This is a genomic window from Desulfuromonas acetoxidans DSM 684, assembly GCF_000167355.1.
Lineage (GTDB): Bacteria > Desulfobacterota > Desulfuromonadia > Desulfuromonadales > Desulfuromonadaceae > Desulfuromonas > Desulfuromonas acetoxidans.
Map to the genome: position 1 here is coordinate 1 of NZ_AAEW02000007.1, position 215,890 is coordinate 215,890.

Sequence of the window (215,890 nt, forward strand, 5' to 3'; positions counted from 1 at the left end):
CTGTCCTCTCACTCAAGCGTTCGATCATTTCGATCACAACGAATATTTCAACTAAACGCCGACTATAAGTGAACGCCGTTGCGGTGTCAATCAACGGCTGCCAAAACAGTACTTTGCCCCCAGGTACACCAGAAAACACCTTGCAATAATCCGGCGTCACTCACGGTCATAACGTCGTGCTTGAAAAAATCAAGAAGAAACCGGACAAACTGCACTCCGGCAAAGATGGTTTCCCCCCGCCCCGCTTCGATTCCCGGCAACTGTTCGCGTTCGTCAGAGGTCAAAGGCGCCAGACGACAGCTCAAGGCATCAAGCTGTAAAGCTTGAAGGTGAAAGTTGTTGATTTTCTCCGGGCAGTAGTCCGTCATTTTCATCTGTGCCGCGGCCAGGGTCGTCACGGTACCAGCGGTACCGACCAGTGCCCAGTCCTCCTGGTGCACGGCGGGCCACAACCCGGCCCTGTTCAGATCGTTGATCAACTGCTCGGCGCAACACGCCATCAACTGATGCGGATCCTCGCAGTCACATAAGGAAACAACCCCGATGGGATAGCTGTTCTGAAAACGCAACTGACCACGCTCAACACAGACAAACTCGGTGCTGGCTCCGCCGACATCAAAAATAACCGCGCGTTGCGGAGGTGGGTGCAGCGCCTGCAAAACACCATGCGCCATATAGAGCGCTTCATGTTGACTGTCAAGAACCTCCAGGCGCAACCCGGTTCGTTCTTGGAGCACGGTGATCAATTCTTGACGGTTATGTGCGGCACGCACAGCTTCTGTGCCGACAACACGGATATCACGCTGACCAAAATGGGCGATGGTCGCTGCAAAAGACTCCAGCGCCGCAAGAGTTGCGGTAAGAGAGGGTGTGGACAGAGTGTGATGTTCAGCAACACCTCGTCCAAGATGGGTGACCACATGGTCGTAGTGACGGTAAATCAGGGTGTCCCCAACCAGATCGGCAATCAACAACCGAACGGTGTGGGAGCCCACATCTATCACAGCCGCCACTATTTTTTTCCGATGAGGGCTCGCGAGACGCTATGCGTATGATCACCGATCTTTTCGAAATTGTGCAACATATCGATGAAGATCAGCCCCGGAGTCACCGAGCATTCACCGGTATTGAGGCGGGCGATGTGATTCAACCGCAGTCGCTCTTCTAGATCATCAATACGGTTTTCCATAAACTGGGCTTTTTCACCGATCGTGACATCTTTGCGTTCCATGGCTGCTTTGACAAAGGCAAGAAATTCGCGAGTGTGCCCGGCCAGATCATCAAACTCGCCCATAGCCATCTGGGAGAAGTTGACCCGTTCCTCCATTTTTCGCAATCCGAGCTCCCACAGGTTTTCACAGTAGTCGCCAACTTTCTCCAGATCATTAACCATATGCATCAACGATGAGATCTCTTTAGATAATTCTTGAGAGATGGGCCGCTGGGAAACCGCCACCAGAAAATCGATGATCTCCTTTTGCAGCAGATCGATGAGATCCTCTTTTTTGCGCAGTCCTTCAAGCATGCGGCTATCACGGGTCCGCATAAAGCGCAATGTATCATCAAGACATTCAAGGCACAGCTCGGCCATGCGGTTGGTTTCGGAACGCGCCTGACTGATGGCCAGCGGTGGTGTATTGAGGACACGATTGTCGATATACTTGAGATGGAACTCTACCTCAACATCTTCACCGGGAACCAGTCGGGTTGCGAGTTTAGCCAGCAGACCAACCAACGGCAAAAAAATCAGCACATTGAGCACATTGAACAGACTGTGGGTATTAGCAATATGGCGGGCAATATAGGGTTTGTCGCCCACGGCCATCATCAGATCATGCGCCTGTTGCTGGGTGGTAATAACAAAATCGGCGTCACCGGGTGTCAGCCACTCGATAAACGCCGTAAAGTAAGGAAACAGAAGTAACATGTAAGCCACGCCGATGACATTAAACAAGAAATGCGACATGGCGGTGCGTCGCGCCGCGACGTTGGTTCCGATGGCCGCCAGATTGGCGGTAATCGTAGTGCCGATGTTCTCGCCGAGAATCAGTGCCATGCTGCCTTCAAAGGTCAGCAAACCGCTGGTAGCCAGAGCCAGAGTGATGCCGATGGTGGCGCTGCTGCTCTGGACAATGACTGTCAGCACAGCGCCTACCGCCACCGCCAGCAGGTGATTATCTCCTACCAGGGTGAAGATGTGGCGAAACTCTTCACTGGTCTTGACCGGGTCGAACGCATGCTTCATCACCGACAAGCCATAAAACAAAATGCCGAAGCCGAGGATAATTTCGCCCATGTAAACCCAGCTTTTACGCTTGGAAAACAGTTTTAGGCCGACCCCCACTCCAATGGCAGGCAGGGCGAATTTGGTAATCTTAAAAGCGATCAACTGCGCCGTGACCGTGGTGCCGACATTGGCGCCAAGCACCACCCCGATCGCCTGAACCAGCGACATCAAACCGGCATTGACAAAGCCGACCACCATGACCGTTGTGGCGCTTGATGACTGGATAATCGCCGTGACGGCCAGTCCGACAAAAGCAGCGACATAGCGATTGTTGGTCAACGCAGCAAGAATCTTGCGCATCCGGTTTCCGGCGACCTTTTGCAACCCCTCCGACATGATCTTCATGCCAAACAGGAACAATCCCAGACCACCCAATAATCCAAACAGCAAGTCCTGGCTCAACAACGCCGACATAACAAACCTCCACGATCCGTTCATTTCGCCCGAGACTGAACGAACCCCGTGCTTCTACAGCGCCGCCAGCCACTTGACGAGACGCCATCGAAAGATGAGTTTTTGATGAGTTTTACTGACAAAAAACGTTGCGAATATAACCGAGGTGTCGCTGTTTGACAACCGCAAAAAGGGTTAAACTCATGAACGTCCCCCCTCCTGTTAATACCGCCTGCAACAGGATCGGAAACCGGGGATCAATAAACAATCAAAACGGTATAAAAACAAAGAGATGAAACCTGTGGCATGACAGACAGTTCTGCCACACCGAAAAGTCTCTTGCACTCAATCGTTACCTAAGAGGTGTGAGATTCAACAAAATCCGCCAGGGCGTTCAACGTATCCAGTGCTTCACGGCCGGTGTCTTCCCCACCGATGCGCACATTGTAATGACGCTGCACAGCAACAACGATCTCCACAGCATCCAGCGAATCCAGTCCCAGAGGGGAATCCGGACCGATCAACGAGACCTGCGGATCGATCAGATCGGGATACTCCTCCTGAATATGGCAGGCTTCGATAATTAGATCTTGTAACTCACGATAGAGTTGTTGACGACTCATGACACGTCCTCCCTAAAAAAATCAACAGCGCCGACGCAGGCCGCGCCAGGCAAAAAAACAACAGACAATAAAGCAGATCACCAACCGCAACAGATACGGCCAGGTTTCAGCCAAACATCCACCGCGCAACACGAGAATCTGCATGGCTTCCATCCCCCAGCCCAGCGGCGAAATGACACTGACGTGCTGCATCACCTCTGGCATCAGATAGACCGGGATCATGATCCCACCAAGGGCGGCAAAAATAACAATGGTCACAGCTGCCGTCAAGCTGGCCTGTTGACTGCTGCGGGCATAAACACCGAGCAACAAACCAAAACCGCAGGCCGCCAGAGCAACACATAAACTGACAACCAACAAAGACGGCACCTGGCCGTGAAGATCAAGATGGTCGGTTCCCAACAGGGGTAACAGCGTCCGGCCGACGCCGAGCATCAATGCAAACTGCACCAAGCTGATCATCAGATAAGCCACCACTCGGCCGACCAGAAGCGGCACCATGGAACCGGGGATCATCTGCAGACGGACAAAGACTCCTTGAGAGCGCTCCTGTAACATCACCGTGGCCAGCGGCAGAACAATAAAGAACAGTCCGAAGATGGACCAGGCTGGAACATTGTGCTGTATCGATGTGGGCATGGTAAATCCCGCTTCGCTCTCCAGCGGAGCCACCATCATTTCGCTGGACTCAACGCTCACATCCAACTCAAGCGGATGTTGCGCCAGTGCTTGAGAAAACATCGGTCCCAATTGCACCGTCACATAATGTTCGACCCGTTTCGGCAGGTAGCGCTGAAAGGCCTCAAGGCATAATTCGGCACGATGGCGGCGGACAAGTTGATCGATCAGACCGGTCAATCCGGCACGCAGGCCGCCCTGAACCGCCGGATCAAAGGAGTAGAATAACGATGGCATTGCGCTGTCTTGAGATGATGCAGGCGAGAAAAGCTGTCGTCGAACCTGACTGTCCACCGCCTGCTGCAGAGAGTGGCTCAGCTGAGGCGACAGATAGACCCCGAATTGATAATCACCCCGTTCAACCTGGCGTTGCGCTTCGACAAAACTAAGATCGTCAGTTGCCACAGAAACGCGCACGTCTCCCTGTTGCTGCAACTGACTGATAAACCACGGCCCAAAGGTGGCCTGATCATGATCAACAACCAGCACATCAACCGCGGCTGCTCCCGATGTTTTAAGAATATTATCCTGAACCAGACAGACTACCAGCACCAATGCCACCGGCATGATAAACAGCACAGCCAGACCACCGCGGTCGCGCCGCAGCAATTGCAGTTCCTTGACGATCACCGCCCACAGTTGCCCTATCATATCAATCCCTCAACTGCTTGCCGGTCAGCTTGAGAAAAAGATCCTCAAGATGAGCACATTCCGGATGATCAGCCATCAGAGCATCAACCGCCCCGGACACCACTTCACGCCCTTCGTCGATCACCACCACCCGTTGACACAGTTGACTGACTTCCTCCATGTAATGGGTGGTGTAAACCATGGTCATGCCATCTGCGTTGAGTTGCCTCAGGTTGGTGAGGATCTGATGGCGCGACTGCGCGTCAATGCCAACGGTTGGTTCATCAAGAAACAGGATTTGGGGCTGGTGAATGATTCCGGCAGCCAGATTTGCCCGTCGTTTCATGCCGCCGGAAAAGGTATCAATGCGCCGCTGGGTGACATCTTCCAGCCCGGTCATTGTCACACTGGCCGTCAGACTCTGCTCAAGGTGGGTACCGCTCAAACCGTACAACCGTCCCCAAAAACGCAGATTTTCAGCCAACGTCAGGCTGGGGTATAGTGCTAGCTCCTGTGGGACCATACCGATCAACCGGCGAACCGATTGAGGCGATCGCAACGCATCCACCCCATGAAGGGTCAACGTGCCGCTGTCGGGACGCATCAGCGTCGACAACATGGAGATGGTAGTGGTTTTCCCGGCACCGTTGGGTCCAAGTAGAGCAATCAGTTCTCCCGCCTGCAACGACAGATCAATGCCGTTTACCGCAGGAGAATTCTGGCCTCGGTAGTGTTTGACCAGTGAGGAAGCCTCTAGAGCCAGGCAGGTCATCCCTGTTTCAACTTTCGCTGCACGTCCTTCACCACCAGTCGCAGATCACAGTAGAACGGTTCCTCAACATCCGCCTGATGAGCAACCTGATCAGCCAAAGTAGCAAACGTGATTGAATCATCACGGCCCTTACAGCGCCGGGCGGCATTCACCGCCAGGCCACGCCAACCATCACCGATCTCAGTCAACCGTTCGGCCAACCAGCTCAACTCTTGATGATCGTAGAGTTCCGCACATTCCTGAAGAAACGCCGCATAGATAAAACGGAAGCCAGCGCCGCCGGTACCGATCTCTTCCTGCATGCGAATCAGTTGCGCCAGACAGGAGATTGCTCGCCGAGTGCCGTAACGTTGTTCCCATTGACGCATGCTTTTGGCCAGAAAGCGCATACCACGAATGCCGCCCACCGGCACCGGAGCCTGCATGTCGCGACAAACGATTTTCATGCCGCGCAACGCCGGTTGACGTAGATCGGTTACCTGCGGCGGCTCTTTCAAATAATAACAGCGGCCGCGTGGTGCCAGAGCGCCCTGGGCAAAGCGGGCTTTAACCAGGTCATCGGCCTCACACCACACCAGCTCCGGCATCACCGGGTCACTGATCAGATAGCGAGACCCCTCTTTACCAATCACAATCAGATTGTGGGCATTAAAATGAAAACGTAGTGCCGCGGGGATATACGGCAACCAGAACACACTGGTCTGAACGCCAACAGCAACCCCTTCGTCAAGCAGCCGGTCCAGATCATCCATGGCCTGCTGCTGACTGCGGTAACGTTGCTGATGCACCGGGCAATGCAACCCCTTGGTCACCCGGCTGAAAATGCCACCCGGACGGCAGCGATAGGTAGTCAGTGGCAAGCCATTGAGTTTGACAAACGGTACATAGCCGAAAAACAGACCGCCACCAAGACCAAAGGCCATGGCCTCTGAAACAGGCAATCCGGCATGGGTCAGCAAATTGGCCACCGCGCCACTTTCACAATGCGCCGATTGGCGATGAGGAAAATCGACAATCATTCCTGCTCCTCATCCGCCATAGGCAATTCATCCTGCTCGGGTACTTCGAGCAGTTGTTCCACTGTGATATTGAACAAGCCGGCGTAACACTGTCGATAATAGGTGGACAGGTTGTCAAACACCTTGGGCTTCAGGTGGCGTCTTACCCGCCAGCGGGCAATGCCGGAATAACGTGACAACAGAGCGACATCCATCTGCGCACGGGTCATATAATAAGCCAGCGGACTCATCTCGCCCTTGGAAATCTGGGCGCGCACCAGTTCCAGTTCCGCCTGAATATCTTCCCACGCCAGACGATTGGCACAATTGACCGGCTCCCAACCGGCACTGGGCGTCAGGCAATAGCGGCCCTGATCATTGAGGGCATAACTGACCACTTTTTTGTCATCCAGAACACCTTTGTCCTGGGGCACTTCCTTGTCTCGCATAACGTCTAACGTCCCTTCCCAATCCCCCGGGTCACCCGAATCGCACCAAACTGACCGTCTGCACTACACTTGACGCTGGTCACCTGACGGATCGGTGCGCACTCTTCCTCTCGGCTACACAGCGCATGGCATTGCTGGTCACGAACCATAAGCGCAGCGGCCACCAGATCAAAGGCCTGACCACAGGGCAAACTGCCGTAAACATGACTGCAACTGGTTTTCGGCGTACCGATACTCTGGCGGTACCAACTGGCACTATTGCGCTGACCATCGGCACCGAGCAGCACCGGGGATCGCTGAATCAACGCATCGCCACCCGACTCGATATGACCGCCACAAAGAGCATCAATATAGCCATAGCGCGCTCTTTTCGGATCACGACTTAAGACCAGAAACGCTGCGCCCTCACCGGGGATCGCCGTCTGTTTATCAAAAGCAAACGGCTCAATGCGTTCAGGAACCGGCTCATCAGCAAAATAACGGCCATAACAATAGTTGAGCACGGCACAATGTTCATCAACACCGCCAACCAGCACCGTATCCACCCGGCCCTGTTGCAACCAGCATACAGCATTGTGCAACGCCGCCGTTACCGACATATCAAATTGGCTCAAGGTCAAATTCGGGCCGTGAATACCCAACTGCATCGACAGGTAGGCACCGGCCACATTGTGCACCGAGTTTGAAAATGCCGTCGGCGAAGCGCAATGATCGCCATCCTCCAGCACTGAATCGAGAAACCCAAAGGTGGTGGCCGCAGCTCCGTAACCGCTGGCGACGATCACGCCAACCTTCTCCCGTTTCTCGGCATCAATTCCGGCATCGGACAACGCCATACAACCACCGAGCAACGCCAGGCGGGAATAATGATCAAGGCGGCGCAGAGAACGCTTGGCAACAAATTCATCCAGGCCATCGGTTTTGGCGAGAAAAGCCGGGTAATAGGCCTGCCCATCGCCATGGCACTGGTCGAGCATCTGTGGTCGGTCTGTTTCCTGCTGAAGGGCGCGGATAAAGGCGTCTCCCCCCTGACCAAAACCTCCGACACAACCGACCCCTTGAATTGCAACGGCTTGAGAAAGTAGATTCATCACACCACCTCCCCGCGCTCAAACACCAGCACGGCATTGTTACCACCAAACGCCAGTGATTCAGACAGCGCCAACGAACTATCAAACTCATGCACCTGGGTTACCGGCACTGTCGCCAACTCATCATCCATGGTCGTAAACCCGGCACTGGCGGGAATTTTTCGCCGCTGCAAGAAACCGAGGACAAAAGCCGCCTCAATCGCCCCGGCCGCGCCGAGGGTATGGCCGGTGTAGCCCTTGGTAGAATGAAACGGAAGTCCTTTGAGACAGTCACGGAGCACCAGACTTTCCACCCGATCATTGTCTTTGGTTCCCGTACCGTGGGTATTGACAAACCCCAGTTGCTTCGGTTGCACGCGACTGACGCGCAATGCTTCGGCCAGCGCCTGCTTGAGGCCTCGCCCCTCCGGATGTGGTGCCGTCAGATGCCAGCCATCAGTACCGCTGCCATAACCGAGAATATAGCCCTGAGCCGGAACCTGGCGATGGCGGGCACTGGCATCCGATTCGAGCACCAACACCCCGGCGCCTTCGCCCAAGTTCAAGCCACTGCGCTCGGCATCAAACGGACGACACAGCCTTGTCGAACTGATCTGCAACGAGGCGAACCCGTTATAGGTGGTACGACACAACTCATCCGCACCGCCAGCCAACACCACATCGCACAATCCGCACTGAATCCACGCCGAAGCCAGTCCGATGGCATCCGTGCCCGAGGAACAGGCATTGACAATGGTCTGAGTCGGACCGTTAAAACCGAAATGACGACTGATCACCGCAGCCGGATTGCTGCCGAGAAAACGATTGATCGGTGTCATCTCCGGCGACGCTCCATCACGGTAACCGGCATAAAACGGCTCGTTGTTCATCGCACTGCCCACCGTGGTGCCCATACACACCCCGACCCGCAGACCACGTAATGCCTCCAGTGACCACCCCGATTGGGTCACGGCCTGCCCGGCGGCAGCCAGACCAAGGCGGCTGGTGCGCAACATGTCACGCTGACTAACCTGCTCAAAGTCGTCAGCGATGGAGAACACCGGATAGACATCAGCGTGCGTGGTCGTAAATCGTAAAGGATCACCACCATGGCGCTCGCCGCCCAGCATGGACGCCATCGCTTGTTCCAAGGTGTTGCCCGCTGCACTCAGGCAGCCGATTCCGGTCACCGCAATGCGATTTGCCATTTATTTACTCCTGATTGGCTTCGATGAATTCAGCCAAGCTGTTGATGGATTGAAGTGCCGGACGGCCCTCTTCCATATCCTTAATCTCGACACCAAAATGCTTCTGAACCAGCACCACCAGTTCAACGGCATCCAGCGAATCCAGACCGAGACCTTCACCGAACAACGGCTCATCATCGGCAATCTCTTGCGGCGTGATATCCTCAAGATTAAGATCTTCAACCAGAATCTTTTTAAGTTTTTCTTTGGTTGTCATAACGTCTCCTGTTCAAAACGGTTGATTCCACTAGCTTATTAATTGTCATCCCACATATCAAAGAAATTGTAAAACTGGTACGGATTTTCCCGGCAATAACCGGCCAGGGCATCCGCATACTGTTGCACATAAGGTCGATAAGCCTCGGCTTTGCGCCCCAACCCCTGCGGCACGCGTATCTCGTCGATCAACTCCATTTCATAGCGATCACCGGCGCTTTTACGCGTCATCATCACCACAATTGGTGCCCCAGTGGCTGACGCCAACTGAAACGAACTGAACGGCAGCGCCACGACATCACCGAGAAACTCCACCGTCACCACATTACGCTCATGGGGCGGCAGCCGGTCGCCCATCACCGCCAGAATCATACCCTGTTTCAACACCCCCATCATTTCCAGAGTACCACCAAGAAAACCACGTGGATCAATGGTGCGATAGGGGCATTCCTGTTCGGCATATTCGTAATAGTGCCGCTCCAGACTGCCGTCATCCTGATGCATCACCATATGCACCGGCTCTTCGAGAAAGTTCAGCGCCGACATGGCTACCTGCCAGCAGCCGACATGGGACATCATCAGGATCATCCCCTGACGACGATTGCGGATCTCCAGCAACTGTTCCCGTCCATGCAGAGCCACCTTGAGCCGGTCAGGTCCGAGCATACCGACCACGGCCCGATCGACCAGCACCTTGCCGAAATCGAGAACCATCCGGTAGCTGTGCCACCACAGGCCATCTTCACCGGCCTCCACAAAGCGCCGCTTGAGGTACGGTCGACAACTGCGCCGCACCTGGGGGCGAAACAGAATATAAAAGGCGACGACAAAATACAACAGTGCGTATGCCGCCCGCCGTCCGCCACTGCGAATCATCACATAAAACGCCTGATAACCCAGCTTTGAGCCAAGGGGGCGTTGCACCTGTTCGCTGGTTGATTCTGCCAATTTTTCGCTTGTCTGTCCGGTCATGATTCCCCGTGCTCCGAACACGTCTCTTTAACGGTTTTATCCATATCGCCTACCAGGCCCACGGCAATGACATATACCAGTCCACCCACCACAACGGCCAGCAGCGGTCCCACCAGCAAAGAGCCGAGAAACCACTCATAGACCCGCTCCAGTGCCTGAGCACCGAGAGTCTCCAACGAGATGTCCGTCAGCCAGCGACCATGGCGCAGATAGAAGCCCACCTCGATACACAGCGCCGGCACCAGCGGCGGCATGCACAGATTCCCCGCCGCAACGGCCAGATAGCGGTTGAGGCCGAGAAAGCCGGCAACAAACAGCGTCACCACCGTGTGGCAGGCGATCAATGGCAATGCGCCGAGCAACACTCCCACGGCCATGGCCAGTCCGATTCTGGCCGGGGACACATTCTGCGCCAGCAACTGACGCAATGAACTCACAGGCCGTCGCCAACTGAACGGCGGTTGTTGTCGCTTGACCAGCCGTTTATGCGGCCAGGGCGCAATGGAACGCAGGCACAGCCGGGTATTGAGCCACGACAGCCGCAGGTTGTCCGTCAATTTGTTAAAATGAGACACCCGCGCCTTTCCCGGCGCATAATAGACCTGAATCGGCACGTCGCGCAGCGGCACACCGGCCCAATTGGCCTTGACCAGTACCTCCACTTCAAACGAGTAGTGGCAATCACTGAAGCTCAAATGATCAAACACCGCCAGCGGATAGGCTCGATAGCCGCTCTGCACATCGCCCAATGTCTGACCGGTCTGTACCCTGAGCCAGAAATTGGAAAACCGTCGGCCAAACCGTGAGCTGCCCGGAATATCCGCTGCGGTAAAATCACGCAACCCGACATGAATCGCCAGCGGCTCCTGTTCAATCGCGGCAAAAAACCGCGGCAGATCTTCGGGAAAATGTTGCCCGTCAGCGTCGAGGATAATCAGATGCCTCATTCCCTGCTGTTTGGCATACTCCGCCGCCGTCAGAATCGCCGCTCCTTTGCCGCAATTGTGGTTGTGTCGCAACACCGCAACGGGCAAATCGTCAATCAACGACGCCACAGCATTCTCACTGCCGTCATCCACCACCAATACCTGATCGTGTTGCTGCAGACAGCGCTCCACCACGTCACGCAAGGTTGCCGCGTGGTTGTAGACCGGAATCGCCACCAGGATTTGAGAACGGTCCGTCACTCCCGTCACCTTATCACCCCTCATCGCCCAGCCGTTTCCCTTTGCGGGCAAACGACAGGAATCCGCCGAGATTGCGGACAAAGCGCCCCCAACTGTGCGGTGACTTCCACAACATGGTCACATAGCCCCAGATCACATCATTGCGGCGAAAGTGTTTCTTGTAAAAGGTCAGAAACAGCTCTTCGAGCTTTTCCTCACTCATGCCATGAGGAATAAACTGGAAACGCATGCAATCCATTTTGGCCCAGTCTTCGTCAAACACACCCAACTCATGGATGTTTTCGTAGAGCGGCGAGCCCGGAAACGGCGTAAACTTGGCAACATTGAGATCATCAATGGGCAGTTTGAGAATGTAATCGATACTGCGTCGCACGCTCTGTTCACTCTCACCGGGCAGGCCGACCATCATCAACCCTTTAACGCGAATACCATGTTTCTTGATCAGACGGATGGTGTTGGCCAACATGTCAAGATCGGGATTCTGACGGTGCTGGGCCAGCAACTCGGGATCACCGGTCTCAATGCCGAGGCTCATCATCCAGCAGCCCGCCCGTTTCATCAACGCAATCAGTTCATCATCGACATGCTCAGCACGGATGGCGCAGTTAAACGTCATGCCGAGGGGCTGGTCAATCATCCGCTGACAGAAATCGATCACCCGCTGGCGGTGAAACGTGAACTGATCGTCATAAAAGTTGATATGACGGATATCGTAACGCTCGCGCAGATGCTGCAGATGACGGTACAGATAATCTGCAGAGTTGTAACGAAACGTGCGCCGGAACACCGAGCGGTCACAGTAACTACACGCGTACGGACACCCACGGCTGGAAATACAGCTGGTGTTAGGCGCTTTGGGATAATTGAAAATCGGCAACTGATACGCCTCGGGAAAACCCTCCAGCTTATCGTAAGCCGGAAACGGCAGTGCATCCAGATCGAGTGCCGGTTCACGGTAACCATTGAACACCACTTCGCCATCATCAGTGCGACACACCACGCCTGAAAGGGCTGTATGATCATCGTTGGTGGCCGACGCCAGTTGATAGAGGGTCTCCTCCCCTTCGCCGACCACCAGGGCATCCAGCTGCGGATAATCACTGAGTAACGTCTCTTTTAACGCCGACACATGGGCACCACCGGCTGCCACTTTTAGCCCGGGGCAGGCATCACGCGCCAGTTCGGCAATGCGCACCCCATCGAGAAAACTGGAGGTAGTGCAACTCAGCCCCAGCCACGCCGGACGGTGCTGACGCACGTAATCACAGATCGCCTGATCTGAGTCGGGCCGCGCGTAACAGTCGATGATATCAACCTGCAGCCCCCGCTCCATCAGGTAGGCAGCGATACTGGCCAGACCCAAAGGCGGCATGATATTGGCCAGCCGCGATACATCGTGTCCGGCCTGGCCACTGGCGTAACCAAGGGGATGTACCAGCAGAATCCGTTGTCGATCCAGATCAGCGTGCACGGCGTCTCCTGCGGCCTGGAGTGTCAAAACGGATCAGATGATCCCACAAAATTCCCTTAAAGCCGAAATTGTTCATTACCGCCATCTTCTCCTGGCCATCTGACGGTGGGAAGATGCGATCACGGCGGCCATTGAACGAATCAAGAATCATCTGGTTCATCGGCTCCACCTGGATGTGCGGTGAAAAATAGTAGATCGGCTTGATCAACGACGCGCCCGGCTCTATCACATTATCGGCAATGGCTCGCTCCAATAGGCGCGACTTAGGCAGAATCCGGATGCCGGAAAAAGCAAACACCACACAGTGCTCCAATTTGGCAATATTAGACAGCCCTTCAGCCACCGTCTCCGGCGTCTCATTCGGCCCGCCGAACATGATGAAATGGGCACAGGGCACCTGCTCGGCAATGGCCGCCTGCTGACAGGCAAGCACTTCATCAAAGCCAAACCCTTTATCAAGTCCGGCCAAAGTGGTGTCGCTGGCGGCATCGGTTCCCATCTCCATGGCATACAGCCCGGCACGTTTGAGCAATTGCAACACCTCACGGTTCAACCCCTGAGGTCGGAAGAAAGCACACCAGCGGATATCGAGTTCACGGCGCACCATCTCTTCGGCCAACTCGAGATATAAACCCTGTGGATCGTTAAAGATCGAATCGGTAAAAAACACCGTACTGGTGGCGTGGTCGCGTTTAAGACGGGCCAAATCCTCGACCACCGCATCCACCGGCCGTGGCCGGAAACGGTGGCCTTCCAAACCGGGATAGGTGCAATAGACACATTTAAACGGGCAACCACGTTTGGTCTGTAAATTGATCAAACCACTGTGCTGCTGGTAATAGTCGACAAATTCCGGCACCAGTAACGGTTGACCCATCTCATGGCCCTGCAACGGTTGACTGCCACAGGTGATTGCCTCAACCTTTTCACCACGGCTGATCCGGTCGATCAACGTTGGTACGGCTTGCTCCCCCTCGCCCACCACACCATAATCGGCACCGAGGTAGCTGAGAATCTCTTCAGGGAGAATGGAAAATGCCGGGCCACCAACGACAACCGGAGCCGAGCTGATGGTACGAATCGTTTCGATCAACCGTTTGGCATCCGTGAGATACCAGTTTTTATCCGAGCTGAATGAGTCGACATTGTCGATGTTGCGCAACGACAGGCAGACCACATCCGCATTAAACGCTTCCAGATCTCCCTGCAGACGACGACAGTCCTGGTCATACACCAGAAAATCAAACTGCCGCACCTCGTGTCCCGCACCATCCAGAGCACCGGCGACAATAGCCATGCCCAGCGGATACACCGGATACGGGTCCGTGGAGATGTTGGAGGAGATCAGAAAAACACGACTCATGACGCGGTCCTGTTCAAACTAAACTGACGTTTGCGCTTAGTATCGTAACGGCGATAGGTACCGTCATCCATTTCACGAGCAATAACCTGTTTGAACAACTTCCCCATTTTCAACTGGTAGCCACCATCGGCGTTGAAGGTATCCCAGGCGTAATAGAACAGATCCTGCAGGGTGTCCACAGACATCTGCTTCGGTTGAAACACCACCTTATCCGCCGTGTAATCCCCCCAGCCGTTATTGAGCAGACGGCCCTCTTTTTCCAACTGTGCACGGATCGGCGAATGAGGGAACGGCGTAAGAATGGTGAACTCGGCGACATCCAGCTCCACTTCGATGAGAAAATCGACCAAACGCCGGATATCGTCAGCACTTTGATCATCAGTACCGAGAATGATGGTGCCTTCGACGCCGATGCCGAAATCCTTGAGCCGTTTGATGCGGTTACGAATAACATCCGACGTGTCAAAAACCGCCTGATACACATACCAGGCTCCGGCATCAGCAGCCGCCTTAAGGACGTCGTCGTCATCAAGCAACGGATGAGACACCCACTTTTTCTTGAGCGGCTTCATGGCCTCAAAAAGTTCCAGCAGCCACTGTTTGTCCTGAGCCATGGAATTATCGACAATAAACATGCGGTTATTGGGAATCGCCTCCATCTCGGCGATAACCTTTTCAATGGGCCGGGGGCGGAATTCATGACCACCAAGATAACCGGTACAACAGGGAAAACATTTGAACTTACAACCGCGCGACGCATGCACCAGATCGAGCATCTGAACGCCACGATAGTTGTAACAGTCACGATCAAGAATCTCACGCCGTGCCGTCCCCACCAGTTCGATGGGCGGATGTTGCTGCAGGTAGTTGTACACCGGCTTGAGTTCACCACGCTCAAAGTCGCGAATCACCTGCTCGGTACGCCCTTCCGCTTCACCGATAAACACACAGTCGGCATGTTGCTGCACCTCCTCGGCGTGCAACATGGTGGCAATGCCGCCGAACATGACGGTTCTTCCACGCTTGCGATACTCGGCAGCAATCTCAAAGGCACGCGGCAACTGACAGGTGAGCATGACGGACAGTGCCACAAGATCAGCCGGTTCATCAAAATCCAGGGTCTGGACGTTTTCATCGGTAAAACTCACTTCAACGTCTTCAGGAATGGTCGCGGCAAAGACCACCGGTCCATGAGGCGGCAGGTGAAACTCGGTTTGCCGTTCCAGCTTCGCCCAGCGTGGATAAACCAACTTCATTTTCATCGATTGTTCTCCCTTTTTGTTCCCTTTATGCGTTCATTCGTTATCGTATCAGCAGATGGACGCGTTCAACGTCAAGCACTGCTCTTTAGTCCGATCCAACGTCGCGCTTCCGCCCCTGTCACGACTTTAACCGTGCGACCAACGCCATGGCACAGGCAATGGGCTGTCCGGACAGGGACAAGGCACCAGACGCCTCACGTGTCAGGGTCAATTGTGCAGAAGGTGCCGATTTATCCACCACCAGAAACAGGCTACCAGGTGCCTGCAACACGCCGTAGCTATCCAGATCACAAAACCCGACCACCACGGCTTCGGCCTCACCGTTATCCAGCAGATCAAGCGCATTGTCCACCACGGCCAAACCGTCTGGACGGCAACTGTTAACCACCTCACAGCATCCGGTTAATCCAAAACGCAAAGCCGCTTCACCAAGAAAGGTGTTGGACAAGGTATAGGCAAACAGTTGCGGACTGGCCAGAGCACCATGCTCGGGAATCACCGTGGTAAAATAGTCGCAATCGGTCTCCAGACAGCCGCTGTAGGTTTCCGCCAAAATGGCCACCGGTCGTTTCTCCTGCCAGTGGTCCATACCGGCATCCTGCAGGGCCAGAGTAATGCCGGCCAGACCCAGCCGCGAAAACGGGTCCATCCGTCCAAAACGGCGGTCCGGTTTATCAAACAGATCCTGGCGCTGCAGTTGCGGTAACGTACCGGGACCAAATCCGGAAAAACCACTGCTGAAACCGCGACCGAAACCATAACTGCTCACCCAGCCGAATCCGGCAATACGATAGGGGTTCATCCGTCCCTCCGTTTCAGCAACAGCGCGGCATTGACACCGCCAAAACCGGAATTGGTCGACAACAACACATCGCCACGGAATGGTTGCGGCACATTCTTCACCCGTTCACCGGCCAGCGGTTCAGCCTGTTCCAGGCCACAGGTGGGCGGTAAACTGCGTCGGCGCAATGCAGGCAACGCCAGAGCCACTTCCAGACCACCGGCGGCCCCCAGGGTATGACCGAGGGCTCCTTTAATGGAATTGATCGGCAGATGCCGGTCACCAAACAACTGATTAAAAGCGGTCAACTCCATCATATCGTTGTACACCGTGCCGGTACCGTGGGCGCTGATGGCCGCCACATCATCCGCAGCCAGTCCGGCGCACGTTAGCGCCTGTTCCACCGCAAGGATCAGTCCACAGCCGTCACGGGCCGGAGCGGTAATATGGTTGGCATCATTGGCAATGCCCCAGCCACACAAGTGGATATCCGTGGGCAGACCATGTCGGAGGGCAGTATCCTCATCCATCAACACCACGGCCGCCGCTCCTTCTCCCAGGGTCAAACCACTGCGTTCAACGTCAAACGGTCGACTCGGCAAACGCGACAACGCCTGTAACGCCGAAAACCCGGACAAGACAAACTCACTGACCAGGTCGGCACACACCACCACAACACAGTTGGCCCGGCCGTGGGCAATCAACGCAGCGCCACGGGCGATGGCCTGAGTGGATGACGCACAGGCGGCATTGACATTCTGCCCCGGATCAGCGCTGCCCAGCTTATCCGCCACCCAGCGGGTCATGGTCACCGGCAAACTGGCTTGCAGTTGCGCGGCTTCGCGGCCATCGCGCTGGCCCTGCTCCAACAGGTCAATCGCCCCTTTGGTGGTTGCGGTAAACAGACGGGTCTCTTGCGGCAACTGCGGCAGTTGAGCAAGCACCTGATCGAGCAGCGGATACAGCCGTGAGCCAGTGGCATCGGCGGCCAGGTCCGGGACACAGGCTGCCACCTTGGCGAGATAATGGTCGGTATTAAACCGGTCCACCTCGGCGATTGCCGAGCGCCCGTCGTTCAAAGCCTCCCACGTGGCATCAAGGGACGTTCCCAAGCCGGTCACGGCGCTGCCGTGGGTAATCACAACGTTTTTCACAGGGTTCCCTCTTTCCAGCGACGTAAAAAATCCTGATAAAACGGTGGTGGCACCACCAGAATATTATGATCGGTATCCAACAACATCTGGACACTGTAACCACGTGTGACCACCTGTTGTTGTTCATTGCGTAGAATAAATTCAAAGTTCAACCGCGCCGCTTCCGTCCAGTGCCACAAACCTTCGATGGTAAACCACTCCTCAAAACGCAACGGCTGAACATAATCAATGTGCAATTTCTTAATTGGTGCGACAACGCCTTGAGCATAGAAATCCATATAGCCCAAACCGTAATGCGCTCCGAGAGCAACGCGAGCATCTTCAAAATAGCTCGGATATCGGCCATGCCAGACAATGCCTACCGCATCCACTTCTTCAAAACGGACGTGACGTTTAACAGTCAACGTCAGCGGAGCTGGTGCCTGTTCGATTACTGGAAACCACCCTTTTTTTGCCATAAACCTCTATCCCCTACGCCAGCGTCAGCCAGAACGTCGATGCCAGTTCATCATCAACCAGCAACGCCGCATCAATCACCGACTTGCCACGCACCGTTTTGGCCGTACACCGCACGACAATGCGCTCCTGTGGACGCAACTGCCGATGGAACTTGGCCCGTTGCATGGCCTGCGGCGATTGGGAGACGAGACCAGCCTGTTCGGCAACAATCTGCGCCATCAGGACCTGGATCACTCCCGGCACAATCGGATAGCCGGGAAAGTGGCCGCTAAAACCGATAAACGCCTCACTGAGAACAAAGCTTTGCTCCGCCGTGTCCTGTTCGATGCGCAGGTCAGTGCAGCTTGAATGGAGTATTTCATTGCGTACCGGACTGGTCATAGCTTTCGCACCGCCTCCATCCACAGGGTCAAACGGTAGTTTTTATCGTCAAGCACAATCATCGTCGGTGTCCGCAACATTGCGGAATCAGAGTCATTGAAATAATCCACTTGCCAGTTTTCATCGTCTGTCGCAACACGGGTGGTCTGCAAACGGATCGGATCACCGCCAAACGTAAACTCTGCTCCGCTTTGTACATTAGAAACCAGTCGATACGGCTGACCGTCACAACGCGGCAGCAAGCGATCGCCTGCCTGGGGCTGCGGTGTTAAGAAAATCCGCCGGACACTTTGGGCCACGACCTTGGGCAATTGCGGATGTTCTTCCAACAACGGCAAAAGATAGTTCAGGGACATATCCTCGCCGGTCACGGTCACATCAAACAATTTCACTCCCATGCTGTCCATGGCCACCAAACGCGCCTCATGCGCAGCACAGTCGATACGCAACACACCCTGCAATGGGATCTCCCGCCAAGACAGTTTCAGCACACCACTTTGCCGACACAAATAACGCTGCGTGCCGCTCAACCAATGCTGAGTCACCAGTTGTAACGGACTTAGGCCTTCACTGACCGCTCCCGAATGGGGAGGTAACGTGGGACGACCGCAGGCGGTCAGAACCACAGCGAGCAACAGAGCAATCAGGGCGTAACGCTTCATGACGATCCTCCCTTGGGCGAAGTTGAGCACCAGTGGGCATAAACCGTCGGCACCACCAGTAAAGCGGTCAGCACCGCAGCACTGATGCCGAACAAAACAGTCAGCCCCATGGAGGACATGGCCGGATGACGCGCCAACGCCAGTGAACCGAACCCCGCCAGTGTGGTCAGAGCCGACACCAGCACCGCCTTGTCGGTATGCATTCCACTTCCATACTGACAGCGATTGACCATAAAGATCCCGTAATCCACACCCAATCCGATAATCAGGATTGCAGCAATCACATTGAACAGGTTAAACGCCAACCCCAGCCAGCCCATAACACCAAACATCACCACCAAGCCACCGAGCACCGGCAACAAAGCCAACACCATTCGACTCAGTCGGCGATACCACACCGCCAGCACCACCACAACAACAGCCATCGCCCGCAAGATAAAGGTGATAAAGTCATGACCGACTTGAGCACTGAGTTGCTGACGAAACTGACTCTGGTCAACAACAACCACACCGGGAATCTGTTCCAGACGGCTGTCCAGTTCCAGAGCACGTTCCTCTCCAGCCTTACCGGTGTCGAGCAATGAGACCACGGCCGTGCCCTGCGGAAGATCAGTGACCAGCAAACCCTCAATTACCGTCCCCAAACCGGCCTGTTGCCAGAACGGCAAATTGAGGAGTGGCGACGGTTGCGACAACGCGGTGTCAAACGATTCAAACGCCGTGGCTGAAAATCCCTGTTGCTGCGCCAGTTCGAAAAATCGCTGCCATTGCGGCTGATGCTGCTGCCAGAAATCCTGCCAGCGAAACAGGCTCTGCTGTTGGTGTTGCTCTGTCGGCAGAAGTGTTGCCAGGGACACCAGAGAGGCGCTGCTCTGTTGTGACGCAATCAGCTCGGCGACACGTGCATTCACAGCCAGAGCATCGTGTTCAGTGTTCCCCTGAGAAAAGATCAGGGTACGGCTTCGCACATCGCCCCACACCTGTTTCATCAACGCTTCACCATGGCTTAACGCAGCAGTCTGAACACTCAAACGGCGCAGATCACCATCAAAGGTCAGTCGACTGCAGCCGAACGCGGCGACCATAACAACCACCAGCCAGATCCACGCGGCACGAGGATGATGGCGGACGGCCTCATGACGGGATCGGGCCATGGCCCCCGAAGCAATACCGCACAGATGCGGCATGACCACCAGTGCCAGCAGTAACGCTGCAGCAATGGCTGTCATAGAAAACACCGCCAGTTGTCGCTGCCCCGGCAGAGTCGAATACAACAGGACGCTGAACGCCATAAAGCTGGTCAGGGCACTGCCCACCAGCGGACGTGTCAACCGCTGCAACGCCCCGAGAGGCGCACCACCACTGCGCAGAGCAAAAAACACATGCAGGGTGAAATCAACAGTGATCCCCAACAGCACAGCACCAAAGCCCAGGGTGATCCCGGACAGTTGTGGAAACCAGACCGTTACCATAAAGGCGGCGATTCCCAACACCGATGCCGGTAGAAAAAACACCCACAGCGCACGCACATTACGCAACAGCACCATGAAAATGAGCAAAATCGCCACACTGGCCACACTGAACACCACACGGATATCTCGCTGAACAGTGTCGGCATTGGCCACGGTATAGCGGTGTCCGCTGACCACGGTAGCCGTCACTTCTGGCGGCAAGGTCTCCAAAATTGCAGTATCGATCTCCGAAAGCAGGCGGCGACTTGCCGTCACATCGCCAATCTCCACCGTAGTATCGACCATCAGCAGACGATGACGACCGTCACGACTGACAAAGGCGCCATGTTCGCCGCCGGCACCGGCAAACGGATTCAAATCACGCAGATGGTCAGCGCTTAATTGCCACAGTTGCAATGGATCGCGCTGGAGTTGCCCCTTGGTCCACCACCCCTGCGGCGTCATGAGCTGACTCTTGATCTGAACAAGTCGCTCCGTCATGATCGCATCATCAGCGAGACGCTTGGCGATCACTTGCAGATCCTCTTCCGTCACCAGTCGCGGCAACGCCTCACTCAAATGACTGAGCAGTGTGGCCTGCTGTTGGATCGGTGGACCGTCCGTGACCGTTGTCTGCAGTCTCTCTTCCAGGGCCACGGCCAATGCTTTACCACCCGCCTTCAGGATCGCTTGCTGTTGCGGATCGCTCACCTCAAGATCGATAAACACCTTGCGGGCAAAAGGGGCACGCTGCAGCCAGGTAAAATCATCGCGCACCGTGCTACCGGTTGCATCCGGCAACATGGCATCGATGGTTTCCTGTGGCGTAAGACGCATCAACAGGGCAAAGCTGACCACGACAAACAGGCCGTACACCACAAACAGCAACCGTCGGTGGCCCTGAAAATAGTTAAAAAGTACCGAGATCATCCGTCTGTCCGCTACAGCCCTTCCCGACCAGTGAACAACGTGCCGGTCAACGGCGCATTGACATCCGTGTGGCTGAAACGGATCCGCGTATAATCACCATCGTGCTCATGAATTTCCACCTCAGTGACATAGGCCGCCGAATCGGAAAACTGAATAAGCAGATGATCGAGAAAAGCCCGCCCCTGTCCTTCGGGAGGTGTCAGGCGCAGGCAGATCGGTTCAACACCGATCAGCTCAATCTGATAATGCTCCTGCAGCCAACGCAGATCAGCCCGAGCCCAGGCAAACAGCTGTTCGGCGATCAGGCTCATGGCCGGATCATCCTCAAGCCGAAACGGTTCACTGCCATCAACACGCTCATGCCAGCGTTCGCCGTGATCGCCATTGAGAACAAACCCGGAACCAACCGGCTCAGTTAATTCCCAGCGTAACTGATCGGGGCGCTGATAATAAAAACGACCGTTAGATGTCAAGGTTTCAGCAAACATGCTGAGGAATTTCTCCTGGACAAACTGACTCGACAGAGTCTGCACTTCAGCCGCCGAATGACGGATTTCATCAGCCATCTCTTCGGGCAAGGGTTGTGCCACCACCATCGCGGGAAAAAACACCATCAGAATCAGACACAGACGGATTAGTCGCGAATCCATAGCTTGATACTCCCCTCGGCAAGAATCTCTTCCTCACAGCGCACCACGCCGTCAACCACACAAAACCCCTCCAGCTGACCGGAGGTCTCAATATCGATGGTCAACCGGTCACCGACATGCGCCTTGGACAACAGTTTGACCTGACGTCCCCCCACGAGAAACCCCTCACGCACCGGAACCCCGTTCAGCGTATCCTCGTACCCCTTGATCGCCGCATAGCTCTGGGCAATCAACTCAATAAAAGCCACAGGCTCCAGACTGCCGTCTTCGCAGACAAACAGATCTTCGGCATGAACTTCACTGACAACCGTGCCACATCCCGGCGTAAATGCGACCAGCGCATCCACCAGCAGCATGGGCGGTCGGTGCGGCAACAATTTTTGCGCCGCCATGGGCAAAGCCATCGTTATTGTCGTTGAAGTCATCTGTTTTTCTCTCTGGTGATCAGGACCAATAACCACTTAAATCATCGAACATCTGGCTTGAAAACAGCTTCTTACGCATAGCCACCAGATCATCATGGAACACCCGGCTGTTATCGTAAATCTGAAATTCGTCATTGAGAGCCGCATAAATGCGTGAGGTGCCCAGGCCAAGACGATCAGCATTACGGAACGACAGCGCTTGCATATCCGCCAAAACCTCCATGGTCAGGATGTGCTTGGCGTTGCTCACCTGCTTGAATGCCTTGCGTGCCGCCACGGTGCCCATGCTGACAACATCCTGATTGGAGGCGTTACAGGAGATGGAGTTTGTACTCACCGGGTTGGCCAACTGACGATTCTCGGCCGTGGTCGAGGTGGCCAGATACTGCGATCCCATGAACCCCATAGTCAAGCCAAGAGTGCCGGGGATCAGATGCTCAGGCAGTCCTTCGTTGAGGTTTTTATCAAGCAGCTTATTAAGCCGCCGTTCCGACAAGTTGCACAGTGTTGACAAGCTGATACACAACGCATCCATGGCAAAACCGATACTCTGGCCGTGGAAGTTGCCACCGTGAATGATTTTCTTCTTGTCCGGAACAATGATCGGATTGTCGTTGGAGGAGTTGGCTTCCACCTCAACGGTGCGCGTGGCACTTTCAATCATCTCAGCCGCCGGGGCCAAAACTTGAGGCGTGCAGCGGATGGAATACACATCCTGAACATTGATGGTGGTTTCGAAGACCAGTCCTTCCTGGTGCTGACCGCGAATTTGATCATGCATATTCTCGCGCAGAGTGATGTTCCCGGAGCCGCGATACAGGTTGCGAATGATTTCGGCAATCTCCACCTGTCCAGGATGAGGTTTAATCTTGTGCAGATCTTCGTCGAAAGCATCGTCAATACCACCGAACAATTCAATGCCGAAAGCCCCGGTGACACAACTGACCCGCAACAGTTTCTTGGCACCAAAAATGGCGAAAGCTGCCAGAGCGGTCATGGCGCTTGTGCCGTTCATCAGGGCAATGCCTTCTTTATAGCTCAAGCGCATCGGCTCGCGCCCCAGTTCGGCAAAGACTTCGGCGGCAGGACGCAGCTCATCATGGTAGTAGAGGTTGCCCTCACCGATAATCCCCAGCGCCAGATGGGCCAGATGAATCAAGTCACCGGAAGCACCAACACTGCCGCATTCGGGAATATAGGGGGCAATGCCTTCGTTGATCATCCACTGCATAAACTCGAGCAGCTCAATCCGCACGCCACTGTAGCCTTTGACGAGCGTATTGAGTCGCACGAGCATCACTGCCACACCAATATAAGGTTTGAGCGGATCACCAAGACCGGCGGCATGGCTGCGAATCAGGTTGACCTGCAGCGCTTCGATCTCGTTGTCATCAATAATCTTGTTGCACATGGGGCCGAACGATGTATTGACGCCGTAAATAATATGACGAGCATTGACCGCCTCTTCCAAGAAAGTACGGCTGTCACGACAACGCTGCAACGCCTGTTCATCCAGCTCGACTTTCAGATCTCCGACACCAACGGCAATAATCTGTTCCACAGTCAGATCATTACCGGTTAAAATTACTGATTTCTTTTCTGCCATTTTCTTTCCCTCGTCATTTCAGATAAAAATCTTGTCTCAAACGTTCATAAATACAGTGAAACACGTAAAATGGTTCCTTCACATGCCACAACAATCAGATCACTTCAAACAGACTCGCCCGTTCACGTCAGCGGCTACGCACGTGACGTGAATTTGCTCACACATCACTGGCTGTTCAACTTTAATGCCCGTGGGGTGGGCAAAGCCCACTCCCTCTTTGCCGGGGCGAATCCCGGCGATCTTGATTTTGATCTTGATCGCCTGTGGTCCGCATCACGAAACAAACCGCTCCGGCGGACTTCATCCGTTCGCATTGTTGGTACGCACATGACGCGGGCTTCCGCGCCCGCACGTCGGGGCACTTTTGCGTCGACAAAAGTACCGCAAAATCGACTCCCGTCATTGCGCCCTTACGGGTTCCCTCTCTGCGTTCACTAACACCGCGATGTCGGCAAAATTCGCCCAGTCGGCATCAGTCCTCAAACAGGTTGCCGACGACCATCGCGGTGACCGTTCACTCCGTTCGGCGCTGCTGAACGGGAGGGCTTGGGAGCAATATTCAAAATTGGCGATCTGTTCAACGTCAGTGCCCGTGGGGTGGGCAAAGCCCACTCCCTCTTTGCCGGGGTGCCAGCACAACTTGATGGATCAAAGATAACAAGAGTTATCACCGTCAATACCACTGCTCATGAGAAGCACGATTCGTTGACCTAAAGGGCAACGAGCCGAATCTGTGAAGCATAACGGAAAACGACCCATTCTATCTAAATCAAGAAATCACTGTGAACCCCTAGCCGGCTTTTGCATCCTTTTGGGCGACTTGCCAAAAGGATGTCGCCTGCCGGGGCGAAACCCGGCGATCTTGACCTTGATTTTGTTCTTCTGTGGTCCACCATACGGAACAAACCGCTCCGGCGGACTTCATCCGTTCGCATTGTTGGTGCCCACGTGACGTGGGCTTCCGCGCCCGCACGTCGGGGCACTTTTGCGTCGACAAAAGTACCGCAAAATCGACTCCCGGGCTTCGCGCTCTTCGAGTTCCCTCACTCCATCCGCTTCCGCCGTGATGTCGGCAAAACTCGCTAACGCTCAAACAGTTGCCGACGATCATCACGGCTCCAGCTCCTTGCGTTCGGCGCTGCAGTACGGGAGAGCTTGGGAGCAATATCGAAACAGGTTACTCCGTTCAATTTTAATGCCCATGGGGTGGGCAACGCCCACTCCCTCTTTGCCGGGGTGCCAGCACAACCTGGTTGATCAAACTCCTGTTTTTTATCACCATCAATGCCATCGCTGAGAAGAAGCACGATTCGTTGACCTAAAGGGCAACGAGCCGAATCAGTGAAGCATAACGGAAAACGACCCATTCTATCTAAATCAAGAAATCACTGTGAACCCCTAGCCGGCTTTTGCATCCTTTTGGGCGGCTTGCCAAAAGGATGTCGCCTGCCGGGGCGAAACCCGGCGATCTTGACCTTGGTTTTATTCTTCTGTGGTCCACCATACGGAACAAATTGCTCCGGCGAACTCCATCCGTTCGCATTGTTGGTACGCACATGACGTGGGCTTCCGCGCCCACACCTTGGGTTCCTTTTGCGTCGACAAAAGGAACGCAAAATCGACTCCCGTCATTGCGCCCTTACGGGTTCCCTCTCTGCGCTCACTAACACCGCGATGTCGGCAAAATTCGCCCAGTCGGCATCAGTCCTCAAACAGGTTGCCGACGACCATCGCGGTGACCGTTCACTCCGTTCGGCGCTGCTGAACGGGAGAGCTGGGAAGCGATATCGAAACAGGTTACTCCGTTCAATTTTAATGCCCATGGGGTGGGCAAAGCCCACTCCCTCTTTGCCGGGGTGTCAGCACAACTTGATGGATCAAAGATAACAAGAGTTATCACCGTCAATACCACTGCTCATGAGAAGCACGATTCGTTGACCTAAAGGGCAACGAGCCGAATCTGTGAAGCATAACGGAAAACGACCCATTCTATCTAAATCAAGAAATCACTGTGAACCCCTAGCCGGCTTTTGCATCCTTTTGGGCGACTTGCCAAAAGGATGTCGCCTGCCGGGGCGAGTCCCGGCGATCTTGACCTTGGTTTGGCATTTGCCTTAGTCCATAAGATGGAACCAATTGCTCATCCGTTCACGTTCGTGGCACGCACGTGACGGGGCTTCAGCTTCCTTGTTCGGCGCTGCTGAACAGGAGAGCTTTGGTGCTCAATAACTGCGGTCCAACACAAGAAGCTTTAAACGACACTTCCACCAACACCAGAAGTGCGATAATCAAAAAACGTCACCGGCTTACGTTTATCTTCCTGCATAGTCTGGCTCCGCACCGTATCCACATCCTCAATCACCACTTCGGGCTTGACCCGAATGCGTGCCGCCAACAGCTCCTCAATATGATGCGACGTCAGCTCTGAGCAACTGCTGCCAACCACCACTTTAATCTGATCGGACAGCGCATAATCGTCGCGAACCTCAATATAAAACGCCTGAACCTCTTTGAGTTCCTGCAACACCGCAAAGATCGCCGGGGGGTAGACCGTGGTCCCCCGATACTTGAGCATCTGGTTCTTACGCCCCAACACCGGACCGATCCGCCAACTGTTGCGTCCACATTCGCAGGGATCACGGTAGAGCGTCGCCACATCACCTGTCTTAAAACGGAGTAACGGCATGCCCGTTACCTGAAGTGGTGTGGCCACAACTTCACCGGCTTCACCAGCGGCAACGCGCTTGCCCTGATTGTCAACGATCTCAACCGCCATCAACTCGGGTGGCAAATGACCGCCACATCCACAGTTGCAATCGACAAAGGTCGTGGCCATTTCGGTACTGGCATAGGTCCCGTAAACTTCCGCGCCCCACTGGCCTTGCAGACGCTCGCCCAAAACAGACAACGTCAAATCCTGATGGCGCACCGGCTCACCAATGCACACCAGTTTTTGACGCCGCACTGGCGTGGGTCGATCCCTTTTTGGCGCAAAATCTCAGCCAGGGCCAGAAACAGCGTCGGCACACCTACCAACGCGTTTGGGCGAAACCGTTCAATCAACTGCGCCACCACGGAAACCGAACTCGACCCGCCACGAATCACCGTGGATCCGATCTTTTTCAAGCCGAGAAAATACGCCATTCCAGCCATAAAACAGCGATCAATGGCGGCAGCAATCAACACCCTGTCGTCCGCTGTCAATCCCGCAGTAGTAAACGCCAACTGCTCATTGAATGACAGCCGTTCGAGATCGTCACGACTCTGCATAAACGCTACGGGCAAGCCGGTGGTACCGGAAGTCAGACAGATATCCGCCACCTGACGTTCTTCAACACAGAGAAACTCATCACCGTATTGCTCAAGATCGGCCTTGGTGGTAAACGGCAGCTCGGCCAAGTCGTCATAACAACGAACATCGCGAAGATCAATCCCGTGCTCACGCGCCATACGTTGATAAAAACGGGAATGGCCGGCAATATAATCCACATGTTGCCGCAACAGCACCTGCTGCTGTTCACGGATCACGTCAGGCGCGGCAAACGCCAGTTGTTCACTACAAATCAGCATGACACCACCTCTACCTTGGCTGCCTGCATCACTGTCATCGCTTCCAACGCGTCGACCATGTCCGCTTTAACTTTTTTCTTTAATGCCAGATGCCCTCCCTCATACTGATAATCATCCACAGCCACCGGCGCAAGAATCTGCAACTTAACCCGGCACGGACGCAACCATTTACGTCCTGGCGGCAGCAACACATCGGTACCGGTAATACATAAAGGGACCACGGGACATTGAGCAGCCACGGCAAGTTGAAAGGCACCGGAATAGAAACGTTGAATTTTCCCATCCCGACTGCGGTGGCCCTCAGGAAAGAACAGAACGGAACCGCCATTTTTCAAAATATCTTTGCCACGTTCCGTGGTTTGTTGCCAGCTGAGATCTTCCACTTCAAGATAGTTGGCCAAACGCATGAACAGACGATACCAAAACATTTTAAAAGGCCAGGAACGCACGGCAAAAGTAACGTCGCTGTGCGGCAATGCCGCCATGAAATAGGTATCAAAGAACGACAGATGGTTGATGACAAACACACAGCGCTCAGGAAGCTCGGATGCGGTCACTCCTTCGCGAGAAAATGACACAAACGGGGAGATCAGCAACAGCCAGCCACGCCCGTACAACCAGATAAGGTGACGCACAGCGCGATCAACGGGCCAATGATGACGCAGACGCAGATAGGCCGTCTGAAATGGACTCAAAAATAGACCAAGTACCGTCCACAGAACCAGCAGGCTATAGATCCAGACATTCATGGCGATTCCGTGCAGCAGAGAATAAGTGTTCATGAACAATCAGGATTCGGCAGCAAGTTTCTTGGCAACAAACGCGTGGATATCACCCAGAGTGCGGATCTCTTTGACATCGGCTTCTTCACGAATCTTGAACTTGAACGCCCCTTCAAGAACAATGACCATATCAACGGTATCCAGACTGTCGAGTCCCAGATCCTCATACAGTGATACATCCGGGGTCATTTCATCCAGATCGAGTTCAAATTCTTCCGCCAGGGCCGTATTGACCGTGGTGATGATTTCCTGTTCAGTCATGGTCATATCTCCTTAAAACCAGTGAGGTATTCACCCCGCCAAGAGCAAAATTATTTTTTAATGCAAAGCTTAAAGGTTTTTCTTCTATCTTCTTGATATAATTGAGTTCACAACAACGCTGATCAACATCTTCAAGATGCAAAGTCGGTACCAGTTTGCCCTGCTGAAGCATGTCGACAGTGGCAATCGTCTCCAAGGCACCACTGGCAGCCATGGTGTGTCCAAGATGTCCTTTGAGGCTGCTTACGGCCACGGGGGTGTCAAACACGTCGCCGATCGCCTGACTCTCAGCAATATCCCCCTGCTCCGTTGCCGTGGCATGAGCATTGACGTAATCGACTTGTGCTGCATCAATGTCTGCAGACTCAAGGGCTTTACGAATACAATGTGCCATCACCCGCGCATCGGGATTGGCAATATTGCCAGGATCAGAGACCGTCGCAAAACCAACCACCTCACCGAGAATATGTGCTTTGCGGCGCAGGGCGGAATCCAGCGACTCAAGAACCACGACACCACTGCCTTCACCACACACCATCCCGTCGCGATCTGCGGCAAAGGGTCGTGGCGTCTGCTGCGCCTGATCATTGTAGGCCGTGGATGCCGCATGCATCACATCGAAGGTGGCACAGGTCAGCGGATGCAGTTCATCGGCGCCACCACACAGCATCATCTGCTGATGACCCTGAGCAATCATCTCATAGCCGTAACCGATCGCCTGACTCCCTGTGGCACAGGCAGCCGAAGGCGCGAGAAGACGACCAGTAATATTAAATGTCTGAGCAATATTGGACGCACAGGTGTGGTTCATCATCTGAAAAAACAGCGTCGATTTCATCCGTTCAAGGCTGTGGTCGGTAAAATAGTCTTCAAAAAAAGCTTCGGTCACTTCAGTGCTGCCGACAGTGGAACCAACCGCCACCCCCAGATCACCAGACGCACAGAGCTCTTCGTCAATCCCGGCCTGCGCCATGGCTTCGGTTGCTGCAAGGGTGGCGTAGATCGACATCTTCGACATAGAACGGCGATGCTTGCGAGCAATCTGCTTTGGGTCAATGCCCTGAACACGACTGGCCACTAAGCTGCGCAACCCCTGAACCTGGCGTAACGCTTCATAATAAGCCACAGCGCTGCGACCTTCGTACAGTCCGCTGAGCAGATCAGCTACGGTTCCGCCAAATGGAGAAACGGCTCCCATCCCGGTGATCACAACTCTGTTTAATGACACTGATTCAACTCCTCTGCAACGCGTTGATGCCCTAATAAGGTGCCACAGGTATAAAAAGCACCGACCATCGCCCCCATCAATCCAGGTGCAGCCAAAGCCTGTCCCGAAAGGTAGAGCCCCCGAACCCGAGTGGCCACCTGCAGGGGGTAGTGGGCCAATTGATGGCTGACCCCATACACAGCGCCTTGCGGGTAGTGCAAATAATCCCGCAAGGTCAGCGGCGTGGCCAGAAACGGACTTTGGAGCGCTTGGGAAATCTCCGGTACCGTCTGATCAATACGCTCCATAATCTGCTCACAGTACTGTTGCTTAACGTGCCGATAATCGTCAGGACGCTGGCCGCGGCGAGTATTTTGCCAGGGCTCAAAGCGACTATAATCTTCCGGCATAATACCGATAATACCGCAGCCCTGTCCAGCTGAGGACAGGTACAAAGGGCGCTGCGCAATTGTTCCGGAAAACAACTGTGTCCCTTGTTGAAGGTCCGCCAAATACAAATTCCGACCCGCCAACGCATCAACGGGTTGCGCACTGCGGCCAAACAACACCAGAGCAGACTGTGTTTCCTGCAATGCGGCCAGACGGCGTCGATACACCGGACGAAAACAACGTTCATCGAGCCAGTCAAGCAACAAGCGCGGGTCCGCAGCATGGATAACCTGTTTGGCAACAAGTTTCTGCCCGGAGGCAAGAAGAACACCGGCAATCTCGCCCTCACGCCCCACGGACATGGCCGTCACGGTGGAAGAACAAAACGAGTCAACACCGGCCTGTTGCAGACAATCGTCAAACGCCTGACTTAACTGACTCCCTCCACCACGTACACCATGTACCGAACGACAGTAAGGGCCAACGACTGCCGCATGAAGACGCAATGGAATCTGGTCCGGAGGTGTACCATGCAGTAAGCAGTGCAAACACAAAGCTGCGCGCAAACGATGATCCTGCGTCAGCTCCGCAACAAACGACTGCAGACTGACATCTTGACTGTGGGCAAACAGCCCTTCCTCGCCAAAGGTCTTCTTCGTATTGAGGTACGGCATCGAATCACAGATAGACAATACCGTTTGCTGAAAGCGATCAATGGCAGTAGCTTCGTGTGGGAATGCTGCCAGCAATGAATCACGCCAATCCTGCTCTGCGTAACTGAAATCAATGACATCAGACGTAGAACGGTCAATAATTCGATCAAACCCCTGTCTTTTGAAAGGATAAAGCTCGATCTTCCGGCTCAGACCAAGAAAACCCAAAAAACGGTCCAGCACCTCCCCCTTACCAAGGCCACCAGCGTAATGAAAACCGGTGTCATGGTGAACACCATGTCGGGAAAATCCACGCAGCAACGGAGTGATATGGGCTTCGCGCTCAACCACGGCAACACGCCAACCAAAGTGGGACAACACCAGTGCACAGGTCGCACCACTGATGCCCCCGCCAACGATCACCGCGTCATAATTCAATGGCTCTCCCCGAAGTCCAGAACCAGACACGCATTGGTCCCGCCAAAGCCAGCCGAGTTGCACAGCACCGTCTTGGGTGGATGGGGCAACGTCTGCGTTACAATACGTAACCCTCTGGCAGCCTCATCCGGTTCCTTAAAATTGATATTCGCGGCAATAAAGCCGTCGCGGGCCATCAGGGTGCAATACACCACCTGTGCGGCACCGGACATCCACAGCTCATGACCGGTCATCGACTTCAATGACGAAACCAGCGGGCTGTTTTCACCAAATACCGCCTTGATATTTTCCGCTTCAGCAACATCGCCGGCCGGGGTCGAGGTGGCATGAGCACACAGATAATCGATCTGTTGCGGTTGAAGATTGGCCCGCTGCAAAGCCTGAAGCATGGCGCGCTGCAATCCACCACGGCTGGGAACGGAAAGGTTTTCACCATCTGATGAAAAACCGTAGGAGACAACCTCGCCGAGAATCGTAGCACCACGCTGCAGGGCATCGTCATAATTCTCCAGCACCACTGCTGCCGCGCCGCCGCTGGGGACTAAACCATCGCGGTCTGCGGAAAAAGGACGGGACGCCGCACTCGGTTCATCTTCGCGCACTGAAAACGCTCCAAGGCCATCAAAACTGCACATGGATTGCCAGTTGATCTCCTGCGCACCACCGCAAATTACTCGCTTTTGACGCCCCAGGGCAATCAGGTCTGCGGCCTGGCCTATGGCATGCCCGCCGCTGGAACACGCCGAGCTCAGTGACCAGCAGGCCCCTTTGGTGCCCAGCAACGTATTGAGATTCATCGTCACGCAGGAGGTCATGGAACGAAATATCTGCCCACTGCCGATAGATTTGGTTTCCTGACGCTCGCGCAACAGATCAACTTGTTCAATGGCGGCCAAACAACTTGAGTCACAGCCGAAAATCAAACCGGTATCTTCACTGCGCACCAGGGTTTCATCAAGAGCCGCCATGTCCAACGCCTGACGGCTGGCCGCATACGCCTGAACAGCAAACTCCGGCATACTTTTGCGCTCTTTGCGCGACAAAACCTTTTTGCCGTCAAACCCGTCAATACGGCCAGTGAGCGCACTGCGAAACCCGAGCGACTTACGCTCCTCGTCCACAACGATTCCGGAACGGCCCTGGCGCAAGGCGTCACTAACACTATCGACATCACAGCCGAGGCACGAAATAATCCCGATACCGGTTATAGCTACACGATTCAATGTCGTCATCGCTTCTCGATTCCTGAAAACAACGAAAAACAGAAAAATTACGGCATGCAGGCGCCGCCATTAACGGAGAACACCTGACCGGTAATGTATTCGGCTTTATCCGAACATAGAAAATCAACCATATCAGCCACTTCCTGCGCTTTACCAATTCGGCCAAGGGGAACCATCGGTAAAATTTTATCCAGCGGCAACTCTTCGGTCATTTCCGTTTCGATAAAACCCGGGGCAACGGCATTAACCAGTATCTTGCGCTTGGCTACCTCCATCGCCAGTGAACGCGTCGCACCGATCATCCCGGCTTTGGCGGCAGAGTAATTAGTCTGGCCACCGACGCCTGTCTGACCGGAGGTGGAGACGATATTGATGACACGCCCACAGCGCTTGCGTAACATCTGGGGCAAGACCTGACGGGTCACATTAAAAAAGCCACCAAGATGCACTGAAATCACATCATTCCACTCCTGAGAACTCATCAGAGCTAACAGGGTATCCTTGGCAAAACCAGCATTATTGATAATGGCAAAGGGGGTCGCGTTTTCGAGATAAGGCTTTAACGCGTTTTCACAGGCCGCGATATCAGCGACATCAAACGGAAGCAACAGACACTGACCACCTGCCTGCTCAATCTCATTCTTAACCAGATTGGCGGCATCATGGTCGCTACGGTAATTGAGCCAGATATCAAATCCGGACTGCGCTAATGTGATCGCAATAGCGGCACCAATCCCCTTGCCGCCTCCTGTTACCAATGCAATTTTACGTTCTGAATTTGCCATCAGGAATTCAACCTCAGTTGTTGATCTAATTAGTCAAAGTAGACAAATGTAACATGGGGCGTATTCTATACAAATATAGTGGCTGGCACAACTGCTTATCCGGGAAAGATTAGAAAATAAAAACCATTATAATTCTAATAAGATAGTATACGTAACCTGCCCCCTTACATCGTATCATCCCCGACGACGGCCCGGCCAGTCTTGAACACTTTCAGACAACCGATTAATGAGTCCTCGCAATTGATTCAATTCAGCAACGTCAGGGGCTGCCTGATGCAGGAGTCGTCTCAACATCGTCGGAATTACTTCAGGTCGACTCGGATTGACATAGCCCACTCGGTGCACCAGTTCATCGAGCTGCTGGAACAGCGGCTCAAACTGATCGTGGGTGGGTTGATCCCGTTGCACTATACCCACCCGATCCTGTCGGCGAGACAGTTCATACAGAGTGACGACCACCGCTTGGGCCAGATTCAGCGATCCGGTCTCATCAGTGGTTTCAATGGTAGCGGCCTGGGAACACAGAGCAACCTCCTGTGTCGTCAATCCCCTGTCTTCACGACCAAACACGAAAGCAACACGGCTTTGCGCCGCCACAGATTGAAAGCGTTGTGACAGTTCTTCGAGGGGCAACAGGTTGCCACGCAGGCGACCTGTTCGCCGTGTTAGTGCAACACTGTGATGCACATCAGCCAGTGCCGCAGCCAAATCGGGGAAATGTTCCGCCTGCCCCAATAAAGGACGAGCTCCCACAGAAAATTTAACCGCATCGGAATGAAAGGGGTCACAGGACTTAACCAGCCGCAATTGCGCTACACCAAAATTAGCCATGGCCCGACAAACTGCACCGACATTGCCGGGCTGGCGAGGTTCAACAAGAACAACAATCGGTGTAAAATGGCGCATCTCCACTCCTTCTTCTCACAGCACTTAAATAAAGAAAAAAGGGTGCCATCCGAAATGATGGCACCCTTTAAGCTCATTGCTTGCAATCCACCACGTTAGAAAAAATAGGTCAGATTAGCGGCAAACAGATAAGCGTCACTTTTGTATGTACCGGTTTGAGTCTCGTTGTCGACTTTACGATCATCGAAATCAACCCACATGTAGGCAAAATCAAACACCGCCCGATCCGTATGGTAACCGAAACCAAAGGTGTAGTTGTTACGATCGGCATCAGGAAGCTCAGGACCAATGGTATCATTGGGTACCGGGGTGTTGTCACGGGCATAACCAACACGTAGATCAAGAGTTTCCGTCACCGCATACTGGGCACCAAACCGATAAGCCCAGACATCGTTCCAATCTTTACGATTCAGAGAATCCGACAGCACGGTATTTTCATCAAACAGGATGTCCAAACTGTCATAGGAGCTCCAACCAAAGCGGTCCGCATCGAACTCTACGGTCAGCTTACGCGTCGGCTTCCAGGCAACAGCGAAGCTCCAAGTGTCCGGCAACGTAATTTCCGTTTCAGCGCCTGTACTGTAAATAGAATCTGTGTAGGAAAGTGGTGGAGCACCATAAACACTCTGGCCCGCACTGGTGATCTGGTAATCAGCATCACCATCAAAATCCAGTTCAATTTCACTGCGATAGGCAACGCCAAACGACAAGGTTTCCAACGGCTGCCACAACAAACCAAAGTTATATCCCCAACCATCGCCATCGGCTTCGAGCTCCAACTCACCCAATTGAACGGCAGTCAATCCCGGTACAGGCACGGCTCCCAGGGCATAGGCATCGACACACGCTGACTTTTCAAGCCACACATCCGCGTAGGTATAGTCAATACCAACTGCAACACCAAGGTTGATCGACTCAAACAGATAGGCCACTGTCGGATTGACGTTAATCGGCTTGATGGCAATTTCTTTAATCTCATCACGAAACGGGCTGGTGGTATCCCAGCGCTTGGCAAGTGGATAAAGTGATCCAATACCAATACCAAACGCCCAGGGAGAACCTTCTTTACGGGTGGTCATATAGAAATTGGGCGGAAAAAAGATGTCATCACGCGCTTCGGTATCCACCTGTTGTTCCACACCAAGGCCACTTGCCACATCACCCAACTTGGTGGTCCCGCGAAATTCCGTTTCCGGTACGTTGATGACGGTCACACCAAGACTGACCTGGGTTCCGGTTTGAAAAACAATCCCGGCGGGATTGTAAAAAATAGCCGACGGATCATCAGCCTGGGCAGCAAAGGCATTGGCCATGCCCATCGCCTTGCTCCCCTGTTCGCGGATATGAAAACCCGCCGCACTCACCCAACCCGGCAGCATCAGTGCCAGGGCAACAGCAGTAACCAGTAATTTCAATGCTCGACTCCCTTGTCTTTTTGTTTAATGACAGCTTTAAACATTCATTACAAAATAGTCGGCATTATGTTCAAAATTGTATACATATTCAAGAAAAAACAGCTAAATTTCAGGATTTACGCTGACTCCAATAAACTGCCGCATAAATCACACCACAGATAAATACAATAAAAAATAAATTACCAAGCATGATATCCCCCATTTTCCATCAATAGTTCCAGTGGGCAAACGTGTTTACATGGGCATGTTGCCCAACGGTTTTATAAATTTTGATGCCATCCCAAGGTTTTTGCAAAATGCCGTCGTGAATGGCCCAACTGCGCCCACGTACCGTTTTTTCCATCCCCGGCTGGCGAAACGGCGTGGACCCATCCAGCCGCCTATAAAGCACTCCGCCGGGCTGAAACTCCCGATCAATCCACAACATCAACTGCTTTCCGGTCGTATAGTCAAAACCGTAACGTTCATAATGGATGGCATTGTTGTAGGAGAGAGGTTCGGCGACAATAATATCGATGCCAAGAGAGGCGACAAACTGCTCAAAGCGCTCAAAAAAAGGTTTAAACGTGTTCAACCCTGAACGAACCTGATTGGGGGTGAGACCAGCGGCCATAGCCCTGATCTCCTCGTCAATATTGCGTCGCAATGTTCCAAACATATTTTCCCGGCCGCTGCTGTCGTAATCGACATCAAACCGTGGAGCGTCGGGGTCATTAATCAGACAAAAGGAAAATTCCATTTGTCGAAAAGGGGTATCAGCCATTTCGACAAAAAACAGATCATCAGTATCTTCCGGTTGTCGCCGTACAGCAATACGCAACAACCCCAACCCTTTTGGGCAAATAAAACGGATCCTTTCGCGGCTATCCGGACTCAGATAACTGTTGCGATCAAAACCGTAACGCTCGAAGACAATTTCCGGAACCAGCGTGGCATAAATCCGCTCTTTTTCCTCCTTCGCCAACGCATTGATCTCTTTAAGGCTGAACAATGGCAGCCCGCTGGCGTCAAACAAATGGGTAACGGATGGAACAAACGGCATCAGACACCCCCTGCCCGCAGATGAAACAAAGGGAAAATCTGCCTTTCCAGATAAGAACAGGTTTTATCAAGATGTTGCTGGGCGCGAGAAAAATCATCGGGCGACGCCAAATGAGGCGGATCGCGCAGCAATAACGTCTCCTCGCCAAGGGACGTAACCGTGGGCAAAAAGTTCTCCGGCAAGGCATCTGCGACAGGGTGACCAATCATGGTTGCCCACAGCAATGTCCACGCCCGAGCGACATTGAGCCGATGATAACCACCACCGCCGACAGCCACCCAGGGAATGCCGGTTGCCAAAAACTGGCGGGCGGCATATTCCATAAATGACGTGGTCCCCTCCAGTCGTGTCAGCGGATCAGTGCGCATAAAATCAGCTCCCAACTGTGTCACCAGAATATCCGGGCGATAGGACTCAATCAACGGCAGGACAATACGGGAAAACGCCTGTTCAAAAATCAGATCATCGGAATGGGGAACCAGAGGAATATTAATGGAATAACCGTAACCGGCGCCCTCGCCCACCTCGTCGACAAAGCCTGAATACGGGTAAAAATCTTTACCGTTTTCATGGATTGAGATGGTCATCACCTGATCTGTGGTATAAAAAGCCTCCTGCACACCATCACCGTGATGCGCATCAAGATCGACATAAACCACCCGTTTGCCCTGCTCTAACAGCGCATTAATCGCCACCACTGAATCATTGATATAACTGAACCCGGAAGCACGTGCGGCATGAGCATGATGCCAACCACCGGCCATACTGAACGCTGCACGCGCTTTGAACTCACACACTTGGCGGGCAGCTTCCAGCGTGCCACCACACATTAAACGCGCCCAGTCATATAAGCCTTTAAAAACAGGATTTTCGACATCGCCAAGACCATAAAAGAAATTGGCATGAACATCGTCATCGGCACTGAACGATGCCAGTGTTTTCAGGTAATCGGGCCGATGAAACGTCTCTAAAGCCGCCTCATCGGCCTCGGGACATTCCACCTGAACCATTTGTGGCACGGTCAATAAACCACAATGATCCATCAGTTCATAGGTGAGCCGATAGCGGTCAACCTTAAAAGGATGAAAATCCCCATAGGAATACTGGCTAAAACGGCTGGAATAAATGAGTGCGAATTGTTCTGCCATCGTTCTCCGGATACGACAATCAACCTGAGGATAAAGAGACCGATCAGAATTCTGATCCAACGTCATGACTTGTGTTCAGTTGTACCGTGGGGCCGTTAGATCGTCAATAAAATTGGGGAATTGCTATTTGACGGTGCAACGGGTATAACAGGCTGTTAAATATTCCGAAAGCTTTTCATCAACACCGTTCTCTGAAATGGACACAGAACTATGCCCACAGTTACCCTGAGTGGAAAACAAAATCGATTTCTCCGCGGCCTAGGCCATCACCTTAATCCGGTGGTTCTGATCGGCAAGGACGCCGTAAGTCAGGGGGTCATTGACAGTGTTGAAGAGGTCCTCGACCAACATGAACTGATCAAAGTCAAGCTGCTTGAAGGCTGCCTGGTGGATCGCAAGAACGTTGCCGAGCAACTCAGCACAACAACAGACAGCTCCGTCGTCCAAATTCTCGGACGCACCATTTTGTTATTCCGACCAACACCGGAAGGCAAGATTGAGCTGCCGAAAAAATAACGGGAGTTGACTGTGCGTATCATCAGCGGCCAGGCCCGCGGCAAACAACTGGCCAGCGTTCAAGGCATAGAGATCCGACCGACCAGTGATCGTGTTCGCGAGGCGTTATTCAGCAGCCTGACCAGCCGTTTGGGTTCATTTGACGGCATGGAGGTCCTTGATCTGTTTGCCGGCACCGGAGCTTTAGGACTGGAAGCTTTGAGCCGAGGCGCAGCCCATGGCTGTTTTGTTGACTCAGGCCGTCAGGCGCAAAAACTCATCCACACCAACAGTGCGCATTGCGCGATGGCGCAACGCTGCCAGCTTATTGCGCTGCCGGTTGAACGTGCTCTGGACAAACTCCGAGGAAAATTTGACCTGATTTTTCTTGATCCACCCTACCGTAAAGGGCTTGTTGATACCACCATCACCAAAATCAGCCAACTGGATCTTTTAAAGCCGCACGGCCTGATCTGTGCTGAAGAAGACAAAGCAACAGAGGTACAACAGGTCCTGGGGCGCTATCAGCGCATTGACCTGAAAACCTATGGTTCCACCGCCCTGCACCTTTTTGCCCACACCTCGAACAAGGAGACGCCATGAACCGCACCGCAGTCTACCCGGGTTCGTTTGATCCAATCACCAACGGCCACTTGGACATCATACAACGCGGCTTGCATGCTTTTGACACGATCATTGTTGCCGTCGCCAAAAATTCCTCTAAAAAAGGGCTGTTTTCTGTTGAAGAACGGGTCGACATGATTCGCGATGTCGTCGGTGACAACCCTCGGATCATTGTCGACACGATTGACGGTTTATTGATTGACTATGTGATGCGCAAAGGAGCACGCGTTATCCTGCGTGGTTTGCGCGCGGTTTCCGACTTCGAATACGAATTCCAGCTGGCCCAGATGAATCATACGGTACAGAAGGAAGTGGAAACCATGTTCATGATGACCTCAGTGCGCTATGGCTATTTGAGCTCATCCATCGTCAAGGAGATGGCCTCTTTAAATGGCCCGATCAGTGAATTTGTGCCGGAGGCTGTCTTAAAGAAACTGGCAGAGAAGTTTCCTAAAGCTGAAGAATAGCGCAATGCCGGCCATTCCTGCCGAAGCACCAATTTTCAAATCTGCCACCAGAGCCCTCCCGTTCAGCAGCGCCGAACGCAGGGAACTGAAGCCGTGATGGTCGTCGGCAATCTGTTTGAGGGCCGTTGCAAACAGACCGAGTTTTTGCCGACATCGCGGCGGAAGTGACTAGAGAGAGGAAACCCGATAGGGTGCAATGACGGGAGTCGATTATGCGCCACTTTTGTCGATGCAAAAGTGGCCAGACCGTGCGAGCGCGGCAGCCCGCGTCACGTGGGCACCATGCAACGAGTACGGATGAAGTTCACCTGAGCGATGGGTTCACTATGATGAACCACAAATGCTTAAGGTCAAAGTCAAGGTCGCCGGGTCTCGCCGCTAAAGCTAAACAGCGTTCCAACACTGAACGGTTAGCCAAACCTAAAGAACCGCCAAGAAACAGTGGGTCTGCGGCACAACGCGCACACGTACCCCCTGCTCAGCAATCAGCGCCTGCCACTGCAGCAGAATGCGCCCATTGAGTGAGCACTGCCCTGCAACAGTGCACGGTTGGAGGAACACCTCTGAGTCAGGGGCATTGTCTCTGACCAACTGAGCGGCCTGAACCAATTCACTTTCAGATGTTCCCGGCCCCACCACCAACTTGACACAGCAGGAACGCTTCACAGCCACGCGCAGAAACTCACCATGCTGAGCCCAAGGTGTTGGCTCACCGGTCTGCGATTCAAGTTTGATATCCATGACGACCCATTCAACCTGATCTATCACCAATTGCAGGGCCTGCGGCAGCGTGCCGTTAGTTTCAAGTTGAATCGGAAACAGTGTGCTGAGTTGTGGTAACCATGCCTTAAGCGCTTCAGCATGAAGTAGCGGTTCACCACCGGTCAATGACAGCGAGTGATGAAGATGCGGCTGCTGGTGTTTCCACGTACTCAAATGGGCCAATAAGCGTGTGCTCTCCAGAGGATTCTCCCAGTACAGGAACTGTTCGCTTCCCGGTTGGGTCTCAATACGGGCGCATTTGCTCGGCTGAAAATCCGTATCACAATACGCACAATCCAGATTACACCCTGCCAGCCGCAGAAACACCTGACGGCAACCAACCAGAGGACCTTCGCCCTGAATGGACGAGAACAACTCAACAACAGGCAGATCAGTCACGGCTGTAACTGGCACAAGCGTTATCCGATTCCCAGACGTTCACACATTCCACTTGAACATTGTCTGTATTCAGTGTCTCTTCGAGAGCTTCAAACAGATAACGGCCAATGTTCTCTGAAGAGGGACTTGTCTCCTTGAACGGAGGTAAATCATTAAGATATTTGTGGTCCAACGTGGCAAGCAGCTCTTTGGTGCGTGCTTTAAGGATCTTGAAATCGATACCGAGTCCCGACTCATCCAGCTCTTTGGCACGAACCGTCACTTCAACTTTCCAGTTATGACCATGCAGATTTTCACAATCACCATCGTAATTGATCAGATTGTGGGCTGCGGCAAAGTGGGTACAAATCTTAAGATGATACATAAAATTCTCCAGCAATCCGTTTGAAATCAAAGGTTATACATTATAGTCCGACTCATCATCGGTCACAGGGGCCGGATCACCGGCAATGCGGTAATCTTCATCCACCCAACAGCCCAGATCCACCAGACGACACCGTTCAGAACAAAACGGTCGCCATGGATTATCTTCCCACGGGGTCTTTTTTTTACACTGAGGGCACGGTACGTCCACGTGGCACTCCTTTTTTGAAAATTCGCTTCGATTAAGTGGGGTTGAATACTATACAATCTCAAAACAAATGTAACCTTTTTTCAATTCACGGTCCAATTATGCCCCGCGAGCTCATAGGTTCATGTTACAATCCCGAAAATTTTTTCAGGAGAAATCGCTTCATGATCGACACAAACAGTTTTAACATTGATTCCCTTGAAAGCGAAATCGCCGTGGACCATCGCTGCGCGGCGCTGCTCAAGCAATTTCACGCCAATCTGCTCAATGAAGGCATCGAACCTCTGGATGCCGGACAACTGGCCCATGGTGCGGATTATTTCTTGCGCGAATTTATCATCGGCGCCTGCCGTGAAAACCTGTTTTCCATCTCCCCGGTGCGTATTCGTCAGTTTGCCGGACACTGGTATATCATCAAAACCCTGGAACCCAACCTCAAGGAGATAACCCAGGCCCTTCAAGGCGTGGCCATTTTTTATACCTATCTGCATCAACAGGGAAAAATCGACGACACGACACTTGAAAAGATCAAAACATACGCCACAGATATCGATTTTTACCGTCGCCGCATTGAATCGTTCTGGGACATTAACGGTGACACCGGCTATCCGCAATGGTGTCAAGACTGTCCTCTGCCCGAGTGCGCCAGTACAGCATAATCATCATGGAACAGAAACGCCTCTCAGCAGCTCGTCTGGCAATTATTACCGCCACATTTCTGGCCATTATTAAACTGGCCACCGGCATCATCACCGGTTCGATGGCTCTGTTGTCCTCTGCCGCAGATTCCCTTTTGGACATTCTCATGTCACTGGGCAATTTTTTTGCCCTAAAGCAGGCCCACAAACCGGCCGACGATACCCACCCCTATGGTCACGGCAAATACGAAACCGCTGCCACGTTTCTGCAAAGCGTCCTGGTCGGCATTTCGGGGGGATACATCCTCTACGAATCCATCCACCGCCTCAGACAAGGAGTGACACTGACCCACATCGATTATGGCATTGGTGTTCTGGCGCTGAGTGTTTTTGTCTCATGGATTTTGAGTCGCTACCTGAAACGGGTGGGAAAACAGACAGAATCTTCGGCATTGCAAGCTGATTCACTCCATTATGCAACCGACGTCTATAGCAACCTGGTCCTGCTAGTGGGATTGTTGGCTGTCAACACACTGGGCTGGCAGTGGCTGGATCCGGCATTGTCGGTGGGCGTTGGAGTCTATGTACTCAAAGCAGCGTACGGATTGTTTCGTCCGTGCCTGGATGAATTCCTCGATGCCGGGTTACCTGCGGAACAATTGGAAAAAATTTCACAGTGCATTGAGCAACACCGCAGTGATGTGACGGGCTATCATCACCTGCGGTCCCGCCGCAGCGGAACCAAGCGATTAATTGATTTCCATCTGACCTTCTGTCGTTTCAAAACCATTCAGGAGGCCCATGCCATTGCTGACAGTGTTGAGAAGGATATCCAGCAGCAGATCCCCAACGCTGATATCACGATTCACCTCGAGCCGACGGAATGCGAGCAGTGTCGCAACTGCACTGCTTGCAACACACCGTGTGAGGCCAAGCAACACCGGGCAGCACAGCCGGTGGAGTCCTCGTCTAACGACCCAGCATGATCCCCAGTTTCTCGGCGGCCTGAACCATTTCACCGTGCGCCGGCACCAGATTCAGTGAGCCAACAGCTTCAGCCAGGGTGGTTGATACGACGGAACGACCACGCAGCGCAACCATTTTCCCAAAATCCCCATCTGCAATCAGATCAACCGCTTTCACCCCAAAACGGGTGCCAAGAATGCGATCAAACGGCGAAGGCGTTCCACCACGCTGGAGATGCCCTAGAACGACGGTCCGCACTTCCATATCAAGACACTGGGTAATCTGTCCAGCCACCTGTTCGCCGATGCCACCAAGACGATCCACCCCACCGCGACGGTTGTTCGCAGATTCTTGAACCACTTGCTCACCGTCAAGGGCACTGGCACCTTCAGCAACGACCACGATGGAAAAACGTCCACCCCGTTCACGGCGTCGGCGGATCGCAGCACAGACTTTTTCGATGGAAAAGGGAATTTCAGGAAGAAGAATGACATCGGCACCACCGGAAATACCCGATTCCAGAGCAATCCAGCCGGCATCACGCCCCATCACTTCGACGACCATAACCCGGTGATGACTCTCAGCTGTGGTATGGAGACGATCAAGAGCTTCGGTGACAACTCCGACAGCAGTATTATAGCCAAAGGTCACATCCGTGGCTTTGAGATCATTATCAATGGTTTTGGGAATGCCGACCACGTTCATCCCTAGCTCGTACAACCGTTGAGCAATTTTCAGCGTACCATCGCCGCCAACGGCAATCAGAGCATCCGCACCGATACTGTTGAAATGCTCCACCACCTGGGATGAAACATCCATCCAGTGGACTTCACCATCCTCCATCACAGGATAATGCAAGGGGTTACCATGGTTACTGGTACCAAGAATGGTTCCACCCAATTGCAAAATACCTCGAACCGCTTTAAGATCCAGCTCACGCGTCTTGATTCCCGATAATAGTCCATCAAAGCCGTCTTCAATGCCGATCACCCGCCAACCGTGAGTCCCGACAGCACTGCGAACAACACCGCGGATAACCGCGTTCAACCCCGGACAATCGCCCCCTCCAGTCAACACTGCAATGGTTTTCATTCACCCTCCTGGTATAGATCACAAAGAGACAGGTGTCTCCCTGCCGATCAACGTTTCTTTATTTCAGGCTCTGTGGCAATGGCCAATTTAGCAAAACCGGCGCTCTGAGCAGCATCCATCAACTGCACCACTTTACCATGCTGAGCCTGTTTATCGGCCAGAAGGATAAACGTGGTTTCTGCCGCACGGTCACCATAGCCAGCCAAATGGGATCGGAGATCCTCCATAGAGACTAATCGATCTTCGAGATGAATCAACCCCGACTTTTCCAAATAGACGTTAACCTCTTCCGGCTGTTTATCGATTTTTTGACTGCCGGCTTGGGGTAAGTTGATATCAATTCCAGTGGAATCGACAAAGGTGGTGGAAATCATGAAGAAAATCAGCAGCAAAAAAACCACATCGACCATGGAGGTCAATTCAACACGAACTTCGTCCCGCTCTTTTCGTTTAAACGCCATGACGTGTCCTTGTCCGATGGGATTTATACATTTGCAGTATGTTGAAAATATCTCATTCGTGGGCTTTTTAACAGCCGATCAGGAGCGCTTGGAATCATGAGCTAAAAGGTCGACCAAGTCCAGGGCATGGATCTCCAACTGATGGGCAATATTATCGGACCGGCTGGTCAAATATTTGTGCAGGAGGATGGTCGGAATGGCAACAGACAAACCCGTCGCCGTGGTGATCAGAGCCTCGGAGATACCACCGCCAAGCGTTGCCGGGGTACCAACCCCCTGAACCGCCAATTGGGTAAACGCGCGGATCATACCGAGAACCGTGCCGAGCAATCCGAGTAATGGGGTGATCGTGGCGATGGTTCCCAATAAGCCAAGATAGCGGTCCAAGGTCACGCTATAGCGTTCTCCGACCTCTTCCACCAACGTCTTGATCTGATCCCGGCTGCGACCGGCAGCATTGAGGGCAACAACATAGATAGGTGCAAGAATTGTCCGCCGTTCACGACAGATTGCCAGAGCATCGGCAATGTGTTCATTGCGCACCAGAAGTTCGACCTCGTCTCTTAAGCGTGTGGATTGTTTGATCAGACCTCTGTACACCCAGATCCGTTCAAGAAAGATGGCTAAAGCCAGCACCGAGCAGAACAGGATCGGATACATCAGAGGACCACCTTTTTGGAAAATTTCCAGCATCTGGAGGTCCTTGTTGGTTAACAGTTAAGAGTGTTTTGGTTGCGATTCGTCTTTCGCCGCTGTCTCCGGTTGCGGCTCATCCACCGGACCCTGAGGCAATTCGATCACTTCCGGCGTTTCCTCCTCAGCGGATTTCTCGGCGGCAGGTTCGGCAGCGGGTTCCTCGTAAACAGCGTCACTCACCTCGTCGACAACCGAAGCTGCAGGCGTCTTATCAACCTCAGCTGGTACTTGTTCAACCACGGTTTCGGGCTCAGAAGCTACAGGTTTGGTCTCTTTCTCCTGCTTACGGGCTTTACGATCCTTTTTCTTCTCAGGCTTGCTTTGCTTCTCTTGTTCCACACTCTCTGGCTGCAACTGCTTGAGCTGGCGCTTGAGCTGGATAATTTTAATGGTGTTCGCAAACGAGGCAGCGATCATACCGAGTACAAACGTGGTCATGATCAGCAAAAAAAGATAGATCTCGGGCGATTGATAATCAAGGAAACTAATGACAACTTTTGTATCGTTGTCTTTACAAAAGATAAAAACCAGAGCCAAGCCCACCAGAGCCAAGAAAAGTTTGACAAACTTCATTGCACAATTCCCCCCCAAACTATATCGAATCTTAAAATGATCGCTTCAAATCACACTGTACGCGACATCAACCATTGACGAAGCACAATCCCCGTTGACGTTAGACGATTTCCTACAAAGCGTCAATATTGATAATTTCGGCTTCAAGGGTTTCGCCGACATGAAGCAGTGCAACGGAATGCCAGGGTTCACTGCGTCGATCCGCCGCACTGCCCGGATTGACCACAAGTATCCCCCCGACCCGGTGACAGATCGGATGATGACTGTGACCATAAATCAGACAATCAAGATGAGCCGGAGCAAAATGCTCCAGCATCCGTTGTTCAAGATCATCCTTCGGTCCCCAACCATGAACGACGCCAATGCGCCACGATTCAATAGTCAGAATACGCTGTAACGGAACACCTGGTTGACTACAGTCCATATTGCCCTGAACACTATAAAAAGGCAGTCCGTCAAACAACAGCCCCAACTCCGGATGTACAAGATCTCCGGCGTGAATGACGGCATCCACTGAGGAAAAACAACTTGTCAGCAAATGCTCCACCAAAGCGGTTGCCTCGGATAGCGTATTGAAATGCGTATCGGAAAGTACGGCTATCTTTTTCATGAGCGTAATTCAGGTGACAAAAAAAGGCGCCACAAGGGCGCCTTTTTTAAAGGGTTGGTTAGGCCAAGTCATTCTCAATACGGATAAACAGACTGGCTTCGCGGCAGATATCAAGCTGATCAATCTTCTCCAAGGCCGCACGCACATCACTTTCCACAGCATCATGGGTCATCAGCACAATGGGAACACACCCTCCCAGCTCCCGTTCAGGTTGGATCATTGAGGAGATGCTGATGTTATACTCACCAAGCGTTGCAGCAATTTTAGCCAACACACCGGGGCGATCTTCCACCATCACGCGAACATAATACGGGCTGGTGATATCCTCCATCGCTCGAACCGGCAAAGTCGTAATGTTTTTAGTCAGGTAGTTGAGTGCTGGCGGCAGGAAGCTGCTTTCACCCAACATCTGACGCGACAGACTCATGACATCACCGAGAACGGCACTCGCGGTAGCATCCATACCGGCCCCGCTGCCAACCTGAGTCACCGGGCCGACAAAATCACCGATCAAGCGCACGGCATTCAGCACACCGCGCACTTCGGCCAGTGAATACGTGTCCGGAATCATGGTTGGATGCACGCGTGCTTCAACCACACCATCCTCTTGTTTGCCAATCGCCAGCAATTTAATCTGGTAACCAAACTGACGTGCATACTGAATATCCAGGGCCGTAATACGGGTGATCCCTTCGGTGTAGATCGAATCGAAATCAACCCAGGTGCCGAAGCACATGGTCATGAGAATCGACAATTTATGGGCGGTATCAATCCCCTCAATATCGAAGGTCGGGTCTGCTTCGGCATAGCCCAGTTCCTGAGCATCCGCCAGAACATCAGAAAAATCTTCGCCATTTTCGGTCATGCGGGTGAGGATATAATTACAGGTCCCATTAAGAATGCCAAACACATCACTGAATTGGTTGGCACACAGGTTCTCCCGAATGGAGGAGAGGATCGGAATGCCACCACCTACAGCCGCTTCAAACAGCAGGCTGACATTGTTTTTTTCTGCTGCGAGCATCAGCTCCTGACCATACAGGGCCAGCAATGCTTTATTCGCCGTCACCACATGTTTACCGTTTTCCAGGGCTTTTAACACAAAGGTGCGCGCCGGCTCATAGCCGCCGATCAGCTCAATCACGACATCAATGTCCGGATTGGTCAGAACATGGTCGGCATCATCAGTTAGAACACCGGGCTCAAGAACGACACCACGATCAGTGGTAATATCGCGATCGGCAATAGCCGCCAAGGTCAGTTTGGTGCCCAAACGCTGTGAGATCACTTCAGCATTCTGTTGAATAACTTTTACAACACCGGTTCCAATGGTTCCAAACCCTAGCAATCCGACTTTTATTTCTTTCATGAATCTCCCCAATTACAAAATTAAGACCGTGCCCGTTTGGCAATACGATCGAGCACACCATTGAGAAACGCTGGCGTATCTTTGGTGCCATAGCGTTTAGCAATCTCAATCGCTTCATTGATGACAACGTTGGTCGGCGTTTTATCGACATATATCAGTTCGTAGCACGCCATGCGCATCAGTGACAAATCCAGGCGCGGCATACGATCCAGCGCCCAGTTCTTTGATGTGTCCAGCAACATGGCATCAATCTCTTCGAGGTGTTCGTAGACCCCCTTCACCAGTTGCTCTGAGAAAAAAATCACATCATCGGACAGCGGCGATTGCGGCTCTTCCGGTTCACCCAACACATCATTGCTGAAGCGAAAATTCCCCCAAAAATCACTGAGCACCTCATCCAGCGGCGCATCTTGATCATAGAGGCTATACAATATCTTCAGCGCATACTCACGCCCGTTACGTCGTGTTCCCTTGGCCATTTAATCAATACTTTTCAAAAGGTTGATCATTTCAATGGCGGTTACTGCCGCTTCAAAGCCTTTGTTACCGGCTTTTGTCCCAGCACGCTCAACCGCCTGCTCGATGGTGTCGGTGGTCAAAACGCCGAAGGCAATCGGAACACCGGTCGCCAGACTGACCGAAGCAACACCTTTGGTCACCTCATTGCTGACATAATCAAAGTGCGGGGTCGCGCCACGGATGACAGCACCCAGACAGATCACAGCATCGTACTTGCCGCAAGCCGCCATTTTTTGCGCGACAATGGGAATTTCAAACGCGCCCGGCACACGGGCAATGGTAATAGCTTCATCACTGCCGCCGTGACGAACAATGGCATCGATAGCGCCTTCGACAAGCCGTTCGCAAATAAAGCTGTTAAAACGAGCAACAACGATTGCGACTTTCTGGCCGCTGGCATCCAGTTGTCCTGCTAATTGATTTGCCATGATTACACTCCCAATTTAAGTCACTGGCCAACTCTGGTCAGCCGATTGGTTTATGAAGGTTGTTGCAAAAAAGCCATCTGGACCTTTTGACAACACACTCTATTTACAGGTTTTCCAGCAAATGGCCCATTTTCTCTTTTTTGGTCAGCAAATAACGCTGGTTAACGCGATTGGCCGGCATTTCAATCTTCACCCGCTCCACCACTTCGAGGCCATAGCCCTGAAGGCCGACAATTTTTTTCGGGTTGTTGGTCATCAGTTTGATCTTGCGGACCCCGAGGTCAGCAAGAATCTGAGCACCAATGCCATAATCGCGCAAATCCGCTTTAAAACCTAGGGCTTCATTGGCTTCGACAGTATCGTGGCCACAATCCTGTAGTGCGTAAGCTTTCAGCTTGTTGACCAGACCGATGCCACGGCCTTCCTGACGCATATACACCACCACGCCGCTGCCGGCCTCTTCAATCTGCGCCATGGCCGCTTGCAACTGCTGACCGCAGTCGCAACGCATCGAGCCAAACACATCGCCAGTAAGGCATTCGGAGTGAACCCGGACCAGAACCGGCGTATCCTCCTTGATTTCCCCTTTAATCAAGGCAACGTGCTGAGCATTATCAACATCATTTTCATAAACAATGGCCTGAAAATCACCGCCAAAGCAGGTGGGCAGAGCCGTTTCCGCCGCACGGCGCACCAGCAACTCTTTACGCATCCGATACTCGACCAGATCAGCGACAGTGACAATACGCAGGTCATGTTGCTCGGCAAACACTTTCAGTTGCGGCATACGCGCCATGGTGCCGTCGTCATTCATGATTTCGCAGATAACACCGGCCGGTTTTAATCCCGCCAGACGCGCCAGGTCCACAGAACCTTCCGTCTGACCGGTACGTACCAGCACACCACCTTTACGCGCCCGGAGAGGAAACACATGACCGGGACGGGCCAGATCGTGCGCCGTTGAATTTTCGTCAATGGCAACACGAATGGTCTGGGCACGATCCGCTGCGGAAATACCGGTGGAAACCCCTTTGCGGGCTTCAATGGATACCGTAAAAGCCGTGCCGAACGAGGAACTGTTTTCCGTCACCATCAAAGGCAGATCAAGATGATCAGCGCGCTCTTCGGTCAAAGACAGGCAGATCAAACCACGCCCTTCTTTGGCCATAAAGTTGATCGCTTCATCCGTCACCATTTCCGCCGCCATGGTCAAATCACCCTCATTTTCCCGATCTTCATCATCAACGAGGATAACCATTTTCCCTTGGCGAATATCTTCAAGCGCCGCTTCAATTTTTGCTATAGGCACAATGTGCTCCTTTCGCAGTATGACACATCCATGCGGTCCATGACCGCCTTACATGAACCCGTTACGGGCCAGATGCTCCAACGTCAGGGAACCATCCTGCGTTGCAGACCCCTGACCAAGAAGTTTCTCAACATATCGAGCGATGATATCCGTTTCGATGTTGACTCGTCCACCCACTTGTACATTTTTCAGCGTCGTTTTCTCCAGGCTGTGCGGAATAATTGCCACTGAGAAGGTCTCTTCCGTTACCTCATTAACCGTCAAACTGATGCCATCAATAGTAATCGATCCTTTTGCTACCACATAACGCAACGTGTGTGCGGCAAGGCGAAAGGTAAAACGGATGGCGTTACCATCCCGGCGTCGCTCAACCACAGTAGCCACATCATCAACATGGCCGCTGACCAGATGGCCTCCAAGTCGATCACTGAGCTGTAATGCACGTTCGAGATTCACCTGCGAACCGGGTGAAACAGCGCCAAGGTTAGTGCATTCAAGTGTTTCAGGAGAGACATCGGCAACAAAAACACCGCTGCCGTAGCGGATCACCGTCAGGCAAATGCCATTAACGGCAATGCTGTCGCCCAAAGCAATCTCGTCCATAGGAAGGGTCGTGGCCACCGTCAGCTGAACACTGGAAGCCCCATGGCGCAATTCTCTGACGGTGCCGATATCTTCAATTAATCCGGTGAACATGAACACACCTCCCCTTCCAACAAAACATCGTCGCCAAGACAGGTAACACGGAAATCACGCAACTGCAGAGCATCATCCAAATGATCAACGCCCTGGCCGGTAAACAGACCGAAGCCATCGTTGCCGCCAAGTAACTTCGGAGCCATATAGACCATCACCCGATCAATCAAACCCGCTGAAAATAAGCTCTGGTTCAAAACACTGCCACCTTCAACCAGGACCGATTGGATATCGCGCTGGCCGAGCATGTCAGCCAAGGCAGGCAAGTCAACCTGTCCGGCTGAGGTTGCGGCAACAGTCATCACCTCGACGCCCGCATGCACCTGCAACGCTTTGATCTTAGCAGGATCGGCCTGCGCCACAGTGACCACCCAGGTTGGCGATGCCGACTGATGGTTGATCAGGTGCGACGTTTCAGGCAATTGCAACCGCGAGTCAACAACAATACGGATAGGATCGTGACCGGGCGGGGTGAGTCGGGTTGTCAGACGCGGATTGTCGCGTAAGGCCGTGCCACTACCAACCATAATCGCATCCACCTGATCACGCAAGCGATGGACATGCTCACGACTGCGCGCGCTGGTGATCCATTGAGAGTGGCCGGTACGCGTCGCGGTCCGACCATCCAAGGTCAGAGCGGACTTGAGAATAAACAGAGGACGACCACTGATCATGTGTTTAATAAAAGGAGCAATGAGGCGGCGGCACTGTGTTTCGAGAACCCCCACTTCTACTTCAACACCGGCAGCACGCAGACGCTCGACACCCTGTCCACTGACTTGAGGGTTGGGATCGATCAGCCCGACAAAAACACGGCTGACACCGGCAGCAATCAAGGCCTCACAACAAGGAGGGGTACGACCATGATGGGAACAGGGCTCAAGGGTCACATAGGCATCGGCACCACGGGCTTGATCCGCGGCATCACGCAGGGCAAAGACTTCAGCATGCGGCTCACCGGCTTTGGGATGGAAGCCACGACCAACCACCTGACCATCACGGACAATGACGGCTCCAACAGGAGGATTGGGGGTCGTTCGCCCCAACGCCTTACGTGCGAGATCCAATGCAATTTGCATGAATTGTTCGTGAGTTTCAGCCTGAGTCTTCACAGATTACTTGAACTTTCAGGAGTCGCTATGGAGGTCATGCTGGTTGCCGAGAATATCCTTCAGCTCCTGCATGAATTCATTGATATCTTTAAACTGACGATACACCGAAGCGAAGCGAACGTAGGCGACTTCATCCAGATCGTGCAAGGCCTTCATCACCGCTTCACCAACACGGCTCGCTGGGATTTCCCGCTCAGGACACTCTTGAAACTCCATCTCCATCTGATCGACAATTTTTTCAATCGTCGCAATGGATACTGGCCGTTTTTCACATGCCCGCTGCATACCGGAGATAATTTTTAGGCGATCAAACGGTTCTCGTCGACCATCCTTTTTTACCACCAACGGCAAGATATCTTCAACCCGCTCGTAGGTAGTGAACCGTCGATTGCATTCAGCGCATTCACGCCGACGCCGGATACTGTTTCCTTCCTTTGCCAGGCGGGAATCAACAACACGCGTATCAATACAGGAACAAAATGGACATTTCATCTAGCCCTCGCAAGGTTGATCGGTCGATGAAACATGTTCAAGAACTTCTATGCCCGATTCCAAAAGCAGCTCCTCAGCCAGGTCATCGGGATAACCGTCGAGATAAACAATGCGACTCAACCCGGCATTGATAAGCATCTTGGCACAGATCACACACGGAGCATTGGTACAATAGAGCGTCCCACCACTAATGTTGACCCCGTGTTTAGCCGCCTGAATAATCGCATTCTGTTCAGCATGCAACCCGCGACACAACTCATGGCGCTGTCCGGAGGGTACCTGCATTTTTTCCCGCAGGCACCCGGTTTCCTGACAGTGGCGCACCCCGGACGGGGTGCCGTTATATCCGGTGGTAAGAACATTTTTATCTTTGACAATCACCGCACCAACCTGACGACGCAAACAGGTCGATCGGCTGGCCACAAGGCGGGCAATGTCCATAAAATAGTCTTCCCACGACGGACGAGTCATGATATCCAGCCTATTTCAGACGATGGGCATAAAGAGGAAACTGCTGACACAACTCCTTAACTTCACCGCGAATCGCAGTCAGAGCGTCTTCATTGTCAATGTTGGTCAAGGCGCGGTCGATCCAGTCAGCCACTTTACCCATTTCCGCTTCTTTAAGGCCACGCGTGGTGGTTGCCGGAGTCCCGATGCGGAAACCACTGGTGACAAACGGTGAACGGGTGTCAAACGGCACGGCATTCTTGTTCACCGTAATTCCGGCTTTTTCCAACGCTTCTTCAGCCATCTTACCGGTGGTTTCGGTCCCGCTGAGATCAACGAGAATCAAATGGTTATCGGTACCGCCGGAAACAAGATTATAACCACGCTCCAGCAAACCGGCTGCCAAAGCTTTAGCATTGAGGACAACCTGCTGAGCATAGGTTTTAAAATCGGCGTCCAACGCTTCTTTAAAGGCAACCGCTTTGGCGGCGATCACGTGCATCAGCGGCCCCCCCTGACTGCCGGGAAAGATATTGCTGTTCACCTTCTTGGCAAACTCATCACGACACAGAATCATGCCGCCACGTGGACCACGGAGAGTTTTATGCGTCGTTGTAGTAACAAATTCAGCATGGGGAACCGGGCTGGGGTGCTCACCGGCAGCGACGAGTCCGGCAATATGGGCCATATCGACCATCACCGGAGCGCCAACTTTATCCGCAATTTGACGGAAGGCTTCAAAATCAATGGTACGCGGATAAGCACTGGCACCAACAACAATCAGTTTCGGTTTGTGTTCCATCGCCAGAGATTCAACTTCATTGTAATCAATGGTACCGGTCTCTTTCTTAACACCGTAGGGCACAATATTGTACAGTTTACCGGAGAAGTTCACTGGAGAGCCGTGGGTCAGATGACCACCATGTGCCAGGTTCATGCCCAGAACGGTATCTCCCGGTTGACAGGCGGAAAAGTAGACTGCCATGTTGGCCTGGGAGCCGGAATGGGGCTGAACATTGGCATGATCGGCACCAAATAATTGCTTGGCGCGGTCAATGGCCAGTTGCTCGGCAACGTCGACAACTTCACAACCGCCATAATAACGCTTACCAGGGTAACCTTCGGCATACTTGTTGGTCATGATGGAGCCCTGGGCTTCCAGCACGCACTCACTGACAAAGTTTTCCGAAGCAATAAATTCGAGATTATATTCTTGACGCTCTGTTTCTTCCTGGATGGTCTGAGCGATTTCAGGATCAAATTGGGCGAGAGACTTCACATCAACCTCCGTGGTTCTTGATGACTTAAAGAAAAAGCCATGGGCAGGCCCGGCCTACCCATGACTTGACTGATTTGTTATGCGTCGGCGTCGCAGTGGCGTTCGAGCTGAATGATTTTATTCAGTCGGTTTTGGTGGCGGCCACCTTCATAGGCACCATCGTACCAGACAGAAACCATCCGACAAGCGAGCTCAGGGTCGAGAACACGACCACCAAGGACGAGGATATTGGCATTGTTGTGTTCACGGGCCATCTGCGCCGTAAATTCGTCATGGGCCAATGCAGCACGTACACCCGGGAATTTGTTGGCTGCGATCGACATGCCGATTCCGGTTCCGCAGACCAGAATCCCCTGATCAGCTTCCTGTTTGGAGATCGGCTCGGCGACGAGCGCGGCATAGTCAGGGTAATCAACAGAATCTTCGGCGTGAACACCAAGATCTTTCACATCGACGCCCTGCTGTTTGAGATAATCGACCAGAATCTGCTTGAGTTCCAGTCCTCCATGATCACTGGCAATCAGTAGCATGGTTGCTCCTTAGATTTTTTTAAACAGCAAGGTGGCGTTGGTTCCACCGAAGCCCAGAGAGTTGGACATGGCCACTTTCACATCTGCCTGACGCGCCGTGTTGGGCACATAGTCAAGATCACACTCTTCCGAGGGATTTTGCAGGTTGATCGTCGGCGGAACAATCCCGGTTTCCATGGCCTTCAGGCAGTAAACAGCTTCCAGTGCCCCAGCAGCACCAAGGCCATGACCTGTCATACTCTTGGTCGAGCTGACCATCACCGATTTCGCATGATCACCCAAAGCAGTCTTGATGGCCATGGTTTCAAACATGTCATTAAACGGAGTCGATGTACCATGAGCGTTAATGTAATCGATCTCTTCAGCATTCACACCAGCACCGTTCATAGCCATTTTCATACAGCGTGCAGCACCCTCGCCTTCTGGCGCTGGAGCCGTCAGGTGATGCGCATCAGACGTCAAGCCATATCCACACAGCTCACCATAAATTTTTGCACCGCGCTTTACCGCCGACTCATATTCCTCAAGAATAACGATACCGGCGCCTTCGGCCATGACAAAACCATCACGATCTTTGTCAAACGGGCGACTTGCCGCTTTCGGATCATCATTGCGTGTTGACAAGGCTTTCATGACACAGAAGCCGGAAACTCCCAGCGGAGTAATCGTCGATTCACTACCACCAGCGATCATAGCATCGGCATCACCACGTTTGATCATGTGATAGGCATCACCAATGGAATGAGTTCCCGTGGCGCACGCGCTGACCGAAGAAACATTAGGTCCCTTTGCACCAAAGCGGATAGAAATTTGTCCCGGAGCCAGATTGATGATCAGCATAGGAATAAAAAACGGTGAAACGCGTTTGTAACCGCTTTTATTCAGCACATCATGATATTTTTCAATTGCTGGAAGGCCACCAAGACCCGAGCCTACCAGTACACCGACACGCTCAGCATTCTCGTCGGTAATCTCCAGCCCGGAATCGCTCATCGCCATATCGGCTGCCGCCAAGGCATATTGAATGAAGAGGTCCATTTTCTTGACCTCTTTTTTATCGATGAAATCCGTGGGCTCAAAGTCTTTGACCTCACCGGCAATCTGGGCAGGAAGGTCCGACGCATCAAAACGTGTAATCAAATCAATTCCGGATTGCCCCTCGGTCAGTGCCGACCAGTTTTTATCCACTCCAGTGCCCAGTGAAGAAACTGCACCAACACCTGTCACAACTACTCTACGCATGATTACGTCCTTTACTCTGAATTTTAAAAGTTAACAGTCAGATCTTCGACAAGGACATGTGCCGAATCCGTTCGTGTAAAAGAATACGTTGAACTAAAATCCTGCGTCCTGAAAAAACAAAACACTCAGAACGATTTCACACGACAGAGACGGCTGTCGTCTGAAATCACGCTGAGACGCTGGAAAAACCGTTTAAATGGTAAAGGGAGGGCAGACACAATCTGCACCTCCCCTGAACCGCATCAACCAATCAGGAGTTATTGCTAACGTAAGAGATAGCGTCCTTAACGGTTTGAATTTTCTCTGCGTCTTCGTCAGAGATTTCAATATCGAATTCTTCTTCCAGAGCCATAACCAGCTCAACGGTGTCCAGAGAATCCGCACCGAGATCGTCCATAAAAGAAGCTTCGGGAGTCACTTGATCTTCTTCAACACCCAGTTGCTCAGCAACAATTTTTTGTACTCTTTCCTCGATTGAAGCCATGATTTTACCTCCATGATGTGTGGTAACAGCCTAAGCTGATGTGTTCAGTGCCAGACACGGAGACAATCCGATCCGGCCAATGTGATTACATATACATTCCGCCATTAACAGACAGCTCATGGCCGGTGATGTAACCGGCCTGTTCGGAAGCCAGAAAGGCCACCGCTGCTGCAACATCCTCCGGTGCACCAAAACGGCCCAAGGGGATCTGGGCAGCCATATCGGTCCGCACCTTCTCCGGCAACTCTGCTGTCATATCTGTTTCGATAAATCCCGGTGCTACGGCATTAACCGTAACATTGCGCCGCGCCAACTCACGGGCATTGGAACGGGTCAGTCCCATCAAACCACCCTTACTGGCACAATAGTTGGCCTGACCAATGTTACCCATCTGACCGACGACCGATGTCACGTTAATAATACGCCCGTAGCGCTGTTTGTTCATGACCTTAGCTGCAGCACGGGTGCACAAAAAAGCGCCTTTGAGATTAATGTTCATCACCGCATCCCAATCGTCTTCCTTCATACGCGCCAGCAGTGTATCACGAGTGATCCCGGCATTGTTGACCAGAATATCAATCTGACCAAACGCTTCCTGTGCCGCGTCGATCATAGCGGTCACATCGCCCTCAACGGCAACATCCGCCGCAACGCTGATGGCGTCACCGCCCTGATCTTTGATTTCCGCGACCAGTGCTTCCGTATCCTGCTGTTTGCGACTGACTGCGACAATACGTGCTCCCTGACGAGCCAGGTACTGGGCGATACAACGGCCAATTCCTCGTGAAGCGCCGGTGACAATGGCCACGCGATCTTTAAGCATGAATCTCTCCTTGCCGGGTCCGTTTACCTACAGCGCCTTAAGGGACGCCAAGTTTTCAACATTAGCCACAGGCATGCGGCGCTCAATACGCTTGATCAGACCACACAACACTTTGCCCGGACCAATCTCGATGAAACGCTCAACACCCTGCTCAACCATATAGCGTACAGATTCGTCCCAGCGCACCGGAGCACTCACTTGAGAGACCAGCAACGACTTGACACGCGCCATATCACTATTGGCCGAGGCTTCAACATTTGTGACCACTGGAATCGCCAGAGCCGACAGTGTTACCGCATCAAGAACACCAGCGAGTTGCTCACCAGCCGGTTTCATCAACGCGCAATGGAACGGTGCACTGACCGGCAGTGGCATGGCCTTTTTAGCGCCGTTCTCCTTGGCCAGTTCAATGGCCCGTTCAACAGCTGCCGTATGACCGGCGATAACAATCTGTCCAGGGCTGTTAAAATTCGCCGGCGACACAATCTGGTCACCCGCAGCTTCAGCACAGATTTTTTCCAGGGTTTCGCCATCGACACCCAAAACCGCAGCCATGGCACCTTCGCCGACAGGAACAGCCTGTTGCATAAATGTTCCACGTTGCCGCACAGTACAAACGGCATCGGCAAACGTCATGCCGCCCGATGCAACCAGAGCCGAATATTCGCCAAGTGAATGCCCAGCAACAAAATCAGCCTGCAGATCACTCTCCTGCTGCAACACACGTAACGCTGCAACACTCATGGTTAAAATCGCCGGCTGCGTATTAGCCGTCAATTTCAGATCCTCTTCCGGTCCTTCATAACACATTTTAGCCAGATCGAAACCCAGTGCGTCATTGGCTTCCTCAAACACCTCACGGGCAACGGAAAAGTTTTCACTCAATTCCTTACCCATTCCAGCGTGTTGAGCTCCCTGACCGGGAAAAATAAATGCTAGCATCATCTTAACCTTTATCCGTTTTACTTTATGGGCAGTAAACTACCAGCGCACCAATGCCGCGCCCCAAGTAAAGCCGCCACCAAAAGCATCAAAAAGCAGAACATCACCTTCGTTAAGCTGTCCGTTGCGATTCGCCTCATCAAGAGCCAGAGGAATGGATGCTCCGGAGGTGTTGCCACACATATCAACGTTCACATACATCTGGTCATCGTTGAGCTTCAGGCGCTTTTTCACCGCATCAAGAATGCGACGGTTGGCTTGATGGGGAAACAGCAGATCAACATCTTTAGCCGTCATCTGGTTCGCATCAAGAGCTTCAATCGCAACATCATAAAGTGAGCGGACAGCGACCTTGAAGACTTCATTCCCTGCCATGCGAAGGAACGGCAGACGCTGTTCAATACCGGAAACGCTGGCTGGATGACGGGCACCAAAACCAGGCTGATAAAGCAGTTCCCAATAGGAGCCGTCAGAATGCAGATGGGTCGACAGAACGCCCTGCTCCCCTTCCTGAGCCTCAAGAACAACGGCACCAGCACCATCACCAAAAAGGATACAGGTATTGCGGTCTTCCCAATCAATAATACGACTGAGAACTTCGGCACCGATCACCAGGGCTTTTTTGGAATGGCCGCTTTCAAGATACTGTGTTGCGGATGCCAAAGCGTAGACAAAACCGCTGCAGGCGGCTGAAACATCCCAGGCCGCAGCATTAACGGCACCGAGCTTATCCTGAACCAGACATGCGGTTGAAGGCCAGGGATAATCGCCGGTAATCGTGCCGACAATAACCAGATCAATCTCTTCGGGTTTTGTTTCTGCCATCTCCAACGCTTTACGCGCGGCATTCACAGCCAGATCCGAAGTCATTTCATGATCTGCAGCAATTCGTCGCTCTTTGATACCAGTGCGAGCCGTGATCCATTCGTTATTGGTATCAACCATCTTTTCGAGATCAAAGTTGGTCAAAACCTTTTCAGGCCGATAGGAGCCTGTTCCGATAATACGTGCTTTTTTCACTGGCATTTCCCCCTTGAAACCACGAAATTACTTAGTGCCGGCAACTGCTACCACTGCAGCTGCGTCTGGTTGATTGCTCAGCTCATGAAGCTGTTCGACCAACGTATCATTGACGGCCTTCTGAACACTGTCAGCAGCCTGGCCAATGGCATTGGTCATCGCTTTCACATTGGAACCACCGTGGCAAATAATCCCGGTACCACGAATGCCCAACAGCGGCGCACCACCATACTCGGCATAATCGATTTTTTTCTTAAACGCCTGAAATGCCGGACGCGACAGCAAATATCCGATGCGTGCCCAGAAACGCGATTTCAGTTCCTGACGCAACATCGTACCGATGGCTTCGGCGAGTCCTTCCGAGACTTTCAAAACCACGTTACCGACAAATCCGTCACAAACAACCACATCAACATCACCACTATAAACGTCACGCCCCTCAACGTAACCAATATAGTTAAGATCAAGCTGTTTGAGCAGTCGATGCGTTTCGCGCGTCAGTTCGTTGCCTTTTTTCTCTTCGGAACCATTGGAAAGTAATCCCACCCGAGGTTTGGCTTTGCCCATGATCTGACGAACATAGACATGACCCATAATCGCGAAATGCTCTAAATGAACAGGTTTACAATCGACATTCCCACCAACATCAAGAACCAGAGACTGCCCCTTGAGATTGGGAACAATGGTCGCAATTGCCGGACGCTCAATGCCGTTGATGCGCTTAGTAACAAACATCCCGGCAGCCATCGTAGCGCCAGAATTGCCGGCACTGACCACAGCTTGAGCTTGGCCCTGCTTCACTAGGTCGAAAGAAACACGAATAGACGAATCCTTTTTCTTCCGAACTGCATCGGAAGCGGAATCGTCCATCGTGACAATTTCAGAGGCATGATGGATCCGGATATCCAGACCCGTCACATCGTGATTTGCCAATGCCTGCCCGATCCGCACTTTATCGCCGACCAGAACAATCGCCATGCCCCATTTGCGAGCCGCAGCGACAGCGCCCTCGACTTCAACAGCCGGAGCATTGTCGCCACCCATAGCGTCAACCGCAATCACGATTGATTTCATCTATTCAACCCTTAATCCTCAGAATCGAGAACGTTGCGATCTTTATAGAAACCACAGCTGGGGCACGCACGATGCGGCTGCTTGGGTTCATCACATTGAGGACATACGGAAACACCAGGTGCGGTGAGAGCATCGTGTGCACGACGCATATCACGTCTGGACTTGGACGTCTTTTTCTTGGGTACTGCCATGAGCTGAATCTCCTTTGCTCTTGTATCTATCTGATATTTTGTCAATTACATGACGGCGTCATCCCGCCGACAACCGACCAAAAGTAAACCGAAACGATGTTATTTTTCAACCTTAAAATCTTTAAGGGCTGCAAAGTGCATACTGACTTTTTTCTCAGCACACTCACAGGGCTCTTCATTCAGATTGGCGCCACATTCCACACACAACCCTTTACAGGCTTCATCACACAGAGGATGGGCCGGGAGCAACAACACCACCTGTTGCTGAACCTCATCATCCAAATCAATGGCTTCGCCATCGAACAGTTCGAGACCCATCTCTTCAGCAGTCAACTCGAGCTCTTCACCATCCTCACCGGTAATATTGGGAAGCTCCTCAACAAAAGACTGATGAAAGTCGCCAGAGAGTGAATAAACCGACGGAGTCAAACAACGGCCACAAGGGATCTCAACTTCAACCTGAATGTGCCCGTCCAACTCGATCACACCACCGACAACACTGACGTGCACATCAACCTGCACCGGGGTACGAAAAACATAACCACCATCCTTGACCAACTGTGCCAGGATAGGATATTGGTCAACCGATTGTTCAATGTGCAGACCAGAGTGATGGTCTTTAATGTCTTCTGCTCGTAATTGCATGTTTTTCAACCCGTTAAAGAAAGCGGTCAGTATAGAGTCTAACCCTCTTTTGTCAAGCAAAAAGACAGGGACTCCAAAGCGGAAAAATACTGGCCTTATTCGGCAATCCTTTCCCCAAAAAAAGGGATATAAAACCATGTCAGATTCACGGCAAAAACTCGCGACCTCCCTGACAAATCTCAACCAGACCATCAAAACACTACGTGCGCCCGGCGGATGCCCATGGGATAGAAAACAAACCCCTGACACCATCAAAAAACACCTTCTCGAAGAAGCCTATGAAGTCCTTGATGCCATCGACCACAACATCTCAGAAGATATCTGCAGCGAGCTCGGCGACCTCCTCATGCAGATCTATTTCCTTGCCGACATCTATGAGGAAGCGGGCCAGTTCGAGCTGTTCGACGTCAGCGAAGCAATCCAGGCAAAACTGATCCGGCGTCATCCACACGTTTTTGACGATCTGCCGGCAATGAGCGAAGCACAGATCAACCAACAATGGGAGGCCATCAAAGCTGAAGAGAGCAAGCAACGCAGCCAACCGGCTCCGCCAGAACACGACATGGCCCCACTACCGTCATTACTGGCAACGCAAAAAAGCATCAGAAAACACAACACCATCCAACCGCCATCAACCCAACAGGCTTTCGCTCACATCCGCCAACTGGAAATCAGCACAAACCGGTCGACAGCCGAAACAATCATCGGTAAGCTGCTTGTCTATTGCGTTCAACTAGCCGAGCAGCACGACATTGATGCCGAAACATGCCTGCGGCAACAAATGATCAAACAATCGAACGGCTCCCCACCACCCCCAACTGAGGGCGGACAGGACAATTATTAAAATTACGTTTACAGTTTATTAAAGTTGGGTTGGAAAAATGATTTTTGGCGAACAAAAACCTTGACACGAAAAAAAACAACACATTTCAAGCCACTTATGATTTTACCCACAAAAGCTGTTGATAACCTGTTGATAAAACTGTTAACGGATCTCTAAATACCACAGCAAAAAAGGCTTTCATCATTTTGCCTATTTTTTACGCACATATATTTTGTTTTATATTTCAGTAGGTTATCAGTTTTACGATGAAATTATTGCCAATACACACGATCTGTGATTGAAAACGGAAAATAAAAATTAACAAGGACACATAAAGGGTGCAAAAATGTTTATAAGATTACTCATTTTATTTATAGTTATTCCAATTGTTGAAATTTACGTATTGCTGCAAGCTGGCGAAATCATCGGGCTTGGGCCAACTGTCGCTCTGGTTTTACTCACAGGAGTGGCGGGAGCCTACCTAGCACGAACACAGGGAAGTGAAACCGTGAGAAAAATTCAACTGGCGTTAGAACGCGGTGAAATGCCGACCGAGGAATTGTTGGATGGTGCCATGATTCTTGCAGGTGGATTGACCCTGCTCACACCCGGATTTTGTACGGATCTGGCAGGTTTTTGTCTTCTGGTTCCGGTTACGCGCAACATGATCAAACAATGGGTGAGACACTGGCTGGAAAAAATGTCTTCACAGGGAAATATTCGTATCTACCGGGGGTAATGCCAGCGTCTGTTTCGGTGGCCCCGTGACAGAACCACCACGAGCAGACAGCGAACACCGTTACGATGTCCGCAGACGACCACTCACCAGAAACACCGTAAAGGTCTCCTCCTTGCCCTCACGCTGCTTAACAATGGTATGCACTGTATCGGCCCGAACATCACACAGACCTTGATCCTTCAGATAGTTGACCAGCCAGTGTCTGTCAATCCCGTGATGAAACACGCCGGTCGGATCATCGTGAAAAGTCCCCTCTTCCACATCGAGATCAGCCAAGGCCACATACCCCCCAGGAGCCAGATGCTGTATCATCGACCTGACCAGTGCCGCAACATCGGGAACATGGTGCATCACCATTGAACTGTAAATCACATCAAACATCTGCTCAATGTTGTCAGGGAAATGATCATGGCTCAATTGCGTTTCGATTTTCTGGTCAACCCCTTGCTCACGCGCTTTTTCAAGAGTGACTTCCAGCATCTTCTCCGCGCTGTCCACTGCGAGGACGTGCTTGAGTGAGTCAACCAGATTAAAGGTCACCAGTCCCGTACCACAGCCAAAATCAAGGGCAGTCATGGTCTCGTTCAGCGGGACAGCCTGTCGAATCCCCTCAGCAACACCAATGGCCAACTGCACCCGGCGCGGTTTGTCATCCCACTGAATTGCAACACGATTAAAATCTTTTTTCTCTGCCATCTTTTCACTCCTGAAAATTCAGTTCATACCAGCCATCGCAGGCTGGAAAATACAAGGCACAACGACAGCGGTGCTCCGGATCAAGACGCCCGAGCAATTGAGCATAACGGTGAAGCTGATCCGCATATATTTCCGCCTGCTGTTGATAGAACTCCTCCATGGACAAGCGACCGGGAACCGATGTTTTGTAATCAATAATCCAACGCTCTGTTTCGTGAATAAAGGTGCGGTCTATAACCACATTGACGAATTGGCCATCAAGCTCTCCACTCAGGGCATACTCATTACGCCCCTGTGGATGGGGAGCAAGAATCCAGCGCCCCCGATCACTGGACAGCATCGTATCAATCAGCTGATTGATGCGGCCGACCATCGGCTCTATATGGTGTTCAGCAAGACCGAGCAGACGAACTTGTCGACCAATCAAAGCAGAGCGCTGTTCGACCTGATGATAGTTTTCAATCGCCTGCGGATCCAGGGCAAAACGCTCAAACCAGTGGTGCACTAGCGTCCCGACATGGCTGGCAATCGTGCCGGATCTCCACGGCGTCACCCCATCGGCCTCAGCCCTTTTCGGCTGAACTGCGTACAGAGGTTCGGCACGCCGAAGCAACGGTGGCCCGTAGCGCCTGGCATCCTGTTCACTATCGCCCTGCAGGGTCTGCGAGTCATCAGGCACGAAGTGATGACCAATAGCCGGCCACAGGGTTGCCAACAAAGAACCTGACGCCGGTTGCGCCTGTCCGTCACGAGCGAGAGCAGCTTGACCAAACAGATGCAGCGTTCGGCGCGCCCGAGTCAGCGCCACATAGAGCAGACGAGCAACTTCATAGTCTTCTTTACGTTGCTCCAACTGACCAAGAAGTCCATAAATCGGATCCGCGACATCACCAGGAGCCGTAATCGGTGCCATTAACAGGCCATGTGTCGGATGTTCCAGCCAACGCATCAACGGATGATCACTACGACGCGGTTTACGCCCCAGACTCGGCAGAACGACATGATCAAATTCCAAGCCTTTGGCCTTGTGAATCGTCATCACCTGCACCGCAGACTCACCGGACACAACCGGTGTAGCAAACAACTGCTGAAGAGACTCATCAAGCTGTTCAATCGCCAACAGATCGCCACCGTAATCGAGCCGATCAAGCAAAGCCCAGAAAGGCTCGACATCATGAACAGCCTGTCCCCCATAGTAGCAGGGGCCATCAAGATCCCGCCAACACGATTCAACCAGTTGCCGTAAAGGCACACGACCTCGGCGGCGACGGTACTCGACAACAATGGCAATAACGGCAGCCACCCGCTGCTGCGAAGCAGGCGGTAACGCACTGAGCACAGCTTCCGTCGTCGCCAATTGCGCCACGGTGGTTGTTTTGGATGGCGCAAAGTGGATCAACTCATCAAGAGTTAGACCACACCAGGGTGCGCGCAATACCGTGAGCCAACTGAGATCATCACCACCATGCAGCAAGGCCTTGGTCAAGGCCGTTAAATCGGAAACCACCGGGCATTGAGTCAGAACATCGATATCCTGAGCCATGTAGCCGATCGCGTGTTTTTGCAGGTGTGGCAGGATGCTTTTCAGATGAGTGCGCGACCGAACCAGCACGGCAATACTCTCGGCGGGATGACGGTCACGCAATACCTTGATCAGCTCCACCACCTCAGCCGCTTCCTCATCAGGATTATTGTGATAGTCGGGATAAACGGAGACAGCCTCCCCCATTCCCCGATTCAGAACCGGCTGTGCCGGGAAATAACATACCGCTCCCCGTCCGGCATCCTCCTGGGCGGGAAAAATATCCGGAAACCAGCCATTGATCGCATCAACAATCCCCTGCTGACTACGGAAGTTGGCACTGAGCTGAAGCGATTGCAAGGAAACGGGACCAATGCCTTGCTGCCCGGCCTGAAGAAACAGTCCAACCTCAGCTTCACGAAAGCGATAGATGGATTGCATGGGATCACCGACCACAAACAGCGTACGACCATCATCGGGCTGCCAGCCGCTGACCAGAGTGGACAGCAGGTCAAATTGCAACCACGAGGTATCCTGAAACTCATCGACCAAAATATGGTCAATCTGGCGATCAAGAGCCAATAACTGTTCCGTGGGCTGGCCACTGTCTACCAAAGCCTGGCGGGCCTTGAGAGCAACCTCTGTAAAATCGACTTCGGCACAGTGACGAAACACCCACCATAGCTGAGCCACCAAAGCAGGCAGGACATCCAACAAAGCGTCCAACGTCTGCCACTGTTGGTCCGAATAGCCACCACTCGGCAAAGACACCACCTGAGCCAGGGCTTGACAATCTTCGTCTGACACACGCTTGAGAAGCTCCAGCATGCGCTGTTTCATTGACGCAAAAGGGTCTTTTTTCCCAGCTGGGAAGCCAATATTTTTGTTGCAGGCCTTGCGCCATTGCCCTTCAGAGGTCAGTAGCAATTCAGCCAGGCCGCGCCACACCGGCAAAGCCTCCAGATCCGCCTCGGGAAAACACTCAGCCTGCAGCAGATGAGAGATCGGGCGCTGCTCATCTGCCAATTGCTCTGCAGCGAAGCGCCCCAAAGCCATGACTTCATCACGACAGGCCAATGGGACAGCCCGTGCCGCTTCAGCAAGGTGCTCCGCCAACACAGCTTCAAGAGCCTGCTGCAGCTCGTCACGCGGGCGCACCTGATCACCGAACAGATGGCGCAACCATTGATCGCGGCGTTCAAGCAACTGAACCAGCAACTCTTCAAGCCGATCGGAACGATTATCCAGATGATATTGCAACTGACGAAGTCCGCGGTTCAGCTTATCCGTCGTCCGTGAAGCAGCAAGCAATTGACGGACAGCTTGGCGGTAGAGCTGGCGCGGCTGGTCACTGATAGCCGGCAGACCACCGAGACGGCTGAGCCACGGCATGCGGGCAACCAGACTGGCGTTAAAGCTGTCAATGGTCTGAATCTGCAGCTGTTGCGGGTGATCAAACAGGTTCCATGCCAGGGTCTCATTGCGCTGCAACACGGCAGTGGCCAAGCGATATGTTGTGCGTTGATGCTCGCCGGCCTGATCGGGCAACGGCTGCTGAGCAGCCAGCAACGCATCGAGCACCCGCTGACGCATTTCTGCGGCGGCTTTGCGGGTAAAGGTGATGGCCAGAATGGCGTCGGGGCGCGGCACCGTCGCCAGCAGTGCCAGAAAACGCTGGATCAACAATTCAGTTTTACCGGAACCGGCCGGAGCACGTACCAGACAGGAGCGGGTTGGGTCAACGGCCAGACGTCGTGCCGGAGCATCAACAAGATCAATGGTGCTCATGCCTTATCCTCCCCGTGTTGCTCTTCTACGCATTGCAGATCAATTCGACACAGCCCTTTCAGATCGCAAAACTGACACACCTTAGCATGAATCGGAGTCACGGTCGCATCACCATCAACAACAGCCTGCGCCGTACATTGCGCGTGCTGACGCCAGTGGTCAATCAGTTCAGTCCAGTTGGCGATACCCTCCTTAACACCACGACTGCGTTCAACACTGCGAACCCCGGGCAGAACCTCATCTTCAGCGGAAACCCCTTTAAACGCACACCGACCGTGACGCACCTGGGCAAAACTGATGGCGGCCACATCGCCCTGCACTCCATGCAGAGCATAGACCGGCAATTGAGGTTCAAGAAGCACCTCGCCAACCAGATCGCCAACACTGATCTGGCCGGTCTTATAATCGAGAACAATCATCCGCCCATCTGCAGTCATATCAATGCGATCAGGAATCGTATTCAAGCGTAACGGCCCAACCTGAAGCTGCTGACGCTCTTCTACACTTTGTACGTTGAAAGGCTCACGCTGGCGTTCCACATCAAGCCATTCCAGCACCAACGACTCCAGCCGTTGCTTTTCAACAGCGAGCAATGCCCGTTCGTGCCCGGCAAAGCGGGTCCCATCAAGAACGGCCACAACCTGCTCGGCAATTAATTCACGTAGTGCTGTGTCATCATAGTCCAGCAATCCGGCATGACTGCCGAGACACTGCCACACTTGCTGGAGAACCCGGTGCAACAGATCACCACGACGACGGCTGGTCAATCCGGGCTGAGGCACATCCAGAGCACGCACACCGACACGGTAATGGATAAAGGCCTTAAACGGACACTGGGCCTGCTCTTTGAGCAGACCGGTCCCGCCGCTCAACGGCTCCTCCAACTGAGCAGAGGACAACGAAGGCGCACGGCAGTCATCAATGGCTTCCAAAGACACTCCATTCCAATCCACACCATCCGTCTCCTGACACTGCTGCCAGGGAAGTTGAGACAAATAAGGGCTGCATCGACACGGGCGTTCTTCCTTATTCTGCGCATAACTGATTACCATCTGTTGCGCCGCATGCTGCAGACGCTCCAACAATAAACGTGCGTAGTCTGCTTCATGAAAAAGATCACTGTGAGGCATTTGAGACTGCTTCTGAAGGGCTACCGGCAGAAATGGATTAAACGACAAACCGCCGGGAAACACCTGCTCACCGGCACCGCACAACCACAACGCATCAAAGGTTAAACCCGCCGTTTCCAGCAGGCCAATAATCTGCAGGCGATGGTCTTGGGCTTTGGGCTGAAACAGAATTTCACGAGAAAGACGACAAACCCATGACACCAATTGACCTGGTGTCATGGTTGCGCTAACCACGCCAAGACGCGCCACAGGAGTGAGAACCTTGTCCTGCCAGGCAGCAAACACCTGATAACCACGACTGTCCAGAGAAGCGTCCCCCGGCCAACCGATCTGTTGCAAAAACGAGTTTAAATGCTCAACCCAGTCAGCCGGTGCAATTTTGTCGTGCTCTCCCTGCCAGCGTTGCAACTGTTCAACGAGGTGCAGCATACCCCGAGGAGCCTGCGGTTGGTGGCGCAAACGATAAAGCAAATCAGACACCGACAGACGCAGGACGTTATCCGCACGCAACTGACGTTCAAACAGTGCACGCTGTTGCCATTCATCAATGCCACCGGCAAACCACGGGCATCGCAACAAATAACTGAGCTGGTCAAAGTCCAACGAATCCTGTAACTGCAGCAGAGTCAATGCGGCAGCGACCATACCCTGATCCGCCAGCGGATAACCGAGCGACATATTGAACGTGTCCATCGGGACACGATCCGGATAGGCGGAACGAGACAACTCACGGGAAAAAATTGTTTGTACCTCGCCCTGAAGACGCTCCAACTCCGGCACAACAACTGCGACAATACCAACCTGCTGTTCCAGACACTGGCGTGCCCATCGTGCTGCAGCCAGTAACTCCTCGGATTCGTCAGCCGCAGCGACCGCATCAAATGCAACCGGGTTAACGCGAGCGGCAGCAAGATTTTCAATCGTGCAACCGGCGCTGTTAAGCGTCTGCTGTATCCGATGCAGCAACGGTGTCAGATCATCAAAACCCAGCCATATCTGGCCGCTATCGACAATGAGTCGTCCGTCGCTGACGGCTTGTTCAATCATCTCAGGCAGGCGGGTGCGGTCCAGCCATTGTTGCTCACGGCAACGGGCTTCATAACACTGCCTCCAGCGTAAAAAAGCCTCCTGCTCAACACCATCGGGAATATAACTGTCTACCAGATAATCGCAACATAAGGTGTCTGCCCGAACAGCTTGACGAACCGTGGCCGGAACTTGAAGCAGATCAACACCACTGCGATGTAAATCCTCCTCAATCACCCGGTTCCACACTGCGACAACCTGAGACGACTCCAGCAACACCAGATCAGAGTCAAGCCGTGCAAATTCCCGTTCAAACCATTCATTGACAGGGAAGATCGCTGGCGTTTCCCAGACGGACAACTGCTGCAAGGCGCAATATCCGGCAAAATCTTCAGCGAGAGTACGCGCTAGGCGACGGTTAACAGTAATCACACAGTGACCCGCTTCAAGGTGCGACCAGATAGGATGTTCAGGGGGATACAACATAGGGTTCAAGAGTCCGCAGGTTCATGCGGCGCATGAAAAGGAAAACAGATTCGGTACACCGCACCAGCCAACGAGTCACTGACATACAGGGCGCCATCCGGGCCAACAGCAACATCACGCGGTCGCCCCCAGACGTCACCATCAACGCTCCAGCCACTGACCAGATCAATGCCCCAGCCTCGGATGCGGCCAACGTCCGTCAGAGGAATCGCCATAAGCCGAAACCCCTGATTCTGCTTGCCATGTTCAGAACCGTTCATCGCCACATAAAGCATGGAACGATAAAGCGGATCAGCCTTTAATCGATCACCAAAGACAATTCCTGCGGGAGTTGAATGTGACGGCAACGCCATCACAGAAGGTTCTGTGGCCTGACAAATCCCCAACGAACCCAGCTGCGCATCCGGTTTGCGATCGGCATAACAAAACGGCCAACCAAAATCCCCACCATCGCGCAACACGTTAAGCTCATCCGGGTGGACTTCAAAGCCAATGGTTTCCGGACTGTCATCCGTGGCCCAGAGCGAGCCGCTCTGAGGATGAAAGGCCAACCCCAGGCATTCATGTAAACCGGAGGCAAAGGGATGGCTGCGGCCGTCACTGTCGAGACGAACGACCGAGGCATAGCGCCAGTCACGCCTCGGGTCTTCCATCTGCCCGGCAGCGACGGACACATACACATCCGAACTCGGCGAAACCGCCAACGTATGCCGCCAGGACTGACTGTCAACAGGCAGGTCGCGACAGAAAACCTCTGTGTTCTGACTCTCCCCATCAAGTGGGCTGACCCGCATCACCTGATGGGCTGTGGCAACATAGAGGATATTGCCGTCAACAGCCAGACCGGAGGGACGATCAAGCCCGCGTGAGATCACCGTTGTTTCATCACTGACACCATCACCATCATGATCACGCAAGCGGACAACTTTACCCACCCGCGACAAACTGACGTAAACATCTCCGGCCTGTGAAATTGCCAACCCCTGCGCCTCAACCAGCCCCGCTGCATAGACTGAAATGGCCAGAGGACCCGCAACGACAAGCTCACGGTCGTCCTCAAACACACCGCGTTGTAACCGTTCGGCAACTTCAAGATCCTGTTGGCGCACCGGCAGGAAGTGGCGTTTGAGCTGATGATACACCTGGTCGCGTTTGGCAACAGTATTAAAGGCGCGAAAGACATTCTGGTTTACCTCGGCTGGCCACAACGTCCCGACCAGAGTGTTTGCCGCTAAAACCGAAATCGGGATAGCCACAAACAGACCGCCCCGACCGCAGTTTTTCACCAGAAGGCCAAGACCGGCACCAATGACAAAGGTCGACATGAACCACAGCCAACTGGTCGAAAACGGCACCTCAAGATAGCGAACCGCCATGGAGATAAACACCCCGCCGCTCAACAGCAGGGTGAAAAATATGAACCGGATCAGATACCACACAGACGCAGATCCTCCCTGTCCCAGGTAAGCACATACAACAAGACCACAACCCGTCCCAAACGCGTGTCCCGTTTGGTTCGTTGTTTGTATAAAAACTGAGTCATTTTTTCTGCTGTCAAGACGTGCCGCCGCAGGCCCGGCCTAAGCCGAGCCGAGAAGGCAGCGCGTCGATAGCGAGTAAAAGCCAGAATTGGACGATAGAACGAACCACACGGGACACTAGTCACCTAGATGCTTCGACGCCATCAGATAGTTGACCACATAATCGCGAACAGCATCGGTTAATGCCGTCTGGCTTTGCTTAAAACCGGCCTGACGCAGCTTACTGACATCGGAACAGGTGTAATATTGATACTTCTGCTTAAGATGTTCCGGCATCTCTATATAGTCAATTACCGGGTCACGCTCCAGAGCGGCAAAGATTGCCTCGGCCAGCTCGTTCCAGGTACTGGCTCCTGAACTGCCAATATTGTAGATCCCGTTGGCCTCAGGGTTGTCCAGGAAGAACAACGACATCTCCACCACGTCTTTGATGTAGACAAAATCGCGCTTCTGCTCGCCGTGTGCATATTCTGGACGATACGATTTAAACAAACCGATTTTTCCGGTTTCAAGAATTTGATGGTACGCCTTGATCACCAGCGAACTCATGTCGCCCTTGTGATATTCATTGGGGCCGAAAACATTGAAAAACTTCAAACCGACAATGCGATCAAGAATCCCTTCTCGCTTCGCCCACTGATCAAACATCTGCTTGGAGTAGCCATACATATTCAGAGGGCGCAAACTGTCCAGGGCATTTTCATCATCAGCAAAACCGTCTTCGCCGTCGCCATAGGTCGCGGCACTGGATGCATAGATAAACCGGGCATTACTGCGCAAAGCAAGTCGCGCCATATGCTTGGTATATTCAAAGTTATTGTGAATCAGATAACGGGCATCCAGCTCCGTCGTCGCAGAGCAGGCTCCCATGTGCAAAACAGCCTCAATCCCCTGCTCTCCGAGATCAAAACGTTGATCCAGCTGGTCCGTCAAAACCAACTCAAGGAAATCATCTTTTTCAATATAATCGCTGTAGCGCAATGGGATCAGGTTCTTCCATTTTTCACTGCAACCGAGTGAGTCGACAATGAGAATATCCTGTCGCCCCATCTGGTTGAGCTTCCACACCATGGCACTGCCGATAAAACCTGCTCCACCTGTTACAATAATCACGATGTTGTTCCTTTACTCAATTGAGAAGATAAAAAAGGCACAGGATATTCCCCGCGCAATAGGTGCAAAACTCCGGCGGGCACTGGCGGTTTTCGCTTCCGCAACCACAACCGGTAACTCACAGAAAAGTTTAGCATTATCAACGATTGCTGGCAAACAGTGAAGTCATGTTGGCCAGAAGCAACCTCCACCTAACTTGTAAAAAAATAACATTGTTTGTTTAAATAAAATAATTCGTCCCGGATACAATCACAAACAGTAAATCTGTTCAGGACACAATATTGTTTTTTGAGAACGCAAAAAACGTCCTGAGTTTTAATCTGAAACCACAGAATCGCCAGCAACTGATGACTTTCACTGATTCATTGCTACACTGAGAACGGCAATAGACAAGAATGGAATTTCGCCACAACAATGTTTTTTTACTCGGATTAAACAGAGTTTCATTTTTCCCCTTTGTCCTTGACAGCATAGCGTAGACGGGATTATTGTCTTTTTTACCCTGACTAAAAGGGATAATTTAGCAGATTCATCGTCACCTCAGATGACGTCCCCCATGATCTGAACTGCAACATATTTTTAATACCAGTAAAAATGAAAGGACTTTCTCTTATGGCAAAGAAGCAAGACGCTCTTGATTATCACAGCAGCGGGCGCAAAGGAAAAATTGAAGTTATCGCCACAAAGCCGTGCGATACCAGCCGCGACCTTTCCCTGGCCTACAGCCCCGGTGTTGCCGAACCCTGTCTGGCGATTGAAGAATCTCCTGAAGATGCCTATAAATACACCGCCAAAGGCAACTTGGTCGCTGTTATCTCCAACGGTAGCGCGGTCCTTGGACTCGGTGACATCGGCGCCCTGGCCGGCAAGCCGGTTATGGAAGGTAAAGGGATTCTGTTCAAGCGTTTTGCCGACATCGATGTCTTTGACATCGAACTCAACACCAAAGAGCCGGATGAAATCATCAATACCGTGCGCCTGCTTGAGCCGACGTTTGGCGGCATCAACCTTGAAGACATCAAAGCACCGGAATGTTTTTATATTGAGGAAAAACTCAAAGAAGTAATGAATATTCCAGTATTCCACGATGATCAGCACGGCACGGCCATCATCGCCAACGCCGGTCTGATCAATGCTCTTGAGTTGATCAAAAAAGACATCAGTAAAATCAAAATTGTTGTCAATGGTGCAGGAGCCGCAGGCATTGCGTGTGCTCAAATGGCTCTGACCCTCGGAGCAAAAAAAGAGAACATGATCCTGTGCGACAGTAAAGGCGTCATCTACAAAGGTCGTACTGAAGGGATGAACGACTACAAAGCACGCCTGGCAACGGAAATGGAATGCCGTACTCTCGAAGAAGCGATGGTCGATGCCGATGTGTTCTTCGGCGTTTCCGCCAAAGATGCGGTAACACCGGAGATGGTTGCCTCCATGGCCGCAGATCCGATTCTTTTTGCCATGGCCAATCCTGACCCGGAAATCCTGCCCAGCGAAGCAATTAAGGTGCGTAGCGATGTTATTGTCGGTACCGGACGCAGTGATTTCCCTAACCAGGTCAACAACGTGCTGTGCTTTCCGTTCCTGTTTCGTGGCGCGCTGGACACCCACGCCACGGCTATCAACGATGAGATGAAAATGGCTGCGGTTAAAGCTCTGGCCAACCTGGCCAAAGAAGATGTTCCCGATTCGGTCATCAAAGCCTACGGCAACACCAAGTTCTCTTTCGGCCGTGACTATCTGATCCCCAAACCGTTTGATCCGCGTGTTTTGCTGCACGTTGCTCCGGCTGTTGCCAAAGCCGCCATTGACAGCGGCGTTGCAACACGCGACATCGGCGACATCAACAAATACACCGAATCCCTCGAAGCCTTGCAGGGTCGTTCTAAAGAGATTATGCGCACCCTGATCAACAAAGCGAAGTCGGATCGCAAGCGCATTGTCTTCCCCGAGGGCGACAATGAAAAAATCCTTCGGGCTACTCAAATCCTCATTGATGAGAAGATCGCCATCCCCATCCTGCTTGGTCCTGAGGATAAGATCAAAGGGATGATCAAGGAACTGAGTCTGGACCTTCACGGTGTACAAATTATCGACACCAAAGGCAGCCCCAAGCACCACGAATACTCCAACGAGCTGTTCCGTCTGCGTCAACGCAAAGGAGTTACGCTGGCCGAAGCCAGCCGGACAATTTGCCGCGAGCGCAACTATTACGGGGCAATGATGGTGCGAATGGGCGATGCCGACGCCATGCTTTCCGGTGTCAATCATCATTACCCGGAAACCATCCGTCCGGCACTGGAAGTGATCGGCAAGCAACCCCAGGTTAAAGGGGTTCATGGTCTGTATATGATGGTGTTCAAAAAGGATGTGATATTCTGCGCCGACACCACGGTGACCATTGATCCGACCGCCGAAGAACTGGCCGAAACCGCCATTCTCGCTGCAAACAAAGCACGCCATTTTGATGTGGAGCCACGGGTGGCCATGCTGTCTTTCTCTAACTACGGCAGCGCGCTTCACCCTTTCACCAGCAAAGTGATCCGTGCCACGCAACTGGTTAAAGAGTGGGCTCCCAATCTGGTCGTCGATGGTGAAGTTCAAGCCAATGTTGCACTGGATCCTGACCTGACGGAACAACAATATCCGTTCTCTCAACTCAAAGGAAATGCCAATGTCCTGGTCTTCCCGGACCTCAACTCAGGCAACATTTCCTACAAGCTTCTCAGCAAACTTGGCGGTGCCGAAGCTGTCGGCCCCATCCTCATGGGCATGAAAAAACCGGTTCATGTGCTGCAACGCGGTGATGAAGTCAATGATATCGTCAATATGGCTGCTGTGGCGGTTGTGGATGCTCAGGACGCCTTTGAAAAAGAGATCAACAACGGTTACCACTGATTTCATTCATTTGACATAAAATAAGGCGGTCGCACCCATCAGATGCGACCGCCTTAAAAAATAAACGGCCGAGATGTCACCAGCATCCCGGCCGTTTCCCCAACCAGCAACAAGGAAACTTGTTACTGATTATAATGGCACTGATATTACCATATCGAACAGATATCTGTCCTCCAACATTCCCTTCGATTCATCGGTTACAGCAAATTCGTAAGCCGCTCCAACATCCAGCCAATCTGTCAACCGGAAGCGTGCCCCGACAGCCAGGGTTGCAAAGTTGCGATTTTCATCGCTGTTGCTGCCACCGAGATTGATCAGGTCACACCCATTGAATTCCGCAATACCGGCCACCAAATCATCTTCGTCACCGGTACCGATGGCACCAAGCCCCGACTCAGGAATTTCGCGATCACCGCTTTCCAACACGTAGAAATGGTTAAATTCGACCAACGGAAAAAACCAATCGGTTACGGCATAACTCAAATGCCAGGAATCGTAGAGCAGTGTATTCTCTTCATCAGTGTCGAGAGGCAGAACCACACCCAATGTGCCGGAGAATTGCAACCTGTCGAAGCCCTTGAGAACAATGAGAGAGGGCGTAATTGCACCGTCGCCATTGCCCTGATAAATTTCATCATCGCCCGAAGGTAACTCATAAACAGCCCGCGCTGAAACAATCAGCTGATCGGCAGGGTTGTAGATGAGAGAATATTGCAATCCTGCCGCCAGATCTGCCCAGCCACTGTGTGAGCTCAACGTCTCATCCGGTTCACAATCCAGGTAACCATCTTTGACTGCAACAATGGAAAACCGCTCACTCAACGCAATTGTTGCCGCCAAAGCCACCCCCTGAACATGCCCATCCAAAGGCACTTTTCCGACACTGGTTTGAACTTTCTCCGGCAAATTTTGATAAAGATAGATCGGACGAATCATTGTCTTATTGCGAGCTTCAGCATTGTAGACCGGATTCGACAGCGGCATAATATACCGGTCAAAGTCATCGGCATACCCCACTTGCGGCACCATCAACAAAACCGCTGCAATAATGACAATTGCAACACATAGACATTTTTGAAACGCAACTGTTCTTCCCATTTGGAAAACCTCCCTTTCCCTACAGGTTGTCTAAAACATCAGAAGCAAACAGGGTTCCTACAACCCTTCTTCCGATGTACAAATCAACAGCGTATCTAAAACGATCAAAATTCAATTCAATGATGCATCTTCAATTGTCGACCAATTTTATCTTCTTTCCAGGTGGCAATTGATAACAAATTTCATCCAGTTTTAATCCATAAATAATGACAAAATCTGTCTGCATTATAAACAAAAGACTCAAAGAAACAAGATTAAAAATAGAGCATGCCAATTAATAGGGCCTCCCATATATAAAACTTGCCATGTATTAAAATATAGTATTTATGCGTTTTTGAGTCTCGAATATCAGTAGGTTATATTGGATATGAAGTAGAAAGACGCTTTCGCCAACATAGGAACCACCTATAACAGGTGTCTAAAAAAAATACATTTTATGCGTTTTTTCCTAACCTGCCCCCCCAATGGAATCCACATTAAGGAGCATAAACTCCCTTTCAGACACGAGGTTTATCACCAACACCAGAGAATCATACGATCCGTTGAATCGATGACACATAAAACGGGAGATATGAACTGCTGCGATCAACCTGTCATTGGTAAATTGTGGTACAACTGGTGGCTGTCGAGGTTCAGGACAAAATCTTTGGAAGAGAGAATAAAACACGAATGGGAATGAAATTGAAAGCCCTTCTAACAAACAAGGAGCCGTCATTATGAAGCAGGCAATTCGGTCTGACATGACCTTACTGGATATTGTCAGCGCCCACGAACAAACCATTGAAACGTTTCACCGTTACGATGAACAGGCCGGTGTCTGCCTGTGTTGCACCGCGCTGTTTGACACTGTGGAGGCTGTCGCATCGGCCTACCAACTCGATCTGGGCGCCCTGATGGTCGACCTTAATCAGGCTGCAAGTCAGGCATAAACATAACGCTTGAGGACTGCCAACGGCACCATCTGCAATACCAGGCGCAGCCCCATCACCACCAACAGGGAAAGCACAATTCTGCCTGCCAGGATCGCGGACCAGTGTCCCCCAACCATGCCCATCAACAGCGTGTCCTCAATAACGCTGTGACACAATCCCATCAACGACAGAGACAGGACAACATCTCGCACAGGCAGTTTGCCACTACGCGCTTCCTGAATTATCAAGCCACCCCCATAGCTCAGGCCAAGAAACATCCCGATCATCGTCACCGGAGCCGCTGCATCACTCATCCCCAAAACCACCAGTAAAGGGCGCAACCATCGGGTCAGCAAGCGGATAACACCCAAAAATTCCAATAGATACATCACGACAAGAAGCAGCATAATCACACCGGCAATAGCCAACATATTCTGCCCTTGGGCCAGTGCCCAATTCAGCCAACCCGCGTCAACTTTCGGCGGTTGCCAGAGAGCTTGGCAGGGTTGATTCAACCACCCGGTCCATTGGTAGACACCATGGAGAACCAGTCCCGCCAACAAAGCCCCACCACCCCTGACAAACAGTGAAAAACGCAGACGAACTCCAGCCTTGCGGGCAATCATCATTTCCACCGGCAAGCCATGAGCCATCAGCATCATCGTGGTTAACACACTAACTTGAGCAATGGTCAGATCGCCAATCTGCGGTAATGTGGCAAAAGCACTCAAACCACCATAAAGATTTGTCAGCAAGGCACTGGCCCAAACCAGCCCCATCTCTCCGGGCAGACCAAACAATCCCATCAGCGAACCGAGCACGGAGCCAACCATGTCTGTGGCACCAAAATCTGTTAACAGCTTGGTTAATGCTGAAATAGGCAACGTTATTTTAAATAACGCAACACTGGTGGTGAACGTTTCACGGACGAGTTTTGAGACAAAAATCCGCAATTTTTTCATACCATCAGAACACGAAAGGAATAAACATTTTTGACCGCCGACAGTAGTCTTGATACTGAGCACCGAAAAAACGCAGATTTTCTCGTTCCTCAACCTTGGCCGTTGCTACGAGAAACAGGGTTGTTGACACAGCAAGAGCAACGGTCAACGGTACCGGATGCTTGAGCAAAGCCCCCCACGCCAACAGCAGCAACGACGCATACATGGGATGTCGAATAAAACGATACAAGCCAACCTCAACCAGTGTAACGGTATTTTCAAAGGCGAGATTCTCGGGCATATCGTGACGATCGCCACGCCCACCGACAATGCGCAACAGTTGAACACCATGAATGACAAAACCAACGGAACAAAACAGCAACATCCAGGAAATCAACTGCCGCAAAACAAAGGGCTCATCAAACCAGTAGGGATGATTGATGAGAACCAGAGCCACAACACCCTCAAAGGCAAAAAAACGATAAAAACCGTGACTGCGGAAATTGCGCAAGGGACGTCTGGAAACCCATAATAAAATCAAAGAGATCAGAATAAAAAAACTGGTACGCACAAAGACTCCTTTATGCCAGCAAAAAAAAGAGTTAAAGATTTTAGACATTATACCGATATAATCGAGGCATGGAAATGTCAGGGAAGACATTGCCATGTACTCACTTTATCACCATACAGCCACGGAGGGCCGCGATGATTATCACCGAATCAACAGTCCAACTGCAAGCTCAACATCAAAAATCGCAAACCAGCGTCCAGCAAGAAACTTTGCAATTCTGGACGACACCACAAACAGACGAAAACACGCCCTCTCCTCCGGGGAAAACAGCCAGCCGTGTCCACCTGAGCTCTGCAGCTCACAACACCCAGCAAACACAAGCGGAGATTGTCGATCCACTCGACAATGAAGATCCGCTCGAAGAGCTCGATATTCTGCTGCTTAAGCGACTTACGGAGATGCTGACCGGCAAAAAGATAACGCTGAACCACAAAATCAATGTGGCTCAGAACCTACAGAAACAGGTTACAGCCACCCAGCTCAACAGCCAACCTCAAGGGGGAAACCGCCCTGAAAGCTTTGGTCTGGTCTACAGTTACCACGAATCCTATCATGAGCAGGAGAGTGTCAATTTTTCCGCCCAAGCTCAAGTTACGACAGCGGATGGACGCCAAATCGATTTGAATGTTGAACTGAATATGAGCCGCGAGTTTTACCAGGAGACGAATGTCAATGTCCGCGCAGGACAAGCACTTAAAGACCCTCTCGTCATTAACTTTAATGGCACAGCCGCCCAGTTGACAACAGACAAAATCAGCTTTGACCTTGACCTTGATGGACAGCAAGACCAGATCTCATTTGTTACTCCCGGCAGCGGTTTTCTGGCCCTGGATAAAAACAGTGATGGGATCATCAACGACGGCAGCGAACTGTTTGGCCCGACCACCAATGACGGATTTTCTGAACTGGCAGCCTACGACAACGATGGCAATATGTGGATTGATGAACAAGACAGCATTTATGACCGCCTGCGCATTTGGACACGCGACAGCGACGGCAGTCAAAAACTGTTGTCATTGGGACAGGCAGGGATTGGCGCCATCTATCTCGGTTCAACATCAACACCGTTTTCACTGACAGATTCCAGTGACAACAGCTTGCTCGGACAGACGCGTGAAACCGGTATTTTTCTACATGAAGATGGACGTGCAGGCACGATTCAAGAACTGGACCTGGTGATCTGACATTCACCCGCCTGCGCAAGGATAAGCTCAGACCATCAGGCTACTCAGGTAACACCACGATTCCGCACTGACTTCAGGACAAGTCAGTAATACTCCTGGAGCCCGTGCGGAATTGTTTCATAAGCCAGCACATCTTCCCAGAACTCATCTACAGTAGACGCGTCGTCCCCCAGATCCTTCGGAGCCCTGTTCGCCAGCAGTACGTTACGGACAAAAAACTCCGCCTGCTCCGCAGTGAAAACAATCTCCCGTCCTGCCCTGCTGCGTTCGATCACAAATTCCTGTCGCGAGCTCAATTCAATGCGGGTAAAAGGGTTACGATAGGTCATTTGTGGAAGTTGCCGGGCAAAAGCATAGTCGACAATCACTTCGACACCATCAAGTTCTACCAATGGCCACAGGCAAGGATGAACATGCAGCCGACCACGCGATTCGACCAAAGACCACAAGGTTGGATCGCAGTTGTTTTCACTGAACCGGCGGCACAATTGCTGCAACCTTGACACTTCTCCCGCTAAAATCAACGTCCGGATATAGCCATTTTCTGTCAGGCCTTCATAGCTCTTGGCCATAAAGTGCCCATTGCGTAAGCGGGCGGCCTGCGCCTGAAAGCGGTGTTTATAGACAAATGAACAGTAGTTGATGGGCAGACCAATATCGTTCCTGTGAACAAATTCCAGTAATTCCAGCGCTGCAAGTTCAGAATCGAGTACCGTCACTCTTTCCCCATGGAGATAGCGGTAATCGTGCTGAATCAGACGCGGGTAATTATAGGGCGTCAAGCGCAACTGATGGAGATTAAGATGACGCACACCACTATCCACCAACTGAGGAAGCAGTTCCTTGAGGCGCTCCGTCTCTTCCGGCACCGCAGGAATCTCTACAGTCACCACCGGAATCGCGTTGCCAACCCGTTTGAGTGCCGTCAACTGATAGTTGGTGGCACCGATATCAAAACGGATCTCATCCAGACCTGCCGCAGCCAACTGATCAACCATCTGATCCGTCAACAGGGACCCGTTGGTGTACAGCCAGGTGTGAAAGTCACTGGGCATGTGTGCCTTGATGGTTTTAAGAAAATGCAGTGTTCGATCAAAGGTCAACAGAGGTTCACCACCGCTGAAGCTGGCTCCGCGAAAACCAAAGCGTTGCAGATAGAGGACATAGTCTTCCGCATGACGAAATTCAATACTGTTGGTTGTCGGTTGCCCGATCTCCTGTTGAGAGGTCGGACAATAAAAACAATCGCAATTACAACGACCATTGATGAACAGACAGGACCAGTCACCATCGGCACAAATCCGACAGCCCGGCGACAAATTGTTCATATCCAGCTTGGTTTCACAACATCCTGTTGCGACATCAGATGCCAATGAATCCAAGATGTTCTGGCGAGACTGATGTGCCTGGGCATATTTGTCTGCCGATAAAAAATGCAGCGAAGAGTAATTCTGGGAATATTCCTGCTGGTTGGCTGCAATCCAATGTTGCCGCCGCTTCTTTGACAACGCCATACGACGCACCTCCACGACAAAAGGACCCTGTAAGCCAACACCAGGCATGTTTGAACAGTCAAAAAAAACCGGCTTGATTTCAGGATGGCGTAAACTAATCGATTTTACCTGAAGAAGAAATAGAAAAACGTTGTCGCGTGCCGTTTCTTTCACGCTTACGGCACAGCGTTTGAGGTGGAAATCGTAGAGAGTATTTTCAGAGAAAAAAGCGCCCTGCAATCCGCGAGATGCAGACACAGGGCGCTGTTAAAGACAACCTTTTAAATATAAGACAAACTACTCACTCACAGGTGGATCCGGAGGAGAGAAATCACTGGTGGAAAAACTCCACACCATGTCATCCTCTCGCACGTTTCCAGCGTTATCGGCAATCCCGGCAGCAACAACAACCGTATAGGTCGTCAGGCTCTGTAAAACAGTCGCTGGTGTAAAGGTCACAGTATAGGTAGAGTCATCATAACTGACAGTTCCGGCAACAGCGTTACCATCACCATCTTCGAGGCTGATCGTCGCGAGATCGATCGTTGTCGCGTCGAGTGGCTCATCAAAGGTTACGGAAATCACGCTGTTTGCACCATTGACCACTTCATCACGCGCGGGTGACACCGTCATCGCCAGAGGCGCTTGCGTATCGTGCGAATGGCCACCACCATCACAACCGGTCAGAGTCAGGCACAAGGCCAGACAGAGTAAAACCCATCGTTTTATCTTCATCCAATTACTCCTTTATTTCGGCAATAATCTTAAATGTCATGTTTTTCTTCAGCTCAAACCGTTGAGACGTTCCGGCCGCCACAATAATCGGCACAGACGTCTGCGGTGTCACCAACTTCAATGTGACTTGCCCAGGCACATGGTCGAGTTTCCATCGGAGAATCAAAGGCTGATTCAGGCTCTTTTCGTGCTCAATGTTGACCGTCCACTCCACAGGTGATGAGACCGCCAATGCACGGATATCCCGCCACAAAGAGTGCTCTTTTCGCATAAAACAGCTTTGCAACGCACCCTTTAACAAGGCCGGAACAGCTGCACTGTTTTCCAGAGACGGATCCGCCATCGGCCATTGTCCAAAGATCAGTTCGTTGGTGGCAACGCCGGACTGTAATTGCACTATGGCTTCCCAGGGGGGCACAGCCCAGCACGGCGAGCACAGAGCCCAGAGCACCCCCAGGGTCAGCAAGCATTTGGTCATCACTCTTGGACCGGATTCGACAAAATCAAACGATAGGTGCCATCGTCTTGATTGAGATAGACCCAGTAGCTCATCCAGGGGATCAAAGCAACTGAGCTGAAAAGTCCCGGTGTCTTCATGACATAGGTTCCCCCCCAGTCGTCGCCGTTATAGGAGTACACGGCATTGACCAACCAGCGCTGTTGGGCGGCATCCAACCAGTCAATTGCATCTTGTCCATCTTTACTTACCATGACATCCAACAGATCAAGGTTGGTTCGGTATGGATTACTGATCAGATTCCAGCCAGGTTGCAAGGTCAGAATGACCTTTGTCTCACTGACATTATCGAAGGAGGAAAGATCTGGAAGAACCGGCTGTTGTCGCGAGCAGAAATAGCCCTGGCCCCGTTCAACGGACGAGACCAGCTCATAACTCCCGTCCTGCCCCTCGCCTTGCAACCCTGAGGAACGCCAGAGGTAGACCCGATCGCTGCCAAAAACACTGCTGCCGTCAACGCCGTCGCTGGTCAGCAGGTTTTTCGGCACGGACACCATATTCATGCCATTGAGCAATTCAACTTGCGGACCGTCAAAGGCGCTGCCTTCGTCAGCGGGCAGTCGTTCAACAGCGGCACCATCGGCATCAAGCACCTGGAAATAGTATGACCACTGCGGAGCGGGCCCCAGTTCGGTGGTAAACGTATAATAACCGCCGCTATCGTTATCACCGTCAACCAGATACATCTCATAAGCGGCACCATTGATCACCACCTGGACGACGGCGGCCTGTGGGTCTTTCACCACCACTTGGAAGGTATAATCAATGTCCATTTTAGGAGCACCGCTGTCACTGTCCAGATTATTGCTTTCGTCCTGATCGCCTTCACAACGCACTCCCGGCAAATCAGAACTGCCGTTGATGTCATCATCCGGCGCCAGACTCAAGCCATCGGCAATGACATTGGCAATGGTTGGGAACAGATCACTGTTATCACCGACACCATCGCCATCGCTATCCACGCTTTCATCGGCATCGTAATCCAGATCATCGTCTCCATTGAGAATGCCATCATTGTCGATATCATCATCCAGATGGTCTTGAATGCCATCCTGATCAAAATCACCTGAAATGGAATCATCCAGGGGGGCACTGTCACGGCTGTCGACAATACCGTCATTATCATCATCGTTATCGCTGTTATTACCAATACCGTCGGAATCGGTATCCAGCTGCTCTAGCGGATTGTAGGGAAAGGCATCAAGCGTATCGATGGTCCCGTCATTGTCATCATCGTCATCACTGGCATCATCAATCCCGTCCAGGTCGGCGTCCGGTAAAACCGTGAGGTCAAACGCCTCCAGAGAGCTGGACAGGACACCATCGCTGACGCTGATGACAATGTTTTGCGTTGTAGCCACGTCATCAGCCTGGGGTGTCCCGCTCAACTGCCCCGTCGCCGCGTCAAATTGAGCCCAGCTCGGTTGGTTTTCAATGGTGAACGTCAATGGATCGTTTTGCGCATCGGCGGCAACCGGGGTAAAGGAATAGCTCCCGCCCTGCAAGACAGAGGTTTGCGGCGTGCCACTGATTGATGGAGCGGTATTTGTCGCGCCCTGCGCCACCACAGACACCTCGGGTGTTACCGAGGTTAAGGCCCCTACGGCTGCCGTGACGCTATCCAGTCCTGAATTTTCCGGTGTATAGCAGAACAACGCCTCACCATTCAAATCACTGTTGGTAAAGCCACTGACATCATTGGAGCCGCTGACAACAAAATCGACCCTGACCCCGTAAACACCACCCCCCTCACTGTCGGTCAGGGTTGCCAGCGTACAGGCGTTGCCCGCCGGGGTCACGGTGATGTCAGCAACCGAGGCAACCGGAGAATAGGAACTGCCACCGGGATAACCGTATGAATCCGCACTGGCGAAACCATAGGTAAAGGCTCCAAAAGGAAAAGCACTGTTAAAGGTATGAGAACCTAACTCAATCGCCAGCTGGGCACCATAATAGTTGCTCGATCCGATTTGGCTGAACTCGATGCTGTCAATGATCACCCCATCAAGGGTGACCTCACTAACAGCCGCTGCCGGTACGACAAGGTTGGTAAAATTGATCGAAAAACCTTCGGCGGGTGTCGTTAATGTGTAGCTTGATTGAAACTGCTCATACGGCGGGATAAGCATCATGAAAGGATCCGACGTGATGTTATCGTAACTGGTACTGTTGGAATATTGTGCCACCAACACCGGATGATCGGCACTGATTTCCGATGCACCGTCGATCATCTGTTCAAAAAATTCACCACGGTCCAGTGTTGCGGCGACTGTGCCGTTAATAGTGACCGTCGTCGTGTCTTCAGCTGCCAGAATACGAAAGGTATCGCCACTAAGTCGGGTTGCCAAGGGCATGGTGACAAAATTGGTTCCCCAGGTCTCGGTGGGGGGAAGCTGTTCAACGATATAATCGCAGGCGCTATACCCGGAAGGAATATTGACGCACTGAACGCTGCCATAAACTGCGACCGGTAAGGTTGAATTGATAATAGTGCCGGACAAATCGCTGTTCTGCGCCGCGCTTTCCAGCTGGTACACCTCCCCCTGCTGCAACGTGATGACATAAGGCACACCGATTGTTCTCGACCCGACGGTTTCTGTCGGCGTAATCGTCACGTCGGTATTATCCTGAGTCGCTACAACGGTAAAGGTGCTTCCGTAACCGCCAATCGTGGTTAAATAGTTCAACACGATATACTCGGTGCCAAGGACATTGGTTGGAAGCCCCATATAAGCATCGGTGGTCGATTGCACACGGTTCAAGCCATAGATACTGACCTCTTTATCCGCAACAACATGAATTCCTTTATCCTCAATGCTGTCTTCACCAGAAACAGCCGCACTCAACGGCAAGGAAACCGTTGTGACCAGACCGGATTCAACCGTAAAATCCTCGCTGAACGCCACACCTTCGATCGAAACCGTTCCACTCGCGCTTTCGGTAGCCGCAATAAACAGGTTAAGGGCCTGTGCCTGATAGTTGGGCGGAAATGCCAGCCAGAAATCGGTGCCCTTGCCATCCGGCATTTCCTCGGCAATAACTTGTAGAGGACAGACCAAAACTAGCAGCAACAGCACAACAAAAGCGGTTGCCCCGCTGAAATACCACCATCGCCCTTTACGAACATCACGTTTTTTCATCAACATTTCTCTCCTACGACATGTGTTATCGGCGAAACTGCCGGCAGAAAAAGTTTTTCACCCGCCTGAAAACGATGAAAGGGAACAGAGCGCTGCTGAAAACACAGAACAATCTGCCCCACCCAGCACGACTGAGCAAAGGTCAATCACATTTCAGCAGACAGGGTTAACTATCCCTTTCAAGGGACTTTTTCATCGTCACGCTAACACACGAAAGTCGCACAAAAGTCGCATGACATCTGAAATATGGTCAGAAACCTCAGAACTGAAATGAAATTTTGAAGATAAACGAAACGAAGGAGAGCAATGGTGGTGGGCACATCTTGGGGAGGTCACACAAGTGCCCATAGACAGATTTGATTTGCGTGAACAGGAAGGGATAAAGGTAAAAAAAAAGCAAAGTGGAAACCCCTCGTTACCACTTTGCTAAGCCTTAGGCAATTGCACTCTGGAAAGAAAATATACAGCGACAACCCCGATCAGGTAGGGTTGTCGCTGAAGATATCTCTATAAAATTAAACTTCCAACGGAGCCACGGTAAAACATTTTTTCGGGCAGGTGACGATACAGCCCATGCAACCGATACAGTTGTCATCATTCACAATGGTCATGACCATACGCTCAGTGTCGGTCTCTTCGTCATAAAAATCCTCGGGACCGAGAACTTTACGAGAGCAAGCTTTGAAACAGCGGCCACAGCCGATACATTTTTCAGGATCGATACTCTCAACAAAGTTCGGAGTCCAATCCTTGCCACCTTTGGTTTTACCAGTTAAATACGCCATCTTTTAAATCTCCTTGTAGACTTTCTATGTTGGTTCAAAAACCGCACCTAGCGATCAGCAAAGCTGGGACGCTCCCCTTTCATCATCGCTTTACGCAGCCAGGGCGGCGGATTATTTCGCAAAACTTCCTGGAGTTTCTCAACTGTTTCCGTAATTGTTGCTTCATCCTTGATTTTGATGGGATGAACTTTTTTCTGCACCAGCCGGGCAGCCGCAGGTCCACCAATTTGAGCCACATAAACAAGTGAACAATCCGCAACACCGGAACAACGCGCTTCAATACGTTCGGCTTCGTCATTGCCCTCCTGCTTGACCTGAACCACCCCGTTCAAGGAAGCATCATCGGCAGCGACATCCCAGATGTAAAATTCCTGGGCGCGACCGAAATGTTCATTAACATGAATTTTATCCGTACTTGCGAAGGCGACTTTCATATATAAACCTCTCTTTCGGATGTTTCTGACGATACTGAGGCGACGCGTTCTCTGCATATTCATCCTCTTGCTTTTGATCACTGCCGATTCGTCTGGCGGAAAAAAGTCTTCCGTAAACAGCACAGTTCAGCGTTGACCGACTCAGCCGCTCAGCTGTGCTGTTTAAGGCACAAAGAGCACGAAGACAAGCTTCCCTAACCGAGAACCAGGAGTCGGTTAAATCACTTGAATCTTCGTGCTCTTCATGATTTTTCCGACGATAGAAGTGTTGAGAGCCACTCCCCGGAACACAACGTTTCGGGGAGTGTGTGATTTAACGCATCATCTCAAACCACTGGTCTTCACAAGTCTCGTCTTTAATATCGAGGAATTTGTTGCAGATCATGGACATCAGGTTAATGACGCCCTGGTAACCAACAACTGGACTACGGTGCAGGTTGATACGGTCGATGATCGGGAAACCAACGCGGAACAGGGGCAGCCCTGTGTCACGAGCCACAAACTTACCGTGGGTGTCGCCGATAATCCCATCAACAGGATCTGTGAATATCAAGCTGCGCAGGTGCCACAGGTCGCGATTCACATGAACGGTGCAACCAGCGCCGTACTCAGAAGTTTCCAGCAGTGCTTCCATCTCTTTTTTGAACTTCTTGTTGCTGCGTGAGCAGACAATGTGATGCGGATGTGCACCCATCTCAAGCAGGAAGGACACGATACCCAGCAGGTAGTCGGGATCGCCGTAAACAGCAAACTTCTTACCATGGATATACTGATGGCCGTCTGTCATTGCGTCAACAGCACGGGCACGCTCTTTTTTCAGTTCCTCGGGAACCGGCTTGTCGAACAGCTCACTGAGTTTCATCAGCAGAGCATCGGTCTTCTCAATCCCCATCGGCATGGCCATCACTTCATGCACACCGGAATACTCTGATTTTACAAAACGCATGGTGTGCGGCGTGGTCCACTTTTGCAAGGACATGGTTACCTTGCCATTGATAGACTCAGCAGCCTCTTCCAGCGGGGTTCCACCGGGATACAGCTTGTAGTTTCCGTCACAACCTGAGTCAAAGACTTCGGAAATGTCCGGCATCATGACAAACGGAATCTCAAACAGATCGAGAATACGCTGATACTCGCGCAGATTGCCGATATTGCCGTCAAAACCAGGAATCAGGTTCAGCTTGCCGGTACACTTGTCTTCAACCTTACGATCTTTGGTCAGGTACTCAAGAATGCCTTTGAGCATAGAGTCAAAACCGTGAATATGCGTGCCGTTGAAGCTCGGAGTGTTGGCATAAGGGATCGGAAGATCCTCAGGAACATGACCAGCGGCTTTGGCATTTTTGATAAATGCGGTCAGGTCATCACCGATAACCTCGGGCATGCAGGTGGTGTAAACGGCCATCATCTTCGGCTTGTACAGCGTGTAGGCGTTTTCCAGACCTTCAAACAAGTTGTTCTGGCCACCGAATACCGCACCGTCCTCAGTCATCGCATCACAGGTGGCCGCAGAGGGCTCACGGAAGTGACGGTTGAAGGTACTGCGAAAGTAAGATGCACACCCCTGGGAACCGTGAACAAACGGCAGAGTTTCAGCAAAACCACTGGCAACCATTTGAGCACCGAGAGGTTGGCAGGCGTGAGCCGGGTTAACCACCAGCGCTTCACGGGCAAAGTTTTTCTCTTTATAGTCTTCAGTTTTGGTCCACTCGGCCACCCGCTCGATCTCTTCCGGGGTGTGAGTTGTTATTTTTTTAACTGCATTTTCAGTCATTGTCTTTATCTCCCTGTCATTCACCAGTGGCCAATGCCACCACTGAATTGGGTTAATACGTCGTTATGTTGTTCAACAGAGCCTAAAAAGGAGACTTCACCAGTTTCCAGGTCGGGCTGTTGATCGCCATGTCAATGTCACGGGCAAAGATTTTGAAACCTTCATAGCCGTGATAAGGACCGGAGTAATCCCAGCTGTGCATCTGGCGGAAAGGAATGCCAGCTTTTTGGAAGACATACTTTTCCTTGATGCCACTACCAACCAGGTCAGGTTTCATGGTTTCAACGTATCTCTCCAATTCGAATTCGGAGACGTCGTCATAAATGATGGTGCCTTTCGCCATTTCAGGAGCGGTACGATCATAATCGTCCTGGTGAGCAAACTCGTAACCGGTACCAGTCACCTGAATACCCAAGTCTTCGTAAGCACCAACGGTGTGGCGAGGACGCAGACCACCGACAAACAGCATGGCGGTTTTGCCATCGAGGCGAGGTTTGTATTGAGCGATGATCTCCTCGGCCATCGGGGTATACTTAGCGATAACCTGCTCGCCTTTTTCCTTGATGGTGTCGTCAAAGCGTTCAGCAATCGCGCGGATACTTTCAGCAATTTTAGTCGGGCCGAAAAAGTTATACTCGATCCAAGGAATATTCCACTTCTCTTCCATAACCTTACACATGTAGTTCATGGAACGGTAACAGTGGATAACATTCAGTTTAACCTGGTAGGTGGCTGCAATCTTTTCAATCTCACCATCACCGGTCCAGATGGCTTTTACGTTCAAGCCCATCTCTTCGAGAATCGGCTTGGCCGCCCAGACGTCACCACCGATGTTGTAGTCACCGATCAGGGCGATGTCATAAGGACCAGGCTCTTCATCAAACTCACGCTTGCCGATAACAAAGTCACGGATAGAGTCGTTGGAGATGTGGTGACCAAGTGACTGGCTGACACCGCGGAAACCTTCGCAGTTACAGGGAACAACCAGCTTATCGAGTTCTTTTTCCATTTTTTTGGTAACGGCGTTGATGTCGTCACCAATCAGACCTACCGGACACTCGGATAATACCGACAAACCTTTGTTCAGCGGGAACAGTTCATCCGCTTCACGCAGCAGTTTTTCCAGCTTGATGTCACCACCGTAAACAATGTCACGCTCCTGGAAGTCGGAAGTGAAGTCCAGAGGGAACGATGTGATACCGGGAATGCCTTGAACAAGGTTACGACGCGTACCCCAGCTGTACACACCACAACCAATCGGGCCGTGGGAAACGTGAACCATGTCACGAATCGGACCCCAAACAACACCCTTGGCACCGGCGTAAGCACAGCCGCGTTGGCTCATAACACCGGGAACGATTTTACGGTTTGATTTAACCGCACAGGGAGAAGCGGAAGGCTCATTGGCGCCAACGTGAGGGCGACGCTTCTTGGCCGCTTTCTCTGGCATAAACGCCAGAGTATCCTCAATCAGCTTCTCAGTTTTTTCTATGGTTACACCTTCAATAGGTTTTCTCTCTGCCATTACGTTATCTCCTTCACTTACAGACTATTTAAACCCGCAGTGAGTTTTTTATCTTTTGGTTAGCGGGTAAAGCAAGGGCGGAGAGGGACCGCCCTTAAGCCATTTATCCCGTCAAACAAGCCGTATTTTAATTATTCGCCTTCGGCTTTACCGACGTTTTCTTCATCATCAACTTCCATAATGCCGAATTCCATCAACAATCCTTCGAGCTCTTCCATCTCCAGCGGAGTCGGAACAACAAACATGGTATTGTCGTTAATTTTTTGAGCCAGTTGGCGATATTCGTTTGCCTGCTTGTGGTCAGGAGAGTACTCGATAACAGTCATACGACGCAGCTCAGCGCGTTGTACTTGGTTGTCACGAGGAACAAAGTGGATCATTTGAGTGCCGAGCTTAGCCGCCAGAGCTTCAATCAGCTCAGCCTCGCAATCGGTGTTACGGCTGTTACAAATCAGGCCCGCCAGACGAACACTACCGGAAGCCGCATACTTAACAATACCTTTACAAATATTGTTAGCAGCGTACATAGCCATCATCTCACCGGAAACAACAATGTAGATCTCTTGGGCTTTGTTTTCACGAATCGGCATCGCGAAACCACCGCAAACAACGTCACCAAGAACGTCATAGAAAACAAAGTCGAGGTCGTCGGTGTATGCGCCTTCTTCTTCGAGGAAGTTGATGGCGGTGATAACACCACGACCGGCACAACCAACACCCGGCTCAGGGCCACCGGACTCAACACATTTAACGTCGCCGTAACCCCACTTCAATACATCTTCCAGCTCAAGGTCCTCAACAGTTCCCAGCTCGCGAACCTTGTCCATGACAGTTTCCTGGGCTTTCGCGTGCAGAATCAGGCGGGTGGAGTCAGCTTTCGGGTCACAACCGATGATCATGACTTTTTTACCGAGGCTGGCAAGACCGGCAACCGTGTTCTGAGTGGTTGTAGATTTACCGATGCCGCCTTTACCGTAGATTGCAATCTGACGCATTTTTTTCTCTGCCATTGTTTTACCCTTTCATTTTCGGTCCGACTGTGAGTCTGGACCAATCTTAAAAAATGTGAAGCCCCACCTGATCCGATTCAGATGGGGCCCCGTTACCCTGCGCGACAGCAACCTTGTGTCGCTTAATTCTGTTTTGTGATGGCAAATAAAAAGCCTGCAACAAAATTCTCAAAAAGAAAATTCTGCTGCAGGCTCCGTTGCCATCAAAAGCGGAAAACCACTCTGTTTCCGCATTCATTGTTGTTTTGTGTTACGACTCTTTTTAATGCAGGCGGTGTGCCAAAAACTATAAAAAATATTTTATCACTTATTTATCGGCAACTTACAAAACTAAATACTGTTTACAATCCAAAACCACATCAACTATTTTTCAGGCTTTGATTATTATTTAATCGTCTGCTGCCTTACTGGTGAACAAAGATGCATCACGCTGGTTCAATGTTGTCCAACTGAATGGCAAAGGTCAGATCAAGCCCGGCCAGGAAGTGATTCCCATCCAAAGTCACCTCATCTCCCTCAACTTTTGTCACCAACATGATGACTTCATCGTTGGAATTCGGCAAACGAATCTGCATCTTCTGGCCGACAGTCGGTTCCATATCGGCAGGCAATTTACTGCGATGAAAAACCACGACATTTTCATCACGACGCGGACCATACGCTTGATCCGAAGGGATCACAACATTTTTAGCCCGGCCGACTTGCATGCCGATCACAGCCTCTTCAAGGATCGGAAACACCTCATGGGCTCCAATGGTAAAGACCAAGGGATCTGCCCCTTCCGTGCTGTCGAAAATCCGCCCATTATCCAGTGTACCTATATAGTGAATACTGACTTTGTCACCTTTTTGTGCGGTTTGCATAATATTTATCCTTGTCTCTTTTTATAAACTGATGATGATAAATCGATCATCAAAGTATCGCTCTATAATGGGTCGGACATCGCCCCAACTCAGGCCACCGCCACCACATCCCGGTCGCGGCACAACAACCTGCCGCCATCCTTTTTCATCAGCCAGAGTCACGAGCTCATCACAGGACTGTTCAATCAAAGCCAGGCTGGGAACCTCATAGGGAGTCGCCTCAACGGGAAAACTGACCAAACCATGATCAAGGCAATACACATGATTGCCATGCGCTAAAATCAATTGTCCGAGCTGTTGGTCAAGTCCGGGGAACCGTTCACGGGCCTGGGCGGCACAACCGCGCGGCATGGTGCAGCGGCCACTGCGACTGACTGCACCACCGGTGGTGATAGCAATCACGGCCTTTTCCAGATAGGACCACATATCAGCGTTGACTTCGATCATTTTTTGTACACGAGCCCCAGCATATCGGACATCACTTCACACAGGTACTTATAAACGTCACTGCGTGTCTGGACAAAACCGGGCATGGTGTCGAGCACTTCTTCCATCTTGTGCAGAACAACATCCTCAACGGTTCCGAGAGCATCCATGACATGCTCAAACATCGGCAGAACCTCGTAAAGGTCATCACGATCAAAAGGCTCATCATCCGGTAATCCGGAGAATTTGGCCAACTGGCGACGCTCATGGTTTTTGGGATACTTATAGTAAAGATCTGAAGGTTTAATCTCAATCATTTGGTCCTCCTTGTTCAACGAAGACGAACAGAGCGATAAATTGCCGTTCAATGGATTGCGCTAGCAATCTGCTACGAGCAGGACTCGCAGCTCGAATGCTGACAATCGTGTTTTTTACACAGCGACTTGCTGGCCGTATCATTTTCCTGACGATAGGCTTCCAAGCTGTCCAGCGTCACATACCATTGCCCGTTGACTTCAAGACCGACCATCAATTTGTGTTTTAAATGCATCAAAACACTCATCGGAGTTGTTCCAAGAATCTCTGCGGCGCGTTCCAGAGTACACATCGCGCCATTTTCGTTTGCATCAGACATAACATTTCTCCTTTAGTAACTTGAGGGGTGTGTAACAAAATCACTGCAGCCGGGTTGCCAGAGGAGATAAACGGACCAACCTCTCCCCCGCAGCAGTCACTTCATGACGCACCTTCTTGTTCAATTTATTTTTCCACTGACGTGGAATGGCATCCATGCCGTAAAATGCCCCGGCGATCATACCGGCAATGGCACCGGTGGTATCGGCATCACCACCCTGATTGACGATTCCTACCAAACACTCTTCAAAGCTGGCCGTGGTAAACAGATAGTGAAAAACCGTCTGTAGCGTGTCGACAATATAGCCGGAGGCATTGCCGCGGTAATTCTGAAACTTAAAGTTCGGGAAGTCATCGGTCAGCCGACGGGTACATTCATGCAACTGAAAACGATCCGCACCGAGAATGGCGGCCTGAACCATTTCACCCACGCACAACGTCCCGGCATCCGACAAAGGGTGATTGTGGGTCAAATGCGCCTGTTCCAGAGTACATCGTTTATACAACTCCTCATCACCAAGGGTATAGATAGCCACCGGAACCATACGCATGGCGGCCCCATTACCGGCATCCCAATCATTACGGGGCATGCCCAAGGTTCCTTTGGTCATATAGGTACGGATCCCCTTGCGTACCGTCGATCCGATATCGATGGGCTTACTTTTCATCCAGGTGACAAAGGCATCGGCAATCTCTATCTGGCTCCATTCCCCCTGCGTCAACACAGCATTGGCGATCGCCATAGACATCTCAGTGTCATCGGTGACATGGCCCGGCTTGATATTTAACCATCCACCACCACACAGGGTTCGGTGGGTACCATGCTTAGCCTTGATCTCGTTGGGGGTCATAAATTCCGTCGTTGCCCCGAGTGCATCACCAATGGCTAAACCAAGAAATGCCGCCTGGGCCCGTTCAATATGTTGTGTCGTGAGGGACACGTTTCCTCCCGGAATAAAGAGGGCCGTCAACCTCTATGGCTGACGGCCCCATTGCCGTATTCACCTGAAATTCAGGTTATGCGATACGATCTCTTAGAATGCCAGTGTAACACCAGCACCGGAAACCATTTCAGAGTCGATCGCATCACAAGCTTCGTCGCTGATACCTTCGGAGAACATGAAGGAAGCACCAACACTGATGTTTTCAGTCACTGCATAGTCAACGGCAGCGCTCAGCTCGTAGTTGTGAAACTCATCATAATCGCCAACAGAATAGTCACTGGACTGGTTGTAGCTGACCAGTGCGCCGAGGCTCAGGCTCAGAGCATCAGACAGAGCAATGTCGTGACCACAGGACAGTGTGTAGAACAGGCCGTCTTCGTCAGCTTTGTCCCAATCGTAGTAAATAGTTAAAGAGGGACTGAGAATAGTATTCAGAGCAACTGCCAGGTAGATCTCGTTGGTGTCGTCCATGCCTTCAAGCTGGTAGAAGATGTTACCAACACTGATGGAAACCATGTCGTTGAGATCACGGCTGTAATCGATGACGATATCTGTTTCAGTTGCCTCACCAGAGGTGAAACCCTCACCTTCATCGGTGGACAATTGCAGGTTGGTCCAGTAACCGAAAGTGAAGTTGCCGGCAGAAACATCAACACCACCTTGAGCAACAGGCATGCTGCCGCTAAGGTCGAAACCGCGCCACAGGTACTTGTCATAAATGCCGACATAAGCGTCACCGGAAACCTCCAGGGCGGAAGCAGTGGAGCACAGTCCCACCAGAAGCATGATCAGTCCTACCAGAGCTACATTAAATTTTTGCATCTTACTCTCCTTTTTCTTTGTTAATTGAGGCCGTTCCACTCTTTGGAACGATCTCGATGATGTGGCAGTCATCTCCGCACCCATGCGGATTTGAGAGGCTTTACTCTCTGCCATCCCAGATTGGGATGGCAGAGTAATTGAGACATTAACGCTTGTTGGTCACAGCCTGGAAGTCAGGATACGCTTCAACACCGATCTCAGCGATATCCAGACCACGGTACTCGTCTTCTTCGTCGCAACGAACACCGATAGTGAACTTGATGGCCAACCAAACGATGGAGCTGGTCACGACCACAAAGGCACCGATGGAGACAACGCCGATCAGCTGAGTCAGGAAGCTGGTGCCATCGTCGCAGAAAGGTACAGCCAGGGTTCCCCAGATACCGCACACCAAGTGGACAGACAGGGCACCAACAACATCGTCGATCTTAAGTTTATCGAAGAAAGGAACAGCCAGGACAACCAGAACACCACCAACAGCACCGATCAGAATCGCGGCACCCGGGCTGGGAGCTGCAGGACCGGCAGTGATGCTGACCAGACCAGCCAGAGCACCGTTAAGAGCCATGGTAACGTCTGTCTTTTTGTACATGATTTGAACAGCGATCATCGCAGCGATCATGCCGCCACAGGCAGCCAGGTTGGTGTTGATGTAAACAGCGCCTTGCTCAATGGCGGAGCTGGCAACACCCAGAGCCAGAGCACTACCACCGTTGAAACCGAACCACCCCATCCACAGGATGAAAGTACCGATAGTGGCCATAGGAATGTTAGAACCGGGGATCGGGTTAACACGACCGTCGCTGCTGTACTTCCCTTTACGTGCACCCAGAATAATGGCACCGGTCAAAGCAGCCCAACCACCGCAGGAGTGAACCAGAGTGGAACCGGCGTAGTCGGAGAAGCCCATAGCTGACAGCCAACCGCCGCCCCAGCCCCAGGACCCTTGGATCGGGTAGATAATACCGGTCAACACGACGCAGAACAGCAGGAAGGACCACAGTTTGATACGCTCAGCTACACAACCGGAAACAACAGAGCAGGCTGCGCCGCAGAATACCATCTGGAAGAACCAGTCAGAACCAGCCGAATAACCGGCAGAATAGTCACCTGCCAGAGCAGCAGCATCATCAGCACCCCAAACAGCGAAGGAGCCCATAAAGCCACCGTCAACATTCATATACATCAGGTTGTAGCCGATCAGGTAAAAGAGGATACCGGCAACACCGAACAGAGCAATGTTTTTCAAGCAGATTGTTGCAACGTTTTTGGAGCGAACCAGACCAGCTTCAAGCATGGCAAAACCAGCAGCCATCCACATAACCAGAACACCACTGATCAGGAAAGAAAAGGTGTTGAGGATATAGGTCATTTCAGAGACGGCTTCCTCCTCGGCCAGAGCCAGAGAGGGGAGTGCGATAAGCAGAGCCACCAGAGTAAGTAATTTCAACTTCTTCATTTCACGTTCTCCTGTTTCTTTAGATTATCGTTGGGATTACAGCGAATCGTCAGCAGTTTCACCGGTGCGAATCCGGACAGATTCTTCGACGGGCATAACGAAGATCTTGCCATCGCCAATACGACCGGTACAGGCAGCCTTCTGGATGGATGCGACAAGGTCGGCAACCTGATCGTCTGAAACCACCAGCTCGATTTTTACCTTAGGGATAAAATCGATTTGATATTCAGCACCGCGATAAAGTTCACTGTGCCCTTTCTGACGGCCAAAGCCTCTTACTTCACTTACCGTCATTCCTGCAATCCCGAGTTCGGTAATCGCATTTTTCACGTCATCGAGCTTGAATGGCTTAATGATGCATTCAATTTTCTTCATGTCCTGGTTCTCCTGTTGAAAATTAAAAATGAAAAAGGCGCCTGAAACTTTTCGCATGAAATCATGCGTCAAGTCGTCAGAGCGCCTTTGCCCTAGCCTCGCCTGATAAAGCAACGCCGTTGTTGCAACAGGACCTAAAATTTTATCTGTCAGGATTTTTACATCCTGGTCAAATCTTGTTTTTAGTCTTTTTCATCGACCAACCCGTCACTCATGATACGGGCTCATTTTAGTTAACAACATATTGCACGGGGTGTGCCAAAATTGAAAACCCCGTAAATATCGACTTTGCCCACTGCGGCAACATCCACGGTGCTTAAATTTAATGCATCCCTAACAGGCACTGAGTAGTTAACAAGCAACCCGCGTATACATGGGCTTTTGCTGACTTATCGAGTCCTCAATGGCAGACGGATAATGAAGCGACTGCCCTCGCCGAGGGTTGATTCAAAATTGAGTGAGCCCTCGTGGTCGGACATGATCTTCCGGCACAGATAAAGACCTAACCCGGTCCCTTCCCCTTCGGGTTTGGTGGTGTAAAAGGGTTCAAAGATCTTGTCGCGAATCGCTTCCTCAACACCATCACCGGTGTCAGAAATATCGATCTCCACTCCGTAAGGCAATGCACGCGTTGTTAGAGTAATGATGCCCGGTGCCTTCATGGCCTGTACGGCATTCATGATCAGGTTGATATACACCTGCTTGAGCTGATTGGGGTCTGCCATGATCGCCGGCACCTCACCATAGTCGCGCACCACTTCATGCTGACCCCGTTGAATCTGATAGCCGATGAAGGTCAGAACCTGTTCGAGAACCTCATTGACATCAATGCGTGATTTTTTCATGCTGCCGCTGCGAGAGAAGCCCAGCAGGCCACTGGTCAACGCCTGAAGTCGTTCCACCTCACTGCCGATACGGGTCAACAACTCCTGATGAAAATCAGACAGACTTTCTTCCCGTAACAACAGTTGGGCACTATAGGAGATTACCTCCAATGGGTTATTGATCTCATGAGCAACTCCACTGGACAACCGACCAATTTCGGCAAGCTTTTCGGACTGGATCATCTGATCGAGCAGCCCTTTAAATTCGGTAATATCTTCAACGACAATCACCACGCCGGTGGTCACATCGCCATCTTTTAAAGGACTCAGACGCCGTTTCTGAACACGCCGCTGTCCCTGAAGATTGTTATGGATCAACTGCAGTTTCTCCGGCTTACCGGTTCTCAACACCCGGTTAAGTCGATCATCAAATCCTTCTTCGGCGAGCACCGGAAACAGCGTCAACAAAGGACGACCGAGAACCTGGTTCTCCGTCATGCCACTAGCTTTTTCCATCCGCTTGTTCCACGAGGTGATACACAGATTGGCATCAAGGGTGTAAATTCCCAGAGTGGTGCTTTGCAGAATACGGTCATTGAATTGGTGCAGCTGGCGAAAACGTTCCGTTAACTGACTGGTGCGCTCATAAAGACGGGCATTTTCAATGGCAATCGCCGCATGCGCAGCCATCGTCATCAGCGGCGCAACATCCTCGGAATGAAACGTGCCTTCCTGATGACTTTCAACATTGAACACGCCGATCACCCGATCACGGGCCACCAACGGGACACACAAGGCACAACGCGCGTCAGGGATACCGGGAATATAATCATGGTCTTCAGTGACATTGTCGATCAACACCGGAGCCGCACTGGCGGCAACACGGCCCATAATCCCCTCGCCCATCTGCAGCTTGCGCTTGATTGCCGGATCGGGATAGCCATACGAGGCGGCCAGCACCAGTTCTTTGCCATCGTCAGACACCAGACGCATAATGGCATTTTCGAACTGAAACACATTTTTGGAAATCTCAAGAATCTTATTGAGCAACTCAGGAAGAGATGCCAGGGAAATGAGTTCATCGCCAATGGCATGGTAAGCGCGAAGAAGTTTCTGTTCTTGAGAATCATCTTTTTGCATTGTCTGTTTCGAACGGTTATCCACCGATTTGGATCTCCACTTCAAACTGGCCACCAATGACCATCACTTCATCCTCACCTTTGAGCAGGGAAGACGGAAACATATCACTTTGAAAAAGGACTTTGCACAAAGGAACCTTAGCTACCATAACCCGGCTGCCGAATTCCCAGGCACGTTCAAAATCTGTCGTAAAAGAGTTGAGGTTGTTCAATTGTATCAGGTAACGTCGTTTTGACTGTTGTTCAAGAATCTGATGTTCCTCAAAATCATTAATACCGCGATACAGGGTACGCCATTGCTGCTCAGGAAACCGGTAGGCCAATTCGGCCTGGACATATTCATATAGAATATCCAGTTGGTCATTGATAGCATTAGTGCGTGCCGCACCCTTCATGCGGTCTTTAAGGTATTGCAAATAGCCTTCGCATTCCAATGTGGGAATCGGCACGTTATGAAAAGTGGGTGAAAGTCCGATACGACTTTCCACCCATCCTTTAAGAACAGCCCCCTCAATAGAGTTTGAATCAAACATCCAGCCGCGTAAAAAGCGCAGATAACTGTTCTTAAGGCTCTTCTGGCTGGAGCGGGTTTCTTCGCGCTGCCATTGATGCAACTGAAACGTGACATCCATATAGTCATACAGTTGCTGAGCCCTGTCTTCCATGCTTACTATGCGGCTCAATCGTTCAAACAATCCATGGTGGGCATGGCGCACTCCGGAGATCTCAATCGGTTTTGGTTCACGATTGAAATGGTAGGAGGCAATCGCCCAGGGCGGATGATTGCAACGATTAAGCGCCAGAACCGCCATAACGGGCTAGTCTGCCATCATCAGAATAGCTTCAGCCACCTGCTTCAACGTTTTCCGCTTACTCATGGCCAGCTTCTGCATTTTGCGATACGCTTCGGGCTCGCTCAGTCCCGTCCCCATCAGCACACCTTTGGCTTTGTCCACCAGCTTACGTGTTTCCAATGTCTCCTCGAGTTTACTCACCTGATCCTGCAACGAGGACACTGCCATATATTGATGCATTGCCAATTCAACCGCCGGGTAGAGCTGCTCATCACGAAACGGTTTAACCAGATAGCTCATCACGCCGGCATCACGGGCCTCGGAAATGGTTTGGGCATCGGTGTTGCCGGTCAGTAAAACGATCGGCGCCGGTGCCTCAATGCCTATTTTTTTAGCAGCATTGATTCCATTCATGACAGGCATGGTCACATCCATGACGATTAAAACCGGTTTGTGAGTCACCGCAAGCAGCAAGGCTTCCTGACCGTTTTCTGCCTCAATGATTTGATCAAAGCCATAATTTTCAAGCAATTCAGATACTTTACGGCGAATCAACGGTTCATCATCAACAACCAGTGCGATTTTCATCACGTACTCCTTTTATATATAGTTCATGTGTGCATGGGACGATCGGAAATGAGAGATATTTTTTAACATGCATATCTGATACCGACTTTCACAAAACTAAAAAAACAATAATTCTCCTTTGTTGAAAGGCTCTGTATACCGCTACCAATTCGCAACAGATTGCATCACAACCGCTTTTTTCAGGTCAGTTATCCCGATACAGCTCTGTCTGATATCAGTGCACCTTGCGGGCTGGAAAAATCGCAGAAAAACATCTGAACGAATCAGGGGCACCAACCACATTGGCTTGACTCGAAAGGCTGTTTACGACAGGATGGCATGAATACAGTTCAGAGCTGTGAATACACCATCAATGAATCTCAAACCTCACTTATTCCCCCAAGGTGACTATGTTAAACGAAGCAGCAAATATCCCTACGTTTTCCGTGGCGTTCAGTGCCGGGCTCCTGTCGTTTTTCTCCCCCTGCGTACTGCCGCTGATCCCGTCATTTATTACCTATATCACCGGAATTTCATTTGGCGAGCTAAAGCAGGACCACCCCAGTTCAAAAATTCGTTGGCAGGTAGCCAGCCATTCACTGGCCTTTGTTCTTGGCTTCAGCACAGTCTTCATCCTGCTGGGGATTATTGCAGGCTCACTGAACCAAGCTATGCAGGATTGGTTGATCTGGCTTCAGCGCGGTGGTGGTCTGATGATCTTCCTGTTCGGTATTCACATGACCGGATTGTTTCATTTTGGTGTGTTGCTGGGAGATAAACGGGTCACGATTCGCAACAAGCCCAGTGGCTATTTGGGCAGCTTTCTTGTCGGTGTCGCTTTTTCAGCTGGCTGGAGTCCCTGTGTCGGCCCGATTCTCATGGCGATCTTTATCCTGGCAGCCGGCACCTCCAGCGATACAGCCCAGGCGGTTCTGCTGTTGTGTTGCTACTCTGCCGGACTGGGCATCCCATTCATGCTCTCCGGACTACTGTTCCATGGCTTTCTCAACGTGTTTAACCGCTTTAAAAAGCACATCAGAATCATGGAGATCATCACAGGCGTTCTCATGATAGTGGTTGGCATCATGTTGTTTTTCAATATGTTCAGTGACCTGTCCAGCTACCTCTACCAATGGATTCCGGTCGAGTAACGATCAAATAATCAGTCAGCACTTCACTCGGCCAAAGCCAGGGATCTAAGGCTTGCCACAACGGATTGTCACAAACAGAAAAAAGGCAGAATAACAACGTGGCTCATTTACGGCTAAAGCCTCAAGGTTCGCCTTCTACCCCATTAAAAAAGCCCTTGCCAAACGGCAAGGGCTTTTTCTTTGCATGTCGCTTAAAACGCACCATATACCCACGACAGCGTTTCAGCACCTTGAACGGGCAACGCGCTGCCGTTCAAGCCAATAAATCAGCTTCACACTCCATGCAGATCAGTTTTCCTGAGCCTGCAAAGAGACTTTGATCATCCAGAAGATCAACAGAAGCCCGATAACCAACGTCACGACAAACAAAAGCAAGGGGGAGAAATCCCGTTGCGCTTCAACAATCTGTGTCACAAAAAGATTGTCAACATAGCCGGTTCGGACAAAAGCGCGCATCAGGCTCATCAGATAAAGTAACAACAGAGCCAGACCGCCACACAAGACCAGACGGCGTTTCACCGCCAGGAAGATCACCCCCATGACCGTGGCAATCGCCACCAGAAAAACCGCTGTGGCGAAAAGGTTACGGCCCATAAACATCATCATGACATCTGCGGGTAGCGCAACCAAGAACCACAGACCAACCATAATCTGCACACAGGTGACAGCAAGAAAAACGCGCAAACCAACCCGCTGCGCCAGCTCACCAACTTCAGCATCCTGTTTTGCCCATAAACGGCCAAGAAGGGCAATTACTAAAGCACCAATGGCAGTTGCACCAACCAGCATATGCAGATAACGCGGCCACAGGGTGGGCTCAGCCAGATTAAGGAACGTTCCACTGCTGTTTTTGAAATAGATGTCCCAGGTCTCCGGAGTCAGCATGAGCGTCATATTGTTGCTGAACAAAAAGGCAATCATCAGCATCAGCACGCCTGCAAACATCAGGATCGGTAAACCGCGGCGCCCAAGACTCCAGAACTTGAAATCGTAGATGTAAACCGCATAGTAAACCGTCAGCAGAACCGGAATGACACTGAGCCAGAAAACACCCATGAGCACCGAGCTTGAGTAGATCAAGTGACCATAGACCACCTGAACAAACAGCAATGGCGGCACACCAAAGTTAATGGCAAAAGCAATCAGTAACGGGAGCACCTGAGCAATTTTATAAGCCAGCCGTTCATGGACCGGTTCACGTTTGAAATGCGCCCAGATCGCCAGCATAGTCCCTCCCAGCATGGCGTTCATGAACACCAGATGAAGAGGAAACGTCAACAGCAACAGCAGTTCAAAATACCCGGACGCCATCGGCAAGGCATCGGGAGTCGGCACCAGTGACATCATTGTGTTCCTCCTTTGGCCGAGTTGACCAGATAGTCTGTTAAGGCCTCCAAGTCATCATCACGTCCGGTAAAATCATCCATGGAACTGTTGATCTCACTGAGGTGTTTCAAACCGTGATTAATCCCTTCACGATTTAATGCTGCGGCCCACTCAATGACCAGATCAGCGCTGTGGCACATGCTGCATTCGTCATCGAGAATCGCTTGAGCCGAGACGGAGGGTTGCGCCATCATCCCCTTCAATGCCGTCACCAATGCAGCAAGCTCTTGCGGCGTTCCAGAGAAATCCTCCATTGAGCTGTCGATCTGACTCAGAGTCAACAACCCATGTCGCACCTCATCTGGACTGAGCGGCGCAGCCCAGTCATAAATGATATCCGTGCCATGACACATGCTGCATTCCTCTTCGAGCAAGCTTTTTCCTGAGAGCTCAGTCGGTGCTGCGGGAGCAGCTTGTCCTTTGATGGTGGCCACTACGGCAGCCAACTCTTCCGGTGTCCCGGAAAAATCATCCATAGAGCTATCGATCTGACTCAGATTAAGCAGCCCGGAACGCACTTCTTCAGCACTGAGAAACTCCCCCCAGTCCATGACAAGATCAACGCCATGACAGACGGTGCATTCATCTTCAAGCATCTTCTGACCGAGATTGATTGTCAGCTCAGGTTCATCAAACACATGGGTCTCTTTGCCATGCAAGGTACCGACCAAATAGGAGGCCAAGGCCTTTTTCTCCAGTTCATTGCCAACAAACGGTGGCATAAAAGGACGTCGCTGATGCATGGTGCCGAGGTACTTAACCATGCCATTAAAATTGATCGTCGCCGTACGCGAACGAATGTCATTGTTAATACCGTCGAGCGTATGGCAGGCATAACATTGCAGCTTGAACAATTCAGCTCCAGCCTGCTGAACATTGTCGGCATCAATCACTTTGATGGCACTCCATTTTGACTGAGCCAGAAAACCCTCGCTGAGTTGTTCAACCTGATCAACAGGGATACCGTTGGAATAGAGCATTTCACGAATAACAAAGGGGCGGCGGTCCGCTTCACGAATCCACTCAAATGATCCCATCATGCCAAAGGCACACACGGCAACCAGAACAGCAGTGACCAGATTATGCCAGCGTGGTTTTATCAGGGTAAACAGCGTCAGGAAGACGATAAACCCGGCAGCACTGAACGCACCAAGTTTGACCATCGCCTTGATTGTCGGTGACGCCGAGAGAATCTCCTGCGGCCCTGAAGGAAGAACCTGCAGATACCAATAGCCGGTAGGAATAACCACGACAAGCGACAACAGACACCATAACGATGAATAGCGGGTCATTTTCAGACGAAAGGCTTCAACATCGATAAACGCGGTCGTGAAGAAAGCAAAAACCCCGGCCAACAAGGTGGAAATGGCAAAACGGAACCACAGTGACGGCCAGAACGTCGGATTGAAGAATCCGGAGAAAAATTGATGGTTATTGACCCATTCACCGGGAGTCAGCATAAAACCGATAATGCCGTTAATCAGAAACAGGCTCAACCAGGCGGCGGCAAAATAAATCCACCCCACCTTGAGATGCGTCCGTTCATCCATACTATCAAATTTATAGTAGTAGATAATCAGAGCAATGATTTCGACCAGAAACCACACCCATTCCGCCGCCCAGCCAAAGACAAACGTATGGATCAGTTTAGAGGTTGCATCGGGTTGGATCAAACCGATGGTAAACCAGATCCCAACCCCGGTAACACCACCGAAAACCATGGTCAGAAGCATAAAGAATTTGGCGTGTTTTTTGACAAATTCAAGCAACTGGTCGTCGTTTTCGCGCCGAGCTTTATGTTCGGTCATGACCAGATACAAGCCACCACCGACAGCAAAATGCGACACAAAAACGTGTGTAACCGCCATGATGGCGATCAGGAGTCCTCCTCCTGTTTCCGGGAGAAACCAGACTGGAAAATTCATAAGCTACCCTTCTGAAGGTTAATCGTTATCGGGTCATTAATAACCAAATAAGTCACAATAAGCAAGTACGATTTACAGTATTGTGGTTCGCCCGGATACGGGCTGGAATATCAGCAGCCGCAACCGCAATTGTGACAGATCGCGTCACCACCGGCAGGAACGATACTTTCCGGAGAGAACGCAACCCGCCTTACTCCACGTTTGATATCGGCCAGCAGATCGGTATCCGGGCTGGGACCGATAAACTGTCCCAGACACAGGCTGGAGAAACCATCCTCCGGTGAACGAATACGGATACTGTTGAGCAAATCACCGTATCCGTTGACTCGCAGGGTAATATTAGGTTCATTGCAAAAGTCGAATTGAACTCCTGCTGAATTCAATTCAGCGTTGAGAGCATCAAAAAATGGCTGGATTTTTTGCTCATCGAGGTCATACGTCCACTCGCCGGCAAACTCGCGGTCATAGAAAACGACGGTAATTGTTTTCACACAGATCTCCTGGCAAAAAGTTACAGTTGGTGAATCCAGTCAGTGGGTCCACAGCCCTGGCGCAGCACTTCGATCTGGTCGTTACGCAAGCTGATCACCGTTGAGGGATCACCGTAAAGACGCCCACCATCGACAACCATATCGAGATGCTTTCCCCAGTCATCATGAATCAGGCTGGGATCCTGATAGGTTTCGTCGCCGGAAATATTGGCACTGGTGGTGACCAACGGATGGCCGAGCTGACGAACGATCTCCAGGGTGATGGCATTATCCGGCATACGAATACCTACGGTGCGTTGTTTCGTCATCACCAGGTCTGGAACAACACGTGAGGCGTCGAGGACAAAGGTGTAGGGCCCGGGAAGATGGCGCTTCATGATCTTGAACGCCATATTACTCACATGCGCATATCTGGAGATCTCAGACAGGTCGGAACAGATAAACGAAAACGGTTTTTTGACATCGCGACGTTTAAGCTGATAGATCTTTTTGATCCCTTTTTTATTAAAGATGTCGCAGCCCACCCCATAAATGGTATCGGTAGGATAAGCAATGACCCCATCGCGCCTCAGACACTCGACCACTTGGTCAATATAGCGTTGTTGCGGATTGTCCGGATTAATTGAGAGCATCATAACAGATATTTCAACCCGTCAATATTCTGCAGCAGACGATAGATCTCCTGACGTTGCTGTTCATTGTGCAAGTAGGTCAATACCGAGACACAGACATAAGCCCCTTTGGTGCTAGGGCGCTGCTTTATGGCGTCCTGAGAAACAGGTAAGACCTGATTGACGGCACCATGAACCTTCTCGGCGAACCGATGCTCGGGCGCACTGGGGCCAAAAGCCTTGAACATGTAATCACAGGGATATTCCTGCAGAGTTTCATCACTCTGACTCTTTAACACAAACATTTTTTCAACCTCTTCCTGTATGACCGAACCCACCGCGATCTCGGTCCGTCTCATCCAAAGTCTCAACGTCACACAGCCTGGCCTGAACGACCGGAGCAATGATCAATTGGGCAATCCGTTCCTCATGCTCAATCGTCACCTCTTTAGTACCATGGTTGATGAGAATAATTTTGACCTCACCGCGGTAATCGGCATCGATGGTTCCCGGTGTGTTCACCAAGGTCACACCGTCACGCCAAGCGAGCCCCGAACGCGGACGCACCTGCCCTTCAAATCCAACGGGTAGCGCCATGGCCAAACCGGTTGAAACGAGCACACGTTGTCCCGGAACCAGATGCAAAGGCTCATCAAGAACCGCGCACAGATCCAATCCAGCCGCGTGAGTTGTCATGTACTGAGGAATTTTAGCTCGGGGATCAAGCTTTTTGAATTGCACACACACCGGCTCTGTCATGTCAATGATCAGCCTTTCTCCACTAACAGCGGTTAAAAACTGATATTTTGCAATTTTTCCGCTTGATCGTCAACATCGCCGATAATACATAGACACAAAGAATCATTACTCATCAGGTAATGGGCCAATTTACACAAATTATCCGGAGTAACTTTGGCCAATTCGCGCATCACACTGCGCACAGAAACATATTCCCCCTGAAAAATCTCACTTAACGCCATCCGTTCCATACGGCTGTAGGTACTGTCCAAAGACATCTTCAAACGATCCTGAAGCCGTTGTCGCACCGCATCCAGCTCTTCGGCTGAAACGGCATGATGGCGCAAATGATCAAGCTGTTCGAGGATCAATGCGACGACCTCACCAGCCTGCGTTGCCGACGTCGTCGCATAAGAGACCATTGCCCCCGAATCAGAATGAGAATTGAGGTAACTATAAGTCGCGTAGACGAGGCCATTTTCCTCGCGAAGAGACTGAAACAAACGGGAACTCATCCCTCCGCCCAAAACAGCATTAAGCAGCATGCCGGCAAAACGATTCGGATGCGATTGCGAAAGTGCCTCGGTTCCGAGACAGATATGGGCCTGTGTTCCGACCAAAGGCTCGAGACTCACGGCCTTAACCGGCAACGGTTCGGCCTGCTCCGTCAACGGGCATAAGGCAGAAACCGGTGCAAATGCCGTAATCACATGCTCAAGCACCTGACCATGGCCGACATTACCGGCAATACTGATGATCAGACTGGAATTGATATAGCGTTCACGGGTAAAGTGAACCAACGCGTCACGGGTGATTTTTTGAACAGATTCCACCGTTCCTAAAACCGGACGGCCTAAAGCATTATCCGGCCAGAAAGTCTGGGAAAACAGATCATGGACTTTTTCATCTGGAGAGGCGTTAAGCCGCTCGATTTCCTGAAGGATAACGCGTCGTTCCTTCTCCACCTCATCCGGATCATAACAGGTCTTCAACAACAGCTCTGCCATCAGATTAATGGCCAATGAGAGCTTTTCCGGCAAGGTTCTCAAGTGGAGGCAGCTATATTCTCTTCCAGTAAAGCCATTGAGTGGCCCCCCCAGAGCATCGACTTTTTTCGAAATATCCAAGGTTGAACAATTTGCCGAACCTTTAAACAACATATGCTCAACAAAATGGGAGATACCCGCCTGCTCAAGACTCTCATGCCGAGAGCCGTTCACCACCCAGATACCAATACTGACGGAATGCGCCTGAGGAATGTTTTCGGTGAGCACCCGGATGCCATTCGGCAATATTGACTTTTCAACCATACAGGCCCCTTGATATCGACCGGCACAGTTGATCAGCACCGGCAATTAGCAGCAATGTATTCATTTTGTGAAATCAGTTAAAACGGATAACGCCGCCTTCAAACATTGCATAACACAGATAGCGTTTCCCAAAAAAATAGAGTCCTTATACATCTTAGCAGATGATGACAAGGACTCTACTGTTGAGCTATTTAACAATGCTGCAGGCAGTCAGAAGCCCGCTGAAAAGGGTTACTCTTCTTCAGGCAATTCCTGACCCAGAGCTTCCTTACGAGACAGCTTGATTTTACCCTGACGATCAACACCGATACACTTGACCAGCACCTTGTCGCCCTCATTGAGAATATCCGTCACCTTGTTGACGCGCTCTTTGGCCAACTCACTGACATGGACCAGACCGTCAGTGCCGGAGAAAATTTCAACAAATGCGCCGAAATCCATAATCTTCTTGACCGTACCGTTGTACAGTTTGCCGACTTCAGGACTCTGGGTCAGTTCTTTGATCATCTGAGCAGCGGCTTTGGCCGCGTCTCCATTGCTTGAAGAGATGTTGATGCGACCATCATCCTCGATATCGATACCACAGCCGGTCGCCTCAATAATACCGCGAACTGTTTTACCACCAGAACCAATGACCGTACGTACTTGGTCAGGCTTAACAAAGACAGTGGTAATACGGGGCGCATAAGGAGACATGTCTTCACGCGGAGCTGAGATCGCCTTAGCCATCTCGCCGAGAATATGCAGACGACCCTCTTTGGCCTGAGCCAGGGCACGTTGCATGATGTCGCGGGTGACACCGTCGATCTTGATATCCATCTGCAGAGCGGCAACACCCTCTTTGGTGCCGGTGACTTTAAAGTCCATGTCACCCAGGTGGTCTTCATCGCCGAGAATATCAGACAGGATGGCAATATCATCGCCTTCCTTAATCAGACCCATGGCAATACCGGCAACAGCATCCTTGGCCGGAACACCTGCGTCCATCAATGACATTGATGCACCACAAACAGACGCCATGGAGGAAGATCCGTTCGATTCGAGGATTTCCGACACAATGCGCACGGTATAAGGAAAGTCATCAAATTCCGGCATAATCTTAGTGGCCGAACGCTCGGCCAACATGCCGTGGCCAATCTCACGACGACCCGGGAACAGACGCATGCTGGTTTCACCAACACAGAACGGAGGGAAATTGTAGTGCAACATGAACTTCTTGAACTCCATCCCCTGGATGTTGTCCATCCGTTGCTCATCACTGGCCGTTCCCAGAGTGGTGCTGACCAGAGCCTGTGTTTCACCACGGGTGAACAGGGCACTACCGTGGGCGCGGGGCAAAACACCAACTTCGCAACTGATCGGGCGGATTTCATTCATTTTGCGACCATCGATACGGATTTGATCCTTGGTCACACTTTGACGGACAACGCGCTTCTCAATGCTGCCCATGATGGCAGAAATCTCGTCACTGCGACCTTCAAACTCCTCAGCCAGTTGCTCTTGGATATCCGCACGGATCTCCTTGAGAGCGGCATAACGCTCTTGCTTGGCACGAATGGTTACAGCTTTTTCGACACGGCCCTGCGCCAAGGAAACAATTTTTTCTTCCAATGCAGCGTCAGTTTCAGGAACAATAAATTCCCGCTTTTCAACGCCAACCAGTTCAGCCAGCTTGGTTTGCATTTCGATCAGCGGCTGGATGGCTTGATGACCGAAGAACACGGCTTCGAGCATTTCATCTTCACTGATCAGATCCGCTTCACCTTCCACCATCATGATGGCATCTTTGGAACCGGCAACAACGATTTCGATGTCGCTTTGCTCCTGCTGCTCCAGAGTCGGGTTGGCAATGAACTCACCATCGACGCGGCCAACACGCACACCGGCAATCGGACCACCAAACGGAATATCGGAAACACTAACGGAAGCCGAGGCCGCCAGAATCGACAGTGTATCGGGATCGTTCACACAGTCTGCTGAAATAACCGTCGGAATAATTTGCGTTTCGTAGAGATAACCTTTAGGAAACAGCGGACGCATCGGACGGTCAATCAGGCGGCAGATCAGGGTTTCACGCTCTGTAGCACCGCGCTCACGACGGAAAAAAGAGCCGGGAATCTTACCACTGGCATAAAACTTTTCCTGATAATTAACCGTCAGGGGAAAGAAGTCCTGTCCCTCACGCATGGTCTTGGCGGAAACAACCGTACAGAGAATCTTTGTTTCACCATACGTCACGATGGTAGCACCATCGGCCTGACGCGCCATTTTTCCGGTTTCAATGGTCAATGGTTGACCATTAAATTCAATTTCTACTTTTTGATAAGCCATGTAAATCTCCTGTCGTCATAACCTTCTGATAACGTTATGACTTTTAGAACAAAAAAAAAGGCTCCAGGAGGTTGGCCTGAGACAAAACCTCACCCTTATCAGGTCAGGTTTCCTCTCCGGACATCCTCCCAAGCCACCTTAAATCAAAAGGCAGCAATCCCCACTGTGGAGAATTGCTGCCATCTTCCTAACGACGAATTCCCAGGCGGGAAATAATGCTGCGATAACGCTCAATGTCGTTTTTTTTCAGGTAGTCAAGCAAACGACGACGCTTGCCGACAATCTTCAACAAACCACGACGGGAATGATGATCTTTCTTGTGGGTACGGAAATGTTCCGTCAGATACGTAATACGCTCGCTAAGCAGAGCAATCTGTACTTCCGGAGACCCGGTATCGCCCTCTTGGGCTTGAAATTCCTTAATAATTTCTTGCTTTTTCTCTGTGGCCAACACTAGTGCCATCTCCTTTCGAACTCAAATAAGTCCGGTTTCCCGGTGTAGATTGTAAAATACTGCCAGTTCTTACCATATATATGTAGGCCTGTAAAGGCGAAAGCGCGCTCTTAGCAGGCTATTGAAAAATAGCCTTGAGCCTTATCCCTTCCACTAAACCCCCTGTGGAAATACTTTCAATAGTTTGTAGTCACCGCGCTCGTCCAGCTCGTGTTCAGGATCGTATTGCGCAATGGCCATCAGAGTGTTGTCATGCATCAGACATACAGTTTGTAACGCATCCATGGTCGGCGCATTAGAGACATCCCCCTGACGTGGCGGAATACCATCTCGCAAACGAGACACACCTTGCTCAGCGAGTTGCACCTGCAGCATACCATGAAGTGCATCAAGAGCCGGTAACGGTTCAAACTCGCCCGCCATCAACTGGTCAACGGTAATTGCCATCGTTTCATCAAATGCCCCGCTACGTGTCCGGCGCAGCGATGTCATGCACGCACCACACCCCAACTCAAGACCAATATCATGGCACAAAGTGCGAATATAGGTGCCCTTGCTGCACGCAACAACGATGGTAATTTCATCACCCTCAACCGCCTCGACAACCAGCGATTCAATACTAATAGAGCGTTTCTGCCGCTCTATCTCCACCCCTTTACGAGCCAGACGATAGAGAGGAACACCATCTTTTTTCAGCGCAGAAAACATTGGAGGGATCTGTTCAATCTGGCCGACAAACTGATGGCAAACATCTTCAATCTGCTGACGCGTGACAGCCGATGCATCATGCTGCTGCTGAACTTGGCCGGTAATATCCTGCGAATCCGTGACCAACCCCAACTTCATTGTTGCCCGGTACGTCTTGTCTTGCGCCATCAGATACTCGATCAAGCGGGTACACTGACCAACACCGACCAAAAGCACCCCTGTCGCCAGAGGATCGAGGGTTCCGGCATGGCCGACCCGACGCACCTTGCAGGCACGACGCACCCGTTGCACCACCGCATGGGACGACATCCCCTGCGGTTTATCAATCACCAGCAATCCGTTCATTGAGCCGCGCTGAACGCTCCGAGACGTTCAAAAACCTGGGTATGCACCTCATCCAGAGTTCCGTGCAACACGGCACCTGCCGCATTATGGTGCCCACCACCGCCCAATTCACGGGCCAAAGCACCAACATCGACGGTTCCCTTGGAACGCATCCCTAGCTTATAGCTGTTTTGATCCAACTCACGGAAAAACAATGCGACTTCAACGCCATGGATCGACCGGGGATAGTTGACAAAGCTGTCTGCCATATCCGGACCAATACCCAGTTCATCCAACATCTGCTGTGTTACAGTCATTGCGGCATACTGTCTGCAGTCGGAAACACGCAAGGTATTCAGGGACATGCCGAGCAATTGCAGCCGCTCCACTTCCTGACTTTCATACAGACCGCCAGCCACCATCCACGGATCAACACCAAGTGCTACCATTTCTCCGGCAACAGCAAAAGCCTCAGGATCCGCACTGGAGTAGCGAAACGACCCGGTATCAGACAAAATTCCGGTATAAATACACAATGCAACCTCGGTACTGATGGTGTAATCACACGCCATCAACACCCGGTACAGCATGGCTGCTGTTGCACTGCATTTGTCATCAACAAGATAAATATCACCAAAGTCTTCCGAAAACGGATGGTGGTCAATATTGATCAGAGTGGTGCACAAGTTACGTGCGTCCAGGCGCGCCCGGCGTAATTCTCCGGCATCAAGAATCACAATCACGTCAAAATGTTCCGATGCGGCAATCTCGCTGACTACCGTGTCGGCTCCGGGTAGAAAACAAAACTTGTCCGGCACACCGTCGACATTGTAGGCAACAACATCCTTGCCCATCTCTCGCAGCGCATTGGTCAGTGCCAGAGTGGAAGACATGGCATCACCATCGGGCCCTTCATGGGCAGCAATCAAAAATCGCTGTCCCGACGCCAGAGCGTCAACAGTCGCCTGTAACGGATCATTCATCGTCATCGTGAGTTATCCCGGCTTCTTTGAGGAGTTCTTCAATGTGACTGCCGTAAGCAATGGACGTATCGTATTTAAAAACCAGGTCAGGGACATGGCGCAATTTCATGCGCTTGCCCAGTTCCCGACGCAAAAACGGCACCGCACTGTCAAGGCCCTGCTGCGTTTTCTCCGCATCAGCCTCTTCCCCCATAACGGTAAAGAAGATTTTAGCATGACGCAAATCACTGGAGATATCCACCGATGTAATGGTGACAAAACCTACACGTGGATCGCGCAAGCCACGAAGCATGATATCTGAAATTTCTTTATGGATCTGTTCTGCGACCCGATAGGTGCGTTGTGTTGCCACGGTAAATCCTTTGTGTCATTCCGAGCTGAGTGCCTATATACAGGACTGCCGACAGCGATCATGCGACCACCATCGGCAGCACATTTAATCGGGTCACTACAGTTCGGTCTTTGTTTCTTCCATTTCGTAGGCTTCGATAATATCGCCGACTTTGATGTCGTTATATTTCTCCAGGCCGATACCACACTCGTACCCGGTCGCGACTTCCTTAACATCGTCCTTGAAGCGTTTCAAAGAGTTGAGCGAGCCTTCCCAGACAACGATGCTGTCGCGCACCAAACGAACCTGCGCATTGCGGTGAACTTTGCCATCAATAACCATACAACCGGCAATGGTTCCGACCTTCGAAACGTTGAATGTTTCGCGCACTTCGAGACGGCCCAGATGCTTTTCGCGCAGTGTCGGCGCCAGCAGTCCTTCCATCGCATCACGAATATCATTCACCGCATCATAGATGATGCTGTAGAGGCGAATGTCAACATGTTCTTTTTCCGCCAGTTGTGCTGCCTTCGGTTCAGGACGAACACTGAAACCGATGATAATGGCGTCGGAAGCAGAGGCCAGTGACACGTCACTCTCTGTAATACCACCGACACCGGTATGAACAACCGTCAGGCGGCACGTGTCTGTGGTCAGCTTGCTTAGAGAGTCCTTCACAGCCTCAACCGAACCCTGAACGTCTGCTTTGACGATAACCTTGAGTTCCTCGACATTGCCTTCCTGAATCCGTGCGTAGAGCTGATCCAGGGACAAACGGCTGTTCTTGGCCAGCTCAGTTTCACGAATCTTCTGCTGACGATGTTGAGCAACTTCCTTGGCGGTTTTTTCATTTTCCAGAGCGTGGAGGGTATCACCGGCATCGGGCACGCCCTGCAGACCGGTTACCTCAACCGGAATCGACGGACCAGCCTCCTTGACGGCAACACCACGGTCATTGATCATGGTTCGCACACGACCAAAATGGAGTCCGGCAACAATCGGGTCACCAACATGCAACGTGCCATCCTGAACCAGAACAGTTGCAACAGCACCACGGCCTTTGTCTAGACGGGCCTCAACAATGGTACCTTTACAGCGCTTTGTCGGATCAGCTTTCAGTTCAAGAACCTCTGCCTGCAACAAAACCATCTCAAGTAATTGATCCAGGTTCTGTCGTTTCTTGGCCGAGACCTCAACAAAGATGGTATCGCCGCCCCACTCTTCAGGAACCATCTCAAACTCGGTCAGCTCCTGCTTGACCCGTTCAGAGTTGGCACCCGGCTTATCGATCTTGTTCACAGCAACAATCATCGGCACGCCGGCATCTTTAGAGTGACTGATCGCCTCTTTGGTCTGCGGCATAACACCGTCATCAGCAGCGACCACCAGGATAACAATATCCGTCACCTGAGCACCGCGGGAACGCATTGCGGTAAACGCTTCGTGACCCGGGGTATCCAGGAACGAGATGGTTTTGTCATGCACCTGGACATCATAGGCGCCAATGTGCTGGGTAATACCACCAGCTTCACCATCAGCGATATTCGCTTGGCGAATAGCGTCGAGCAAACTGGTTTTACCATGGTCAACGTGACCCATGATGGTCACCACGGCGGGACGTTCCTGGAGATTTTCGCTTTTGCTCTCCCCGGTCTCCTGCAAATCGTCACTACTCAGAACACTCAGTTCGTCAAAAGCGACGTTTTCAACTTCATAATTAAAATCAGCCGCAAGAATCGCTGCAGTTTCAAAATCGAGGGGATGGTTAATGGTAACCATACTCCCCTGACGCATCAGTTCGCGAATCAGGTCATTCGCCTTGACCCCCATCCGCTTGGCTAATTCACCAACGGTGATCACATCACTGATACGAATTTTCCGTTTAATTGCCTTGGGCACCGTAATCTCGGTCTGCTTAGGCATCTTCTGGTTTTTCTTCTGGCGGCGCATTTTCCCGCCACGGTCCGGCTCGAAAACCTCCATGCGGTCACGGCGTCGACGTTGCTCACGACCAGCTCCATTCGAAGCGTAATCGTTGTTCTTACCTTTTTTCTTCTTACGGTTGCCCCGATCACGTGAAGGATCTTCAACGGGAACGTTCGGAGCCATCGGTGTGCGATTCGCTGCCGGGCGTGCAGGGGCACCTCCAGCATCCTTACGCTCAGGACGTGCACCACCTTGCGGTTTGGGACGAGGAGAGCTTTTCTTACCACGACCTCCACCTTCATTACGCAATGCCGATTGGGGCAGTTCAACGCGACCAAGGATTTTCGCGCCACCTGTAGGCTTGGCGACCGTTTCTTTGCCTTCTGATGCCGATGCGACAATGGCGGCGACGTTGCGAGTTGCCGCTTTACGCTTAACCGGTTCCGGTTTTTCTTCAACCACCTTTTCAGGCTCATCAGTCGGTGCCGCAACCGCTTCGGGCTTGGCTTTCGGTGCTTCCGGCTCTACGGGTTCAGCGACAGGCTGTTCTTCAACAACAGCTTCAGGCGTCTCTTCCGGTTCCGGGTGAGGCTCGGGAACGGCTTCAACAACAGGAGGCTCCTCAGCCACTTCAGCTTCCACCTCAACACTAGATTCGGGAGTTTCAGCAACGGGTTCTGCAACCTCAACTTCCGGCTCAGCTTTGGGTTCTTCAACCGGCTTTGGCGGCTCAGCTTTACGGCGCCGACGAATCAGTCCGGTGTTGATCCGTTTTTCATCAAAAACCGGCTCTTCCGGTGCCTCTGGTGTTTCTTTTTTCTCGCCCAGAGACTTCACGACTTCCTCGTCAACCACGCTCATATGACTTTTCGCCTCAATTCCTGCCTGCTGCAAACGTTCAAGCAATTCTTTATTTTCCAGACCCATTCGCTGTGCCAGTTCGTAGATTCTAATTTTTGCCATCAGAATTCCCCCATTACATCTCTATATCGTTGCAGCTCGTGATTTAATGTTTGCGCCAACGGACTTTTCGTCACAGCCATCACACTGCGTTCCGACAGGCCTAACGCGCGTCCCAAGGTCGCTTTATCAAAACACTCAATCAGCGGTATGCAGGCACGTGCGGTTTGCTGCCGCACTTTGGAACCAACATTTTGCGTCACATCGCTGGACAAAAGCACCATGGCAATCTCTGCCGGTTTCTTCAGGGTTGCCAGCACCATCTGACTGCCACTGGCAACCAGACCGGCTTTTCGTGCCATGCCGATCAAATTGAGGATTCGTATCTCCACCTGTTGGCGAAGTTCTCCGATCAGCGATTCGATGTCAACATCAATTTGAGCATTTTTCATGGACCGTACAAACGCGCGGCGTTGTACAGCCCGGGTAATACATTCCCGATTAAAGCAGGTATAAGCACCGCGTCCCGGCAGCTTGTGCTGATAATCGACCACAAGTCGTCCATCGGGAGCAACGACATAACGAATCAGTTCATCCTGATCCGCACTGCGCCGACAAGCAACACAGCTTCTTTGTGGTCGGTGTATCTGCTTCGACACGTCCAGTTACTCTTCTTCCTCAGCCGGTGCAGGCGTTTCATCAACAGCAGGCTCTTCGACAGAAACACTTTGCTCTTCAGACTCAGCCACTGCTTCAGCTTCACTCTCTTCAGCGGAGCGGTTTTCTTCCTGCTCAATTTCCGCAGCGCGAGTTTCACTCTTGATGTCAATCTTCCAACCGATCAGGCGTGCAGCCAGTCGGACATTCTGGCCTTTCTTACCAATAGCCAGCGACAATTGATCATCAGGAACAATGATCTCCATGGCCTGCTCTTCATTGTCCACATAAACACGTGACACATCCGCAGGTGCCAGCGCAGAGCAGGCAAAACGCGCCATGTCCGGCGTCCAGGGGATAATATCAATCTTTTCCCCACGAAGCTCGGAAACAACATTCTGTACGCGAGAACCACGCATACCGACACAGGCGCCGACCGGATCAACATCAGGATCATGCGAAACCACAGCAATTTTAGCCCGGCTGCCCGGCTCACGTGAGCACGAGACGATTTCGACAATACCCTCGGAGATCTCAGGAACCTCAGTCTTAAACAGCTCAATAACCAAGCTGGGATGCGTGCGAGACAAGATGATCTGAGGCCCCTTGGGCGACATTTTCACCTCAGCAATATAAGCACGAACCCGGTCAGCCTGGCGATAATTTTCGCGTGGCACCTGTTCACGATGCGGCAGCAACGCTTCAGCACGACCAAGGTCGACAATCAGGTCACCACGTTCGTAGCGACGCACAATGCCATTGACCAGTTCACCAACGCGATCTTTAAATTCGTTGTAGACCCCTTCGCGCTCCGCCTCACGAACCTTCTGGATGATCACCTGCTTAGCGGTTTGGGCAGCAATACGACTAAAACTGCCGGAATCCATCTTCATACCAAGAGAGTCGCCACATTCCACGTCGGGATCGATTTCACGCGCCTCCTCAAGGTCAATTTCCTTGTAGGAATCCTGAACTTCGTCAACCACGGTGACAAACTCAAACAGTTCAACTTCGCCCTGCTCGGTATTGTAGTGGGCCTCAAGTTCACGTGTGTTACGATATTTTTTGTTGGCCGCTGAAAGAACAGCGGACTCCAGAGCTTCAACCAGAATATCCCGGTCCACACCTTTGTCTTTCACGACCTGATCAATGACGTGGTTGAGATTAGCAACCATTTTAACTCTCCTATGTTGTACTCGCTAAATACCGGCACAGTGGAACTGTGGCGGGATTAATCATCCGGCAATAAGCTGAGCAGCAGACCTTTGCCGCATGCGCTTAAAACTGCGGTTCGAGGTTAATCGTTTCCAAGCTGTCCAGAGGCAACTCTACACGACCACCTTCTTTATCATTCTGTTCAATGAAAACCACGTCATCTTCAAGACCCAGTAATTCACCGATAAACGTTTTGCGCTGATATCCACGCAGATCAGGATCGATCGCCTGCAGGGTTTTGGCGCGAACCATCTCACCTTTAAAGCGCTCGAAATCTGCTTCTTTTTTCAGAGGGCGATCGATTCCCGGCGAGGAAACTTCGAGGCGATAGGCCACCTCAATAACCTCTTCGACATCAAGAATCAGACTCAGCTCACGACTGCAGTCGGCACAATCGTCAAGGTTGACACCACCCGGTTTATCAATAAACAGACGCAGCAACCACTCGGAACCCTGAGAAAAAAACTCAATATCCACCAACTCAAGCCCTTGTTCTTCAAGGATGGGCTCAGCCAGTTCGATCACCTTATTTAAAACAGCTTCGTCAGACATATCGTTACAACGGCCTTGTTCTTTGAACAAAAACGGATAAAACAAAAAAAAGTGAGCAAAAAGCTCACTTCTCATAAATGAAAAGATTTATCCAGAAGTATGTAACACACCCACACTTCCGTGGCAAGGAAAAAGACACAACCTGTTGAAACAACTTATTATGTGACCTGCCTAAACCTACTGCCGATCCAGCACAGCGAGAACCTCAGTATGACAGGTCTGAGGGAACATGTCGAGAGCTTGAATTGACGTCACGGTATACGACTGAGCGAGCGCGGTAAGATCGCGCATCAGTGTCTGCTGATCACACGAGACATAGACAATCCGCCGTGGCCGACAACGCATCATCCCTGCAACGGCCTCGCGCGCGCCACTACGCGGCGGATCGAGAACAATAACATCAGCCGTGCGCCGCCAGCGACCGAGAAAGGTTTCGACGCTGCAGGCATGAAATGTAGCATTCGTCAGACCAAGAGTGTCGCGATTGCGATCCGCATACGAAATGGACGGGGCATAATCCTCCACTCCGACCACCGCACCCGCACGGCGTGCCAGCGGTAAAGAAAAATTGCCCATGCCGCAATACAGATCGAGCACGGCATCCTGTGCTGTCACCTCAGCCGCTTCGATCACCCGCGCAACAAGTTGACGGTTCTGCTCCAAATGCACCTGAGCAAAGCCTCCGGGACCATAGTGCAGTTCCATCGGCGGCTCATCCACACGAATGGCCAAATCCACCTGCCCTTGCAGCAAGATCTGAGGATTCTTGCGCCCGGTTTGCACCAGCACCGCGCCATCAACAGCGTCCAGACAACCAGCCAGCCAGGCACAAAAAGCTTCAGTCTCAGCGCCACGGTAATGAACAATCGTGCGCAAGGCATCATCGCTCCCCACCGCCACATCAATCTGCGACACACCGGACGCGTAGACACTTCCATCGAACAGAGTCCGCCACGCTGTCATCTGGGCTGCGATAGGCAGTGCAATCACCGGGCAATGGCGAACATCGATCACATTATGACTGCCACGACGGTAAAACCCGAGGATAAACCCCTGTGGTGAGTTATAACATTTAAATTGAACCCGGCTTCGATAGCCGAACTCTTGCGGTGCCGGCACCAAATCTCGGATGACGCCCTGATCAATGCGGCCATGACGCACGCAGCTATCTACAAAGATCTGCTGCTTCCACCGGCATTGCTGTTCATACGACAACTGCTGCCAGTCACATCCACCACAGTCTCCAAAGTGAGAGCAAGCCGGTTCCTGTCTCTGGTCGGACGGCTCAATAACCTTGATCAATTCAGCACGGGCATAGCGTTTTTTATTCTGCACGATTTGACAAAGGATGCGATCACCCGGAATGGCGCCAAACACAAACACCGCTTTGCCATCGTGATGACCCAGACCGGCACCACCATGTGCCAGCGTCGTAACGGTCAATTCAATCATCAACGCAGTCCTGCCAACGGCTTGACTTTACGTTGTTTCAAGCTGGCAATAAATTTGTCCGGAAAACCGCTCGATGCCATGTACGGCAAACAATTCATGCGAAACGCGCTCATCACCTCCCGCTTGGCTTCCTCCAACATATCACCACTGATGCCCATCCGTTCCAGGCGCTGAAACTGCTCGCGACGCCCATCTTCCAACACAACAAAGACATCGATCTGAATCCGATGATAATCCCCGTAATAGCGAACCGTTTCATCAGAAAACTCGACGTTTAAACCATTTTCCAACGTCACGCCCTGCAACAGATCTTTCATTGATTTTCTCCATCTGACTTTATTCGTTTTTCCAATTCCAGCTGTACCCGGTCAATACGGCTCCACAATCCGCGTAAAATACGCACATCGCGATCCGTCAAACCGTTCTTGCCAAAAAGTCGCCGAAACGAACGTAAAATATGATCCGGGTTCTGCGGATCAAGATAGTCAATCCGTGTCAGAGTTTCTTTCATATGCTGCAACATCGACTCAGTCTGGTCAATCTCGGCCAGATTGGGCTTGAGCAACTCGCCACGCGCCTCAAGACCCTGCTTGGACACTTCGTACAAGCACAAGGACACGGACTGAGCCAGGTTCATCGACGGCATGGCATCACAGGTTGGAATGGTCAAAAAGCGCTGACACAGGTCCAGTTCCTCGTTGAGCAAGCCACAATCTTCGCGACCAAACACAAGTGCTGTATGAGTATCGTGGTCAAACCCGGCAATCATCTGTGCGGCAGCATCGGGATAAAGAAAATCATCCCGATCACGATAACGGCCAAAACGGCGCGTGGTACCAAAGGCATATTGACAGCCGTGCAACGCCTCTTCCAGAGAGGAATAAATTGTGGCGCTTTCCAGAACATAGCCGGCCTTGACCGCCATTTGTCGGGCTTCCTGGCGCAGATGATCGGTCTGCGGATTAACCAGACGTAAATCACTGAAACCAAAATTACCCATCGCTCGGCACACCGAGCCGATATTCAATGGCCCCTGCGGTTCGACGAGAACAATAGCGAGCTGAGCCGCGATATCCGGATTGTGTTGATTTTCAGGCATAATCCCCTACACAGAATTGAGCCAGCGTCGCCGCCACGATGGCTGCCGTCTCGGTTCGTAAAATGCGTCGCCCCACCGACACCGGCACCACGCCACGACTTTGAGCCAAGGTAATCTCTTCGTCAGCAAAGCCGCCCTCCGGGCCGACAATCACTGCAATTCGATCCGGTTTCGCCGTACCGATCCCCTCTCGGAACGACCAGGCAGTATTTTTTTCACTCAGAAGCAGTTTGACATCCCAATCCGCCAAGGCATCGAGCATGGTCTCAAAATCAACGACTTCCATCAGTTCCGGCAATTGCGCGCGACGGCACTGGCGTCCGGCACGCAGCAAGACATCGGGCCAGCGGTGTGATTTTTTCTGCCCGGCATCACGCTGTTCAACCGTGGTTGAATGGCGTGAAACAAATGGAACAATGCGGGTGACACCAATTTCGGTCATCTTTTGCAACACCAGTTCGAAGCGCTCCTTCTCCGGCAACGCCTGACACACACAGATCTTCAGAGACGACTCCACCGCGTCGATCTGCTCGAATGGGACAACGGTCGCGTCGCCCTCATCCAAACCGGTAATCCGTGCCCGATAGCACTGTTGAAACGGATCTTCCACAGTGACGATCTCACCGACACGGGCCTGCCAGATGATCAGTGCGTCGCGGGCCGCAGTTCCAATGGCTGTCTCCTGCTCCAACGTCAGAGCACACGTGCTGACAATGCGGCTGACAGGCCCACCGCTATTAACGCATACGAGGCTCACAACCACACTCCCTCCAGGCACGGAAACGACCACGTGCCGCTTCAACCAAAGCCTGATCGTAGGTTTCGGCAAACTCAATGACATGTTTAAACTGGCGCATGAATTCCACAGAACAGGGCCGCGCGGCAATCAAAACCGAAGCACCATTGGAATTAAGTTCGCGGGTACCGATGGCAATAGCCTCCTCATGGCATTCCACAGCACCGTTGTCCCACACGTGGGGCAGAAAGGAGCCCTTATTCCAGGTCCACATGAAGCGGTCCAGAGTCAACGCCTGATTGTCATCTTCGACAAGGATCAGAACCCGCTTGCTCTGGGCAAAAAACTCTTCAGCCAGCAGACACAAGCACTTGGCTTTTTCGGGTTTATTCAGTTTGATGAATTCAACGACAGGTGGCATAACATCCTTAATGTGTCTTGACTACATGCAGATTGGTTCGATTCAGTTTATCGCAGACGGTTCCACGTCAATGCCCGTGGGGTGGGCGAAGTCCGCTCCCTCTTGGACAAGGTGCCAGCACAACTTGGTTAATCAAGATAACGACCGTTATCACCGTCAGTGCCATCGCTGACGGGACGCACGATTCGTTGACCTCAAGGGCGACGAGCCGGATCAGTGATGCATTCCGGAAAGTGACTCATCGGATCTAAACAAGAAATTCCTGCAACTCTCCAGTCGATTTTTGCACCCTCTTGAGCCGTCAGCCAAAAGGATGTCGCGTGTCGGGGCGAGTCCCGACGATCTTGACCTTGACCGAACTTATTCAGTACAACAGCAGGAACCTTCCAAAGCACAAAAAAGCCGGGGAAAACCCGGCCTTTTTATCACAGGAACAATTGTTTCGTCCAGCGCGTTCGAATCAGCCCTGTAAAGCCTGACGACAGAACTCGGCCCCTTTTTCAAGAGCCTGATAATTCAGCGGCAGAAAACGATGGTTACGCTCAGGCAGCACCACCTTGAGAGCTTCCTTGACGGTTTCCATACCCACCACCTTGCTGTACTCGATATAAGCACCAAGAACAATCATATTCACCAGGCGGGCATCGCCGATCTCCAGAGCCATATCATTGGCCGGAATCTTCACCTTTACCACATCATCACGGCTTGACCCGTCATCATCAATCAGTGAGGTATTGATCAGGGCAAAACCACCCTTACGCACCCGGTCATAGTATTTTTCCATGGACAACGGATTCAATAACAGAGACGCTTCCGGCTCGCCGACAACCGGAGAACCAACCTGCTGATCCGACATTACGATCGTACAGGTTGCGGCACCGCCACGTTTTTCAACGCCATACGCCGGAAAGTAGGAGGCATTATTGCCTTCCATAATCGTTGCATAGGCCAACAGGTTTCCGATCAGCAAAACCCCCTGCCCACCAAATCCAGCCATAAATACATCATGGTTCATTGTCTAATCCTTTATAAAAATGATCTGTGCCGGTTATTTCTGGTCACAGTCCTTGTAGACACCCAACGGAAAATAGGGAATCATCTCAGATCCGACCCGCTCATTTGCCGCCAGAGGATTCATTCCCCAGTTGGTGGGACAACTGGCCAGGACTTCAACAAAGGCAAATCCATTGTTTTTGACAGACGTCTCAAATGCCTTGCGAATCGCTTTGCCTGCCTGAATAGCATGCTTGGGCGTATCCACGGCCACCCGCACTGAATAAGCAACACCTTCAAGGTTAGACAGCAACTCAGCCATCTTGAGAGGATAACCGTCTTTAGCAACATTGCGGCCAGCCGGAGATGTAGTCGTTTTCTGCGACGGCAGGGTAGTCGGTGCCATCTGACCACCGGTCATACCGTAGGTGGTGTTGTTGACAAAAATCACCGTGATCGGCTCCCCCCGATTGGCAGTGTGAATGATCTCACTGGTGCCGATGGCCGCCAGATCCCCGTCGCCCTGATAGCTGAATACCGGCCGTTTGGGATGCACGCGCTTGGCACCGGTCGCCACAGCAGGCGCACGACCATGCGGCGCTTCAATAACATCAATATCAAAATATCCATACAAAAACACACTGCAGCCGACAGATGCCACACCAATGGTCTGGTCTTTAATTCCGAAAAAATCCATGGCATCCGCCACCAAACGATGGATGGTACCGTGATGACAGCCGGGGCAAAAATGGGTTTGAACGTCCTTGAGGGACTCGGGGCGGGAAAATACTTTTTTCATCTCTGTGGTCATACGGACACCTCATAACGAGAACGGATCTGGGCCAGGAACTCTTCCGGGGTCGGCAGAGAACCGGCTCCGGGAGGACGTCCATAAAAATCAACCTCAACACCGGGTGCGGCCAGGCGCACATCATCAACCATCTGCCCATTATTCAGTTCAAAACACAGAATTTTACCGACTTTTTCACCGTGTTCTTTGAAAGCAGCCTTTGGAAACGGAAACAGGGTGATCGGACGCAACAGACCGACTTTCATGCCCTGTTCACGCGCAAGGCGCACAGCCGTCTTGGCGATACGCGCGGTGCTGCCATAGGCGGTGACCAACAACTCGGCATCGTCCAGAGCAATCCCCTCGTAGCGCACCTCCTTGTCTTGCATCACCGCATATTTGGCATGCAGACGGTTGTTATGCGCTTCCAGCTCACCATCACCAAGATAAAGCGATTTAACAATCTTCTGCTCACCAGCCTTGCCGTCGCCAATCAGGGCCCAGTCCTTGGGGCCAAGATCATCCGGTTTGACATAAGGATGCGGCTCCAGCGCTTCTTTCATCTGACCGATGACCGCATCTGCCAGAATCATCGCCGGCACCCGGTAGCGATCCGACAGATCAAAAGCAAGAATCGCCATGTCATACATTTCCTGAACACAGTCCGGTGCCAGAACAATGATGTGATAACCACCATGTCCGCCACCTTTGGTGGCCTGAAAATAATCGGCCTGAGACGCGTCAATGCCTCCAAGGCCGGGGCCACTGCGACAGATATTGACAATCAGACCGGGACATTCACTGCCCGACATATAGGAAATCCCCTCCTGCTTGAGGGAGATGCCGGGACTTGAAGACGAGGTCATGGCGCGGGCACCACAGGCACTGGCACCAAGCAGCATATTGATTGACGCAACCTCGCTTTCGGCCTGGATAAACTCACCGCCAATTTTCAGAAACTCGCGGGAGATATATTCGGGAATATCACTCTGCGGAGTGATCGGGTAGCCAAAGTAGTAACGGCATCCCGCCTCAATGGCTCCCATAGCAACCGCTTCGTTGCCTTTTACAAACAAACGTTTTGTCACAAGAATCCTCCATAACAGGGCTAAACGCCCCGATAAACCTCTATCGCTACATCCGGACACACCTGGGCACACAGAGTACAACCGCTACAACGTTCCATGTCCTCCGCCGTAATCATCGCCGGGAGAAAGCCCTGTTTATTCAGTTCAGTACTCATTTTGATCAGCCCTTGCGGGCAGGCCACGGTACACAAGGCACAACCCTTACAGCGCAGCTCGTTAATTTCTATCTTATTCTTCGCCACGTTTTTCCATCCTTGCTAAATGGGGAAAATTTAAGTTGTTTCAAACTGTAGACACAATTTTTTGATCTTATCAAAAACCAGAAAAGCTCGTCAAACCGAAAGACCACCGTCCGCCTGATTCCTGTCCATGAATCCCGTTACCAGGTAAAAGAAAGACGTCGTTTTCGATCAAAATGTTTGACTAATTAGGATCTATGCCTAGAATTCTATTTAAAGCCGGCTAATCATTGTCGCGCTGACACCCCCGCACATTGCCCAACTCTCACAAAGGAAAAAAATCATGGTGAAAAAATCATTCGTGTTGCTTGGTTGCGCCTTCACGGCATTGCTGTTCACAGCATGCTCTTCGTCATCGGATTCGAGCAATGTGAATCTGCAGGAAGGACGTTGGCAGATCACAACGGAAGTTAAAATGGCCAATCTCCCCTTTGCCATGCCACCGACATCGTACACCACCTGCCTGACCCAGGATGATCTGGTTCCTGAGCAAGGAATACAACAGGACAACAATGCTTGTGAGATTACATCACAAAACGTTAAGGGCAATACCGTCAGCTGGACGATTACCTGTCAAAGCGACCAGGGTGCAACAGTCAGCAACGGTTCCATCACCTATGCCGGTGACACATTCAACGGTAAAATTACGACCGAAATTCCCGGTGCAGGGACGACTGAACAAGTACTGAGCGGTAAACGTATCGGTGACTGTCCATAAGGCACGCAGACCACATCTCATGATCCCTCCCCGGTTTGAATCTTCTCTTACGAGAGCGACAAAAGCCGGGGATTTTTTGACCGTCGAGGGTTCTGACGCCCTTGGTTTCACTGCAATAATCCGTGGTCGAACGGCTCTTTTCTTCGCGTAACAATCCTGTTATGATTCAGCCAATATTACCTATGAACGGAGAAAAACATGCGTTATATGAGTACCCGTGGTCAGGTTCGCGACCTGTCCTTTAAAGATGCTGTCATGATGGGATTGGCCAATGATGGCGGTCTGTTGTTGCCCAAGCAGATTCCTGCCATCGACACAACCCAGCTTGCCGCCTACCAGACCATGTCTTACCCGCAGATCGCTTTTGACATCATCTCCCGGTTTACCGGCGATGATTTCGATCAAAACGATCTGCGTGAGCTGATAGAGCGATCCTACGCCACCTTTGACCATCCTGATGTCACTCCGGTCACAAAACAGGATGGTGTCTATATTCTTGAATTGTTTCACGGCCCGACCCTGGCCTTTAAAGATGTCGCTCTGCAGTTCCTCGGCAACCTGTTTGAGTATCTACTCGAAGAGCGCAACGAAAAGATGAACATTCTCGGTGCCACTTCTGGAGATACCGGTAGTGCCGCCATCTACGGCGTGCGCGGCAAGGACCGCATCAATATTTTCATCATGCATCCGGACGGTAAAGTGTCACCGATCCAGAAACTGCAGATGACCACGGTGACCGACGAAAACGTATTCAACCTAGCGATTCGCGGCACATTTGATGACGGCCAACGGATCGTCAAAGAAACCTTCAACGATCTTGACTTCAAAGCCAACTACAGCCTCGGTGCGGTGAACTCCATCAACTGGGCGCGAGTGCTTGCCCAGATCGTCTATTACTTTTATGCCTACAGCCGCGTTCAGCCTGAAACGGGCTGCGAAAAAATTGATTTCTCGGTGCCAACAGGTAACTTCGGCGATATCTTTGCCGGCTATATGGCCAAGCGCATGGGCCTGCCGGTAGACAAACTGATTCTTGCCACCAATGAAAACAACATTCTGTCGCGCTTTGTTCTCAACGGCGATTACTCCGTCGGTGACGTGGTGGAAACCCTGTCGCCGTCCATGGATATCCAGATCGCCAGCAACTTTGAGCGCTATCTCTATTACCTGCTCGGTGAAGACAGTGAATCGCTGTGCGGCCTGATGGAAAGCTTTGCTACCAGTAAGAGTTTGCAATTTGATGGCCAACTACAAGCCAAGGTTCGTGAGGACTTCGATTCCCTGACCGTGGATAAAGCCGCCACTGTCGACCAGATTCGTGATTTTCATCAACGTACCGGCTATGTGCTTGACCCGCACACCGCTGTAGGCGTACGTGCCGGTGAGCGGCTCAGCGACCCGGATGTTCCGGTGGTGTGTCTGGCCACAGCCCATCCGGCCAAGTTCGGTGATGCTGTGCAGCAGGCGATCGGTCAGGATCCCGAGCGTCCAGCATCTCTTGATGGGATTGAGCAACGTGATTCTCGTTGTGAGCTGATTGATGCTGAAACGGAGAAGGTTAAAGCCTATCTGGCACAACGGGCGCGTTAATTCTTATGCGCCAAGTAAATGTAAAAAGGCTCCCCAATTCAGGGAGCCTTTTTTATTGCTCACAGCTATGGGGTAAGATCAAGACTGCCGGGTTCCGCTCCGGCAGCCGACATACTTTTGACTGATCGCTCAAAAGTATGCAAAAACCAGCTGACACCTCCTGAAACGGAATCACCCGGCAATGGGTCTGCTTCCGTGGCACCGATTAAACAGGTGAGCATTGCCCACCTTGCCTGAGTTCATTCTTTAGCAGCCAAGCCCTCCCGTTCAGCAACACTGAACGCAATGAACGTCAGCGCGATGTAAGAGAATGGTAGAAACTGCCTTTCTTCACTCCGGCGCGCTCACACATGGCATCAACGCCGACCGAACAATAGCTGTTTGCCAGATCAGTTCAATGGCAGCATTCAACAGCCATTCTTTTGCATTACTTGTGCGTCCCATGACCACAAAATAGTTGACCGATCAGTCAAGTTTAAGTGAATTTTTGACGACATATCAGCAAGACGACTGTTTTGTCAAACGGTGCCAGACCCGCCAAGTCCCAACGCCGTAGAGCAAACCAACCACCAGACTGACCAGAGATGAGATCAGCATAAACTGCATGCTTGCTTGCAGTTCATTCAAATAGGCATGGTCGATAAGCAGCACCAGGGGGATGCCTGCCAAACCTCGCAGCAAATAGACCGTGCAAATCAGGATCAGAACAACTCTGCAGAATGGTAAGCGACGGATCATTTCAGCAGCGCAAAATGCGTAAGCTGAGCAAACAGCAAAAACCGTGGCCACACCTGCCGTAAGGAGCACCGGATAGATTGAGCCGTTCTCAGCCATGGTCGCCAGTTCTTCACCGGCACCGAAAAAACGATACCAATCAGCACCGGCAAAGATTATCGCGACATGAAGCACCGCTATGATCAGACTGCAGCTCCCGGCAATCACCAGAGTTTGATTTTTCACGACACCTCTCTATTTGTTAAGGATACTGAAGGGTTACATTCTGAAATCGAGGCAGGCACTATAGGAGTTTTTCAAATTTCTGTTACAATAAACGCCATGCGGGATGATGAATTTCATCGTTCACCTCGTCTGTCATAGCAGGATAAAAAACATTTACAATAGACACATCATCCCGGAAAGAGTTCACAATGCTTGATGCTGCCCCGTTTTACCGCTGTATGTTTCGACTGGCCTTTATCCTGTTTTTGCCCATGCTCTTGGCTTTAAGTGGCTGTCAGTATTTTACAGCGGGCTTGCCAAAGTCAACGGAAACGCCGCTTGAAGAAAAAATCGGCCAGCTATTGCTGGTGGGATTTCGCGGCCAGACCCTGGAACAGGCCCCCACCCTGGTCAACGATATTCAAAAACGCCACCTCGGTGGTGTGATTCTGTTTGATTACGATGTTCAACTTCGCCAGTCAGGACGGAACATCGCCTCGCCCTCTCAACTCAAACAACTGACATCCGACCTTCAGGCATTATCCAATCTCCCGTTACTGATTGCCATTGATCAGGAAGGGGGACGCATTGCTCGTCTCAAACCGGCGCAAGGCTTTCCCGTCACCTTGTCTCACCGAGAACTCGCCGAACAAGCGGATGTCCGGCTGACCTTTGAACACGGTAAAAAGCTGGCAACCACCCTAGCAACGTTTGGCATCAATCTCAATCTGGCGCCGGTGGTCGATTTGTGCAGCAATCCCGACAATCCGGTCATTGCCCGTCTGGATCGCTGTTTTTCAGCGACTCCTGATCAGGTCACTGATCAGGCCGGGGCCTATATTGCCGGGCATCACCAGACAGCCGTTCTGACCTGCCTCAAACACTTTCCAGGCCATGGCAGTTCCACGACAGATTCACATCAGGGATTTACCGATATCACCCAGACCTGGAATGAAGAAGAACTGGTTCCCTACCGTGAGCTGATTCAACACGGCCGTGTCGATACCATCATGACGGCACATGTCTTCAATAGCCATCTGGATGCCAATGATCCAGCGACATTATCCCGACCAATCATTACCGGGTTATTGCGTGGGGTTTTGGGATATGAAGGGGTGGTAATTTCCGACGATCTGCAGATGAAGGCGATCAGCGCTCATTACGGCCTGGAAACAGCCATCGAAAAAGCACTCAACGCCGGGGTGGATATGCTGGTGTTCGGCAACAACCTCAGCTACAACGAACACAGTGTCGAACAGGCCGTTACCATCATTCAACGCCTGATCAAACAAGGCAAGGTCAGCGAAGCCAGAATTGATGAATCCTGGCGGCGCATCACTATGTTAAAGAGGCGCCTGACCGTTAAAGAACAGCGAAAACACTCAGACGATTTGCGCACCGTTGACGCTCACCTGCAAGGAACCGTCAGCACTGAATCCGAGTGAAAAGTCCCCGGCTGAGTGCTGACCGTCAAACAGGTCGCTATATTGATTCATCAGTGCCGCGATTTCACTATCCGACATGCCCTCACTTGCCTCCTGAAATTCTGCAGCGCGCTGCATCCCGGCCAAGTGCGAAGACAGGGCATTTACCGTGCTCATTTCACGAGCAAATGACGGGTTTTCGTCAAGCATCTGGGTAAATTCTTCTGCATAGGGATAGTCGTTTGGTAACACAAGCTGGCCCTTTGTATCGTATTGGATTGTCTCCGGCGCAACGGGAATGCCATAATCGCTCATCAATCCCGGCATGGTGCTGGAGATATGCTTGGCCAAGGCGTTAATATTGTTCTCGGTGGGAAACAGAAATGGCGGCAGCGAGTCAATGCCCCCGGAAAATGAGTTCTGCTTGGGAGAAAAATACGCCTCAATATCCATCTCGACATCGCCTTTGTTGGTATTAAACGTTGCGGTAGCAGCCGTCTTTACCTGCGACGTAGCCTGACTTGCCGCCAGCTCACGAGCCTGGGGAGAAAGTGTGACACTATCCTGAACCGTTGAGCTACCAGCCGAGGAGGCTTGGCTTTGATCTGTGACGGATGACAGTTGTGACACCGAGCGGTTCGTCATTCCATAAACATCATAGCCCTTGGCGGATAACACCTGCATAGCATCTCCCTTTCCGAATAAAGTGGATCAAAAAAACACAATCAAATGATGAAATCTTTCTACTTATCGGATCTTTTAGACAAAAATTAAGTTATTTTTCATCGTGTTTTTGTAAAAATCCATCCGTGGTTTTTTACAAATTGAATCCCTTTTGTTGAGACGCTATGATCAGCACATGACTGTCTATTCACCACCGTTTTACCTGCGTAACGGCCACCTGCAGACCATCTACCCGACGCTGTTTCGTAAACTCGGCATGCCCGCCTATCAGCGCGAACGGATCACCACTGCTGACGATGACTTTCTCGATCTCGACTGGGCTTGTGTCGGCGGTAAAACGCTGGTCATTCTCTGTCATGGTCTGGAAGGTAATTCAACCCGGGACTACATCAAAGGGATGGTCAAAGCGGTCAATGACCAGGGGTTGGATGCCCTGGCGTGGAACTATCGTGGCTGTAGCGCAGAACCCAACCGCCAGAAGATCATGTACCATAACGGTGCCACTTACGACCTCAACACCGTCATTCAACACGCGGCAGGCACACAACACTATGCCCATATCTTTGTCATCGGTTTTTCCATGGGCGGCAATCTGGCTCTGCTTTATGCCGGGCAGCAGGCCGAAAACATCCATCACCTGATCCGCGGCATCATAGGCTTTTCCGTGCCCTGCGAACTGAGTCACAGCAGTCGCGCACTCGAGCATCCGGCCTGCACCATCTACATGAAACGCTTCCTGATCAAGCTGCATAAAAAACTTCAGTCAAAAAGCAGTCAGTTCCCGAATGACATCATCATCGACAATTACCATCAGATCAAAACCTTCAAGCAGTTTGATGATCGTTACACCGCTCCACTTCACGGCTTCACCGATGCTGAAGACTACTGGCACCGCTGTAGTTGCAACCGCCATCTAACTCACATCAGGGTACCGACTCTGATCGTCAACGCCTTAGACGACCCGTTCCTGCTCGACGATTGCTATCCCCATGCACTGGTTTCGGCCAACCATCACCTGACGCTGGAAACCCCGAGCCACGGCGGTCATGTCGGTTTCATACTGCCGGGAACAACCTACTGGTCGGAACAACGCGCCCTGTCCTTCATTGAACAACAGCTTCGTTCTCTCTCCACCTGTCTTACGACACCTCAAAACTCAGCAATCTCGCGGACATTGTCCGACTGTTGCGACGATTGAGCAAAAACATGGCGGTCATAACTGGTGCGATCTTCTCACCGTCAACCTCTGCCAGCATCTGCGCCTGTTGATCAAGAGCTGGAATGACTGTACGTCTCTCCATAAAGCCATCAGCGGCAACGAACAACAGATGCGTTTCAAGTGGCAACATTCAGCACGGTTACCCGACCGTACCCACCACCAGCACCGTGATTACGGGACGGCCTGTCTATCGGCGGCCACCGTGGTGATTTCAACCAGCGTGGCAGGACGGTGCAGTAATCGCCATGTTGGCGGCGATCTTCTGCTGCCTGTTTGTCACCTTGAACGACCCAGTGCTCTTCATCAGAAAATTCGCTCTATTCACAGCAATTTCCATTATGATTGCCACGTGTTATCGGGTGGCAATCTTCCCGAGAGTGGACAGGCTTACCCCCCTGAGTGCGATCTGGAAAATCTGGTAACCACCAGACAACGGGAACTGATGCGACTGTTTTCACAGCGCCAGATGGATCGCCGGGCAGTACTTCCGCCCGATTTATCACTGGCAGCCAGCGATTTTTTGCGCACGTTGCCGATCATCAGAGCAAACGCCGCAACAGCCATGCGCTCTGCGTAGAGGAAAGACACGTGGTTCAACTTCGGGATCAAGCCTTGCCTCAATCCATCAAAACCTAATCAACACGTTCCCGTGTTGTTCAGGCTCTGATCAATACCGATTCGTTCTATGTGGCGGGTTATTTTGAGGAGATCAAGTTGGAGCGGATCCACATCGGCGATTCAGCCGTCATCTCACCGATGGGTAGTTCTTTCTCCGACGACCATGTCGAAAGCATTACCTACGGCATCAATGATCGGGAACGTCGCCAGAACAGCTTACTGGTGGATATCAACCCGACCTTCTCCTAGGTATGGTTGGCGCAACGCATTCCGGTTCTCATTCATCTCAGCAGTGTTCCCCAAGCGGTCAAACTGGTTGCCGGGAGAACCGTCAGTGTCGCAATTATTGAAGGCAGTGGTTCCTGAAGAGACAACATCGCGGGGCAGTGACATTAAAAACCATCACGCCGTATCGCGAAAAAAAACCGCCAGCCAGACAGTTAGCTGATCCGGGTCCGTGCGGGTGACTTTATGCCTCACATGGGCAGGAATATGGATATAGTCTCCCCGGTGCAACACCACTTCACGACCATCTTCAAACAGCAGCGTCCCACATCCTTCGAGAACCATCACCCATTCATGGTCTTCCTGGTCATACCAGCCCTGTTGCGGCGAGCTGTGGCCTTTGGAAACAATGCGCTCAATACGAACACTGTCGGTTTTGAGCATGTCGCTGAAATGTTCCTCGACAACAGCTTTCGGTAATTGATCAAAAAAATTCGGCATGTCTGCTTTACTTCTCCAGAGATCAGTGGAATTCAGGTCGATGACTGATGATGGAATAGCCCTCAATAAGTGGCGTTGCATCAAGGTGCACCTGATCGACAAAGGTGCCGTATTTCCGCCTCAGCTTGAAGAAATAGACCAGCCCTCCTTGCAGATCAAGCCTGTATTGCTTACTCAAGACGCCGGGAATCTTTGCTTGAAGCACATGGTTGCCCGGTTTTAAAGAGAAACGCAGTGGCTGTTCGGCAATAACATCGCCAACATTTGCACCATCAACCATCAGTTCAAAACGTTGTAAAGGCCCCTGTTTGACCGTCGCCGGGTAATACACGACAATCGTGGCGGTATCAATCGCATACGGCATGGAATTAAGGGGCACATGCACGCGTTGAGCCGTCTTGACACAGCTGGACAACACCATCAAAGCACAGACTAAAACAAGAATTCGCATAAGTGTCCTTCTTGACAGCGTTGAAATTATTGTCGAAACGGCCAGTATTATCGGTGAACAACCAACCTGAGCACAAATAAAAAGTGGCACGTATGACCATGCCACTTTACATCAAGATTGCTGTCGAGTGCCTTTAAGGGTTACTCAAAAGCAGCCCCTGACTTCATTCCGATTTTTTTGAGAATTTTGACCAGAGGGCAAAACCCGGTAAATGATGCCTGGACCAGGTTGGCCCCGACAAACCCGGTAAACCACAGCCAGTGCAAATTGTGAAAAACGGCAAGCAACACACTGAAGAACACCATAAATCCGGCAACCCGGATCAACATGCGATCAATGGTCATAAAGCACCTCGCTTTCCGGTTATATCCCCCTAAAGACTGGCATCGTTATACCACTAAACTGAAACATCCTTATCCATCACCACTGAAAAGCAACCGAGCGTTTGCCGAGAATATAATCATCAAATATTTTCGTTGCCGGTCCTGCTGCCATGGCCAAGCAGGTATGGAGCGGCATCAGATGCTCTTCACGTGGATGGCAGTACCGTGCTCCCGGTGCTAACTGCCATTCCACCATGCGTTGCTCCCGATCCGGTTGTGAATAGTCGCCGGTGCATGTATCGATGAGCCAATCCTGAAACGCATCATTATGAGGATCAGGAGCACCCGCTCCCTGCCAATCGAATGCCTGCAGATTGTGGAAGGAAAATCCGGATCCGATCACCAGGATATTTTCCTGTTTCAACGCACGTAAAGCGCGGCCTAAAGCCAGATGCCCGGACGGATCGAGACCTTTCACTAACGATAACTGCTGTGCCGGGATATCTGCCTCGGGATACATCAGCTTCAAAGGAATAAACACGCCATGATCAAAACCACGTTCGCAATCAATCGCGGCTGAAATTCCGGCCTGTTCCAACAACACTGTCACCTTTTCGGCCAGTGACGGATTACCGGGCGCCGGGTATTCGATGGTGTAGGCTTCGGCGGGAAACCCGTAATAATCATAGAACAGCGGCGGATTTTTCGCCCCCAGCACTGTGGCTTGTGTCTCCTCCCAATGGGCGCTAATCACCAGAATAGCTTCAGGACGATGCAGACGGGAGGGCAGTTTTTTCATAAACTCGACCATCAACTGATGCGCGGTACCACCCAATAATGGCAACGGGCCCCCCCCGTGAGAAAAGTAGATGATTTGTCCTTGTTTGGGATGTGATGTCGTCATGACGGTATCCTTTCGATAAACCAAAGATCCGTGGCACACCTATAACAGTACACCTCAACCTTGCAGAATCAAGAATCTGTCGAGTTTTCTCTTCATCATGGTGAAATAACGCAGAAGGTTCTGTTGTGAAAATATTCTCACTCAGCTTTTCTCACTTTCTCCACTGAAAAAAAACTCAAAATCGAAACACGCATCCCATTTACGACCCGTATACATACCACATATGGTTTGCTTGTGATGTATACGGTAAGATACTGTTTTTATTAGTAATTTTTCTTGCACACCGTTATATACGCTGCTATATAACCAGCCTTATTCCGTTATGTTCTCGAGTATATAGCGCTTTGTTTTTTGCAATCCGTCCTGTCGATTCGCGCCCGAAGGACGCTATTGCAATCCCCCTGCCCTAGGTTTCGTCACTGTGGGCTTCTATCAGGAGTGAGGTTTAGAATGTTTGCATCAAGATTAAAAATCGGCGGCATTGCTGTGCTGTTGTTTATGTCGACAACCGCTTGGTCGGCGACAAGCGTTAATGACGAAGCGGTATTTACGTTGGGAGAAGTCATTGTCACGGCGGAACAACAATCCGTCAACCTGGCCACTACGGTAACCGAAGTATCCACACAGGATCTACGGGATCGCGGCGCAGAAAACGTTGCTGAAGCGTTGCAATTTATGCCGGGTGTCGATGTCCAGACCGGCGGCAAAGGGCAATCCTATGTCAGCGTGCGCGGCTTTGAGCAGAGCGATCTGAAAGTGCTTGTCGACGGTGTTCCAGTGTATGAACAATATTTCCGTTCTCTGGACCTGTCACAGATTCCGGTTGACTCCATTGCTAAAATCACCGTCACCAAAGGGGCGTCATCCGTGCTTTACGGCGCAAACACCATGGGCGGCGTTATCAATATCATCACCAAACGCGGAACCGCCACACCCCAGACCGACATCACCACCTCATTTGGTGATTACGGCACCCAGAACTATTCCATCAGCCATGGCGGCAGCACCGATAAATTCAACTACTGGATGAACTACAGCTTCCGCGAAAGCGATGGTTTTCGTCTGTCGGATGATTTTGACGAACACGGCAAGTTCGGCATCGACAGCTCCCTGGGTGAAGACGGCGGCAAGCGTGACGACAGCGGCTACATCAAACAGAGCGTCAACGCCAAACTCGGCTACACCCCGACGGATGCGACCCAGGTCTACCTGACCATGAACTATATCAACGATGAAAAAGGGATTCCCGACAGCGACTGGTATTTCGACAACTGGCAGCAATGGATGGTCAGTCTGGTCGGTGAACACCGCTTTAACGAGCAATTGCGCATCAAGGCACGCACTTTTTATGTCGATCACGAAGACACCCTTAAAGACACCGACTACGCGTCCAGCGACTGGTTCTACAAGTCCGCTTACGACAACTACACCGTCGGCGGCGAAGTCCAGGCGTTCTGGGATCTTGGGTCGTACAGCTTCGTAAAAATGGGTGCCAATTTCACCCGCGATAACAGTAAACAGCAAGAGGTTCTCGCTCCGGGAGACAGTTGGCAGGATGCCGGTGACTTTGAGAGCGATACCTACAGCCTGTCGCTGGAAGATGAAATCACCGTCAATGACTGGTTGTCACTGGTGCTCGGCACCAGCTGGGATTACTACGACCCGCGAAAAGCGGATGATCAGCCGGTTCCCGACTCTGACGCGGTGTTCAACCCGCAATTGGGCATGGTATTTACCCTCAGCGACGCAACCTCAATCCATGCATCGGTTGGCAAAAAGACCCGTTTTCCCCATTTGAAAGAACTCTACAGCACCATGTCCGGCGGTAACCCTGACCTCAAGCCGCAAAAGACCATAGCTTACGAAATCGGCATCACTCACGAGTTTACTAACCGCATCAACGGTTCCGTGGCCTATTTCTATAACGACGTTGAGGATCTAATCCAGAAAACCGGCGACAAAAAACTCAACACCGTTCACTACAGCAATGTGGCAGAAGCACGCATCCATGGTGTTGAAGCCACGCTGAATGCCAACCTGACTGAGCGATTTGAGGCGGTGTTCAACTACACGTACATGCGTACCGAAGATAAACAGAACAACCGTGAGCTCGAAGGACGACCACGCCACCGCGCCAACCTCGATTTGCGCTACAACTTCCCGTTCGGTCTGCTGGTATCCACCCAGGCGTCCTACACCCAGCGCCAGTTTTACATCTATCAGGAGAGCAGAAAATCTCCGGAGATTTGGACGAAGGCACCGGATTATTTCCTGCTCAACCTGCGGCTGGAACAACAGCTGCCTGCGTTTGCCGGTATCGACAGTTCCCTGTTTTTGCAGGTCGACAACCTGACCGACAAAGATTACATCAATGTCGGTAACCTGATGCCCGGCCGTAACTTCCTGGTCGGTATGCACGCAAAATTCTAGTCTGATCCATTCCCCGGCGACGACTCACCACTGTCGCCGGGGCTTGTTTTGTGAGGAATCATGGTTCTTAAACCTGTTTTCACCCTGTTGTTTCAGGGAGCGGCGGTCGTGTATTTGCTGGCCCTGCTTTTTTATGTGTTCAAACAGTACCGTTGGGCGGGCTGGACAGTGACGTTTGGGCTGCTGGTTCACACCACCAGTCAGACTATCCGTTGTTGGCGTTACGGTTTCTTCACCCTGGAAGGGGCGTTTCATGCCGGTTTCTTTCTGCCCTGGTGTCTGGCCGCCCTCATCGTCGTCGCCTGGCAACGCAATAAGCGTCAAGACCACCACATCTTATCAGCACTCTGGCCGCTGGTGGTTGTGATCGCGCTGGTGATTATCATCCCCCCCACCTGTCACAACCCGACGCCGTTTACCCCAACCTGGAGCGCCTATCTGTTCTTTATTTTTGAGAGTCTGGCCCACGCCTGCTTCATCATGAGCGGTTGGCTGGCGGTGCAATTTCTGCTTCAACGGCACCCCCAAGCCCCATTTCACGCCTATGCCGTGTGGGGTTTCGTTTGTTTCAGTCTCGCTCAATTGGCCGGTTGCGCCTGGACCTATCTCGGCTGGGGCGGCTTGTTCCGCTGGGGCACCCGCCACATGCATTCGGCAGCGTTGTGGTGTTTCTACTGCAGCTATCTGCATACGGCTTACCTGAAAAGATTTGGCCTGCGCAATAAAGCGCGTTTTGCCCTGGCCGGTACGCTGATCGCGTTGGTGCTGTTTTACGCCCTGCCGCTAATCCCGCGCCCCGGACGCACTCTGGCGAAACAGCAAACCGTGATGAATCATGCTCAAACGGCTCCAGACCAAACCATATCGGCTATCTCATCCTCGCAGGAGGCCCTATGATCACCATGCTGTGGCAACGGCTTGCCAGCACCAAGCTGTGTTTCTGGACACTCAATCTGTTATGTCTCAACCTGTTTATCGGCGGACTTTATGCCATGTTTGACGGTCGTTACCGACAACTGAACATGACGTTGTTCCCGCAATGGATTCACGACAATTTCGACACCCAGTGCTGGTGGCTAATCACCCTGATGCTGGTGCTCGCGCTGCTCGGTGCCAACACTTTTGCCTGCTCTGTCCAACGCCTGCAGCAACTGTGGCAACGACGCCGGGCCAATAGCTGGCGCACCAATCTGGTGTTGCTCAGCCCGACGTTGATGCATCTGTGTTTTCTGCTGATTCTTTCCGGTCATGCCTTGACTGAATTTTCCGGATTAAAAGAGAATCTGCCCATCAGCACCGGTCAGCAACTGCATCTCGACAACACCGCCATTGAAGTGCTTTCGCAGAGCAACACCCTCTACGGCGACGGCCCGTTAAATGGTGTACTGCGACAAAGCCAAGCTCAACTGCGTTTCACCCGTAACGGCCAGCAGCATGAAACAACGCTGCGGGTGCTGCACCCGGTCTACGACAATGGCGCCAGTTACCACCTGTTGCTGGCAAAAAAGCCGCGCCCCGGGCAACCACCCACACTTAAGATCGCCATTAAAAAAGATCCCGGCCTGCCGCTGATCCTGCTCGGCAATGCGTTGATGAGCCTGTTGATGGCCATCTATTTTGTCACAATCCGTCACCATCGTTATGGAGGACAATCATGAATAAAACGCTATTCACCACCCTGGGCCTGCTGGCTGCTCTGTTGCTGTATGTGTTTATCAATCCGCACACATCGCCCACACCTGTGGCTGCTGAACCTGTCTCGCCAGCACCGGCTCCGGCTCCCACCCGGCCCAAAGTCCAGCCCGAGCCGATGCTCACCATCACCGGCTGTGTTAACCATCCACTGCAACTGAGCTTGAGTGATCTGCAGCGCATGGAATCCACGGAAATTAAAATGAATGAAGTCACCAGCGACGGCAGTTTCCACGGCGTGTTTAATTACCGTGCCGTTCCCCTGCAGACTCTGCTCAACATGGCCGGACTGGAGCAGAAAGACTCGACGTTCAAAAAGCTTGTCGACGCCACCATCGTGCTCACTGACAAGCAGGGGAAAAAAGCCGTGCTGTCGTGGGGCGAGATCTACTACAGCAACCCGGCAGAGGTTACCCTGGCTTATCAGGTTGCGCCCATCTATCCGGTCAAGCGCAATTGTCAGAAATGCCATGATCCTGAGGATTACCGGTTTGCCATGGAACAACTTGGCCGCGACGTCCCGTTGCCGAAATTGCTGGTGACGGGTGACTTTTACACGGATCGTCTGCTCGAAGGGATTGTCACGATTGAGGTGATGGATGTGCGACCGAACATTGCCGTAGACCGTCAGGCGGCACTGCGTTCGGAGCGGATCGAAATCAGCGGCGATCTGTCACGCCCCCTGACGCTTAACGATCTGTCCGGCTATCCCACCATCGATATCAACAAAAAGATTGTCGGCGTTGGTCGCGGCTATCACGGTCTGCACAGCTTTCGTGGCACCTCGCTGAGCAATGTGCTGACAGCAGCCGGTATCACACCGACGATCGACCAGGTGGTGATCGCCTGGGCACCGGACGGCTATCGCGCCACCTTCTCCATGGGCGAGCTGTACTTGTCCGAGGCGGGTCGCAACATCATCCTCGCCGACATCAAGGACAATGCCGCTTTTGACACGGGCGGAAAAATGCGCATCATCGTCGGTCCCGATCATACCGATGATCGGGATGTTCAGGCTGTCACCAATATCGAAGTGATCAATCTGCAATAACACACCTGTCGGATGGGAGTGGAGAGTATCCAATATCTCCATATCCCGTCCGACATGTTCTAAAGAAAGGTTCCACCATGGATTGGCTCAAACAAACCATCGACCTGGGCGTGATCGGGGTGCTGGTGACCATGAGCATCATTGCTCTGTCGGTCATCCTTGAGCGCGCACTGTTTTACCGCCAGCTCACCCTCACTGACTACACCAGCAAGAAGGCGCTGGAATTAGCCCTGACCAGGCGACTGCACATCATCGCCACCATCGGCAGCAATGCCCCGTTTATCGGTTTGCTGGGCACAGTACTGGGTATCATGCTGACCTTTTACACCATGGGCCAACAGGGCGCTGTCGATACCCACGCCATCATGACCGGCCTGGCCCTGGCGCTCAAAGTGACAGCCATAGGCCTGGTGATCGCCATCCCGACAGTGGCGTTTTATAACGTACTGATCCGTCGCGCTAAAGAGATGCTGCTTGAATGGGAGATTCACCATGAACGAGAAGGAATTTGACGCCATCAACGTCATTCCGTTCATCGATATTCTGCTGGTGTTGCTGACCATTGTTCTGACGACATCGACCTTTATCACCACCGGTGCATTACAGGTCAAACTGCCTCAGGCGACAGCAACGCAACCCAGTGTCGAAAAAACACTGTCGATCGTGATTAAAAAGGACGGACAGTTGTCGATTGACAAACAGCCCGTCGTCCTGTCGCAGATTGCCGAGCACTTAAACGGCATCAACCGTGACACGGCAGTGTTGCTTCATGCGGATCGTGACATCAATTTGCAACGCTTTGTTGAGGTGATGGCCGCCATCAAAGAGCAAGGCTTTCATCAGCTCAGCGTGCTGACCGAAAACCATTGAGGAGAACCATGCGCCGGGAGATTCAGACTTTAATCCTCTCCACTGCCATCCATCTGAGCCTCGGGGCTGCTGTGGTGGGGTTATCCCAGCTACAACCAGCCCCAGCCCAAGAACTGCTGATCAGCCTGGAAGGGGTTGGTTTCAGCCGTGCTGTCACCACACAGCCGAAAAATTCCGCGGGTTATGCTGCGACGCCCTCGCCAACACCTCCTGAGACAAAGAGACAACCGAAGCTGCAACCGGAACCACAACCGGAACCACAACCGGAACCACAACCGGAACCACAACCGGAACCACAACCGGAACCACAACCGGAACCACAACCGGAGCCGCAACCAGAGCCGCAACCGGAACCGCAACCAGAGCCGCAACCGGAACCGCAACCAGAGCCGCAACCGGAACCGCAAAATGAAAACAATCTGGACCAGCGACAGTCCGATCCCGTTGACCATCACCTTGAACAAAGCGCCATGAACACAGACACTTTGCACCGTGTTGAAACAGCGCCCCTGTCACCACAACAAGGCACGCCCGGTTCAGGCGGAGAAAGTCATGATAAAACGCAACGCGCAGAGGCATTAAACAACTATCTGGCCGCCCATTTCGCCTATATCAGCAAACAGATTCAGCGGGCCTTGCGCTATCCACGACAGGCACAACGCAAAGGGCTCGGCGGTCAGGTCAAAGTGCGCTTTAAGATCTGCTCGGATGGCAGCGTTCGGGACATTGAGGTGGTCGAAAGTTGTGGTCACAGCATCCTGGATAAAAATGCCGTCAAAACAGTCAGACGTGCAGCACCATTTCCCCCACCACCGATTGCAGCAGTGCTGGTGATGCCGGTTCGTTACCAGAACCACTAATCCATCCATCACACGCGAGTGTGATGGATGTTCGTCTCACGCAGACTTTTTTGTCACTGTGAATGCGAACAAGGCACTGCCGTAAATCACGGCAAAACAGATTCCGGCCAGAACCAGCGCCGTGCTCCATCCTGAGGCGTCACCGACCCAACCCATCACCGGAAACAAGGCCGCAAACAGCACATAGACCAGAAACATCCGCACCGACAGCACCGTAGCGCGCACCTGTGAGTCGGTCTGTTCGTTGATGTAGTTTTTCAGAATCGGCGTGGCCAATCCCCGGGTGCAGTAAAACAACACCAGTACCGCCATCGCCGGATAGGCAGGCAACACCCCGAGGGCAATAAAACTCGCTGACACCACGCTGCCAATGATTGTCATAAAAAGGGGCGGATTTAGACGCTGCTCGATCTTGTAAGCATGATGGGAGAAAAACGCCGCGCTCAGGTTAAGCACACTCCAGAAAATCCCCAATTGCATGGCTGAGGAGGCAAACGAATCGTTGAACCAGTACGGGATCGCCTTGGCCATGGTGTAGGTGCCACCCCCGACCAGCGCGGCATAGATCACCAACAACAACAGGGTCCGGTCAAGCAACAGTGATCGTTTCAACGCGGGCAATAGATTTATCGAGGTACCGCGAATACGCGCTTCCTGCTCCGGAACCACCAGGGTCAATGCCGCGGGGAGCGCAATCAGCGCCACCACCGACTGAGCAACGAATGGATAGCGCAGACTGGCCACCGCCAGCAATCCGCCAAGTGGTGCGCCAATGGTCTCCATCAGGCTGCCCAGGGCAATCACCCGTCCTTCATAGCGGGAATATTCGCCGGTTCTGTTCATATCCACCAGGGTTTCGTAAAGCATGGCGGAATCCGATCCGGAAATAAGACTCTGACCAATCCCCAGCACCACCATAGCCACTAAAAACCCACTGAACGAAAACGACACGGAATAGATCACATACCCCAATGCGCCAAGAATCGAACCGAGCACCAGTGTTTTCTTGCGACCGATGGCGTCGGCCAGATAGCCCGATGGCACCTCGAAAAAGACAATGGACAGAGCCTGGATTGATGCCAGTAAACCGTAACCACTCTTATCAATGCCGTTCTCGGCCATAAACAACGGCAAAAACGGCGTCGTCAGCATCAACCAACGTGCGGTTTTGATAAGGTAGATCTTGAGAATATTGTGTTCGATGCGCGCCATGCTGAAACCATTCTGGGGCGGGTAAGGCTGGTGGCTCGTTCTGTCATAAACGGCTAAAGCGCCATTGTGTCAGAGAATATCATCAGAGCAAAGCAATTCTCTGACTCGTGCGTATTCCTCAAGTCGTGAAAAATCCTGCGCTGTAGGCTGGGCAATCCGACTCATGTCCATATTATCGATGACATCCGCCAGCTTGACCTGGCGGGCAAGTGGGTTCTTTGTCGCTCGGCGAGCCGCCTGGAGACGGCTTTCGCCACAGCGTCGAGTCAATACATCCACAGCCGTAACAACCTCGGGTGAAAACCCCTTTCTACACAAGTCCTCAAGGGTCACGGACGAGTCTTCAACCACATCGTGCAAAACCGCCACAATCTGTGCTGCCTCACCTGAGACCGCAAACATCACCCGTAAAGGGTGAAACAGGTAAGGGGCGCCACCTTTATCCGTTGCCCCGGCATGGGCACGTGCGGCAATCTCAATCGCATGTTCTATGGTGTTCATGAATTTAGACTCCCCTCTCTCCGGCTTGGGGTTCCACAGGCCGTTTTTAAACAGCCTGCTATAAATTCGGTGATATCTTTTCACCATCAAACAGCTTATAGTGTCGGAATAGATGAGTATATGATTAGTGACAGTGTCGATTCAACCTGCCATACACATCCATCCTGCACCTCCATCGCGTCACCATCTATTCGACGCGCTCCACATCCAGGCCCGGCTGCCCCTTTGCCAGGGCTGTTTTTACGTAGCGAATTCGCATCCCGTTGATGCGTTGCGTACAAATTACACTGTGAGTATTTCATGGCCATGTTTCGGGTCAAGTACCAAACCATTGAGTTTGGTGATGTGGACATCCATGTCCGCATCCTACGTGATCGCCAGCAATTCAATGACGATCAGGGCAAAGCCGAACAACTGGGTATCTCTTCCGCTGTTTGGCCGATCTTCGGTCAGGTGTGGCCTTCGGGCAATGTCCTTGCCCACTACATGTTTACCTATCCGCTGAAAAAACAGCGTATTCTTGAAGTGGGCTGCGGGATCGGTCTATCGAGCCTGGTTCTCAATCACCGTCATGCGGATATTACCGCCACCGACTATCACCCGGAAGTCGCGGGGTTCTTAGAAGAAAATACCCGGCTCAACGAAAACAAAGCAATCCCGTTTGTTCGTACAGGTTGGAATGATGATCAGAGCAATCTCGGCTTATTCGATTTGATTATCGGCAGCGACATTCTCTACGAGCACGAGCATGTCGAGCTGTTATCCGAATTTATCAACCAGCACGCCAGCCCCCACTGCACCATTATTTTGGTCGATCCAGGGCGTGGTCATCACGCCCGTTTCAGCAAAAAAATGGCCAGCCTGGGCTATGAGCACAGTCAGCACAAACCGGAGGACATCGATTATCTGGACGAACCGTTCAAAGGGGTGATTCTGAAATATGTCAGATAGAGAGACATGTTGATCACGGAGCGTAAAAGCGTGGACCACGCTGGACACATGGTCACTCGTAGGCAACACGCAACAAGCGGCTACCCGAACTCTGTAACGGGCCAAGAGGATTGCGCTCTTCATGAACCTTTTTGATGGCCGGAGTTCCGCTCCACAGCTTGTAAACGACCTTGTCGCGACTGAGAACCAGCAACATTTTAAACTGCCAGCCACGGATATCGGATTTGCGGTAAAAGTTGAAAAAATCGGCCCAGAAATTACCGACCCGTTTGGAGCGCAGGCGTTTCAGCTCATACACATATGCCTGGCACTCGTCAGGCTGTTCCAGACAACTTTGCAGCTGCGGAGCAAGACCAGCCTGAGGCGATGTCTGAAAGAGCAAAACAAGCTCCGTATAATTGAGACGCTGCATATTTGCCGTCTTTTCCAGATCAAACCCCAATTTCGTCAGATCCTCAACATTGCGGCCCGGCTCGATCTGGTCGTAAGCGGTTTTAATCTGACGAAAACTGTCCCATTTGGATAAAGTTACTTCCTCGGAGCGTGGCAATAATTTAGTGCATCCGGACAAGCTAACGACAGCCCATAAACACACCACAAGTATCCACCATTTCCCTTGCAAGACTTTGATCATCGTCAGCCACCTGTCTGCAAATAAACCGACCGTTTTAACAGTGATATTCTTATAAAAGCATAGAACATCAAAGGGCTATCGACAAGCTGACGAAAAAAACAAAAGGACAATTACAGGCAGAGCACCACAACAAACTGCGCCGACTTTTCAGCGGTCCACACCTGACAGGTTGCTGTCGCGTCCAGATAGATCGAATCACCGCCGGTCAGCTCAATACTCTCTCCAACAACTTCAACCGTCACACTGGCGGTTTTGACAAACAGAAATTTATCCCGTCCGTTATCCGGCAAGCGGTAATGGTAATCTTCTGGAGAAAGTGTGATGGAAAAAGCCTTCAGGTGTTTGTTTAATTTGTCGCCGACCAGAGACTTGTAAATAAAATGGGGATTGTTGGTGGTATAGCCTTTATCGGCCCTTACCACCTCATAACGAGCGAGGGCTTCATCTTCAAAGAAATACCCTATTTTGACATCAAAAAACTCTGACAGGCGCGCCAAAGTGGCAATAGGAGGAGTGATATTGTTGTTTTCTATCTGAGAAATCAAAGCGGCAGAAAAACCGGTCTGATTGGCAACATACTGTAACGTAATGCCCCTGTTTTTCCGAAGTTCTCTTATTTTTGTTCCTATGTCATAGCTCATGCTGCCCCTCACAATGCTCCGATCCACAAAATTGAGAAAGCTGCAACAACTCCGGTCGATGTGGCGTCAGATGCGAGGAAAGATGTGTCACAAACACACGCATACGACTGACGCAGCCGTTCATCACAAAACGGCATAATCAGCCCAACATGTGGTGCTATTCCCTGTCTGAGAACCCGTATCCGCGAGGTGCAGCCAGTTATAGCCGGTGACATAAGTATCTGACTTGGAAAGGTAAGCTTTCCTCACAGTGGCGGGTCCGCGACGGATTTGCACCGTCTTCCTTAAGTCACAAGCCGTTTTTTGAGATAAAACACTGCAGGGAGTAGAAAACAATCGCCGGTGTTTTTCAAGAAAATTATCACAAGGAGCCCAACATCCAGTCCTGCAGGATGCGGTTCAAGTCAAATTATTTGCCATCCCCCGGCTTGTAAATGATCGGTGAAAACGACAATCCACGCTTCGCCTGAGCTGCCGGTTTGAGATCTAAACCACAATGAACACACTGACTCTCACCCACGGCCGGTTTCAGCATCGGCGTCAGAATAGCGTTACCGCAATTGGGACAAGGTAATTTCCTGAAGTTCTTATTAAGCCGATAGAGACAAAACAGAAATAATCCCGCATAAAAAAACGACAGCCAACCATTTAAAAAATGACCAACCGGTACGACAATCAAAATACAATAAGGAATCAGAAGAAAAATAGAGGCAACAAGGAGTTTCTTTCTTCGCTGAATTTCCTGACGACCACGTTCAATATTCATTTGCTTCTCAGTCATCGTAACTCTTCAACGGGTAATACCGTCAAATCCTTTTTAGATAAAATTTACAATTCATTAATACAATAGCCACATCTTATAATTGCCGCGCAAGACATGTCAATATCTGATGTGAAACAGGTCGATAAAGACACCAGCCAATCAGGAATGCTCAAACAGGCTTTGAACCCTGCATATACGGGATATCCAGCTTGTGCTTAGTGGTTTATACGAACAGAATATTACAGCCTTACGAAGAAACTTGCCCTCGACCCTGCTGCGTTCTGGAAGCTCATCATTTCTGTTGCATCCAGGTATTGCATCGATCGCTGCAGGCATGAATGCCTACAGCAAAACAAGAAAAAACAAACAATTTAAATATTTGGTTCTTTATATTTTTGTCTTGTGAAATTATTTTAAGCGAAAGCAAATCGGCAAAAAAAAAGCGTTGCCACAGGTGGCAACGCTCAACAAAACCAGCACACAGTCTGATATCACTCATCGCTGTCAAACACCATCTGCCAGTAAGCAGCAGGCCGTCCCGGAACATGGCGCAGATAACGTTTCTCCGGTGGAACACTTTCGATCACCAGGTCATGAATATCGTTAAGCAGCGTCCGCGTTGAAGAGTAGTAGGAATGCCCCAGTGTACTCGGGTCGACCCCGGTTGAATCGATGGTATCCAGCCCTGGCACAATGGTCAGGAATTCGCCAGATTCGCCGAGACGTGACTGATCATGCAACACACGTGACGCCATCAGGGCCTTGTCTTCAGAAGAAGCATACAACGTAAAGTGCCGGGCTTTTCCCGCCATCCGCGGAAAGATATTCTCCTTGAACACCTTAGCATCGACATCGGGCGCTGCCAGAATAATCTGATTAAACACCGCCTGAGGCGCTTCCTTTTCAATCTCGGCAATGGTCCTGGTCATCAGGCGATTGCCCATGCTGTGGGCAATAATATTGATGCGAGCACCGTCCGCATTGCGAACAACATCAAGAAGAAACTGTTTCAGATAAGGAATCGATTGGCGGACATAGTCTTCATCGCGGTAATAATTGGCCACCGAAAAAGCCCCCTGTGAGGGCCAGCTATAGGTCATGGCAATGCCGGGGAAGCCAAGATCGTAACAAAGTTGCCCGGTTCGTCGTACCGACTCATCAAACGTATTGCTGAAACCATGAATGAAAATCAGGATATCTTCCGTGTTCATCTCCTGGCGCGCCACGCTAAACACTGTGGCGAATTCATCACGGCTCAAATGACGCAAGGTACGAATCGTCACATGCTTGACCGGATCTTCGCTAAACTCAAACTTATACCATTCAGGTCGCTCAATTTCGCCCGGCGCATGGGTTGCCGGGATCGTCACTTGGCACACCCCATAACGCAGATCACCCAATTGGGTGCCAAAAACGTGGTTGGGACCCACCTCACCGGTAGCTTTTCGATTAGTGCCATAGAACACGTCAACCGTGGTCCAGGGCGTTACCACCGGCCTGGGTGCCATTGTGGTCGGAGGTGGTGCGGCACAGCTTGCCAGCATGCAGAGAAAAATGACCGCGAGACAGCGACAAAACAGGATATGAAAGGCGTTTATCATCTGGAAACTTCCTCAAATTGATCACTAAAAACATCGTTACGTAAATTGCCAACGATTAAAGATTATACACAGTTGTGGATCATTTTTGTTTTTTGGATAAAAAATATTCTCCTCAGCAAGCCGAACAATTCAGGGCTATTGATATTACCGCACAGAAACTATTGACATCCATAGGCGTGCCTGATAGACACAATCACAAAATTCGATCCATGACTCATTACGGTTTGATGGATCGACAACAAACGATTTCAGATGCTCTCACGAGCTTAATAGGGAACCCTGTGTAATTCAGGGACGGGCCCGCCGCTGTAACCGAGGACGAAAGCCGCTTGATGTCACTGCCGAAATTCGGTGGGAAGACGTGGCCGGTAGGATGATCCGGAAGTCAGAAGACCTGTCTGAAATTTGGTAATGCGCGCTCCTAAGGCAGGGAGACGTATTGAATGTCTTGTGGATAGAAAAGGGATATCCCAGGTCGATGTGTATTCGGTCTGGGATTTTTTACGCCCGGACCCCAGGAAGATTTTGGGAGGAGCGTACCCCATGAAAACAATGCAATGGAATATCCTGATGGCTGCCCTGCTGTGCGTCATCATGGCCGGGACCGGCAGCGTGTGGGCCGAAGAAGCAGACCAGGAGTATGATCTCGGTCAGATCATTGTCACTGCTGACCGTTATCCGGTCAACGAACAGAAAAGTGCCCGCTTTGTCACGGTGCTGACGGCAGAGCAGTTGGAAGAATCCGGAGGGAACAACGTCATTGATGCCCTCAAGCGCAGTGGCACGCTATCGTACAAATCGTTAGCGCCGCTCGGAGTCAGTCGCATGGGTATGAAAAGCGAAGTCAGCATCCGCGGTTTGGAAGATGGCGAGCTGGTATTAATCAACGGCGTGCCGATTCAAAGCGCCTCCGGAGGCAGTTACGACCTCAACGCCATCGGCCTTGATCAGATCGAGCGGGTTGAAATCCTCAGTGGAGCCGCATCGACCCTGTACGGTGCCGATGCCATGACCGGTGTCATCAACATCATCACCCGCCAACCCGGCCAACAATGTTCCCCCTACGCCAGCGTCGAATTAGGCGAACTCGGTTATCAGAACCACAGCGTCGGTCTGACCAGCGAAAAGCTCAACCTCGGAGCCCGCTATCAGCGCCTTGACGGCATCGATACCATCTATCGTAAATTTTCAGCCAAGAGTCCCTACCGCTATGACATGCAGGCCACCGATCAGCTCTCGGCCAGCCTCAATTACCGTCCGGCAGAGCACTGGACCATCGACTACTTGGTAACAACCATTGAAACCGGCTTTGTTAAACGCTATGACAGTCCGAGCAAGGAGCCGATTTTCTATGATCAAGATCAGGAAAAGCACTTTGCCGACATCCGCTACGAGGCAGACAATGTTGCCGTCAAAGGTTTCTATTCCTTTGATGAGCTGACCAAAAACCAAACATCACCCAGTGCCCCGGAGGAAAAACGCCGCAACTACAACTACGGTTTCAGTGGCGATTACCGTTTTAACGCCTTCAGCCTGAAGCAAACCATCGGTGCAGACATCACCCGCCGGGTGGCCGATTACGACTACTCCTACGGTCGCCACGCCCGTGATGACAGTGCTCTGTTCTGGCAGGTGAAGCGCCCTTTCTTTGAGCGCCTGCTCGTCAGTGCCGGAGCGCGGGAACAATGGATTAATGGCTACGATGGTGCCCGCAACTACAGTCGTTTTCTGCCCAGTGCCGGACTCAACTTCGAGGTAACATCGGCTTTACACCTGTTTGCCAATGCCGGTAAAGCATTTCGCGCCCCCAGTTTCAATGATCAGTATTATTCCACGGCAACCCGCGTCGGCAACCCCGACCTGGAACCTGAAGAGGGTTGGACCTATGAAGCCGGGATGAAATACGACCACCCTGCCATCCATCTGCGTGTGGCAGTGTTCCTGATGAAGTTCGAAGACAAAATCATTTCGTACGAACGCGCTGATGGGATGAACAGCTATTACAACGCCGGTGATTACGAAAACCAGGGCATCGAATGGAAACTGGTCTTCGCTCCCTTTCATCAGGGACAAGGTGTCTGGAAAAATCTGTCTTTTTCAGCGCGCGGTTTTGTCGCCAACCCAAAAGCCGACGATAGCGACGGTGTCCTGACCCAGGTGGGGCCACGGGTCCAGACCGCCTTTGGCATAAAATATCTGGGCCGTCTGTTCACATTCAATGTCGATCTCATCAATCTTAATGACCGCGAAGACGACTTGGAAAGTGAAATCACCGTCAACCTGTACAGCCGGTATCAACTACCGGTGGGTGCTCTCACCTTCAGCGTCGACAACCTGTTCGATGAAGAGGTTGTTACCGGAGGCTCCACCACATCGGAATACTATGGGTTGGGCCGCCTGATCAAAGCAGGCTACGAAATTCGTTTATAGCAGGCCAATTCCCGCCTGGCCATGCGCACTTCTGCCCGCATCGGATTCAGCCATAGGCAATCCGGTGCGGGCACGCTATACTGACGAAGAAATCGCCAACAGAAAAGGTGTGATTCATGGAAGAGATGAATATCCATACGGCCTTTACCCTGCTTGAACCCGGCCCCGTCATCCTGGTAACCACCAACGATGGCCACAAAAACAACATCATGACCATCTCGTGGACCATGGTCATGGACTTCACCCCCAGTTTCGCCCTTACCACCGGTCCATGGAACCATTCTTACGCTGCTTTGAGGCAAACCAGAGAGTGCGTTCTATCCATCCCCACAGTTGACCTGCTTGATCAGGTTATCGGTGTCGGAACCTGTTCAGGCCGCACCACAGACAAATTTTCCGCCTTCGGCCTCACACCTGTTCAAGCGGAGTGTGTCAAAGCACCGTTGATCAAGGAGTGCCTGGCTAATATCGAATGCCGCGTGACGGAAATCATGGAAGATCAACACATTGTTGTCCTCGAAGGTCTCAAAGCCTGGTTCGATAAAGAACGGGAAGAAACACGCACGCTGCACGCAATTGGCGATGGCACGTTTATCGTCGATGGTCAGAGACTGGATCGCCGCGAGATGATGCAACCCAAGCTTCCCGATGGTGTGTAACGCTGCTGGGGCAAAGAAAATCGGGCCATAAAAGCCATTAAAAACCGTCCACAAGCCTGTCGATTTTTTTAACACAAAACGACATGCGCCTAACCACACTAACAAAATCCCTTTCAAATAAACCAGTTACATCTCGGGCATACTTATTGCTAAAATCTATAAATATGATTTTTTTATCTATGGAGGGGCGCAATGAAAAAACTGGTTTTGAGCTTATCTGTCTTCGTGTTATGTGCAATCACTTCTGGAGCAAATGCTTATCTCATCAACCCGTTAACAATTACCGCATCAGATCCTTCGACCTTCAATGGTGATCTCAATTATCTGACCGATAGTTCCTTTCCTTCGGAATGGGGCTACTGGAAAACCAACACCGTGTGGTGGTCACCTGGCCACACAAATGTACCCTACCTTGATATTGACCTTGGAGGGACGTTCCGTATCACTGACGTCGTCATTTCAGTCGACAACAATGATGGCTACACCCTTGATTACCTTGGCAGTGGTTCAACATGGACAAATGCCTTTACAATCGCCAGCACAATGGGTGAGGTCGGCAGCGGCATGGACACCATGAGTACAAAAGACTGGGAAGGGGAATATATCTCTCTGATCGATTTCGCCGCATTTGAAACTCAGGCGTTGCGACTGACCGGCGTTACCCCTTCCGACTATAATTATTCAGTGGGAGAAATTCAAATATTCGGCACCGAAGTCGCGCCGGCACCTGTTCCCGAGCCCTCAACCCTTCTTCTGTTGTGTGGCGGCCTGTTCTGTCTCATCTGTTACAGTCGCAAACACATAAAAAGCTAAAATTGTAAATTTTTTCGACACACACCCAAAAAGCGGAGCCGAACCTGGCTCCGCTTTTTTCAGTTTCAGGAACATCACTACTCCACCCCACCATGAGTATGAACTATCCAAGATTAAAGAATCTCCTGTAACCTGTCGATAAAACGTAGAATAGCACTCGTTTAACAACAGGGAGATGGCATTTTGAGCCAGAGTTCGTCATGGCGAAACGTATTGAGCCACACACCCCTAAGTGGGTAGAACCGATCATTGAGTATCAACGTCTTGCCGACAGATATCAAACAGTCGAAGAGCGCGCGGAAAACGAGCGAAAAAAAAGTAACGCCTCAAAACGTCCGGAACGACGCTTTATTGCCCTGCGCAAGCTGGTGAGCACGCTGAAAAAAAATCACAGTTTTTCCCGCCTCGACTACCCGAGTGCCGAAAGCGAGATTCGCCGGCTTGGAGTGGAAAAAATTCAAAACGACCTGGCGGACCTTCTCACGGGCCTCGAACTTACACCAGCAGCGGCCACACAGATCGTTCAACGCGTTTTAGAGCATTCGTCCCTCTTTCAGTTGATACCAACCACTGCGACCGCACAACTGGACCATCTGCTGTATGTCAACCTCAGCCCGGGGTTAAAGGTCCTAAGCTTAATGGTGACCGGCATCACAATCCCGCTTATCGACTTATCGTGTCTCGCTTTGGTTGAACGCTGCCAGAAAGGGCGTCTCATGGCCAGTCATAACAATTTATTACTGACCGTCAGTCACAAAGAGACCCCATCAAACAAGATTAAACTTCAAGAAAGCTTCGAGATAAGCCTTTCGATTGCCACCGGTGTGATCGAAATCGACGACAGCAGTCGTCGGGCCTTTGTGTTCCAACGAGGCGACACCTCTTTTGCGCTGTACGCCGACAAACAGATCAATATCGAAATTTAGCAGGCTGTTGAAAAACAGCCTGTGGAGCCCATGGATGGGCAACCAAAATCAAGGACAGGTTTTCAAATCCTTGATTTTGTAAGCAAGACGGAAATCGCATTTTCGACTTGCGTCATTGAAAAGGCCCCGGATGGGACTTTTTCAACATCCTGTTAGTCGTCACGTAGTGGTTCCCATTCTTTTCGAAATCGGTGTAGACTGAAAGCACATGAACCCTCACCATCTCCCGCCAAATAAAAGGGAATCACGACCCATGTACATTGTTGCCATCCATCACGTTCAAGGCAGTGGCGAAGAACTGGCTCGTTCTCTTGCTTGTGTCCTCGGCATCACCCCCTATGAAGCGCGTCCGCGTGTCACAACACCCGGCGGCGGCCCCGCGATTGTCACCAGTTTCGCTGCAACCGACCAGGCGCATGATTGCGCCATCAAATTGCAGGCTGGCGGTTTTACCCCTGTGCTGATCGACTCCGAGCAAATGGAAACCGACCGGAGCCGCCTTCTGGTCAGACAGGTGCAATTCACCCCGGAGGCGCTGCACGTTGTCACCCAGGCGGAGCAACAGATCAGCCTGCCCTATGGTGAAATCAACCTGTTGCTGCGCGGTGCCGGTATCATCAGCACCATTGAACTTGAAACCACGACGAAGAAAAAGTTTGCTCTGGGTCGGGCCGTGGCCACCGGTGGACTGATGATGCGCAAAAAAGTTAAAACCGTCACCGCAACGGCCAATCAGGACCGCGAGCCATTCTGTCATCTCTACACCACCGGACAGCCCCCGCTGGTGCTGCGACAAGCCGACCTCGATTATTCTACCCTGGGCGAAAACCGCCAGATCAGTCGTGATGCCAATTTCACCTGGATCTGCACAGAACTGCGCCACCGCTGCACAAACGCACTCTGGGATGATCGCCTGCAAACCCGACCCGGCCTTGCTCAAGTGTTAGGTCCGTCCTTCGATCCCGAGCGCCACCTTGATCTGGCCATTACTCTAATTGCTCAATCACTACTCCAGCCCTCTGGCTGACAACAAAAACAGGAGTCGAAATGGACACCAAAACCACCGGATCATGTCTGTGCGGTGAAGTCACTTTTGAAATAACCGGCCCGTTCACAACGTTCTTTCTCTGTCATTGTGAGCGCTGTCGTAAAGACACTGGTTCTGCCCATGCTTCCAACCTCTTTTCTACATCAGCCAAACTGACCTGGCTTAGCGGAGAAAATAAAGTCACAACCTTCACCCTGCCGGAAACACGCCACAGTAAAAGTTTTTGCACCATCTGCGGGTCTGCTTTGCCCATCCAACTCAATGAAAAGCTGATCCAGGTTCCTGCCGGCTGCCTGGACAGTGATGTGACCATGCGCCCCACAGCGCACATTTTTCTTTCCGACAAAGCCAACTGGGATCACGATCTGGACACCGTTGCCAAGTTTGACGCTTTGCCACACTAAGAACCCATTTCATACGCTTGACGAACAAATGAGCACCTGTTAGCGTACGAAAAACAACAGAAAGGAGTTATTGACATGGAGATTGTGAGTTTGTCTGGGGCAAAGAGAGGACGCGTGGCTTAACGCTCGCGATTCACCTGCCCACACCCTCCACCTCTTTGCCCGGTTGACGCCGGGTTTCAAAGCAAAAATCAGAAACCCACTTCATTTGTGCAGACGACACAGTAAGACACTATTCCTGCGCCTGCAGAACGCCACTCACGTATCAAAAGGGGTTTCCATGTCTTACGACACTAACTCACCGGTAAAATCACTCCCACAACTGGGATGGAGTCATTTTTTTCAACAACAACTCGACCTCTATGAATGGGAAAACACCCTTCCCTGTCGCGTCGCCGCAGTCCATGGCCAGCACATTGATGTGTTCTCCAATCACGGCCAACACCAACTCAGCCTACCCGGATCATGGCAGCAGTTAGACATCATTGACCGCCCTACAGTAGGTGACTGGCTGCTTGTGGAGCACGACACGCTGAAACCTCAACGCTTGCTACAACGCACCAGCTTGTTTCGCCGCAAAGCCGCCGGTTTAGAGGCAAAGCAACAACTTATTGCCGCCAACATCGACACGCTGTTTATCGTCACCTCCTGTAATCAGGACTTCAACCCATCGCGCCTGGAACGCTATCTGGCGCTGGCTTACGATGCTGAAATGCAGCCGATTGTCGTACTGACCAAAACAGACCTGGTGAACGATGTATCGCCCTTTATCACTGAGGCACGCAGCCTGAAACACGATCTGCTGGTTGAAGCCGTCAATAGCCTTGACCACCACTCCTGCGAAGCACTTCTCACCTGGTGCGGACCCGGCCAGACCGTCGCCCTCACCGGCTCATCTGGCGTCGGCAAATCGACTCTGATAAATACCCTGTGTGGCCACTCGGATCAGGCCACCGCCGCCATCCGCGAAGATGATGCCAAAGGGCGTCACACAACCACAGCGCGATCACTGCATTTCCTGCCCGAGGGCGGCATTCTCATCGATAATCCGGGTATGCGCGAACTGCAACTGGCCGACTGTGAGGACGGCATTGCCAACCTGTTTGAGGAGATCGAGCAATTGGCTCGAAACTGCAAGTTTAACGATTGCAGCCACCAGGGCGAACACGGTTGTGCCGTGAGCAAAGCCGTGGAAAGTGGCTCACTCGAACCGCGCAGACTGAGCAGTTACCTCAAACTCAAGGCCGAGCAACAAAGGAACAGTGAGACGATTGCTGAACGACGTAGCCGAGAAAAAAGCTTTCGCAAGATGTGTCGCACTGTTACATCCGACAAACGTAAGCGGCAGGAGGATCATTGATAAAATAAGGCACAAACAAAAAGCCCGGACTCTTGCATTGAGAGTCCGGGCGTTGTTTCTTGAACGATAAAATTCTGGCGAACTATTTACCCAAGAAACCACCCAGGGCAGATTTGGTTTTCTCGTTAGCGCTGTCAATGGTCGAATTCGATGTCTCTGAAGCCGCATCAGATGCACTATCCACGTAGCCATCCACCATTGATGTCGCTGTTGATTCAGCCGTCTCAGCAGTGTTTTCTGTACCAACATAGCTGTTCAAAACGGATTTCGTCTTAGTGTTGGCGCTGTCAATCGTGCTATCCGCGGCGTCGGCAGCTTTTTGCGTTGTGGCATCAACAAGTCCATCCACGACACTGGTGGTCGAAGTGGTCGCACTATCCGCAACAGAAGTCGCCGAATCGGTCACCGCCGCCGTCGAACTGTCCACCAGACTTTGCGCTGTGGTCGTTGCTGTACTCGCCCAACAACTGCCTGCCACACCAAATAACATGGTCATCAAAACAACAACTTTTTTGTTCATAACAGTGTCCTCTCATTGCACATAATAATGATCTCTATTCGCTGAGCCATGCACTCAATTAAAAAATCGAACAGATCAATATCAGGATTCAGTTAATAAATACAATGAATTATTCAAGAAAACAATTTCAGGAAGGAGAAACAGGCCTCTTAGATTTCGGCAGCCCCTGAACCACCAGATCATACGAATCATCAATCATCGAAAAGATCTCATCGTCAGCAATCGAACCGTCAAGAATCACCGTATTCCAGTGGCGCTTATTCATGTGATAGCCGGGGATGATTGCGGGAAACAACTCGCGCAAAACCTCCGCTTTATCAGGGTCGCATTTCAAATTTATCCGCAACGGATCACCATGAATATTCAACAAAGCAAACATTTTGCCGCAAACCTTCAGCACCAATGTCTCTTCATCGAAAGGGAAGGTTTCAACGGCTGCTGGTTTGGATAACAGGTAGCTGCGTAAGGTTTCGAAATTCATCATCAACCTACTTCACAAAATAAAACCCAGGCGACAACAGCTCAACACCAACTTCACCGGTCAGCTCTTCCTTTATCTGAGCTTTGTCCGCCTCAACAACTTCAACATCATTATCATTCACCAAATATGCTTTGTTACCATGCTCAGAAAAGCTGATCAGTTGATAGTCATCAGTGCCAATTGGCAGGTAATAAAGAGAGACACCGTTGATCGCCTGACAAGAAAGCTGGCTTGCGTCCATGGGCAATGTGCCGTTATCCATGTAATAGTCACTCACCCGCTGCTGGCAGGTTGTCAGTGCCGTGCTAGCCGCAACGTTACCCGCCTTCTGCCGATAAGCAACATACTGAGGAATGGCAATGGCCGCTAAAATGCCGACGATGGCGAGCAGAACAGGCACAAGCAGGACGATGAAAATTCCACCGGTACTGGTCTCAGGATACTTCTCCTGTAACTCAGGCTCGCTCTTGCAGGCATAAATAATGAACTCAATAAACGCCACCAGCGTCGGAATATAAGTCCAAAAGAACAAGAGATACAATACCCCTTGCAGATTTTTCTTCAGATAAAATTTATGCCCACCAAGCCCACCAAGGAAAAACGTGATCACCAGCAAGGCAACCTTGTTCACCACATTACGTGGCGGAGCTACACGCACCCCACACTTCGGACAAATTTCCGCTTTAATGTGAATCTGGCTGCCACAGGTTGAGCAAAACTTGTGCTGAGGAGCGTCTTCTGTTTCTGATGCTGCTTTCGGGCTGGCTTCAGGTTCGATAATGGGCTGCTCAGGTTGGGCAGGTGGTACAGGAGGAACTGAGTCTGATGCAACAAAAGGAAATGCCTTCTTGCACTTTGGGCAGGTCACTGTCTTGCCATGCAACAAGGCAGGGTCACGTTCAACATCTTTACTGAAACTACAGTGTGGACAGGTAATGGTGCAGCGACTCATGTATCCTCCTGAAAAGGGAACGAAATAATTCAACACTCGCGATTACATTTGGCCCAAGCACTGATCAATCTTTACTTCAACGGGAAAAACAGACCTTGAGTTATAAATAGATTTGAGGTTTTTTCGGCGTAGAGCAGTTCTTCATCAGAAACTCTCTGATCCCTTCAATCATCGGGTGATTCAAAGACCGTGCGCCCATTTTACATGCCTTCACACAGGCACAGCACATAATGCACGGTTCTGCCTGTGTTGTAACCGAATCGGCTACCGTCACAATGCCAACAGGGCACACCTCAGCACAGGTCCCGCAAAGCGTACATTTTTCAGCATCTGTTTCCGGCGCGATTCCACCAAACGCCACCCTGTCCCGGTAAGGGTGATTGCCGTCAATGACGGGCGTATCAAAACAATCCCGTTCAATTTTGTCTACAATCTGTTGTCCAAAAGACTCCGCCAGACTCAAATCATTCGCATCAGGTCGACCTACGGCAACAGGATGCGATGAGGTCGCATAGGAATGCTCACCAATAAAAGCCCCAGCCGCAACCACGTTAAAGCCCTTTTCAGAGGTGATGTCCTGCAACTCAACCAAGGCATCTTCAAATTCACGGTTGCCATACAGAGCCACTAAAATAGTGGGAATCTGGTTCGCTGAAAAATTCGCCAGCCTGTCCAGGCAACCAACAGGCACACGCCCTGCGTAAACAGGGATACCAATAACTGCAATACCTTCCGACAAGAACTGTTCCTGCGGTGTCTGAGAGAGCGTTAAATCGTAACGACTGATTTTTTCAGCCGCCATCCCTGCGGCAATCGCGTCGATAACTTTGCGCGTGGTTCCGGTCGGTGAAAAGTAGATAAGATGAACATGGTTTATTTTCATGGTTTTCCCTTGAAAAAACAGACGATGGATTGATTCTTTGAAAGTTAGCGTAAAATATTTTTCAACCCCTCTTCCCGATCTAACAGACTGTGGAGCCCATGGACGGGCGCCTAAAATCAAGGACAGGTTTTTAAGTGCTTAATTTTGTAAGCAAGACGGAAATCGCATTTTCGGCTTGCGTCGTTGAAAATCCCCGGACGGGACTTTTTCAACATCCTGCTAAAACCCTTTTATCCGCGTTGAACAGCACGACGTACTGCGGAAAGAGTGTAGCACAAAGCCTTCCAAACAGCATATCCCGTCGTCAGGTAGAAACAAATGGTCACATCGCAAAGCACGGCCTTGGCGGTACTCACCTTCCGGGCCTTGCGTGCCGCACTCTTCTTATCGGCAAACAGGGATAAAACGTTATCATCGTTTACAAGACGATATTCTCCCCTTCCGATCATTTGACAATATCGGTCCCGCGATAACCTGCTAGAGCATCCACGTCCGTAACCTTACCTGCACACACCGGGTTGAGATGAATATGGCAGACAGTCCCAGCAGATATGCATCTGCCTTCACAGACAATCGATTTATAGAGATTTTGCACGTTTTCAAAATAAACTATCAGGGGGTTGAATGGTTCTGCCCTAACCAACTGACAAAGCGGCCGGTCGACCCTTTGGCCAATATCCGCTTAAAAGTTTCCTGATCGTAGAGATACAGGCAATGCCTGATCACAGTATAAGGGCTGAAGGTGCTTTCAGGGTTTCCTTCAATGAAATGATCGCGATACTCTTTGACGATTTTCAGGTTTTCGACCAAGCTTTTATGAAGGGCCGACTTTTGAAAACCGTTATCCAACCGCAGTATATCCTGGACAAAGTTATCAACCTTGTAGTCTTCAAACTCAAAATCCTTGAAGAAATGCCCGGCGACCCGCAGAAAATGGAAAACATTGAACGCTTTTCCACCGGTTTCCGTTGCAGCGGACCCTGGAGCTTCACAGTTGTCTTCAAGAACATCGCCGAGCGGCGAAACTGTCGCCTGTTGGATCAACTCGGTGGTGGCGTTGCGGATCTCTTTAAATTCTCGGTCGGCCAGCTCGAACAGGGCGGAAAGAACATTGATCCTGCGCTTAAGATCATTGGGGATCGATTTCTTGTATTTGATTTTGTGGTCCAGCACACTCCAAGCGTCCTGAATCAATGACCTGATCTGAACTTCAAAGGGATACTCTGCAAATGGCTGATTTTTGGGCAAGGCAGCCATCTCTTTGGCAAACGACAGATCCATATGCAACCCTTTATAACCGAACAAATCCTCGGTGCTCTCAATAGCCGCGATTTTATCCGAAACGTCAATGATCTTGAAATGATTCTTCAAGAGTTTCGAGACGTCCGCAATCTGGTCTTCATAGAGACAGACGATGCGAAGCCCAATCAAATCAGAGAGATAGTTTTTGATCTCATAGGGCTGGTCAGCTGCTTCGAGTTTGTCTTGGTATTTGCGCTGAAACTTTTTAATGCACTCTTCTTTATTCTTGACCCGGCCTTCGACCTTAGTCACTTCGCCGACATCAGCCTGTTTAATCAGTGATTTGATCACACTGATATAAGCGTTTTTGGCCTCCTCAAAAAGGGGCCTGTTGTTCTCGTAATATTTTGTAAAATTATGCTTTTCAAGCTCGAAATCCAGAGAGGCCAATGGCAATCTCCTTTCGTGTGGTAATGACATGAAGTTGGCTGAAAAAGGTGAGCAAAGAGACTGGGAGAGGATTAAAGCTGGGATCAGGTATATTGAAGGGATTATTACCTTTTGACCTGGCAGGCTGTTGAAAAACAGCCTGTGGAACCCATAGACGGGCGACCAAAATCAAGGACATATATTTTTAAGTGCTTGATTCTGTAAGCAAGACAGAAATCGCATTTTCGGCTTGCGTCTTTGAAAAGCCCCAGGATGGAACTGTTTCAACAGCCTGCTAGTCTTGGTCCAAGGTCTCCAAGGGGGTGTCTTGTGGGTCCTGCTCCAATTTACGTTTTTTCTTTTCTTCCTTTTTAGCTTTTTTTGCGAGTTCTTTCTGGCGTTTTTCATAACCGTAATTCGGTTTTTTGGCCATCGCGCTGCTCCTTCTATCAGGTTGTTCGCTCACACTGCTGAAGTGAGCAGATAGTTAGCGGTCTTACTATCAAGAAAAAGGCCCCGCAAATAACTGCGAGGCCCCTTTGCTGATCTATGAAAAATCCGAACTAAATTCTGCGCACGTTCGCAGATTGGGGACCTTTTTGACCATCGGTCACGTCGAAAGAGACGCGGTCGCCCTCAGCCAGAGACTTAAAGCCGTCGCCTTGAATTGCTGAGAAATGGACGAATACATCAGGACCATTGTCCTGTTCGATAAAACCAAAGCCCTTCGAATCGTTAAACCACTTTACTGAACCTTCTGCCATTTTTTTCTCCATGTTCCTTCTGGAACCTTTTTGTTGTACAAATCCCGCCCTATCAAAAAACAAAAAAACACACACCCAAGAGGGCCTGTGTTTTTGATCCAGATCGACACCTTGTCCACCTGGCGAGCGATAAAAATTTCCACAAACTTAGCTTAAGTAGTCAAACAGTAACACGCTTAGCTTCCGAATAGCAAGGCCTATGTCGCTGTTGCACTTTCAGCACGGAGAAAACATTCTATTTTCCAAGGTAAAAAGATAAGTATACTGTCCCCGGAACTCCCGGGAACTCCCGTCCTCGGAACTCCTAGTGGTGAGGATTGTTTGGAATTACGAGGCGGGCTGATCGAGGCATAGTGGTTTTTTATCCTGAGTTATGAGTATCTGGAATAAAATAAATCGGAATAAAATAAATCCGTCCCCTTTTCTCTGCATAAATTTTTTACCAGGCTATTAATGTTAAAACCTCATTATTGCTTCAGCAACAGACACAACGCGACCACCGACTTCGATCCCCTCCTGCCCTCTGTCTCCGTGAATGTGAACGTGCAATATACTTCGACGCCCCATTTTTGTCCCCTGTTCGCTTGTAAGCCTTGTACCAGCGGTGCATGCAACAAGCCCATGCTGCATCATGTATGCGGCAAGCGGGCCTGTTGAGCTTCCAGTTGCCGGATCTTCTGCAATGCCGTACTCAGGAGCGAACATTCGGGAGTAGGCTCCATCAGGAGTCGGTGTAAACACAAAGACACACATAGGTTCAGGATAGTCTTTTCTGAGAGCAGCGGAGCCACGAGAATCGAGCCAAGCGCGATCGACTGCGTCTCTGTCTTTCAACGCTATGAATACTGTAGGGTTACCCGCACTCAGGAGTTGGGGGGTGACAGGAAGGAGATCGCTTGTATTAAGCCCCAATGCAAGAGAGCAGGCAGTCCGGTCGAAAGTTATTCCCCTGCTGATAGGAGGAGTTTGTAGCCAAATCAACGGACGTATGCCCGTGTCAACACGGACCGGTACGGGACCGACTTTTTCCTCAAGCACGAAGTGCTCGCTGTCTGCTGGTATGATTCCCTCGTCCAGAAGAACAAAACTTGTGCCAATAGTAGGATGGCCAGCAAAATCCATCTCTTTCGAAGGTGTAAATATCCGTACGCCCACCGAGCAGTTAGTCCGGGTTGCCGGAATGACGAAGCTCGTTTCTGACAGATTTAGTTCTTTGGCGATCTTCTGCATGGTTATATCGTCGATTCCAGAAGCATCTGGAAATACGGCAAGAGCGTTTCCTTCCATTGCCTGATCCGTAAAAACATCAACGACTCGATAACGGTATGAGCGAGCACTACTCATTGTTTTTTCTCGTGTTCTGACATCTAACGCGTCCCTCTCAAAGCGGTTGTTCGCTGTCTTTATCATTCCAACCCAGAAAACATCTTAAAATCTCGTTTAATTTTTCAGGATCACCGTGCCCGTGAAAGTTTTGTCTTCGATTTTGCAAGAAATCCAATCATTGTCATCTAGCTCGGAATCCTTCCCAATCCCATATTCAATCACAGGAAAGGAGCACATAGGGGACGTAGTTGATTTTTTGATATTTAGGATAAAATATCTCTCAAACGGGCATCCCCATCAAATACCTTTTGACCTCGTTGAACGGCACGGCTCACTGCTGAAGGAGTGTAGCACAAAGCCTTGCCGACAGCATATCCCGTCATCCGGTAGTGACGAATGGCCACATAGCAAAGCACAGCCTTAGCCGTACTTACCCTGCGAGCCTTGTTCGGCAAGACCAACTCTGTGACATCCAACTCAAAATAACCTACAACGACTTTTTTGAGCTCATCAAATGACCGACTTGCCTCAACCGGCTTCTCTTCACCAAGCACCCGCTCGACAAATGAACCACCGCCAAGAATACGATCATCATAGCTGTCTTCATCCGTTAACGAATCGTCCAGAGACTGGCTGACCCGCCTACCGCCCATGGACAGTGGAGAAACTTTCTGGAGTAATCCGTCAGCAAGAAACTGATAATAGGCCTTACGTGCCACGCTCTTCTTACCGGAAAAAAGGGATAAAACGTCCTCATCCTTTACAAGACAGAGTTCCTTCCTGCCGAGAATCTGCCGATGACCGCTCCAGTGATAATCAGCCAGGGCGTTCATATCCGTAACCTTACCAGCACGAACAGGGTTGAGATGGATATAGCGCACCAGTTCCAGCAGATAGACATCACTATCACAGACAATCGATTTATAGCGATTTTGGAACAGGTGTCCGGCACGTTTATGGCGCAGATTAAAGCTGACGGCGTAGCCAGTTAGAAGGCGACGCATCAGGATGGAAAGGGAGATTTCTGTCGGTATCAATAACAGGTGGACGTGATTATCGAGAAGAGCCCAGGCATAACAAGCCGTTGAGGTTTCTTCTAGTAGGCCAGATAAACGTCGGACAAAATCTTCGCGATCGTCGTCAGTGATAAAAATATCGCGACGTTCGATTCCTCTGACAATCACATGTTGCAAGAGTCCGGGTATGTCGATTCGGGCATGACGTGGCATAAGTGAAGGGTAACCGAGAATGTCAAAATATCAACTACGTCCCCTATGGTCCGTCGAGGTTTCTTCTAGTAGGCCAGATAAACGTCGGACAAAATCTTCGCGATCGTCGTCAGTGATAAAAATATCGCGACGTTCGATTCCTCTGACAATCACATGTTGCAAGAGTCCGGGTATGTCGATTCGGGCATGACGTGGCATAAGTGAAGGGTAACCGAGAATGTCAAAATATCAACTACGTCCCCTATGGTCCGTCCGGAATTCACGGAATTCACGCGCTTAGGTCTATTCCGTCCGGTTGATGCGCTTGTTAGCCCAACGAAATATTTTGCAATAGAGACTTCAGAAATTTTGAACCATTGGCGCTGAACAGCCAGATTAAAACAAAAAGATTCAGCGCAGAGGTCACCCAAAAAACGAATCGAAAAGATTCTTTTTGGTTTTTATGACGTAATATCTGTTGAGCTATCAATGCACCAGGCCAACCTCCAGCCATAGAAAACAGATGCAGTGTACTTTCTTGCGTTCTCCATGCACCTTTTTGCGCAGCAGATTTGTCAAAAGCATAGGTAAAATAAGTAATTATGCTCAATGCAATGTAGGCAATGAAAATATATATTGGCAAATCCCCCACAAAAACTGATGCGGCGACAACTCCTAAAAATAATATCGCTATCGTTATAGGTAATTTTGCAGCTTTTTTACTTCCGATCTTTTCTGTTCCATCTCCTACGCGAGTTGCATTTATGGCACAAGGACGGCCTTGTCTGTCTACGGACTCACTATAATTAACTAATTGCTCAACTTCAGGTTGGCGATGCCGATTGCTGAAGTCTTTAATATGGACAAATATTTGTTTTGAACCTGAGTTCGGTAAAATAAAGCCGTATCCCTTGTCTTTATTCCATGATGTAATCGTTCCTCTTTTGCGCATTTCAAATCTTCTATTGGCCAACGCCCGGGCTCAAGGACGGCGGCGCGTCGGCGCTGACGTCCCGTGGAGCCCATTGTTAGACCTGTTCTTGCCTGAGACACGTATTCCTTTGTCCGCAAGTACGCCCAGACTCACGGGATCTTTAACTTTTGAGCACACTCTACGAAACCGGAAGTCGTTATTGCGCTGAAAATAATCAATACATAGTGCATAAACTTCCATGTTATTTGTGATTTGCATAATCTGTAGCATGATATCCCTAGCTTCTTTGCTGCAACTATTGGATAGGAGACTTACGACTTGTGAGCCTTGATGCTGTACATCAATTTTTCCAGAATTAATATTGCGGATGATTTCCTTAACCTTGGCTGGAGATAATGAAGAGAAGAAATCAGCATCGATGGCGCCTGAAGCAATCATTTTCTTAAATTCTCGCTTAACCCCATAGGACTCGCCCACAACTGAAAATATTGAAGCAATAAAAGCTAGGTCAATTGTCAGATTGGCCGCATATGCATATGTTTGTGCAAAAATACCTTGCATTTGAATATTGGACAAATTAATTGAATATGACCCAAAAAGACCAAAAGTAATGCCATCTATGATTGATTGAATAAGGAATAAGAGCATCCCATAGAATGTTATTTGGCCAAATCCAAACATTGGAGATGCCGTGGCAATAACTGTACCAACGTGAGCAAATATAAAAACAAATAACGAATTAAATGCAAGAACACCCCATACCGAGTATGCTTCGAAATAGTATTCTTTATGATGTGAGTAGTCATCTGTCAGCAACCTAAATCTGCTAAAATAAGTAAAGTAATACATGCCAAGTGACGCACAAAGAAAAGCACAAATTAAAATTGAAATATATAAATAATGAGGCATAATGGCTATGCTAATAGCCAACAAAAACGACAAAGCCACAAAAAGAAATAAGGAAAAATGTTCTTTATATATGCGCTTTATTCGCGCAATGTGTCTTACCATATTTATAGTGCGCATTATTAAAAGAGGAACAAACTAGTAATCGCAATACTAGGTAATATAATGAGCAACACAAAAAATCCTAGGCAACCAGAAGGTTGTTTGCTGGTCTGCTTTTCACGCCACTGCCCATGACAGGATTTGCAATAAAAGCTTCTTGCCCCCTTTTCCCACGCGGAGACCGTGCGGCGGTTGTGCTTTACTTGAACACCGCACCCGGAACATGCATACGGATCGCCTAGATTGGGTTTCGAAGCTTTAGATGCACCTCCTTTAAGCAGGGCATATACAATCACAGCAATTACAACTAAAACTATCAGTCCTTCCATTCTTAAATTATCCTCTTTGTGTTATTTGTACTGTTCTAACGCCTGCGTAATAGGCGCGAGCTTGCGAGCGTCCTAATTGACGCACTTGTTAGCAGTTGCCTCATAGCGATAATGGAGCCCCTGCCGCAATTAGTACTTTTCTCGCAACGTACTGCATTAACTCGATGTCAAAAAATAGCAACTCAGCCTCTTTAGAAAACGGCAACAATAATTCAACTTCACCTTCAGAGCTTTCGCCTTTTGTATGGACAATTTTACAGCGAATATCGTATATGAGATCTGCCACAGGAGCTCGTAGATCAGCACCAGAGTTATTCAAGGGTAATTTATGATCAGTTAGACCTTTCTGTTTGGCGGAGAAAAATTCAGCGCGCTGCTCATCTTCTTGCAGAAACTCTCTTAAATCATTGGTATCAACGCAAGCATTAATCGTAGCCCTTAACTGAGAGCGCTCATCACCAAACCCCCTTCCGTGCCCGGAAACTGCCGTGAGCACTTTTCCAATATCGCCATCTCGATCAGTTCTAAATGTTGGGTCGGGTTATACCCCGTTTCTACGGACGGTTTGAAAACAACTGAAACTCCATATCACGTCTAGCAATCCTTTTCCTCATTCGTGGATTATGGAAGCGTTCAATATAGTTGAATAGATCCGCTTTGGCGGCATCCATTGTCGGATATCTCATCCGATTTGTGCGTTCTCGCTTGAGAACACCAAAGAATCCCTCGCAGGCTGCGTTATCTCCACAATGACCAACAGCACTCATGGAGCAAACCAGGGCGTTCTCCTTCAAGAATCTTTGGTAGTCCGTGCTGCGAAATTGACTGCCGCGATCCGAATGCAAAATCACATGGTTACTTTCTTGACGTTGCCACACGGCCATTTCAACGGCACGGATCACCATCTGCCGGTCTTGGCGATGGTGCATTGACCAGCCAACGACCAACTTGCTGAACAGATCGATGACAACACACAGATAAAGTTTTCCTTCGCCGGTCTTGAGTTCTGTGATGTCTGTGACCCATTTTTGTTCTGGTTCCAATGCCTTAAAATCACGCTGCAACTGATTCTGAACATCGGCAGGGACTACAACTGGTGTGTGATATCGACCTCGTTTTTTCTTTCGCGGCCAGCCTTGAAGTCCGGCTGAAGCCATCAAACGAGCAATGCGATTTTTACTTGCAGTCTCTCCGGTTTCCCGAAGGTCTTCATGCATACGCGGAACACCAATGGCACCGTTGCTGTCTTCATGGATTTCACGAATGCGCTTCAGTAGACGCTCGTTGTCAATCTGTCGTGTGCTGGGGGATCTTTTCTCCCAGTCATAATAACCACTGTGAGAAACTTTGAGGCAACGACACATCAAGCGAATAGGAAATTCATTGCGACAACGTTGAACCGCCTGATACTTCAGGACGACTCCCTGGCAAAGAACGTTGCCGCTTCGCGTAAAAAATCCCGTTCCTTTTTTACCCGGGCTAATTCACGTTTAAGAGCTGCAACCTCATCATCTCTGGGATTTCCAGTCCCGCCAAAGGCATGGCGGCCCTCTGCCTCAGCCTCTCGCTTCCACCGTGAAAGCAGGTTGGCATTGATACCGAGTTCTCTTGCAACCTGAGCGCAACTGACATTAGGCTGGCAAGCCTGTTCTACTGCCCCACGTTTAAATTCCTGACTGAATTTTCTTCTCTTAGACATAAACACTCCTTTAGCCCACTATAGGCTTTTTTGAAGTGTCCGTAAATTCGGGGTAGAACCCGGTCTTTCAAAATTGACCTAATTCTTCGCCTCGCTTCTTCTTGGGAATAAGTGGGGTAGTAATACTCAATTACCTGATAGAAAGCTAAGAACTGAAGAAGTGGCATACCTAACGCACTTCTACCATACCAATAAAGAGAGCTTGGCCCTTCATCAAATTCTATTTTAGGGAATTCCAACTCTGCACGCTCATGTGGTCTGCGACGAGGTCTATGACCTGGACGTCGAGTGTGCCTTCTATCTCGCACAAGAGAAAGCGCAAACCCATCTTGAAGATCAAGCTGAAAAAACAAAGAATCGCTTAGCTTTCGTAGAATTTGTAGACTTTGATTATGCTGTGAAATGTTTATGCCAGAAATCTTTACTGATAATGCGCCATTGCGACCAAACGGTCCTCTAGCGAGCATACGCATAGCACCAGAGGCTTCGCCTATTTCAATTTTAATGGATCGACCAAGGTAATTTTCTTCTAGCACGATGGGCTCGATTTCTTCGCCCTCTGATACTTCTCCAAATATTCTTCTTTGAAGAAAATGACGAGGCATACCATTAATGGGACGAATTACAGCCTCAATTAAATTTTCTGAATAGTTAGCTATAGCTACAAACTCTCCAAGAAAGGTATATTTCTCGAAGTCAAAACTGAGTATTTCAGTTATTGCTTCTGAAGAACTAAATGAAGTCCACCTTTTATCTCTTCCGTTAGGCATGCCCACTGCAACGTAAGTATCACCATCAAAATACTCACGTAATTCAGCCTCAATACCAGCATCATTGCAGCGTTTAATAAGTTTTTGCTGAAGATCCAAAAGCACTTCAGGATTTTCTTGCTCTTCTATATCTTCTATATCATCTACGGTTAAATCTTCAGACATTCTCGTTCCTTGTAGTGACTGCTAACAATAAATGGACAGTTTCTGTATAAAGCTGCAAACACAGAAGGTCCGAGCTATATATAATTCCACGCTAACATACTGATGACTCTTCCGTTACCATACATTTCAATATGTTACAACCGTTATGGCCAATACCCTTCACGGGATAGGCAGATCTGCCTATCCCGGCTCAAAGTCTATCTAAGGGACAGCAGGGGACGTTGTTAACATTTTGACATTCGCACAAACGCCAAAATCTCATATCTCAGGACCATCCCATCATTTGCAATCAAAACAGGCCTTTGTTTTCTTTTCCCTTTTTCCGACCCCTTCAAACATGTTATGGAATCGGGAACTTTTGATTCTTAGCAAACAATAGCAGCCACATTACCACCACGCCTTCTAATGATAAAGTCACACATTGACCTAATTTAAATTTAGCGGAGTTCCATACATGCCCCTCCAACCTCTTCTCGGCCTCGGCGTATTCATCCTCATCGCCTGGCTGATCAGCGAACAGCGCCGCCGTTTTCCAGTACGACTGGTCATCATCGGCCTGGTGCTGCAACTCATCCTCGCTGCCCTGCTCTTTCATGTGCCCTGGTTCCAAAGCCTGTTTCTGGTACTGAACAAAGTGGTGCTGGCGTTAGAAAACGCCACGGCTGCCGGAACCAGTATGGTGTTCGGCTATCTGGGCGGTGGTGCTTTGCCGTTTCAGGAGCCTTTTCCCGGTAGTGCGTATATCCTCGCCTTTCGCGGTTTGCCACTGGTACTGTTGATCAGTGCGTTATCCTCGTTGCTGTTTTACTGGCGGCTGTTGCCACGCATCGTGCAGGGCTGTTCGTGGCTGTTGCAGAAAAGCCTGAGCATTGGCGGGGCTGAAGGTCTGGGCGTGGCGGCGAATATCTTTGTCGGCATGGTGGAATCACCGTTGATCATCCGTCCGTACATTCAGCAGATGACACGCAGCGAGCTGTTCACTTTGATGAGCTGCGGCATGGCGACCATTGCGGGGACGGTGATGGTGCTCTATGCCAGCATTCTCAGTTCGGTGTTGCCGGACATCATGGGCCACATCCTCACCGCGTCGCTGATCAGCGCCCCGGCGTCGGTAGTGATTGCTAAGATCATGGTGCCGGAAAAGGACGACACCACCCATGCGACCATGGTGCCGGACACCAATGTGCGCAGCAGTATGGATGCCATCACTCAGGGCACGGTGCAGGGTGTGCAGTTGCTGATCAATATTGTGGCGATGATTATTGTCATGGTGGCGTTGATTGCCTTGATCAACAGCCTGCTTGGCGTATTCTTTGAGGGAGTGACCTTGCAGAGTGTGCTTGGTACGCTGCTGGCTCCGGTGGTCTGGCTGTTGGGCGTGCCGTGGCAGGAAGCTCCGGCGGCAGGTGCGCTGTTTGGCACCAAGACGGTGATCAACGAGTTTGTCGCCTATCTGAATATGACCCAATTGCCGGAGGGCACCTTGAGCCAGCGCAGCCTGTACATCATGACCTATGCCCTGTGCGGCTTTGCCAACCCCGGCAGCCTCGGCATTATGATCGGTGGCATGGGAGCCATGGCCCCGGAGCGCCGTCATGAGATCGTCGGTCTCGGGGTAAAATCGCTGCTGGCCGGAACGCTGGCCACCAGCATGACCGCCGCCATTGCGGCCCTGATGTTGCCGACTCTATGATCAAACGTTTTGGAAACGCACCGTTTAACCACGCCAACATCCGGTTGTTTATCGCCTTCCGGGTGTTTTACAACGCGCGGTTTTACTACCCCGTTTTCACCATTCTATTTCTCGACTTTGGCCTGACTCTGGAGCAGTTCACCCTGCTCAACGTGGTGTGGGCCATGACCATCGTACTGCTGGAAGTACCGTCTGGCGCGTTGGCTGACCTGTTCGGTCGTCGCCGCCTGCTCATCGCCACGTCACTGCTGATGATTGCTGAATTGTCGCTGATCAGTTTTGCGCCCAGCACCCAGCCGGAGTGGATCTTTTACCTGTTTCTGGCCAACCGACTGCTTAGCGGTGCGTCGGAAGCCATGGGCAGCGGCGCGGATGAAGCCCTGGCCTACGATACGCTGGTGGCTGCCGGGCAAAAGGACTTGTGGCCCAAAGTGCTCGACGTGCAGCTCAAGGTGCAGCAGATCGGCTTTATCGTTGCCATGACGCTCGGTGCATTGGTCTACGACCCGGAGCTGCTTAACCGCATTGCCGGATGGATCGGCTTCAACGGCGAGCTGACGTTACGCAACACCATGCGCTATCCATTACTGCTGACCCTTGGTTCAGCCCTGGTCACGCTGGTGCTGACCCTGAAAATGACCGAACCACCTAATGCCGACCAACCCGAACAGCAGGGCTTTTTCGCCACAGCCTTTGCGACGACCCGGTTGATCATCGACAGCGCCAAGTGGATCTGGCACACGCCGTTTGCCCTCGGCATCATTCTGTTTACCATGCTGTTTGATCACATCATCCGCATGCTGCTGACTCTCAACAGCCAGTATTACCGCATGATCGACATTCCCGAGGCGCTGTTCGGCGTGATCGGCTCGTCCATGTCGGTGATGGCTTATTTCATCCCGCCACTGGCGGTATATGCCGCCAGTCGCTTCCGCCCGGTGGCGAATCTGAGCTGGATGAGCGTGTTGATGATGATCGGTTGCGCCACTTTTGCCCTGTTTATCCCTTGGTACGGGGTGTTGCCCATGGCGCTGGTATTTGTGGTGTTTATGTTCAACATGTTTTTCGGCAGCCATTATCTCAATCAGGTCACGCCGTCCCACATGCGCGCTACTGTGCTGAGTTTTCGTGGCCTGAGTTTTAATCTGGCCTATGCCGGAATCAGCCTCGCTTACACCGGAGCCTATGCCTGGTTCAAACAACGCGCACCATCAACATTGAATGAAGCGCAACTGGAACGCCACACGTTCATGGTCACTTCGGAGCAATTTGTCTGGTATTTTGTTATGCTGTTGATTGTATTAAGTGGTGTCGTGTTCATTGCGCAACGCACAGCTCGCCACAGAAACAACGAATCGCAAAGCTCATAAGGACAACGTTATGTTGAAATATTTCACTTTGGGCCTACTGCTTACGGTCCTGCTGTTTGGCTGTAACTCACAAACCGACGATCTTCCGACTCCGGTGAACCCCATCCCGGAAAAACCCGCCACTCCGCCCGAGGAGTCTCCGCGTCCAGCACCCATTGTACCTAAAGAAGTTCCGATTCCTACACCGTCTCCAGTTAAACTGGAGGTGCAAGAACAAACCTTGGAAACACTAGCTCAACCCAAAGACACCTCTCTGCATGACGAAGCCCCCACCAAGCAGACCAAGGCCGCGAAAGCGGATAAAAAAGTCAATGTCAGTGGTGGAGTGCTGATGGATGAGAAGGTGGAAAAGCTTCAAGACAGTGTCAGTGGTGGAGAAGTGAAGGTAGATATCAAACTGGATTAATCATTTTATCTTTACATGCAAAATCAAGGTCGCCGGGAAGCATCCTGGCAGGTGCCATCCTTTTATAAGCCGACTAAAGGATGCAAAACCGGCTTTTGGAAACGGCCCTCCGGGGGTCGCAAACCCACCGACAATGAATCACTTTACGTTGTGCTTCACGGGTTCGGCTCGCCGCCTTTTCTTATTATCGCAGCGTAAGCGAGTGGAGTGAGGGAACTCGCAGGGCGCAATGGTCGGGAGTCGATTGCGCTACTCTTGTCGACACAAAAGCAGCCCGACGGGTGGGCGCGGAAACCCACGTCACGTGCCTACTAAGCCACAAAAACAGATGAACTTCGCCAAAGCAATCAGCAAGATACCGACAGATTTTAAATTTGCGTGAGGGATCATGTATCAAATCCCCCCAATACACACGAGAAAAACGCACTAAAAAACAACTTACAGCTTGCACTACCTTGTCGCCCATGCTAGTGTTACTGCATCTTAAGTAAGTTTGTGTCGCTAATTTAGCTCTCACCAGCCTGACAAGGTGTCAGTCTGGCTCATAAAAGCACAGGCCCTTTGGGCGTGTGTTTTTTTATTATTGTCGAGAGCAGACACACTGAAGCAAGTTCCCACGGGAACACAATGGAGAAAAGAACATGGCAGAAGGTACAGTAAAATGGTTTAACGACACTAAGGGTTTTGGATTCATCGAGCAGGACAACGGTCCTGACGTATTCGTGCATTTCTCTGCGATCCAAAGCGAAGGTTTCAAATCCCTGGCTGAAGGCGACCGCGTCTCTTTTGACGTAACTGAAGGTCAAAAAGGTCCCCAATCAGCAAACGTGTGCAAAATCTAAATCATTTTGACACTGTTTGATTGTTTAAAAGCCCCGCACATTGTGTGGGGCTTTTTTTGTTTTGGCCACAGACAAACCAGACAAAGTCGGACCTAACAAAAGAAAACCTGAATCTCTGCTCTTGGAACAGCCTGGAGATTTCTGACTTTTTCGGTGGCTAAAGAAAGTTTAGCTTTTGCCTCTCCTCTTTGTTTCAGCGTCTCAACAGCACGCAAACTTCATCACACAAATCTACCGCATAAAAAAATATACAATCCCTCCTTTGGCGTATGGATTTATCATACTGTCGTTAACCCATTGAGATCATTTGCCCCAACTCAATTTTAGACATCCGCCTTGGATGAATTATTTCTAAATGTGCATATTTTATCTATACACTCACAGTGGTTATCACCACCCCAGCCCTCACAAAAACATTCGAGATTCTCTTTTACAATCAGCATCTTAGAGACATAAAACATCACAGTTTAATTCTTGGCACGTCTCTCGCTATATCAGAAAGGCAAGAACAACGCACAACACTCAATAACGAGTACAAGCAGCGAACATTGCATAACCATAGGAGGACGTCATGAAAGCCCTGAAAAAAATCGCCACCAGCCTGATACTTCTCGCAATCGCAGCCGTTCCGGCCTTTGCCGGACAGGAATCTTCCGACAGTGGTCTGCTGACCTGGTTGTTCCTCGGCTTTATCGGTCTGATCGTGGTCGGTCAACTCATCCCGGCCCTGGTCATGGGCTTCGGTATGGTCAAGGGCGTTCTCGGACACTCCGACGATCACAGCCATAAGCACAACGCTTAACTCTTTATTTAATGTCATTCACAGCACAAAACACGAAAGGAACCAAAACCATGAAAGCACTTAAAAACATCACTCTGACTGCTCTGTTGACCCTGATGATGGCGTCACCTTCTCTGGCCGCAACCACTGCCGGCCGCGTCGACAACAGTGGATTTCTGGTCTGGGCGTTTCTCGGCTTCTGCGCCCTGATCGTTGTCGCTCAACTGGTCCCGGCTGTTCTGGTGATGTTCGGCATCGTCAAAGCTGTTGCCAGCCCCAAAGAGCACGCCGAACAGAAATCGCATTAAGCGTGCTTTTGAGGTTAGCGTTGCACTGGATGCCCCGGCTCCCACAACCGGGGCATCGCCTCTCACACAGGAGAGCGACCCATGTTACCCGTGATTATTGCTTACCAGTCTCCTGCTGAAACCGACGCACTGATGCAGTGTGTTGAAAAGGCCGGGTGTGTTGCCAAACCCGTCGCCACACTCAATGAAGCCATTGATGCGTTGCGCGAAGAGGAGACGGCGATCATGCTGCTGGGCAAAACCTTTGACGGCAGTTGCGTGCTGGATGTCATCCCGATCTTCCGCTATCTGCAGAAGCATCTGAAAATCATCCTGCTGGCTGACGATGCACAGATGGGCTTTTTGCGCCAGGCGCGTGCCGCAGGGATTTTCTATCACGCCATGGAGCCGCACGACGAAGAGGATTGCCACGAGTTGCAACTGGCCCTGGAATGCGCCCGTGAGGTGTGTGAAAAACAGGGCAGGAGTATCTGGAAGAAACTGGCACCGGTTTTTGGTGGTGCCAACTGAGTTAAAAACCACGTTTGCCTAACGCGACCAAACTATTTTGATATTTGACATGCTGTGATGAATGTGTCCGGCGCTCCCGATAAGGAGCGCCTTTTTTTTATTCAAAATAACCTCAAGCATATCGGTCATGTTGATCTACACACACAAAAAAGGGTCGCCGAATAATCGACGACCCACGAAAGAGTGATGGCTGGCAGGGCCAGTCGTCACCGCAGAGGACTTCCTGAAACGCTTTCGAGCTGGAACAACTCGACCATCAACTCAGAAAGCTCGGTTTTCTTGTCGTGCAACTCTTCGCGAATGGTTTCGTTAATGGCTGCTCGACCAACCAGAAAGGTGATATCACGACGGACACCACCTATTTCAGACTGCACATCCCGAATCTGAATTTCGTTTTTATTTTCTTCCTCAACAGTCTGTTGCTCCTCGTCTGCCTGCTTTTGCATCTGCTGTAACGGAGACATCTCCTGTTCATCCTCCGGCTGTTCCTGCTGCTGCACTGCCTGATTGGAGGAATTTTGTGTGACAACAGGAGTTTCCTCTTGCGTGCTTACAGCCTGTTGCGATAGAGCTTCGGCTTCCTCAGGGGTGGATGTTTCACCACGTGAGACCAGACGTAACGGCGATGCGGTTGTCTGGGTTAGATTATCTGCAGAGTTGGATCGGGATGTTGTGCGCGGCGCGAGCGTTGTCGGCGTTGAGGTGACCGGTGGCATTTGAGCAGAAAGTGAACGTGCTTCAGCGGAGATCTGCACCGTATCCCCAGAAGGGAGAACCGTCAGACGGGTTTCAGGCTGGCGTGATTGTGCCGCCTGAGTATCGACCACATTAACAGACGCCTGAGAGACGCTGGTTGTGGTACCGCTGAGTGCTGAGACATTCATAACCGACTCCCGCGAACAGGTCTTGACGGACCTGATACTGCGTAATGCACACGATGGATAAATAGTAGCGTAATTTAGTGAAAACTCAAGTCATGTAAATCAACATTACAATATTACAACAGTTTCCAAGTATTTGACAATAGGTTGGAAACAATCTTTTTGATAATTCTTTTCCTTTAAAACAGCATGCATGTGTACAAACAACGCTCCGCTGAAAAAAAAGAGTTATTAATTTTATCATGGTTCGATCTGACTTCTGTTTACTGAACCTGTTGCTTATTTCTTCCTCTAAAGTTAGACAACGTATAACTATTCAAATTTACGTAATATTTCTCTAAAAAAATCTCCCAAGAACCTAGCGGTGTTTAACCGAAGCAGAAAAACAGTTTGCCTTTCTAGAGTAAATACTCTATTAGAGTAATAACTCTAACGCCAAAAAGACAGGGGGATACAATGAAAATCTTACTGATCCAACCGACCGGCCACGAACCACTCATGGACCAGATTTATCTGTTTGAGCCTTTGGCATTGGAATATCTGGCCGCAGGACTGCTGCTCGACAATCATGACGTGCGCATTATCGATGCACGTATCGAACCTGATATTAAAGCAATAGCCAATGATTGGAACCCGGATATCGTGGGTTTGACGGCATTTACCAGTCACGTGAACATCGCCCGTTCTCTGGCCCTGCAGTCGCATCAGCTATGGCCGGATTGTTTCGTGGTTATCGGTGGCCACCACGCCACAGTGCAACCAGAGGACTTTAACGACGATTGTTTTGATGCGGTGGTGATTGGCGAAGGTGTTTTTACCCTGCGCGAAATTGTCACAGCAATCGAGCACGGCGGAGCTCTGATTGATATTCCCGGAATTGCCCTGCCATGTGACGAAGGGATGATCTATTCGGAAACGCGACCCTATACAGACCTTAATGCCCTCCCTTTTCCGGCACGAGAGCTGACAAAGCATTATCGTGCTCACTATTTCAGTGAATGGTTCAAGCCTCTGGCATCTGTGCGCACCTCTCTCGGCTGTACGGCACGCTGCAATTTCTGTGCGTTGTGGTCGATTACCGCTGGTAAATACCTGCGGCGTGACCCGGATCAGGTGGTTGAAGAACTAAAAGGGATCGACGAACCCAACGTGTTCTTTTGCGATGACGAGTCGATGTGTGACAGCAAACGAATGGCCACACTGGCGACAAAAATCCATCAGGCGGGCATCCGCAAAAACTATTTTCTCTATGCGCGGGTAGACACCATTGTGCGTCAACCTGAGCTGTTTCGCCAGTGGGCAGCTATTGGTCTCAAACAGGTCTTTGTCGGTATGGAGGCTTGTTCCGATGAACGGTTGCAGCGGATGAACAAAGGTGTGACGGTGGCCGAGCAGGAACAGGCTGTGGCGATCCTCAAAAAAATTGGTGTAATAATGTACGCATCATTTATGGTTGATCCGGACTATTCGCATCAGGACTTTGACGCTTTGATCCGTTATATCCGCCGTCTGAAACTGACTTATGCAACGTTCACCGTGATGACACCGTTACCGGGCACGCAACTCTACCGCGACCGAAAGGCTGAATTAATTTCTCATCAACCGGAAATGTTCGACATGTTGCACAGTCTTTTCGCCACCCACTTACCGGACAAAGAATTCTATCATCAGATGGCTCGACTCTATGAAAAGGCTGTGCCCCTGTATCGGGTGTTACCGGCGTTGGCGAAATTCGGAGTCCACGGACTGGTGCTGCGGATAAAACTGTTTCAGCGTTTTCTCAAGCGACTGCGTCGAGCACATCTTGATTACTGAAGACAACCGGCGTATTCTTTCTAACATGAACACCAAACAGCGCATTATCGAAACCGCCGTGACTCTGTTCAACGATCAGGGAACCAAAGCGGTCACCACCAACCATATCGCTGCGGCCATGGGCATCAGTCCCGGAAATCTCTATTACCATTTTCGCAACAAAGAAGAGATCATCCGGGCGATTTTCGAGCAAATGGACGTCGTGGGGATGGAACAATACCAGAAGATCATTGCCAAGGTTCCAGCTGGGTCGCTACAGGCGATGGAAGAAACCTTTGCAATGATCCAACGCTTCAACTGGCAATACCGTTTTTTCAAGCGGGAACTGACCGCCCTGCTGCTCAATGATTCGCAACTGAAAGAACGATACATCACGACACACCGTACGTTGCGCGCCATAGTACGCCATTCCATTGAAAGTAGTGTCGCCCAAGGGATTCTCCAACCGATGTCAGATGAGGAACTCGACCTGTTTGTCGAAGAGGTGTGGTTAGTCACGTTGTTCTGGCTCAATTATCTGGAAGTTGGCGGGGAGCAAGTTACCGAGGCTGCTCTGACGCGGGGCAACAGTGTCGTTCGCCAGGCAGTTCGCTGTCGTTTGACGGAAAAAGGGCTAGCCTTGCTGGAAAACTATCTGTCGTCATTACCGCAGGATGATTCAACCACCCCATAACGGCGATTAAGAAACTGCATCACCACCCCCTGCAGCCAGGCGGCAATGAGGATGTAGACCTCAAGGGTCACGGTGAACAACAGGCCGAAATAATCAACCATTAACGGCAGCAAAGGCACCTTGACGGCTCGGGCATAAAAATACGTGACCAACACGCCTTCCGGCACCCCGCCACGACGCAGGTCCGACAACATCGGATACCACAGATACATGGGCCCATGGCTCATGATCCCAGCAATCATAGCAATCCCCCAACCGCGTCGCGCTCCGTGCTTTTTGAACAAATGCACCATTTTCTTCGGCGGCAACCACCAGTTGATCAGAGCGTTAATGACCACCACCAGGGCAATAATCGGTAGAATTTGTGCAAGAATCTGCCCGGCACGCTGCAGCGATAGCCACGCCTGCTCATCATGCGTTACGACCAAGGAAACATAGGAGATTGCCACCAGCGATAAAAAACGCAGGCCTTTGAATTTAAAGGGGGGATTCTGTGCAGTCATTGCCACCATCCCACAGTCCAACTGGTGAGCGTTGCTACAGCCAGAGTACCGACAAACGCCAGCAGATTCCGAATCAGGGTAAAACGACCACCAAAAGCTTCGACCTCCATGGGAATTTGAATGAAACCGAGGGTCACCCAGGCCAGAATAAAGGCGGTCACCGCATACAGTGAGACCCCCTGGCCCAACATTTCGCCGCCGAGCAGATAACTGACAATTGGATTGCCGGCCGCGACGGCACCACAGCCAGTCCCGATCAGCGTATCAACAAAGGCATTCCCGGTAAAAAAGCCAACCAGACGTTGTGGTGGAATCAGCGTTTGCAGCATGGCCACCAGCCCCACCACACCGAAAATCATCGGCATCATTGCGGCAAACGAAAGAACACTTTTCTTTAAACTATGGCGCATAACTTTCCTATTGAGAACAACGGGTTGAACCTCATCGTTTGGAGGACCCGTGAAGACATGGGAGCGTATAAGCTACCACAACACCTTACGGGATCAGGCCCAAAAAGCAAAATGGTTGCGTGCATAGTCATTTTTTTAAAATGGTGCTACGATGCAAAACCTTGCAACCATGGCGTCAGCTGCACAACACTATTCGTTTGACATGGAGTGCGAATGTCATACAACTCACTGAAATCACTCACACCAGCCCAGGCCCTAGTCCTTTATTATGGAGTCGCCATTCTCGCCGGAGCACTGCTGCTCTGTACCCCGTTGGCAGCGGTCGGGCCTCACCTTTCGTTCCTGGATGCGCTGTTTACAGCAACTTCGGCCCAATGTGTTACCGGTCTGAGTGTCGTCGATACCGGCACCCGGTTATCGGGGTTTGGCCAGGGGGTCGTGCTGGCCCTAATTCAGGTGGGTGGTCTGGGTATTACCACCTTTTCCGTGTATCTCTTCATTTATCTACGCGTCGGCGTCAGTATCCGCGGTCGCTGGATCATCAATGAAACTCTGTTGCCAACACCGGTCAGCTCATGGCGCGATCTGATTCGCAGTATCTTCTTGACCACGTTGATCATCGAGACCTTGGGGGCACTGTTGCTGTCCTTTGTGTTTGTGCCGGATCTCGGTTTGAAACAGGGGATCTACTCTGCCGTTTTTCACTCAATTTCAGCGTTCTGCAATGCTGGTTTTTCGCTGTTTCCCGACAGTCTGATCGGTTACCGCAACAATCCTTTGGTCAATGTAACGATCATGGCATTGATCATTCTTGGCGGTATCGGTTTTCTCGTCATCCGCGAGTTAGCCGACGCCTGCAAACCACGGCAAAACCCGTTGCAACCACGCCGTTTTTCGCTGCACACCAAGCTGGTCATCTTAACCACAGTGTTTCTGATCATCTATGGTGCCGTCACCATCGGCTGGTTGGAGCGCCATGACGCCCTGGCACACATGTCCACTGGTGAAGCGGCCTGGACGGCGTTATTTCAATCGGTGTCGGCGCGGACCGCCGGCTTCAACACCATTGATCTGGATCTGCTTCGTGTGCCGACATTGTTCCTGATGATCTTCCTGATGTTCATCGGTGCGTCACCGGGTTCAGCAGGCGGCGGTGTTAAAACCACCTGTCTGGCGTTGCTGTTTATTCTGTTTTACAACCGTTTAAAGGGCAACCCCAACACCAATGCATTTGGCCGCACCATACCGGAAGACGTTATTTCCAGGGCGCTATCACTGTTTCTGCTGGCCATGATTGTTATCGGCTTGGCGCTGTTCGGCTTGCTGATTGCCCAAAGCCCGGATTGGGCGCATGAAAATCCACGCGAATTTCTTGGCTTTATGTTTGAAACCGTCTCGGCCTTCGGTACGGTTGGTCTATCCATGGGCTCCACGGGCCAACTTAACATCGCCAGCAAATGCATTGTCATTGCCCTGATGTTTATCGGCCGGGTTGGTCTGTTGACCATGGCGTTTGCCATTGCCAGACGCACCCGGTCGACAGCACCACGTTATGCCGAAGAAAATATCATGATCGGCTAAGGGAGAGAATTATGCCGCAAAAGAAAAAGTTCTGTGTCATCGGTTTGGGTAATTTTGGTTTTCACGTCGCTTCCAGCCTCTATGCACAAGGCCACGAAGTAATGGCCATCGACTCGGATAAAGAAAAGGTTCAGACCGTGAAAGACCTGTGTTCTTACGCCATTCTCGGTGACGCCGCCAGCAAGGATTTTCTTGATGGACAGGGGATGAGCGAGATGGACGCGGTGATTATTGCTACGGGTGAGCGCTCCCACCTGTCAACACTGATCACCTTGTATCTCAAAGAACTCAATGTGCCACGTATCCTGGTCAAGGCGATCAATGAGGACCATGGCCGCATTCTGGAAAAAGTCGGTGCCAGCGAGGTAATCTATCCGGAGAAACATATGGCGCAACGCATCGCTCACAGTTTATCAAGTCCCAATCTACTTGAGTTTATTCCTCTGGCAGAGGATTATTCCCTGTCGGAAACAGCTCCGCCACGTGAGTTTATCGGCAAGACACTGGTTGATCTCAACCTGCGCCAACGTTTTCATGTGACGGTGATTGCCATCAAGGATGTGATTTCCGATCAGTTTATTGTCGCTCCTCAGCCAATGCACACCATCAAGGATAGTGATGTACTGGTATTGATTGGTAAGACGGAGGATGTGAAGAAGGCTCTGAATTCATAGAATTGAGGCTGGGCTGCTCAATAACAGACTAATGGAGGGTGGGCACCGCCCCACCCGGTAGAGTGGTGCCACGGAAGAAATAAAGTAAGTCATAAGATTGTTATCACCGTTTTACGCCACAGGCGATAAGTTGCACGATTCGTCGACCTAAAGGGCGGCGAGCCGAATCCGTGAAGCATCACGGAAACAGACACAGTGTCGGTGGATTCAGGTTCAGGAGAAGTTCAAGCTGGTTTTTGCCTTTTGAGCGGCCAGTCAAAAGGGTGTCGGCTGCCGGGACGAAACCCGGCGACCTTGACTTTGATCTTGAGTGGTTCGTAATACGCAACGAATCGCTCTGGCGAACTTCATCCGTTCTCATAGTTGGTACCCACATGACGCGGGCTTCCGCGCCCGCTCGTCGGGGCACTTTTGCGTCGACAAAAGTACCGCAAAATCGACTCCCGTCATTGCACCCTTACGGGTTCCCTCTCTCCATTCTCTTACATCGCAATGTCGGCAAAACTCGCTGACGCTCAAACAGGTTGCCGACAACCATTGCGCTGACGTTCATTGCGTTCGGTGCTGCTGAACGGGAGGGCTTGGCTGCTCAATAACAAACCCAGGCAAGGGTGGGCACCGTCCCACCCGTTTGAGCGGGGCCACGGAAGAAATAAAGTGCAGCTTCAATTGGTTATCAACGTTTTACGCCAAAGATGATGAGTTGCACGATTCGCCGACCTAAAGGGCGGCGAGCCGAATACGTGACGCATGACGGAAACAGACTCAGTGTCGGTTGATCTAGGTTCAGGAGGTGTTCAAGCTGGTTTTTGCATACTTTTGAGCGGCCAATCAAAAGGATGTCGACTGCCGGGACGAAACCCGGCGACCTTGACTCTGACCTTGACCTTCAGTGGTTCGAAATCCGAAAACTGATCGTTCTGGCGAACTTCATCCGTTCGCGATGGTGGTGCCCACATGACACGGGCTTCCGCGCCCGCACGTCGGGGCACTTTTGCGTCGACAAAAGTACCGCAAAATCGACTCCCAAGGGGTTGTCATCAATCAGCCTTCACGGAGTTGTTGCGGATCTTTTTCACGTCAGCTGCGTTATCGGTCGTCGCCATAGAACGACTATAGCTCCTCCCTCTGCCTTGCTGACGCAAAAAATCTCACGCAACACCTCTCGTTCATCTGATCAATAACAACCCCATTGCATCCTTACGGGTTCCCTCTCTGCGTTCACTAACACCACGATGTCGGCAAAACTCGCCCAGTCGGCATCAGTCCTCAAACAGGTTGCCGACGATCATCGCGCTGACATTCACTGCGTTCGGCGCTGCTGAACGGGGGAGCTTGGTTGATAAATGACAAACCCAGGCAAGGGTGGGCACCGTCCCACCCGTTTGATCGGGGCCACACCAGAGATAGAGCGCGACTGAAGATTGTTATCACCGTTTTACGCCACAGGAGATGAGTTGCACGATTCGTCGACCTAAAGGGCGGCGAACCGAATCTGTGACGCATCACGGAAACAGACCCATTGTCGGTGGATTTAGGTTCAGGAGGTGTTCAAGCTGGTTTTTTGAAGCGCGTCGCGAAAAATAAGCGCGAAAAATTGCGATAAATCGCCGTCAGATTCCTTTTGACACAATCAAAGCATATTTGACAAATCAAAATAATCCTGCCTGCTGGCCGCGAATCTCCGTTCCAAATCCTCCCCATGATCCATAGATCAATTCAACGCAATCACTTGGTTGATCTGCTCCACCGACAGTGTATTGATAATCGACTTCAACAACAGGAAGATCTGCGAATAATTCCCTGATCTCTGGATGGCCATTAATGCTGATGATCATCTTACCTTTGATCGTGCGAGCAAGATCCAGGAGCCGCTCATAATGCTTCCAATCGAATTCAACGCCATAGCCTTCGACTTGCCAATATGGTGGGTCACAATAAAAAAGCGTGTGTTGACGATCATATTTGGCGACAACTTGGTCCCACGGCAAGTGCTCAATCGTTGTTTGTGACAAACGGAAATGCGCATCGGCGAGGTCATCCTCTATCGTCATATAGTTGAATCGTGGCCGCGATGTTGTTGAGGTGCCGAATGTTTGCCCATCAACCTTTCCTCCGAAAGCCAGCTTCTGCAAATACAAAAAAACGGGCCGCACGTTGGACATCGGTTAAGGTGTCGATGGGTGTCCGTTTCAAGCGATCCCAATTCTCCCGGCTGGTCAACACCCACTTAAATTGTTTATACAGCTCCTCGACGTGTAGCTGGACGATCCGATAAAGATTAACCAGGTCGCCATTAATATCGTTGATTATTTCCACCTGGCTTGGCTGTTTCATAAAGAAGAGTGCCGCCGCGCCACAGAATGGCTCGACATAACACTGATGGTCGGGGAACAAGGGAAAAATTCGGTCAGCAAGTTTACGCTTACCACCGATCCAAGGAATGATTGGCTTTGTCATGTGAGTAGCCCCTTATCAAATCTGTTTTGATGTGATATTTTTTCCCTGCCGTGTACATGGCGGGGAAGCCTTGGCCTTGCTCACAGGTCTGGTCTGTGGGTTGGGCGGCCGGGCGGTAGCTCCAACTATCTCCCGGCCGCTTCCTCTTCTACCTTTACACTCCGGTAATCTCGATCTGATCCTCAACGACGTTGCCGTCTGATGTTGCGGCGTAGAACTTCAGGGTGTAGCGGCGTCGTGAGACCACGTTGTAGACTCTGGCCATGATCTGCTGACCTTCGTAGCTGAAGCTGCCGGTCTCGATCATGGCTTCAGAAACGTCGCTGCCGGTATCGTCATAGATCTCGGCGCGGGTGGTGCCGCGATTATTGTTGGCGACGATGGTTTCTCCGTCCGGGATCTCGTCGGATTCCGTCCAGTCAATGGCCAGCATCATGGCTTCTCCCGGCTTCATATCAATTTCGTTGGGCGGGTCCTGGTTACGCATAATCCACCGCCAGCTCTCCAGCGTCATTGCTGGTATTCGTTGCACCAGCCGTGATAATTCTCTTCAGCCACAGACGACAGCTACTCCCTACCGGGATATCCGGCAGGGTCAATTTGCTTGCTGTATTGTAGTGGCCAAATGTCACTGTGGTGGGCGCGGTGGATTCGTCGGCGATGGATTTTGTAGAATCGATAGCGTTAGCCGGTGTGTCCTCGATACCGGCATCCAGGCTGGAATCGGCGCTGGACGTTTCGGTATTCATGTAGAACTCCGCCTCGACGGCTGCCTCATCGCCATTGTTGTAAATATCGACAGCGCGATACTCTATATCGCCCGCCGCCGCTTCCTCCTTTGTTACCTTGTCAAATAGATTGTAGAGCGCGGTGGCGGATAATTCTGTCGCCGTGGCTGCGCCGCCCAGACCGCTGGTTGTTTCACGAAAGATCAAAGTTGCAGGCATGGATACCTCCTTAGTCTGCGAGGAAAATGAGAGTGCGATTGGTCGCGTTGAACGCCAGCCGCCGGTTATCTGCGGTAAAGAGTGTGGTGCGGTTGGTGGCCAAGAATGTCTTGATCGGGGCCGGTATATCTTCAGAGTCTATATCCCAGGCCGTGGCGAGTTCTTCCGCCGTGAGAATGCGCCAGGCCGTGTCTTTTTCCAGCTCAGCCTGGATACGCCAGGCCACGTCCTGACCAGTGACTGTCAAGACCCGCCATGCGGTATCCTGTTCAACGGAATTCTGTACACGCCAGGCGGTATCATTGGTGATTGTATGTTGGATGCGCCAGGCGGTTTCCTTGCTCGCCGCCTCGGCAATGCGCCAGGCTAGATCATTTTCAACACCGGCCTGAATGCGATAGGCGGTTTCTTTTGTGGCGGTGCCTTCGATGCGCCAGGCGGTGTTTAAGGTGAGAAAACCGCCGGTGAGGATCTGCCAGGCTGTTTCGACGTTGGTGGCATTAAGAATGCGCCAGGCCGTGGCCCGGTCGATGCCGCCCAGAACGCGCCAGCCGGTTTCTTTGTCGGCTACGGTCAGAATCCGCCATGCGGTATCTGCCGCCGCTGTAGCGCGAATGGTCCAGGCGCTGTCCTTGACAGATTCTGCGAAGATACGCCAGGCTGTTTCCAGTGGGGAGGTGGCGTTGTGGATGCGCCAGCCGGTTGTTTTAACGGCAGCAGATTGGATGCGCCAGGCGAGTTGTTTCTCCGTTATGGTTTCAATACGCCAGGAGGTATCCAAAGTAAGAGATAGCCCTCCGGCACTCTCGGTGTAGGTGGCGTAAATGGAGTAATAATACGCCGCCGAGCTATACCCACCTGGGAAGGTTGAAGGCAATGCACTTGAATATGTGTACGCAGAATTCCTGAACCGCACGCCGCCGGAATCATAATAAATATTCATCGCGCCGCCAAGTAAAGCAGCCAACCAATAACTCGCCGCCGAAGATACAGATACGCCGACCTGAGCAGATCCACCTTCTCCAACCGCTGTGGCATTATTATTTGTGCCGGTGAGTTCGCCCGTATAGTCGATGAGCGTCCCAGGGTAAGATGAATCATTGTCATAAAGGCCAAGGACAAAATTATCACCACCCGTCAGGCTACTTATGAATGTGATCGCGTCTAAGGTGCCGCTTACTGCCGGGGAGAATGGGCCAGTAGAAAACAGATAATTAGCCGTTGAAGCGACAGAACTGGCACCAGTCGTTTCGTAACCGAGGACAGGATCAAGCGTGACCGGCCACACTGCCGCATCAAGCCATTCTTGCGGCGGAAGATAGCAGCGTAATTCCCCATCAATAAAGTCCTGATCGCCCCAGTAGACATTCTCTTCAGCATCAATCCATTTTGGGCGCTTTATGTGGCAAAATTTACCCGTTTCATAGTTGACTAGTTCTTCACCGGCGGCGTTTAAATAGCGGCCAGACTGGTCCCAGTAGAGGGCATAGCTATTGATGATGTCTTCTGGCCGATCACAGCCCGCCGCGATTTCTTCGACGGTTAGTTCAAGTTGCTTATGCCAGGTCAAACCTGCAGGGAATTCAGCAGTAAAGACTTCATAGTCAGCTGGCAACGCCGCAGACGTCGCATATTCAATATCCCATTCGACCGACCCTTCACTAATTTTGTGCTTGCGGCCCGTTGCACTGACGGGGATCTCAACTCCGGCTCCGCCTTTGGCGTTAACAAAATCTTTGGCAGTGTCCTGTTGTCTTACATGGTTCACGTCTGCATGGGATATTTTAAGCCAACACTCTCCTCCCCATTTCTGACTGTGGACTTCAGGCAAAACAACTGCAGACGGCAAAGCCTGTTCAGCACGACCTATCAGGATCTCGGCAGCATGCTGGGCCATGCGGTACTGCGCCGCTCCCGCGATTTTTGCGAGTGCCTGATCCGGTATTTTATCAACACGCTGTCTCGCCATAATCAATCCCTACGCCGCCACCGGCCACGAAACAGCGGCGGTGGAAAATTACCTAAGTCATCCTTACGCGGCACATACTCAATCGCCCGACCAGACACCAGCCGCACATAACAATGCGGTGCCTTAAATCGCCACCAATACCGACGGCGGGTCATTTCAAATACCAGCTCGGCACCTTCATGGCGATGACGCCGCCAGGCGATATATCCGGCAATCCAGCAGTTGCTGGGCATCATTCATCCGCTACGATATCGGCGCGTACACCGTATCGAAGTAGGTTTTCAAAAACGCTTTGAGATCAGACAACGACACTGTGACCAGAGTGTTACTGTCTTCACTGTCCAGAGCAGCCAGCAGATCCCCATCCACCAGGGCGGTTTTAGCCGTAGCCGCTGCCACGGCGGATTGTGTTTTGTCTGCCCCGGACGCAATGCCATTCAGCTTTCCTACCTGGGTTGCCGTCATTAACCCTTTCTGGGTGGCTGTTGCCGCCTGAATATCATCCGCGCCGCCGGTGTGGCTTGAGGCATGTGCCTTTGGCGGGTGCAGTTCATCTCCGGCCAGATCTTTATGAGTTGGCATAGTTCCTCCCTATGTCGTGACGATGTCACCGGACGAGGTCAACACAACTTCTCCGGTTGATGTGGTAATAATTTCATGGGTGATACCGGCAATTGTTTCCGGCGTGATCGGCAGCGCTGCCGAGAACACCAGATCTGCCGGTTCTGAATAGTAGATGTTGCGACCTGCAACTTTGAGATAATAATCTTGCGACAAATCGAGGCCGCTGATCGATGACGACAATGCCGACACCGTAGCAACAACGTTAGTCGATGCCGGAGTGAAATCCGTTGTTGTACCGAGGCACACCAGATAACTGGTAGCACCATCTATCGCATCCCATGAGATTGTCACGGCACTCTCGGCGACAGACTGCAAAACGAGATTTATAGGAGCTATTAGCGGATCGAGACTAACGTCCAAGGTGGATACAGCGTTGATCACATGATCGACACCGGCGACGGTAATTGTCTTAATAACTGTGACCTGAATGGTAAAGCTAGTCCATGGCCCACCGAGCAGCGCGATCTGAGTGCCACTGATTGTTGCAGTGGTCACGCCGGGGTCAATGTCCTGGCCTGTAATCTCCTCACCGGCAACCAACAGCTCAACATCATACGATTCAGCTCCACTATAAGCATCCCAGGAAACAACTATTCCTGCATCATCAGCAGAAACCAGTGTCAATCCGGTTGGACCGACCATAAACTCATACGCAGCAGTTTCTATGTAAGTCGTTGACAACGTGTTTTCATCTTCATAAGCCGTAATTTGAACAGTCACGTTTTCTGCTGTTGTCTCGAATGTAAGAGCATGGTCAGAATAATGATCTTCCAGAGTTGTATAACCGGAAAAATCTTGGTTTATTTCAATCAACACTTCAGCCGCAGCTCCAGCCCATGTTACGCAAAGAGCCTGACCGGTCTCTGTTTCCTGTAAATAACTCAAAGAAATATCACTCAGAAGTATCGTCGCGGTCTCTCCCCATGTTCCATCTCTATCTGGTGCATTTCCTTGGTTGGCATAAACTTCATCATGAACCACGACACCGGATATTTTTATTTTGCGATTACCTCTAGGGGTGATGCTTTTGACCTGAACAGCCAATGGTTCAACTGAACTTGGTGCAAACAGATATCGTGTTGCCAACACATTATCTGCTTGAATGGTTTTTATCGAGGCGATGTTCCCTGAAACACGATGGGCATAATCCGTCGGAGTGACAATATAAGGCCCGGCAACGGCACCATCTTCGGTGGATACATACATCACCCCTTCAGTTTCATCCTGAAAATCCACTGGTTCAGATAACCATATATCTGTTCCTTCAGCCGCAGCGATCACGCCAGATTGGCCAGATCCAGTAAAGCGACATGGAACGATAATCTTTGAGAACAATTTCGGAATTCGTCCAAGCAATCCTGTTTCAAATTCAACAGCTTCCCGTCTATACCGATCAGCTAAATAGATTTGCATACCGACTTCGTATGCCTGCTGCCGACTTCCGACTGCCAGGCTGACCTCTTGTGGTTTATCTGTACTACCGCCAAGAGCGAGGCAGGTAACCGGAACGTCATCCCAAGACTCCTGATCAACATAAGTTGCATCAACGCAAGTCATTGCGTCGGCAGTACGTGGGGCAGAAACGATCTTTAATTTATCCAGTGCATCTTCGTTATAGGCACAACTATATGTTGCCTGATATTTGTCTCGTACCAGACTAAACAAACCGCCTGGCAAATACGGGACAGAGAGACCACAGTCAGCCGCCTTTGCTGTTGCGTCCATTACATTGGTTTGTCGATCAAAACTGTAGTCAAATGTGTAATCAAGAGTCGAAAACTCTGTGCGCAATTCATATAGTTCTTCAAAATCAAGTAGGGAGGTATCCTGATTGCCACCGTTATTTGCAACGACCATATAAGCCACAGCGTCAACAATAGAACGAGTCGCCTGCCTTGACGTACCAAATCCTGTTGCCGTAACCGGAGTGAGTTTACGTGTCTGAATCGTATTAATTTCCGAGCCAGTACCTCCGTTAAGCTGATCGGATGCCTTGATCACAGCCTCGATCATTGTAACGTCTCCATACCCTTCATGTTTGCCACCATAAGCACGCAAACCCGTCAAATAGCACTTATCCGATACCTTTGATGATCCACTTGCCTCCGTAGTTCTTCTAGCGCGGAATTCATAGCGAGCTAATCCCAACGGAGCAGCAATTTTATGGGAATATCGCAAGGGATCTTTGCTCCTTGCATTAAACGTATATGTTGCAAAAGTGGTCCATTCGCTCGTGGCATTTCCAGCATCATTGATAGTGCGAACCTCAGTCGCAACAGTGACAGAACGGTAGCGCATCTTCCCCTCACTGTTGTAACGAACCAAACCGGCAGAGAATGTGATGTCAAACTCGATATGGTACGCTCTAGTGCCAGCTGCTGATACCGCATAGGTGACATGATCAGTGCTTAACTCCTGATTAGACACTTCGTTACACGTCCAAACAACATTAGTTACCAATGTCGGCAAGGTGCCAGGAGGTAGGATTGCGAAACTGGTGTCGGCATAGTCCGCAAGAGGAGTATTGTCGACATAAACCCCCTCAACGTCGTAATCACCAACACCAAGGAAACCAAGAAAATATAGATACTGGTCGTTATCTATATTGCGAACATAGCTTTGCTGAGCCAGGTCAGGAAAGACCTTCCTTCGCCCGAAGTGTTCACAGAACGGATCACCAATTCTTAATCGGTTGCTACCAGAATTGAATGAATAAATACTTGCCGGGGTTCCGTAATCGACACCGTCAGTCGCCAGCGATCGAGAATAGAGATAGCTACCAAGACTGAGCAATAACATGACGACATAAGGAATCCAGCTTGCTGCTGCTGCTACTTCAACAAAACGGATCTCTGCGTCAACTGGCAACGGGTCATTCCAATGCACACGCATTAACGGCACGTTATTCACGAGCAAAATTACCGGTTGCTCTCGAGGAATTTCAAGTAAGGAAACGACCTGATTTGCAGTAGCCCCATCCTCGACATCTATTTGAGATGCCACCTGAAACGGTTCCAGTTGATTCTTACTGTGAAGAATTCTCATAGGTCCAATATCCCATAATGGTAAAACCGTTTTGTCGTAGCGAGGTGGAATCATCCAACACCACGCCGATTTCCTCCATTGCATGGAGAATTAGGCGTTTTCCGTTAACTAATACCACCATGCCTATATGGTGCTGGGATCTCCCATTTCTCGATAAGTAAACAGCGTCCCCTTCCTGAGGATCAGTTGTTGAAGCGTAACCGAATTCACGTGCCATATCTGCGGTGACCATCCTGACACCAACCTTTGCCGGGTCTTTATCAGGTGGGATATTAACGAGTGGAAGATCACGCCCGAATCGTTCAAAAACGATACGCCTAAACCACATATAACAAGCCATATCCGGGGTAAATTTCTGGCCGATATAAGCACTGCTCCAGTGCTGTTGGCTGGTCATACTAAACCTCCCGGAATAAGGGTTGTAGTCATACGACGACGCGGAAAAACAATATTGACAAGATCCGCATACAACGCCTTAATTGTCGTCACCTGGTTATCTTCATCCATCTCAACTTTTGAAATTTCCAAGGCCGCAGGCAACTGACCTGCCGGATCAGTTGTGTCGGTATATTCATAATAATAAAGTTTCATGGCGTCCGTTTTACTGGCTCCGGAGAACAGCGTTCGTTTAATTGATAAGGGTAGCAGGTCAATTTTTAAGGTCAGTTCTCCGCGTGTCTCAGCTTCGACTTCTGGAAGTTTCATGCTCCACTGCACAGGAATAAAGCTCCCCAAATTTGCGGTGAACACTTCATAGCTATTAACAAGTAAAATGCTTTCCAGCCAGGAGCTGTGCGTGATACGAATCGCCTCCCAGATAGTCGTTTCTGGATTAGCGTAGGCGATAGCCTCTTTATAAGCCGTAGTCAATTCCACTTCTATTATTCCCCCTTCTTTAAATGAGCAGCCTAATCAATCCTGAATACCTTAATCCATCCGTCACTTTCTCCAGCGGCGTGCGCAAGCGCAAGATGGGTATCGTCAATTTTTATAAGGGAATGATGCGTTCCGTAGGTACTGTATTGAAAGCTGTCATGTAGACTGATTGAATAATCGGTTGCAATTTCGAATGTTTTCATATTCCCTGGATTCCCACCAGGGTTGTAAGCTAAAGAAATGTGCGTATCATCAATCTTAACGAGAGAGTTGTAGTAGGCGTAATTTACATCATGCTCAAGACTGGAAAGTTGGGTAATTGAGTAATCAGGTCCGATCTCAAATGTTTTAATAACACCACCAGAGTTTGACACCCTACACGCCAAGGCGAGATGGGTTTCATCGAGCTTTATAAGTGAATTATAAATTGCCTCTTGTGAGCCATGCCATAAAGCACCGAGTTGGGTGATTGAAGAATCAGATCCGATTTCGAATGTCTTTATATAACCGTCATTCCCACCACTTGAATAAGCCAAGGCAATATGGCTATCATCAATCTTCACAAGAGAGTTATACGCCCCGGCCAGGGCGTCATGTTCCATATTTTCGACTACGGTCAATGAGTAATCGGCAGCAATCTCAAACACCTTAATCCATCCGTCACCTTCATAAGCCGCGTGAGCCAGAACAAGACGGGTATCATCAAGTTTTATAAGTGAATGGTGACTCCCATACACACTGTATTGAAAGCCCTCAACCTGGTTGATTGAATAGTCGGCCGCTATTTCAAAAATCTTGATATTTCCAGGATTTCCGCCTGCGTTATAAACTAATGCCAGATGGGTGTCGTCAATTTTGACAAGGGAATTATCTGTGCCGTTATTCGTATCATGCTCAAAATTTGAAATCTGGGTAATGGTGTAATCAGCATCAAAGCTCAACAGCTTTATATATCCATCACTTCCGCTGCCAGCGTAAGCCAAAGCAAGCAGGCCAGGCTGTACCAGGACAAATGAGTTATTCGTTCCCTCACCAGCATCATGTTCAACGTTGTATATCTGGACTAACAGATAATCTAATTCTGGTGGCTCAAGTACTGGCTCACCTGGGCCAAGTGTGGGCCACTCAGCATCACCCCAGGCCACAGCAGCCGGAGCGATCCAGAAGCGCACTGCATAGTCGCTCTTTAAAACCCCCTTTGCCTTACGCTTTGGATATGAGGCAATACGGGCGACATGATCGGTGTAACCCAAGGTGGCCAGCCAGTCGGCCGTAAACCAGTTCGCCCCCATGTTGCAGGTGCGGGCATAGAAATATTCCACGGCACCCACTAACTCGTTTGGAATGCGCAGCGTGGCAGTGGCCCTGGCAAAGGCACCGGAACCGAAGCGGCGCGCTTCGATGCGGCCACTAAGCTGTCTGGTGCGTACCAGATTACTGCCGGGCACGATATTGATATTTTTACGCTCCACAGGAGGGAGATTTTCAGGCCAGGCAACTGCCATACTATGCTTCCTCCTCTGGCAACCAATAGGCCACACTACTGTCCGCTGCCAGTGGCACGTCGGCAATAAACTCCACTTTAATGCTGGCAATAAACTTATGGCCGGAGCTTTTAAACGCCGGGGCAGCGATGATCCGGGCGAAATGATGGCTATAGCCAGCCGTCTCAAACCAGTCGGCCGTAAACGGCGCAGCACCATCATTCAATGTCGTATGATAAAAGGAGATCAGCGCCTGCATCTGATCCACCGTCAAACTCACCTTGAAACTATCCTCGCGTTCCGGGTAGGTGCGCAGGCGCAGCGGGTTCAACGGTGCCTCATCATCAGCGAGACCGCAGGCGGTGGTATCATCAAAGTCAAGCATCGGTGCCGGAAGTGTGGTGGGCCATTGTTCCATCAGCGCCTCCGTCCATAACGGGCATCAAAGGCACGCGCCACACCGGCATTGCGGCTCATCCGTGATGTCATATCCCGTTCAAAATCTTCGATCATGATCTCGTAGTTACCATCGTCGTCGTAAGAGACTGAGGCTCCGGCGTTGGCTGATTCAACAATGGTGAAGTTCGGTGAACTCGACCCTGCGCCACCTTTCAGCCAGGCGTCAAGTCGGTCAAATGTTTTGTTCTGCTCACGGGACAGCACCCGTTCCCTGGTCTGCAAAATTGCCGGAACCTCATCTGATGCCAAACCACCGATATGAAACCTGGGGACATACACCTCTCCGCCGCCATGCAAAATCAATCCTCCGGTGTGGGCAACGACCGTTGTCGTTGACGATGCCGCTGTCGATCCGGCTGCTGATCCAGCGCTGGCACCTCCTCCTCCTGAAGCCCCAGCAGCCGCCTTTGCCGCAGCCAAAGCCCAATAGGCGGCGGTCAATTTAGCTGCGACAGCTACCTGGGCAGTCATGGCCGCGGTCAGGCTGGTTGTGGCAGCAACCTCGCTGGTGGTCGTGGAGAGGTTTTCTTTCTGGGTCAAACCCAACGCCTTGAGGATCTGGGTGACGATCTGCTGGCTGACGATCTGGGCAAAGGTGCGCTGAATGCCCTGGGCGAATTGATCCCAGTAATCACCGAGCGAATCCAGCTCACCACGTTGGGCATCGAACAGCAGTTGCTCAAAAGCTCCCTGCATGTTTTCCGCTGTACTGTTGGCCATGGCTTCGCCCGCTTCGAAGGCGGTGGCCACATTGTCGGTCCAGTCGTTGATCGCACCTGAAAAACCCTCCTCAAACGTGCCGTTGAGTTCCTGCATTTGTTCCTGCAGTTCCACCAGGGCGTCGCGGGTTGCATTCAGAGCATCGAGCTGGGCATACCAGGCATCGGCATCCGTGGCCCGGTCCATCTCGTTGAGGGTTTCCTGCTGGACATCACGTAACTGGCTGTAGAGTTCCAAGCGACGGGTTAAGGCTTCCTCTTCGCCCATTCCACCGGTGCGTTCGGAGCGGTCCACTTCAGACAGGGAGGCGTTGATTTCATTTTCCCTGGCTGCGGCACGGATCTGCGCCGCCTCGGCGGCTGATTCGCGGCGGATGCGGTTCTTTTCCGCTTCGGCGGCGCGGGTGGCATCAACACTGCTCTGCTCATACTCAGCAGCGGAGAGTCCGGCCTGTTCGAGCAGATCGAGCTGTTCCTTCAGCCAGCGATCCGTCGCAGCCAGACGTTGTTCCAGTTCACTGCCGGTCAGATCGGTGATCTGCGCCTCAAATTCGGCCAATGCGGCGGCGCGTTTTTCTGCCGCTTCGGTGGTGATGGCGGTCTTTTTCTGCTCGGCGGCCGCATAGGTGTCGGCCATACGCTGATCGATCTCGGCGGCGGACAAACCGGCCTTTTCCAGCAAAGCGCGTTGCTGTTCCACCCAGGCATCGACCTGGGCCAGACGGGTGGCAATTTCATCACCCTGCATGGCGGTGAGTTCGAGTTCGTAACGCTTGAGGGCAGAGGCGCGGTCTTTGGCGGCCTTTTCGGCCTTGGCAACCGCCTCTTCATCGGTTCCAGAGTCGTTTTGAACATAGGTGATTCCGGTGTTGCTCTTCTGTCGCTTCTGTTCTTCTGCGGTGCCCAGATCAACGAAAGCAGACGGAGAAGGGACCGTCTGCGGGGTTCCTGATACCATGGTTTCAGCAACCAACACCGCACCTTCAGCAGCGCGCAGGGCAATCTTCCCCAGCCACTGAGCTTCATCGGAGGTTCCCAGAGCGATCAGACGCTTTAAAATGTCGTAGCTGCGTTCGAACATGTCGCCGAGCTGTGCGGCAGTTTCAACAAACCCAGGGTTCCATTCGAGGGTTCCTGTTTCCTCGTTGAGTTTGAAAACATCTTTTGCCAGAGCAGCCAAATCAATTTTGATCTGTTCAAAAACAGGTTTACCGATCCTACCGGTTACTTGCTTGAAGATGTCCGCCGTATTGGACCACAAACCTTCCCACGTTTTCTGGCTCTCGATTCCGGCAATCTGGTAGGCAGCAAGCTTGTCCATCAGGTAGTCAAAAAGATCACCACCGTTTGCCTTGACTTCGGCAATATCTTCATTCCTTAGGCCAAGGACGGTAGCAACCCGGCTGGTTTTTGGGTCGATCGCCCCAGTAAGAATCGAGCGGGTTTCCTCGCCGAGCATGTTGAGATTAACGCCGATCGCTCCAGCCGCTTGCACCATGGCGGTGGTAAATGCTTCGACCTGATCACGGTTAAAGCCCTGCGCCATGGCGACGGGCAAGGTCTCCTGATAGGCGCGAATCAGCTGGTCCAGAGTGGCCAGGGTTTGAAAGTTCGCCACCTGTAATTTTTCGGTCATGGCGGCGGCGTCATTTTGCGCGGCGCGTAAGGCGGCTTGCCCTTCTAGGGCTTTGCCCGTGGCATCGTCAATATATTGTCCAGCGGTCATATAGGAGGTTGCGATCCCCAGACCGGCGGTTTCCAGGGTGGCGTTGAAATCGAAGAACAGCGTATCCACCAACCGCGATACCTGGCGAACGGCCAATTCCAGAATCAGGAACTTTCCGGCCAACGCGCTGACGCTTCCGCCAAGACTAAACACCTGGCTATTGCTGGATGCTGCTGTCGCACCGAGACTTTTCAACTCACGGTTGGTGCGAGAGACCGCCGTTTTCATGGCGTTTTTGGCACGGGCAATTTCATCCGCACTGGCCACGCCGGAATTGCGGATTTTGTCATAGGCAGCAACCGCTTCTTTTTGTTCCTTGAGGATCGCCGCCGTGGAACGCACACTCAACGTTTCAAATGACTGGGCGAGGCGATCTGTGACCACCTCACCCTTGGCCAAAAATTCGTTGTAGCGCTGCTCCGACGTTTTGGTTTCTTTCTGGTTGCGCTGGAGCGAAGCTGTCACCTGATCGAGCGCGGTGGACATCTGCGCCGCCATTTGCGCGGCAATAGTCGACAGATTAGCGACATCCTGCTGGATGGCTTTAATCACCGCGTTGGTGCTGTTTTTTGCTGTAAATTCTATTTGAGCCGTGTTGGCCATAAGACTTCCAATCGCACTCCCAATCGCGCTTCAGGTTCAGTTTGCCAAAAATGCCAAGTTTCCGATTGATCAGTTCGGGCAGGTAGCGCACACCCTGGGCAGGGCGTCGCCAAACATGCTCCGACATTCTTCAACGTCTTTTCCTTTGCAGTATTCTCCGATCCCTTGATCGGTGCGGCTGCGTTGCCCTGGGCCGCTTTCTACCCGTACACCGAAAAAGCTGCACAAGCCGATCACCGACTCGCGAAAGATCAGCTCCCGTTTTCGGTAGTCGAGCCATTGCCTGGCACTGCTAAGGGTGCAGCCCCAGAGCACGGCGTCTCTTCGGCTGTAGTCTCCTCCGCAGAGGAGGATGCAGATACTCTCGATCCAATCGCCTCCAGTGCCGCCATCATCAGGCCGCTGAGCTTGACGATCACCGTCCCCAACTGGCTCAAAATCGAGGCAGCCGGGTTCAAGGTAAAAAAATCGTTGATCACCTCCGTGATCTGTTGCGGCGTGATGCTGAACTCCAGATCAGCGGCGATTCGGGCCAGATCCTTATCACGCAGCGGCGTGTCCTTGGGTGTGAGCAACACAGCAAGGGCACTGTTCAGTTCATCCGATTGCGCCAGTGCGGCCACCAACGCGCCCAGGGCGTTCACCCCGCCGCTGATCTCCATGCCATCCAAAATGGCGTAGAGTTGCCGCCACTGGCCGAGCACCAATTCGCGCTGCTCATAGGTGACACCATCAATCAAATAGGTTTTGATATTCTGCTCCATGCCATCCCCCATTAGCTGAACACCAGGCTGAATTCATCATCACCGCTGGTCATGGCGGCCTGCCACGAGACGTTGAGCGCCTGCTGGCCGTCACGGTCGGTTTCCTGAACGTTGGTTGCCCGCAGACGCGGTACGCTCAGGGCGATCTGGTTGTATTGATCTGCGCCAATCGGGCCGATAGCCATGGCGGCCATGTCGCCGGACTTCCACTTGCCGTAATGGTCATAGATGGACACGCCGACCATTTCCGGGTCAAAGCTGCCGCGCGTATCGCCGTCTGTGATTTCAAAGCTGGCATAGCCGCTGGCTTTGGTCATGTCCTGGCGACCGGCCAGTTTGTTCTGCAGGTCGAGACTGAAACTCGGCAGCGTGGGTGTGAAGCCGCCGACATCAAAGGCCGTACCGAGCAGTTGTGGCGGGACAATATCGTCATAACTTGCTACCAGTTGAGCCGTGTCAGCCACATCATTGTAGGCTCCGGTAAAGCTGAACTTGGCATACAGCGGGCCGCCGACATTGCCGTTAATGGCCACGGTGCCACGTGCGCCGGTCAGTTGTTTGAGCACGGCACCACCAGCACCGTCATCATCGAGAAAGGCAATGGTCAGGCTGGGGATATCGCTGCTGGCCCGCACGTAGGTGACAGTTTCAGCATCGGCGGTTTCATCCACGGTGGCGGCCAGGCCGCACGCTTTAAAATAAGGATCAAGGCGCGGCAGGGTTGCAGCGGCGTAGGCGACCCCCCGGCCCATGATCTCGGCTTCAAAGTCGATCTTGGCCATTTGCGCCCCGGTCAGATCCGGCAGCTTGGAAAAAGTAGCCAGCAACACATCACGGGTCAGCATGCTGATATCCGGGGTGTAGGCCGGGTTGCGGACGATAATGCCGGTGTTGGCGGCGGTGAGGGTTTCTGCCGTGCCTTCGATGGCTTCAATAGCGGCGGCGATGATGCGGCGTTTGGTCTGCATCACTTAGCTCCTTTCTGGGTGGCGGCGGTGGTTTTTGCGGTGGTTTTCTCCGCAGCTCTTTCCGTCGGTTTTGCGGGCCGCACGGCGACGGAATCTTTCTCGCCGGACTGATCAATCACCCGCATGACCCCGCCCTTGTTCGGCGTGATGCTGCGGGTAACAACTTTCTTCGTGGCTTTCTTGGCCATGTGGTTACTCCTTTGGTTTAAAGCAGGGTCGGGTTGATGCGCTCTGTCACCACCAGGTTAATTTCACAGTAATGGCACAGCACCGCGCCGAACAGCCGTTCGTCAATCACCGGCACCTGGACGCAGCTCTCACCGCTATCCGGGATGGGGCGATACAGCCAGGTGGCCCCTTGCGGCGGCTGAGCCTGACGATAGAGGTCGCACACATCATCGATCTTGACCTGGAACAGTTCATCGGTGGCGTCGGCATCGTTGAGTCCAAGGAACCCGCGCAGGATGAAATGGTGCTCGCGGAAAAACGCCGTCCCCAAGGATTCCGGTACGCGCTTTCTTGAGATCTCCCAACCATTAATGCGGGAGCTGGTTTTATCGAGAAAGGCTTTGATGTATTGGCTCATGTTGGTGGTGTAGCGGCTGTAGCCATGCACAACACCGATGCCTTCAACATCCTTCAGACGGTCTCTGATGTCGTTGCGGATCTCCAGGTACTTGCTCATTGTCCCCCCAGCTTGATACTCAGCTCCATGCCGGATTTCTGGGCCATGGTCTGTAAGGTCGATTCGTTTTCCAGCAGCGCCCGCGAAAACATGGCCGCGCCGGATGTGCCTTTTTTGCCGATCTTGCGCCGCACCAGAAATTCCACCCGGTCCAGCTCGCGGCCTTCGACGCCGATCTTCATCGCCACCCATTCGCGCAGCGCACCTTTGGGCGGCATCTTGCCTGGGCGGCGGCCACGCTCGGCAACATCACCGTAGGGGCTGGCCGTGGCAACGATGCCACGCACCACCGCAGTACCACGCCCGGTCACTTCCTGCTGGATGGAGCCGAGCAGCCCGGCGGCCCCGCCAACCCCCTGCGGTGTGCGGGTTTGCACCTCACGCAGCAGAAATGCCGTGACCGTGGTGACAAACACATCCAGGTGGCGGTTGATGATCTCATCCGGCTGACCGGCTAACGGCCCGGTCAGGGTCAGGGTGGCGGTGTAATCAAGCACGGCGCGGCGTCAGTCTCAGCTATGGGTTAACCGCGTCGGGTCACTGCGCAACGGCGCGGCAATGGCCGTGGTGGCTTTGGGGCCACCCTTGGGGTCAATGCCTAAATGGTCGTTGTACGACTCCCGCATGGCCTTGGCCAGCCGTCGGTACTGATCGGCCTTGCTGCCGTAATCGATGCCGTCAGCCTGAATGGTCGGGTCGCTCGATTGGGCATAGGATGCCGCCAGTTGATTGAGGCAGATCTCCGCTGCCAGGCAGGCCACAGCATCATCGTCGTTGGTGACGATGTGATCCTCATCACGCGGTAAGGTGAAGGTCAAACGCACGGTTTCTGTGGTGCCGGGCGTGTCCGCCAACAGGCGCAGCTTCAAAGCATCCGGCGTGCGATAGAGCCGAAACTGACCGGGCGGCACTAGGCTCTCCGGCACGTTGTTAATCGGGTATTCCACCGTTAAAATGCGCGAAAACTCTTCGACATAACTGTCCGGCAAGGCCAGATCGTGGCTATCTTCACCGAGCAAATCCACGGTTTTCTCCAGCGGTTTGTGGCGGCTGTAGCGTTCCAGGGCGGCAGTGATGGCCGGGAGATAATCGTCCAGGTCATTCAAGCGGCCTTCATCGTCCTGAACTTTCCCCTTAACCAGGTCGAGCAGAGGCATGGCGGTTCCTTCCTGAAGTGAGGCGCTATCGAGCGCGGCAAAAGTGGTCGATGCCGGACAGGGCTGCCACGGGCCAATGGCCGCTGTAAAAACAAAGGCCAGCAGAGTGAGCAACAAAAGTTTCTTCATGTTTTCAAACTCCCTTTGACAGGGTTCAAATTAAGCCGCTGCCGAAAACCACTCCTGGATCTCCGGCAGCGGCACATTCACCGTGGTGTCAGATCAGACTACGACCGACTTGTACACATTGCGGAAGTCGACAATCTCCGTTTCGTACTCATGACGGATCTTGTACTGCATCTTATCGGCGACGAACATCTGACCCACAGTCGGGTTATCGGCGACGAACATTTCCGGCTCTTGCTGGCCGTTGAGGAACGCCAGTTCGAGGATCTCGCAGTCATTGACATCACCGAGCAGCATCCAGTCATTGGCATCGGTCATAAACGGGCACTCAAACAGGTTTTCGTTATTCGCGCCGAAATAACCGACAAAGGCATTACCGAAGTTCGCCGTGCCGGGTTCACCTTCAGTGCCGTTGATTTTCTTCGCGGTTGCCCACAACTCTGAAGGATGGACCAGGATGCGCGGTTTCAGATCAAGGCGCTCATCACTATCCGGTTCAGTTTGTTGGGCAAATGCCAGCTTGCCAGCTTCAAGGGCCGTGGTGGTCAGGGCCGCAGCGCCGAGGTTGCCGTGGTCGGCGTGGAACAGAGCCACGCTGTCCCCCTTATAGGTGGCATTATCAACGAGCTTGCCCCAGCAGCGTTTTGCCAGGGTGCGCCGTGCAGCACGCGGCAAGCGGTTAATGATTTTCTGCACAGTACGCATATCGTCGTTGATGATCATCCGGCGGGTGATGTCGATATAGCCACCCTTCTGGTTGAGGGCGTAGCTGATCTCTTCGTCAGATACCTGGCCAAGATCGGCATAATCGGCGGTCTCAGGGTTAACGTCAGGCAGATCGCCGTAGTAGCCGATGCGCACCGATTCCATGGTACGGAAGTCTTTGGCATTGCGAATATTGCCGCCGACCAGCAGGCTGACGCCAAAATCAGAACGTTCCTTATAGTCCTGAACCAAACGGCGATACAGGGTATTGCCGAGCACATAGCTGAAGGTGGCGCTGCCGTAGGCGGCTTGCATGCGCTGAACCTGAGTCGGATCGAGGACGCCGCGCACTTCCGTATCGCCAGTCATCTCGGTATATGCGGCACGCAACGAGGTAAATGCGGGAACATCGCGCAAATCGTCGGCCACAGTGACACCAAACAGCATGTCGCAGGCGGCCTGCAGGCGTTCTGAACTTTCGCGGCCCATACGCACATTGCCATTGCCGTCACCGGCAGTGCGGCCATTGCCGGTTAAAGAATCAATCACTTTCTTTTCCTCCTTGATGGCCGCCTGCAAACTCTCGGCGTTCACATCACCGTCGGCAAACTGGCGGCGCAGTTTATCCTGCACGATCTCGGGCAGCTTGCTTGCGGCCAGCCCCGTGTCGAGGATCATGGCGGCCCGCATTTGCTTCACTTCGTCGAGTTCCTTTTTCAGCTCGGCGCTGTCCTTGGCAATGGCTGCCTTGAGGTCATCCATTTCCGGGTCTTTGGTCGTTTCAGACCCTTTGCCAGATTCTGGCGTTTCCTCAACAGCGCCGATGGCCGCCGACAGTTGTTCGATGGCGCTCTCTTCGCTGATGGTTCCGTCTTCAAGACCGGCGGTGAGTTTGGTGTGCAGTTCGGGCCATTTCTTTTTAATGGCCGCCAGCAGTTGTTTCAGCATGGTGTTGTCTCCTTGTTGTTGCTGGTCACGCTCACAGGCAGCGACCATGTGTTTGAAATAGCCGTTGTTGGTCGGGTCATAGACGACATCGACCTCCACGCGGGAAATTTTGACCGGTTCCTTCATCTTGCGCCCAGCGACCATGACGGTGCGGGCCGATGCGCCGATGTCGTGCGACAGGCCGAACAGTTTGGGTGCGCCGCGTTCGTGGCTATCGACCAGGCCGTCACGCAGCCACTTGGCGCTCTTGAGAATGCAGAGATCCGCATCAATGCCGGTTCCGGTATCCACCGGATTTTTCAGCCAGCCGACCAGCTCACGGGGTGATTTGCCGAACGGCTTGTTTGAGGCTTGATGCTGGCTGTCTTGCAAGGCGAAGACCTTGGCACCATCGTAGAGATTCAATGCGGCCACCAGAGGTCCACGCGGCCAGTTGATCCGACCATCCGCGCCCGGCCCATACTCGACGACCTGAACCCGCCAGGCATAACCGGCATCCTCTTCAGACACATCTTCACAGGCCGCCAGCAATTGACCGGCAGCACGCAGCGGCACAAATTCTTTCTGCACTTCAACGGCGCGACCAAACTCCAGGCCGGTGTCGCCAATCGTGAACGGTTGGCGGAAATAACGATCCACACCGTCCGTTCCCGGCAGGGTGTAGATCACCGCGTCCGGGTAGAGATCCATCACCCAGGCTTTGGCCAACCCGGCACGGCGCAGGGCCGCTTCGGCCAATTCGCGCAATCGCTTATAACTCGGCTGTTGATCACCCATAAGCGCCTCTTACTTGGCCGGGATGCGGTGTTTGCGACCGTCGGCGGTGGCAATTACGATCTCGTCACCATCCTGCCGGGCGGCCAAAACGTCTTTGACTGTCAGCTGGCGTTCGATAAGAGAGGTTTTGACAACCTCCTTGCCGTCTTCCTTGACCTTCTTTCTGACGGCGCTGTTGTACTTCAACCCTTTGAGTTGGGCGGCGGTGATCTTCAGGTCATCTTCCTGAACGCCTGCCTGCTCTTTGAGTTGTTCCTCGAGGGTGGCAATCTTCTTTTCCAGTTCCTCTACGGTTGGTTGGCCCTGAGCGGCACCTTTGTCTGCCATTGCAAATCTCCTTTTTGATGGTGGCCCTGCGTTGTGAATGGCCGCGCAGGGCGTTTATAAACGCTTAAAATCAATTTTCACGGCACTGGACGGCCCAATGCCTGCTTTTGTTACTTTTTGTCAGCCAGGGCGAATTTTCCGGCTAACTCCTCTTCGTGGCCGGTGCGCGGTCCACGCCGGGCGATTTCATTACCGCGTGCGTCGTAAATCGGCAGGGTGTTGTCACCAAATGCCGGATGCCAGGGAACGGCTATACAGCCGCAGCGGATGGTCTCGCGGATCGGCGCTTTTGGATCGCGGGGGTAACGCAGCGCTATGCTGCCAATCAAAAATGGTTTGTCGACGTCGACAATCTGACCGTGCAGCAGTAAATGGCTGCGGCGCGGCTGCTTGGGATGGCCAGCGTGCCACCACTGTTTCTTCATCTGCGGCACGCTGCGCACTGACTGTTCCATGGCCAGTTGCGCCGCCTGGCTGTAAGCACGGCCCATCTCCAGATCGACAATGACCTTGGCGCGTTCTTCAATGCTGCGGAACACGCCGGGGCTGCTCAACGACCCGGCCACGGCCTGGCGCACTTGCCAGGGTGTTTTCTGGCCGAGGATGCCCAGGCTCAACTCGGAGCGGATCTTGGTCATCAGGTCACTGCGTAAGCCCCGGATGCGCTGAGCGCCGAACTCCTGTGCCGTGGCCAGTAGCGGTGAGGTCAGGTGCGACGTGATCACCGATACCCCGGCGCGGGACAGCACGCCCGGCACCATGTCAAGGCCATTGCTCCAGGAGGCGGTCACGCCCTCACTGAGCAAGCTGATTGCACCACTTTCAAAGCGGGTCAGCGCTGAGTCGATCATGGTCAGGTTGGCGGTCATGTGCGTGGCCTGATAGCTGTCGGCCTCAACAGACAGAATGGCGTCGACGGTCTGACGGCGCACATCGCGCAACAAGGCCACCATGGCCTGTTCGCGGCGCAGCTTACCGGCTTGTTGCTCGGCGAGGATCTGCTCGATCTGTGCGGTTACGTCGATCACGGGGCTATTCCTCCTCGCTGGCCGGTGGCGCGGTGTCGGGTTGCTTCACGCCCTGGTAGTCGTCGGTCGGCCCTTTGGTCGGCTCCATCTGTTCGGGGTCAAAGTCATAGCCGACCATGGCAATGATGAAGGCGAACATCTTCATGGCGGTATCCTGGTCGACCCAGTTGTTGGCCTGGGCCACGGCAATGGTGGTGGCCAGTTGGGTCACCGCGCTGGAGGTTTTGGTCACGTCACGCTCCATGGCCTCCGGGGTCTGCACGCTGAACTCGTAGGGATCGACATCACGCGGCACGGTGAGGTAACGGGCATCCAGGGCTTTTTCGATGACATAGGTGAGGATGTCTTCGAGCACGAACTTGAGCAGCATCTGACGGTCATCAATAAACGCCTTGATCGGGTCGTTACTCTCGGCAGCGCTGGCGCGGTTGGCATCGGCAAGACCGCCATACCAGTGTGCCGGGATCGACTTGCAGCCCAGAATGTGATTGCGGAACACATCAGCGCTCTCCTTGACCTCCAGAGCCTGTAATTTCGGCGCAACGGCTTGCCACGTGACCTTTTCATTGTGGACGCGGATCGCGCCATCTTCCTGGGTGGCGAACTGATCGGCGAAATCCTGGCACTCGGTATCATTGCTGCCGTTCATGGTGACGTCCCAGATATAGGCATTCTGCTTTTTGGCTTTTTGCGAATAGTCAAAGACAAAGTCCTCATACTCTTCGAGCCAGTCGGCAATGACGAACAGATCCGAGGTGCCGTAGGGGTCGTTACTCACCTGGTTGACGGCATAGAGGAAGCATTCGCCGTCGGCATAGCCATCGCGCATCTGGTTGGCGTAGGGCGACAGCATGTCGTCGGCTTCACGCGGCAGGATGGTTTTGAGATAGCGGGTTTCGCCGCTGTCGTGGTTGTAGACTTTCACGCCAATGCGCATCTCGACGTTGTCCGGGTCGGTGTAGACTTCGGCCACCTGGGCCGGATCGATCACGCCGAGGCGCACGCGGCCTGTCTGTGGCGAGACAAACGCTTGCCAGCACTGCAAACCGAAGATGCCAAGCTCGCGGGCTTTCTTGCCGAACTTGAGATCCATGCGGTTGACCGGATCATTCCAGAATTCATCCAGGATCTGACGCACGTCATCATTTTTGCAGGTGTAGGAAAACCCTTTACCGGCAACGAACGATCCCATGCTTTCGATGATCCAGTTGGCCATGGGGTTGGTTTTCCACAGCCAATAGCAGATCTCGACCTGACGCTGCCAGGTGGCAATGGGAAGCTCGCGGTCACTGTTGCCGGTGAGCCGCCGCCACTGCATATCATCCGCCGGTGAGGCACTGGCGGCGCTGAGGCGTTCCGATACCTTTTGTTCAATGACCGAGGCGAACATGCGCTCGCCGATAGCTGATAAAAATCCCATCAGAAATGTCTCCTGAATAAATTGCGGAGTCCCAGCTTGCGCTGACCGCCCCGGCCAAAGTGGCCGCGTTGTTGCTCCTCTTTCTTTTTCTTCTCGTCTTTGGCTCCGGCGCACACGGCACGGATCAGACCCTCTTCACACAGGCCGAGGAGCATTTCCAGAGCGTCCGGCCCGTCATCGTGACCGCCGCGATTGCCTGGACGGTAGTAGATAAGCTGGCGCTTGAGTTCGTAGTTATCGCTGCGAAAGCGAATCCAGCCGTTTTTGATCCACGGTTGCAGCCGGATGATGCGCAGATCTTTATCGGTGGTCGGCTTGTGCTCATCGATGTTGATGGTCAAGTCTTCGTCATGGGCCTTTTGGGCAAACTGCCGGGCAAAGAACTCCTGAAACTGCACTGTCTCCATGCGCAACTGGTCGAACGGATCGCGCTCATGGTAGGTCAGCAGGTCGGTCATGATCCGGTCCGGCTTACGCTTCTCGATATCGGCGATGTCGAGATACAAGATGCGATCTTTCATACGCCCGCCGAGGATGGCGCTGGGGTCATTGCGTTTATTCTTGTTACCCAGGGACGGGTCGCACGCTCCGGCATGGGGGATGCCGGTGAGGTCAACCGGGTCATCGTCCCAATCAACAAACCATTCCTCCAGGAACACTTGATCTTCCGGGTTGAGCGGTTCGTTCTGTTTTTCACTGTCGAAGAAGGCCGGGCCGTCGGAGACCCGCATTTTCATCAGGTAGTAATACGGCTCCATCTCCGGCCACAGCACTTCTGCGCCCTGGAGCATGGCCTGTTTGTTGGCCTCGAAAAAGGCGTCGGCGTTGGCTTCGGCCTGCTCTTTGCCCACGGTGAGATCGGCGAAGATCTTCTCCCACCGGTCCCACAGCTTGCGGTTGGCGGCATATTTCAAAACCGCTTTGAACTTGCGGCCCTTCCAGCCCGGCTTTTCGAGCAGGCGCTGCAGCAGGCTTTCGTAATGAAGCACGGTGCCGACGACGATAAACACGGTGTCGGGCTGGCCGATCTTCATCAGGGCTTTGAAAAACCAGTTTTCCAGCTTCTTGCGCTGGTCGGCGCTTTCCACGGATTCGTCGTTTTCCAGGTCATCGCCGATCACCAGATCGGGACGGCACGCGCCATGGCGCAGACCACGCAGTTTCTGACCGCTGCCTGCCGCCTGAATCTTGCGACCGTTGCGGGTAATGATCTTGTCTTCACGCCATACCGGACCTTCACCGGCCAGCTCGGGGAAATCTTGCTGAAGGCGTTCGTTTGTTTCCAATTCCAGCTTGATAAAGCTCAAAAACTCTTTTGCCTGCGGTGCGGTTTCCGAAACAATCAGCGCATAGCGGCGTTTCTTAAAGGCAATCGCCCACAGGATCAGGCCGAATGTTGTCCAGGTTGACTTGGCGTTGCCACGCGGCGCGGCGTCGGCTTCTTTATCGCCGAATCCGGTTTTATTGGCCCGCTCGATCATTGCCGGGAACCGCTCGGCAAAGTATTTGTGCAGTCCGCTCGACGGGCGGTTGAAATAGTGCGGGAAATAGGTGCGGTTAAAATAATCGAGACTCTCCTCCGCCCGCGCCTTGCGCTCACGCTGCAAGCGCTTATCGTCCGGGAACGGACGCGCCGCCGCCGTGATCATCTGGCGGATGGCTTCGACCTCCTGGTCGTATTGGCGTTTTTTGGTGGCGGAGAGGGCCATTATTCGTATTCCTCCAGAATCTTCATAGGGAAAGAGGCTTCATTGTCTTTGAGCAGCAGAGCGCACAGGCTGCAATGCAGTACGATGAGGAGGTGCAGGATCTGGTCACACGTCCAATTGACGCCCCACAGTTCCTCTGTTGTTTCGTTCCAATAGCAACGCACCCCGTAAAAACTGACTTTATGTGTGGCATTAGCGGGCTTCATACTTCTCCCGGCCCCACTGGACCAAATCGTCAAAGTTGCGCTCCAGCACGCTGACCAGTTCATCGTCGTTGCGGCTGCCGTAGTCGATCAGATCGCGGACAAAATCCAGAAACAGCGCCTGGCGCTGGGCCGCGCTTTTCATCTGGGCTTCTTGCTCGGCCTGTTTGAAGCGCTGCACCAGCGCACCCAATTTACTGATGCTGTCGTAGGTAGCGCCGAGTCCCTGGCCTGCCTGACTGTTTTCAGCGTGTTCCAGCTCGCGGTCGAGCAGGTTTTCCATGCGCTGCACGTAGCTCAGGCGCTTCTCGCGGGCTTTGTCCCATTCGTCCAGCTCTTCACCGGGGGTGAGGGTGTCCCGCTTCCACACCGACAGGGTTTGTCTCGAGACACCGAGCACGTCCTCAATCTCGGTAAGGCTCTTGCCGTCGCCATACATGCGCATGGCCACCGGGTAGAGCTTGGTCTTGTCGCCGCGTTCAGCCATTGGATTCCTCCCGATGCGCTAAACAGGCCGGATAATTCGCAGCTCGGCGGATCGCTGGTTTGTCGGCATAACAAAAGCCATGTGAGTCATCCTTCGTCCACCTGGTAATGGTGTCGATGGCGAGATCATCTTTGAAAAAAGCGCAACTGCGGCACGTCTTCATGCCAGTTCCTTTTCCAGGCGGTCGATCTGGCTATTGATCACCGTCAGCTCCGCCCAGGCTTCCTGCAGTTCGTCCATCTGCGCGGCGGCCAGGTCAACGCGCAGATCATCGGCAGCGGTCAAGGTGGTGTTCAGCAGGCGGCACACGCCCTGGGCGTTACCTTCGACGCGCAGGCGCAAACTGCGTTGTTTGGCTTTGGCCTCTTCAAGTTGGCCTCTGAGCATCATGCGTTGTTCGTGCAACGACATTTATCGTCCTCCCTTTTCCCGGACAGCCGGGCAAAACATATTGTTGTCGACCTTCTGCACCAGGGCTTCGAGTGTCCGTGTGGTCAGGGTGATGACGCCGGTCAGATCGTCGGCCAGCTTGTGGTAATCGCGGACCATTTCGACGTTGTTTTCGTACATGCGCACCACGGCCTCAAAGCGTTTTTCCTGACCGGTGATCAGCTCTCCGGTGCGGTCGCGAAAATCCAAAATGATGTCATTGACCCGAACATTCTGCTCGGTGAGCATTTTGTTGAGCCGGTCATTCTGACCGACAATCTGTTCGTTGATGCGGGTATCCTGCTGGGCCATGGTGGCCTGCATCGTGCCGACAGACTCTTGAAAGGTGGTCAGGGTTTTGTCGGCCCGGCGGCCCTGGCTGTAGAGCACGGCAATGAGCGTGATCCACGGCCCGAAAAACAGCAGAGACACCACGGAGAGCGGCAGCACGCCGATGTTTTTCAGGATGGTGAGGATCGTTGCCAGGGCGGCTAAATGTTCGGGTGTCAAAATGGCCTCCTGACCCGTTACTCGGCAGCAACGCTGTTGGCAATGGCGGCGATCTGCGTCATCAGGGCGGCACCGTCGGTGGTGACGATTTCCGGTAACTCATAGCCGCGCAGATTGAGAAACGAGCGCACTACAGTTCGCAACGTGGTCAGCGTGCCCATGATCGATTCGCGGGCAACGTCGGAGAGGTCGGTCTTTTCTGCCAGGCGCTGTTCAAACACGTTGCCGATTTCTGTCAGGGTGACGGTTTTTCCCTGGGGCCATTCAGTGGCTGCGGCTGCGGCGACCTCGGCAACGATAGGCGCACGCTCCGGGTGTTTGGTGAGATACACCTCAACCGTCGGCAGCAACGCGGCGTCAATGGCTTCACTAAGTAGGTTCTTTGCGGCATCAGTGGTGATCAGCTCTGCGGCCTTGTTTGAGTTGGTGCCGGTACAGGCAGGCAGAATGCACAGGCCGCACAGCAGGGCAACGACAAAGACAACGGTCAGGACATGAATAAAGCGTTCCATAGATCTTCCTCCTCGTTAATGGTCAGGACGGGGTTACAGGCATCTACAACGGCCCCCGGATTGGCGGTAATGTCGAAGACAAAGCCAGAGGCAAGCCAGCATTCCTGGATGTAGGTGGAGCACACCTTCTGGATCACCGGGATCTCTGTGCCGATCTTCTGGCTCAGCCACACTTTGACCAGGGAAAACCAGCCGTACCAGCGCGACATCACCGAGCTGTTGCGGTATTTACGGGCGGCTGTTGCCACGGCGTCCTGGTTCTGACGCACCAGCTTCGGCGCTCGGCAATAGCGTAGATTCTCTTTCTGGCGGCGACGCACCCACTCACTGGCTGGCATACTTTGAAATCCGGTGCCTTCGACAAACTCATAGGCGTACAGCCCGGCGGTGTCCCACACCAGCATGGCCACATGGCTGTAAGATTCGCCGGTAAAAGCGCGAATAATGCGCCCTGCAATACCGGAGCCTTTGACGGCCAACACATCGCCGGTGGCGGCAATTTTGCGCAGTTGCTCGTAGGTCATACGTCATCCCTCCAGGTGGTCAGGGCGTTAATCATGGCTTCGGCGATTTGCTGCCAGGCGGTCTCGCTGAGCAACCAGCGCAGATCTGCCGGATTGGTCATAAAGCCAAACTCCAGCAGGCAGGCGGGGCAGGCGGTCTGAGTGAGGACAACGAACTTTTCCTCTTTGTCGCGGTCGCCGTCGCTCGGATCGGTGCGCATCACCTTGCCGACGGTGGTCTTTTCCAGCTCGGCGATCAGCAGCTCGGCCACGGTATCGGACTCGGTGCGTCCCGGCGAGGTGAACACCTCCATGCCGGTGGCTCTTGGACTGGAGGCGGCATTGCAATGAAAGGATAAAAACAGCGCCGGTCGGTAGACCTTGGAAAGCTCGGCACGCTGTGACAGGGTGAGCTGCAGATCGTTGCAGCGGGTATAGGCGACGTCAAAGCCATGCAGCAACAGGGCTTCGCCGACAACTTGGGCAATTTTCAGGTTGATGTCGGCTTCACGGTAGACGCTGGTGCTCTCTTGTAGTATGGCCAGTGCGCCAGGATCGCTGCCGCCGTGTCCTGGATCGATCAAGATCAACGGTTTGTTCATTTTCGACCATTCCTTTGTATTAAGGTGGCGGGGAGCAAAAGCTCCCCGCGTTACAGGAGGACAGCACGGGGCAGGTCGCGCTGTGTATGGTCGGATCATAGGGGATATTTAGATAGGTGGCCTGTGCAACTTGCTTGATTTTGCACAAGAAAAGCCCCTTTCCTCAAAAAAGAAGAAAGGGGCTTGAATGGTGACTTTTTAAACTGGCCCGCCGGTTCGTACCGGCCCTGTGCCGGGGCGCTTCAACAACGCGGAATGTGGCGGGCCATAGGGTTAAAACAGCGCCATCTGTCGCGGGTCGATGGCGTTGTTACGTTGATAGGTGTTGTTGCGCTCCAGGTAGGCGGCTAGCTCATCGTGACGCACCCGGCGGGATCGGCGCAGCATGTAGCTGTCAAGAGTGGCCGGATTGAGCGGCTGACCGCTGTCGGGGTCCGGCTCGTAGTCGCCAACCATAGTCCAGAAGGTGCGCGGGCAGATGCCGAGGATAGCCACCACTTCCGAAGGATTGTAGCTGGCTTTCTTCGGCTGCCCAGCCGCACGCAACATGCCGAGGAGCTTTTGTTCGCCGATGCTGACCTTATCCATGGCTCCGATCCTGGATGATCTCCGGCCCGAGACTGTATTCTTCCGGGCGGTGGCGTTTGATATAGCCCATGATCCGGTCATCGGCAAATTCCAGCAGCCACCAGTCCGGGCCGTACTGCTTTTTCATGCCGTTTTCAAATAGTTTCTTCAGGGCTTCAATGGCGAGATAGGCGTCGCGGCTGGTGCGCACTTTGCCGTTTTTGATGCGGGCGCGTTTTTCCAGGAACAGCTCAAGGCCGTTTTCGACCCGCCAGTCGATCAGTTCGGCGAGGATCTGAATCTTCTCCCGCTCAGCTGGGCTGGCCAAGGAAACCGTCTTGCCGCCTTGCTTGGTCGTGCGGCGGGCAGGCTTGACACTTACGCTGCGCCAATCCGGGTTGACGGGTTTTAGCAGGAATCCCTTTTTCTGTAAAATATCGATAAATCGATTGGCCTGGTGAAGATCAAGCCGAGTGCAGCTTTGGACGCCAAATTCATCCATGAGCAGTTCGCGGTAAGCGGAATCATCCATGCCGAGTTCCTTTTTCGCCATCTGGATAATGCGGATTTGCTTGTTAGTTATTCCCGCTGGTTTTGCCATAATTCCCCTCCGATGCTGATTTGAAAAACGCCGCTGCTATCTCCCGATCTTCGTCACTTAACCCCTCCGGCAGATTCTTACGCTCCGGTCGGCGTGGCATGTTTGCGTAGAGGTCTTTCGGTTCCGGCCAGCCATCAAAGCTGCTGATCAGTTGCTCAAAGCCCTCACGAATGCGCGGCTGATCTATTTCACGGATAGTCTGATTGCGTTTAACCAGGAACCGTTCAAATTCGGATGCCGTAACCAGGATGGTGTCTGCGGCTGGTGCGCCATTGCGTTTGAGTACGATTAGCCGGGCCAGCCCGGCACCGATCTCTTGCTTCAGCCAGTCATCACCGGCCCATTCCAGCAAACTTGCCGCCGCTTGCTTGCTTTTGCTCATGCCAGGCTGACGACCATTTTCCACCACCCACCGTTGCGGCTGATCAGTTGACACGGTTTCCAGCACGCTCAACAGATAGTTGTGGTTTTTAAACGGCTTGGCTGTGCCTTGCTTGCGCTTGGCATGAATCGCATCAACGGTGTCCTGCAGGGCAATGGCCAGCCGATCCGGCTCAATGCCGAGTTCAACCACTTCATTGACCAGCTTGAGCGCCTTGGTATAGCTCAAATCGCGCTGCGCGGTGCGAAACAGGCCGATGTATTGCACCAGTGGCCGGAATAGCTGGCCCTGCTGTGATAGAGCAATCAGCAAATCGCGCCCGGCATCGCTTGCGACAATGGCCTCCAGGCTGAAGGTGCAATGACAAACGGGGCAGCGTAGTTTCATTGTAACCTCAACCGATCTTCTCCGGTCATTCCGGCATGAAGCTGGGCCTGATCACCGGCTTGAAGACCGGCGATGACAGATCCACTATCATCGCGGCGGGCTTTCTTATGTTTCCGATTGGTGTCCTCTACCAGGCTTTCGCCATGGTTGGTTTCGATCCATTGAGTGATAGCGTCTTGTTGCTCTTGTTTCGGGGCTAGGTCCACCACCTTACTGGCCGCCATTGATACCCATGCACGACAAAAAGCATCGGCCCTGCGCACCTTTGTTGCTCGTTTGCAACGTTTGAGCGTTGTCAGGTGGTGCTTGCGATCCCGCTCCAACTGCCGGTGCAGAACGTCGAAAGCATAGCTCGACAATTCGGCAGCGCTATCAATGCCAATAAACTGCGCGGAACTAAACCAACCATAGAAGCCGACGTATTCAGTCACAAGAAGCAGGCGGCAACCAAAAGCATCCGCAACCATTCGCGCAAGCCACTTGATGTGTATTGCCGGATTTTTCACCTTGCCGATCCTTGTTTTTGCCTCTTTGACGTCGGACAGACGGACATAGGTCATGGTGACGTTATGTTTCTGCATCAGCTCTTGAGCGCGTTGCAAGGCCAGTGCGGCCTCGTGAGCGTTGCTTGACTTCGACAGAGCCAAGAGCTTTTTGATTTTTTCAACGTGATCCTGGTTCATTCTTCACCTCGTACTGATTCAACCCACACCACAACGCGGGGGTTACGCTTCAGGGCCTCGTATTGGCTCAGCGGGATCTGGATATCCATGCCGACATGGACAATGGCCTGGGACTGCTCACCAACCACGACCCGTTTCAGATCCATGATGCCCAGGCACGGTTGCGGCCAGGTGATTTGTTTGGCTTTTGACATGTTCAACTCCGCATGTGCAGTGATATCCGTTCCAGACTTGACCGGCGGCGCATTCGCCGCTGTGACCAGCAGCGATCAGTTGCCGCATTTCTCAGGCTTCCGGGGCGTAAATGCCTCCTTCAGGGCTGCTTGTCATCAACCTTGTATTCCTTGCGCTGGCGGAATTCTTCCTGTTTGCCTTTGTTCCACTGCTGGATTGGCCGGAAGAAGCCCACAACGCGGCTATACACTTCTGTCGGTGCTTTGCACTTGCTCATGATTTACCACCTCTGTCTGTTTACGCAGCAGAATTCCAAAGCCGAACCCTCCGCAGTAGCAGAGGAGGAACAGCAAGAAAATCACCGGGAAAATGCCGTCTTTTTTCCATCCGTTATAAAAGCCCAGCCCCGTCGCAGCGATGCACCAAAGCAGGGGCATGTAGTCAAAAAGTTTCATTGCGATTTCCTTTGAAAAAGTCCCGGAGGGGTGAAGGAGGTTAACCCCTCCGGGAAATGTCGTGCTTCTGGCTGCTCTTCAGACCAGGGCCGCCACACCCTGATGACCACCATTTCCCCGGCATCAGGGAAATGGCTGTTTCGCTATTGTTCGAGTTGTTCCGCTGCGCTTTCCAGCGCATTTCTCACATATTCAGCTTCTTTTGACTTGCGGCTCTCAAGTGGAACTGTGGCCTGCAATAGAAGGTCGGCAACCAGGTCAGGATCAAGTCCCATTTCTTCTAGCTCTTCGCGATCTTCGAACATTTATTTCTCCTCTAAGAAATAACGACCTTGCGGCCCGTTGTAACCAGGATCGCTTCGCCCATCACATCTTCACAGGGCATATTGTCCGGTAAATCTTTGAGTGCGTTTCTCAGTTGGCCAATGGTGGTGACGTCATACTCTTTGATGGCTGCCAGCTCCCGATGGTGTGCTTCGCCTTTTTCCCAGGCTGCAGGTGATGGATAAACGCGGTCTCCGTCTGTGATTCCCATAGTCATGACGCTTCCTCCTCTTGTTTCTGGTTGAGGAACTGCTGTTTTGCTTCCTTAGTCTGCTGCTTGGCCCATGAAATACCTTGTTCAATGGCATCTTCGAGACTTTCAGAATAGATCCACTTCATGGAGTAATACCCCCATCCAAAAGAACACGATGTTTCTGAAAAATACTTTCTTACCGGCGTTTCAAAGTGGACAAGAAAGCCGAACTTCTCCTTTTGCATGAGCCATTCGTGCAGAGTTTCTTTGTCGTAATTTTCCTCAACGACCCAATTAGGTGCCTTGCCGAAGATCTCTTCAAGGGTATCTTCATAGTCCTCAAAGAGTTCTGCAAGATCATCATTTACCTGGTCTGGATTAGCGGCGAGATAGATAATTTTCCCAATACGAAGAGATTCTTCGTAACATCTCTCAGCGACTTCTACGTGATTTTGCATGGCTGTCCTCCCCAACCTCACGCGACTTGCGCGGGATGTTTATTGATCGTTCTCTTGAGCGGGTTTTTAATCCATTCACCTGCCACCTCGATAAATGGCGGAAGGTGTTTTTTGTTAAATGCCGCACGTTGCTTGGTGCCGCACTCCTGACAAAATCCACTCTTGTTGTTGGCATAAATCGGATGAGTACATCCGTCGACCTTGCACACGCCGGTCGGCTCATAGCGATATTTTTTAACCGTGGGTACCGGCATTTTCATCACGGTTTTCTGTGATTCATAAACCCGATTACCGCACTGGCTACAACGGATGAATCTCTCACGGCCCAACACGGTGAGGTCAAACTCCACGCTGAGCGAGGCTGATCCGGCACCGCATTTAGGGCAAACGATTTTACTGGCCATCACACAGCCTCCCGGAGGAGTTCCTCCCCCTCTTCGAGCAGGGCTGCGACCATCTTGTCTATCTCGCTGCCGACCGGCTTGATCTGCACCTGATCGGTGTCGTCTGTAACGGTGACGCCGATTTTCTTCAGCTGGGCGACGGTGAGATTGCCCAGGGGTGTCTTCAGCACCGACTCCTCTTCTTTAATCAGGGTGTCGGCAATGTCAGAGAGGTATTTGCGGATCAGCTTGATCACGGTTTCTTCGTCATCAAAACTGAGCTTTCCTTTTTCTTTTCTAAAGCCAACGCGCACCCCGGCAATGACCATGGTTTTAGGCTTCTGGAAATAGCTGGGGCTTTCTTTGATGGTTGAGTGCAGTACGGCCTGGCTTTCGGCGACGTCTTCAGCTGCGGCCTTAATGGCAGGAAGGTGAACGCGCTTGACCTTCTCCAGTTCGTCTTGCAGCGTCTGGACTAAACCGCTGAGGGCTTTGTGTTTGGTGGCAAAATCCTGAGTGTTTTTTTCGATGGTGGCTAAGTCGCTCATGGTGTTGTTTTCTCCTCTTAATACAGTGCCTGGATCACATCGCCGGTGACCCGTTCTTCGCCCATTTCATGGGCCAGATTGATTGCGTCAATAACCAGACTGTTAACGCGCAGCGGATGGGCAAGACTGACTTTGCGTCGGCTATCGTCCTGGGTGGTGAGTCGGCTGCTAATCATGTCGAAGGCATCATCGGTAAAGATGCTGTCGAGCTTGACGCCCAACCGCTCAAACTTAACCTTCAGATAGCCTTTGAGTGAGCCGTTAAGGCCGTGAATTTCAGCGATCTGCACACGCTGAATAACCTCACGCATGTCGATATTCTGAGACTCCGTGAAGCGGCTTTTCAGCTCAGTTTGTGCGACCAGGATAATGCCGAGCATTTTCTTATAGCCGTCTTCAAGTTCATGGAAGCGCTTGAGATATTTCAGCACCGGCACACTCAAATCGTGGGATTCTTCCAGAATGATGACGTGGCGAAAACCGTTGCGGCTGCGATCCAGCAGCAGGCGCTGAACTTGACGGCTTTTGGCTTCAAGGCGCTGCTTAGGCTTTTCGTTACTGATATCGTAAATGATGGCGTCGCAGATACTGCCGGCTGTGACCCGTTCTTTATCAATCACCTGGGGATAGATCACCAGCACATCGCCGTCGCGTTTGAGCTGTTCGATCACCTTGCGGCGCATGACGCTTTTACCGCTGCCGACTTCTCCGATGACGGCGAGAAACCCGCCGTGACGGGCGGCGTCGAGCATGGCCGCTTCAATATAGCGGTGTTCGTCGGACATAAAGATGTCGCTATCCTTCAAAATGTCGTCAATGAAGGGATGGCGAAAGAGTTTGAACTGTTTACGTGCCCCGTCTGTAAGCATGGAGACCTCCTTGATTTCGGTTTCGTCCTGATTATTGCCTGGCACCATGGCCGCCGGTTTGTTGACGCCATTTGATGCAGGCTTGATTTTGTTCATGTGGCACCCTTTGAGCGGCTGCCAGATACTTTTCACATCGCGTTTTTCCCGGTTGAGCACCGCCATCATGTCTTCGTTTTCACGGATAAATTTTTCAATGTGCTGTTCAAATCCAGTCATGGTGGTGGGGATGTAGTTTTTATTGCAGATCAAATTAATGGTCGTACCTGATACGCCGACCATGGGGCCGAATTCGCGCTGACTGATATTGGCGTCGGCCAGCAACTTTTTGAGATAGATTTCTTGCACGGGGCGGTCCCACCCGTGGGGTTGGTTTGATTTCGGTCTGCCCATTGCTGTCTCCCTGTCGTTTTCCTAATCAATTAAAGCGCCGGTTTCCTTGGCGTAGAACATATAGACTTCAACTCGTTTTTTTTTCTGCTCTATATGCTCCCGCCCCAAGCTCTGGGGGATAAAGTTCTCATGCTCAAGCATTTCCAGTGTTGCCGTTAACTGATCGGATTCGTTTCTGATGTCCTCAGCATTAGTCGTTGTTCCACCAGGTCTGCCATCGGTAAGGCCAAAGCGGAGGGCTTTTGTCGCTGCTTGTTGAATTTCAGCAGCCTCCTCAATGAGAACTGTCAATAAATGTTCAACTCTATTCATTACCCACTCCTCTACAGTGCCTGAGCCTGATCGGCATCCATATCGCGCCACTCCTGGTCGGCGCAGATTGCTTTGATCACCTCGTCGGCACGGTTAATTTCGATACTGGTTCCAAAGGTTGCTTTGAGTTCTTTGTTTAACGCCGGTTCAATGCGGCCTGCGGCATCGCGCAGTTTCTTTAAAAACTCGCTGATCGGCATATTTTGCGCGACCAGATCGCGGCCCACTTCCATGGGGGTGCCGCGTTTCGGCATGGTGGTGAGGTTGCCGAGTTTGGCGGCCTGGTGGCCATGCACAACCAGGGTACCGCCAAACGGGATGTCGCCTTTTTTCTTCTCTTCACCAAAAGCCAGATTGTCGGTG

The 215,890-nt window shown here is 51.7% G+C and carries 229 protein-coding genes, 1 other RNA gene, 5 pseudogenes and 2 riboswitches; of the genes and pseudogenes, 44 read left to right on the forward strand and 191 right to left on the reverse strand.

Annotated elements, in window-relative coordinates; genetic code table 11:
- Nucleotides 1–86: 86 nt before the first annotated feature.
- The 24 genes from DACE_RS06685 to DACE_RS06800 all read right to left on the reverse strand — a co-directional run bounded on the left by DACE_RS06685 (nt 87) and on the right by DACE_RS06800 (nt 24,117).
- Complete coding sequence (locus DACE_RS06685; protein ID WP_040366466.1) at nt 87–1,013, reverse strand: Ppx/GppA phosphatase family protein; 927 nt, start codon at nt 1,011–1,013, stop codon at nt 87–89.
- Nucleotides 1,013–2,701 (reverse strand): Na/Pi cotransporter family protein, encoded by a 1,689-nt coding sequence (locus DACE_RS06690; RefSeq protein WP_005999595.1) that lies wholly within the window; start codon nt 2,699–2,701, stop codon nt 1,013–1,015. The genes DACE_RS06685 and DACE_RS06690 overlap by 1 nt, the downstream gene beginning before the upstream one ends.
- Nucleotides 2,702–3,036: 335 nt before the next feature.
- The gene (locus DACE_RS06695; RefSeq protein WP_005999598.1) at nt 3,037–3,303 is read right to left on the reverse strand and encodes an acyl carrier protein; all 267 of its coding nucleotides are present in this window, start codon (nt 3,301–3,303) and stop codon (nt 3,037–3,039) included.
- A gap of 21 nt (nt 3,304–3,324) precedes the next feature.
- Complete coding sequence (locus DACE_RS06700) at nt 3,325–4,632, reverse strand: ABC transporter permease (RefSeq protein WP_005999600.1); 1,308 nt, start codon at nt 4,630–4,632, stop codon at nt 3,325–3,327.
- Nucleotide 4,633: 1 nt separating this feature from the next.
- Nucleotides 4,634–5,383: an ABC transporter ATP-binding protein gene (locus tag DACE_RS06705; protein WP_005999602.1), complete on the reverse strand. Its 750-nt coding sequence runs from the start codon at nt 5,381–5,383 to the stop codon at nt 4,634–4,636.
- Nucleotides 5,380–6,402, reverse strand: a complete 1,023-nt coding sequence (gene darH, locus DACE_RS06710; protein ID WP_005999604.1) for a BtrH-related acyltransferase DarH — start codon at nt 6,400–6,402, stop codon at nt 5,380–5,382. The genes DACE_RS06705 and darH overlap by 4 nt, the downstream gene beginning before the upstream one ends.
- Complete coding sequence (locus DACE_RS06715) at nt 6,399–6,830, reverse strand: DarG family dialkylresorcinol biosynthesis protein (RefSeq protein WP_005999607.1); 432 nt, start codon at nt 6,828–6,830, stop codon at nt 6,399–6,401. Before DACE_RS06715 ends, darH begins: the two co-directional genes overlap by 4 nt.
- A gap of 5 nt (nt 6,831–6,835) precedes the next feature.
- A complete protein-coding gene (locus DACE_RS06720; protein ID WP_005999609.1) occupies nt 6,836–7,921 on the reverse strand; it encodes a beta-ketoacyl synthase N-terminal-like domain-containing protein in 1,086 nt (361 codons plus the stop codon).
- Nucleotides 7,921–9,108 (reverse strand): beta-ketoacyl-[acyl-carrier-protein] synthase family protein, encoded by a 1,188-nt coding sequence (locus DACE_RS06725; protein WP_005999611.1) that lies wholly within the window; start codon nt 9,106–9,108, stop codon nt 7,921–7,923. The genes DACE_RS06720 and DACE_RS06725 overlap by 1 nt, the downstream gene beginning before the upstream one ends.
- Before the next feature lie 4 nt (nt 9,109–9,112).
- Entirely contained in the window at nt 9,113–9,364 is a 252-nt protein-coding gene (locus tag DACE_RS06730) for a phosphopantetheine-binding protein (protein ID WP_005999612.1), read from the reverse strand.
- Nucleotides 9,365–9,402: 38 nt separating this feature from the next.
- On the reverse strand, nt 9,403–10,335 hold the full coding sequence (locus DACE_RS06735; protein ID WP_005999614.1) for an LpxL/LpxP family acyltransferase: 933 nt from the start codon (nt 10,333–10,335) through the stop codon (nt 9,403–9,405).
- Nucleotides 10,332–11,522: a DUF2062 domain-containing protein gene (locus tag DACE_RS06740; RefSeq protein ID WP_040366467.1), complete on the reverse strand. Its 1,191-nt coding sequence runs from the start codon at nt 11,520–11,522 to the stop codon at nt 10,332–10,334. The genes DACE_RS06735 and DACE_RS06740 overlap by 4 nt, the downstream gene beginning before the upstream one ends.
- Before the next feature lie 13 nt (nt 11,523–11,535).
- Nucleotides 11,536–12,993 carry a B12-binding domain-containing radical SAM protein gene (locus DACE_RS06745; RefSeq protein ID WP_005999618.1) on the reverse strand — a complete coding sequence of 486 codons (1,458 nt, stop codon included), beginning with the start codon at nt 12,991–12,993 and terminating at the stop codon, nt 11,536–11,538.
- Nucleotides 12,983–14,356 carry a lipid biosynthesis B12-binding/radical SAM protein gene (locus DACE_RS06750; RefSeq protein ID WP_005999620.1) on the reverse strand — a complete coding sequence of 458 codons (1,374 nt, stop codon included), beginning with the start codon at nt 14,354–14,356 and terminating at the stop codon, nt 12,983–12,985. Before DACE_RS06750 ends, DACE_RS06745 begins: the two co-directional genes overlap by 11 nt.
- Entirely contained in the window at nt 14,353–15,618 is a 1,266-nt protein-coding gene (locus tag DACE_RS06755; protein WP_005999622.1) for a B12-binding domain-containing radical SAM protein, read from the reverse strand. The genes DACE_RS06750 and DACE_RS06755 overlap by 4 nt, the downstream gene beginning before the upstream one ends.
- 118 nt (nt 15,619–15,736) lie before the next feature.
- Nucleotides 15,737–16,420: a beta-ketoacyl synthase N-terminal-like domain-containing protein gene (locus tag DACE_RS06760; protein ID WP_005999624.1), complete on the reverse strand. Its 684-nt coding sequence runs from the start codon at nt 16,418–16,420 to the stop codon at nt 15,737–15,739.
- A complete protein-coding gene (locus DACE_RS06765; protein WP_005999626.1) occupies nt 16,417–17,553 on the reverse strand; it encodes a beta-ketoacyl-[acyl-carrier-protein] synthase family protein in 1,137 nt (378 codons plus the stop codon). Before DACE_RS06765 ends, DACE_RS06760 begins: the two co-directional genes overlap by 4 nt.
- Nucleotides 17,550–18,011, reverse strand: a complete 462-nt coding sequence (locus DACE_RS06770; protein ID WP_005999628.1) for an acyl-CoA thioesterase — start codon at nt 18,009–18,011, stop codon at nt 17,550–17,552. The genes DACE_RS06765 and DACE_RS06770 overlap by 4 nt, the downstream gene beginning before the upstream one ends.
- Before the next feature lie 13 nt (nt 18,012–18,024).
- Nucleotides 18,025–18,393 carry a 3-hydroxyacyl-ACP dehydratase FabZ family protein gene (locus DACE_RS06775; protein ID WP_005999630.1) on the reverse strand — a complete coding sequence of 123 codons (369 nt, stop codon included), beginning with the start codon at nt 18,391–18,393 and terminating at the stop codon, nt 18,025–18,027.
- Nucleotides 18,390–19,055: a DUF3261 domain-containing protein gene (locus tag DACE_RS06780; protein WP_005999631.1), complete on the reverse strand. Its 666-nt coding sequence runs from the start codon at nt 19,053–19,055 to the stop codon at nt 18,390–18,392. The genes DACE_RS06775 and DACE_RS06780 overlap by 4 nt, the downstream gene beginning before the upstream one ends.
- Nucleotides 19,052–21,436 carry an MMPL family transporter gene (locus tag DACE_RS06785; RefSeq protein WP_005999633.1) on the reverse strand — a complete coding sequence of 795 codons (2,385 nt, stop codon included), beginning with the start codon at nt 21,434–21,436 and terminating at the stop codon, nt 19,052–19,054. The genes DACE_RS06780 and DACE_RS06785 overlap by 4 nt, the downstream gene beginning before the upstream one ends.
- An 11-nt stretch (nt 21,437–21,447) precedes the next feature.
- The gene (locus tag DACE_RS17165; protein WP_005999635.1) at nt 21,448–22,086 is read right to left on the reverse strand and encodes a LolA family protein; all 639 of its coding nucleotides are present in this window, start codon (nt 22,084–22,086) and stop codon (nt 21,448–21,450) included.
- The gene (locus DACE_RS06795) at nt 22,071–22,511 is read right to left on the reverse strand and encodes a hotdog family protein (RefSeq protein ID WP_005999637.1); all 441 of its coding nucleotides are present in this window, start codon (nt 22,509–22,511) and stop codon (nt 22,071–22,073) included. The genes DACE_RS17165 and DACE_RS06795 overlap by 16 nt, the downstream gene beginning before the upstream one ends.
- A gap of 19 nt (nt 22,512–22,530) precedes the next feature.
- Nucleotides 22,531–24,117 (reverse strand): HAL/PAL/TAL family ammonia-lyase, encoded by a 1,587-nt coding sequence (locus DACE_RS06800; RefSeq protein WP_005999638.1) that lies wholly within the window; start codon nt 24,115–24,117, stop codon nt 22,531–22,533.
- Between the two features lie 546 nt (nt 24,118–24,663).
- On the opposite strand from DACE_RS06800, the gene DACE_RS18080 reads away from it, so the two are divergent.
- A complete protein-coding gene (locus DACE_RS18080) occupies nt 24,664–24,831 on the forward strand; it encodes a hypothetical protein (RefSeq protein WP_155809023.1) in 168 nt (55 codons plus the stop codon).
- Nucleotides 24,832–25,199: 368 nt separating this feature from the next.
- Here DACE_RS18080 and DACE_RS18085 read toward each other — a convergent pair whose 3' ends face one another.
- From DACE_RS18085 to DACE_RS06855, 13 genes are all read right to left on the reverse strand, one after another.
- The gene (locus DACE_RS18085; protein ID WP_155809024.1) at nt 25,200–25,424 is read right to left on the reverse strand and encodes a hypothetical protein; all 225 of its coding nucleotides are present in this window, start codon (nt 25,422–25,424) and stop codon (nt 25,200–25,202) included.
- 944 nt (nt 25,425–26,368) lie between these two features.
- Entirely contained in the window at nt 26,369–27,082 is a 714-nt protein-coding gene (locus DACE_RS18440; RefSeq protein ID WP_198912527.1) for a phenylacetate--CoA ligase family protein, read from the reverse strand.
- Entirely contained in the window at nt 27,028–27,687 is a 660-nt protein-coding gene (locus tag DACE_RS18445; protein ID WP_198912528.1) for a phenylacetate--CoA ligase family protein, read from the reverse strand. Before DACE_RS18445 ends, DACE_RS18440 begins: the two co-directional genes overlap by 55 nt.
- The gene (locus tag DACE_RS06810) at nt 27,681–28,469 is read right to left on the reverse strand and encodes a lysophospholipid acyltransferase family protein (RefSeq protein WP_005999643.1); all 789 of its coding nucleotides are present in this window, start codon (nt 28,467–28,469) and stop codon (nt 27,681–27,683) included. The genes DACE_RS18445 and DACE_RS06810 overlap by 7 nt, the downstream gene beginning before the upstream one ends.
- 6 nt (nt 28,470–28,475) lie before the next feature.
- Nucleotides 28,476–28,730: a phosphopantetheine-binding protein gene (locus DACE_RS06815; protein WP_005999646.1), complete on the reverse strand. Its 255-nt coding sequence runs from the start codon at nt 28,728–28,730 to the stop codon at nt 28,476–28,478.
- Nucleotides 28,723–29,958: a beta-ketoacyl-[acyl-carrier-protein] synthase family protein gene (locus tag DACE_RS06820; protein ID WP_005999648.1), complete on the reverse strand. Its 1,236-nt coding sequence runs from the start codon at nt 29,956–29,958 to the stop codon at nt 28,723–28,725. Before DACE_RS06820 ends, DACE_RS06815 begins: the two co-directional genes overlap by 8 nt.
- Nucleotides 29,949–31,418: a phytoene desaturase family protein gene (locus DACE_RS06825; protein WP_040366469.1), complete on the reverse strand. Its 1,470-nt coding sequence runs from the start codon at nt 31,416–31,418 to the stop codon at nt 29,949–29,951. Before DACE_RS06825 ends, DACE_RS06820 begins: the two co-directional genes overlap by 10 nt.
- Nucleotides 31,415–32,650, reverse strand: coding sequence for a beta-ketoacyl-[acyl-carrier-protein] synthase family protein (locus tag DACE_RS06830; RefSeq protein WP_005999652.1), 1,236 nt, complete (start codon nt 32,648–32,650; stop codon nt 31,415–31,417). The genes DACE_RS06825 and DACE_RS06830 overlap by 4 nt, the downstream gene beginning before the upstream one ends.
- A gap of 38 nt (nt 32,651–32,688) precedes the next feature.
- Nucleotides 32,689–33,426, reverse strand: coding sequence for a 3-oxoacyl-ACP reductase FabG (gene fabG / locus DACE_RS06835; RefSeq protein ID WP_005999654.1), 738 nt, complete (start codon nt 33,424–33,426; stop codon nt 32,689–32,691).
- A gap of 174 nt (nt 33,427–33,600) precedes the next feature.
- A complete protein-coding gene (locus tag DACE_RS06840; RefSeq protein ID WP_005999656.1) occupies nt 33,601–34,332 on the reverse strand; it encodes an RNA methyltransferase in 732 nt (243 codons plus the stop codon).
- A gap of 95 nt (nt 34,333–34,427) precedes the next feature.
- Complete coding sequence (locus DACE_RS06845; RefSeq protein ID WP_005999658.1) at nt 34,428–35,747, reverse strand: OmpP1/FadL family transporter; 1,320 nt, start codon at nt 35,745–35,747, stop codon at nt 34,428–34,430.
- Between the two features lie 208 nt (nt 35,748–35,955).
- The gene (locus DACE_RS06850) at nt 35,956–36,789 is read right to left on the reverse strand and encodes a hypothetical protein (protein ID WP_005999660.1); all 834 of its coding nucleotides are present in this window, start codon (nt 36,787–36,789) and stop codon (nt 35,956–35,958) included.
- A complete protein-coding gene (locus tag DACE_RS06855) occupies nt 36,789–37,937 on the reverse strand; it encodes an acetoin utilization protein AcuC (protein ID WP_005999662.1) in 1,149 nt (382 codons plus the stop codon). The genes DACE_RS06850 and DACE_RS06855 overlap by 1 nt, the downstream gene beginning before the upstream one ends.
- Nucleotides 37,938–38,147: 210 nt before the next feature.
- Here DACE_RS06855 and yhbY point away from each other — a divergent pair, with 210 nt between their 5' ends.
- From yhbY to coaD, 3 genes are read left to right on the forward strand one after another with little or no spacing between them, the layout of a single operon-like run.
- Nucleotides 38,148–38,453: a ribosome assembly RNA-binding protein YhbY gene (gene yhbY / locus DACE_RS06860; protein WP_005999663.1), complete on the forward strand. Its 306-nt coding sequence runs from the start codon at nt 38,148–38,150 to the stop codon at nt 38,451–38,453.
- A 12-nt stretch (nt 38,454–38,465) separates the two neighbouring features.
- A complete protein-coding gene (gene rsmD, locus DACE_RS06865) occupies nt 38,466–39,035 on the forward strand; it encodes a 16S rRNA (guanine(966)-N(2))-methyltransferase RsmD (RefSeq protein ID WP_005999665.1) in 570 nt (189 codons plus the stop codon).
- Nucleotides 39,032–39,523 (forward strand): pantetheine-phosphate adenylyltransferase, encoded by a 492-nt coding sequence (gene coaD / locus DACE_RS06870; protein WP_005999667.1) that lies wholly within the window; start codon nt 39,032–39,034, stop codon nt 39,521–39,523. The genes rsmD and coaD overlap by 4 nt, the downstream gene beginning before the upstream one ends.
- A 420-nt stretch (nt 39,524–39,943) precedes the next feature.
- On the opposite strand, the gene DACE_RS06875 is transcribed toward coaD, so the two are convergent.
- Genes DACE_RS06875 through DACE_RS06885 form a run of 3 tightly spaced genes read right to left on the reverse strand, consistent with a single transcriptional unit; the run spans nt 39,944 to nt 41,258 of the window.
- The gene (locus DACE_RS06875) at nt 39,944–40,699 is read right to left on the reverse strand and encodes a 7-carboxy-7-deazaguanine synthase QueE (RefSeq protein ID WP_005999669.1); all 756 of its coding nucleotides are present in this window, start codon (nt 40,697–40,699) and stop codon (nt 39,944–39,946) included.
- On the reverse strand, nt 40,677–41,048 hold the full coding sequence (gene queD / locus DACE_RS06880) for a 6-carboxytetrahydropterin synthase QueD (protein ID WP_005999671.1): 372 nt from the start codon (nt 41,046–41,048) through the stop codon (nt 40,677–40,679). Before queD ends, DACE_RS06875 begins: the two co-directional genes overlap by 23 nt.
- A 33-nt stretch (nt 41,049–41,081) precedes the next feature.
- Nucleotides 41,082–41,258 carry a DNA gyrase inhibitor YacG gene (locus DACE_RS06885; protein ID WP_005999673.1) on the reverse strand — a complete coding sequence of 59 codons (177 nt, stop codon included), beginning with the start codon at nt 41,256–41,258 and terminating at the stop codon, nt 41,082–41,084.
- A gap of 161 nt (nt 41,259–41,419) precedes the next feature.
- Here DACE_RS06885 and DACE_RS06890 point away from each other — a divergent pair, with 161 nt between their 5' ends.
- Entirely contained in the window at nt 41,420–41,914 is a 495-nt protein-coding gene (locus tag DACE_RS06890; protein ID WP_005999675.1) for a hypothetical protein, read from the forward strand.
- A gap of 5 nt (nt 41,915–41,919) precedes the next feature.
- The gene (locus DACE_RS06895) at nt 41,920–42,879 is read left to right on the forward strand and encodes a cation diffusion facilitator family transporter (RefSeq protein WP_162013592.1); all 960 of its coding nucleotides are present in this window, start codon (nt 41,920–41,922) and stop codon (nt 42,877–42,879) included.
- Here DACE_RS06895 and DACE_RS06900 read toward each other — a convergent pair.
- The 23 genes from DACE_RS06900 to DACE_RS17170 form a co-directional block, all read right to left on the reverse strand.
- The gene (locus tag DACE_RS06900) at nt 42,863–43,951 is read right to left on the reverse strand and encodes a 6-phosphofructokinase (RefSeq protein ID WP_005999680.1); all 1,089 of its coding nucleotides are present in this window, start codon (nt 43,949–43,951) and stop codon (nt 42,863–42,865) included. The two genes, DACE_RS06895 and DACE_RS06900, sit on opposite strands and share 17 nt — an antisense overlap.
- A 47-nt stretch (nt 43,952–43,998) precedes the next feature.
- A complete protein-coding gene (locus DACE_RS06905; RefSeq protein WP_005999682.1) occupies nt 43,999–44,412 on the reverse strand; it encodes an ExbD/TolR family protein in 414 nt (137 codons plus the stop codon).
- A gap of 78 nt (nt 44,413–44,490) precedes the next feature.
- Nucleotides 44,491–45,105 carry a MotA/TolQ/ExbB proton channel family protein gene (locus DACE_RS06910; RefSeq protein WP_005999684.1) on the reverse strand — a complete coding sequence of 205 codons (615 nt, stop codon included), beginning with the start codon at nt 45,103–45,105 and terminating at the stop codon, nt 44,491–44,493.
- 24 nt (nt 45,106–45,129) lie between these two features.
- A complete protein-coding gene (locus DACE_RS06915; protein WP_005999686.1) occupies nt 45,130–45,681 on the reverse strand; it encodes a LapA family protein in 552 nt (183 codons plus the stop codon).
- Between the two features lie 112 nt (nt 45,682–45,793).
- A complete protein-coding gene (locus tag DACE_RS06920) occupies nt 45,794–46,291 on the reverse strand; it encodes a metallophosphoesterase family protein (protein ID WP_005999688.1) in 498 nt (165 codons plus the stop codon).
- 58 nt (nt 46,292–46,349) lie between these two features.
- Nucleotides 46,350–47,660: a homoserine dehydrogenase gene (locus tag DACE_RS06925; RefSeq protein ID WP_005999690.1), complete on the reverse strand. Its 1,311-nt coding sequence runs from the start codon at nt 47,658–47,660 to the stop codon at nt 46,350–46,352.
- Nucleotides 47,661–47,680: 20 nt separating this feature from the next.
- Complete coding sequence (gene nusB / locus DACE_RS06930) at nt 47,681–48,139, reverse strand: transcription antitermination factor NusB (protein WP_005999692.1); 459 nt, start codon at nt 48,137–48,139, stop codon at nt 47,681–47,683.
- Complete coding sequence (ribH, locus tag DACE_RS06935; protein WP_005999695.1) at nt 48,140–48,607, reverse strand: 6,7-dimethyl-8-ribityllumazine synthase; 468 nt, start codon at nt 48,605–48,607, stop codon at nt 48,140–48,142.
- A gap of 103 nt (nt 48,608–48,710) precedes the next feature.
- Nucleotides 48,711–49,916, reverse strand: a complete 1,206-nt coding sequence (locus DACE_RS06940; RefSeq protein WP_005999696.1) for a bifunctional 3,4-dihydroxy-2-butanone-4-phosphate synthase/GTP cyclohydrolase II — start codon at nt 49,914–49,916, stop codon at nt 48,711–48,713.
- A gap of 48 nt (nt 49,917–49,964) precedes the next feature.
- The gene (locus DACE_RS06945) at nt 49,965–50,612 is read right to left on the reverse strand and encodes a riboflavin synthase (protein ID WP_005999698.1); all 648 of its coding nucleotides are present in this window, start codon (nt 50,610–50,612) and stop codon (nt 49,965–49,967) included.
- On the reverse strand, nt 50,597–51,724 hold the full coding sequence (gene ribD, locus DACE_RS06950) for a bifunctional diaminohydroxyphosphoribosylaminopyrimidine deaminase/5-amino-6-(5-phosphoribosylamino)uracil reductase RibD (protein WP_272940863.1): 1,128 nt from the start codon (nt 51,722–51,724) through the stop codon (nt 50,597–50,599). The genes DACE_RS06945 and ribD overlap by 16 nt, the downstream gene beginning before the upstream one ends.
- Nucleotides 51,725–51,739: 15 nt before the next feature.
- Entirely contained in the window at nt 51,740–52,216 is a 477-nt protein-coding gene (gene nrdR / locus DACE_RS06955; RefSeq protein ID WP_005999702.1) for a transcriptional regulator NrdR, read from the reverse strand.
- The gene (locus DACE_RS06960) at nt 52,217–52,687 is read right to left on the reverse strand and encodes a deoxycytidylate deaminase (protein WP_040366471.1); all 471 of its coding nucleotides are present in this window, start codon (nt 52,685–52,687) and stop codon (nt 52,217–52,219) included.
- Nucleotides 52,688–52,697: 10 nt separating this feature from the next.
- Nucleotides 52,698–53,945, reverse strand: coding sequence for a serine hydroxymethyltransferase (gene glyA, locus DACE_RS06965; protein WP_005999706.1), 1,248 nt, complete (start codon nt 53,943–53,945; stop codon nt 52,698–52,700).
- A 77-nt stretch (nt 53,946–54,022) separates the two neighbouring features.
- A complete protein-coding gene (rpiB, locus tag DACE_RS06970; protein WP_005999707.1) occupies nt 54,023–54,475 on the reverse strand; it encodes a ribose 5-phosphate isomerase B in 453 nt (150 codons plus the stop codon).
- A 9-nt stretch (nt 54,476–54,484) separates the two neighbouring features.
- On the reverse strand, nt 54,485–55,717 hold the full coding sequence (fabF, locus tag DACE_RS06975) for a beta-ketoacyl-ACP synthase II (protein ID WP_005999709.1): 1,233 nt from the start codon (nt 55,715–55,717) through the stop codon (nt 54,485–54,487).
- Nucleotides 55,718–55,967: 250 nt separating this feature from the next.
- Nucleotides 55,968–56,201: an acyl carrier protein gene (gene acpP, locus DACE_RS06980; RefSeq protein ID WP_005999711.1), complete on the reverse strand. Its 234-nt coding sequence runs from the start codon at nt 56,199–56,201 to the stop codon at nt 55,968–55,970.
- Nucleotides 56,202–56,286: 85 nt separating this feature from the next.
- Nucleotides 56,287–57,024, reverse strand: coding sequence for a 3-oxoacyl-[acyl-carrier-protein] reductase (fabG, locus tag DACE_RS06985; protein ID WP_005999713.1), 738 nt, complete (start codon nt 57,022–57,024; stop codon nt 56,287–56,289).
- A 27-nt stretch (nt 57,025–57,051) separates the two neighbouring features.
- Nucleotides 57,052–57,969 (reverse strand): ACP S-malonyltransferase, encoded by a 918-nt coding sequence (gene fabD, locus DACE_RS06990; protein ID WP_005999715.1) that lies wholly within the window; start codon nt 57,967–57,969, stop codon nt 57,052–57,054.
- 36 nt (nt 57,970–58,005) lie between these two features.
- On the reverse strand, nt 58,006–58,986 hold the full coding sequence (locus DACE_RS06995; RefSeq protein WP_005999718.1) for a beta-ketoacyl-ACP synthase III: 981 nt from the start codon (nt 58,984–58,986) through the stop codon (nt 58,006–58,008).
- Nucleotides 58,987–59,013: 27 nt separating this feature from the next.
- A complete protein-coding gene (gene plsX / locus DACE_RS07000) occupies nt 59,014–60,051 on the reverse strand; it encodes a phosphate acyltransferase PlsX (protein ID WP_040366530.1) in 1,038 nt (345 codons plus the stop codon).
- A 20-nt stretch (nt 60,052–60,071) separates the two neighbouring features.
- Nucleotides 60,072–60,251: a 50S ribosomal protein L32 gene (rpmF, locus tag DACE_RS07005; protein WP_005999722.1), complete on the reverse strand. Its 180-nt coding sequence runs from the start codon at nt 60,249–60,251 to the stop codon at nt 60,072–60,074.
- 99 nt (nt 60,252–60,350) lie between these two features.
- A complete protein-coding gene (locus DACE_RS17170) occupies nt 60,351–60,896 on the reverse strand; it encodes a DUF177 domain-containing protein (RefSeq protein WP_005999724.1) in 546 nt (181 codons plus the stop codon).
- On the opposite strand from DACE_RS17170, the gene DACE_RS17175 reads away from it, so the two are divergent.
- A complete protein-coding gene (locus tag DACE_RS17175; protein WP_081449967.1) occupies nt 60,874–61,740 on the forward strand; it encodes a MazG nucleotide pyrophosphohydrolase domain-containing protein in 867 nt (288 codons plus the stop codon). The genes DACE_RS17170 and DACE_RS17175 overlap by 23 nt on opposite strands.
- 325 nt (nt 61,741–62,065) lie before the next feature.
- On the forward strand, nt 62,066–62,458 hold the full coding sequence (locus DACE_RS07020) for an FxsA family protein (protein ID WP_005999728.1): 393 nt from the start codon (nt 62,066–62,068) through the stop codon (nt 62,456–62,458).
- Nucleotides 62,459–62,518: 60 nt separating this feature from the next.
- Here the strand turns inward: DACE_RS07020 and DACE_RS07025 are convergent, their stop codons facing one another.
- The 5 genes from DACE_RS07025 to rfaD all read right to left on the reverse strand — a co-directional run bounded on the left by DACE_RS07025 (nt 62,519) and on the right by rfaD (nt 71,760).
- Nucleotides 62,519–63,154: a class I SAM-dependent methyltransferase gene (locus tag DACE_RS07025; protein WP_005999730.1), complete on the reverse strand. Its 636-nt coding sequence runs from the start codon at nt 63,152–63,154 to the stop codon at nt 62,519–62,521.
- A gap of 4 nt (nt 63,155–63,158) precedes the next feature.
- A complete protein-coding gene (locus tag DACE_RS07030; RefSeq protein ID WP_005999732.1) occupies nt 63,159–66,464 on the reverse strand; it encodes a UvrD-helicase domain-containing protein in 3,306 nt (1,101 codons plus the stop codon).
- Nucleotides 66,461–69,052, reverse strand: coding sequence for a PD-(D/E)XK nuclease family protein (locus DACE_RS07035; protein ID WP_162013593.1), 2,592 nt, complete (start codon nt 69,050–69,052; stop codon nt 66,461–66,463). The genes DACE_RS07030 and DACE_RS07035 overlap by 4 nt, the downstream gene beginning before the upstream one ends.
- A gap of 59 nt (nt 69,053–69,111) precedes the next feature.
- Complete coding sequence (locus DACE_RS07040) at nt 69,112–70,545, reverse strand: PQQ-dependent sugar dehydrogenase (protein WP_005999736.1); 1,434 nt, start codon at nt 70,543–70,545, stop codon at nt 69,112–69,114.
- Nucleotides 70,546–70,764: 219 nt separating this feature from the next.
- Complete coding sequence (rfaD, locus tag DACE_RS07045; RefSeq protein WP_005999737.1) at nt 70,765–71,760, reverse strand: ADP-glyceromanno-heptose 6-epimerase; 996 nt, start codon at nt 71,758–71,760, stop codon at nt 70,765–70,767.
- Nucleotides 71,761–72,372: 612 nt separating this feature from the next.
- Here rfaD and DACE_RS07050 point away from each other — a divergent pair.
- The gene (locus DACE_RS07050; RefSeq protein WP_005999739.1) at nt 72,373–74,655 is read left to right on the forward strand and encodes an NADP-dependent malic enzyme; all 2,283 of its coding nucleotides are present in this window, start codon (nt 72,373–72,375) and stop codon (nt 74,653–74,655) included.
- A gap of 129 nt (nt 74,656–74,784) precedes the next feature.
- Here DACE_RS07050 and DACE_RS07055 read toward each other — a convergent pair whose 3' ends face one another.
- Nucleotides 74,785–75,753, reverse strand: a complete 969-nt coding sequence (locus DACE_RS07055) for a transporter family protein (RefSeq protein WP_005999742.1) — start codon at nt 75,751–75,753, stop codon at nt 74,785–74,787.
- A 716-nt stretch (nt 75,754–76,469) separates the two neighbouring features.
- Here DACE_RS07055 and DACE_RS07060 point away from each other — a divergent pair.
- A complete protein-coding gene (locus DACE_RS07060) occupies nt 76,470–76,682 on the forward strand; it encodes a hypothetical protein (RefSeq protein ID WP_005999744.1) in 213 nt (70 codons plus the stop codon).
- Here DACE_RS07060 and DACE_RS07065 read toward each other — a convergent pair.
- A complete protein-coding gene (locus DACE_RS07065) occupies nt 76,673–77,626 on the reverse strand; it encodes a hypothetical protein (RefSeq protein WP_005999746.1) in 954 nt (317 codons plus the stop codon). The two genes, DACE_RS07060 and DACE_RS07065, sit on opposite strands and share 10 nt — an antisense overlap.
- Nucleotides 77,627–77,630: 4 nt before the next feature.
- A complete protein-coding gene (locus tag DACE_RS07070; protein WP_198912529.1) occupies nt 77,631–78,176 on the reverse strand; it encodes a methyltransferase family protein in 546 nt (181 codons plus the stop codon).
- Between the two features lie 134 nt (nt 78,177–78,310).
- Here DACE_RS07070 and DACE_RS07075 point away from each other — a divergent pair, with 134 nt between their 5' ends.
- Nucleotides 78,311–79,360 (forward strand): hypothetical protein, encoded by a 1,050-nt coding sequence (locus tag DACE_RS07075; protein WP_005999750.1) that lies wholly within the window; start codon nt 78,311–78,313, stop codon nt 79,358–79,360.
- An 83-nt stretch (nt 79,361–79,443) separates the two neighbouring features.
- Here the strand turns inward: DACE_RS07075 and DACE_RS07080 are convergent, their stop codons facing one another.
- The 20 genes from DACE_RS07080 to DACE_RS07180 all read right to left on the reverse strand — a co-directional run bounded on the left by DACE_RS07080 (nt 79,444) and on the right by DACE_RS07180 (nt 99,640).
- A complete protein-coding gene (locus DACE_RS07080) occupies nt 79,444–80,874 on the reverse strand; it encodes a radical SAM protein (RefSeq protein WP_005999751.1) in 1,431 nt (476 codons plus the stop codon).
- 276 nt (nt 80,875–81,150) lie between these two features.
- Nucleotides 81,151–81,588: an Ig-like domain-containing domain gene (locus DACE_RS07085; RefSeq protein ID WP_005999754.1), complete on the reverse strand. Its 438-nt coding sequence runs from the start codon at nt 81,586–81,588 to the stop codon at nt 81,151–81,153.
- Nucleotides 81,589–81,592: 4 nt separating this feature from the next.
- Nucleotides 81,593–81,985: a hypothetical protein gene (locus tag DACE_RS07090; protein WP_155809027.1), complete on the reverse strand. Its 393-nt coding sequence runs from the start codon at nt 81,983–81,985 to the stop codon at nt 81,593–81,595.
- A gap of 80 nt (nt 81,986–82,065) precedes the next feature.
- Nucleotides 82,066–85,245 (reverse strand): hypothetical protein, encoded by a 3,180-nt coding sequence (locus DACE_RS18090; protein WP_155809028.1) that lies wholly within the window; start codon nt 85,243–85,245, stop codon nt 82,066–82,068.
- A gap of 515 nt (nt 85,246–85,760) precedes the next feature.
- Entirely contained in the window at nt 85,761–86,030 is a 270-nt protein-coding gene (fdxB, locus tag DACE_RS07100; protein ID WP_005999762.1) for a ferredoxin III, nif-specific, read from the reverse strand.
- Between the two features lie 47 nt (nt 86,031–86,077).
- On the reverse strand, nt 86,078–86,464 hold the full coding sequence (gene nifX / locus DACE_RS07105) for a nitrogen fixation protein NifX (RefSeq protein ID WP_040366475.1): 387 nt from the start codon (nt 86,462–86,464) through the stop codon (nt 86,078–86,080).
- Nucleotides 86,465–86,777: 313 nt separating this feature from the next.
- Nucleotides 86,778–88,238: a nitrogenase molybdenum-iron protein subunit beta gene (gene nifK / locus DACE_RS07110; RefSeq protein WP_005999766.1), complete on the reverse strand. Its 1,461-nt coding sequence runs from the start codon at nt 88,236–88,238 to the stop codon at nt 86,778–86,780.
- 82 nt (nt 88,239–88,320) lie between these two features.
- Nucleotides 88,321–89,763 (reverse strand): nitrogenase molybdenum-iron protein alpha chain, encoded by a 1,443-nt coding sequence (gene nifD, locus DACE_RS07115; protein WP_005999768.1) that lies wholly within the window; start codon nt 89,761–89,763, stop codon nt 88,321–88,323.
- A gap of 131 nt (nt 89,764–89,894) precedes the next feature.
- Nucleotides 89,895–90,758, reverse strand: a complete 864-nt coding sequence (gene nifH / locus DACE_RS07120) for a nitrogenase iron protein (RefSeq protein ID WP_040366539.1) — start codon at nt 90,756–90,758, stop codon at nt 89,895–89,897.
- 440 nt (nt 90,759–91,198) lie between these two features.
- Nucleotides 91,199–91,636, reverse strand: a complete 438-nt coding sequence (locus DACE_RS07130; protein WP_005999773.1) for an FKBP-type peptidyl-prolyl cis-trans isomerase — start codon at nt 91,634–91,636, stop codon at nt 91,199–91,201.
- A 21-nt stretch (nt 91,637–91,657) separates the two neighbouring features.
- Nucleotides 91,658–92,083 (reverse strand): macro domain-containing protein, encoded by a 426-nt coding sequence (locus DACE_RS07135; protein ID WP_005999776.1) that lies wholly within the window; start codon nt 92,081–92,083, stop codon nt 91,658–91,660.
- Complete coding sequence (locus tag DACE_RS07140) at nt 92,080–92,379, reverse strand: hypothetical protein (protein ID WP_005999778.1); 300 nt, start codon at nt 92,377–92,379, stop codon at nt 92,080–92,082. Before DACE_RS07140 ends, DACE_RS07135 begins: the two co-directional genes overlap by 4 nt.
- A gap of 71 nt (nt 92,380–92,450) precedes the next feature.
- Nucleotides 92,451–92,696, reverse strand: coding sequence for a hypothetical protein (locus tag DACE_RS07145; protein ID WP_005999780.1), 246 nt, complete (start codon nt 92,694–92,696; stop codon nt 92,451–92,453).
- A 40-nt stretch (nt 92,697–92,736) separates the two neighbouring features.
- A complete protein-coding gene (draG, locus tag DACE_RS07150) occupies nt 92,737–93,636 on the reverse strand; it encodes an ADP-ribosyl-[dinitrogen reductase] hydrolase (protein WP_005999782.1) in 900 nt (299 codons plus the stop codon).
- Between the two features lie 93 nt (nt 93,637–93,729).
- Complete coding sequence (locus DACE_RS07155) at nt 93,730–94,461, reverse strand: TorF family putative porin (protein ID WP_040366481.1); 732 nt, start codon at nt 94,459–94,461, stop codon at nt 93,730–93,732.
- Between the two features lie 145 nt (nt 94,462–94,606).
- On the reverse strand, nt 94,607–95,920 hold the full coding sequence (locus DACE_RS07160; protein WP_005999785.1) for an ammonium transporter family protein: 1,314 nt from the start codon (nt 95,918–95,920) through the stop codon (nt 94,607–94,609).
- A gap of 36 nt (nt 95,921–95,956) precedes the next feature.
- The gene (locus DACE_RS07165) at nt 95,957–96,295 is read right to left on the reverse strand and encodes a P-II family nitrogen regulator (protein ID WP_005999787.1); all 339 of its coding nucleotides are present in this window, start codon (nt 96,293–96,295) and stop codon (nt 95,957–95,959) included.
- A gap of 389 nt (nt 96,296–96,684) precedes the next feature.
- The gene (locus DACE_RS07170; RefSeq protein ID WP_005999789.1) at nt 96,685–98,283 is read right to left on the reverse strand and encodes an ATP-binding protein; all 1,599 of its coding nucleotides are present in this window, start codon (nt 98,281–98,283) and stop codon (nt 96,685–96,687) included.
- Complete coding sequence (locus DACE_RS07175) at nt 98,276–99,070, reverse strand: NAD(+)--dinitrogen-reductase ADP-D-ribosyltransferase (RefSeq protein ID WP_005999790.1); 795 nt, start codon at nt 99,068–99,070, stop codon at nt 98,276–98,278. Before DACE_RS07175 ends, DACE_RS07170 begins: the two co-directional genes overlap by 8 nt.
- Before the next feature lie 6 nt (nt 99,071–99,076).
- Nucleotides 99,077–99,640, reverse strand: a complete 564-nt coding sequence (locus DACE_RS07180; protein WP_005999792.1) for an ANTAR domain-containing response regulator — start codon at nt 99,638–99,640, stop codon at nt 99,077–99,079.
- 389 nt (nt 99,641–100,029) lie between these two features.
- Between DACE_RS07180 and DACE_RS07185 the strand changes: the two genes are divergently transcribed.
- Nucleotides 100,030–100,770, forward strand: a complete 741-nt coding sequence (locus tag DACE_RS07185; RefSeq protein WP_005999794.1) for a cytochrome c biogenesis CcdA family protein — start codon at nt 100,030–100,032, stop codon at nt 100,768–100,770.
- Between the two features lie 288 nt (nt 100,771–101,058).
- On the opposite strand, the gene DACE_RS07190 is transcribed toward DACE_RS07185, so the two are convergent.
- From DACE_RS07190 to DACE_RS07310, 25 genes are all read right to left on the reverse strand, one after another.
- A complete protein-coding gene (locus DACE_RS07190; RefSeq protein ID WP_005999796.1) occupies nt 101,059–102,117 on the reverse strand; it encodes a hypothetical protein in 1,059 nt (352 codons plus the stop codon).
- The gene (locus DACE_RS17180) at nt 102,114–104,081 is read right to left on the reverse strand and encodes a cytochrome ubiquinol oxidase subunit I (protein WP_005999799.1); all 1,968 of its coding nucleotides are present in this window, start codon (nt 104,079–104,081) and stop codon (nt 102,114–102,116) included. The genes DACE_RS07190 and DACE_RS17180 overlap by 4 nt, the downstream gene beginning before the upstream one ends.
- Nucleotides 104,082–104,191: 110 nt before the next feature.
- Nucleotides 104,192–104,572 carry a hypothetical protein gene (locus tag DACE_RS07200; RefSeq protein WP_005999801.1) on the reverse strand — a complete coding sequence of 127 codons (381 nt, stop codon included), beginning with the start codon at nt 104,570–104,572 and terminating at the stop codon, nt 104,192–104,194.
- A 20-nt stretch (nt 104,573–104,592) separates the two neighbouring features.
- Nucleotides 104,593–105,207: an L-threonylcarbamoyladenylate synthase gene (locus DACE_RS07205; protein ID WP_005999803.1), complete on the reverse strand. Its 615-nt coding sequence runs from the start codon at nt 105,205–105,207 to the stop codon at nt 104,593–104,595.
- On the reverse strand, nt 105,204–105,488 hold the full coding sequence (locus DACE_RS07210) for a YbeD family protein (protein ID WP_005999805.1): 285 nt from the start codon (nt 105,486–105,488) through the stop codon (nt 105,204–105,206). The genes DACE_RS07205 and DACE_RS07210 overlap by 4 nt, the downstream gene beginning before the upstream one ends.
- A 4-nt stretch (nt 105,489–105,492) precedes the next feature.
- Entirely contained in the window at nt 105,493–105,942 is a 450-nt protein-coding gene (gene dut, locus DACE_RS07215; protein ID WP_005999807.1) for a dUTP diphosphatase, read from the reverse strand.
- 32 nt (nt 105,943–105,974) lie between these two features.
- Nucleotides 105,975–107,231, reverse strand: coding sequence for a M16 family metallopeptidase (locus DACE_RS07220; RefSeq protein WP_005999809.1), 1,257 nt, complete (start codon nt 107,229–107,231; stop codon nt 105,975–105,977).
- A gap of 231 nt (nt 107,232–107,462) precedes the next feature.
- Nucleotides 107,463–109,562, reverse strand: a complete 2,100-nt coding sequence (gene pnp, locus DACE_RS07225) for a polyribonucleotide nucleotidyltransferase (RefSeq protein WP_005999811.1) — start codon at nt 109,560–109,562, stop codon at nt 107,463–107,465.
- A gap of 187 nt (nt 109,563–109,749) precedes the next feature.
- A complete protein-coding gene (gene rpsO / locus DACE_RS07230; protein WP_005999813.1) occupies nt 109,750–110,016 on the reverse strand; it encodes a 30S ribosomal protein S15 in 267 nt (88 codons plus the stop codon).
- A 153-nt stretch (nt 110,017–110,169) separates the two neighbouring features.
- The gene (gene truB / locus DACE_RS07235; RefSeq protein WP_162013594.1) at nt 110,170–111,054 is read right to left on the reverse strand and encodes a tRNA pseudouridine(55) synthase TruB; all 885 of its coding nucleotides are present in this window, start codon (nt 111,052–111,054) and stop codon (nt 110,170–110,172) included.
- An 11-nt stretch (nt 111,055–111,065) separates the two neighbouring features.
- Entirely contained in the window at nt 111,066–112,037 is a 972-nt protein-coding gene (locus tag DACE_RS07240) for a DHH family phosphoesterase (RefSeq protein ID WP_005999817.1), read from the reverse strand.
- A complete protein-coding gene (rbfA, locus tag DACE_RS07245; protein ID WP_005999820.1) occupies nt 112,024–112,383 on the reverse strand; it encodes a 30S ribosome-binding factor RbfA in 360 nt (119 codons plus the stop codon). Before rbfA ends, DACE_RS07240 begins: the two co-directional genes overlap by 14 nt.
- A gap of 96 nt (nt 112,384–112,479) precedes the next feature.
- Nucleotides 112,480–115,251: a translation initiation factor IF-2 gene (gene infB / locus DACE_RS07250; RefSeq protein ID WP_005999822.1), complete on the reverse strand. Its 2,772-nt coding sequence runs from the start codon at nt 115,249–115,251 to the stop codon at nt 112,480–112,482.
- Nucleotides 115,251–115,847, reverse strand: a complete 597-nt coding sequence (locus DACE_RS07255) for a DUF448 domain-containing protein (protein ID WP_005999824.1) — start codon at nt 115,845–115,847, stop codon at nt 115,251–115,253. Before DACE_RS07255 ends, infB begins: the two co-directional genes overlap by 1 nt.
- 6 nt (nt 115,848–115,853) lie before the next feature.
- Nucleotides 115,854–117,020 (reverse strand): transcription termination factor NusA, encoded by a 1,167-nt coding sequence (nusA, locus tag DACE_RS07260; protein WP_005999825.1) that lies wholly within the window; start codon nt 117,018–117,020, stop codon nt 115,854–115,856.
- 103 nt (nt 117,021–117,123) lie between these two features.
- On the reverse strand, nt 117,124–117,612 hold the full coding sequence (locus DACE_RS07265) for a ribosome maturation factor RimP (protein ID WP_040366548.1): 489 nt from the start codon (nt 117,610–117,612) through the stop codon (nt 117,124–117,126).
- 177 nt (nt 117,613–117,789) lie between these two features.
- A complete protein-coding gene (locus DACE_RS07270; RefSeq protein WP_005999829.1) occupies nt 117,790–119,064 on the reverse strand; it encodes a class I SAM-dependent RNA methyltransferase in 1,275 nt (424 codons plus the stop codon).
- Nucleotides 119,064–119,381, reverse strand: a complete 318-nt coding sequence (locus tag DACE_RS07275) for a hypothetical protein (protein ID WP_005999830.1) — start codon at nt 119,379–119,381, stop codon at nt 119,064–119,066. Before DACE_RS07275 ends, DACE_RS07270 begins: the two co-directional genes overlap by 1 nt.
- Entirely contained in the window at nt 119,378–120,163 is a 786-nt protein-coding gene (locus tag DACE_RS07280) for an RNA methyltransferase (RefSeq protein WP_005999832.1), read from the reverse strand. The genes DACE_RS07275 and DACE_RS07280 overlap by 4 nt, the downstream gene beginning before the upstream one ends.
- The gene (locus tag DACE_RS07285) at nt 120,156–120,920 is read right to left on the reverse strand and encodes an RsmE family RNA methyltransferase (protein ID WP_005999834.1); all 765 of its coding nucleotides are present in this window, start codon (nt 120,918–120,920) and stop codon (nt 120,156–120,158) included. Before DACE_RS07285 ends, DACE_RS07280 begins: the two co-directional genes overlap by 8 nt.
- The gene (locus DACE_RS07290) at nt 120,901–121,320 is read right to left on the reverse strand and encodes a DNA polymerase III subunit chi (protein WP_005999836.1); all 420 of its coding nucleotides are present in this window, start codon (nt 121,318–121,320) and stop codon (nt 120,901–120,903) included. The genes DACE_RS07285 and DACE_RS07290 overlap by 20 nt, the downstream gene beginning before the upstream one ends.
- Before the next feature lie 460 nt (nt 121,321–121,780).
- The gene (locus DACE_RS07295; RefSeq protein ID WP_005999838.1) at nt 121,781–122,335 is read right to left on the reverse strand and encodes a 2-oxoacid:acceptor oxidoreductase family protein; all 555 of its coding nucleotides are present in this window, start codon (nt 122,333–122,335) and stop codon (nt 121,781–121,783) included.
- A gap of 33 nt (nt 122,336–122,368) precedes the next feature.
- Nucleotides 122,369–123,112 carry a thiamine pyrophosphate-dependent enzyme gene (locus tag DACE_RS07300; protein WP_040366551.1) on the reverse strand — a complete coding sequence of 248 codons (744 nt, stop codon included), beginning with the start codon at nt 123,110–123,112 and terminating at the stop codon, nt 122,369–122,371.
- 8 nt (nt 123,113–123,120) lie between these two features.
- On the reverse strand, nt 123,121–124,191 hold the full coding sequence (locus DACE_RS07305; RefSeq protein ID WP_005999841.1) for a 3-methyl-2-oxobutanoate dehydrogenase subunit VorB: 1,071 nt from the start codon (nt 124,189–124,191) through the stop codon (nt 123,121–123,123).
- 20 nt (nt 124,192–124,211) lie between these two features.
- On the reverse strand, nt 124,212–124,433 hold the full coding sequence (locus DACE_RS07310) for a 4Fe-4S dicluster domain-containing protein (RefSeq protein ID WP_005999843.1): 222 nt from the start codon (nt 124,431–124,433) through the stop codon (nt 124,212–124,214).
- A 280-nt stretch (nt 124,434–124,713) separates the two neighbouring features.
- On the opposite strand from DACE_RS07310, the gene DACE_RS07315 reads away from it, so the two are divergent.
- Complete coding sequence (locus tag DACE_RS07315) at nt 124,714–125,148, forward strand: DUF3617 domain-containing protein (protein WP_005999846.1); 435 nt, start codon at nt 124,714–124,716, stop codon at nt 125,146–125,148.
- 198 nt (nt 125,149–125,346) lie between these two features.
- Nucleotides 125,347–126,738 (forward strand): threonine synthase, encoded by a 1,392-nt coding sequence (thrC, locus tag DACE_RS07320; RefSeq protein WP_005999848.1) that lies wholly within the window; start codon nt 125,347–125,349, stop codon nt 126,736–126,738.
- Nucleotides 126,739–127,236: 498 nt separating this feature from the next.
- On the opposite strand, the gene DACE_RS07325 is transcribed toward thrC, so the two are convergent.
- Nucleotides 127,237–127,698, reverse strand: coding sequence for a hypothetical protein (locus DACE_RS07325; RefSeq protein ID WP_005999850.1), 462 nt, complete (start codon nt 127,696–127,698; stop codon nt 127,237–127,239).
- 188 nt (nt 127,699–127,886) lie between these two features.
- On the opposite strand from DACE_RS07325, the gene DACE_RS07330 reads away from it, so the two are divergent.
- Nucleotides 127,887–129,122: a glycoside hydrolase family 3 protein gene (locus tag DACE_RS07330; RefSeq protein ID WP_005999852.1), complete on the forward strand. Its 1,236-nt coding sequence runs from the start codon at nt 127,887–127,889 to the stop codon at nt 129,120–129,122.
- Here DACE_RS07330 and DACE_RS07335 read toward each other — a convergent pair.
- Nucleotides 129,060–129,785, reverse strand: coding sequence for a hypothetical protein (locus DACE_RS07335; protein ID WP_005999854.1), 726 nt, complete (start codon nt 129,783–129,785; stop codon nt 129,060–129,062). The two genes, DACE_RS07330 and DACE_RS07335, sit on opposite strands and share 63 nt — an antisense overlap.
- A gap of 175 nt (nt 129,786–129,960) precedes the next feature.
- On the opposite strand from DACE_RS07335, the gene DACE_RS07340 reads away from it, so the two are divergent.
- From DACE_RS07340 to DACE_RS19050, 3 genes and pseudogenes are all read left to right on the forward strand, one after another.
- Nucleotides 129,961–130,983: a YheT family hydrolase gene (locus tag DACE_RS07340; RefSeq protein WP_005999856.1), complete on the forward strand. Its 1,023-nt coding sequence runs from the start codon at nt 129,961–129,963 to the stop codon at nt 130,981–130,983.
- A gap of 67 nt (nt 130,984–131,050) precedes the next feature.
- Complete coding sequence (locus DACE_RS19045; protein ID WP_005999858.1) at nt 131,051–131,581, forward strand: hypothetical protein; 531 nt, start codon at nt 131,051–131,053, stop codon at nt 131,579–131,581.
- 110 nt (nt 131,582–131,691) lie between these two features.
- Nucleotides 131,692–131,988: pseudogene (locus DACE_RS19050) on the forward strand (hypothetical protein).
- Between the two features lie 36 nt (nt 131,989–132,024).
- On the opposite strand, the gene DACE_RS07355 reads toward DACE_RS19050, so the two are convergent.
- From DACE_RS07355 to DACE_RS07370, 4 genes are all read right to left on the reverse strand, one after another.
- A complete protein-coding gene (locus DACE_RS07355; protein ID WP_005999864.1) occupies nt 132,025–132,348 on the reverse strand; it encodes a cupin domain-containing protein in 324 nt (107 codons plus the stop codon).
- Between the two features lie 22 nt (nt 132,349–132,370).
- A complete protein-coding gene (locus tag DACE_RS07360; RefSeq protein WP_005999865.1) occupies nt 132,371–132,799 on the reverse strand; it encodes a hypothetical protein in 429 nt (142 codons plus the stop codon).
- A 140-nt stretch (nt 132,800–132,939) separates the two neighbouring features.
- Nucleotides 132,940–133,143: a YgaP family membrane protein gene (locus tag DACE_RS07365; RefSeq protein ID WP_005999867.1), complete on the reverse strand. Its 204-nt coding sequence runs from the start codon at nt 133,141–133,143 to the stop codon at nt 132,940–132,942.
- 76 nt (nt 133,144–133,219) lie between these two features.
- Complete coding sequence (locus DACE_RS07370) at nt 133,220–134,026, reverse strand: DODA-type extradiol aromatic ring-opening family dioxygenase (protein ID WP_005999870.1); 807 nt, start codon at nt 134,024–134,026, stop codon at nt 133,220–133,222.
- A gap of 450 nt (nt 134,027–134,476) precedes the next feature.
- Between DACE_RS07370 and DACE_RS07375 the strand changes: the two genes are divergently transcribed.
- From DACE_RS07375 to DACE_RS18105, 7 genes are all read left to right on the forward strand, one after another.
- A complete protein-coding gene (locus DACE_RS07375; protein ID WP_005999872.1) occupies nt 134,477–136,456 on the forward strand; it encodes a TonB-dependent receptor plug domain-containing protein in 1,980 nt (659 codons plus the stop codon).
- Nucleotides 136,457–136,516: 60 nt separating this feature from the next.
- Complete coding sequence (ccsA, locus tag DACE_RS07380; RefSeq protein WP_005999874.1) at nt 136,517–137,353, forward strand: cytochrome c biogenesis protein CcsA; 837 nt, start codon at nt 136,517–136,519, stop codon at nt 137,351–137,353.
- Nucleotides 137,350–138,114, forward strand: a complete 765-nt coding sequence (locus tag DACE_RS07385) for a hypothetical protein (RefSeq protein WP_005999876.1) — start codon at nt 137,350–137,352, stop codon at nt 138,112–138,114. The genes ccsA and DACE_RS07385 overlap by 4 nt, the downstream gene beginning before the upstream one ends.
- Nucleotides 138,111–139,199, forward strand: a complete 1,089-nt coding sequence (locus DACE_RS07390) for a molybdopterin-binding protein (RefSeq protein WP_005999878.1) — start codon at nt 138,111–138,113, stop codon at nt 139,197–139,199. Before DACE_RS07385 ends, DACE_RS07390 begins: the two co-directional genes overlap by 4 nt.
- Before the next feature lie 77 nt (nt 139,200–139,276).
- A complete protein-coding gene (gene exbB, locus DACE_RS07395) occupies nt 139,277–139,711 on the forward strand; it encodes a TonB-system energizer ExbB (protein ID WP_005999879.1) in 435 nt (144 codons plus the stop codon).
- Nucleotides 139,692–140,069, forward strand: coding sequence for an ExbD/TolR family protein (locus tag DACE_RS07400; RefSeq protein WP_005999881.1), 378 nt, complete (start codon nt 139,692–139,694; stop codon nt 140,067–140,069). The genes exbB and DACE_RS07400 overlap by 20 nt, the downstream gene beginning before the upstream one ends.
- Before the next feature lie 8 nt (nt 140,070–140,077).
- Nucleotides 140,078–140,929 (forward strand): energy transducer TonB, encoded by an 852-nt coding sequence (locus DACE_RS18105; protein WP_005999883.1) that lies wholly within the window; start codon nt 140,078–140,080, stop codon nt 140,927–140,929.
- A 36-nt stretch (nt 140,930–140,965) separates the two neighbouring features.
- Here the strand turns inward: DACE_RS18105 and DACE_RS07410 are convergent, their stop codons facing one another.
- A complete protein-coding gene (locus DACE_RS07410; protein ID WP_005999885.1) occupies nt 140,966–142,141 on the reverse strand; it encodes an MFS transporter in 1,176 nt (391 codons plus the stop codon).
- Nucleotides 142,142–142,210: 69 nt separating this feature from the next.
- A complete protein-coding gene (locus DACE_RS07415; RefSeq protein WP_005999887.1) occupies nt 142,211–142,642 on the reverse strand; it encodes an HD domain-containing protein in 432 nt (143 codons plus the stop codon).
- Between the two features lie 300 nt (nt 142,643–142,942).
- Here DACE_RS07415 and DACE_RS07420 point away from each other — a divergent pair, with 300 nt between their 5' ends.
- Nucleotides 142,943–143,593, forward strand: coding sequence for a class I SAM-dependent methyltransferase (locus tag DACE_RS07420; RefSeq protein WP_005999889.1), 651 nt, complete (start codon nt 142,943–142,945; stop codon nt 143,591–143,593).
- Between the two features lie 52 nt (nt 143,594–143,645).
- On the opposite strand, the gene DACE_RS07425 is transcribed toward DACE_RS07420, so the two are convergent.
- The 4 genes from DACE_RS07425 to DACE_RS07445 form a co-directional block, all read right to left on the reverse strand.
- On the reverse strand, nt 143,646–144,227 hold the full coding sequence (locus tag DACE_RS07425) for a hypothetical protein (RefSeq protein WP_005999892.1): 582 nt from the start codon (nt 144,225–144,227) through the stop codon (nt 143,646–143,648).
- A 110-nt stretch (nt 144,228–144,337) separates the two neighbouring features.
- On the reverse strand, nt 144,338–144,868 hold the full coding sequence (locus DACE_RS17185) for a helix-turn-helix domain-containing protein (RefSeq protein WP_005999894.1): 531 nt from the start codon (nt 144,866–144,868) through the stop codon (nt 144,338–144,340).
- Between the two features lie 163 nt (nt 144,869–145,031).
- A riboswitch (adenosylcobalamin (AdoCbl) riboswitch) is annotated at nt 145,032–145,179 on the reverse strand.
- A gap of 98 nt (nt 145,180–145,277) precedes the next feature.
- The gene (locus DACE_RS07435) at nt 145,278–145,649 is read right to left on the reverse strand and encodes a hypothetical protein (protein WP_005999896.1); all 372 of its coding nucleotides are present in this window, start codon (nt 145,647–145,649) and stop codon (nt 145,278–145,280) included.
- 473 nt (nt 145,650–146,122) lie between these two features.
- Nucleotides 146,123–147,232 carry an alpha/beta hydrolase gene (locus DACE_RS07445; RefSeq protein WP_005999898.1) on the reverse strand — a complete coding sequence of 370 codons (1,110 nt, stop codon included), beginning with the start codon at nt 147,230–147,232 and terminating at the stop codon, nt 146,123–146,125.
- Between the two features lie 233 nt (nt 147,233–147,465).
- A riboswitch (cobalamin riboswitch) is annotated at nt 147,466–147,648 on the forward strand.
- A gap of 127 nt (nt 147,649–147,775) precedes the next feature.
- On the opposite strand from DACE_RS07445, the gene DACE_RS07450 reads away from it, so the two are divergent.
- The 7 genes from DACE_RS07450 (at nt 147,776) to rsgA (ending at nt 154,872) form a co-directional block, all read left to right on the forward strand.
- Nucleotides 147,776–149,662 carry a TonB-dependent receptor plug domain-containing protein gene (locus DACE_RS07450; RefSeq protein WP_005999900.1) on the forward strand — a complete coding sequence of 629 codons (1,887 nt, stop codon included), beginning with the start codon at nt 147,776–147,778 and terminating at the stop codon, nt 149,660–149,662.
- 116 nt (nt 149,663–149,778) lie between these two features.
- Nucleotides 149,779–150,321: a flavin reductase family protein gene (locus tag DACE_RS07455; protein ID WP_005999902.1), complete on the forward strand. Its 543-nt coding sequence runs from the start codon at nt 149,779–149,781 to the stop codon at nt 150,319–150,321.
- A 192-nt stretch (nt 150,322–150,513) separates the two neighbouring features.
- Complete coding sequence (locus DACE_RS07460; RefSeq protein ID WP_005999904.1) at nt 150,514–151,134, forward strand: PEP-CTERM sorting domain-containing protein; 621 nt, start codon at nt 150,514–150,516, stop codon at nt 151,132–151,134.
- A gap of 200 nt (nt 151,135–151,334) precedes the next feature.
- Complete coding sequence (locus DACE_RS07465) at nt 151,335–152,060, forward strand: hypothetical protein (protein ID WP_005999905.1); 726 nt, start codon at nt 151,335–151,337, stop codon at nt 152,058–152,060.
- 253 nt (nt 152,061–152,313) lie between these two features.
- On the forward strand, nt 152,314–153,087 hold the full coding sequence (locus tag DACE_RS07470; RefSeq protein WP_005999906.1) for a hypothetical protein: 774 nt from the start codon (nt 152,314–152,316) through the stop codon (nt 153,085–153,087).
- 20 nt (nt 153,088–153,107) lie between these two features.
- Nucleotides 153,108–153,512, forward strand: a complete 405-nt coding sequence (locus tag DACE_RS07475) for a GFA family protein (protein WP_005999908.1) — start codon at nt 153,108–153,110, stop codon at nt 153,510–153,512.
- Between the two features lie 280 nt (nt 153,513–153,792).
- The gene (rsgA, locus tag DACE_RS07480) at nt 153,793–154,872 is read left to right on the forward strand and encodes a ribosome small subunit-dependent GTPase A (RefSeq protein ID WP_005999910.1); all 1,080 of its coding nucleotides are present in this window, start codon (nt 153,793–153,795) and stop codon (nt 154,870–154,872) included.
- Nucleotides 154,873–154,954: 82 nt separating this feature from the next.
- Here the strand turns inward: rsgA and DACE_RS07485 are convergent, their stop codons facing one another.
- The 15 genes and pseudogenes from DACE_RS07485 to DACE_RS07550 all read right to left on the reverse strand — a co-directional run bounded on the left by DACE_RS07485 (nt 154,955) and on the right by DACE_RS07550 (nt 167,582).
- The gene (locus DACE_RS07485; protein WP_005999913.1) at nt 154,955–155,392 is read right to left on the reverse strand and encodes a hypothetical protein; all 438 of its coding nucleotides are present in this window, start codon (nt 155,390–155,392) and stop codon (nt 154,955–154,957) included.
- A gap of 127 nt (nt 155,393–155,519) precedes the next feature.
- Nucleotides 155,520–155,873, reverse strand: a complete 354-nt coding sequence (locus tag DACE_RS07490; RefSeq protein WP_005999915.1) for an MmcQ/YjbR family DNA-binding protein — start codon at nt 155,871–155,873, stop codon at nt 155,520–155,522.
- 7 nt (nt 155,874–155,880) lie between these two features.
- Nucleotides 155,881–156,825: an NINE protein gene (locus DACE_RS18675; RefSeq protein WP_005999917.1), complete on the reverse strand. Its 945-nt coding sequence runs from the start codon at nt 156,823–156,825 to the stop codon at nt 155,881–155,883.
- Between the two features lie 100 nt (nt 156,826–156,925).
- Nucleotides 156,926–157,828 (reverse strand): 4Fe-4S binding protein, encoded by a 903-nt coding sequence (locus tag DACE_RS07500; protein WP_238326402.1) that lies wholly within the window; start codon nt 157,826–157,828, stop codon nt 156,926–156,928.
- 492 nt (nt 157,829–158,320) lie between these two features.
- The gene (locus DACE_RS07505; RefSeq protein ID WP_040366488.1) at nt 158,321–159,400 is read right to left on the reverse strand and encodes a GTP pyrophosphokinase; all 1,080 of its coding nucleotides are present in this window, start codon (nt 159,398–159,400) and stop codon (nt 158,321–158,323) included.
- A 274-nt stretch (nt 159,401–159,674) separates the two neighbouring features.
- Entirely contained in the window at nt 159,675–159,812 is a 138-nt protein-coding gene (locus DACE_RS18455; protein ID WP_176290282.1) for a hypothetical protein, read from the reverse strand.
- Between the two features lie 130 nt (nt 159,813–159,942).
- On the reverse strand, nt 159,943–160,143 hold the full coding sequence (locus DACE_RS07510) for a cold-shock protein (RefSeq protein WP_005999925.1): 201 nt from the start codon (nt 160,141–160,143) through the stop codon (nt 159,943–159,945).
- Nucleotides 160,144–160,599: 456 nt separating this feature from the next.
- Nucleotides 160,600–161,487 carry a PhzF family phenazine biosynthesis protein gene (locus DACE_RS07515; protein ID WP_162013595.1) on the reverse strand — a complete coding sequence of 296 codons (888 nt, stop codon included), beginning with the start codon at nt 161,485–161,487 and terminating at the stop codon, nt 160,600–160,602.
- Between the two features lie 245 nt (nt 161,488–161,732).
- Entirely contained in the window at nt 161,733–162,653 is a 921-nt protein-coding gene (locus DACE_RS07520) for a transposase (RefSeq protein ID WP_162013596.1), read from the reverse strand.
- 352 nt (nt 162,654–163,005) lie between these two features.
- On the reverse strand, nt 163,006–163,629 hold the full coding sequence (locus tag DACE_RS07525; protein ID WP_040366490.1) for a DUF1294 domain-containing protein: 624 nt from the start codon (nt 163,627–163,629) through the stop codon (nt 163,006–163,008).
- A 30-nt stretch (nt 163,630–163,659) separates the two neighbouring features.
- A complete protein-coding gene (locus tag DACE_RS07530; protein WP_155809032.1) occupies nt 163,660–164,520 on the reverse strand; it encodes a hypothetical protein in 861 nt (286 codons plus the stop codon).
- A 119-nt stretch (nt 164,521–164,639) separates the two neighbouring features.
- The gene (locus DACE_RS18110) at nt 164,640–164,948 is read right to left on the reverse strand and encodes a hypothetical protein (protein ID WP_155809033.1); all 309 of its coding nucleotides are present in this window, start codon (nt 164,946–164,948) and stop codon (nt 164,640–164,642) included.
- A 100-nt stretch (nt 164,949–165,048) separates the two neighbouring features.
- A complete protein-coding gene (locus DACE_RS07535; protein ID WP_005999935.1) occupies nt 165,049–165,444 on the reverse strand; it encodes a hypothetical protein in 396 nt (131 codons plus the stop codon).
- Between the two features lie 50 nt (nt 165,445–165,494).
- Nucleotides 165,495–166,647, reverse strand: a pseudogene (locus tag DACE_RS07540) (IS3 family transposase); the annotation flags it as partial.
- Nucleotides 166,599–167,582: a hypothetical protein gene (locus DACE_RS07550; RefSeq protein WP_005999938.1), complete on the reverse strand. Its 984-nt coding sequence runs from the start codon at nt 167,580–167,582 to the stop codon at nt 166,599–166,601. The pseudogene DACE_RS07540 and the gene DACE_RS07550, both read right to left, overlap by 49 nt.
- Before the next feature lie 454 nt (nt 167,583–168,036).
- Between DACE_RS07550 and DACE_RS07555 the strand changes: the two genes are divergently transcribed.
- The 7 genes from DACE_RS07555 (at nt 168,037) to DACE_RS17190 (ending at nt 173,492) form a co-directional block, all read left to right on the forward strand.
- Nucleotides 168,037–169,275 (forward strand): NupC/NupG family nucleoside CNT transporter, encoded by a 1,239-nt coding sequence (locus DACE_RS07555; RefSeq protein ID WP_005999940.1) that lies wholly within the window; start codon nt 168,037–168,039, stop codon nt 169,273–169,275.
- Nucleotides 169,272–170,645, forward strand: coding sequence for an MFS transporter (locus DACE_RS07560; RefSeq protein WP_005999943.1), 1,374 nt, complete (start codon nt 169,272–169,274; stop codon nt 170,643–170,645). Before DACE_RS07555 ends, DACE_RS07560 begins: the two co-directional genes overlap by 4 nt.
- 10 nt (nt 170,646–170,655) lie before the next feature.
- Nucleotides 170,656–171,051, forward strand: a complete 396-nt coding sequence (locus tag DACE_RS07565; protein ID WP_005999944.1) for a hypothetical protein — start codon at nt 170,656–170,658, stop codon at nt 171,049–171,051.
- 641 nt (nt 171,052–171,692) lie between these two features.
- Nucleotides 171,693–171,893, forward strand: a complete 201-nt coding sequence (locus DACE_RS07570) for a cold-shock protein (protein ID WP_005999946.1) — start codon at nt 171,693–171,695, stop codon at nt 171,891–171,893.
- 571 nt (nt 171,894–172,464) lie between these two features.
- Nucleotides 172,465–172,695 carry a hypothetical protein gene (locus DACE_RS07575; protein ID WP_005999948.1) on the forward strand — a complete coding sequence of 77 codons (231 nt, stop codon included), beginning with the start codon at nt 172,465–172,467 and terminating at the stop codon, nt 172,693–172,695.
- A 50-nt stretch (nt 172,696–172,745) separates the two neighbouring features.
- Entirely contained in the window at nt 172,746–172,982 is a 237-nt protein-coding gene (locus DACE_RS07580) for a hypothetical protein (protein WP_005999949.1), read from the forward strand.
- An 81-nt stretch (nt 172,983–173,063) separates the two neighbouring features.
- On the forward strand, nt 173,064–173,492 hold the full coding sequence (locus DACE_RS17190; protein WP_005999951.1) for a hypothetical protein: 429 nt from the start codon (nt 173,064–173,066) through the stop codon (nt 173,490–173,492).
- A 206-nt stretch (nt 173,493–173,698) separates the two neighbouring features.
- Here DACE_RS17190 and DACE_RS07590 read toward each other — a convergent pair whose 3' ends face one another.
- Nucleotides 173,699–174,376 carry a hypothetical protein gene (locus DACE_RS07590; RefSeq protein ID WP_005999953.1) on the reverse strand — a complete coding sequence of 226 codons (678 nt, stop codon included), beginning with the start codon at nt 174,374–174,376 and terminating at the stop codon, nt 173,699–173,701.
- Nucleotides 174,377–174,829: 453 nt separating this feature from the next.
- On the opposite strand from DACE_RS07590, the gene DACE_RS07595 reads away from it, so the two are divergent.
- Together DACE_RS07595 and DACE_RS07600 are read left to right on the forward strand one after the other, a co-directional pair.
- Complete coding sequence (locus tag DACE_RS07595) at nt 174,830–176,188, forward strand: B12-binding domain-containing radical SAM protein (protein ID WP_005999955.1); 1,359 nt, start codon at nt 174,830–174,832, stop codon at nt 176,186–176,188.
- 25 nt (nt 176,189–176,213) lie between these two features.
- Entirely contained in the window at nt 176,214–176,861 is a 648-nt protein-coding gene (locus DACE_RS07600) for a TetR/AcrR family transcriptional regulator (protein ID WP_005999957.1), read from the forward strand.
- On the opposite strand, the gene DACE_RS07605 is transcribed toward DACE_RS07600, so the two are convergent.
- Together DACE_RS07605 and DACE_RS07610 are read right to left on the reverse strand one after the other, a co-directional pair.
- Nucleotides 176,819–177,364, reverse strand: coding sequence for a hypothetical protein (locus tag DACE_RS07605; protein WP_005999959.1), 546 nt, complete (start codon nt 177,362–177,364; stop codon nt 176,819–176,821). The genes DACE_RS07600 and DACE_RS07605 overlap by 43 nt on opposite strands.
- Nucleotides 177,361–177,774, reverse strand: coding sequence for a hypothetical protein (locus DACE_RS07610; protein WP_005999961.1), 414 nt, complete (start codon nt 177,772–177,774; stop codon nt 177,361–177,363). The genes DACE_RS07605 and DACE_RS07610 overlap by 4 nt, the downstream gene beginning before the upstream one ends.
- A gap of 213 nt (nt 177,775–177,987) precedes the next feature.
- Here DACE_RS07610 and DACE_RS07615 point away from each other — a divergent pair, with 213 nt between their 5' ends.
- Nucleotides 177,988–179,355 carry a TrkH family potassium uptake protein gene (locus DACE_RS07615; protein WP_005999963.1) on the forward strand — a complete coding sequence of 456 codons (1,368 nt, stop codon included), beginning with the start codon at nt 177,988–177,990 and terminating at the stop codon, nt 179,353–179,355.
- Nucleotides 179,356–179,366: 11 nt separating this feature from the next.
- Nucleotides 179,367–180,029 carry a potassium channel family protein gene (locus DACE_RS07620; protein WP_005999965.1) on the forward strand — a complete coding sequence of 221 codons (663 nt, stop codon included), beginning with the start codon at nt 179,367–179,369 and terminating at the stop codon, nt 180,027–180,029.
- Between the two features lie 1,652 nt (nt 180,030–181,681).
- On the opposite strand, the pseudogene DACE_RS18975 reads toward DACE_RS07620, so the two are convergent.
- The 45 genes and pseudogenes from DACE_RS18975 to DACE_RS18325 all read right to left on the reverse strand — a co-directional run.
- A pseudogene (locus tag DACE_RS18975) lies at nt 181,682–182,489 on the reverse strand (DNA adenine methylase).
- A 154-nt stretch (nt 182,490–182,643) separates the two neighbouring features.
- Entirely contained in the window at nt 182,644–182,976 is a 333-nt protein-coding gene (locus tag DACE_RS07630; protein WP_005999967.1) for a hypothetical protein, read from the reverse strand.
- Entirely contained in the window at nt 182,969–183,436 is a 468-nt protein-coding gene (locus DACE_RS07635; protein WP_005999969.1) for a hypothetical protein, read from the reverse strand. Before DACE_RS07635 ends, DACE_RS07630 begins: the two co-directional genes overlap by 8 nt.
- Nucleotides 183,437–183,446: 10 nt before the next feature.
- Complete coding sequence (locus tag DACE_RS07640) at nt 183,447–185,405, reverse strand: hypothetical protein (protein ID WP_005999972.1); 1,959 nt, start codon at nt 185,403–185,405, stop codon at nt 183,447–183,449.
- A gap of 2 nt (nt 185,406–185,407) precedes the next feature.
- Nucleotides 185,408–185,641: a hypothetical protein gene (locus DACE_RS07645; protein WP_155809035.1), complete on the reverse strand. Its 234-nt coding sequence runs from the start codon at nt 185,639–185,641 to the stop codon at nt 185,408–185,410.
- 7 nt (nt 185,642–185,648) lie between these two features.
- Complete coding sequence (locus tag DACE_RS07650) at nt 185,649–185,987, reverse strand: hypothetical protein (protein WP_005999974.1); 339 nt, start codon at nt 185,985–185,987, stop codon at nt 185,649–185,651.
- A 9-nt stretch (nt 185,988–185,996) separates the two neighbouring features.
- Nucleotides 185,997–189,074, reverse strand: coding sequence for a fibronectin type III domain-containing protein (locus tag DACE_RS07655; protein ID WP_005999976.1), 3,078 nt, complete (start codon nt 189,072–189,074; stop codon nt 185,997–185,999).
- Entirely contained in the window at nt 189,055–189,471 is a 417-nt protein-coding gene (locus DACE_RS07660; RefSeq protein ID WP_040366498.1) for an NlpC/P60 family protein, read from the reverse strand. Before DACE_RS07660 ends, DACE_RS07655 begins: the two co-directional genes overlap by 20 nt.
- Nucleotides 189,468–189,950 carry a DUF1833 family protein gene (locus DACE_RS07665; RefSeq protein ID WP_005999978.1) on the reverse strand — a complete coding sequence of 161 codons (483 nt, stop codon included), beginning with the start codon at nt 189,948–189,950 and terminating at the stop codon, nt 189,468–189,470. The genes DACE_RS07660 and DACE_RS07665 overlap by 4 nt, the downstream gene beginning before the upstream one ends.
- A gap of 32 nt (nt 189,951–189,982) precedes the next feature.
- Entirely contained in the window at nt 189,983–191,455 is a 1,473-nt protein-coding gene (locus DACE_RS07670; RefSeq protein ID WP_005999980.1) for a hypothetical protein, read from the reverse strand.
- A gap of 1 nt (nt 191,456) precedes the next feature.
- The gene (locus DACE_RS07675; RefSeq protein ID WP_005999983.1) at nt 191,457–191,852 is read right to left on the reverse strand and encodes a hypothetical protein; all 396 of its coding nucleotides are present in this window, start codon (nt 191,850–191,852) and stop codon (nt 191,457–191,459) included.
- Nucleotides 191,852–194,941 carry a hypothetical protein gene (locus tag DACE_RS07680; protein WP_005999985.1) on the reverse strand — a complete coding sequence of 1,030 codons (3,090 nt, stop codon included), beginning with the start codon at nt 194,939–194,941 and terminating at the stop codon, nt 191,852–191,854. Before DACE_RS07680 ends, DACE_RS07675 begins: the two co-directional genes overlap by 1 nt.
- A 251-nt stretch (nt 194,942–195,192) precedes the next feature.
- Nucleotides 195,193–195,705 carry a hypothetical protein gene (locus tag DACE_RS07690; protein ID WP_005999987.1) on the reverse strand — a complete coding sequence of 171 codons (513 nt, stop codon included), beginning with the start codon at nt 195,703–195,705 and terminating at the stop codon, nt 195,193–195,195.
- A gap of 11 nt (nt 195,706–195,716) precedes the next feature.
- Nucleotides 195,717–196,673, reverse strand: coding sequence for a phage tail tube protein (locus tag DACE_RS07695; RefSeq protein WP_005999989.1), 957 nt, complete (start codon nt 196,671–196,673; stop codon nt 195,717–195,719).
- Entirely contained in the window at nt 196,673–196,861 is a 189-nt protein-coding gene (locus DACE_RS07700; RefSeq protein WP_040366508.1) for a hypothetical protein, read from the reverse strand. The genes DACE_RS07695 and DACE_RS07700 overlap by 1 nt, the downstream gene beginning before the upstream one ends.
- 17 nt (nt 196,862–196,878) lie before the next feature.
- Nucleotides 196,879–197,358: a hypothetical protein gene (locus tag DACE_RS07705; RefSeq protein ID WP_005999991.1), complete on the reverse strand. Its 480-nt coding sequence runs from the start codon at nt 197,356–197,358 to the stop codon at nt 196,879–196,881.
- Nucleotides 197,355–197,855 (reverse strand): hypothetical protein, encoded by a 501-nt coding sequence (locus DACE_RS07710; RefSeq protein WP_005999993.1) that lies wholly within the window; start codon nt 197,853–197,855, stop codon nt 197,355–197,357. The genes DACE_RS07705 and DACE_RS07710 overlap by 4 nt, the downstream gene beginning before the upstream one ends.
- Nucleotides 197,856–197,870: 15 nt before the next feature.
- Entirely contained in the window at nt 197,871–198,644 is a 774-nt protein-coding gene (locus DACE_RS07715) for a hypothetical protein (RefSeq protein ID WP_005999995.1), read from the reverse strand.
- 93 nt (nt 198,645–198,737) lie between these two features.
- A complete protein-coding gene (locus DACE_RS07720) occupies nt 198,738–201,071 on the reverse strand; it encodes a phage major capsid protein (protein WP_005999997.1) in 2,334 nt (777 codons plus the stop codon).
- A gap of 9 nt (nt 201,072–201,080) precedes the next feature.
- Nucleotides 201,081–201,398, reverse strand: a complete 318-nt coding sequence (locus DACE_RS07725) for a hypothetical protein (protein WP_005999999.1) — start codon at nt 201,396–201,398, stop codon at nt 201,081–201,083.
- Between the two features lie 110 nt (nt 201,399–201,508).
- Nucleotides 201,509–202,426 (reverse strand): structural protein, encoded by a 918-nt coding sequence (locus DACE_RS07730; RefSeq protein ID WP_006000001.1) that lies wholly within the window; start codon nt 202,424–202,426, stop codon nt 201,509–201,511.
- A gap of 4 nt (nt 202,427–202,430) precedes the next feature.
- Entirely contained in the window at nt 202,431–203,846 is a 1,416-nt protein-coding gene (locus tag DACE_RS07735; RefSeq protein WP_006000004.1) for a phage portal protein, read from the reverse strand.
- Nucleotides 203,846–205,555 carry a phage terminase large subunit gene (terL, locus tag DACE_RS07740; protein ID WP_006000006.1) on the reverse strand — a complete coding sequence of 570 codons (1,710 nt, stop codon included), beginning with the start codon at nt 205,553–205,555 and terminating at the stop codon, nt 203,846–203,848. Before terL ends, DACE_RS07735 begins: the two co-directional genes overlap by 1 nt.
- Nucleotides 205,555–205,761, reverse strand: coding sequence for a hypothetical protein (locus DACE_RS07745; protein WP_040366510.1), 207 nt, complete (start codon nt 205,759–205,761; stop codon nt 205,555–205,557). Before DACE_RS07745 ends, terL begins: the two co-directional genes overlap by 1 nt.
- The gene (locus DACE_RS07750) at nt 205,748–206,245 is read right to left on the reverse strand and encodes a hypothetical protein (protein ID WP_006000008.1); all 498 of its coding nucleotides are present in this window, start codon (nt 206,243–206,245) and stop codon (nt 205,748–205,750) included. The genes DACE_RS07745 and DACE_RS07750 overlap by 14 nt, the downstream gene beginning before the upstream one ends.
- 159 nt (nt 206,246–206,404) lie before the next feature.
- Nucleotides 206,405–206,656, reverse strand: a complete 252-nt coding sequence (locus DACE_RS07755) for a hypothetical protein (protein ID WP_006000011.1) — start codon at nt 206,654–206,656, stop codon at nt 206,405–206,407.
- The gene (locus DACE_RS17195; RefSeq protein ID WP_006000013.1) at nt 206,657–207,184 is read right to left on the reverse strand and encodes a hypothetical protein; all 528 of its coding nucleotides are present in this window, start codon (nt 207,182–207,184) and stop codon (nt 206,657–206,659) included. It lies immediately after the preceding gene.
- Nucleotides 207,185–207,201: 17 nt separating this feature from the next.
- Nucleotides 207,202–207,696: a hypothetical protein gene (locus DACE_RS18460; RefSeq protein WP_006000014.1), complete on the reverse strand. Its 495-nt coding sequence runs from the start codon at nt 207,694–207,696 to the stop codon at nt 207,202–207,204.
- The gene (locus DACE_RS07770; protein WP_006000015.1) at nt 207,672–208,220 is read right to left on the reverse strand and encodes a C40 family peptidase; all 549 of its coding nucleotides are present in this window, start codon (nt 208,218–208,220) and stop codon (nt 207,672–207,674) included. Before DACE_RS07770 ends, DACE_RS18460 begins: the two co-directional genes overlap by 25 nt.
- Complete coding sequence (locus DACE_RS07775) at nt 208,217–208,801, reverse strand: N-acetylmuramoyl-L-alanine amidase (RefSeq protein ID WP_006000017.1); 585 nt, start codon at nt 208,799–208,801, stop codon at nt 208,217–208,219. Before DACE_RS07775 ends, DACE_RS07770 begins: the two co-directional genes overlap by 4 nt.
- Before the next feature lie 273 nt (nt 208,802–209,074).
- Nucleotides 209,075–209,389: a helix-turn-helix domain-containing protein gene (locus tag DACE_RS07780; protein WP_006000019.1), complete on the reverse strand. Its 315-nt coding sequence runs from the start codon at nt 209,387–209,389 to the stop codon at nt 209,075–209,077.
- On the reverse strand, nt 209,382–209,969 hold the full coding sequence (locus DACE_RS07785; protein WP_006000021.1) for a phage protein GemA/Gp16 family protein: 588 nt from the start codon (nt 209,967–209,969) through the stop codon (nt 209,382–209,384). Before DACE_RS07785 ends, DACE_RS07780 begins: the two co-directional genes overlap by 8 nt.
- Nucleotides 209,944–210,738 carry a hypothetical protein gene (locus tag DACE_RS17200; RefSeq protein ID WP_006000023.1) on the reverse strand — a complete coding sequence of 265 codons (795 nt, stop codon included), beginning with the start codon at nt 210,736–210,738 and terminating at the stop codon, nt 209,944–209,946. Before DACE_RS17200 ends, DACE_RS07785 begins: the two co-directional genes overlap by 26 nt.
- Entirely contained in the window at nt 210,735–211,421 is a 687-nt protein-coding gene (locus DACE_RS07795) for a DUF2786 domain-containing protein (protein ID WP_006000024.1), read from the reverse strand. The genes DACE_RS17200 and DACE_RS07795 overlap by 4 nt, the downstream gene beginning before the upstream one ends.
- Nucleotides 211,418–211,615 (reverse strand): hypothetical protein, encoded by a 198-nt coding sequence (locus DACE_RS07800; protein ID WP_006000026.1) that lies wholly within the window; start codon nt 211,613–211,615, stop codon nt 211,418–211,420. The genes DACE_RS07795 and DACE_RS07800 overlap by 4 nt, the downstream gene beginning before the upstream one ends.
- A 119-nt stretch (nt 211,616–211,734) precedes the next feature.
- A pseudogene (nrdD, locus tag DACE_RS18120) lies at nt 211,735–211,863 on the reverse strand (anaerobic ribonucleoside-triphosphate reductase); the annotation flags it as partial.
- Nucleotides 211,864–212,115: 252 nt separating this feature from the next.
- Nucleotides 212,116–212,196, reverse strand: an RNA gene (locus tag DACE_RS17855) — hammerhead ribozyme type II.
- On the reverse strand, nt 212,194–212,355 hold the full coding sequence (locus DACE_RS18125; RefSeq protein ID WP_155809037.1) for a hypothetical protein: 162 nt from the start codon (nt 212,353–212,355) through the stop codon (nt 212,194–212,196). The genes DACE_RS17855 and DACE_RS18125 overlap by 3 nt, the downstream gene beginning before the upstream one ends.
- Nucleotides 212,356–212,366: 11 nt before the next feature.
- Nucleotides 212,367–212,591: a hypothetical protein gene (locus tag DACE_RS07810; protein WP_040366517.1), complete on the reverse strand. Its 225-nt coding sequence runs from the start codon at nt 212,589–212,591 to the stop codon at nt 212,367–212,369.
- The gene (locus DACE_RS07815; protein WP_006000028.1) at nt 212,588–213,025 is read right to left on the reverse strand and encodes a hypothetical protein; all 438 of its coding nucleotides are present in this window, start codon (nt 213,023–213,025) and stop codon (nt 212,588–212,590) included. The genes DACE_RS07810 and DACE_RS07815 overlap by 4 nt, the downstream gene beginning before the upstream one ends.
- 17 nt (nt 213,026–213,042) lie before the next feature.
- Entirely contained in the window at nt 213,043–213,429 is a 387-nt protein-coding gene (locus DACE_RS07820) for a hypothetical protein (protein ID WP_040366518.1), read from the reverse strand.
- Complete coding sequence (locus DACE_RS07825; protein WP_006000033.1) at nt 213,429–213,956, reverse strand: host-nuclease inhibitor Gam family protein; 528 nt, start codon at nt 213,954–213,956, stop codon at nt 213,429–213,431. Before DACE_RS07825 ends, DACE_RS07820 begins: the two co-directional genes overlap by 1 nt.
- Nucleotides 213,957–213,973: 17 nt before the next feature.
- Nucleotides 213,974–215,170: an AAA family ATPase gene (locus DACE_RS07830; protein WP_198912593.1), complete on the reverse strand. Its 1,197-nt coding sequence runs from the start codon at nt 215,168–215,170 to the stop codon at nt 213,974–213,976.
- Nucleotides 215,171–215,236: 66 nt separating this feature from the next.
- Nucleotides 215,237–215,527 carry a hypothetical protein gene (locus DACE_RS07835; protein ID WP_006000039.1) on the reverse strand — a complete coding sequence of 97 codons (291 nt, stop codon included), beginning with the start codon at nt 215,525–215,527 and terminating at the stop codon, nt 215,237–215,239.
- An 11-nt stretch (nt 215,528–215,538) separates the two neighbouring features.
- Nucleotides 215,539–215,890: pseudogene (locus DACE_RS18325) on the reverse strand (hypothetical protein); the annotation flags it as partial.

What these genes read in the sequence shown, in the direction of transcription:
- DACE_RS06690 (WP_005999595.1), bottom strand. Translation starts at nt 2,701, where the DNA reads ATGTCGGCGTTGTTGAGCCAGGACTTGCTGTTTGGATTATTGGGTGGT.
- DACE_RS06695 (WP_005999598.1), bottom strand. Translation starts at nt 3,303, where the DNA reads ATGAGTCGTCAACAACTCTATCGTGAGTTACAAGATCTAATTATCGAA.
- DACE_RS06700 (WP_005999600.1), bottom strand. Translation starts at nt 4,632, where the DNA reads ATGATAGGGCAACTGTGGGCGGTGATCGTCAAGGAACTGCAATTGCTG.
- DACE_RS06705 (WP_005999602.1), bottom strand. Translation starts at nt 5,383, where the DNA reads ATGACCTGCCTGGCTCTAGAGGCTTCCTCACTGGTCAAACACTACCGA.
- darH (WP_005999604.1), bottom strand. Translation starts at nt 6,402, where the DNA reads ATGATTGTCGATTTTCCTCATCGCCAATCGGCGCATTGTGAAAGTGGC.
- DACE_RS06715 (WP_005999607.1), bottom strand. Translation starts at nt 6,830, where the DNA reads ATGCGAGACAAGGAAGTGCCCCAGGACAAAGGTGTTCTGGATGACAAA.
- DACE_RS06720 (WP_005999609.1), bottom strand. Translation starts at nt 7,921, where the DNA reads ATGAATCTACTTTCTCAAGCCGTTGCAATTCAAGGGGTCGGTTGTGTC.
- DACE_RS06725 (WP_005999611.1), bottom strand. Translation starts at nt 9,108, where the DNA reads ATGGCAAATCGCATTGCGGTGACCGGAATCGGCTGCCTGAGTGCAGCG.
- DACE_RS06730 (WP_005999612.1), bottom strand. Translation starts at nt 9,364, where the DNA reads ATGACAACCAAAGAAAAACTTAAAAAGATTCTGGTTGAAGATCTTAAT.
- DACE_RS06735 (WP_005999614.1), bottom strand. Translation starts at nt 10,335, where the DNA reads ATGACCGGACAGACAAGCGAAAAATTGGCAGAATCAACCAGCGAACAG.
- DACE_RS06750 (WP_005999620.1), bottom strand. Translation starts at nt 14,356, where the DNA reads ATGAGTCGTGTTTTTCTGATCTCCTCCAACATCTCCACGGACCCGTAT.
- DACE_RS06755 (WP_005999622.1), bottom strand. Translation starts at nt 15,618, where the DNA reads ATGAAAATGAAGTTGGTTTATCCACGCTGGGCGAAGCTGGAACGGCAA.
- DACE_RS06760 (WP_005999624.1), bottom strand. Translation starts at nt 16,420, where the DNA reads ATGAACCCCTATCGTATTGCCGGATTCGGCTGGGTGAGCAGTTATGGT.
- DACE_RS06770 (WP_005999628.1), bottom strand. Translation starts at nt 18,011, where the DNA reads ATGGCAAAAAAAGGGTGGTTTCCAGTAATCGAACAGGCACCAGCTCCG.
- DACE_RS06775 (WP_005999630.1), bottom strand. Translation starts at nt 18,393, where the DNA reads ATGACCAGTCCGGTACGCAATGAAATACTCCATTCAAGCTGCACTGAC.
- DACE_RS06780 (WP_005999631.1), bottom strand. Translation starts at nt 19,055, where the DNA reads ATGAAGCGTTACGCCCTGATTGCTCTGTTGCTCGCTGTGGTTCTGACC.
- DACE_RS06785 (WP_005999633.1), bottom strand. Translation starts at nt 21,436, where the DNA reads ATGATCTCGGTACTTTTTAACTATTTTCAGGGCCACCGACGGTTGCTG.
- DACE_RS17165 (WP_005999635.1), bottom strand. Translation starts at nt 22,086, where the DNA reads ATGGATTCGCGACTAATCCGTCTGTGTCTGATTCTGATGGTGTTTTTT.
- DACE_RS06795 (WP_005999637.1), bottom strand. Translation starts at nt 22,511, where the DNA reads ATGACTTCAACGACAATAACGATGGCTTTGCCCATGGCGGCGCAAAAA.
- DACE_RS06800 (WP_005999638.1), bottom strand. Translation starts at nt 24,117, where the DNA reads ATGGCAGAAAAGAAATCAGTAATTTTAACCGGTAATGATCTGACTGTG.
- DACE_RS18445 (WP_198912528.1), bottom strand. Translation starts at nt 27,687, where the DNA reads ATGCTGATTTGTAGTGAACAACTGGCGTTTGCCGCGCCTGACGTGATC.
- DACE_RS06810 (WP_005999643.1), bottom strand. Translation starts at nt 28,469, where the DNA reads ATGAACACTTATTCTCTGCTGCACGGAATCGCCATGAATGTCTGGATC.
- DACE_RS06815 (WP_005999646.1), bottom strand. Translation starts at nt 28,730, where the DNA reads ATGACTGAACAGGAAATCATCACCACGGTCAATACGGCCCTGGCGGAA.
- DACE_RS06830 (WP_005999652.1), bottom strand. Translation starts at nt 32,650, where the DNA reads ATGACGACATTGAATCGTGTAGCTATAACCGGTATCGGGATTATTTCG.
- fabG (WP_005999654.1), bottom strand. Translation starts at nt 33,426, where the DNA reads ATGGCAAATTCAGAACGTAAAATTGCATTGGTAACAGGAGGCGGCAAG.
- DACE_RS06840 (WP_005999656.1), bottom strand. Translation starts at nt 34,332, where the DNA reads ATGCGCCATTTTACACCGATTGTTGTTCTTGTTGAACCTCGCCAGCCC.
- DACE_RS06850 (WP_005999660.1), bottom strand. Translation starts at nt 36,789, where the DNA reads ATGCCGTTTGTTCCATCCGTTACCCATTTGTTTGACGCCAGCGGGCTG.
- DACE_RS06855 (WP_005999662.1), bottom strand. Translation starts at nt 37,937, where the DNA reads ATGGCAGAACAATTCGCACTCATTTATTCCAGCCGTTTTAGCCAGTAT.
- yhbY (WP_005999663.1), top strand. Translation starts at nt 38,148, where the DNA reads ATGCCCACAGTTACCCTGAGTGGAAAACAAAATCGATTTCTCCGCGGC.
- coaD (WP_005999667.1), top strand. Translation starts at nt 39,032, where the DNA reads ATGAACCGCACCGCAGTCTACCCGGGTTCGTTTGATCCAATCACCAAC.
- queD (WP_005999671.1), bottom strand. Translation starts at nt 41,048, where the DNA reads ATGTATCATCTTAAGATTTGTACCCACTTTGCCGCAGCCCACAATCTG.
- DACE_RS06890 (WP_005999675.1), top strand. Translation starts at nt 41,420, where the DNA reads ATGATCGACACAAACAGTTTTAACATTGATTCCCTTGAAAGCGAAATC.
- DACE_RS06895 (WP_162013592.1), top strand. Translation starts at nt 41,920, where the DNA reads ATGGAACAGAAACGCCTCTCAGCAGCTCGTCTGGCAATTATTACCGCC.
- DACE_RS06900 (WP_005999680.1), bottom strand. Translation starts at nt 43,951, where the DNA reads ATGAAAACCATTGCAGTGTTGACTGGAGGGGGCGATTGTCCGGGGTTG.
- DACE_RS06905 (WP_005999682.1), bottom strand. Translation starts at nt 44,412, where the DNA reads ATGGCGTTTAAACGAAAAGAGCGGGACGAAGTTCGTGTTGAATTGACC.
- DACE_RS06910 (WP_005999684.1), bottom strand. Translation starts at nt 45,105, where the DNA reads ATGCTGGAAATTTTCCAAAAAGGTGGTCCTCTGATGTATCCGATCCTG.
- DACE_RS06915 (WP_005999686.1), bottom strand. Translation starts at nt 45,681, where the DNA reads ATGAAGTTTGTCAAACTTTTCTTGGCTCTGGTGGGCTTGGCTCTGGTT.
- DACE_RS06920 (WP_005999688.1), bottom strand. Translation starts at nt 46,291, where the DNA reads ATGAAAAAGATAGCCGTACTTTCCGATACGCATTTCAATACGCTATCC.
- DACE_RS06925 (WP_005999690.1), bottom strand. Translation starts at nt 47,660, where the DNA reads ATGAAAGAAATAAAAGTCGGATTGCTAGGGTTTGGAACCATTGGAACC.
- nusB (WP_005999692.1), bottom strand. Translation starts at nt 48,139, where the DNA reads ATGGCCAAGGGAACACGACGTAACGGGCGTGAGTATGCGCTGAAGATA.
- ribH (WP_005999695.1), bottom strand. Translation starts at nt 48,607, where the DNA reads ATGGCAAATCAATTAGCAGGACAACTGGATGCCAGCGGCCAGAAAGTC.
- DACE_RS06945 (WP_005999698.1), bottom strand. Translation starts at nt 50,612, where the DNA reads ATGTTCACCGGATTAATTGAAGATATCGGCACCGTCAGAGAATTGCGC.
- nrdR (WP_005999702.1), bottom strand. Translation starts at nt 52,216, where the DNA reads ATGAAATGTCCATTTTGTTCCTGTATTGATACGCGTGTTGTTGATTCC.
- DACE_RS06960 (WP_040366471.1), bottom strand. Translation starts at nt 52,687, where the DNA reads ATGACTCGTCCGTCGTGGGAAGACTATTTTATGGACATTGCCCGCCTT.
- rpiB (WP_005999707.1), bottom strand. Translation starts at nt 54,475, where the DNA reads ATGCTACTGATTGCCAGTGATCATGGAGGACTGGAACTCAAGCAGATT.
- fabF (WP_005999709.1), bottom strand. Translation starts at nt 55,717, where the DNA reads ATGCGTAGAGTAGTTGTGACAGGTGTTGGTGCAGTTTCTTCACTGGGC.
- acpP (WP_005999711.1), bottom strand. Translation starts at nt 56,201, where the DNA reads ATGGCTTCAATCGAGGAAAGAGTACAAAAAATTGTTGCTGAGCAACTG.
- fabG (WP_005999713.1), bottom strand. Translation starts at nt 57,024, where the DNA reads ATGCTTAAAGATCGCGTGGCCATTGTCACCGGCGCTTCACGAGGAATT.
- fabD (WP_005999715.1), bottom strand. Translation starts at nt 57,969, where the DNA reads ATGATGCTAGCATTTATTTTTCCCGGTCAGGGAGCTCAACACGCTGGA.
- rpmF (WP_005999722.1), bottom strand. Translation starts at nt 60,251, where the DNA reads ATGGCAGTACCCAAGAAAAAGACGTCCAAGTCCAGACGTGATATGCGT.
- DACE_RS17175 (WP_081449967.1), top strand. Translation starts at nt 60,874, where the DNA reads ATGTCTTCTGCTCGTAATTGCATGTTTTTCAACCCGTTAAAGAAAGCG.
- DACE_RS17170 (WP_005999724.1), bottom strand. Translation starts at nt 60,896, where the DNA reads ATGCAATTACGAGCAGAAGACATTAAAGACCATCACTCTGGTCTGCAC.
- DACE_RS07020 (WP_005999728.1), top strand. Translation starts at nt 62,066, where the DNA reads ATGTTTATAAGATTACTCATTTTATTTATAGTTATTCCAATTGTTGAA.
- DACE_RS07025 (WP_005999730.1), bottom strand. Translation starts at nt 63,154, where the DNA reads ATGGCAGAGAAAAAAGATTTTAATCGTGTTGCAATTCAGTGGGATGAC.
- DACE_RS07030 (WP_005999732.1), bottom strand. Translation starts at nt 66,464, where the DNA reads ATGAGCACCATTGATCTTGTTGATGCTCCGGCACGACGTCTGGCCGTT.
- DACE_RS07050 (WP_005999739.1), top strand. Translation starts at nt 72,373, where the DNA reads ATGGCAAAGAAGCAAGACGCTCTTGATTATCACAGCAGCGGGCGCAAA.
- DACE_RS07055 (WP_005999742.1), bottom strand. Translation starts at nt 75,753, where the DNA reads ATGGGAAGAACAGTTGCGTTTCAAAAATGTCTATGTGTTGCAATTGTC.
- DACE_RS07060 (WP_005999744.1), top strand. Translation starts at nt 76,470, where the DNA reads ATGAAGCAGGCAATTCGGTCTGACATGACCTTACTGGATATTGTCAGC.
- DACE_RS07065 (WP_005999746.1), bottom strand. Translation starts at nt 77,626, where the DNA reads ATGAAAAAATTGCGGATTTTTGTCTCAAAACTCGTCCGTGAAACGTTC.
- DACE_RS07075 (WP_005999750.1), top strand. Translation starts at nt 78,311, where the DNA reads ATGATTATCACCGAATCAACAGTCCAACTGCAAGCTCAACATCAAAAA.
- DACE_RS07080 (WP_005999751.1), bottom strand. Translation starts at nt 80,874, where the DNA reads ATGGCGTTGTCAAAGAAGCGGCGGCAACATTGGATTGCAGCCAACCAG.
- DACE_RS07085 (WP_005999754.1), bottom strand. Translation starts at nt 81,588, where the DNA reads ATGAAGATAAAACGATGGGTTTTACTCTGTCTGGCCTTGTGCCTGACT.
- DACE_RS18090 (WP_155809028.1), bottom strand. Translation starts at nt 85,245, where the DNA reads ATGAAAAAACGTGATGTTCGTAAAGGGCGATGGTGGTATTTCAGCGGG.
- fdxB (WP_005999762.1), bottom strand. Translation starts at nt 86,030, where the DNA reads ATGGCGTATTTAACTGGTAAAACCAAAGGTGGCAAGGATTGGACTCCG.
- nifX (WP_040366475.1), bottom strand. Translation starts at nt 86,464, where the DNA reads ATGAAAGTCGCCTTCGCAAGTACGGATAAAATTCATGTTAATGAACAT.
- nifK (WP_005999766.1), bottom strand. Translation starts at nt 88,238, where the DNA reads ATGACTGAAAATGCAGTTAAAAAAATAACAACTCACACCCCGGAAGAG.
- nifD (WP_005999768.1), bottom strand. Translation starts at nt 89,763, where the DNA reads ATGGCAGAGAGAAAACCTATTGAAGGTGTAACCATAGAAAAAACTGAG.
- nifH (WP_040366539.1), bottom strand. Translation starts at nt 90,758, where the DNA reads ATGCGTCAGATTGCAATCTACGGTAAAGGCGGCATCGGTAAATCTACA.
- DACE_RS07130 (WP_005999773.1), bottom strand. Translation starts at nt 91,636, where the DNA reads ATGCAAACCGCACAAAAAGGTGACAAAGTCAGTATTCACTATATAGGT.
- DACE_RS07135 (WP_005999776.1), bottom strand. Translation starts at nt 92,083, where the DNA reads ATGATCGAAGTCAACGCTGATATGTGGTCCTATCTGGAAAAGGCCGTG.
- DACE_RS07140 (WP_005999778.1), bottom strand. Translation starts at nt 92,379, where the DNA reads ATGATTGAGATTAAACCTTCAGATCTTTACTATAAGTATCCCAAAAAC.
- DACE_RS07145 (WP_005999780.1), bottom strand. Translation starts at nt 92,696, where the DNA reads ATGTCTGATGCAAACGAAAATGGCGCGATGTGTACTCTGGAACGCGCC.
- DACE_RS07155 (WP_040366481.1), bottom strand. Translation starts at nt 94,461, where the DNA reads ATGCAAAAATTTAATGTAGCTCTGGTAGGACTGATCATGCTTCTGGTG.
- DACE_RS07160 (WP_005999785.1), bottom strand. Translation starts at nt 95,920, where the DNA reads ATGAAGAAGTTGAAATTACTTACTCTGGTGGCTCTGCTTATCGCACTC.
- DACE_RS07165 (WP_005999787.1), bottom strand. Translation starts at nt 96,295, where the DNA reads ATGAAGAAAATTGAATGCATCATTAAGCCATTCAAGCTCGATGACGTG.
- DACE_RS07175 (WP_005999790.1), bottom strand. Translation starts at nt 99,070, where the DNA reads ATGGCGGTTCTGGCGCTTAATCGTTGCAATCATCCGCCCTGGGCGATT.
- DACE_RS07180 (WP_005999792.1), bottom strand. Translation starts at nt 99,640, where the DNA reads ATGAAAATCGCACTGGTTGTTGATGATGAACCGTTGATTCGCCGTAAA.
- DACE_RS07185 (WP_005999794.1), top strand. Translation starts at nt 100,030, where the DNA reads ATGTTAAACGAAGCAGCAAATATCCCTACGTTTTCCGTGGCGTTCAGT.
- DACE_RS07190 (WP_005999796.1), bottom strand. Translation starts at nt 102,117, where the DNA reads ATGATGTCACTGGTGCCGACTCCCGATGCCTTGCCGATGGCGTCCGGG.
- DACE_RS17180 (WP_005999799.1), bottom strand. Translation starts at nt 104,081, where the DNA reads ATGAATTTTCCAGTCTGGTTTCTCCCGGAAACAGGAGGAGGACTCCTG.
- DACE_RS07205 (WP_005999803.1), bottom strand. Translation starts at nt 105,207, where the DNA reads ATGATGCTCTCAATTAATCCGGACAATCCGCAACAACGCTATATTGAC.
- DACE_RS07210 (WP_005999805.1), bottom strand. Translation starts at nt 105,488, where the DNA reads ATGTTTGTGTTAAAGAGTCAGAGTGATGAAACTCTGCAGGAATATCCC.
- dut (WP_005999807.1), bottom strand. Translation starts at nt 105,942, where the DNA reads ATGACAGAGCCGGTGTGTGTGCAATTCAAAAAGCTTGATCCCCGAGCT.
- DACE_RS07220 (WP_005999809.1), bottom strand. Translation starts at nt 107,231, where the DNA reads ATGGTTGAAAAGTCAATATTGCCGAATGGCATCCGGGTGCTCACCGAA.
- pnp (WP_005999811.1), bottom strand. Translation starts at nt 109,562, where the DNA reads ATGGCTTATCAAAAAGTAGAAATTGAATTTAATGGTCAACCATTGACC.
- DACE_RS07240 (WP_005999817.1), bottom strand. Translation starts at nt 112,037, where the DNA reads ATGACGATGAATGATCCGTTACAGGCGACTGTTGACGCTCTGGCGTCG.
- infB (WP_005999822.1), bottom strand. Translation starts at nt 115,251, where the DNA reads ATGGCAAAAATTAGAATCTACGAACTGGCACAGCGAATGGGTCTGGAA.
- nusA (WP_005999825.1), bottom strand. Translation starts at nt 117,020, where the DNA reads ATGGTTGCTAATCTCAACCACGTCATTGATCAGGTCGTGAAAGACAAA.
- DACE_RS07265 (WP_040366548.1), bottom strand. Translation starts at nt 117,612, where the DNA reads ATGTCTGACGAAGCTGTTTTAAATAAGGTGATCGAACTGGCTGAGCCC.
- DACE_RS07270 (WP_005999829.1), bottom strand. Translation starts at nt 119,064, where the DNA reads ATGATTGAATTGACCGTTACGACGCTGGCACATGGTGGTGCCGGTCTG.
- DACE_RS07275 (WP_005999830.1), bottom strand. Translation starts at nt 119,381, where the DNA reads ATGAAAGATCTGTTGCAGGGCGTGACGTTGGAAAATGGTTTAAACGTC.
- DACE_RS07280 (WP_005999832.1), bottom strand. Translation starts at nt 120,163, where the DNA reads ATGCCTGAAAATCAACACAATCCGGATATCGCGGCTCAGCTCGCTATT.
- DACE_RS07290 (WP_005999836.1), bottom strand. Translation starts at nt 121,320, where the DNA reads ATGCCACCTGTCGTTGAATTCATCAAACTGAATAAACCCGAAAAAGCC.
- DACE_RS07295 (WP_005999838.1), bottom strand. Translation starts at nt 122,335, where the DNA reads ATGAACCATGATGTATTTATGGCTGGATTTGGTGGGCAGGGGGTTTTG.
- DACE_RS07300 (WP_040366551.1), bottom strand. Translation starts at nt 123,112, where the DNA reads ATGAAAAAAGTATTTTCCCGCCCCGAGTCCCTCAAGGACGTTCAAACC.
- DACE_RS07315 (WP_005999846.1), top strand. Translation starts at nt 124,714, where the DNA reads ATGGTGAAAAAATCATTCGTGTTGCTTGGTTGCGCCTTCACGGCATTG.
- thrC (WP_005999848.1), top strand. Translation starts at nt 125,347, where the DNA reads ATGCGTTATATGAGTACCCGTGGTCAGGTTCGCGACCTGTCCTTTAAA.
- DACE_RS07330 (WP_005999852.1), top strand. Translation starts at nt 127,887, where the DNA reads ATGCTTGATGCTGCCCCGTTTTACCGCTGTATGTTTCGACTGGCCTTT.
- DACE_RS07335 (WP_005999854.1), bottom strand. Translation starts at nt 129,785, where the DNA reads ATGCAGGTGTTATCCGCCAAGGGCTATGATGTTTATGGAATGACGAAC.
- DACE_RS07340 (WP_005999856.1), top strand. Translation starts at nt 129,961, where the DNA reads ATGACTGTCTATTCACCACCGTTTTACCTGCGTAACGGCCACCTGCAG.
- DACE_RS07355 (WP_005999864.1), bottom strand. Translation starts at nt 132,348, where the DNA reads ATGCCGAATTTTTTTGATCAATTACCGAAAGCTGTTGTCGAGGAACAT.
- DACE_RS07360 (WP_005999865.1), bottom strand. Translation starts at nt 132,799, where the DNA reads ATGCGAATTCTTGTTTTAGTCTGTGCTTTGATGGTGTTGTCCAGCTGT.
- DACE_RS07365 (WP_005999867.1), bottom strand. Translation starts at nt 133,143, where the DNA reads ATGACCATTGATCGCATGTTGATCCGGGTTGCCGGATTTATGGTGTTC.
- DACE_RS07370 (WP_005999870.1), bottom strand. Translation starts at nt 134,026, where the DNA reads ATGACGACATCACATCCCAAACAAGGACAAATCATCTACTTTTCTCAC.
- DACE_RS07375 (WP_005999872.1), top strand. Translation starts at nt 134,477, where the DNA reads ATGTTTGCATCAAGATTAAAAATCGGCGGCATTGCTGTGCTGTTGTTT.
- ccsA (WP_005999874.1), top strand. Translation starts at nt 136,517, where the DNA reads ATGGTTCTTAAACCTGTTTTCACCCTGTTGTTTCAGGGAGCGGCGGTC.
- DACE_RS07385 (WP_005999876.1), top strand. Translation starts at nt 137,350, where the DNA reads ATGATCACCATGCTGTGGCAACGGCTTGCCAGCACCAAGCTGTGTTTC.
- DACE_RS07390 (WP_005999878.1), top strand. Translation starts at nt 138,111, where the DNA reads ATGAATAAAACGCTATTCACCACCCTGGGCCTGCTGGCTGCTCTGTTG.
- exbB (WP_005999879.1), top strand. Translation starts at nt 139,277, where the DNA reads ATGGATTGGCTCAAACAAACCATCGACCTGGGCGTGATCGGGGTGCTG.
- DACE_RS07400 (WP_005999881.1), top strand. Translation starts at nt 139,692, where the DNA reads ATGAACGAGAAGGAATTTGACGCCATCAACGTCATTCCGTTCATCGAT.
- DACE_RS18105 (WP_005999883.1), top strand. Translation starts at nt 140,078, where the DNA reads ATGCGCCGGGAGATTCAGACTTTAATCCTCTCCACTGCCATCCATCTG.
- DACE_RS07410 (WP_005999885.1), bottom strand. Translation starts at nt 142,141, where the DNA reads ATGGCGCGCATCGAACACAATATTCTCAAGATCTACCTTATCAAAACC.
- DACE_RS07415 (WP_005999887.1), bottom strand. Translation starts at nt 142,642, where the DNA reads ATGAACACCATAGAACATGCGATTGAGATTGCCGCACGTGCCCATGCC.
- DACE_RS07420 (WP_005999889.1), top strand. Translation starts at nt 142,943, where the DNA reads ATGGCCATGTTTCGGGTCAAGTACCAAACCATTGAGTTTGGTGATGTG.
- DACE_RS07425 (WP_005999892.1), bottom strand. Translation starts at nt 144,227, where the DNA reads ATGATCAAAGTCTTGCAAGGGAAATGGTGGATACTTGTGGTGTGTTTA.
- DACE_RS17185 (WP_005999894.1), bottom strand. Translation starts at nt 144,868, where the DNA reads ATGAGCTATGACATAGGAACAAAAATAAGAGAACTTCGGAAAAACAGG.
- DACE_RS07435 (WP_005999896.1), bottom strand. Translation starts at nt 145,649, where the DNA reads ATGACTGAGAAGCAAATGAATATTGAACGTGGTCGTCAGGAAATTCAG.
- DACE_RS07445 (WP_005999898.1), bottom strand. Translation starts at nt 147,232, where the DNA reads ATGATAAACGCCTTTCATATCCTGTTTTGTCGCTGTCTCGCGGTCATT.
- DACE_RS07450 (WP_005999900.1), top strand. Translation starts at nt 147,776, where the DNA reads ATGAAAACAATGCAATGGAATATCCTGATGGCTGCCCTGCTGTGCGTC.
- DACE_RS07455 (WP_005999902.1), top strand. Translation starts at nt 149,779, where the DNA reads ATGGAAGAGATGAATATCCATACGGCCTTTACCCTGCTTGAACCCGGC.
- DACE_RS07460 (WP_005999904.1), top strand. Translation starts at nt 150,514, where the DNA reads ATGAAAAAACTGGTTTTGAGCTTATCTGTCTTCGTGTTATGTGCAATC.
- DACE_RS07465 (WP_005999905.1), top strand. Translation starts at nt 151,335, where the DNA reads ATGGCGAAACGTATTGAGCCACACACCCCTAAGTGGGTAGAACCGATC.
- DACE_RS07470 (WP_005999906.1), top strand. Translation starts at nt 152,314, where the DNA reads ATGTACATTGTTGCCATCCATCACGTTCAAGGCAGTGGCGAAGAACTG.
- DACE_RS07475 (WP_005999908.1), top strand. Translation starts at nt 153,108, where the DNA reads ATGGACACCAAAACCACCGGATCATGTCTGTGCGGTGAAGTCACTTTT.
- rsgA (WP_005999910.1), top strand. Translation starts at nt 153,793, where the DNA reads ATGTCTTACGACACTAACTCACCGGTAAAATCACTCCCACAACTGGGA.
- DACE_RS07485 (WP_005999913.1), bottom strand. Translation starts at nt 155,392, where the DNA reads ATGAACAAAAAAGTTGTTGTTTTGATGACCATGTTATTTGGTGTGGCA.
- DACE_RS07490 (WP_005999915.1), bottom strand. Translation starts at nt 155,873, where the DNA reads ATGAATTTCGAAACCTTACGCAGCTACCTGTTATCCAAACCAGCAGCC.
- DACE_RS18675 (WP_005999917.1), bottom strand. Translation starts at nt 156,825, where the DNA reads ATGAGTCGCTGCACCATTACCTGTCCACACTGTAGTTTCAGTAAAGAT.
- DACE_RS18455 (WP_176290282.1), bottom strand. Translation starts at nt 159,812, where the DNA reads ATGGCCAAAAAACCGAATTACGGTTATGAAAAACGCCAGAAAGAACTC.
- DACE_RS07510 (WP_005999925.1), bottom strand. Translation starts at nt 160,143, where the DNA reads ATGGCAGAAGGTTCAGTAAAGTGGTTTAACGATTCGAAGGGCTTTGGT.
- DACE_RS07515 (WP_162013595.1), bottom strand. Translation starts at nt 161,487, where the DNA reads ATGAGTAGTGCTCGCTCATACCGTTATCGAGTCGTTGATGTTTTTACG.
- DACE_RS07525 (WP_040366490.1), bottom strand. Translation starts at nt 163,629, where the DNA reads ATGCGCAAAAGAGGAACGATTACATCATGGAATAAAGACAAGGGATAC.
- DACE_RS07530 (WP_155809032.1), bottom strand. Translation starts at nt 164,520, where the DNA reads ATGCCTCATTATTTATATATTTCAATTTTAATTTGTGCTTTTCTTTGT.
- DACE_RS18110 (WP_155809033.1), bottom strand. Translation starts at nt 164,948, where the DNA reads ATGGAAGGACTGATAGTTTTAGTTGTAATTGCTGTGATTGTATATGCC.
- DACE_RS07550 (WP_005999938.1), bottom strand. Translation starts at nt 167,582, where the DNA reads ATGTCTGAAGATTTAACCGTAGATGATATAGAAGATATAGAAGAGCAA.
- DACE_RS07555 (WP_005999940.1), top strand. Translation starts at nt 168,037, where the DNA reads ATGCCCCTCCAACCTCTTCTCGGCCTCGGCGTATTCATCCTCATCGCC.
- DACE_RS07560 (WP_005999943.1), top strand. Translation starts at nt 169,272, where the DNA reads ATGATCAAACGTTTTGGAAACGCACCGTTTAACCACGCCAACATCCGG.
- DACE_RS07565 (WP_005999944.1), top strand. Translation starts at nt 170,656, where the DNA reads ATGTTGAAATATTTCACTTTGGGCCTACTGCTTACGGTCCTGCTGTTT.
- DACE_RS07570 (WP_005999946.1), top strand. Translation starts at nt 171,693, where the DNA reads ATGGCAGAAGGTACAGTAAAATGGTTTAACGACACTAAGGGTTTTGGA.
- DACE_RS07575 (WP_005999948.1), top strand. Translation starts at nt 172,465, where the DNA reads ATGAAAGCCCTGAAAAAAATCGCCACCAGCCTGATACTTCTCGCAATC.
- DACE_RS07580 (WP_005999949.1), top strand. Translation starts at nt 172,746, where the DNA reads ATGAAAGCACTTAAAAACATCACTCTGACTGCTCTGTTGACCCTGATG.
- DACE_RS17190 (WP_005999951.1), top strand. Translation starts at nt 173,064, where the DNA reads ATGTTACCCGTGATTATTGCTTACCAGTCTCCTGCTGAAACCGACGCA.
- DACE_RS07590 (WP_005999953.1), bottom strand. Translation starts at nt 174,376, where the DNA reads ATGAATGTCTCAGCACTCAGCGGTACCACAACCAGCGTCTCTCAGGCG.
- DACE_RS07595 (WP_005999955.1), top strand. Translation starts at nt 174,830, where the DNA reads ATGAAAATCTTACTGATCCAACCGACCGGCCACGAACCACTCATGGAC.
- DACE_RS07600 (WP_005999957.1), top strand. Translation starts at nt 176,214, where the DNA reads ATGAACACCAAACAGCGCATTATCGAAACCGCCGTGACTCTGTTCAAC.
- DACE_RS07605 (WP_005999959.1), bottom strand. Translation starts at nt 177,364, where the DNA reads ATGACTGCACAGAATCCCCCCTTTAAATTCAAAGGCCTGCGTTTTTTA.
- DACE_RS07610 (WP_005999961.1), bottom strand. Translation starts at nt 177,774, where the DNA reads ATGCGCCATAGTTTAAAGAAAAGTGTTCTTTCGTTTGCCGCAATGATG.
- DACE_RS07615 (WP_005999963.1), top strand. Translation starts at nt 177,988, where the DNA reads ATGTCATACAACTCACTGAAATCACTCACACCAGCCCAGGCCCTAGTC.
- DACE_RS07620 (WP_005999965.1), top strand. Translation starts at nt 179,367, where the DNA reads ATGCCGCAAAAGAAAAAGTTCTGTGTCATCGGTTTGGGTAATTTTGGT.
- DACE_RS07630 (WP_005999967.1), bottom strand. Translation starts at nt 182,976, where the DNA reads ATGCGTAACCAGGACCCGCCCAACGAAATTGATATGAAGCCGGGAGAA.
- DACE_RS07635 (WP_005999969.1), bottom strand. Translation starts at nt 183,436, where the DNA reads ATGCCTGCAACTTTGATCTTTCGTGAAACAACCAGCGGTCTGGGCGGC.
- DACE_RS07640 (WP_005999972.1), bottom strand. Translation starts at nt 185,405, where the DNA reads ATGGCGAGACAGCGTGTTGATAAAATACCGGATCAGGCACTCGCAAAA.
- DACE_RS07645 (WP_155809035.1), bottom strand. Translation starts at nt 185,641, where the DNA reads ATGATGCCCAGCAACTGCTGGATTGCCGGATATATCGCCTGGCGGCGT.
- DACE_RS07650 (WP_005999974.1), bottom strand. Translation starts at nt 185,987, where the DNA reads ATGCCAACTCATAAAGATCTGGCCGGAGATGAACTGCACCCGCCAAAG.
- DACE_RS07655 (WP_005999976.1), bottom strand. Translation starts at nt 189,074, where the DNA reads ATGAGAATTCTTCACAGTAAGAATCAACTGGAACCGTTTCAGGTGGCA.
- DACE_RS07660 (WP_040366498.1), bottom strand. Translation starts at nt 189,471, where the DNA reads ATGACCAGCCAACAGCACTGGAGCAGTGCTTATATCGGCCAGAAATTT.
- DACE_RS07670 (WP_005999980.1), bottom strand. Translation starts at nt 191,455, where the DNA reads ATGGCAGTTGCCTGGCCTGAAAATCTCCCTCCTGTGGAGCGTAAAAAT.
- DACE_RS07675 (WP_005999983.1), bottom strand. Translation starts at nt 191,852, where the DNA reads ATGGAACAATGGCCCACCACACTTCCGGCACCGATGCTTGACTTTGAT.
- DACE_RS07680 (WP_005999985.1), bottom strand. Translation starts at nt 194,941, where the DNA reads ATGGCCAACACGGCTCAAATAGAATTTACAGCAAAAAACAGCACCAAC.
- DACE_RS07690 (WP_005999987.1), bottom strand. Translation starts at nt 195,705, where the DNA reads ATGGAGCAGAATATCAAAACCTATTTGATTGATGGTGTCACCTATGAG.
- DACE_RS07695 (WP_005999989.1), bottom strand. Translation starts at nt 196,673, where the DNA reads ATGCAGACCAAACGCCGCATCATCGCCGCCGCTATTGAAGCCATCGAA.
- DACE_RS07700 (WP_040366508.1), bottom strand. Translation starts at nt 196,861, where the DNA reads ATGGCCAAGAAAGCCACGAAGAAAGTTGTTACCCGCAGCATCACGCCG.
- DACE_RS07705 (WP_005999991.1), bottom strand. Translation starts at nt 197,358, where the DNA reads ATGAGCAAGTACCTGGAGATCCGCAACGACATCAGAGACCGTCTGAAG.
- DACE_RS07715 (WP_005999995.1), bottom strand. Translation starts at nt 198,644, where the DNA reads ATGAAGAAACTTTTGTTGCTCACTCTGCTGGCCTTTGTTTTTACAGCG.
- DACE_RS07720 (WP_005999997.1), bottom strand. Translation starts at nt 201,071, where the DNA reads ATGGGTGATCAACAGCCGAGTTATAAGCGATTGCGCGAATTGGCCGAA.
- DACE_RS07725 (WP_005999999.1), bottom strand. Translation starts at nt 201,398, where the DNA reads ATGGCAGACAAAGGTGCCGCTCAGGGCCAACCAACCGTAGAGGAACTG.
- DACE_RS07735 (WP_006000004.1), bottom strand. Translation starts at nt 203,846, where the DNA reads ATGGGATTTTTATCAGCTATCGGCGAGCGCATGTTCGCCTCGGTCATT.
- terL (WP_006000006.1), bottom strand. Translation starts at nt 205,555, where the DNA reads ATGGCCCTCTCCGCCACCAAAAAACGCCAATACGACCAGGAGGTCGAA.
- DACE_RS07745 (WP_040366510.1), bottom strand. Translation starts at nt 205,761, where the DNA reads ATGAAGCCCGCTAATGCCACACATAAAGTCAGTTTTTACGGGGTGCGT.
- DACE_RS07750 (WP_006000008.1), bottom strand. Translation starts at nt 206,245, where the DNA reads ATGGCTGAACGCGGCGACAAGACCAAGCTCTACCCGGTGGCCATGCGC.
- DACE_RS07755 (WP_006000011.1), bottom strand. Translation starts at nt 206,656, where the DNA reads ATGTCGTTGCACGAACAACGCATGATGCTCAGAGGCCAACTTGAAGAG.
- DACE_RS18460 (WP_006000014.1), bottom strand. Translation starts at nt 207,696, where the DNA reads ATGGAACGCTTTATTCATGTCCTGACCGTTGTCTTTGTCGTTGCCCTG.
- DACE_RS07770 (WP_006000015.1), bottom strand. Translation starts at nt 208,220, where the DNA reads ATGACCTACGAGCAACTGCGCAAAATTGCCGCCACCGGCGATGTGTTG.
- DACE_RS07775 (WP_006000017.1), bottom strand. Translation starts at nt 208,801, where the DNA reads ATGAACAAACCGTTGATCTTGATCGATCCAGGACACGGCGGCAGCGAT.
- DACE_RS07780 (WP_006000019.1), bottom strand. Translation starts at nt 209,389, where the DNA reads ATGGATAAGGTCAGCATCGGCGAACAAAAGCTCCTCGGCATGTTGCGT.
- DACE_RS07785 (WP_006000021.1), bottom strand. Translation starts at nt 209,969, where the DNA reads ATGGCAAAACCAGCGGGAATAACTAACAAGCAAATCCGCATTATCCAG.
- DACE_RS17200 (WP_006000023.1), bottom strand. Translation starts at nt 210,738, where the DNA reads ATGAAACTACGCTGCCCCGTTTGTCATTGCACCTTCAGCCTGGAGGCC.
- DACE_RS07795 (WP_006000024.1), bottom strand. Translation starts at nt 211,421, where the DNA reads ATGAACCAGGATCACGTTGAAAAAATCAAAAAGCTCTTGGCTCTGTCG.
- DACE_RS07800 (WP_006000026.1), bottom strand. Translation starts at nt 211,615, where the DNA reads ATGTCAAAAGCCAAACAAATCACCTGGCCGCAACCGTGCCTGGGCATC.
- DACE_RS18125 (WP_155809037.1), bottom strand. Translation starts at nt 212,355, where the DNA reads ATGTTCGAAGATCGCGAAGAGCTAGAAGAAATGGGACTTGATCCTGAC.
- DACE_RS07810 (WP_040366517.1), bottom strand. Translation starts at nt 212,591, where the DNA reads ATGACTATGGGAATCACAGACGGAGACCGCGTTTATCCATCACCTGCA.
- DACE_RS07815 (WP_006000028.1), bottom strand. Translation starts at nt 213,025, where the DNA reads ATGCAAAATCACGTAGAAGTCGCTGAGAGATGTTACGAAGAATCTCTT.
- DACE_RS07820 (WP_040366518.1), bottom strand. Translation starts at nt 213,429, where the DNA reads ATGGCCAGTAAAATCGTTTGCCCTAAATGCGGTGCCGGATCAGCCTCG.
- DACE_RS07825 (WP_006000033.1), bottom strand. Translation starts at nt 213,956, where the DNA reads ATGAGCGACTTAGCCACCATCGAAAAAAACACTCAGGATTTTGCCACC.
- DACE_RS07835 (WP_006000039.1), bottom strand. Translation starts at nt 215,527, where the DNA reads ATGAATAGAGTTGAACATTTATTGACAGTTCTCATTGAGGAGGCTGCT.